Origin of the sequence: Corynebacterium sp. NML98-0116, from assembly GCF_001767255.1 — a bacterium.
Lineage (GTDB): Bacteria > Actinomycetota > Actinomycetes > Mycobacteriales > Mycobacteriaceae > Corynebacterium > Corynebacterium pseudogenitalium.
Genome location: NZ_CP017639.1, coordinates 863,782 through 1,094,467 on the forward strand (window position 1 = coordinate 863,782; position 230,686 = coordinate 1,094,467).

Below are 230,686 nucleotides of genomic sequence, written 5' to 3' on the forward strand. Positions count from 1 at the left end.
AAGAGGTTCGCGTAGGCGGTGCCGAAAAGGCACTCGAATACGGAGAGAAGTTCGACGGGATCCGCCCAACATCCGTGCGGGTGCCGTCGGAGGTGATCAAAGAGGCCGTCGACAAGCTTGATCCTGCACTGCGCTCCGCGCTTGAAGTCGCGATCGAGCGGATTCGCAAGGTACACGCTGAGCAGAAGCCGCAGCCACACACTACGACGCTTGCGAATGGCGCAACTGTCACCGAAACATTTATTCCTGTTTCGCGCGTGGGACTTTATGTTCCAGGTGGAAAGGCAGTGTACCCCTCGAGCGTGCTCATGAACGTGATTCCTGCGCAGGAGGCGGGGACGGACAGCATGGTGGTCTGCACTCCTCCTCAGGAGGAGTTCGGCGGCTGGCCGCACCCAACGACGCTCGCCGCGTGCGCGCTGCTCGGCGTCGACGAAGTGTGGGCAGTCGGTGGAGCCCAGGCGATTGCATTGCTGGCGTACGGCGATGATGCCCACGGCCTGGAACCAGTTGATATGGTGACCGGACCGGGGAACATCTACGTTGCTGCCGCGAAGCGCGTAGTCAACGGCACGGTGGGCATTGACGCGGAGGCCGGCCCAAGCGAGATCGCGGTTATCGCCGATGATAGCGCGAATGCGGAATACGTGGCGCTCGATCTGATTTCGCAGGCAGAGCACGACGAGCAAGCAGCTAGTGTGCTTATCACCGACTCAGAGGCCCTGGCGCAGGAAGTCGGCCAACTCGTTGAGCAGCGCTCGAAGGAAACGCTCAACGCTGAGCGTGCCTCTACTGCGCTGGGCGGTAAGCAGTCCGGCATCATCCTGGTCGATGATATTGAGAAGGCTGTCGCAGTCGCAGACGTTTACGCAGCAGAGCACCTGGAGGTGCACACGCGCGATGCTCGCGCGGTTGCGGAGCGAGTTCGAAACGCGGGCGCAATTTTCGTCGGGCCATACTCACCGGTCCCACTCGGTGACTATGCGGCTGGCTCGAACCACGTCTTGCCGACATCCGGGACGGCGCGCTTCAACCCCGGCCTGTCCACCCTGACGTTCCTGAAGCCTGTCAATCTCATCGAGTACGACAAGGCAGCGTTGGCGGAAATTGCTGAGGACATCATGGTGCTGGCTGCGGAAGAGCAGCTTCCTGCACACGGTGAATCCATTAAGGCACGAGGAAACGGAGCTAAGTAAGTATGTCTACTGATCCCTCGACGATCGCGAAGGGCGTCACGCTCGAATCGCTACCACTTCGCGACGAGCTGCAAGGAAAGAACCCATACGGCGCCCCACAGTTGAAAGTGCCTGTCGCGCTGAACACCAACGAGAATCCGTACCCGCCCTCTGAGGCGTTGATTCAGGACCTGGTTGCCGAGGTTGAAGCAGCGGCACGGTCGCTCAACCGCTACCCAGAGCGCGACGCCGTGTTGCTTCGGGAAGACTTGGCCGCATACGTGTCGAAGCAGACGGGCGTCCAGGTCAGCAAAGACAACATTTGGGCCGCAAACGGTTCGAACGAGATTTTGCAGCAGCTGTTGCAAGCTTTCGGTGGCCCCGGACGCAGTGCCATGGGGTTCGTGCCTAGCTACTCGATGCACCCAATCCTTGCGGCGGGCACGCAAACCGAGTTTATCCCGATTGATCGCAACGAATCTTTCGATATCGATGTGCAGCAGGCCGTGCAGGCCGTCGAAAAGCACGCGCCGGACGTCATCTTTATCACTACGCCGAACAATCCAACTGGCGGTGAGACTGTACTCGAAGACATCGAAAAGATTGTTCAGGCTGCACCTGGCATCGTGATTATTGACGAGGCGTACGCTGAGTTTTCGGATTCCCCGTCCGCAACGACGCTGCTAGCAACGTATCCAGAGAAGCTCGTTGTGTCGCGCACGATGTCGAAGGCGTTCGATTTCGCAGGCGCGCGCCTAGGGTACTTCGTTGCAGCACCGGCGTTTATCGACGCCGTCATGCTGGTTCGCTTGCCGTACCACCTCTCGGTGCTCTCCCAGGTCGCTGCACGCGTGGCGCTGAAGCACGCCGGGGACACGCTCGCGACGGTTGACAAGTTGGCGCAGGAGCGCGTGCGCGTGCAAGCAGCGCTGGAAGAGATGGGCTACAAGGTTGTGCCGAGCTCGTCGAATTTCATCTTCTTCGGCCCGTTTGGCGACGCCACTTCGACCCATGCAGCGTGGCAGCAGTTCCTCGACTGTGGCGTACTCATTCGTGACGTTGGCGTCGCAGGTCACCTGCGAGTGACGGTTGGACTTGATAGCGAAAACGATGCCTTCCTAGAGGCAGCAAGAAAGGTACTTCATGGCGAATAGGGTAGGGACCGCACACAGGAAGACGTCTGAATCCGACATCGCTGTGTCCATCAATCTCGACGGCACAGGCGTGACTGACATTGACACCGGATTGCCGTTTTTCGATCACATGCTCACCGCATTCGGGGCGCACGGTGCTTTCGATCTCACGGTGAAGGCGAAAGGCGACACGGAGATCGATGCCCACCACACGGTGGAAGACACCGCCATCACGCTCGGGTGGGCCCTGCTGGATGCGATCGGGGACAAGCGTGGCATCCGCCGCTTTGGCTCGATGCTGTTGCCGATGGACGAAACGCTCGTTGAGGCAGTTGTAGACCTGTCTGGGCGTCCGTACTTTGTGATGAACGGTGAGCCGGAGCATATGGATTGGCAGGTCATCGGCGGACACTACGCCACGGTGATAAACCGTCATTTCTTTGAGACGCTTGCGTATAACTCCCGAATGACCTTGCACGTGAATGTGCGCTATGGTCGCGATCCGCACCACATTACGGAAGCCGAATTCAAGGCTGTGGCCCGCAGTTTGCGAGCTGCAGTGGATGCAGACCCAAAGATTACGGGTGTGCCGTCGACAAAGGGTGCGTTGTAGGTGGGAGGCATTCCAGCAAGTATGGGAGTGCTTGGCCTCTTCGTGTTGGCGGGTGTGCTCGCAGGCGGAGTGTGGTCAACGTACCAGCGTGGATTGAGGGTGCCGACTGCAGTGTTAGCCTTGGCTACTGCGCTGGCGCTCGCATTCGCGATCATGGCAATGATGGAGGTTATGTAGTTTGAAGTTCTTCCCACCAACACCGCTTACTGTTGAGGAAATCAACTCGGTCTCGAGCGTTTGGAAGGCACGCGGCATGAAGCCCGTTCTGCTCGCGGTGATGGCAGCGTTCGCCGCATGGGCGGTGCTGCTGCCGGTGATTCCTACGGCGGTGCTCGATGCAGGAGGAACCGAAACGCTGGCCGGGCTTACCACCGGTGTGTTCATGCTCGCTACAGTGCTTACACAGATGGCGACACCTGCGCTGCTGCGCAAGTTCGGGTTTGGCCTGATTATGGGGCTGTCTTCTTTGCTCTTGGGTGTTCCGGCGTTCGCCTACGCGTTGGGAATGGAAGCCGGAACAGTGCTGACTGTGAGCGCGATCCGCGGTGTTGGGTTTGGCGCGCTGACGGTAGCGGAGGCAGCCGTCGTCGCTGAGTTGGTACCGCGTCGCTTGCTGGGGCGGGCGACCGGCACGCTGGGCATCATGGTGGGCTTGTCTCAGATGGTCGGCTTGCCGACGGGCCTCGCCCTGGTCAACGTCATTGGGTATAACGCGGTGTATTACATTGCAGCGGGCGTAGGCCTCATTTCGTTGGTGGCATGCATGTTCATCCCAGCTGTGCCACAAGCGGACCGCGACGAGTTGAGCGTGGCGCACGTGCACGTACCGATGTGGCGGCTTGTGTTTGTTCCGGGCATGGCCTTGATGTTCGTCACCTCAGCGTATGGCGCAATTACTAACTTCCTTCCCGCGGCGATGCGCGATCTCGATCCGGCCAAGGGAGCGGCGCTTGGCGGTGTGATGCTGGGCGTGATGAACTTCGCTTCTATGTTGTCGCGGTACGCAGCGGGTCAGGTCATGGACCGCAAGGGATACCCAGGCAGCATTCTCATTCCGTGCCAGTTCATTGCTGCAGGTGGTGTCTTTCTCATCGCGCTCATTCTGCTTCTTGATCTGCCGGTGTGGTGGATGGCGTTGGCAGCGTTGATCTACGGTGTTGGATTCGGCGCGGTACAGAACGAGGCGCTCACCTTGATGTTCTATCGCTTGCCCCGTTCGAAGAGCTCTGAGGCCTCTGCGATTTGGAATATCGCATTCGACGGAGGAACAGGTCTGGGGTCGACGATGTACGGCATGTTGCTGACAATGATGATGTTTACCCCGATGTTTGGTCTGGCGGCGGCCGTGATCCTTATTGGCGTAGTTATTACGTTGCTGGATAGGCAGCTGGGCAAGCACCGCGTCGTCGAAGTTAATAACTTGTCCGTGCGGCTGAAAAATGTTCAGCCCCCGCGCCTTTATCGGCGGAACGGGCGCTAGAATTAATCTTCATGACTGCTAACGACATGCCACAACCCCATGTTGCGCTGCTCGACTACGGGGCAGGAAATATCCGATCCGCTCAGCGTGCGCTAGAACAAGTTGGCGCGCGCGTCAGCGTTACTGCCGATCCGTCGATCGCGGTGGAGGCTGACGGCCTGTTAGTGCCGGGGGTTGGCGCGTTTGATGCATGCATGCGTGGGTTGCAGGCAATGCAAGGGGGGCGCATCATCGGACAGCGCCTTGCAGGTGGTCGTCCTGTGCTGGGTATCTGCGTTGGTATGCAAATCCTTTTTGAGCATGGAGTCGAGCATGGCATTGATACCGCTGGATTAGCAGAGTGGCCGGGGACCGTTGAAAAGCTCCAGGCTCCTGTGCTTCCACATATGGGGTGGAACACCGTCGACATAGTTGGCGGCTCGCGCATGTTCGATGGCATTAATGTAGACGAGCGCTTCTACTTCGTGCATTCGTACGGCGTTCGCGAATGGACGCTGAAAGCGGATGAGTTCATTGCGCCGCCACTTGTGCACTGGTCGGAGCACGGTGGAGATAAGTTTGTGGCTGCCGTCGAAAATGGCCCGCTCTGGGCGACGCAGTTCCACCCCGAGAAGTCTGGTGACGCAGGACTTCATCTCTTGGAAAACTGGGTGAAGACTCTGTAGCGGGCGCCGAACCTGGCTGAGTTAGATTGGATAAGATGAGCACCATGACTTTTACCTTGTTGCCTGCTGTTGATGTTGTTGAAGGTCAGGCCGTGCGGCTGGACCAGGGGGAAGCTGGGACGGAGAAGAGCTACGGGGATCCCCTGGAGGCTGCTCGTCGCTGGGAAGAGCAGGGGGCGCAGTGGCTGCACTTCGTGGATTTGGACGCCGCGTTTGGGCGTGGCTCGAACCATGAGTTGATGGCGGATATCACTGCGAAGCTGAGTATCGCTGTCGAGCTCACGGGTGGTATTCGTGACGACGCCACGTTGGAGCGGGCCCTTGCCACCGGAGCGAAGCGCGTCAATATTGGTACCGCGGCGCTACAGGATCCGGAGTGGACCTGTAAGGCAATTGAGCGCTACGGCGACAAGATCGCGATTGATATCGCGGTGCGTGAAACTGATGGTGAGTGGCGTACGAAGGGGAACGGCTGGACGTCCGACGGCGGTGATCTGTGGGAGGTTCTGGAGCGGTTCGATGCCGCTGGTTGCAGCCGTTTCGTGGTGACCGACGTGAGCAAGGACGGCACGCTAGCGGGGCCGAATGTTGCACTGTTGCGGGAGGTCGCCGCAGCGACGGACGCTCAGATTACTGCCTCGGGCGGAATCGCGACTCTCGACGACGTCGTAGAAGTGGCCCGGTATACCGATGAAGGGATCGACTCCGTCATTATCGGCAAGGCTCTCTACGAGAAGCGCTTCACGCTGAGTGAGGCGCTGGAGGCCGTCGCAAAGGTATCGAAGGGCGAGTAAACAGCGTGCGGGATCTGCAGGCATACCGAGCTATTGCGTTAGCGGCGATCGATGAAGCCGCCGAGCTGTTTCGAACACATATCGGTGCAGCTCCAGCGCTCTTTAAGGGCGAAGGTGACTTTGCCACGGAAGCGGATCTCGCCATTGAAACGTTGCTGAGGAAACGCTTGACGGAAGCGACCGGTATCCCCGTGTTCGGGGAGGAACACGGCGGGGACCTCAACGCTGAGGCGTGCTGGGTGCTCGATCCTGTCGACGGCACCTCGAACTACTCGTGTGGCAACCCGATGTGCGCGATCTTGGTAGCGCTCCTTATCGACGGCCAACCGGTCGTCGCGGTGACCGACATGCCTTTGCTGGGGCACCGCATGCATGCGATCTCGGGTGAGCCCGTTGTGCTTGACGGCGACCCATTGCCTGCGCTCCCACAGGGCGTTGATCCTTCGACGACGGCCGCTCAGGTAGGCGTTGCAACCGTTGGTTCGGATGATCGCGCTGCGTTTCCAGCGGAAGGCCGCTTGGCCTTCGTCGGTGAATTGGCTGCCACCTCACTGCGACCACGCATGACTGGCTCAGTGGGCGTGGACTTGGCGTTTGTGGCGTCGGGTGTGTTCCAGGCCAGCGTGAGTTTCTCCCCGCACGTGTGGGATAACGCGGCCGGTGTCTTGTTCGGTCGCTGCGCGGGCGCGACGGTGACTGACGTGTACGGGCAGCCATGGGAGATGTCGTCGATGGGGGCTGTCATTGGTACGAATGCTGCCCATGCGACTGCGCTCGCGACGGTCCAACGGTGCTTTGAAAGCCCTGATAGGCAGAGTGCTTCGCGGTAGTATGTAGTTTCCGGAACGTATTTGCGGGCTGGAGTAGCGTGGCACAAAACATGTATGGAGGGTAATTACCTTGTCTGTTGCAATCCGTGTGATTCCTTGCCTCGACGTGGACGACGGGCGGGTAGTAAAAGGCGTAAATTTTGAAAACCTGCGGGACGCTGGTGATCCCGTAGAGCTTGCTCAGCGGTACGGTCTGGAAGGCGCTGATGAGCTTACGTTTTTGGACGTAACCGCGTCGCGTGAGGGCCGTGGAACGATGCTTGAGGTCGTCCGTAAGACCGCAGAGCAGGTATTTATCCCGTTGACCGTTGGCGGAGGCGTTCGAAGCGTCGAAGACGTCTCTGAGTTGTTGCGTGCTGGCGCGGACAAAGCCAGTGTGAATACAGCGGCGATTCACCGGCCAGAGCTACTGCGTGAGCTCAGCGAGAAGTTTGGAGCGCAGTGCATTGTCTTGTCTGTCGACGCGCGTCGCGTGCCGAATGGTGGGCTTCCGCAGCCGTCTGGGTTTGAAGTGACCACGCACGGTGGTACGCGTTCGGCTGGTCTCGACGCGGTGGAGTGGGCTCGCACTGGACAAGACCTGGGTGTGGGGGAAATCTTGCTGAACTCGATGGACGGAGATGGGACCAAGGAAGGGTTCGATCTCGAGCTGTTGGAAAAGGTTCGAGCAGCGGTAAGCATCCCGGTGATTGCTTCCGGTGGCGCTGGCAAGGCTGCAGACTTCCCGCCAGCAGTAAAAGCGGGCGCAGACGCCGTACTTGCGGCGTCGATCTTCCACTTCGGCGAAGTGAGCATCGCAGAAGTAAAGGATGCGCTTCGGAATGAGGGCTTTGAGGTTCGCTGATGACTGAACTACGACCAGAAGATGCCGTATTGGATCCTGCAATTGCTGCTCGGCTGAAGAAGAACGACCGCGGCCTGGTTCCCGCCGTGGTGCAGGCTGCTGACACCGGTGAGGTCCTCATGATGGCCTGGATGGATGAGCGGGCGCTGGCGTACACGCTGGAAACGCGACGTGGGACGTACTTCTCTCGCTCCCGTAACGAATACTGGGTAAAAGGGCTCACCAGTGGCGCTGTGCAAGAGGTCCGCGAGGTGCGCCTCGACTGCGACGGCGACACCTTGCTGGTGAAGGTGATCCAGACGGATGGTGCCTGCCATACGGGGGACCGTACGTGCTTCGATGCAGATCTGCTGTTGGAGGATATCTAGGTGAATACGGCGAACCGCGTCGGCGCACTGCTGGTGGGCGTCGGTGGCGCGCTGGCGTGGGTGGGGTCCAGAATGGACTGGTTTACTGTCGAAGTTTTCGACGACCGCGCTGGAGCCAGTACCACTACCGTCGATGGTTCAATGTGGTCTACGGAGATCGCGGCAGTGGCGCTCATTCTGATCGTTGCAATGATTGCGATATTCGCGCTGCGGCGAGTTGGGCGTCGAATAGTAGGTGTGGTGGCCGCACTAGGCGCCGTGGGCGCCGGCGTATCGGGCTTGCGAACCTTATTAGCCGAGCCTGACTTGGAGCGTTTGCACACACTGCTGAGTGCCGGAAGCGGGGAGCAGGGAGGAGCAGCCAGTGACGGGGCGATTGCCGCGTGGGCGGAGATCACACAGGTGCAGCAGCATAGCGCTGGCATTTACCTGGTCATCTTGGGGGCGCTCCTGGGGCTTATTGGAGCGCTCACGGTTGTAATGCGGCCCGGTGTAGATTCCGCGAAGCTCAACAAGTATGAGACAGAGGCTGTGCGCCGTGAAAAGCTAGGTGAAGATCTCGAAGCTCGACCGGACTCTGGGCGCGTGATGTGGGACGCCTTGGACTCCGGAATTGACCCTACGGATGATGAGGCACGCCGATAAATATTCGGTATACCCCCGTGAAATTTCATGAACTAAATACGCGCGGGCTACGCTGGCAACTGCAACAATAGGCTTTCACCTCGGAGTCACGCGGGAGGCGAGTATGTGTGCCACGGATGTACACAGCGATCTCTTCGCTGCAGTGCAGCGGCAGGTCGCGCGCCGTGAGTCCTTGGTGTCGTTCCAAGAGGTGAAGGATCGCTCGCGGGCAGCTGCATCTGCGCGCGACGCATACGCGGCCGTTGACTCAGACGGATGCGCAATTATTGCCCAGGTACAGTACAACCAGCACGGCGTCCGGACTACGCAGCAACGGATTCACCGAGCGGCACTTGCCGCAGTGGAGCTTGAGATGCAGGGGGCGCAGCTGCTCGCGTGTTCGGGTGCGCTGTTTGGCCGTGAGGTCGCGAACATTGAGATGGACGCAGCGAGGGCAGCAGTGCATATACCGGTGGTGAGCTTGGATACGATTGTTGATCCGTACCAAGTGCACGAGGCTCGCTGCTATGGAGCCGATGCGCTTGTGCTTCGTGCAGATATTCTTGAGCAGCCGCGACTGGAGGCGTTGCTAGATAGAGCGGAGACGCTTGGCATGTCGGCCTTCGTACAAGTCGGAGACGCTGAGGAGGCGGCACGTGCGCTTCGGGCGGGCGCATCGGTGCTGGCTGTTGTGCCACCGAAACGTCCATCGGGGGAGACTGATCACTTCGCGCTGGGTGAGCTTGTTGCGGGCCTTCCGAGCAAGATCCGCGTGGTGATGATGGCGGATGTGTTGACTCCGCGTGATCTGTTTAACGTCGCCGCCGCAGGAGCAGACGCCATTTTGGCGAATGCCGAAGCGGCTATTCCTTCTCTTGCCACCGCCGGGCGACACCCCGCGTGCGCTTCCCGCCGATAATCAGGCACACTAGGGGGCGTGCAAACTACGATTCTGGCAAACATTCCCTCGCCACCACAGGGTGTGTGGCACATCGGCTGGTTCCCGGTGAGGGCGTACGCGCTGTGCATCATCACCGGCATTCTGCTTGCAATGTGGGTGGGCACCCGGCGCTATCGTACGCGTGGTGGTGATCCTGACGTGATTTGGGACGCGGCGATCGTCGCTATCCCAATGGGCATTGTTGGTGGTCGGCTCTACCATGTGCTGACGGACCACGAGAAGTATTTCGGCCCCGGGAAAGATCCACTGCAGGCGCTGAACATTACTGCGGGTGGTTTGGGCATCTGGGGCGCAGTCGCACTGGGCGCGGCGAGCGTGTGGTTGCTGCTGCGGTGGAAGAAGATTGCTGTTGGGCCTGTTGCGGATGCGCTGGCGCCAGGCATCGTGTTGGCCCAGGCTGTGGGACGCCTTGGGAACTGGTTCAATCAGGAACTCTATGGTGCTGAAACGATGGTACCGTGGGCGTTGGATATCTACTACCGCGTTGACGAGCAAGGGGCGTTCGCTCCGCTGACAGGGCGTTCTACCGGTGAGGTCATCGCGAGCGTTCACCCGACGTTCCTCTACGAGTTGGTGTGGAATCTGCTTGTGTTTGCTTTCCTGCTTTGGGCAGATAAGCACTTCAGGCTCGGACACGGCAGGGTATTTTGGCTATACGTTGCTGGCTACACGATGGGCCGATTCGCAATCGAGTTGATGCGTACTGACGCCGCAACACTAATTTTGGGGTTGCGTGTGAACACGTGGGTTTCAGGCCTGCTTTTTGTTGTTTCACTTGGGATTTTCTTCCTATTGCCACGTGGGAGAGAAGCCGAGAAAGAACTCGTTCACAACGATAATGATGATACGAATCGTGATTCGGGGTAGGGTGGTATCCGAAGTGGAAGATAGGCCACACGATACGGCAGTGGAGAATTCACACACTATCTGGCCTTGAAACCACCGGTAATTGTTGAATCGCTACTAGGTTGGATCTCGTGGATAGAAGAACAAAGATCGTATGTACGCTTGGCCCTGCTGTGGCCAGCAAAGAAGCAATCCTCGGACTTGTGCGCGACGGCATGGATGTCGCCCGCCTCAACTTCTCCCACGGCGACTATCCGGACCACGAGCAGAACTACCGCTGGGTCCGCGAAGCCACCGATGAAACGGGACACGCAGTTGGCATCCTCGCCGACCTTCAGGGTCCGAAAATCCGTCTTGGGCGCTTTGAAGAAGGCGCCACCGTCTGGGAGACGGGCGAAACGGTCCGCATCACAGTCGATGACGTGCCAGGCACGCACGACCGAGTCTCGACGACTTACAAGAACCTCGCCAAGGACGCGAAGCCGGGCGACCGCCTGCTCGTCGACGACGGCAAGGTCGGTCTGGTCTGTGTCGAAGTCGACGGCAACGACGTTGTCTGCCGCGTGACCGAAGGTGGCCCTGTTTCCAACAACAAGGGTGTTTCCCTGCCGGGGATGGACATCTCCGTCCCGGCGTTGTCCGAGAAGGACAAGGCGGACCTGCGGTTCGCACTCAAGATGGGTGTCGACGTCGTCGCGCTGTCCTTCGTGCGCTCGCCGGCAGATGTTGACCTGGTTCATGAGATCATGGACGAAGTTGGCCGTCGTGTCCCAGTCATCGCGAAGCTGGAGAAGCCAGAAGCAGTCGACGCCCTGGAGTCAATCATCCTGGCATTCGACGCCGTGATGGTTGCCCGTGGCGACCTCGGCGTTGAGATTCCGCTTGAACTTGTTCCAGGTGTGCAGAAGCGCGTCATCCAGATCGCTCGTGAAAACGCGAAGCCGGTCATCGTCGCTACGCAGATGCTGGATTCGATGATTGATAACTCGCGTCCGACGCGTGCAGAGGCTTCCGACGTTGCGAACGCCGTGCTCGACGGTGCAGACGCCGTCATGCTCTCCGGTGAGACCTCCGTTGGCGTTGACCCGCACAACGTGGTCCGCACGATGAGCCGCATTGTCCGCTCCGCTGAGGCTATGGACAAGGTGCCGCCTCTGAACCACATCCCGCGTACCCGCCGTGGTGTGATCTCCTACTCGGCGAACGATGTGGCAAACCGTCTGCACGCACGCGCAATCGTGGCGTTCACCGCGACCGGCGACACCGCTCGACGCGTCGCGCGCCTGCGCCCAGACCTGCCGCTGCTCGTGTTTACTCCGAAGCAGGAGGTTCGCTCGCAGCTCGCACTGACCTGGGGCGTGGAGACCTTCCTGTGCCCTCCGGTGCACAGCACGGATGACATGATCGCCACCGTCGACAAGTACTTGCTGGCGATGGATGAGTACCAGGAGAATGACACCATGGTGATGGTTGCAGGTACCCCTCCAGGAGTTGCAGGCTCGACCAACACGGTCCACGTCCACCAGCTGGGCGAGGAGGCTTACTGATCGAAGAAGAAGGAAGAGGAACAAGACTAAGTTCCAAATCGGAGAACACCCCGGGCAGCTGCTCCGGGGTGTTTTTCATCTCGGCTTGTAGCTCGCTAAATACATGGGGACATATAAAAGGCCTGCCGCGAAACAACAGCGGCAGGCCTTTGGTACTAGGCGCTACAGGCTAGTTAATCGGCGTCGGCTCGATCTTCCAGACCTCGTTCGCGTAATCGCGGATCGTGCGGTCAGAGGAGAAACGACCGGACTCGCAGATGTTGATCCAGCACTTGCGTGCCCATGCATCTGGGTCCTCGTAGTACTCCTTGGCCATGCGGTCGCGGGTCGCGCGGTAGTCCGCGAAGTCACCCAGCACGTAGTAGACGTCGGCTTCGTCGAAGCCGAAGCCCTCGAGCAGGGAAGCACGGATGTTGTGGAACGCGCCGGTGCCGCAGTCGTCCAGGGTGCCGTCGACCAGTGCGTTGAGCACACGGTGCAGGCCTGGGGTCTGCTCGGCGGTAGCCTTCGGGTCATAGGAGCGCTGCAGCTCAGGCAGATCCTCCTCGAGAGCGCCGAAGATGTAGGCGTTCTCTTCACCGACAGCGTCAACGATTTCCACGTTTGCGCCGTCCATCGTGCCCAAGGTCAGCGCACCGTTCATCATGAACTTCATGTTCGAGGTGCCCGACGCCTCCTTGCCGGCCGTCGAGATCTGCTCGGAAACATCCGTTGCCGGGATGATGTGCTCAGCAGGGGAGACGTTGTAGTTCTCCACGAAGACCACATGCAGGTACTTCGAGACGACTGGGTCGTTGTTCACCAGCTCGCCGATGGCGTTGATGAGCTTGATGATCCCCTTTGCCATCGTGTAACCAGGTGCAGCCTTCGCGCCGAAGATAAAGGTGCGCTTCGGTACGTCGGTCTCGCCGTCTTCCTTGATACGGAAGTACAAGTCGATGATGTACAGCGCGTTCATCAGCTGACGCTTGTACTCGTGCAGACGCTTGATCTGCGTATCGTAGACGGAGTCCGGGTCGATGACAGAACCCTGACGCTGCTCGATCCAACGAGCGAAGTCTTGCTTGTTAGCAGCCTTGATCTCCCGCAGTTCCTTGAGCACTGCAGGATCATCAGCGTACTTGCGCAGCTCCTTCAGCTTGGACAGGTCCGTGGTCCACTCATCAGAACCAGACAGGCGGTCGAGCAGGGATGCGAGACGCGGGTTGCACATACGCAGCCAGCGACGTGGGGTGACACCGTTGGTCTTGTTGTTGAAGCGCTCTGGATACATGGAGTACCAGTAGTTGAGCGTGTCGCGCTTCAGGATCTCGGTGTGCAGCGCAGCCACGCCGTTCACGGAGTACGAAGCGTAGCAGGCGATCCACGCCATGTGCACCTTGCCGTCGTGGACTGGGGAGTAGTGGTGTGCGTCCTCCGGGCCAATGCCACGGGACTCCATGTCGAGGCGGTAGCGGCGGTCAATCTCAAGGACAATTTCCCAGATACGCCAGAACAGCTGCTTGAAGATGGACTCGTCCCAGGTCTCCAGAGCCTCCTGGAGCACGGTGTGGTTCGTGTACGCGAAGGTCTGGGTGGTGACGTTCCACGCCTCTTCCCAACCAAGACCGTGCTCGTCCATGAGCAGGCGCATGAGTTCCGGAACCGCCAGCACCGGGTGGGTGTCGTTGAGCTGTACCGAGTTGTACTCGTGGAACTTGCTCAGATCCTCGCCGTGGTGCTCGATGTAGTTGTCGATCATCTCCTGCAGCGAAGCGGAAACGAAGAAGTACTGCTGGCGGACGCGCAGTACCTTGCCTGCGTACGTGGTGTCGTTCGGGTAGAGCACGCGGGTGATGTCGTGGACAGCCTCGCGCTCCAGGATGGCGTCGGAGAAACGCTGCGAGTTGAACGCATCGTAGTCGAACTCGTGGATTGGGGATGCGTCCCACAGACGAAGGGTACCAACGTTATCGGTGCCGTAGCCGGTAATCGGCATGTCGAACGGTACTGCTCGAACCGTCATGTCGTCGAACTTCACGATGCGCTGCTGGGAGGTGCGCTCAACAACGAACGGGTAGAACGATTCCTTCCAGGAATCTGGGTGCTCCTTCTGGAAGCCATCGACGAACTCCTGGCGGAACAGGCCGTAGCGGTAGAGCAGGCCATAGCCGGTGACCGGGTAGTCCTGCGTCACTGCGGAGTCCAGGAAGCACGCTGCGAGGCGGCCAAGGCCACCGTTGCCCAGCGCGGCATCGTGCTCTGCCTCGAGGACATCGGTCAGGTTGTGGCCGAGCTCTGCTGCTGCAGCCTCAGCCTCTTCCACCATGCCCAGGTTCGTGAGGTTGTTCAGCAGTGCACGGCCTTGCAGGAACTCTGCGGAGAAGTACGCCTGCTGACGAGTAGCCGAGTAGGCCTTTTGGGTTGCATCCCACTTGTCGGCAATCTGCTCCACAACGGCGGCCGAGAGGCCAGTCCAAAACTTGTTATTGGTGGATGCCTGCGGGCTGCGTCCAGAGAAACCACGAACATGGCCGGCGACAGTGTCCTGCAGTGCCGGTACCGATGTTCCTACAGTGTTCTTCATAAAAACCTCAGATCTCTTGATGTGTCGAATTGGAATGCGTCGTGCTCAGCCGGAACGGCGTTGCGCTATGGCTGAGCAAGATACGTCAGAACTGCCGTGAGTCCGGCATTGGTAGCTGCTTTCACCGTGGGTGCGTAGTCCGGCAAGAAGGTCGGCATGTGGTTGACTGGAATGTCTTCCGCGACTCTATTTGCCGCAACGGCTTCATCCCACTGTGCCTTCGGGGTGCACCCGATAAGCCAGTAGAAGTACGGCACGTCAAACGCCAGGGGGATGACTGGGAAGTCCTCAGACACTGTCTTTCGGTCGGCTTCAGCAGACTCATGCTTGAAAACCTCGTCGAAAGACTGGCGGACCTTTGCGTACACCTCGGCGTCATTGCTCATAAGTTCTCCGTGAGCGAAGTACTCGAACGTAGGCGCTTCGGTGGCACCCGATGCTTGCACCTCTGCGCGAACAACCCGCTCGATGGAGGCGTACATCTGCTCTTTTGTCTTGTTTTGATAAAAGCGACAGTTGAGTACGAGTTCCGCGGAGTCGGGGATAATGTTGTTCGTCGTTCCAGCGTGCAAACTGGCAACGGTGACGACTGCGAAGTCAGAAGGATCGACTTCCCGGCCCACGAGACCTTGCAGGCGGGCAATGATCATCGCTGCCGTAAACGTTGGGTCTATGGCGTTGTGTGGCATAGAGCCGTGCGCACTTCGCCCCGGGATCGTAATCCTGATGGAGTCACATGCCGCGAACTGGGGACCCGCTTTTGACATCACGGTTCCCGCAGGTCCGGGCATTACATGCTGGCCAAAGCAGACGTCAGGACGCGGGATGCGTTCCAGAAGTCCGTCATTGACCATCGCTTCTGCCCCTACCCCCAGCTCTTCTCCTGGCTGAAACAGCGCAATGAACGTCCCACGCCAGGCGTGGCGGGTGTTGTCCATAAAACTGCACATACTGAGAAGTGCCGTGGTGTGCATGTCATGGCCACAAGCATGCATAGTGCCGACGCTCGTGCCGTCCTCAAGACGCACCTTTTTCTTTGAAGCGTATGGAACTTCGGTAGATTCCGTAACTGGGAGCCCATCGAAGTCGGCACGGAACAGTACAGTTGGCCCGTCACCGTTGCGGAAGACCGCACAGATTCCGTAGCCCCCAATCGGTGCAATTACTTCGCAGTCGAACTGGGTAAGTTCGGCGAGGAGCCGTTGGTGCGTCTCCTCTTCTTGCATCGATAGCTCGGGCGTGGTGTGCATGAATTCGTAGAATGCACGCTGCCACGATTCGTCAACGACGTAACTGTTGAGAATATCGTTGATGTTGATCATGTACGTCCCTCTGTGCGTCACTCCGCACGTGCTTGCTTAACTACCATCACATTAAGTAATACCAGTCTTTTGGGAGGAAGGTATAAACAACTTTGGTCTAAAGGACTGGGTTGTAGAGGAGAGAGTTGCGTGACGGGGCACATTCTGTGGCAATACGCAGCGACTTTGTCACATTCCCGGCATCGCGGAGTCGGTAGAGTTTGTCCACCATTTTGTCACGAACATCAAACGGGGAAAGCGTATTGACGTAGATTTTAGTGCCGCCTTCGAACCCCGCGAGTGTAGAAATACGCCACTTAATGTTCACCCTCCATGGCATCGGAAGGTCCAGATCCACAGGCCGGTAGTGCCACTCCTCGTTGCACGCGACCTCAGGTCCCATCGCTGCGTGGATCGCGTGCACGAGGTCCGACAGACCGCGCACTTCCTGCTCCGACTGCTCCCAAGGTGCGCAGGTTGCGGACTTGGAATAGATGGAGACAGTGGGGTAGCGGTGCCCGATGCCTGCGATGGCGATTGCGAAGTCGTTCTCCGCGATCACCAGGTTGTGGTAGAACGCGTAGTTCACTCCCCATTCGTTGTACATGTTGATGTTCTGGCGCAGCTTTGCAATCTCCATCTCGGCCTGCACGCCACGCGCGTCGACGGTGACGAGCTGCTTGTGCAGGTGGTCGAAGGAGGCGCCAGCAGGCGCAAGCCAGTTTTGGAAGACCACGACGTACGGGGAGTAGGGATTCTTTACGACGAGGTCGTGGAGGGAATCAACTGTGAACTTGAAGAAAGCCCCGTGCTCGTCTTCGGTGAGTGTTCCGGAGCTTGCTAGCTGTGTGTCGTCGGCGGCGCCGTCGACGAAGTGGCGTCGAGCAATAATGACGTCGTGACCGCCGCCGAAATACGCGGGCGCGATCTCCAAGAGTGACGCCTCGTCGCGGTCGGGATTCTCTCCGGAGGCCTTGAGGCGGGTGCGAACGATGTCGAGGACGTGGGCCTTGCCAGCGGGGTCCGCGAGGTAGCGGTCCATGTGTTCCTGCTGGGACTGGGGCATGCTGTAGCCGTAGTTCTTTGCCCAGTAGTCGTAGGAGACTATCTCGAAGAGGTTCGGTACACGGCGGAACTCGGCGGTGGTGGCGTCGAGCTCTTCGGGCATCGCGTTGCGGACGATCTCCCAACCATCCCGGGTGCGAACCATGCGTGACTTCTCTGGTGGGGTGCGAAGCTGGTGGGCGTCACAGAAGTTGCAGTGCTCGTGAAAGTCGGAATCGCTGAGCGGGTGCGGGGTTCCTGAGGGGTGGGAAAGGGGCCGGTTTCCTCTGCCTGGGACCGTCCAAACCTCGGTGCCGGAAAATGGGTTGACTTGCTTGATCGTGCCGTCAGCCATGGTCGTCAGGGCGTCACGATACGAGTGCACTGGAAAAGTCATACCTGCTACGTTACTCCCCGGTGTATTAGCCTGTTCGTCATGGCGATCATTCAGTTCCATGTGCTGGCCCCCGATGCGTCGGCAGAAAAGTTGGCGGAGGCGTACCAGCGCGCAATCGATATTTTGGTGCGGCGCGAAAAACTCACTGCCGGAAATGTTGTGTACACCCCGCATGTAGCGTTGCCTAGCGAGGTCACCGAGGAACTGGAAGCAACATACGTGCAGGACAGGCAGGTCTCGGCTGAAGAAGAGGGTGCCGCCCTCCAGCGCTACGACATCGAAGTTGAAGGCGCGAGGAGTCTGAACAGCCTGGCGATGGGCCTGTCGCGGATTCTGACCCCGCGAGCGCAGCTTCCATCAGACCCCGTCGCGTTGGAGCAGCAAGACCAGTTTGAGACGCCTGCGCTTTACCCCTGGACCGTCGAGGTGTTCAGGTAGCGAATCGCCGCCTCGCGGCCTGCGCGGCGGAGTTGCTCACTGGTGTCAGCGATGTTTTCAAGGGGGACTGCGATTGCTTCACCAGCGGGTTCGGCGTCGAAGCTACCCGCCACAATTACGCAGACAGCACCCGCATCAGCGGCAAGGTCGCTTACCGTGCGGGCAACCTTGCCAGCGGCGGTTTGGGCGTCATAGCGTCCCTCGCCGGTGATGACGAGTCCGGACTGTGCGATAAGATCTGCGAGCCCGCTGGCGTTCGCGATGACGGGCGCACCGGGGGAGATGGAGACGTGGCTGGCATCGCCGTGCAGGAGCGTTGATAACCAGGTGATGCCGATCGCGATTCCGCCCGCAGCCCCGAAGGCCGCGGTAGTGGGGTCGAGACCTGCTACTTCGCACAGCCTGGCCAGCCCGCGGTCGAGCTTGGCCACGTCTTCTTCGGAAGCGCCCTTCTGAGGTCCAAATACAGCGGCGGAGCCTTCCGGTCCCGTGGCGGGCGAATCCACATCGGTGAGTAGTACCCAGTCGAGCGCGCCTGCGGGAATGTTGACCTTTGCGGTATCGAGGTCCGCGAGGCGCTCGAGGTCGCCGCCGCCAGGCTTGAGTTGATAGCCCTCAGCGTCGACGGGGTTCGCGCCAAAGGCTACGAGAATGCCGGTGCCACCATCGGTGGTTGCCGAGCCGCCCAAGCCGAGCACGATCCGTGTTGCGCCACGGGTTTGTGCGTCGGCGATGAGCACTCCGGTGCCGTAGGTATCGCCGGTCAACGGAACTGGTGAATCTGCGACGGCGGGTAGCCCAGAGGCGGCAGCGACGTCGATAAACGCTGTGGTTGAAGCGGCATCATAGGTGTAGGTAGCCTCCGTGAGGCGCCCCGCGGCGTCCGTGGTGGGCAGGGTGATGCGCTCGCCCTTGAACAGTTCGGAGGTGCCTTCGCCGCCGTCGGCCATTGGGGCGAGTTTGATGGTTGCGTCCTTTAATATCTCGCGGACGCCTTCTCCGATCCACGTTGCGGCCTGCTCAGCCGACGCCGTGCCTTTGAATGCGTCTGGGGCGATGGTGACTGTGGTTGGGGTACGCAATGCTTCATCCATGAGGGCAAAGTGTAGTGCATACCTTCCGTTGTGTTGCACACTCAGCGCAGTGGTTCTCGGGTACGATGACCGACATGTATCGCGTTTTTGAAGCACTTGATGAACTCGTCCAAATCGTCGAGCAGGCCTACGGCGTGCCAATATCAAGCTCTTGCCTCGTGCCGCGCAACGAAGTGCTTGCGCTGTTAGACGATATTCGTGACGCAATCCCGAATGAGATGGACGACGCTCAAGATGTCCTCGACCGGCAGGACGCTATCTTGCATGGTGCACAGGAACGCGCGGACGATTTGGTGGCTCAAGCCAATGCAGACGCGAAGCACATTATGGATGAGGCAAACGAGCAGTCTCAAGAAATGATTGACGACGCCCAGTCCCACGCGACCATGCTGGTGACCAACGCTGAAGAGGACTCCCGCGATATGGTCAGCCGCGCACGCGAAGACGCGGAAGCCACCGTGGCGCGAGCACAGGAAGAAGCTCAGCGCCTGGTTGAAAACGGTCAGAAAGAATACCAGCGCTCAATTGATGAGGGCTTGGCGCAGCAGGAACACCTTGTTTCCGAGGCAGAGGTCATGCGTCGCGCAGACGAGGAGGCGCACCGCCTGGTCGAGCAGGCGCACGCGGAGTCCTCGCGTCTGCGCGGGGAGTGCGACGAGTTTGTGGATTCCAAGCTTGCGGAGTTTGAGGAGTCACTTTCCGCAGTGCTTCGCACAGTATCTAAGGACCGTTCTGCGCTCCGGCGTGGCGCCGGCGTCTCAGGCGGCAGCCAACGCGCGGAGCGTTACGACTACGGCGAGCATTAGGAACGCACAAGAGAAAACCAGGTAGCACTTCCGGAAGAAAACCGATGTAGAGTTTGGGTTGCTATGGCTAAAAATCCTTTCATTATTCAAGTAGCTGACGCTCTGCACGGCGACGGCATGCCGGTAGTTGTCCACAACGTGGGCCCAGCTCCTTCCCGCATCGGGCCGGAGATGATCGCAATTCCGGAAGGCCAGGAGGTGGCCGTTGACGCTACCGTGACCCCGCTTGGTTCTGGCGTGATGGTCGACGCCACCGTGACCGCGGTACTGGAAGGGCAGTGCGTACGCTGCCTGCGCACCCTGCAGCCGACGGAAACGCTGCGTGTCTCCCAGGTGTTTTCTAACGGCGACGACTTCATCCAGGGTGATGAAGAAGTAGAGGAAGACGCAGGATCCGGGGATGAGATCATGCGCATCGTGGAAGAAACGGTTGATCTCGAGCAGGCCTTCGTCGACGAAGCTGGCCTCACACTGCCGTTTAACCCGACCTGCCAGCCTGCATGCCCCGAAGACAGCGACGTTCCGGCACCAGACGGCATCAGCGGCGAAGCAACCGACGCGGTGGATCCGCGCTGGGCTGGATTGGAGAAGTTCCTATGAGCCGGCGTTCAAAGAAGAATCGCGTCAGCGGCGAAGAAGCGTGGAACAGCGCGTTCTCCGAAGTAGACCATGCGCCTCTGCTCGAGTGGCTGGGTGTGGATCTGGACGACGAACTGTTGCGACTCGCCTTGACACATCGCTCCTTTGCCAACGAGCACGACTACCTGCCAAATAACGAGCGGCTTGAGTTTCTCGGAGACGCAGTGCTCGGTCTGACCGTAGCCACGAAGCTCTTCGAGATCTACCCTTCGAGCTCCGAGTCGGTGCTCTCCCCGATGCGGGCCTCAATTGTGTCACGCTACGGGTTGGCGGATGTCGCCCGTGGCATCGAGCTTGGTAAGTACGTGCTGCTTGGAAAAGGCGAGTTGCATACCGGTGGCAGGGACAAAGAGTCCATCCTCGCCGATACGACGGAGGCGCTCTTTGGCGCGATCTATCGGCAGCACGGATTCGAAGCAGCCCGCGACGTAATTCTTAAGCTCTTCCACGAGAAGCTCCACAACGCGACGGCACACGGCCACAGGCAAGACTGGAAGACTGTGCTGCAGGAACGCCTCGCGGAACGTGGCATCCCAATGGTCGAGTACGAAACGACGTCTGAAGGCCCCGAGCACGACCTCGAATTTACGTCGTACGCGATCATTCTTGGTGAAAACCGCGGACGTGGAGTGGCGCACAACAAAAAGCTCGCCGAGCAAGAAGCAGCCAGGGAAGCAGTGGCGTTCCTCCAGAAGCACCCGGAAGCGCTCGTTCTTGAGCAGCAGACCCAAGACAAGGCGTAGCTGATGCCCGAACTGCCGGAAGTTGAGGTCGTGCGTCGTGGCCTGAACGAGCACATTGTTGGCAGGACATTCGACAGTATCGAGGTCGCGCACCCCAGGGCGGTCAGGGAGAACACCGTCGATTTGGCAACAACTCTCCCCGGGCTCCGCGTCACGGGCACCGGACGCCGTGGCAAGTACCTCTGGCTGACGCTGTCCGACGGAGCCTGCCTCCTGGTGCACCTTAGAATGAGCGGCCAGATGCTCGTCGGCGCGCCGGGCAGCGTAGATAGCCCGCATGCGCGAATTCGCGCCAGAATGGGTGCCGTTGAGCTGGTATTCGTTGACCAGCGGACATTCGGCTCGTGGCAGTACTGCGAGCTTGTCGATGGCATCCCAGAACGTGCAAGCCACATTGCGATGGACCCGTTCGAGGAAGGCTTCGACGTTGATACAACTGCAGAGTTGATGCGGCACAAGCGATCTGCGGTCAAAACGGTGTTGTTGAATCAGGCCGTAGTCAGCGGTATTGGATCCATCTACGCTGACGAGGCAATGTGGGCGGCACGCGTCGCGCCGTGGCAGCGGGCAGATACGCTCAGCCAGGAAACTGCGGTTGAACTCCTCAACGCATCGCGTGCTGTCATGGAGCGTGCACTCGCCCAAGGCGGAACGAGCTTCGACTCCTTGTACGTGAACGTCAATGGTGCCTCGGGGTATTTTGCCCGCTCGCTGAATGCCTACGGGCGCGCGGGTGAACCTTGCGCCCGCTGCGGGGACGCCATTGTGAAGACGGTCGTGAACCAGCGGTCGAGTTATTACTGCCCAACATGCCAAGATCCTGAGCAAAATCGCGAATAATCCTGTCATTGCGACTAGGATTCTCCGCATGGAAAAAGCAACCGAGTTCATTGACGGAACTCTCAACGGCATCATCTGGGACATTGTCCCGTGGCTCCTTCTTGCTGCGGGTGTCTACTTCGGGCTACGTACCTTGTTCGTACAGGTCCGACTGCTTCCGGAAATGTTCAAGGCGGTCACTGAGACCCCGAAGGGCAAAGACCGCGACGGGCGCGATTTGGACGAAGAATACGGCGGTATTTCTGCGTTCAAGGCGTTTACCATTTCCGCTGCTTCCCGCGTGGGCACGGGCAACATCGCTGGTGTCGCTCTCGCGATCTCGGTTGGCGGGCCTGGCGCAGTGTTCTGGATGTGGATGATCGCCATTGTGGGTGGCGCCACCGCGTTCGTCGAGTCCACGCTGGCACAGCTGTGGAAGACGAAAGACGAAAGCGGCAACTACCACGGTGGTCCCGCCTACTACATGACGCGCGGACTCGGGTGGCGCCCGCTCGCCGTGATCTTCGCTGTTGCGCTCTCGTTCACCTATGGCTTTGTGTACAACGCAATTCAGACGAACTCCATCGTTGAGGCCGTCGGCGGTTCTGTTGGCTCCGACTCGATGACGCTGAAGCTGATTGTGGCAGTGATCCTTGCTGCCCTGACTTCTGCCATCATCTTCGGCGGTGTGACCCGTATCGCGAACTTCACGCAGGTCGTCGTTCCTTTCATGGCGGTCGCCTACATCCTGGTTGGCCTGCTGGTAGTCATTCTGAACATTCAGGAAGTTCCAGGGATGATCGCGCTGATCGTCGGCCACGCCCTGGGGCTGAAGCAGGTTGGTGGTGCGACGCTGGGTATGGCGTTTGTCTGGGGTATGCGCCGTGGTCTGTTCTCGAACGAGGCCGGCCAGGGGTCCGCTCCGAACGCAGCGGCTACTGCGACGGTATCGCACCCGGTGAAGCAGGGACTGGTGCAGACGCTCGGCGTGTACTTCGACACCCTCGTTGTGTGCTCGATTACGGCGTTCGTCGTGCTGCTCGGCCCTGAGATCAACTACGGCTTGGATGATGTACAGGGTGCATCGTTGACGCAGTCCGCCTTGGCGGCAACGGTGGGTGCGTGGGGCACGCACTTCATCACGTTCATTCTCTTCTTCCTCGCCTTCTCGTCAGTGATCGGTAACTACTACCTTGCGCAGGCGAATATTGAGTACCTCTCGGACTCGAAGACGGTGCTGAACGTTTTCCGCTGCGGTGTCATCGTCTTTGTGTTCTTCGGAGCGTTCGGCTCGATTCCGCTGGTGTGGTCGCTTGGCGACACAATGGCGGGAACCATGGCCATCATCAACATCATCGCGATCGTCCCGCTTGCGGGCGTCGCCATCAAGCTGCTGAAGAACTACAACGAGCAGCGCGTCCAGGGCATCGACCCGGTGTTCCACCGCGACATGATGCCTGAGGTCAAGAACGTAGAGTTCTGGGACGGCTCCGACCCGGTCACGCGCCGCAGCCTGGAGGACCGCATCACGGCTTCCGAGGCCCGCGCCGTAGGTGAAGACAACGAGCAGGGCGGTTTGAAGTAGCCGATGGCCACCATTCGTATGACCGCGTTTGTGCACGGGCACGTTCAAGGCGTCGGGTTCCGCTGGTGGACCCGCTGCCGGGCCTTGGAGCTCGGCCTACAGGGGTATGCGAAGAATCTTGTCGACGGCCGCGTTGAAGTAGTCGCGGAAGGCGACGAAGGGGACGTCGATACGCTGAAGCGACTACTGGAAGAACAGCCCTCCTCAACGCAGCGACCGGGCCGCGTGGACATAGTAGTCGCGCAGTACGGTGAGCCTCGTGGGGCGGAAGGCTTCCACGAACGGTAAACTCACCACAATGCATTTGAAATCGTTGACGCTGAAGGGCTTTAAGTCCTTCGCTTCTTCGACGACGATGAAGTTCGAGCCCGGCATCTGCGCTGTTGTCGGACCGAACGGCTCAGGTAAATCGAACGTCGTCGACGCGCTTGCCTGGGTGATGGGGGAGCAGGGTGCGAAGAATCTACGCGGTGGGAAGATGCAGGATGTCATCTTCGCGGGAGCGGGGGACCGCAAGCCACTAGGGCGCGCAGAGGTAACACTCACCTTCGACAACAGCGATAAGCACCTTCCAGTGGACTTCACGGAGGTTGCGATCACGCGACGTATGTTCCGTGATGGAGCCTCCGAGTACGAAATTAACGGCTCGAAAGCCCGGCTGATGGACATTCAGGAGCTGTTGTCGGACTCAGGTATTGGCCGCGAGATGCACATCATCGTCGGGCAGGGCAAGCTGTCTGAGATTTTGGAGTCGCGCCCTGAGGAGCGCCGAGCGTTCATTGAGGAAGCCGCGGGTGTGCTGAAGCATCGGCGTCGGAAGGAAAAGGCGCAACGCAAGCTTCAATCGATGCAAGGCAACGTCGACAGGCTGCAGGATCTGACAGATGAGCTTGGCAAGCAGCTCAAGCCGCTGGAGCGCCAGGCCGAAGCCGCGAAGCGCGCCGCGACTGTGCAAGCCACGCTTCGCGACGCCCGGCTCCGCCTCGCCGGCCACCAGATGGTCACGCTGCAGGCAGCGCATGCACAAAGTGACGAGAGTGCGAAGCTGCTCGAAGAACAGGTCGAGACCGTGACCGCGTCGCTCGAGAGCGCTGAGGAACAGTACGCGCAGCTCGAGGAAGAACAACGGGAGGTACAGCCGCGTGCCCAGGAGTCACAGGAAACTTGGTTTGCACTGTCATCTCTCGAGGAACGGGCGAACGCGACGTTGCGCATCGCACAGGAACGCGCGCACAACCTGAACACGCAGACTGAGTACCACGGGCAAGACCCAGAGGAGCTGCTCGCTCGGGCAGCAGCAGCGGACGAAGAATATGAGGTGGCCATTGAGGCTGCCGAGGAAGCCGCGGAGCGACTTGAGGTTGTTCGGGAAGACGTTGCCGAATACCAGGCTGCGTTCGATGAAGCTGAACGCGAACACGTGGCGCAGATTCAGGCGGTAGCGGATCGCCGTGAGGGCGTTGTGCGGCTGGTGGCGCAAGAGGAGGCGCACCAGCAGGCCGTGCTCGGAGGTGAGCAAGAGGCAACCCGGCTTGAAGAGCAGCTTTCACTCAGCAGCGAGCGGGCCCACAGCGCCCGCGGCGAAGCCGAGGAGGTAGCGGAGAAGATTGCTGAGCTTGAAGCCCGCCGAGGGCCACTCGTCCATGAGTACGAGCAAGCAAGCTCAGAGCTCACTGCCGCCGAGCAGCGCTTTCAGGAGCTACAGATGCAGCAACGCGAGCATGAGCGGGCGGTGTTTACGCTGCAGTCGAAGATAGAGACGCTGCAGCACCAAATGCCAACACGTACCGCGGAGGAGATGCTCGGGGGCTATCCCGCGCTTGCATCACTGGTGAAGGCTCCTGCTGACCTGGCAGGAGCGCTGGCTGCCGCGCTGGGTGGCTTCAGTGAGGCATTGGTGGGCGAGCGCGACTTGGACGTTGTGGAGCAGCTGCAATCTGCAGATCGTGCCAGCATCGTTGAGGCAGTCGGCGGCGCGCTGTGGCGTGTTGAAACCGACGGGTGCTATGACTGGCTCCTCGACCACCTCGACGTCGACGTTTCGGTCGCGGGCCCCGTGGCGCGCCTGTTAGCAGACGTTGTTGTAGTGGAGACGCCGCAGGAGGGCGTGGACGTCGTGAAGGCAGACCCACGACTGCGTGCTGTGACGCGAGAGGGGGCACTATTCGGCGAAGGCTGGATGTCGGTAGGCATCGCGAGCGCGTCTACGGTCGAGGTGAGTGCGCAGGTTGAAGCCGCACAGCGAGACCTACGCACCGCAGAGCACGCGTTGGCGGAGCTCTCGGGCACGTTTGAGGGAGCGCAGCTCGCAGCCGAGGACGCGCGGGTGAATGTTGCGGCGGCGAAGGCAGCGCTGCGCGAGCACGACACCGAGGTTGCTTCGTGGCAGCGTGAGCATCAGCGCTTGGCTGCGCAATCGGACACGGCCGAGCAAGAGCGCGTCCGTGCCGCGCAGCAGCTTGAGGAGGCAGAGCAGCGGCTCGCTCAGCGCCGTGAGCAACTGCTGGAAACCCAGGAGCGTCTTTCTCGCATCGACGACACTCCTGCTGCGGAAGGCCCTTCGCCCGAGGCCCGTGATGCTGCATCCCAGCAACTGACGCAGGCGAAGGCGATCGAACTGGAAGCGGTTCTCGCTGCTCGTGAGACGCAACAGCGCGCTCAGACAATTGCGGGGAAGGGCGATGCGTTGCGGCGCCAGGCGGAAAACGAGCGCCAGGCAAAAGCGCGTCATGACGCAGCCGTTGCACGTCGGCGGTCCCAGGCCCTGCTCGCCGGAGCCGTGAAGGAACACACGGAGGCACTGATCTCGCGAGTCCAGGATGCATTACAACGAGCCACCGCGCAGCGCGATGAGCTGCAGCGCACGCTTGCTGCGCTGCAGGGCAGGATTCAACAAGAGCGATCGCAGGTCAGCGCTGCTCGTCAGCAGCTGAATCGGTTGAGTGACCGCGCGCACGCCGCAGACATTGCAAGGTCGCAGGCGAAGGTGCGTCTTGAGGAAGCTCAGCAGAAGATCGTCGAGTCGCTCGGTATTTCGGTCGATGACTTGCTCGCGAACTTCGCGCCGGGAGAAGACTTTGACGAGTCCACTGAGACCCAGCGACTGCGCCAGGCCGAAAAAGACTTGCGCTCTTTGGGGAAGGTGAACCCGCTGGCTCTCGAAGAGTTTAAGGCGCTTGAGGAACGCTATACGTTCCTCTCTACCCAGCTTGCCGATGTGATTCAGGCTCGAAAGGACTTGCTCGACGTCATCGAGGATGTCGACGCCCACATCCTGCAGCTCTTCACGGATGCATGGCACGACGTGGAGGAGGAGTTTCCACGTGTGTTCCATACGCTGTTTCCCGGTGGGGAAGCCCGCCTGATACTCACGGAACCAGATGACATGCTGCTCACCGGCATCGAGATTGAGGCGCGTCCACCGGGCAAGCGCGTCAAGCGGCTGTCACTGCTTTCAGGTGGGGAGAAGTCGCTGACTGCTCTGGCGTTTCTGGTGGCGATTTTCCGAGCGCGCCCGAGCCCGTTCTACGTGCTGGACGAGGTGGAGGCAGCGCTCGATGACGTGAATCTGCGCCGATTGATCGCGCTGCTCGAGGAGCTGCGGCAGGACTCGCAGCTCATTGTGATCACGCACCAGAAGCCGACCATGAATGTGGCGAACGTGCTCTACGGTGTCACCATGCGCGGTGATGGTGTAACGAGGGTGCTCTCACAAAGAATGCGCCCGGCGGGGTCAGCTCCTGACTCCGATCCGGACGCATAAATAGGGGTGCGGGGCTTAGTTCTTTACAACAAGCTCCAGTGTTCCCTCAGGACCAACTGCGAAGAGTTTATCCTGGCCGAGCACCTTCAGGCTCGTGGTCTGCTTCAGCAAGTCGCTGGTGGTGTTTTCCCAGATGGTGTCCTCAGACGGGCATGCCTTCCTCGTCGTCGGCGTCTTGAACGTGGAGACCGCACCAGTTGCTTCGTCAATGGTGAAGCCGACGCCGTAGCCGTTGCATGGACCGCCTACAAGCACGTAGCCCTTATCTTCCTTGACAAATTGGACAGTAGCGCCGTCATACAACGGCAGCGGTGCCCAGGTGGTGTTCAGTGCGGTGGTGAGCGCCTCACCAGTCGCTGGTACTGCCTCCTTCGGCGCGTCGGTGCCAACGCTCGGCACGTCTACCTTTGAGCTGCCAAGCTGGCCACTTGAGGCAATGATGCCAAGTCCGACGGCCAGCGAAATCAGTGTTGTGAGGACTGGCAGGATCCATTGGGCAACGTCTTGTGGCAGATTCTTCAAAAATGGGGGAGTATTCATAAACCTTATTCAACCACGTTGTTGGCATAAATGGGGTATTCCACACAGTTTTTGGGCGCCTTTGGCACTATGGAAGTCATGACTACGTACTCGTTATGGATTGCAATCGCAGCTGTGGTGCTCGTGATTCTCATTGTGGGCATCATCATTGTTGGCAATAAACGGAAATCGGCAAAGTCTGTTTCCTTTGAAAAGACCGAGGAGCCGAAAGAACTTACCCAGCAGGAGAAGTCTGGAAACTACCAGGCAAAGGGGGGTTTTAATTTCGCTCAAGCAGGAGTGAAGGAAAAGGAACCTATCCCGCGTGTCGACGCCCCCTCCGATCCGAAGCCCGCTCAGGCTGTGCCAATGCCGGAGCCTGAGCCGCTTGTAGACGAGGGGTCGACGTCTGAGCCTGCGCCTGAGCCGGAGCCAGTTGAGGAAACCCAGTCCGAAAAGCCTGAGCCGGTGGCTGTACCGGAACCGCAGGCCGACCCTGAACCTGCAGTAGAACCGAAACCTGAGGTTGAGAAGGAGCCGGAACCGACACTGGTCGCGGAAGAGCCAAAGGCGCCCGCGCCTGCAGAACCCGCCTCCGACGAAGCAGACGTCGAACACCAAGACATCGAAGAAGCACAAGAGGCAGCGGACGCAGCCGCAGCAACGGTCGACGGGGCGGAACGTGCCCTGGAAGACGGCGCCGAACCGACCGAGGACGCAATTGTCAGCGAACCAGTCTCCTCCGAGCCTGTCGAGGCAATCGCGCCAGCCGCAGGCCGGATGGGCAAGCTGCGCGGGCGCCTGTCGCGCTCGCAGAACGCGATTGGCCAAGGGCTGCTTGGCATTCTTACCGCGGGCGACCTCGACGAGGACGCGTGGGAAGAGATCGAAGACACCCTCATCATGGCGGATATCGGTGCGGATCTGACCATGCGCATTACCGATGCACTGCGTCAGAAGATTGCCGAGCGAGGCGTGGCATCTGAGGCTGAAGGACGCGCAATGCTGCGGGAAACCCTGATCGAAGCCGCGAAGCCAGAGCTCGATCGTTCGATTCACGCAATGCCGAACGAAGGCAAGCCCGCTGTGATCCTGGTAGTCGGCGTCAACGGCACGGGTAAGACCACCACGACGGGCAAGCTTGCACGCGTACTCGTAGCGATGGGCCACTCGGTGGTACTTGGCGCTGCGGATACATTCCGCGCTGCTGCGGCAGACCAACTGGAGACGTGGGGGCGTCGGGTAGGCGCCTCTACGGTCCGCGGAGCAGAAGGCGCGGACCCTGCCTCTGTCGCGTTCGACGCCGTGGCGACCGGCGTGCAAGAGGGTGCGGATGTCGTGCTTGTAGACACAGCGGGGCGTCTGCACACCTCGACTGGCTTGATGGATCAGCTGGGTAAGGTGAAACGGGTCGTCGAAAAGAAATCCACTGTTGATGAGGTGCTCCTGGTACTGGATGCAACGGTTGGACAAAACGGCATTGCGCAGGCGCGAGTGTTCCGAGAGGTCGTTGATATCACCGGTGTGGTGCTGACGAAGCTGGACGGTACCGCGAAGGGCGGCATTGTGTTCCAGGTACAAGAGGAACTGGGTGTGCCGGTCAAACTTGTGGGTCTTGGCGAAGGCGCCGATGACCTCGCGCCGTTTGAAGTAGAGAGCTTTGTGGATGCTCTGCTGGGATAGCCTGGCGTGATGTGAACAGTTGGGCGGAAAGGCGCTAGGCTAGGTGCGTTCTGTCTCATTACCGAAGAATGAATTAGTTAAGGGAGCAACGCACTGTGTTCGAGTCACTGTCTGACCGCTTACAATCAGCGCTTGGAGGCTTGCGCGGCAAAGGCAAGCTCACCGAGGCTGACATTAACGCCACAGCACGTGAGATTCGGATCGCGCTGCTGGAGGCTGACGTCTCGCTGACTGTCGTACGCGCCTTCATTAAGCGCGTGAAAGAGCGCGCTTTGGGCTCCGACGTTTCAGAGGCGCTGAACCCGGCACAGCAAGTGGTCAAGATTGTTGACCAGGAGCTGACCGCCATTTTGGGCGGAGAGACTCGACGCCTCAACTTTGCAAAGACGCCACCGACCGTCATCATGCTGGCAGGTCTACAGGGAGCTGGTAAGACCACCCTGGCAGGTAAGTTGTCCCGCCACCTGGCAAAACAAGGACACACACCGCTGCTGGTGGCCTGTGACCTCCAGCGCCCGGGCGCGGTGCAGCAGCTCCAGATTGTGGGTGAGCGCGCCGAGGTTGCAACGTTCGCTCCGGATCCTGGCACGTCCATAGACTCGTTTGAGCACGAGATGGGCACTTCCCACGGCGACCCCGTCGCGGTGGCGCAGGCTGGTATTGAGCACGCGAAGCAAAACAAGCACGACGTGGTGATCATCGATACCGCGGGTCGTTTGGGTATTGACGAAACGCTGATGACGCAGGCCCGTAACATCCGTGATGCAGTCCAGCCTGATGAAGTCCTGTTTGTGATCGATGCGATGATCGGTCAGGACGCGGTCACGACTGCGCAGGCCTTCGCAGACGGCGTGGACTTTACCGGCGTTGTGCTGACGAAGCTCGACGGTGACGCCCGCGGTGGTGCAGCCCTGTCCATCCGTGAAGTCACCGGCAAGCCGATCCTATTCGCGTCCACAGGTGAGAAGCTCGATGACTTTGATGTCTTCCACCCGGAGCGCATGTCGAGTCGCATCCTCGGTATGGGCGACCTGCTCTCACTCATTGAGCACGCGGAGACCGTCTTCGACCAGAAGGAAGCTGAGGAGGCCGCGAGCCGACTCGGCACTGGGGAGCTCACGCTTGAAGACTTCCTGAACCAGATGCTGATGATCCGCCGCATGGGCCCGATCGGCAATCTGCTCAAGATGATGCCTGGCGGCAAGCAGATGAACCAGATGGCGGACATGGTTGATGAGAAGCAGCTGGACCGCATCCAGGCAATCATCCGCGGTATGACGCCTCAGGAACGCGCGAACCCGAAGATCCTTAATGCGTCGCGCAGGAAGCGCATCGCTGCTGGTTCCGGCGTGAAAGTCTCTGACGTCAACCAGCTCGTTGAACGCTTTTTCGAGGCGAAGAAGATGATGGGCGCGATGGCCAACCAGTTCGGCCTACCAGGAATGCCGGGCATGGGTGGCGGACGCTCCGCGACGAAGAAAAAGCCCAAGGGACGCAGGGGCAAGAACGGGAAGCGCAAGCCCGCGAAGCGCCGTGGTGGAGGCCCGAAGATGCCGGGCATGCCACAGATGCCGGGCATGCCTGGCATGGAGGATCTGCAGAAGATGCAGGAACAACTTCCTCCGGGTATGGAGGGGCTTGACCTCAACAATCTTGACTTCGGCGCAGCGATGAAGCGCATGGGCAAGAAGAAGTAGTCAGCAAAACGCTGAAGGGCCGGTACGGGCATCCGTACCGGCCCTTTGCTATCATGCTCGCACGCTACTGCGTAGCGGGTGCGTCCATCTCCAAGCTCGGTGTGGGATCCGTGGCGGGCCCCGGGAGCAGGCCTAGCTCTTCGAAGATAGGCATCAGCTCAGCCCACAGAAGCGGAGCGAGCGTTGCTGCGTAGGCGTTCGAGATGTGGTTCTGGTCGCGGTAGATGTACACGTTGCCACGCTGTGGCGGGCAAAACTTGTCGTCGCAGAACCAGTCAGCGGTATCGATGGACCACTGGTGATTCTCGGGCAAGAGGTACGAGGTTGCTGGGTCCTCGGGCCCGTAGACTGTGCTGCGCAGTGCTGAGCAGTCGCGTTCGGAGGCACCAGCAACGATGCAGAGGTTCGGGTCCATAGGATCGCCTTCTGGGGTGAACATCCATGGGTTATCGCGCAAACCAACGAACGGGATGCCGTAGTAGGCGAAGTTCTGCCACAGGTTCGCGTAGGCATCGGGGACCTTGTCCGTGGAAAACGCTGCACCGCCCGCGTGGCCCTCGGGGCGTGTGGAGTTTGAAATCACCAGGTCCGGGTTCATCTCGACGATATTCTGGAACGCAAGCTCCGACCATTGAGCACATACATCGCTGACGAACTCGTCTCTGTCGGCACCGCCGATGACAATCGGGCACTCCTGGCGCACGTACGGAACGACCCGGAAATGGTGTTCTTTTCCTAGCTTGTCGAGGGGCACGACGTACGGCTCGATGTGGGACCCACCGGTCATCACTACAGTGACGTCGGACTCGAGGTCGCCGTACTGGCAGTCGGGACGAGGCATGTCCGTTGCCGGTTGGGGGATCATGATCATGCACTCGTCTACGCCGATAGGTGGGTAGATGCCCGCAATCAGGGCCGGATCGGGCTGTGGCTTGACGTCTGGGACTTCAGCACCAGCAATGGCGAGGGCGCCCGGGTAAAGGTCCTCCGGAAGATCGCGGTCTGCGTCCTCGATGCGCTGATTCCAAAGCGGTTGGATTGCAAAAATAGTGGCAACGAGCACGGAAACCAACACGCCGCCGCCTGCGCGGCCAATGCCGGTGCGGGTGCGCAGCGTCGAGCGGGCGTCGATAACCGGTGTATCGGTCGATTGCGGGCGCTTGCGGTGTTGACGCAGCGGGTCTTCTACCAGCAGGTGCGTGACGTGTGCGAGTCCGAGCGAAACCGCGATGACGAGGGTGCCAACCCACCACGGAGGAGTCCCGAACCCTCCAGCAAGAGTGACAATGATGAGCAACGGCCAGTGCCAAAGATAGAGGGAATAGGCGATGCTGCCTAGCCACGTCATCGGCTTCGACGCCAGAATGTTTGAGACCGAGTTCTGGTTGCCACTCATGACAATCAGCGCGGCGCCAGTGAGTGGCAGCAGCGTGACAGGGCCGGGGAACGCGAGTGAAGTGGTGACGACGATGCCGGTAAGCGAAATCATCAGAACGCCAAGGCCCGCAGTCCACGCGGCTGTGCGCTGTGGCAGGCAACGGCTGGTTGGTACGAAGGCAAGCAACCCACCGAGCGCGAGCTCCCACGCACGGGAGAAGGTGGAGTAGTAGTTCTGGCCCGTACCGACGAAGCCGAAGCGCGCAGCGTATGCGAACGAAGCAACGGTGATAATGGCGAGCAGCGTGATCGCGCCTCGCTTGGCAATGACAGCCGGGACTTTGCACTTCCAGATCAAGAAGGCCAGCAGCGTCCCCAACAAAATAGCGAAAACGTAGAACTGGCCCTGCACACTCATTGACCACAGGTGTTGCAGCGGCGAGGTGTCCTGGCTTGCCGCCGCATAATCCGCATCTTGGGCGATCAGCTCCCAGTTTTGGTAGTACAGCATGGAGGCTGTGAACTGCTTGGAGAGTTCCACACCCATCAGCTCGGGGGCGAGCAGCATCACGCCAAGCATGGTTGCCAGGACAGTGAGCGCAAGTGCTGGAACGAGGCGTCGAATAGTGCGCCACAGTGGCCACCAGGGGTTGAGGCTTGGGTTTGGGCGCATTGCGTAGCGGATCTGGCCGCCGAGGAAGAAGTATCCAGACAGTAGCAAGAAGACGTCGACGCCGCCTGAGACTCGGCCGACGTAGACGTGGAACAAGACGACTAGTGCGATAGCAAAGCCTCGAAGCCCGTCAAGGTCGACGCGGTATGCGGTTGAGCGTTTCGTGCTCGGTGCAGGCATGCTGAAAAACCTCGTGTACTCTCAGATTGTTTCGCGCCCTCATTACGCTTCATGCTATTTTTCGGCGGGCAACTGAAAAGACGATACCCGCAACAGGCAGGCAAATGGTAACTATCTGCCTAGATAACAAGTCCTGTTTGGGAATTGGTTCGCTATGGGGTAACCTCTTTCAGGTTGATTATCTGTGTATGCAGGTTTTGAACAGGACCAAACTGCGTTCGCGTTGGACCCGTCACGTGCAGAGATGTGCGATGTCGCCCAACCAGTCACGCGCAGGGTAAAGAAGAAGGGTTGAACCGGCCCGCCTATCGTGTTGGCGGGTGTCTGTACTGCCCGGTGACCGTAAAGGAAGATTTTCATGGCTGTAAAGATTAAGCTGCAGCGCGTCGGTAAGATCCGTAACGCGCAGTACCGTGTTGTTATCGCTGATGCGAAGGCTCGTCGTGATGGCAAGGTTGTCGAGAACATCGGCATCTACCACCCGAAGCAGGAGCCTTCCCTCATCAAGATCGACTCCGAGCGTGCTCAGTACTGGCTCGGCGTTGGTGCGCAGCCGACCGAGCCTGTGCTCGCTCTGCTGAAGATCACCGGCGACTGGCAGAAGCACAAGGGCCTCGACGGTGCTGAGGGCACCCTCAAGGTTGCTGAGGAGAAGCCATCCAAGCTTGACCTGTTCAACAAGGCTCTCGAGGAGGCCAACAACGGCCCGACCGCTGAAGCGATCACCGAGAAGCGCAAGAAGGCGAAGGAAGAGGCTGAGGCCAAGGCTGCCGCAGAGGCTGAGGCAGCTGCAGCTGCTGAGGCTGCGGAGTCCGCTGAAGAGGAGTCCCCGGCTGAGGAGTCCGAGGACTAATCCGAACCTCGCAACGGCACGTTCCCGATCCGTGTGGTCGGAGGGCGTGCCGTTTTTTTGTTTGCGAAGTGGGCGTCGAAAAGTAGGGTAATTGAGCATGGAGCTACTGATTGGTCGGGTCGTGAAGACTCACGGTATTAAGGGCGAAGTCGCGGTGGAAGTGCACACGGACCAGCCCGAGGTTCGCTTCGCGGTGGGCAGCAAGCTGCGCGGTACGCAAACGGGGAAGGAAGTTGAACTCACCGTTGCGACTGCCCGCCCGCACAAAGGACGCCTGTTGCTCAGCTTCGAAGAGGTGCCGGACCGTACCGCCGCTGAGGGGCTGCGAGGGCTGAAGTTCTTCGCGGCGCCGCTTGAACGCGGGGAGGACGCGGACCCGGATGAGTTCTACGATCACGAATTGATTGGACTGAACGTGCGTCTTGATGGGGAGCAGATCGGGCAGGTCACAGGTGTGATGCATACGCCGGGGCGCCAGATTCTGGAGGTTGAGTACGACGGCCGTGAGGTCCTCGTGCCGTTCGTGAGCGATATTGTGCCCGAAGTTGATCTGGAGAAGGGCTTCCTGTCCATCACCCCGCCAGAGGGTTTACTCGATGTCTAGGCACACCTTGAGGCTCGATATTGTCACCATTTTTCCCGAATACCTTGAGCCGCTGCGCCACGCGTTGTTGGGCAAGGCGATTGAGCAGGGGATTGTGAGCGTCGGCGTGCATGATCTTCGACAGTGGGGGCTTGGTGTACATAAGTCTGTCGACGCCCCTCCGCTCGGCGGCGGGCCTGGTATGGTGATGCGCCCGGATGTGTGGGGTGAGGCGCTTGATGCCGTGGCAGCTGGCAACGAAGGTGAAGGGTTGCGTTCCGCCGCACCGCACCGCAATGACAAGGCCCGCCACGATGAGGTCCACGCCGTCGCGCCACGGCCGTATGAAGTTAGTGATGTCCGCGAAGGCGAGTCTGCTGAGCAACCACTGCTGATTGTGCCTACTCCGGCGGGATCGCCGTTTACGCAGCAGGATGCGCAGGCGTGGTCGCGCGAGTCCCACATCGTGTTTGCTTGTGGCCGCTACGAGGGCATTGACCAGCGCGTCTTTGTCGATGCCCAGAAACGCTACCGGGTGCGCGAGGTCTCTATCGGCGATTACGTGCTAATCGGCGGGGAGGTGGCTACGTTGGTGATCGCGGAGGCCGTCACCCGTCTGATCCCCGGGGTGCTGGGCAATACGCAGAGCCACGAGGACGATAGTTTTTCCGATGGGTTGCTTGAGGGACCGAGCTACACAAAGCCACGAACGTGGCGCGGGATCGGCGCCCCTGACGTGCTCTTTTCGGGTGATCACGCCAAGGTGGAGCGCTACCGACGTGATGTATCGCTGCTGCGCACGCAGCAAGTCCGCCCGGAGCTATTGGACGCCGCCGAGCTCGATGAGGATGACGAGTTTGCGCTGTACGGCCGCGACGTCGTGACGGCAATGCAGGTGCTCGTCGACGAGAAGCGCTGGCCGAAGGCGCGCAAGTCTTTGGCCCGTGCGTTGCGCAAGACTGGTTACCGCGAGCCCAAAATCTCACTGGAGCCGATCGGCCCGCACTGCGAGGATGAGTCGATTCTTGAGACCGATTACCTGTTGAAGGAGGGGCATCCGCCTCTTGAGTCTTTGTGCAGGCTCGAGGTGCGCGGCCGCACCGCGCTCGAGCTGGACGCTGCGACGCAAGCGGTGGTTGCAGGCCTGCCCAGAGGTACCTACTGGTACGGATCGACCCGCCTCGTGGATGGGAACGCATAAGCATTAGAATGTCCGGAATGACGTTCATTGCTGAGACCATTGCATCGGAACTCCAGGTAGCGCCACGCCACGTTGAGGCTGCGCTGCAACTGTTGGCAGAGGGGAATACGGTCCCATTCATTTCTCGCTACCGGAAGGAAGCTACCGGTGGCTTGGATGACACACAGCTGCGCCACATTGAGCAGCGCAATGCGTATTTGATCGAGCTTGAGGAGCGCAAGGCTTCGGTCATTGAGGCGATCGAGGAGCAGGGCAAACTCACTGATGAGCTCAAGGCGCTCATCATGGGTGCGGATACGAAGGCGCGCGTCGAGGATCTCTACCTGCCGTATAAGAAGCGCAGGAAGACCAAGGCGGATATCGCGCGTGAGGCCGGTCTCGAGCCGCTCGTTGACTCGCTTATTGACGCCCCTTCGGCCGACGGCGAGACAGAGGCGGCACGCTATATCTGTGAAGGGTTCGCCGACACGAAAGCGGTGCTGGACGGTGCCCGCGCGATCTTGGTTGACAGGATCGCCACCGATGCGGATCTCGTCGGCGAGGTCCGCGACAAGGTGTACGAGTCCGGAACGATGCGTTCGAGCGTCGTCGAAGGCAAGGAGAACGAGGGTGCGAAGTTCCGAGACTATTTCGACTTCAGCGAGCCATTCGCCTCGTTGCCGTCGCACCGCATTTTAGCGCTGCTGCGAGGCGAGCAGGAAGGCGTGCTTTCGCTGGATTTGGACGCCGGAGATGACGCGGCGTACGAGGGGATGATCGCGAACCGTTTCGACCTTAACTGTGAAAAGAGCCCGTGGTTGGCGAAGGCCGTGCGGTGGGCATGGAAGACAAAGCTGCAGGTCTCTTCTAATTTGGATACACGGATGCGTCTGAAAGAGCGCGCGGATGAGGCGGCTCTGGACGTCTTCAGTACGAATCTTCGCGATGTGCTGCTGGCCGCTCCTGCCGGTCAACGCGCGACCCTGGCGCTGGATCCGGGTTACAGGAACGGTGTAAAAACAGCGACCGTAGATGGCACGGGGAAGGTGCTCGCAACCGCGATCGTCTACCCACACCAACCGCAGAACCAATGGCAGCAGGCGGTGCAGGTGCTCGCGAACACTGTGGCGGAACACGGCGTGGAGCTCATCGCGATTGGTAACGGCACGGCGTCGCGGGAGACGGAGAAGCTTGCACGAGAGGTCGCGGACATGATCGCAGCAGCGGGCGGGCGCAGGCCTGTTCCGGTGGTGGTGTCGGAATCGGGTGCGTCGGTGTACTCGGCTTCTGAAATCGCGGCTCAGGAGTTTCCGGACATGGATGTGGCACTGCGATCCGCGGTCTCGATTGGGCGGCGCCTCCAGGACCCGCTTGCGGAGCTGGTCAAGGTCGACCCGAAGTCAATTGGCGTGGGGCAGTACCAACACGATGTGAATCAGGCGGCGCTCGCGCAGTCGTTGGACGCCGTGGTGGAGGACGCGGTGAACTCAGTCGGGGTGGACGTCAATACGGCGTCGGTACCGCTGCTGGAACGAGTCGCTGGCGTGACGCCGACGATCGCAAAGAACATCGTTGCCTACCGCGATGAACATGGTGTGTTTGCTTCGCGCAAGGAGCTGAAGAAGGTGCCGCGACTTGGGCCGAAGGCCTTCGAGCAGTCGGCCGGCTTCCTACGCATCCAAGGCGGAGAGAATCCGCTTGATGGCTCCGCTGTGCACCCGGAGGCCTACCCCGTTGTGGAGCGCATCGCTCAGCAATCTGGAGTGGACACTGCGGCACTCGTCGGTAACAGCAGAGTGCTGTCGGGTCTTCGTCCGCAGGACTTTGCCGACGACACCTTCGGCGTCCCAACCATCACGGATATCTTTGCCGAGTTGGAAAAGCCGGGCCGGGATCCGCGTCCGGAGTTTAAGACGGCCACTTTTAAAGAAGGCGTACACAAGGTGTCTGACCTCCAGCCGGGCATGATTCTGGAAGGGACGGTCACCAACGTCGCCGCGTTCGGCGCGTTTGTGGACGTCGGCGTGCACCAGGATGGCCTCGTGCACGTGTCTGCGATGAGCCATTCTTTTGTGAAGGACCCGCACGAGGTCGTGCGCTCGGGTGAGGTGGTGAAGGTGAAGGTCCTCGAGGTGGACGTGCAGCGCCAGCGAATTAGCCTCACGCTGCGCCTGGATGATGAGCCTGGAAGCGAGCAGAAGCGTGAGTCTTCACGCGGGAAGAAGCCGCAGCAGAAGCCGGGCCGTCAGGGTGGGAAGCGCCAGCGAGGTCGCGCTGGCGGTGCGCCGCAGGGCGGATCGATGGCGGATGCACTCAAGCGTGCCGGATTTGGGAAGTGACGTGCTCGCATGTAGAATCGTGCGGGTTATTGTAAGCGACATGAACCAGCCGAGCGTCCACCTGTGGAAAAAGCCGCTAGGGTCCTCTGTCCAGAAACGTAAAGGATTGCTTCAATGAGCAACGGCATTATTGATCTTGTAGACGCAGGCCAGCTGCGTGACGATATCCCTGACTTCCGTCCGGGCGATACCCTCGACGTACACGTCAAGGTTATCGAGGGTTCGGTCACCCGTACCCAGGTCTTCACTGGCTTCGTCGTTCGTCGTCAGGGTGACGGCATCCGTGAGACGTTCACGGTCCGCAAGGTTTCCTTCGGTATCGGTGTTGAGCGTACCTTCCCGGTACACTCCCCGAACCTGGAGAAGATTGAGGTCGTCCGCAAGGGTGACGTACGTCGCGCGAAGCTGTACTACATGCGCGACCTGCGCGGCAAGGCTGCCCGCATCAAGGAGCGCCGCTAGGCGCATACCCGCTTCTTGCACAGCACCCCGCACACTTACGCTTCGTAAGGTGCGGGGTGTTTTGTTGCGCTGCTAGAGTGTTGCGGGTGAACGAAAAGAGCGCATCTGAAGAAAAATCCATGCCGTGGTACATCGAAATCCCGATGGTCGTTGTACTCACCTTGGTGTTCATCTTCTTTATTCAGACATTCATTGGCCGCCTCTACGTGATTCCGTCTGCGTCGATGGAGCCGACGTTGCATGGGCAGGACGGCAAGGGTGATCGCATCTTCGTGGAGAAGGTGTCCTACTACTTCTCTGATCCGGAGCCGGGTGACGTCGTCGTGTTTAAGGGGACTGACTCGTGGAATACCGGCTTCGTCACTAACCGCTCCGACAACCCGGCCATTGCCGGTCTGCAGGAGGTGTCCTCCTGGGTGGGGCTGGTGCCGAAGGATGAGAACACGTTGGTCAAGCGCATCATCGCGAAGGGTGGCCAGACGGTGTCTTGCCAGGAGGGGGATCCGGCGGTGATGGTGGACGGCAAGCCAATCGACCAGTCGTACACGCTGCAGCCGAACTACTACCCGGTGGATCCTGAGACTGGGTCCGACGCTTGCGGTGGGAACTACTTCGGTCCGGTAACTGTCCCTGATGGGAACTACTTCATGATGGGTGATAACCGCACGAATTCCGCTGATTCGCGCTACCACCTTGGTGATGAGTACCAGGGCACGATCCCGGAGGAGAACCTTCGCGGAAAAGTTCTTGCGATTGTGTTCCCACTCCAGCGTTTTGGTGGCGTCGACGACCCGGCGATCCAGCAGTAGCCCTGCGCTTGGTGTGTGAGCTGTGGTGCGTCGTTTGAAGCAGCTTCGGACGTACGAGGTGGCGCTCGAAAAAGCAGGGCTCGGACCAGTCGTCGGGGTTGACGAGGCCGGCCGGGGCGCCTGCTTCGGGCCACTGACAGTCGCCGCGTGCGTGCTACCACCGCAGCCGATACGGCAACTTGAGGGGTTGACGGATTCCAAGCAGTTGACGGCGAAGCGTCGAGAAGCACTCTTTGACATCATCTGCCAGCACGCGCTCGCATACTCCATCGTGCACGTGCCCGCCAGCGAGATTGATCACCGCGGGGTGCAGCATGCCAACATTGACGGGGCCCGGCGCGCAGTTGCGCAGCTAGAGACGGAGGCGCGGTACGCGCTTGTCGACGCCTTCCATATCGCGGGTTTGCCCGTACCACAACTGCCGATTATCGGCGGTGACGCGAGTGCCCGGTGCATCGCCGCCGCCAGTGTGCTAGCCAAAGTGAGCCGCGACCATCTCCTCGATGGCTACGCGGAGCAGTACCCCGGGTATGGATTGGAGCGCCACAAGGGGTATGGCACGAAGGCACACATGGATGCGGTGCGCCGCCACGGGGCGACGCCGCAACATCGTTATAGTTATGCCAATGTGAGAACTGCCGTTGAGATTTACGAAGGGGGCACCGCATGAGTGCTGAGGATCTGGACAATTACGAGGCTGACGTCGAGCTGTCGCTGTATCGCGAGTATCGAGACGTCGCGAGCCAGTTCTCGTTTGTTGTGGAGACGGAACGTCGTTTCTACCTTGCGAATGCTGTCGAGTTGATCCCGCACAAAGACGGCAACGATGTGTACTACGAGGTCCGTATGTCGGATTGTTGGGTGTGGGACATGTACCGCGCGGTGCGTTTTGTGCGCTACGTCCGCGTAATTACGTACAAGGATGTCAATATCGAGGAGCTAGACAAGCCGGACATCACGTTCCCTAATTCGTAGTCTGCGTTTCGACGTCCCCTCCACCCCTCCCGCGTGTTGCCTGTAAGGAACCGCGGGAGGGGTTTTTGCGTCTAAACACTTACGCCTCTGGTGCGTCTGGAGGTGTGTGCAAACGAACAAGGATGTGAAGAAGGGAACGAAGTTATGCAGAAACCGTGCATGGACCAGTACCAGCTTGGCCGTCTAGGGGAAGATGCCGTACTGGAGGAGTATTTAGCGTTGGGCTACACGTGCCTTGGTAGGCGGGTGCGATTACGGCATGGCGAGATTGACCTGATTATGCAGGACTCTTACGGCACCGTGGTGTTCGTAGAGGTGAAAACTCGTCGTTTACCGGGGTTTGGTTCGGTTGAGGCGGTGCACGCGAAGAAGATGATGGCAATGCGTAACGCGGCTGCTGAGTGGTTGCGCAGCACTGAGGGGTTCTACGAAGTCCGGTTCGACGTCGTGGAGGCGATGTATCACGAGGACGGCTTCGAGTTTGAGTTCATCATGGGGGTCGAAGATGCCGCTTGCTAGTACGTTGAGTGCCACGGTTGAGGGCATTCGGGCGCGCATCGTACGCGTGGAGGCCAACGTCGGGCCGGGGTTACCAGGAATGCATATTGTTGGGCTCGCCGATGCTGCCGTGAAAGAATCCCGCGAGCGAATCCGTACCGCCTGCCGTAATAGTTCACTGCCGTGGCCGAAGACGAAGGCGATGGTGTCGCTGTCGCCGGCGCACCTGCCGAAGGCTGGTTCGCAGTTTGACTTGCCGATTGCGTTGGCGGTGATGGGGAGCCTAGATCCACGCGCTCAACGGGCACTATCGCGAACATTTTTTGTAGGAGAGTTGGCGCTGGATGGCAGCTTGCGGCCTGTACCGGAAGTGCTGCCGATGCTGCTGGCGGCCCAGGAGCTGCTTGTTCAGGAGGGTGGAATTGACCGCATTGTGGTTCCGCGCGCGAACGAGCACCAGGCACAGCTCGTGTCACGCGGAGACATCGTGCTGGCGGACTCGCTGGCGCAGGTGTGGGCGTGGCTGGTCGGGGAAGAGGTGCTTGAAGTAGCTTCTGTGGGTGCGCCAAGCATTGAGCAAGGACGACAGCCGGACTTCGCAGACATCGCAGGGCAAGGCCCCGAGCGAAGGATTATGGAAGTCGCCGCGGCCGGTGCGCATCACATGCTAATGATCGGACCACCCGGCTCAGGCAAGTCCATGCTTGCAGAGCGTCTCCCATCCATCCTCCCCGCAATGGACGTCGAAGAAATGGTCACGTCCACAGCGATTCACGCAGCTGCCGGGATCGCCGGGGGAGAGCTGATTGCGCACCGCCCGTTCATCGCGCCGGACCCGTCGCTTTCCAAGGCGCAACTCATCGGGGGAGGCAGCGGGATTCCTCGCCCCGGCGCGGTCAGTCAAGCCCATAACGGTGTGCTGTTTCTCGACGAAGCCTCTGAGATCGCGTCCGCTACCCTCGATGCGTTGCGCATTCCCCTGGAGAAAGGCGAGGTGCGCCTGCGACGCAGCAACCGCGACGTCATCTTTCCAGCCGACTTCCAGCTCATCCTCGCGATGAATCCATGCCCGTGTGGAAAACCAGCGAACCGCTGTCGGTGCTCCGGGGCGCAGCGTGCGCGGTATGCGCGAAGTATTTCGGGTCCGCTGAGGGACCGCCTGGACATTGTCTGCAGGACTTCGCTGGATAACGCCGTGCTGAACCCAAACGGGGCAGAGTCTTCCACGGCCATCGCCCAGCGTGTGGCAGAGGCACGGGACCGTGCGGCACATCGGTGGCGGACGTGCGAGGAACACACGAACGGGGCGTTGACGAATGCGCGCGTGCCGGGGCCGTGGCTGCGTCGATACTTCCCGGCGGAAGATTCCGCGATGATGTTCCTCTCCTCGATGCTTGCGCGCGGGGAGGTCAGCCAGCGCGGTATCGACCGCATCCTGAAATTGTCGTGGACCTTGGCGGATCTCACTGGCGCACAGTGCCCACACCTCGGGCACGTCGCTGAGGCCGTCGATCTTCGAGACGACCAGACCTTGCTTTCAGCACGTCAGGAGGCATCGGCATGAGCGCGCTTGAATCATGGGCCTACCTCAACCGTGTCATCGAGGGGCCGTCGACGGCGCTATGGGCACTGCGAAACGAAGGCTATACCGCTGACGAAATCGCCGAAGGCGTGCGCACACGAGCGCCCTGGCTCGGTGACCTCGCCGCCGACACCGATGCGAGGTACACCTGGGACCAGCCAGCAGAAGACCTAGCCACTGCAGCGGAGCATGGGTACACACTCATCACACCGGAATCGCCCGAGTGGCCTCGCGAACGGATCTATGACTCCTTCAATCTCGGTGCAAAGATGAGTCGGGATGGCGAAGGTGCTCCGATACGTGCAGACGGGGTTCCGCCACACGCCCTCTGGGTTCGAGGCAATACCAACCTGCCGGAGCTATTGGAAAACTCGATCGCGATCGTCGGCACACGAGCGCTGAGCGCATATGGACATTCAGCCACCCGTGACATCGTGCACGGACTGAAGCGCTGGGGATACACCATCGTCTCCGGCGGCGCGCTCGGTATTGATGCGGCAGCCCACGATGCGGCCCTCGAGGCGGGACTGCCAACTGTGGTGTTCGCCGCATGCGGGCCGGGTATCACCTACCCGAGGCGCCACAAACAGCTATTTGATCGCATCGTGGCGGCAGGGGGAGCGATCATCACCGAATACAGCCCTGGCATGGCCCCTGAGCGACACCGCTTCCTCACCCGAAACCGACTCGTCGCTGGGTTCACCCAGGCCACGCTAGTGATAGAAGCCGCCTACCGCTCCGGGGCGCTCAGCACGTTGCGCTGGGCGCAGTACTACCAACGCGGGACGCTCGCAGTACCAGGGCCGATAACCACCGCCGGATCTGTCGGCACCAACCTCGCCATCTATAAGGGGGAGGCCACGATGGTGCTCAACGCGACCTACGTCCACGAGGCGATCCGCCTCGAGAACGGACTGGATGCAGAACAAGAACTTGCGGACAACAATGTAGCTTCGCCCCTCCAGCTCCTGACCCGCACCGAGATGCGCATCTACGATGCCGCGCCAAAGCATCATCGCGACGGGCTTGTAGCGGAGGAGATTGCAGGTGCCGCCGCGCTATCCCTCCAAGTCACCATCAACACGCTCATTGAGCTGCAAGGTAAGGGACTGATCCAGCGGGAAGGCCAGCTGTGGCGACGAAGCGACACAGCCAAACCCTAAGGTACCGATACAATACGGGACATGATTAGCAGCCACGATCAGTCGTCCACCCAGTTTCTCACCGCGGTGGACGACTTCATCGATTACTGCCAACACGTCAAAAACCGCGCCGCGGCGACCTGCAAGAGCTACAAATCGGATCTCACCACACTCGCGCCGTACACACCAGATCTCAACGCATTCACCATCGACGCTCTACGCCACTGGCTCGCCGACGCAGTCCAAGCCGGCAAAGCCCGCTCCACCATCTCGCGCCGCACCGCATCCGCGCGCGCCTTCTCCACCTGGGCTTACCAACACGGCTACATCGCAAAGGACGAAGCAGCCCGCCTGCGCACCCCGAAAGAACAGCGCAAACTACCCACCGTGCTCAGCGCCCCCGCTACCGAGGAACTCATCCGCCCCCACGGCGACACACCAGAAGACATCCGCGACACCGCCATCCTCGAACTGCTCTACGCCAGCGCAATCCGCGTCGGCGAACTCGTCGCCCTCAACATCGACGACCTCGACTTCCATACCAACACCGCAAAAGTCACTGGCAAAGGCAACAAACAACGCATCGTTCCCTTCGGAAACAACGCACACGAGGCACTCACCACATGGCTTCACGACGCCCGGCCAGCCCTCGCCAATAGTGCTAACGCGGGGGCCGAACCGCTGTTCGTCGGCACCCAGGGAAAGCGCATCGACCAACGCCAAGTTCGCCGAATCGTCGAGCGCGCCGGGCTGCAAGCGGGGCAGGCGAGTATCACGCCACACTCGTTGCGACACACAGCGGCCACGCAAATGCTTGAAGGCGGCGCCGACCTACGAATGGTGCAAGAAATGCTCGGGCACTCTAGCCTGCAAACCACGCAGATATACACGCACGTCTCCTCACAGCGGCTCACGCAGATTTACAACCAAGCGCACCCCAGGGCATGAGCCTCTAACGGGTTGGCTTCAACCGAATGGTGGGCGTCGATAGGAGGGAAAGCGGATTGATGTAAGTGTCTTTCGCGATGAGTGCGCCCCAGTGCAGCCCGTCCTGGAGATGTGCCTGCGGCCCCGTCGGCCGTGCCAGCGTCCCAATCGCATCGCCGAGTTTTACTTCGTCGCCTTGCCGCACACGCGCGTGTACAGGCTGGTACGTCGTACGGATGCCATCTGGGTGATCAATACTGATAATGGGCGTGCCTGCTACCTTGCCTACGAAAGCGACTGTCCCGTTGTCTGCTGCTAGAACAGTGGCTCCGACGCGTAGCGCAAGATCAACCCCGCGGTGCCCCGGCATCCAGTTCTTCTCCGGGATCTCTGCGGGCCGTGTAATCCGGGTCGCGTAGGGCAGCCCCGTGGTGGGGTCGACGTACGCAAGAACCTGAGGCGCCAAGCACCACGTGCAAAGTAGGGGAGCAATGGCCGCGAGTAAGCGTGTGAACATGTGCATGTTGCCATTGAGCCCTGAAACCGCGGTAGTGGACAAGGCTGTGGGCATGCAGCCTGTGGAGAAAAACTGGCCTGTGGATAAAGCTCAGGGTTTGTGCAGGTCAAATTAGGTAATCGAGGGATAGTCGACTATGCTTGGCAAGGCAACTTTTCGAAGTTGACTACGCGCGCCGAATAACGCCAGCTCAGCGTTGGTCCCACAGTATGAGGGTGTTGAGCGGGTGCGGTGCTAGGGCGAGGGATAAAAACCCTTGCAGTACATGAACATTAACCGAACGAGATTACTCCAAAGGAGAAATTCCCATGGCAGTTGTAACCATGCGCGAACTCCTCGACGCAGGTGTCCACTTTGGCCACCAGACGCGTCGTTGGAACCCGAAGATGCGTCGCTTCATCTTCACCGACCGCAACGGCATTTACATCATCGACTTGCAGCAGACGCTGACCTACATTGACGAGGCTTTCGAGTTCGTCAAGGAGACCGTTGCACACGGCGGCACGATCCTGTTTGTTGGTACGAAGAAGCAGGCGCAGGAGCCTATTCAGGAAGAGGCTCAGCGCGTTGGTATGCCATACGTAACGCACCGCTGGCTCGGTGGCATGCTCACCAACTTCCAGACCGTTTCCAAGCGTATCGCCCGTATGAAGGAGCTCCAGGCTATGGACGCTGCTGAGAACGGCTACGCAGGTCGCGGCAAGAAGGAAGTTCTGATGCTGACCCGCGAGCGCCAGAAGCTCGAGCGTGTCCTCGGTGGCATCGCTGACATGACCAAGGCACCTTCTGCTCTGTGGGTTGTTGACACGAACAAGGAGCACATCGCGGTCAACGAGGCAGAGAAGCTGCGTATCCCGGTTGTTGCTGTTCTTGACACCAACTGTGATCCGGACGACGTCAACTTCCCAATCCCAGGTAACGACGACGCCATCGGCGCGGTCAAGATCCTGACCCACATCATCGGCGAGGCAGTCATCGCTGGTAAGCAGCAGCGCGAGGAGCGTCAGCTGGCTTCCGCACGTGAGGCTGCAGGCGACACCGACGCTAAGCACCAGGCAGAGGTTGCAGAGGCCGCTGCTCAGGCAGCCGCATCCGCTGAGGTTTCCGCTGCAGACGCTGCAAAGGCAGCTGCTGAGGCTGAAGCTGCTGCGCCACAGGAGGTTGCACCAGTCGAGCAGCCACACGCTGTTCGCGCTGCAGAGCAAGCTCAGCAGGCTAAGTAACTCCGCTCGCAGGACGCGCGAAACGTGTATCCTGCATAAGCGAGTGTGACACCCCGCGTCCTGTTCACGTCCTGGATTATGGGCGCGAATTGGGCGTGGGGTGTTTTGCTTGAAGCATAATTTTACGACGTATTTATCCACTACTGTACGAGGAGGATCGCCCGAATATGGCGAACTACACTGCTGCTGACGTAAAGAAGCTGCGCGAAACCACCGGCTCCGGCATGCTCGACTGCAAGAAGGCGCTGGAGGAAACCGGCGGCGACTTCGAGAAGGCTGTCGAGCTGCTCCGCATCAAGGGCGCAAAGGACGTGGGCAAGCGCGCAGAGCGCAATGCTCTCGAGGGCCTCGTCGCTGTCTCCGGCAACACCATCGTCGAAATCAACTCGGAGACGGACTTCGTTGCTAAGAATGACGAGTTCAAGACCATCGCTGGCAAGATTGCTGACGCTGCTGCAGCAGCGAAGGCAAACAGCCAGGAGGAGCTGGCAAACGCTGACGTCGACGGCGAGACCGCTCACGACGTTCTTGAGCGCCTCTCCGCAAAGATTGGCGAGAAGCTGGAGCTGCGCCGTGCTGCCACCATCGAGGGTGAGCAGCTGGCGAAGTACCTGCACCAGCGTTCCGCTGACCTGCCACCAGCTGTTGGCGTTTTGGTTGCTTACAAGGGCGACAACGCTGAGGCTGCACACCAGGTTGCGCTGCAGATCGCTGCGATGAAGGCTCGCTACCTCAAGGAAGAGGACATTCCGGCAGAGGTCGTCGAGAAGGAGCGCGCTGTTCAGGAAGAGATCACCCGCAACGAGGGTAAGCCTGAGGCAGCTATCGAGAAGATCGTCCAGGGCCGCATGGGCGGCTTCTTCAAGGACGTTGTTCTTCTGGACCAGCCGTCACTTGCTGACTCCAAGAAGACCGTGAAGCAGTTCACGGAGGAGAGCGGCATTGAGGTCACCGACTTCGTTCGCTTCGAGGTTGGCCAGGCATAAGCCTGATGCTTTTTACCGTCGGCGTTGAGGGGTTACCCTCCGCCGGCGGTTTCTTTATGCCCGGTTGCTACAAACCGGACTGAGATCGCTAAGATCGGTCGAGAACAGAATTGTCCTCTACGGCTCGAATTGGCCAACTCTCAAGGAGTGTCCTCACAGTGTCAGAACTTGCGTCTACCCGCACAGGATTCAAACGCGTCATGCTCAAGCTGGGCGGTGAAATGTTCGGCGGTGGAAAGGTTGGTATCGATCCGGACGTCGTCGAAAGCGTTGCTGCACAGATTGCCGAAGTCGCCCAGTCCGGAACCGAAGTAGCGGTAGTGATTGGCGGCGGCAACTTCTTCCGCGGTGCAGAGCTGCAAAAGCGTGGCCTTGACCGTGCACGCTCCGACTACATGGGCATGCTCGGCACGGTGATGAACTGCCTGGCGCTCCAGGACTTCCTGCAGCAGAAGGGCGTCGACTGCCGCGTTCAGACTTCCATCAATATGGCGCAGATCGCTGAGCCCTATTTGCCGCTTCGTGCAGTGCGTCACCTGGAGAAGGGGCGCGTCGTCATCTTCGGTGCTGGCATGGGAATGCCGTACTTCTCTACGGATACCACCGCCGCGCAACGCGCCCTGGAAATTGGTTGCGAGGTGCTCCTGATGGCGAAGGGGGTTGACGGAGTCTACGACGACGACCCTCGAACCAACCCAGACGCACAGCTCTACAGCGAGGTTTCTCCCCGCGAGGTGCTCGAGAAGGAACTCAAGGTTGCCGATGCCACCGCGTTTTCGCTGTGCATGGACAACAACATGCCGATCCTCGTGTTCAACCTGCTCAAGGAAGGCAACATTGCCCGCGCGGTATCCGGCGAGCAGATCGGTACCCTTGTTTCCTAAGAATTAATCGGGCAGCCCAAAATGTTCGACGGTGCGCGCTACCGAAAGTAGCGCGCGTCCGCCAACTGTGACTGACCCAAGGTGGAGCGCCCCGACTGCGACAGCGGGGCTGCCCATCACATTGAACAGCGTGCACCAGGGCGTCCACACTGTTTGTTGGTAAAAGCTCTCATCCGGGGCGAGGGAAGAGAAGTAGCCAATTGGTGGGGGATCAAACGCAATCGTGGGGGTGAGCACGATATCCACGTCCCACTCGTGCTGTACGTGTCTTAGTAGGTGCGCGAAGTGGTCATTCGCTGAAAATAGTTCTTCTGGAGTTACTGCGCAACCTTGTGCGTGCATCCATGCGAGGTAGTGATTGTCGAGTGGCTCTACGTTGCGGAAGCTGCTCGTGATGCGATGTCTGAAGTGCTCAAACGTTGATTGTGCATCCGCATAGGGGCGAAGAGACACTACATCATGGTGTTTCCCGAGCTCACGTGCAGCGGCCTCTAGGGCATCACCGCGGCTCGTTGAAACAGTGGTGTTGGCGAAGAGGCCGTCGATAAGTACTCCGATGCGCAGTTTGCGTACCGCGGTGGGGTGATGTCCGTACAACTCAAACTGGTCTGCGACGCTGCGCGTGATAAAACCATTCGCGACTGCCCCGCGTGTTCCAGGCTTGTAACCAACGGCACCGCAGGCTGCAGCCGGGACTCGCAAGGACCCTCCAGCGTCCGTGCCGTGTGCAGCACGGTACAGCCCACTGCCCACGAGCACTCCGGCGCCTGCTGAAGAACCACCGGGCGTGCACCCAGGGAACATGGGGGACTCTAAAAGTGGTGAGTGGACTTCTTCGGCGTAGCACGTCGCCCCTAGCTCGGCTGTCAGTGACTTTCCAGGGATGGCTGCCCCAGACTCAAGCAGTGCTGCGACGATTGGGCTGTGCTCTTCCGCGATGACGCTGCGTGACGGGTTGCCGTGCGAGGTGGGCATTCCAGCGACATCCGTTCCGTCTTTGATGGGGATTTGCCACGATGAAAGTCGGCCCTCAGCAGTGCGCAATGGAGTCGGGTGTGTATAGACCATCGCGGCACTGGCGGGGGAGTAAAGCATGGGGACAGTCTAGGCGTAACTTGCCTTGAATTCTGCCGTTCCCCGTCAAGCCACGACACGGCTGGGAGTGAAACGCTGGTAGATTGGTGTGCGACTTATTTGTCCCGAACGCTTTGTACAGAAGAAGTGGAGTAAAAATGATTGATGACGTGTTGCTTGATGCCGAAGAGCGTATGAGCGCTTCTGTCGATTTCACCCGCGATGACCTCGTAACGATTCGGACTGGTCGCGCTAACCCTGCCATGTTTAATGGCGTCATGGCTGATTTTTACGGTGCACCAACCCCGATCAACCAGATGGCGACGATCTCTGTTCCGGAGCCACGCATGCTGCTGATCAAGCCGTACGACATGTCAACGCTCAAGGAAATTGAGACTGCCATCCGCAACTCTGATCTCGGCGTCAACCCGACCGATGACGGGCAAGTCATTCGCGTCACGATCCCACAGCTGACGGAAGATCGTCGCCGTGACCTGGTCAAGCAGGCCAAGCAGAAAGGTGAGGACGGCAAGATCGCTATCCGTAACGTCCGCCGTCACGGTATGGAAGCACTGAAGAAGATCCAGAAGGACGGCGACGCCGGCGAGGACGAAGTGCAGACCGCAGAAAAGGCACTGGACAAGACCACCCAGGGCTACGTGGCACAGATCGATGAGCTAGTTCAGCGCAAGGAAGCCGAGCTGATGGAGGTCTAAGCAGACCTTTCGATGAATAGAAAGCACCGCTACGTGAAACACTCGACAGATCAGTCAGGACCATCGGGCTGGCCCCGCATCGCGCCGCCCAAGCCGAAAAATGATGCGGGTCGCGACCTGCCAGCCGCCATCACGACCGGGGTCATCCTCGGCGCTGTGGTGATCGCTGCTGTGTGGGTTGGCCCTATGGCCTGGTATCCGCTTGTCGCCATCGCTGTAGCAGGTGGGATGTGGGAGGTGCTTACCCGTCTGCGGGAAGCGGGCTACCAGCAGCCGCGCACACTGCTGATCATCCTCGGTCAGATCATGGTGTGGTCCTCCGCTGCCTACAAAACCGCTGGCGTAGTTGGCGCTTTCGCGTTCACAGTGCTGTTCCTGATGTTTTGGCGGCTGTTCGACCACGGCAGGCACCAAACGCCGACCAACTATCTCCGCGACACCGCCGTGGGAGTGTTCGTCCTGGCGTGGATTCCACTGTTTGGAAGCTTCGCTGCGATGGTTTCACTTATCGACGAAGGCTCCGTCAGTGGTTCAGCGTTTATTGTCGCGTTCATGTGCTGCGTGGTGGCGTCTGACGTTGGGGGGTACGCTGCAGGCGTGATGTTTGGTGCGCACCCGATGGCGCCGGCTGTAAGCCCGAAGAAGTCCTGGGAAGGATTTGCGGGCTCGATGATATTCGGGATCATTGCAGGCGTCGCGGTGGTCACGCTACTGATCAAGGGCCCGTGGTGGATGGGGATCCTTTTGGGTGCCGCACTGGTTATGTGCGCCACTATGGGTGATCTCGTCGAAAGCCAATTCAAGCGTGAACTCGGTATCAAGGATATGTCCCAGATACTGCCTGGACACGGCGGAATCATGGATCGCTTAGACGGTATGTTGCCAGCAGCGTGCGCAACGTACATTCTGCTCAGCGCTTCCGCATTGATGAATCCGTTCTAACGTGCAAAGATGGGGCAATTATGACTGAGACCCCAACACTGCCACTTCTGACCCCAAAGTTTGGTATGCCGCCGAAGCACTTCGCTGATTTGTCGAGCGAAGAGCGCATCGAGGCCCTGAAGTCCCTTGGTCTGCCGAAGTTCCGTGCGGACCAGATTGCGCGCCACTACTACGGCAAGTTTGAAGCAGATCCCCTCACGATGACGGATCTGCCTGCCGCACAGCGCGAGAAGGTAAAAGAGGCTCTTTTTCCGACGTTGCTGACTCCAGTACGTCGGGTAGAGACCGATGAGGGGGACACCACCAAGACGTTGTGGCGGCTGCATGACGGCATTCTCCTGGAGTCTGTGCTGATGCGGTACAAGGACCGTGCGACTCTGTGTATCTCCTCACAGGCGGGTTGCGGAATGGCTTGTCCGTTCTGTGCGACCGGTCAGGGCGGTCTCGATAGAAACCTGTCAACTGCGGAGATCGTCGATCAGGTGCGAGCTGCAGCAGCCATGATGCAGGAGGAAGGCTCCCGTCTTTCCAACATCGTCTTTATGGGGATGGGAGAGCCGCTGGCGAACTACAAGCGCGTGGTCAGCGCAGTACGCCAGATCACGAGTCCAGCGCCGCAGGGATTCGGGATTTCTCAACGCAACGTCACTGTGTCAACGGTTGGTCTCGCGCCGCAGATTCGAATGCTTGCCGACGAAGGCCTCTCCTGCACGCTCGCGGTTTCCTTGCACACCCCTGATGACGAGCTGCGCGACACACTGGTGCCGATGAACAACAGGTTCTCCGTGCAGGATGTGCTGGACGCAGCCCACTACTACGCGGATACAACAGGGCGCCGCGTATCGATTGAGTACGCGTTGATTCGTGACATCAACGATCACGATTTCCGCGCCGACATGCTCGGCAGGAAGCTGCATCAGGCGCTAGGGCCGCTGGTACACGTCAACCTTATTCCACTGAACCCAACTCCGGGCTCGAAGTGGGACGCGTCCCCGAAGGCACGCCAGGATGAGTTTGTTCGTCGTGTGATTGCGCAGGGTGTGACGTGCACTGTCCGTGACACGAAGGGTCAGGAGATCGCTGCGGCCTGCGGCCAGCTCGCGGCGGAAGGCGAGTGACGTTGCGCCGAGTTTAGGTGCGCGAAAACGGCGCCACCCTCAACCTGTGAGTGGGGTGGCGCCGTTTATTGCTATTCGGTGTAAAGCGCGAAACTAGTGAATGCTCTGCTGCTGTGCACCGCGCAGTGAATTGAGACGCGCCGGATCGATGTTGAGGGCGCGCAGCTCGCGCTCATCGAGCTCGGCGTATGGGCCGGTCATCGTCTGCTGCGCGTAAATCCAGTCCGGCTCCTTGTGGCCAGCAGGCTTGTTGTGCGAGGTGACCGTGCGCACCTGGCTGAGCTTCGGCTGCAGTCCGTGGAAAATTAGTGCAACTGCAATCAAAACTGCAAATGCGAGCAGCCAAATCGTTTCTACGTGGCCGTGGTGGTTACCGAAGTTGTACGCGAGCAAGAAGATCACCGAGATCCACCCTGCGAGTTGAATCGTGCGCGGCTTGAACGCGCTCCACCCGAAGCGGGCGGAAGGGACGTCAGCTTCAGAAACGCCGTTATATACCTGTGGAGCTTTGTCCTGAGGGTGAGCCACTGCCATTCTCCTTGAGCTGTAGTCGTCCGCATCGGTTCGCATTACTGTGTATGCGCCCGGGGGCGGACATGCTAAATCTGTGTGTACTGTGCATTATCTTTTCATATTGCAGGGCGCGATGGCACTGTGTAGCCCCCAATGAGTTCAAACTTTCGCATCATGTACGTGAGGGCCAGCGGGGGAGGTGCGCCTGTGGGTGCGATGTGTGGTGGTGGGAATGACAGAGTATCCCCACGGTCGTATGTGCACATCTTGTGTATGCACCACGACGAGCGGTGGTCAAAAATACTTTAAGGAGAAACTAAGTATCTATTTTTGTCGTGACGTGCCACAATGGAGGTTGTGAAAAAGGTTCTGATTCTTGGATCGACAGGCTCTATCGGCACACAGGCTCTCGATATCATTCGGAAGCACCCTGAAGACTTTGAGGTTGTCGGCATCGCGGCAGCAGGGCACAACCCTGAGCTTGTTATCCAGCAGGCACAGGAGTTCAATCTGCGCCCAGAACAAATTGCAGTGCAGCAGCTCGACCCTGCGAAAGATGTTTCTCGCGCTGTAGGTGATGTCATTATCACAGGTGAGGACGCCGCTGCGGTTCTCGTTGAGATGCAAGACGCAGACATCGTGTTGAATGCACTTGTCGGTGCGGCAGGTCTTGAGTCGACGCTTGCGACGCTTCGCAAGGATGGCGTGCTAGCTCTGGCGAACAAGGAATCACTGGTTGCTGGCGGTCAATTCGTCATGGAGAAGGTGAAGCCTGGACAGCTCGTGCCGGTCGATTCTGAGCACTCTGCGATGGCCCAGTGCCTGCGCGCAGGGAGCCGTGCTGACGTTTCACGGTTCGTCCTTACTGCTTCGGGAGGCCCGTTCCGGGGGTGGACCCGCGAGCAGATGATGGAGGCAACTCCGCAGCAGGCCGGGCAGCACCCGACGTGGTCGATGGGCACTATGAACACCTTGAACTCCGCCACGATGGTGAACAAGGGACTGGAGCTGATCGAGGCGACGCTGCTGTTTGGTATTGCGCCCGACATTATTGATGTCGTGGTGCACCCGCAGTCGATTGTGCACTCTGCTATCACGTTTGCCGATGGTGCGACGATTGCGCAGGCTTCGCCGCCGTCGATGATGTTGCCGATCTCCCACGCCCTTGCTTGGCCGGAGCGTATCCCGGGTGCACAGCCAGCGCTGGACTTTTCGCAGGCGAGTGAGTGGACGTTTGAGCCGCTCGACGACGAAGCTTTCCCCGCGGTGCGTCTCGCTCGGGAAGCTTCAGCGATGGGGGACCCATACCCAGCGGTGTACAACGCTGCGAATGAGGTGGCGGTGGAAGCATTCCTTGCAGGCAAGATTCGTTTCCCGCACATCGTTGACGTGATTGGATATGTCCTTGACGCGGCAGGGGCGTTTGCTTTTGCGCCGACATCTATCGAAGATATTCTTCACGTGGATGCTGGTGCACGCCGGGCGGCAAAGGAAGTAATCGCCCAGCTGTAAACCAGCCTGAAAGGCAAGGAGCAGCGAGTGGGCGTTGTAGGAATCATACTTTTTGCCCTGGGTATTACAGTCTCTATCGCGCTCCATGAGGCCGGACACATGTTTACCGCACGCGCGTTTGGGATGCGCGTGCGGAGATATTTTGTGGGCTTTGGGCCGAAAGTGTGGTCCGTCAAGAAGGGGGAGACGGAGTACGGCATTGCGGCACTGCCTCTCGGCGGATTTTGCGATATCGCAGGGATGACCGCGCAGGATCCTGTCACTGAGGAGGAAGCTCCCGTTGCGATGTACCGCAAGCCGTGGTGGCAGCGCATTGCCGTGCTGAGCGGTGGCATCGCGATGAACCTGCTGATCGGGGTTGTGGTGCTGTACTTCGTCGCTGTATTTGCTGCAATCCCGAACCCGTACGCTGACCGGACCCCAACCGTAGGTGAGCTGCAGTGCGCTCCCGACCAGATTGATGAGACTCATCTGGCAGAATGCACCGGTAATGGGCCTGGCTATGATGCAGGTTTGCGTGAAGGGGATAAGCTACTCGCCGTTGATGGGGAGGAGCTCACCACGTTTCCAGCGTTGAGGGATTATGTGATGCAGCGTCCGGGGGAAACAGTCACGCTTACTGTGATGCGTAACGAGCAAGAGCTTGATATTGCAGTTCCACTCGCGACCGTGTCCAGGATCGATCCAGCGACCGGTGCGTCCTTTGAAGCGGGGGCGATCGGTGTCACTAGCGCGCCAGTGGAAGACGCGATGCGCCAGTTCGGTCCGCTCGAGGCTGTGCCAGCTACGGCTGCGTTTACGGGCCAGATGCTGAATGCGACTGTCCATGGCCTTATCGCGTTCCCGTCGAAGATTCCTGGTGTTGTGGCTTCAGTTTTTGGTGCTGAGCGAGAGCTTGACGGTCCAGTTAGTGTCATCGGCGCTTCTCGCGCAGGCGGGGAGTTAGCGCAACAAAGCATGTGGTCGATGTTCTGGATGATGTTGGCGAGTCTCAACTTCTTCCTCGCGCTGTTCAATTTGATTCCCTTGCCGCCCCTGGATGGTGGGCATATAGCAGTAGTCCTGTATGAGAAGATTAGGGATGCGCTTCGCAGGTTGCGGGGGCTCGATCCTGGTGGCCCTGCGGACTACCGCAAGCTGATGCCGGTGACATACGCGATGGCCGCTGCACTGCTGACGATTGGTGTATTTGTGATGCTTGCGGATGTGGTCAACCCAATCAAGCTGTTTGGGTAGCAGTGCTAGAGTAAGCAACTATGAATCTTCCCATCGGTTTAGGTATTCCTGAAGGCCCAGCGCCAACGCTCGCACCTCGTCGAAAGACTCGTCAGCTGATGGTTGGCGGTGTGGGAGTTGGGTCGGATCACCCGATCACGGTCCAGTCCATGACCACGACGAAGACACACGACATTAATGCTACGCTGCAGCAGATCGCGCAGCTGGCTACCGCGGGCTGTGACATTGTGCGCATTGCCTGCCCGAAGACAGTTGACGCAGATGCTCTTCCAGCGATTGCGGCGAAGTCACCTATCCCGGTGATTGCGGACATCCATTTCCAGCCGAAGTACATCTTCGCAGCGATCGATGCCGGGTGTGCTGCAGTGCGGGTGAACCCGGGCAACATTAAAGAGTTTGATGGTCGTGTGAAGGAAGTCGCTAAGGCTGCAGGGGACGCTGGTATCCCGATTCGCATTGGTGTCAACGGTGGCTCGCTCGATAAGCGCCTGCTGGAGAAGTATGGCCGGGCCACCCCTGAGGCGTTGGTTGAATCCGCGATCTATGAGGCTGGCCTGTTCGAGGAGTACGGCTACGGCGATATCGCCATCTCCGTGAAGCACTCTGACCCAGTGCTCATGGTGGAGGCGTACCGCCAGCTCGCTGAGAAGACCGACTACCCGTTGCACCTCGGCGTGACTGAGGCCGGCCCGAAGTTCATGGGCACTATTAAGTCCTCCGTCGCATTTGGCGCGCTGCTTTCACAGGGCATCGGCGATACAATTCGCGTTTCGCTCTCTGCGGACCCGGTGGAGGAGATCAAGGTCGGTGACCAGATTTTGCAGTCGCTGAACCTGCGCCCGCGAAAGCTTGAGATTGTCTCCTGCCCGTCCTGTGGCCGCGCACAGGTGGATGTGTACAAGCTCGCTGAGGAAGTGACTGCAGGCCTCGAGGGCATGGAGTACCCGCTGCGCGTAGCTGTCATGGGTTGCGTCGTCAATGGTCCTGGCGAGGCCCGCGACGCCGATCTGGGCGTGGCTTCCGGCAATGGCAAGGGGCAGATCTTCGTGAAGGGCGAGGTTGTTGAGACCGTTCCTGAGTCGAAGATCGTCGAGACGCTCATTGCCCATGCGCAGCGAATTGCTGAGGAAGAGGGGCTCGAAGAGGTCGAGGGCGCACGCGCAGAAGTCAAGGTTACGCGCTAGATAGTCTGCTCGCGGGGAGTGGCGCAGGCGACGTTTGCTCAGTGACCTTGGTATTTTAGGTCCATGCAACGTCTCCTCGCTTTGCTCCTGAGCGTAGTTTTCACGGGCGCGCTGGCCACCGCCTGCACACCGCGCCCGAATGATGTTGAGCCCGTCGCTCGTGAGTTTCTTGACGCCCTCGTGAGTCTTGACGGGTCTAATTTTCAAGATCTTGTCGACGTCCCCTCCGACGCCAACGCATCATTCCTAGAAACGGTCGAAGGGCTCCAAGCTGAGGCGCTGGAGGCGACGATCAACGACGTCAATCAAAGTGACAACCTAGCTACCGTCTCGTACCACTTGAGGTGGGGCCTGCCGAAAGAACGTACGGTCGAGTATGACTCGCACATGACGCTGACCCAGATCGGCGAGAAGTGGACCGTTCGTTGGCAGCCCAGCATTTTGCACCCACGTCTTGGTGCGCAGCAACATCTGGAACTGCGCCCTGTGGCCGCATCCAAGGCGAGCGTTGTCTCCTCCGATGGGGTAGAGCTGCTGCGGCCTGGTACTGCGTTCCGCATTCTGGTTGAGAAGCATGCCGTGCGTGACATTCCGGACACCGCACGCCGTATTTCGTCCTTCCTCCAAGATGCCCGTGGCAAATCTTCTGCCGTGGCAGACATTCCGGCCGACGAGCTCGAACAGAACCTCGCCCAGGCTCAGGGAACGTATTCGGTTGCGATGGTGCCTGCGGAGTTCGGTGACGCCGCTAAGGCGGCGTTTAGCTCCGTGCCTGGAGTGCGCATCAACGAAGAAGCGGCCATGGTCAACATCGAACCTGATTTTGCGCCGGATATGCTTGCCCGCGTTGGTGAGTTGGTTCGCGAGGACCTTATCGGTGACGACGGCTGGAGCGTGAGCGTTGTCAACGAGCACGGCGCCGTGTTGGAAGATGTTGAGCGACACGCACCTGCACCCGCTCCAGCTATTGAGGTAAGCCTTGACCACAGCGTGCAATTGGCAGCTGAACGAGCGTTGGAGTCCTACGCGGGGCGGCAGGCAATGATTGTTGCTATCCGCCCGTCGGATGGTGCGGTGCTTGCCGTTGCGCAGACTCGTGACGCTGACCGTGAAGGCAATCTTGCCACGATGGGCCAGTACCCACCGGGATCGACGTTTAAGATCATCACGGCGGCGGCCGGTCTTGAGCGACAGGCCCTTACACCAGGTAGCACGGTGCCGTGCCCGGGGACCATGAACCTGTATGGCAGGACCGTCACGAACTACGCCGGATTCTCTCTGGGCAACGTCTCATTACAGTCGGCCTTTGCACACTCGTGCAACACGACATTCGCCGATATTTCGACGAAGCTCGCCCCAGGTGAGCTCCGAGATATAGGCAAGCAGTTCGGGCTTGGGCTCGATATGAAGATTCCAGGCCTGGAGACGATCACCGGCTCCATCCCGGTAGGCGAGGAGCCACTCGACCGAACAGAGGCCGGGTACGGGCAGGGCCATGACCTTGCGAGCCCGTTCGGGATGGCACTCGTGGCTGCGTCTGCGGCGAATGGCTCAATGCCGATCCCCTACCTGATTAAGGGAGCGGAGACTGAGCTGAGCGAGTCTGCGCCGCGTATGCCGGATGAGGCATGGCACCAGCTCCAGGAAATGATGGCGGCGGTGACCGCCCCGGGTGGTACCGCGGCGGGAATGACCGCCGGTGGTGATATCCGCGGCAAAACCGGTGAGGCCGAAATCAACCAGGGGTCGCATTCGTGGTTCACCGGCTACCGTGTCGACGATGACATAGCATTCGCTGCTTTGGTCGTGCTTGGCGGTGGATCGGAGGCTGCAGTCGCGTTGACGAATTCGATGCTGGTGAATCTTGACCAGTCGCGCGGGGGTTAGTTCGACCTCAGTAGGCAGGTACTACTATGGGGCGCATGAGCAAACGAGGAAAACTAAAGCAAGAAGCGTCCACTCCAATCCGGAAGGTTCCGAAGGACATTGAACGTCCCGAGTACGCCTGGAAGGACGATGTACAGGAGAACATCGGCGAGCCGTACGTGCAGGACGCCGCGACGATTGAGAAGATGCGCGAGAGCTCCAAGATCGCCGCGAATGCACTGGCGGTTGCGGGTGCAGCAGTAAAGCCTGGCGTGACGACGGATGAGATCGACCGCGTCGCCCACGAGTACATGCTTGACCACGGTGCGTACCCGTCCACCCTCGGGTACCGTGGCTTCCCGAAGTCGTGCTGCGTGTCTTTGAACGAGATCGTGTGCCATGGCATCCCGGATACTACCGTGATTGAGGACGGTGACATCGTCAACATTGACGTCACCGCGTATAAGAATGGTGTCCACGGCGATACGAATGCGACGTTCCTCGCCGGCGATGTCTCCCAGGAGCATAAGGATCTGGTCCAGCGCACGTACGAGGCGATGATGCGTGGTATCAAGGTGGCGAAGCCTGGCCGTGAGATCAACGTGATCGGCAGGGTGATCGAGTCCTATGCGAAGCGCTTCGGCTACAACGTGGTAACCGACTTCACTGGCCATGGTGTTGGCCCAACGTTCCACAATGGACTCGTGGTGCTCCACTACGACTCCGATGCCTACCGGGACATCCTGGAGCCAGGCATGACGCTGACTATCGAACCGATGATCAATCTCGGCGCGCTGCCGTACGATATTTGGGATAACGGCTGGACGGTGCAAAACCGCGACGGCAAGTTCACGGCCCAGTTCGAGCACACCTTGGTAATTACCGAGGACGGCAACGAGATCCTTACCATCCCGGACAAGGACGTTGCGGAGGGACAGTTGATGTTGGGAGCGTAAACAGCTCCTAAAGGCGCTGAATCGCTGTTGGTGTTTGTCCTAAGACGCCAGCAGCGATTGTTTTTACCGAAAAGAAAACTGCCCTGCCGCGTGTTGCGACAGGGCAGAACCCGTTTCCTGAGAAGCAGATCTTAGAGCTTGATCAGGCCGTTGTAGGAAGCGAAGTTGAAGCCAGCGATGATCAGGCCAACGAGTGCACCGATGCCGGCGATGACGGTGCCGTCAATCCAAGCGCGTGCCCACTGAGGGACAGCCGCAGCGTCAGTCTCTTTACCGAACGCATCGGTGACGTAGAAAGGCTTGTCGGTGTCATCGTAGTAGTGGGAGGAACCAGCGCCAGAGAACAGGCCCTTGGTGCCCTCGGAGATGACCTTGCCGGCTTCCTTGTCGCCTTCCTGCTTGCCCGTGAAGATTACCTGGCGGTCAGCCTTAGGCTTAGGCGTCTCGGTGGCGGTTGGGACGGTCTCTGGCTTTGCAGGAGTATCGGTCTTCTCTGCTGCGGAAGCGGTGGCAATGCCGCCAAGATCGACAGTCAGTGCGGTTGCGGAAGCAACAGCTGCGGTGCGGAAGTTACGCATTGAGTTTCCTTCTTTCGAAATTTATTGATTCAGTTGCGGAAATCCGCGATTACTTACTTGGCTGCTGGCAGACCGTGAACAACGAAGTTGTATGCAGGTCCAACGATCAGGCCGACTGCTGCAGCGACGGAGGTGAACACGGTGAGGACGTAGCCCAGCTGTGCCCACTTTGGCTGCCCTTTAAAGTTATCCTTGGAGGAGCCGAAGATCTCGCGACCGTCTGCAGGGTTTGCCTGGACCTTGCCGTCCTTTTTCTCCCAGGCTTCAAGGCTGTGGCCGATCTTGGTGGAGGAGCCGCCCAGACCCTTGGAATCTTCAATCACCTTCGGGGCGTGGGTGGTGGTCGGAGCTGGTGTGCTCTCTTCAGCAATAGCGACGGTTGCGGAGCCGAATGCTACAGCGACTGCGGTAGCGCCTGCGAGGGCTGCCTTACGGAAATTACGCATGAAACGAAATCCTTCTCTGATAGTTACTTACAAGACGTCCGGGTGGAAGTTCGGAGAAATCCAGAACCCGTGAAGGCCCTAGGACCGATAGCAAGCCCCATGTGGACTCTGCCCGGTGTCGGTGACCTACTTTAGACCAACGCGACCAAGTTTGCACAAGTTATCCCAAAAAATCCGTGAGAGAACTTTCAGTAAGCCCGCGTATGGCCTGCTGCACCAACAGGGGAATCGTCGCGCGCGTCACATGCGTTACACGTGGTCAAGTCACCTGGGAAAATGCGTGCAGCTATTAGGGGTGCCTTGCCTAGGTTCAATGCCACCCCGTTTTGGGGTGGCGGCAAGTTTTACTCGCCGATAAATGCAAGTTCAAGACCAAGAAGCGCGTTTTCGATGACTTCTGGCAGGGCGGGGTGGATCCAGTATTGCTTACGTACAACTTCTCGAAGGTCCATGTCGAACGCCATGATGGTGATCAGCTGCTGGACGAGCGTGGAGGCTTGTGGACCAATAAGATGGGCACCCAGGAGTCTCCCAGTTTTCTTGTCGGCGACAAGCTTTACGATGCCTGAGGTGTCCTCGAGTGCCCACCCGTAGGCGACGTCGCCGTAGTTCTGTTGTTTCACAGTGACGTCGTAGCCTGCGTCTTGGGCCTCCTTCTCCGTGAGGCCAACTGTGGCGATCTGTGGCTCGGTGAAGACGGCGAATGGGACATGCTCGTGTGGCATGGTGCGGTACTCGGATTCTGGGGCGCCATTCATCGCCGCCAGTAGGTTGTGGCGCACGGCACGCATCTCCGCGTTAGCTACATGCTTGAGTTGGTACGGAGAGGACACGTCACCGAGGGCCCACACGCCAGGGCAGGTGGTGCGCCCGTAACTATCGACGGCCACGCGACCGTCTTTTTCCATATCGATGCCCGATGCCTCGAGCGACATTTGGTCGCCGTTCGGGATACGGCCCATGCCAATCAGGAGGTGCTCGCTGGTGATGGTGGTGCCGTCGTCGAGCGTGAGGGTTACACCGTCGTCGTTGTGTTGAGCGTCGCGGACGTTGCCGAAGTGGACGTCGAAACGCTCTTGGGCGAGCTCATTGAAGCGCTGCGTGATGTCCTTATCTAACGTGCGCAGGAATGGTGAGCGATTGATCACCGTGACCTTGGTGCCGAGGGCGTCAAAGACGTGAGCGAACTCCATCGCGATGAAGCCACCGCCAACGATTGTCAGTGATTTGGGGAGCTCCGGCAGGCGCATGATGTCCTCGTTGGTGTGGAAGGGGACTGCCTTTGCCCACTCAGGGATGAAGGGGCGCGATCCCGCGGCGATCACAACTTGATCCGCGGAGATCGTGCACGCGTCATCGCCGATACCGGTGGAGATTGTCTTTGGGGCGACGAACCGCGCGTGTTGGTCGAAAACGGTGACGTTGGGGCACTCGTCGCCGCGGCGGTAGGCTTCGCCGCCCTCAGCGATCTTGTCGATGCGCTCGGTGAAGACACGGTCGATGATGGATGGCCAATCGACGCCTCGATATTCGAGGTCAACACCGAGCTTCTTGGAAGTGCGGGCCTGGTAGGCGGCGTCGGCGGCGAGGACGTACATCTTTGTAGGAATGCAGCCGACGTTCAGACACGTGCCGCCGAAAGTACCTTCCTCGACGATGGCTACCTTCTTATCGTCGAACTCTGGCGTAAGGATCGAGTTACCGGAACCGGTGCCAATAATAATGAGGTCAAAGTGTTCGTCTACGTGAATGCTCATTGGTTACTCCTTAGGTGTTGTGAGGGTCTGCAGCCACTGGATGGAGGCGCGATAGGCGGCTGTGCGTGAGTACGGCTCAGAGAGGAACACGTCGTGGCGGGCGCCATCGATGGCGACGGTGGTGGTGTCGTCCGCAACGTGGGGTGCCCAGTAGCTGATCTGGTCGACGTCCAAGATGGTGTCCGCGGTATCGGCCGCCGGGGTGTATTCGTTTTTCAAAAAAGAATGCGAGGAATGCAGGACCAGCGTTGGAACACCAGCGTTGACTGTTCCCGAGTGAATCTTTGCCTGCGCCTGAAGTACAGCGCGCATCCAGCCGAAATATTTCCGATGCCCGGAGATCGGTTTCCACTGCTTGTTGAAGGACCATGAACCATGATCCTCGTAGTGGAGAGATTTACCGTAGGCCGTAAGACTTCCGCCGGGGAGCGGGAGCAGTGGGACCACTCGCCCCAAAACATTAATGACTGGTTTGAATGCCGTCGTCAGCGCTTTCGGAAACTGCAGGTCAAGCCAGGGGCTGTTCAGAATGATGCCCGCTATTAGATCGTGGACTTCGGGGTTGTTACGGCGCATCTCATCGGCCCAGAGAGGCGCGATAAGACCACCCGTAGAGTGTGCGAGGAGTACCACCTGGCCGTGTTCCTGGGCTACGTACTGCACCGCTTTCGTGATTTCCGGGAAATAGTGGGACATATCCCGGGTGTAGTGCCAGCGCTCCCCTCGCTGCCGTGAGCGCCCGCAGCGACGAAGGTCGAGTGCATAAAATGGATAACCCTGTTCGTGGAAGTGTTCGGCCACATGATCCTGGAAAAAGTAATCGGACATGCCGTGAATCCACAGTAAGGCTGGTTGTCCAGGTTTTGACGGTGGCGCTGGGCTCATTCGTACGAGTGTCGCTACGACCGGCTGGTGGGTATCAGGGTCTTCCCCGAGGGGGAGCGTAAGTTGTTCGAATCCGTCCCCCAATATGTCTGGTTGCCAGTGGTTGCTCCTAATTTTGGCCATGTAGGAATGGTAACGGACTGGCTAGGAACTTGCTTGGGCTGCGCAAGTAGCCATGTTTACGATTTGGTCTAGGGGGTGGGGGCGGGTGTAGGGGGTGGGGTGGCTGCAAGTATGAAGCAAAAACAAAATGTGGGCATAAGGGGTAACGTAAGGTGGAAACTGTTCAGCCAACAAGCGTATGGTTAGAGAGGTTACGCACCTGCCTGAGGTGTGCGTTGCACTCGTACAACGATATGGATCGAAGAGGGAATATTACTAATGTCTGAGACGGGCAACATCCAGTACGTTGATGAGGTTGACGTACTGCATATCGGCGCCGGAATTATGAGTGCCACGCTGGGAGCAATGATCCGGGAGCTTGAGCCGGAGTGGACTCAAGCAGTGTATGAGCGACTTGAGGGGCCAGCGCAAGAGTCCTCGTACCCGCTCAACAACGCGGGTACCGGGCACTCTGCGCTGTGTGAGTTGAACTACACGCCTGAAAAGAATGGGCAGATTCAGATTACAAAGGCGCTCGCGATTAATGAGAAGTTCCAGATCGCGCGCCAGTTCTGGTCCCATCAGATCGACAATGGCAAGTTGGGGGACCCAAGCGAGTTCATTCACCCAGTCCCACACGTTTCGTTCGCGCAGGGGCAGGACCAGATCGACTACCTGCGTCGCCGTTACGAGGCCTTGTCTGCGAACCACATGTTCCCGGGGATGCAGTTCTCGGCGGATGAAGACAAGTTTGCTGAGAAGCTTCCGCTGATGGCGAAGGGCCGCGACTTTGGTGCTGAGCCTGTTGCAATTTCCTGGATGGACGCGGGTACTGACATTAACTACGGTGCGCTGACTCGCCAGTTTTTCGACGCCTCCGAGAAGGCTGGTACCCAGATCCACTACGGGCACGAAGTAGTGAATCTTAAGCGCGAGGGCAAGCTGTGGAATGTCACCGTCCGCAATGTCCACACAGGCGACAAGCATGTCGCGCGTGCCCGTTTCGTGTTCGTGGGTGCGGGTGGTTACGCGCTCGACTTGCTGCGTAAGGCAGGCGTGCCGGAGGTGCACGGTTACGCTGGGTTCCCGATTTCCGGCATGTGGCTGCGCACCAACAACCAGGAGCTGGTCGCACAGCACCAGGCGAAGGTGTACGGCAAGGCAAAGGTGGGCGCGCCCCCAATGTCCGTTCCTCACCTTGACCTCCGCGTTGTTGACGGCGAGCAGTCACTACTGTTTGGCCCGTACGGTGGTTGGAGCCCGAAGTTCTTGAAGAAGGGCTCGTACTTGGACCTGTTTAAGTCGATTCGTCCGGATAACATTCCGTCCTACCTTGGTGTCGCTGCGTCAAACATCGGCTTGGTGAAGTACCTGGTGGAGGAGGTCTTCCGCGATTTTGACGGCAAGATCGACGTGCTGCGTCAGTACTACCCGGAGGTAAACCCTGCCGACTGGGATGTGGCTGTCGCAGGCCAGCGTGTCCAGGTGATTAAGCCGGCACGTGCACCGAAGTTTGGTTCGCTCGAGTTCGGTACCGCACTGGTCAACGACCAGGATGGCACGATCGCAGGCATCCTGGGTGCATCGCCGGGTGCGTCGATTACCCCGGCAGCGATGATTGAGCTGCTGGAGCGTTGCTTCGGCGAGCGCATGGTCTCCTGGGGCGACAAGCTGCGCGAGATGTTCCCAACCTACGGCGTATCGCTGCGCGAGGACAAGACAGCGTACGAGAAGCAGTGGGAGTGGACGCAAAAGACGCTTGGTCTGCAGGCGTAGTAGCCGCTTGAAAGTATTGGCCACACAGCTTCCGGTTGTACCGGCGGCGTGTGGCTTTTTACGTTCCGCAGAACGTCGTGAATGCGCCGTCAGGTTCCTTCTCGAGCATCCACGGCTCCCCGGCGTCCGGGTCGTATGGGTGGGTGACTGCCTGGAGCAAAGCGGTGAACGGACTGTAGTCGCCAACGTGCTCGACCGCGTCGAGTGCGTCTTGTAGCGCGAAGTTTTTCGGCACATACAACGGACCTGGGCGTCCGTTGACGCCGTGTTTACGGTTGTAGGCGGCGAGGTCGTCGACACCTCCTAATGCATCGAGGCCTTCCGGTCCGAACCAGCGCTTGGTGGCGCCCTCCCAGCGCTCAGGGATAGTGGTAAGGATCTCGTTGGCCCGTGATTCCGGCATCAGCGGTAAGAGTGCTTCCGCAAGACGTACGAGGTTCCACACAATCACGTTTGGCTGGGCTCCGAAGCAGTAGCGCCCATGCCGATCGATGGATGAGAAGCATGAGTGCGGGTCAAACCCTTGGGTGAAAGCGCAGGGCCCGTAGTCGATGGTTTCGCCGCTGAGTGCGGTGTTGTCCGTGTTCATGACGCCGTGCACGAACCCGTATCTCATCCACTGCGCAACCAGTTCGAGCTGCTTGTCGACGACCACCTCCAGCAGCCTTTCCGCGGAATCGAATCCTGCGGCGTGCACGACGGCTTCCAAGAGCTCATGGGACTGGGTCGCGGCGTACTGCACCGAGCCAACGCGTAGGTGGGAGCGCGCGACGCGGACCACAATGCCCGCTGGAACGGGGCCACTGCTGCGCATGACTGTCTCACCAGTGCTGATAACGGCGAGGGCGCGTGTGGTCGGAACTCCGATTGCGTGCATATGTTCCGAGACCAGGTACTCGCGCAGCATTGCGGTCAGTGGGCCTTGCCCGTCGGAGCCCGGGCGGGAGAAAGGGGTGCGCCCGCTTCCCTTGAGCTGGATCTCGTACCCGTTGCGGTCGCCGAGGAGGGTTGCGCGGCCGTCGCCAAGCAGGGGCACGAACGCGCCGAATTGGTGGCCTGCGTAGGCGGTTGCAACGCCGCCCGTCGCACCTGTCATCCAGGCGATGCCCTCATCGCTTCGGAGCCACTCCGTGTCGAGGTCGAGCTCGGACGCGACTGACTCGTTGAGGTAGCTCACCTGGGCGTTGGGGAAGTGCGTGGGCGCCACCGTGCCGACCATGCCTGGGAGTGTTTCCGCAAAGTGTTGGTGGAGCTCGGGGTAATGCATGCCAACAGCCTAAACTGTCTGGGCAAGGAGCAAAAGGAGAGAACATGCAGCAGTACCTGGTGTTGACGCAGTGGGAGGTAAGTGGCCGTGCGCGCGCTTGACCGGCTGATCTGGGAGCAGGCGAGTGAACTCGAGGGGTTCGAGTCAGCCGACATGCTCATCGTGTGCAACGACCCGACCGGGGCGCTTGTGCGTGCCGGAGTGGAAAGCGGGAAGCGCGTCATCGTCGCGGACACGGACTACTCCCGCTGCCAGCAAGCAGCAGCGTTGGGCGCAGCGGTCGTCGGTGATCAGCGCCTCGATGAGTACCTGGCGGGGTTGTCCGGTTCGTGCGTTGCGTTGGGAGAGATGCCGAAGTCGCTCGCGCGCCTTGACTACCTCGCGCGCAGTATCGCGGGTGCAGGGTTTACGCAGGCGGACGTCGTGTTGGGGGCGAACAACAAGCACCTGAGCCGCACCATGAATAGTGTGCTGGCGCAGTCCTTCGTTGAGGTGCACGCCACGCGGGGGAGAGGTAAATTCCGCTGCCTCGCGGCGCGTGGCCCAAAGCCTGTGTCCTACACGCTGGTAGAAGAAAACGGGTTCGTTGCCATCGGAGGCGTCTTCGCGGGGGCGCGGGCGGACTACGGCGGGCAGCTGCTGCGGTCGTGTCTTCCGGACGCCCCCGGCGCGCTATTGGACCTCGGTTGCGGCAATGGGGCTGTTTCAAAGGGGCTTGAGGGGGAGGTGTGTGCCACGGATGCTGATGCGGACGCGGTGCTTTCCGCCCGCGCGATCGGTATTGACGCGACCTGGGATGATGCCGGAAGCAAGTTTGCCGACGCCTCCTTCGACACCGTGGCGCTCAACCCTCCATTTCACGCGGGCACGACCGTGGACACGACGCTGGTGGAGCATCTGCTGAACGCATCGCATCGCCTGTTGAAACCGGGCGGTCAGCTCTTCATAGTGTTCAACTCGCACCTGCCGTACCGTGCCCAGGTCGCGAAGCGTTTTGCACAGGTGGAGCAGGTGGCGAGGAACTCGAAGTTTACGGTGCTGACAGCTCGTCGATAAGGCGTTGCTGTTCGTCGAGGTACTCCATGGCGGGCTCGCGGAACGTGAAGTTTCGCGTGCGCTTCACGCTGTCGCGCAGTGCGTCGACGTAGTGCTGGCAGCGGCCGGCAAGCCCGCGGTCACCGGGGGAGCGCTCGAGCTCCTCGATGCCGGTGGTGAGCATCTCGAAGGTGACCTGTTGCGTGGGTTCGGTAAACCAGCACTCAGGCCCAAGACCGTAGATGCCGAGGGAATCGCGCACCGCAGGTGCGGCCTCTGCCTCGAGGCGCTGCGTGAACTTCGTGTTCGGCGCGTACTCGACGACGCGGGCAAGCCCCTCGGACACCATCACGGCGTTGACGAATTGGCCGTCGCGAAACACTCCGGCAAGTGTGCGCCCGTAGCGGTCGGTGCGCTCCTGGTCGTATTCGAGGCGTACGCCCGTGCCTTCGGGGAGGAGCTCCTCGAGACGCCGGGTTGCGTCGTCAGCTAAGCACTCGCCACGCTCCGGAGTGTCAATCCCGAGCAGGCGAACGCGCTCTTGCCCAGCGGGGCCGTCGACAACGATTGTGTCGCCATCGACGACGCTCGCTACGCGTACTTCCGGGGCATCGACTTGCTGCCAGACCCAGCTGCCGACAGCGAGCAGCACAATGGCGGCGAGGAGCCCAAACACCTTTTTCATAGCATGGCCACCAGCACCGTGAAGAGCGTGTACACCACGACAGCGGCCAGCATCCGTACCAAGTACCGTTTGCCCAGCTGCTGCCCACGGTTGATGATGAGGCGAGTCGGCCGGGACGGAACTGAAATTGCGGCCATCGGATCGCTCGGGGCGTTGTAGACGCCTAAGAAGAATTCGTCATCAGCTCGGGCAATCTCCTCCGCATCGGGCTCGACCTTCTTCGAGGACGTCAGCCGCACCATCAGCACGAGACTGCCGACGACAACCAGGATGGTGAACGCCACCCAAACAGCGGGGGCCAACCACTGTATGTGAGCAAATGCTGGCAGGCGCGTTGTCACGTCGCTGACGAGAAACGCGACAGCAACCGCTACCGCGAACCACCCCAAGAAGCGCCACGTCAGGTGCACAACCTGTTCTACCCGCTGCGCAACACTCACCGAGTACGGTACGGAGGGACTCCCAGGGACCGGCTGTGGCTGTGCAAGTCCACGTGGAGGAAGGCACGCCAACATTAGCAGGGCAGTTCCTGCTGAATACAGCGGCATCATCAGCACGTGCAGTGGCGTCTTCGGCTCCCAACTATCCGCCTGGCCCGACGCGTCAAAATGCGTCGCAACAGGGTCAGGAATACTGTCCCAGTACAGCAGCAACAGCGCCACGTGCGCTAGCAGCACAATGGCGGCAACACCCCACGGTTTCCAGTTCACCGGCGCACCCATCTACGTCCCTTCCACCACAAGCGTCAGCACCAAACCATTCACCTCGACAGCATAGCCCGCGGCCTCGGCAACCTCGGCGATTTCACTTATCGACGCCACCTCCGGCCCACACGCCAATGCCCTGGCCAACAGCCCCTTGTAATGCTTATTGAAGTGACTGACCACCTTGCGCGACCCATCCGGGGCAACGGACTCCACCCGGACCGTCACCGCACCATCGACAGGCCCCAGCTTCTCGTACGCGCCAGAGCGCATATCCACCACGAACGGCTCCAGCGAAAGCGCCTCCGAAATCGCTGACCCCCAGCGAGCCCGCATCGTCGGCAGCGACCCATCCGCAGCCGGAACCTTGGACGAGGCAGAGACCCGGTAGCGCGGAATCATGTCATCAGCACGCACAACACCGAACAGTGCCGAGCCAACCGCCAAACGGCGAATCGCAGCATCCGGCAACGTCTCAGGATCAAGCGCGTCATACAACACCCCCGTATAGCGATAAATCGCAGGCATCACCGGACCAGTGCGCAGCGACTGATTCTCCACCGCCTCCTCCCGCTTCGTTTTCGGAATTTTTAGCAGCGCCATCATCTCGTCCACGTCCATTGCGGAGAGGTCGTCGAAAAGCGAAGCGCGCACCGAATCAAGGGTAGGGAAGGAGACAGACATGGCGTCGCGCTCGCCGCCGGGTGCCTTCGTCTCGGAAGGAGGGAGCAGGATCAACATGCAACTCACCCTAGCGCTAAGATATGCCCCATGATTACACGCCTGTCAGAGCTCTTCCTGCGCACGCTGCGCGAAGACCCAGCCGATGCCGAAGTCCCAAGCCACAAACTGCTCGTCCGAGCAGGCTACGTCCGCCGCGCCGCGCCGGGCGTCTACAACTGGCTCCCACTCGGGCTTCGTACCCTGCGCAAGATTGAAGGCATCGTCCGTGAAGAAATGGATGCTATGGGCGCACAAGAGCTGTTGTTCCCGGCACTTCTGCCACGCGAACCATACGAGCTGACCAACCGCTGGACCGAATACGGCGACGACCTGTTCCGCCTCAAAGACCGCAAGGGCGCCGACATGCTGCTCGGCCCAACCCACGAAGAGATGTTCACCGCGGCAGTCAAGGACATGTACTCCTCCTACAAGGACTTCCCGGTCACCCTCTACCAAATCCAGACCAAGTACCGCGACGAAGCACGCCCCCGTGCCGGCATCTTGCGCGGCCGCGAGTTCGTGATGAAGGACTCCTACTCCTTCGACATGTCGGACGAAGGCTTGGACAACTCGTACGCCAAGCATCGCGAGACCTACCAGCGCATCTTTAACCGCGTTGGCATCCGCTACGAGATCTGCAAGGCAACCTCCGGAGCGATGGGTGGCTCCGCATCCGAGGAGTTCCTTGCGTACTCCGAGAACGGTGAGGACACCTTTGCTGTGTCGACCGCGGGAGATTACGCCGCCAATGTTGAGGCAGTGACCACGGTTGCACCTGAACCACGCCCGATTGAAGGGCTGCCGGAGGCCGTCGAGCACGACACCCCAGCTTCCGAGACCATCGCGGCACTCATGGAGTGGGCACAGGAAGCAGGAGTGCTTATCGACGGCCGCCCTGCCGAAGCCTCCGACACCCTGAAGTGCATGATGATCAAGGTCGACGACCCACGCGTGCTCGACGACAACGGTAAGCCGGTCGGCCCGCAGCTCGTCGGCGTTGTGATCCCGGGCGATCGCGAGCTCGACGAAAAGCGCCTGGAAGCTTCCCTGGAACCAGCCACGTTTGAGCTGGCCAGCGACGAGGACTTCGCAAAGAGCGACTTCCTGGTGAAGGGCTACGTCGGGCCACGCGCACTGCAAGCCAACGGTGTACGCGTCCTCGCGGACCCGCGCGTGGTGGAAGGTTCCGCGTGGATCACCGGTGCAGACGCCCCGCAGAAGCACGTCGTCGGCCTCGTTGCTGGCCGCGACTTCACCGTTGACGGGTTTATCGAAGCCGCCGAGATCAAGGAAGGCGACCCCTCACCGTCCGGCAACGGCACTGTGAAGCTCGCCCGTGGCATCGAACTGGGCCATATCTTCCAGCTTGGTCGCAAGTACACCGAAGCGATGGACGTGCAGATCCTGGACGAAAACGGCAAGCGTGCTGTCCCTACCATGGGTTCCTACGGTATCGGCATCTCCCGCATGATGGCCGTCGTTGCCGAGCAGAAGCACGACGAAAAGGGGCTTGTGTGGCCAGCTGCAGTCGCGCCGTACCAGGTGCACGTCGCCGTTGCGAACAAGGACAAGGCAGCCATGGAAGCCGGCGACGCACTCGTGCAGGAACTCAGCGACAAGGGCATTGAGGTTCTTTACGACGACCGCCCAAAGGTGTCCCCGGGCGTCAAGTTCAAGGATGCCGAGCTGCTCGGCATGCCGTTCGTTGTGATCCTCGGTCGCTCGTTCGCCGACGGCATCGTTGAGCTTCGCATCCGCGGCGGCGAGACCCTTGAGGTCCCAGCTGGTGAGGTTGTGGCGAAGCTGCAGCAGCTCATCGCCGAAAGCTAATTCGGCAGTAGCAAGGAGCCTTATGCTTGCTGCGCGTGCGCGGCAAGCATAAGGCTTTGTTGTTTCCACTCGGAAGAGCTGGCTTGGGATACGGTTCCCCTCCAGGTATTGGTGAGCTGGGCGGAGAGGGCGTCGACAAGCGCTTCGGCATCTGCTGCATCATTGAGCGCATCATCGTGGGCGAGTTGATACCCAGCTGCTGCGACTGGAATCGAGTCAGCGTCGCGCAGTGCGGTGCGCAGGAACGCGACGCGCTCATCGGAGGCGTCCTCCAACGTGGCGATACGCGCGTGCAGCGGCGCATCCGCATACGCCTTTGCCAGCCCCAGCCCATAGAGGAACTCGTACTCTGTTTTGAGCGCCGCACTGGCAAGCTCGATATCGCCCTTGTTTTGCAGTGCGGCGACGTCCTCAGCGTCGAGTTCGGGGCCGATTGCCGCGATGATGTCGACGGCCTGCGCCGCAACTAAGTCTCGCGACTGCGCTGGAACCTTCTCCAAAGAAGCTGTCACGGACTGCTCGACGAACTCTTGCAGAGCTGCATCGTCGCTGACACCCACGGCTTCACCAGGACCGGTGGAAAACTCGCAGCTGCGCGGCAACTCCGCGTCAATGTTGCCGCAGAGTCGCGCAACCTCTCCAAAAAGCTCATCCGCCTGCTTGCCACGAAGCTCAGCGAGTGCTGGATCCGAAAGACTGCGCGCATCCGCAGTCGCCTGTTGCGCAAGGCCAAGCACTGCTTTGTCGGGGCGGGGCCCAACAACACCGAGAAGGTCGCACGACGAAAGCGTCAGCGACAACGGCACCGCAAGAACAGCAACCAGCAATTTTTTCACGGGGAAAACGCTAGCACGTTTGCGTCACGCTATGGTGGGCACATGGCTTTTCCAACTCCCCAAGAACTAGAGACACTCATTGAGCCGCTGGCCCAACGCCACAACATGGACATCGAACACGTCAAGGCAGTGAAGGCTGGCAAGAAATCCCAGATTGTCATCGCGCTTGATGCCGATGCGCGTCCAACGCTGGACGAGCTCGAGGTAGTGTCCAACGAAATCGGGGAGTTCCTCGACGAGCAGGAAGAAGTCGGAGCGTTCTCATTCGGTGCTGGCTACACGCTGGAAGTTACGACCCCAGGAGTCGACTTACCGCTCACAGCACCGCGCCACTGGCGTCGTAACCGCGGGCGGCTAGTGAAGCTCAACGACACCAACGGCCAGAGTTCTATCTGGCGCATTGGCGCGATGAACTCCGAGGAAACGAAGGTCGCGCTGATCGAGGCAGGGAAGAAGACCCCGGCGGTGCAAATCTTGGAAGTTTCCGAAATGCCGAAATCGGTGGTAGAAATTGAGTTCAACACGCCGCCCGCTGCTGAGCGAGAACTCAGCGAGGCGACGTTTGAAGAAGCAGAAGTAGCAGCAACCCTGTAAGGGATCCGGAGGAAGACAAGTGAATATTGACGTCCAAGTCTTGAAGAACATCGAAGTACAGCAAGGAATTGGGTTCGACGAACTACTCGAGACCATCGCCTCGGCGCTGCTCTTCGCGTACACGGACAACCTGGAGCACCCCCAGGATGAACACCACAAGGCGCGCGTCGACATCGACTCCGAAACCGGTGACGTTGCCGTCATGGTTTCTGAGCTCGACGCTGAGGGCGAAATTATCTCGGAGTACGACGCCACCCCGGTCAACTTTTCTCGAATCGGTGCGAGGGCCGTGCGCGACGCCATCAAGGGCAAGCTATTGGCCGTCGAAGCTGGTCGCGTGTACGAGGAGTACTCCGGCGCTGAAGGTACTGTTGTCTCAGGCATCGTGCAGCGGGACGCGCAAGCGGAAGCACGCGGTATCTCCGTGGTGCAGCTTGGAACCGAAGCCGATCCACAGGATGGCCTGCTCATCCCGGCAGAAAAGATCCCTTCCGAAACGCTCAAGCACGGTGACCGCATTAAGGCGTACGTAGTTGGCGTCAATAAGTCTGACCGTCGTGTGCAGGTAAGTTTGTCGCGCACGCACCCTGAGCTCGTGCGCGGGTTGTTCGCGCTTGAGGTCCCGGAAATCGCAGATGGCACCGTTGAGATCGTGGGCATTGCCCGTGAGGCGGGGCACCGCTCCAAGATCGCTGTACGGGCGACGGTGAAGGGTGTCAACGCGAAAGGCGCATGCATCGGCCCGCGCGGCTCGCGTGTCTCAAACGTGATGAAGGAGCTCGGTGGGGAAAAGATCGACATCATCGACTGGGCAGAGGATCCGGCTACGTATGTTGGTAACTCACTGGCGCCATCGAAGGTTGTCAAGGTCGAGGTCGTCGACCCAGTGGCGCAAGTAGCGCGTGTTACCGTGCCCGACTACCAGCTGTCACTTGCGATTGGCAAGGAGGGGCAGAACGCACGTCTGGCTGCTCGCCTTACCGGTTGGAAGATCGACATCCACTCCGACGCAGCCACGGATTAACGACGCCAGATCCTGGCCTCTGTGTTGGGAATTCACACAACGCTTATAAAAACTTGGCAAAGTGGCGTAGGCTGGTCCGTGGCTAATTTTCCCATCGTGGTGTTGGCCACGCGATAGCCGTTCAGCAATGTCGAGTATGTGGAAGAAGGGTGTGGATGACTTCAGCGAGCGAACGCTCAATCCGTCGTCGCACCTGTATAGCCACAGGCCGGAAACTTCCAGATAGGGAATTGCTCCGGGTTGTTGCTGACGGTACTGTTCCAGGTGTTGTTCTTGCAGATCCCACCCGATCATTACCTGGGCGGGGAGCGTGGATAACCCCTACATGGGATGCATTAAAGCTGGCGGAAGAGCGTAGAGCTTTCTCTCGCGCCCTCCGTCTGTCCGCTCCTGCGGACGTAGGTCATGTACACAAGTACCTCGCTGAAAAGGCGAAAGACCCAACAGAAGTAAGGAAGACCGAACACTGATGAGAACGCAACAATGAAGCAGCATCAGCGATGAAAGTCATAATCAACGTCTAGAGGCCGGTCGCCGTTTCCGGTGCCGCCCTCTAGCCCAACTAAGAGGAGACACGTGCCCGGAAAGCTACGCGTACACGAGCTCGCAAAACGACTCGGCGTAACAAGCAAGGAACTACTCGCCACTCTGAAGGAAGAGGGCGAATTCGTAAAGACAGCTTCCTCCACCATTGAGCCTCCCGTCGTCAAGAAGATGACGGCACTGTACGAGCAAAAGAATGGTGGCGGAGAAGAAGCATCCGCGAAGGATAAGGATGCAGCGAAGCCCGCTGGTAAGGCGTCGAAGCCTGCCGCAGCAAAGCCAGCGGCACCGAAGCCAAGTGCTGCAAAACCTGCAGCACCAAAGCCTGGTGCTGCCACACCGGCTGCTCCAAAGCCCGGCGCTGCTAAGCCAGCTGCCCCGAAGCCTGCAGCAGCAAAGCCTGCGGCACCAAAGCCAAGTGCTGCAAAACCTGCAGCACCAAAGCCTGCCGCAGCGAAACCTGCAGCACCAAAGCCGTCGGGTATGCCGCGGCCGATGCCGAAGCCGGGTGGCCGCCCACGGGTAGCCAACAACCCATTTTCTTCCAACACTGGTGGGGCACGACCAGCTCCACGTCCAGGTGGTCGCGGTGCACAGGGTGGCCGTGGTGGTCAGCCTGGTCGCGGTGGCCAAGGTGGCCCACGCCCAGGGCAGAACCAGGGCCAGGGTCGCGGGACTGGCGCGCAGCGTCAAGGTAGCCGGCGTCCGTCCCCAGCAGATATGGCAGCGGCACCATCACCAACGCAAATGCCACGCAAGGCGGCTGGGTCGGACAACCGTGGTGGTCGTGGGCACGGCCGCGGCCGTGGTGGACACGGCCCGGGCGGCCCACAGGGCGGCGGTTTCCGCGGTCGCGGTGGACGTCGTGGCGGAACCGCTGGTGCATTCGGCCGTCCAGGTGGCGCACCAGGGCGTCGTCGTAAGTCGAAGGGTCAGAAGAGGGCCGAGTACGAAGAGATGCACGCACCAAACGTCATCGGTGGCGTACGCCTTCCCGATGGCGGTGGCAAGACTGTGCGTCTGCGTCAGGGCGCGACCTTGGCTGACTTCGCTGACAAGATCGGTACCGAAGCATCGAACCTGGTGCAGGCTCTGTTCAACCTTGGTGAAATGGTAACGGCAACGCAGTCGGTCCCCGAGGAGACGCTGCAGCTACTCGGCGCCGAAATTAACTACGAGGTTAAGATCGTCTCTCCTGAGGACGAGGACCGCGAACTTCTCGAGTCCTTCGACCTCCAGTTCGGTGAGGATGAAGGCACCGAAGAGGACCTTGAACAGCGCCCACCAGTGGTGTCTGTCATGGGTCACGTGGACCACGGTAAGACCCGCTTGCTGGATACAATTCGTCGCGCCAACGTTGGGCGCGGCGAGGCCGGCGGTATTACCCAGGGCATCGGTGCGTACCAGACCACCGTTGAGCTCGAGGGGGTTGAGCGTAAGATCACGTTCCTCGATACCCCAGGTCACGAGGCGTTCACGGCAATGCGTGCCCGCGGTGCGAAGTCGACCGACCTCGCTATCCTCGTTGTCGCTGCTGACGACGGCGTGATGCCACAGACGGTTGAGGCTATCAACCACGCCAAGGCTGCAGATCTGCCTATCGTGGTTGCAGTGAACAAGGTGGATAAGCCGGAGGCTTCGCCGGAGAAGATCCGTGGTCAGCTGACCGAATACGGACTGGTTCCGGAGGAGTACGGCGGTGACACCATGTTCATCGACATCTCCGCGAAGCAGGGCACCGGCATCGACGAACTGCTCGAGGCAGTCTTGCTGACCGCCGACGCAGCTCTCGAGCTGCAGGCGAACCCGGACATGGATGCACAGGGCGTGGCTATCGAGTCGCACCTCGACCGTGGCCGTGGCCCAGTCTCCACCGTTATCGTGCAGCGCGGTACGTTGCGCGTCGGCGACTCCATCGTTGTGGGCGGCAACTTCGGCCGTGTCCGCCGAATGGTCGACGAGTGGGGCAACGACGTTGAAGAGGCTGGCCCGTCCCGCCCGGTACAGGTACAAGGCCTCAATGGCGTTCCTGGTCCAGGCGACAACCTCCTGGTAGTCGAGGACGACCGTGTTGCCCGCCAGATCGCTGCGCAGCGCGACGCCCGTCATCGCGCTGCTATGCAGGCACGCAGCAAGAAGCGCGTCTCTCTGGAGAACCTGGATCAGGCGCTCAAGGAGACCAGCCAGCTCAACCTCATCCTCAAGGGCGACAACGCCGGTTCGGTGGAAGCTCTGGAGGAGGCGCTGCTCAAGATCGAGGTCGACGACGAAGTCGAGGTAAACATCATCGACCGTGGCGTCGGTGCTGTTACCCAGACCAACGTCGTGCTCGCGGCCGCTTCCGACGCTGTCATCGTGGCATTCAATGTCCGTGCTGAGGGCAAGGCTACGGAAGAAGCCAACAACGAGGGCGTCGAGATCCGTTACTACTCGGTGATCTACAAGGCGATCGAGGAAGTCGAGGCAGCCCTGAAGGGCATGCTGAAGCCGATCTACGAAGAGAAGGACCTGGGCAAGGCCGAGATCCGTCAGATCTTCAAGGCATCTTCTGTCGGCCTCATCGCAGGCTGCATGGTTACCGAAGGCAAGGTCAAGCGTGGAGCGAAGATTCGCCTCGTGCGCGACGGCAACGTTGTTACCTCGGACGCGACCATCGACTCGCTGCGACGCGAGAAGGACGACGCAACAGAGGTTGCAAAGGGCTACGAGTGCGGCATGGTGCTGTCCTACCCGGACATCCAGGTCGACGACATCATCGAGGCATACGAGATGGTGGAAGTCCCCCGCGACTAGACGGTAGAGAGAAAACGGCCCTGCTCCTTCGCAAACGCGAAGTGAGCAGGGCCGTTTCTTTTCTTGAAGTAGTGGGCTGCGTCGTAGCAGGGTAGACTGTTCGGAGGTTTAGTGCCAATGAAGTAAAGGAGACGAAATGTCAGAGAACCCTCGCGCGCAGCGCCTGGCGAAGCAGATCCAAATGATCGTCGCTTCGGCGATAGAGCGTGAAGTGAAAGACCGTCGCCTCGAATTGGTGACTATTACGGACGTCCGGATGACCGGCGACCTACATGATGCGACTGTCTACTACACGGTCCGCGGAAAGAATATCGACGACGAGCCGGACTACGATCAGGCTGCAGAGGCGCTGCACCGTCACCGAGGGCAGATCCGCAAGATTGTTGGCGACCAGTTGAGCGTCCGCTTTACTCCTACGATTGAGTTCAAGCTTGATACGGTGCCGGAGTCCTCGGCGCGGATGGAAGAGCTGCTGGAAAAAGCTCGTCGTCGCGATGAGGAGCTGGCGCGACTGCGAGAGAACGCCCAGCCAGCAGGTGAGGAAAACCCGTATAAGACGATTGAAGAGTAGGCACTATGGCGTTGTTATTTCCCCAAGCAGAAGCCGAATTTAGCAAAGTTGCTGGCGCCATCAAGAGCGCATCGAATGTTGCGGTGCTGGCCCATATCAAGCCCGATGCTGATGCGATTGGATCGGCGTGCGCTCTTGTTCGCGGATTGCGGCAGATCGGAATTGAAGCCAGTGCTTACATCGGCCAGCCATTCCCGCACGCAAATAACCTGCGCTCTATTCCGGGGGTTGATGAGGTCGTCTATGGGGAAGCGTTACCAGCGGATGGGCTGATCGTCACGGTTGATTGTGCCTCGGTAGACCGAACGGGATGCTACCAATCTGAGCTTATGGCGCAGCAAGAGCGGGTGATCGTGCTTGACCATCACCGTTCGAATGACGGGTTCGGAGCGCGGAACCTCATTATCGATTCTGAATCGACGACGACTATCATCCGGGAGCTGTTCACGTACCTCGGCGTCGAGTTAGATGCTGAACTGGCCTACTGCCTGTATTCCGGGCTTGTCACCGACACAGGTAACTTCCGTTGGGGTTCCCCGAGAATGCATACGCTTGCTGGAGAGTTGTTGGAATTCGGGCTCAATCCAAGGAACATATCCCTGCAGCTTTCGGACGAGATGACGGCCGATGACCTACGTTTGATGGGTAGTGCATTAGCAAGCTTGGAATCACGCCAAGTCGATGATCTCACAGTTTCGTTCATGTGTATTGATGAAGCTGCGATGCAAGCGATGAGCCAAACTGCCGTTGAAGCCGTAATTGATTACGCGCGTGTCCTCGTTGGCAGTGACGTCGGGGTTGTACTCAAGCAGTTCCACTCGGAGCGGTGGGGGATTTCCTTGCGCTCGACAAAGGTAGATGTCTCCGTCGTTGCAAGTGCGCTCGGCGGGGGTGGTCACCGCCCGGCTGCGGGGTACTCAGCGCAAGGAACGAAAGAGCAGGTACAAGATCAGCTTCTGGCTGCATTGCATGACGCATACGTTGCGGAGTAAGGCTGCTCCTGTATGACGAATACGCATGGTGTGCGGGCGCGTGACATTTTTGCCCTGGCGCTACCGGCCCTCGGCGTGCTTGCGGCGAATCCTCTGTATTTGCTGCTGGATACTGCTGTGGTTGGAAGGCTGGGCACGGTTGAGCTTGCGGCGCTCGCTGCTGGTACTGCGGTGCAATCTACGGTGACCACGCAGCTGACGTTTCTTTCCTACGGCACTACCGCGCGTAGCTCGCGTCTTTACGGCGCAGGTCGGCGTGCTGATGCGGTCGCGGAAGGCGTCCAGGCTTCGTGGGTGGCAATACTCGTGGGCCTCGGATTGGCGTCGATTATTTGGCTGTTCGCCGAACCCATCGCGTTCGCGTTGACTCAGAATGCGGAAACGTCTGCTGACGCGGCGCAGTGGATGCATGTCGCGGCGGTCGCTATTCCGCTGACGCTGCTGATTATGGCAGGTAATGGTTGGATGCGAGGAGTGCAAAACACCAGGCTACCGTTTGTGTTGACGCTGTGCGGTCTTGTGCCCGGGGCGGTTCTATTGCCTTTGCTTGTTGACCACTTTGGGCTGGTGGGCTCTGCTGTGGCCAATGTAATAGGAATGGGAATTACCGCTTCACTATTCGTTGGGGCGCTTGTAAAGGAACATCGAGGAGAGGGCGCTGTTTGGCGCCCACAGTGGAATGTCATTGCCCATCAGTTGGTGCTTGGACGTGACTTGATTTTGCGCTCCGCCTCCTTTCAGATTTCGTTGCTCGCCGCTACCGCAGTCGCTGGTCGTTTTGGTGTCTTCGCGTTGGCCGCGCACCAGGTGTTGCTGCAGTTGTGGAACTTCCTGTGTCTCGTGCTGGACTCGCTCGCAATTGCAGCTCAGACGCTTACAGGGGCTGCACTTGGGCAGGGAAACGTGGAGCGCGCAAGAAGGACAGGTGCAGCTGTTACGCGCTACGCTACGGTGTTTGCGGTTGTGCTCGCTGCGGTTTTTCTAGTGTTCGATGGGCCAATCCAGTCGATTTTTACGCATGATCCTGGCATGGCAGACGCGCTGACCGTCCCTTGGCGGTGGTTGGTGGCGATGATCGTTGTGGGGGGTGCGGTGTTTGCGCTCGACGGGGTGCTGCTTGGAGCGAGTGACGCTGTCTTCCTGCGCAACCTTTCGATTGGCGCAATGCTCGGTGGATTTTTGCCTTTGACGTTGTTGTCCATGTGGCTGGGGTGGGGTCTAGCGGGTGTGTGGGCCGGCTATTTTGTCTCAGTCGTGTTGCGTCTGGTGGGAGTGCTGTGGCGGTTCCGTTCGATGAAGTGGGCGCGCACCGGGGTAGAGGAGTGAGTACGTCATGCTAGGTCCGACACTGTGGGCGGTCAGCGACCTGCATGCTGCAGTAAAGGCGAATCAGGCCAAGATCGACCTCATTCAACCGCGGCATGAGGGGGATTGGCTGATTGTCGCGGGTGATGTTGCAGAGAAATTTGAGCTGATAGTCAACGTGATGGGTGTACTTGCTCAACGGTTTGAGAAAGTCATCTGGGCCCCTGGAAACCACGAGCTGTTCTCTAGCGAGCGATCACGCTACAGAGGCCGTGATAAGTACGTTGCGCTAGTCCAGGCAATGCGAGAACTCGGCGTTGTAACGCCTGAGGACCCGTACCCGGTATTCCACGGCATTACGGTGGCGCCACTGTTTACTCTGTACGACTACTCGTTTCGCCCTCAGCATTTAAGTGTCGACGCCGCGCTGAAGAAAGCTCGCGACAACAACATTCTGATGACGGACGAGTTTGCTATCCGCCCATTTGTAGATACTCGTGCGTGGTGCTGGGAGCGCTTGGCGTACACAACGAAGCGGCTTTCTCGCGTGCACGGTAAGACGATCTTGGTCAACCACTGGCCACTGGTAAAGGAGCCAACGCACCGCCTGTTCTACGGGGACATTGCCATGTGGTGCGGGACCCGGCACACGCGCAGTTGGCCTAAGCGGTTCCACGCACAGGCCGTAGTCTACGGACACCTTCATATCCCGGGGACCGTACATGTAGACGGCATTCCGCATATTGAAGTGTCGTTGGGGTACCCCAGGGAGTGGCAGCGCTGGCCAGAGGAACATCGTTGGCCGTACCCAGTCTGGGAGGTGAACCGCTAGTGCGCGATCTGTCATTATTCCCTCCCTCTGCGCGGTTCGTCTCTCTTCGAACCGATGACGGCCATAATCTCCGCAATTACGATAATCTCGACGAGCAGGAGAAAGGCGTTGTCCGCGGAGCAGTCGATATCCGGAAAGGGGAGTTCGGCGATGCCCGTTGGTGTGCGCACCGCGCCCTCGACGAACTAGGGGTCGAAGGTCCTCACCGCATCATGCGGGGCGAAGCTGGGATGCCGTTGTGGCCCGACGGCGTGTGCGGCTCCTTGACGCATACGGATGGTTTTCGTGCGGCGGTCGTTGCGCCACTCAACAAGGTGCGCTCTATCGGTATTGATGCTGAGCTGGCGGAGCCGCTTCCGGAAGGCGTATTGCCCCAAATCGCGTGCCCAACCGAGCTTGAGATGTTGGACGCACTTCGGGCAGAGGGCTGCTTCTGGGCTGATCGGCTGCTGTTCTGCGCGAAAGAGGCCACATATAAGTGTTGGTTCCCGTTGGCGCGAAAGATGTTGGAATTCGATCAGGCGGAAATCTATATCCGGCCGAACGGAACATTTGTTTCGTACATTCTCGAGCGGCCGACGCCCGCTCCGTTCTTTGAGGGGCGCTGGGTGCACCGGGCTGGCTACGTCATCACTTCTGCGTTTCTGTTGTAGCGACAAACGCGAAAAACGGCGTTAGCGCTGACTACAGCGTGGATGGGCGCGCGACAAACACCGTGGCAAGACGCTTCTTGGATTCTTTCACAAGGGCGACGACGCGGCCGTCGTCACGTTGTGCAGCGTGTACACCCGAAAGTCCGCGAGGTTCGAGCCATTTGCCCATAGCGAGGGCGTCGTATTCATCGTTGGTGACGGGCAGTACCGGCCAACAGGTAGCGCAGGCTTCGTCGAGGGTGAGGCTGAAGCGCGGGTGAGCCTGGATGTCTTCCAGCTCCAATGCGTGCTCGAGGTTAAAGGGCCCGACTGTGGTTCGGCGAAGCGCAGTCAGGTGCCCGCCGGTGTGTAGGGTCTCACCTAGATCGCGTGCGAGCGCGCGAATGTACGTCCCCGAGGAGCAGTGCACACGGACATCGACGTCAATCCAGGTATCGACGCGAGCGATGCCCAAAATGCTGTACTCATGAATTGTTACTGGTCGGGCTGGGATCTCGACATCGTGTCCTTCGCGGACGAGCTGATGTGCGCGCTTGCCGTCGATTTTGATTGCGGACACGCTTGAGGGACGCTGCATGATATCGCCGCGGAAGCTGTCGATGGCGTCGATAATGTCGGCGTCAGTGACTGCATCGGTGGGGGAGGTGCTGACGACCTCGCCCTCGGCGTCATCCGTCGTGGTGGCGGCACCGAGCCGAATGGTTGCCTCGTACGTCTTGGTTTCCGCGACGAGGTGGGCGAGGAGCTTTGTGCCACGTTCGATACCGACAACCAGTACTCCAGTCGCCATCGGATCCAAGGTTCCGGCATGACCGACTTTGCGGGTCCCGAAAGCACGGCGAAGGCGTGCGACCACGTCGTGGCTTGTGAGGCCTTGGGGCTTATCGATGACAACAATTCCAGATGTAGCGAGGGGATCACTCATAGCTCTTTAGTATGCCGTACGCTATTGCACGTGGATATTTTGCACGGTCTTAATGCTGTACCGGAATCGTTCGGTGCCCTTGACGGCACCGTGCTGACGATAGGGGTCTTTGACGGGGTCCACCGCGGTCACCAGATGCTGATCAAAGCAGCTGTTGATGAGGCGAAGCGTCTCCAGGTGCCATGCGTGGTGATGACATTTGAGCCGCACCCGGTAGCAGTATTTCGTCCGGAAGCCGCGCCCACGGCGCTGATGCCACTCGAGGAGCGGGCGCGGCTGATCGCTGAGCTTGGCGTGGACGCGCTGATCGTTATCGATTTCCGCAAAGAGCTTGCGGGGGAGAGTGCACAAGACTATTTCGACAAAGTAGTGATGGGCACCTTGCATGCTCGTCACATCTTTGTGGGCGAGAATTTCACGTTCGGACGAGATGCTTCCGGCACGTCGCAGACGATGGTGCAGCTCGGTGAGCAGAATGGTGTTGATGTGACAGTAGTCCGCCTGCTGAAAGAGGGCGCGACAAGAATTTGTTCAACGGCGATTCGGGACGAGCTTGCACAAGGCAACATCAGCGTGGCTAAGGACTACATGGGCAGGCCGTTCTCCGTCGTGGGTCCGATCAAGCGGGGTGCTGGGCGAGGAGGTCGCGAGCTCGGTTACCCGACCGCGAATCAGTATGTTGCTGACGTTTCTGCCCTCCCGAAAGATGGGGTGTACGCGGGGTGGCTCACAATTATCGACGATGCCCCCATCGGCGGGAACATGGTTCCGGGAAAGCGCTACCCGGCTGCGATTTCAGTCGGCACTAATCCGACGTTCGGTGACAAGCGGCGCAGTGTCGAGTCCTACGTGCTTGATAGAGATGCTGACCTCTACGATCGGATGGCCCGCGTCGAATTTGTGGCGAAGGTTCGCGACATGGTCAAGTTCGATTCCGTTGACGAGCTTCTGGAGCACATGGCTCGGGACGTTTCCCGGACCCGCGAACTCTTAAGCGAGCCTGTTGCTGATTCCGTAGAATAAAGCCGTTGCTGATCTGTGTTGCTTGAAAGGTTTTTGCTGTGACCATCAAGATGATTCTCGACGTAGACACCGGTATCGACGACGCGTTGGCGTTGGCATACGCTATGGCTTCACCTGAAGTGGAACTTGTCGGCGTGACATCGACATATGGAAACGTCACGGTGGCTGATAGCGTTCGCAACAGTCTCGCGATTCTCGAGCTATTCGGGCGCACCGATATTCCCGTGTTCGCTGGCCCGACGCATGCTCGTGCCAAGGACAGCTTTGAAGTGTTGGAAATTTCGCAGTTCATTCACGGCGTAAACGGTATAGGGGAGGCGCAACTTCCGGATGCCCATCGCGCTGTCGAGGAAGCCTCCGCGGTGGACTTCATGGTCGATGCGTTCCACCGCTACGGCGACGAATTAGTGATTGTTCCTGTCGGGCCTCTGACGACGGTCGCAGCTGCCATGGAAGCCGATAAAGACTTTGCAGACAGTGCCAGGATTGTGATGATGGGCGGTGCGCTGACCGTGCCGGGAAACGTCAATACGTGCACTGAGGCGAACATCAATCAGGACCCCGAAGCTGCTGACTTTGTGATGCGCAGGGCGCAGAACCTCACCATGATCGGGCTCGATGTTACTTTGCAGACGTTGTTGACGTCGAAGGAAACCGCGGTGTGGAAGGAGTTGGGCACGTCTCAGGGCAACTTCTTGGCAAAGGCGACTGACTTTTACATCAAGGCATATGAAACAACTTCGCCGCATCTTGGTGGGTGCGGGCTGCATGACCCGTTGGCGGTAGCAGTTGCGATAGATCCCAGCCTGGTTGACTGCGTTGGTGTAAACCTGCGCACGGACCTCGAAGAGCCAACTCGTGGACGAACGATCGGGGACCCGGAGCGTCTGAATGACCCGAAGAAGACGAGTCAGGTTGCAGTTGGTGTCGACGTTGATCGATTCCTCGATGAGTTCATGACACGTTTGACCAACCTGGCGCGCAGCAGCTAAAGTAGTCCAGGCTTTGTGCGAGTTGAGACTGTGGTTCGCAGCAGTTGCAGCACAAAGTGGTCAAAGTATATGCGGACTGAAACAAATGAGGAGTTTTTCATGGCGCTGAACGCTGAGAAAAAGGCAGAGATTCTGAAGACCTACGGTGTGCACGAGACTGACACCGGTTCCCCGGAGGCGCAGGTTGCGCTGCTCACCGAGCGCATCAACAACCTGACTGAGCACCTGAAGTTCCACCAGCACGACCACCACTCCCGTCGTGGCCTGCTGCTGCTGGTTGGTCGCCGTCGTGGTCTGCTGAAGTACCTGCGCGAGAACAACGTCGAGCGCTACCGTGACCTGATTGCTCGTCTCGGCCTGCGTCGTTAAGACGATCACGTCATAAGGCTTCAAACTCCCGCTCTGGCTTTTTAGGGCGGGGGTTTAGCTGTGTCTGAAGCGTGGTGAAATCCCTGGCAGGGTGGTAGAGTGTGCTTCGTTCTAAATGACACAAAAACGGCGACATCGATGATCGCCCGGAGATCCAAGGAGAGGGATCAATTGAGCAGTTTTAAGCCGAGAAATTCGTACGAAATCCACGTTGATGAAGAGTATGGGGTTACCGAAGCAGTAGCGTCGCTCGACAACGGTGATTTCGGTTCTCGCACCATTCGTTTTGAGACGGGCCAGTTGGCTCGCCAGGCAGATGGGTCGGTGACGACCTACCTGGACGATGACACCATGATGCTTGCGACGACTACGGCGTCGAATAACCCCCGCGAAGGCTTTGATTTCTTCCCTCTGACCGTTGATGTCGAGGAGCGAATGTATGCCGCGGGCCGTATCCCGGGCTCGTTCTTCCGCCGCGAAGGCCGCCCATCCACCGAGGCGATCCTGGCTTGCCGTCTCATCGACCGCCCACTGCGCCCAACCTTCGTGAAGGGGCTGCGCAACGAGGTTCAGGTCGTGATTACCGTCCTGTCGATCGCCCCGGAAGAGTACTACGACGTTGTCGCTATCAACGGAGCTTCCGCAGCAACGCAGCTTTCTGGCCTGCCGGTTTCCGGCCCTGTTGGTGGTGTGCGTATGGCATTGATCGCTGACGATAAACACCCAGAAGGCCAGTGGGTTGCATTCCCGAATCACGAGCAGCACCAGCGTGCCATCTTCGAGATGGTTGTTGCGGGCCGCATTGTTGAGCGCAAGCGTGGCCGTAAGACGGAAGCGGATGTTGCAATCATGATGGTTGAGGCAGGAGCTGGCGCGAACGTCGTCAAGCTGATCGCTGACGGCGCACCTGCACCTACCGAGGAAACCGTCGCAGACGGTCTGGAGGCTGCGAAACCGTACATCAAGACGCTGTGTGAGGCGCAGCGCGACCTTGCAGCTCAGTTCGACAAGGAACGCAAGGAGTTTCCGCTTTTCCCGGCATACACCGATGAGGTGTTTGAAGCAGTGGAGAAGAAGGCATCGAAGAAGCTCGCTTCCTTCCTGACCATCGCTGGCAAGCAGGAGCGCGAAGAGAAGATCAACGCGTACATCGAGGACATCGAAGAAGATGTGCTTGACCGCCTCGACGTCGACGAAGATGACGACGATGTTGCTGCTGTGGTGAAGGAGATTCGCGCGGCGTACAACGCACTGCAGAAGGAGATTGTTCGAGGCAAGATCCTGAAGGATGGCTACCGTATCGACGGTCGCAGCGTGACCGCGATCCGTGACCTCGGCGTGGAAGTCGAACTGGTCCCGCGTGCGCATGGTTCGGCACTGTTCGAGCGCGGTGAGACCCAGATCCTTGGTGTGACGACGCTTGACATGCTGAAGATGGAACAGCCAATCGATTCGCTGAGCCCTGAGACTTCGAAGCGTTACATTCACCACTACAACTTCCCACCGTATTCGACTGGTGAAACAGGTCGTGTTGGCTCCCCGAAGCGCCGCGAAATCGGTCACGGTGCGCTTGCAGAGCGCGCGCTGTTGCCAGTGATACCTTCGCGCGAGGACTTCCCGTACACGATTCGCCAGGTTTCTGAGGCGCTGAGCTCCAACGGTTCGACGTCGATGGGCTCCGTGTGTGCATCGACGTTGTCGCTGTACAACGCTGGTGTGCCACTGGCTGCTCCGGTCGCGGGTATTGCGATGGGCCTTGTGTCGGGTGACGTCGATGGTGAGACGAAGTACGTCGCTCTGACGGACATTCTGGGCGCGGAAGATGCGTTCGGCGATATGGACTTCAAGGTGGCAGGCACCCGCGAGTTCATCACCGCCCTGCAGCTTGATACCAAGCTGGACGGCATTCCTTCTGACGTGCTCGCTTCGGCTCTGAAGCAGGCGCATGATGCTCGAGAGACCATCCTGGACACGATGGCAGAGGTCATTGATTCGCCGGATGACATGAGCTCGTTGGCGCCGAAAATCACCACGGTGAAGGTTCCTGTTTCCAAGATTGGTGAGGTCATTGGCCCGAAGGGCAAGATGATCAACTCGATTACCGAGGAAACCGGCGCGGACATCTCGATTGAAGAGGACGGAACCGTGTACGTCTCGGCAACCAGTGGCGAAGCAGCAGACGCCGCGATCGACAAGATCAACGCAATTGCTAACCCACAGTTGCCGAAGGTAGGCGAGCACTACCTGGGTACCGTGGTCAAAACCGTTGCATTCGGCGCGTTCGTTTCGATCGTCCCGGGAACCGACGGCCTGATTCATATCTCGAACTTGGGTGGCAACAAGCGCATCGAGAAGGTCGAGGACGTTGTCAACGTCGGTGACAAGATCGAGGTCGAGATTCGTGATATTGATAATCGCGGCAAGATCTCCCTTGTTCCTGTTGAGCAGGACAAGTAGTCTCACCGCTTAAAGAAGTGGCCAGGGCATTTACGCCCTGGCCACTACGCGTTTGCCGAGCTAACGGTGGACGTCAATAACTAGCCGTGTTGGACTTTCCAACACCGTAGCCTCAAACGAACGCTGCCGGTCGAGTCCGATGAAGAACTGCGACTGGTTTTCAAACGTGCCGCCGTTGGTGATCCCAGCGACGTTGCCGGTTGCCAGCTGATACGGGCCAGCGGAGATAAGATCAGGGTTGCTCGGGAGTCGATCCATCGGTGTGCCTTCGATGAGCACCTCCAAGATGTCGTTACCGGAGACCGCGAGCTCGTGGCCGGAGGCCTGCTGGAGTGCCTTATCGGTGTACTGGATTCGATAGCCAGGTAGGCCATTGCCTGAGAACTCGAAGACGACGCGGTCGTATGCCTCATGGCTACCGACTCGAATATCCTGGAGCGTTAGCTCAGGGGCACCTTCGGGCGGAGCGAAGGTGTTGAGAGCGACTGGGGCTGCGGGAGATGCGGCAGCCGACACCGTTGACTCCGTAGCAGATGCGTCTTGTGTAGTGGTAGCTGCAACGCTTTCAGGGGACGCAGTTGCTGTGGACGGCTCTGTCACTTCGGAACCCGTGCCGCACGCGGTGAGCAGTGCAGCCACGGCGAGGACACCGGGGAGGATCAAGCTACTCTTCATGCTTTTCGAGTGTACCGAACCACACCTGCCGCACGGCGCGCTACAGTGACAGCAGTAGAACGAACGCAACTCGCAAAGCAGAATTGAGGAATGGATATGACAATCAAAGTCGGTGTTTTGGGAGCGCATGGGCGCGTTGGTACCGCAGTTGTAGCGGGCGTGCGCGCGGCTGATGATCTTGAACTTGTAGCCGAGATCGATAAAGACGACAGCTTAGAAAAACTGTTGGACGCTGGTGCCGAAGTTATCGTCGACTTCACCACTCCAGATTCGGTAATGAGCAATCTCGAGTTCTGTATCAAGCACAGCATCCACTGTGTAGTGGGCACAACAGGATTTGACGACGATCGCTACGACCAAGTACGCAGCTGGTGTGCTGCTTCGCAGGGCACTGGCGTTCTCATTGCGCCTAACTTCGCCATCTCAGCTGTATTGACGATGTCCTTTGCTCGCCAGGCGGCCAAGTTCTTCGAGTCAGCCGAGGTAGTTGAGTACCACCATCCGAACAAGCTGGATGCACCGTCCGGCACTGCGGTAAAGACAGCGCAAGGGATTGCAGAGGCCCGAAAGGCCGCCGGAATGCAACCTTGTCCGGATGCCACTGTGCAGGAACTCGATGGAGCGCGCGGCACGGATCTAGATGGCGTCCGAGTCCACGCTGTGCGTATGACCGGAATGGTTGCGCATGAGGAAGTAATCTTCGGTACCGTCGATCAGTCGCTGACTATCCGCCAAGATTCCTATGGGCGTGATTCGTTCGTACCGGGTGTATTGCTCGGCGTGCGAAACGTCATGGATCATCCAGGCCTCACGATCGGCCTTGACAAGTTCCTCGGGCTGTAACAGATGCAGCCGCAGCGCCAACTCAGCATCCAGCTCGTGGCAGCATCAACGTTCGAACCGCCAGCCGGACTGGGCTGGCGGCCTTCATCTGGTGCAGCGGCGGCGGATGCTGTCGTCGAATTTGCAGGCAGGGCAAGCTATGACTCCTTCGGTGACAATGAGTCTCACACTTCGAGCACGGACGCCTTCCTGCATCACGTCATTGATACCGGCAACCTCTCGCTGCTCGAGCACGCAAGCGTGACGCTGTATATTCAGGGAATCTCAATGGCCACCAGCCATGAGATATTGCGACACCGAGACTTTTCAATCAGCGAGCTTTCACAGTACTCCTTACCTGAAGAGCAAAGAGGAGTCGTGGTTCCTAGCGTTGTACAGCGCGACGAGCAACTTCAACGGTTTTTCGAGCACGCGATTGAAGACGCTGCGTTTGTGCACGACGAATTGCATAACGCGGTGGAAGCAAGTCTGACGGATGAGAAGAATGTGTTACTGCGCAAGCAACAGGTACGCGAGGCAGCTATGGCACTTGCTCCGGCTGCGAGAGAAACCCGACTTGTTGTCAGCGGCAACCTCCGGACTTGGCGGAATTTTGTTGCGACCAGGGCAGCTGAGCACAGTGGGGAGGAGCTACGAGCGGTCGCCGTGAGGTGTCTGGAACTTTTGAGTGAGTGCGCACCCGTCTTGTTCGAGGACTTCGTTGTCACAACGCTGCCGGACGGGACTAAGAAGGCAACAACCCAGTACAAAACGTAGCGGTGGAGTTACATTCAGCCAGCAAAAAGGGTACGCTCTTTTGGCATGGGCACTTCTATGAAAGCTAATATCGGTGCTGACGTTTTCGGCACAGTCTGCGTCGCAATGGTCACGCCGTTCGATAAGCATGGCGAGCTAGACGTTAAGGCAGGACGAGCATTAGCTGCCCACCTTGTCGGCAATGGCATTGATGCCCTCGTGCTTGCGGGCACGACGGGCGAATCGCCAACGACAACCAGTGAAGAGAAAGTCGCGTTACTGAAAGCGGTGCGTGAAGAAGTTGGCGATAGCGCCAAACTTATCGCCGGAGTAGGCACGAACGACACCCGAAAGTCCGTCGCATTGGCGAAGGAAGCTGCTGAGGCAGGGGCTGATGGCCTCTTGGTTGTCACGCCGTATTACTCGAAGCCGTCTCAAGACGGCGTGTTTGCGCACTTCCGGGAGATCGCTTCTGCAACTTCGTTGCCGATCTGCCTCTACGACATTCCAGGACGCTCTGCGATTCCGATTGCCTCGGACACCATTGCGAAGTTGGCGGAATTGCCAACCGTAGTTGCGATGAAAGATGCGAAAGGCGACTTCTTCCAGGCAGCACCGTTGATCCAATCAACAGGCCTGGCATGGTATTCCGGGGATGACCCGCTGAACCTGCCGTGGCTGGCCATGGGGGCAACCGGTGTGATCTCGGTTGTAGGCCACGCAGCACCGCAAGCGTTGCGCGAGCTCATCACAAGCTTCGAGGAAGGCGACCTCGTCCGTGCGCGGGAAATTAACGCCAATGTCATCGACGTTCTCGCACATCAACAAGCGATTCTCGGTGGCACAACATTTGCAAAGGCTGCTCTGCGTCTGCAGGGCATTGAAGTAGGCGAACCACGCCTGCCAGTGGTCGGAGCGACCTCTGAGCAGGTAGAGGTTCTCAGAGAAGATTTGAAGAAGGCTGGAGTCCTTTAAGTATGAACGAACCCCGTACACGCTCACGCAAAGTGACGCGTAAAGCAGGGCCACCTGAGGCCACTGAACAGAAGCCGGTGTTTCAGGCACCGAAGCAGGCCGCAGGAACCGCAAGTAATGAAGATGACAAGGGCCCTGAGAAGTCACAGCGGGATAGCAAGTCCCGGAACTCGAACGGAAATGGCGGTAACGGCAGGAATCGCCGACGCGGCCGTGGACGCGGTAACAACGGCGGTGGCCGTCGCAACCCGGTGAAGTCGATGCAGGGCGCAGACTTGACGAAGCGCCTCCCGGCTCCTCCGAAGGCACCGAAGGGAACCCTGCGTATTTACGCCTTGGGTGGTATTTCCGAAATCGGTCGTAATATGACGGTGTTTGAATACAACGGGCGCCTGCTCATCGTCGACTGTGGTGTGCTGTTCCCGAACTCCGGTGAACCAGGCGTTGATCTTGTGCTGCCTGACTTTGGTCCGATTGAAAAGAAGTTGGACAAGGTCGAGGCCCTGGTTGTCACACATGGTCATGAAGACCACATTGGCGCAATCCCGTGGCTGTTGAAGCTGCGCCCGGATATCCCGATTTACTCGTCGCGTTTCACCAATGCGCTGATTGCTGCGAAGACGAAGGAGCACCGTCAGCGTCCGAAGTTGCATGAGGTGAACAAGGATTCTTCCGTCAACTTGGGCCCATTCCACGTGCGTTTCTGGCACGTGAATCACTCCATTCCGCAGTGTCTCGGACTGTCTATTAAGACCGGCGCGGGTCATGTTGTGATGACCGGTGACGTCAAGGTGGACCAGACTCCGTACGATGGAATGCCGACGGACCTGCCGGCGCTGTCGCGTTACGGTGACGAAGGCGTCGATCTGTTTATGTGCGACTCCACGAACGCTACGGTGCCGGGTATTTCTGCATCCGAGGCCGGTATCGAGGAGACACTGACGCGTTTGGTGAGCCAGGCGAAGCAACGCGTTGTGATTGCTTCGTTTGCTTCCAACGTTGCTCGCGTCCAAATGGCAGTCAACGCGGCTGTAGCGAATGGTCGCAAGGTTGCCTTCAACGGCCGCTCCATGTTGAGAAATATGGAAATCGCCGAGAAGATGAGCCTGCTGAAGGCTCCGAAGAACACGATTATCCCTATCGAAGAAGCTGCCAAGATGGCGCCGCATAAGATTGTGCTGATCACAACGGGTACGCAGGGCGAGCCGATGGCTGCGCTTTCGCGTATGTCGCGCCGTGAACACCGCCAGATCACCATCCGCGACGGTGACATGATCATCCTGTCGTCTTCCCTGATCCCAGGTAATGAGGAGGCTGTGTTCGCGACGATCAACAACCTCGCACAAATCGGTGCGACTGTGGTGACGAACTCCGAAGCTCATGTCCACGCTTCTGGCCACGGCTACGCCGGTGAGCTTCTCTTCCTGTACAACGCAGCACGCCCGACTTGCGCTATGCCTGTGCACGGTGAGTGGCGCCACATGCGCGCGAACAAGGAGCTCGCTATTGCGACCGGTGTGAAGCCGGAGAATACCGCACTTGCTCAAAATGGTGTTGTGGTTGACATGACGAAGGGCAAGATCAAGGTTGTTGGCCAGTACCAGGTCGGACAGCTTTATGTTGATGGCGCGACGATGGGCGACGTTGACCCGGACGTGCTGGCAGACCGCAGCTCGCTTGCCTCAGGTGGCGTTGTCTCGATTACCTGCGTGATCGACGACCGCACGAGTAGCCTCATTGAGGTACCGCGCGTCTCCACCACTGGTTTCTCTGAAGACGACCGTGACTTCAATAAGAAGGTCGTCGAGCGTGTCCAGGAAGTTATGGGTGATTTGGCTGCAGAAGGGGAGAATGACCCGTACCGCATGGTGCAGCAGCTTCGTCGTCAGCTCTCGCGAACGATTGAGCAGAAGTACAAGCGTGAGCCAGTCATTCTTCCAACCGTGGTTCCAACCGCGGCGGATATTGGACCGGCAGAAGACGCTGATGTTCAAGCAACACGAGAGTCGCTTTAATACCTGACACTTTTGTGAGCAGAACTATGGGCCCTGGCACTATGCTAGGGCCCATGTCATTTGCAAAGACTGAACGAAATCAACTCGCTGAACTGTTACTCGAAGTCGGACCTGAAGCACCGACGCTGTGCGAGGGCTGGAACACTCGCGATTTGGCGACGCACCTCTATATCCGTGAACGAAGGCCATTAGCTGCCATCGGAATATTCGTAAAGCGAGCGAGGAAGTTTTTGGAGGCGGAGGAAGCCCGACTTGCATCATGGTCGTACGAGGATCTTGTGCGTCTCTGGGCCATCGGTCCGCCTTCGCTTTTCAAGCCGAGTGACGACACGTTAAATACAGCCGAGCACTTTATTCACCACGAAGACGTTCGTCGAGGTAGAGGTAAGGTCGAGCCTCGGCAGTTTAGCGCCGTCACCAACAAAGAACTTTTGAAGCTTGCGAAGCGGTTTGGTTCAGTCACGCTGAAAGGTGTTGCGGTACCTGTGATTTTGACGCCACCGGACTTGCCTCCTGCCGTCATTGGCGAAGGCATCGGCGTTTCAAAGCAGGGCGATAACGTCGTCCGCGTATACGGCGAACCCGGGGAACTATTGTTGTGGGCCGCCGGTCGCAGCGCGGTCGAAGTGGATGTAACCGGTGCGGTTGAAGCTCTTGCTGGAGTAGATATCAAGTTGTAGTACTTGATTCATTCGCCTGTAACAATATCTGTGGTTTTAGAGTGGCGGATGGTAATAATGGTGCGCAAGGTACTAATGTGTAGCACATGTCTGCCAGGAAACCAGCGCCACGAAATACGCGAGCTTCGACAGGCCCGCGGGACCGTGCACGTTCAACGACGAGCCGTTACGGTGCCCCAGCGTCGATGACGCATCCACCGACCTCGTCCATGGTCGCGGCAGAGACTGCCGATGAACGGGTCGGGTCCGCGACGAGAGTCGTCGGAAGCTCAATTGGCAGTGCAGTTCGCGGAGCTGGTTCGTTGCTTACCAAACTTCGACCACGCCGTAAGGAGAGTTTTGACAGCGTGCCCGACGCAAACGGATACGATGACGAGGACGACAACTTCGATTTTCTTGATGACGGCCCCTCTGCTGAGGCGCCGCAACGTGAAGAGCACCCACGAAGGTCCAGTCGCTCGTTGGGTATCTCGCGTGGCAACGTTGACGCGTATGGTTTAGTGCTCATTGGCCTTGCCGCGATCCTGGGGGCCTCCGTATGGATGGATATCGCTGGCCCGATAGGCAACGTCATTGCGCAGGGTGTTCACTGGGCAATTGGTGCTGGTGCGCTCCTGCTTCCTGTGATTTTGGTCTGCATCGCTATCGCTCTCATGCTGAACGTGAAGGCAGAACCGGCAGTACGTGCCAGGGTGGCGTCGGGCCTGTTGATTATTGGTGTTGCGATGCTTGGCATGATTCATGTCTTCGCTGGCAACCCTGCAGATTGGGAATCCCGCAAGATCGCCGGTGGGGTAGTGGGCACGTTCACCGGTGGTTTGCTCGCCGCTGGATTCTCCTCTTATGTGGCAGTCCCGCTGTTGGGACTTGTTATTGTTTATGGTGCGCTTCGTACAACCGGTATTACTGTGCGTGAGGCCTATGACTTTTTCACTGCGTGGCTTAGCTCGGTATTCCAGCGGCCCGAGACTGACGATGAGTCAGATCCTTACAGTGATGTAGGCCGGGACATTGACGCTATCGCAGAGGGGCGCCCGCGCACGTCGGCAAAGCGCTCGCGGGTTGAGCCTGAATCGAGGAGCCCACGTACCGGTCTTTCTCCACGTACCGCGGCGAAGAAACCAAGGGTTTCTGGGTTTTCGTCTTTCTCGGAGAAGTTGCGAAAGGCCTCCACGCCACTGGATAACTACCCGGCGAAGCCAGCGTCAGCGCCTCAAGCACAGGGTGATGAGACAGAGGTTTTCGATTTCGGTGAAGACTTCGATGCGCAGGAAGGCAGCGACGCCACTGCGGTCATTGAACGTCCTGCGACGAAGGCGGCGTCGAAACGTCAGCCTGCGCAACCCGAGGAGACGAAGATTCTGCCCCGGCCTACGCTTGAGGAGGCTCAACGGGATGCCGTCGATCAGTCGCGAGACGCAGTTCGACAGGCGGTCGTAGCGCGTTCAGGGAAGGACCCAAGCGCAACTCCACCTGAGGCGCCGAAGGATGGCCACGCGAAGAAGGTCGACAGGAATTCCACCTACGTCGTTCCAACAACCGATTTGCTGCTCGCTGGCCAAGCGCCGAAGACTCGCACCGAAGCCAACGATCGCATGATCGAAGCCATCACAGAGGTCTTCGAGGAGTTCAAGGTCAACGCTATGGTGACGGGCTTCTCCCGTGGTCCGACCGTGACCCGCTACGAAGTAGAGCTTGGGCCCGGCGTCAAGGTGTCGAAGATTACCAACTTGCAGTCCAATCTTGCCTATGCAGTCGCGACCGATAACGTTCGTTTGTTGACGCCAATTCCCGGCAAATCTGCCGTCGGCATTGAGGTGCCGAATCAGGACCGTGAAATGGTTCGTCTGCGCGATGTCCTCGAAGCGCCGAATGTTGCTGCAGACGATGACCCTATGCTCATCGGCTTAGGTAAGGACATCGAGGGCGACTTTATTGCCTCTTCGGTGCAGAAGATGCCGCACTTGCTTGTTGCGGGTTCTACGGGATCCGGTAAGTCGGCGTTCGTGAACTCGATGTTGGTTTCCTTGCTGACGCGCGCAACACCTGAAGAAGTACGTCTGATCCTCATCGACCCAAAGATGGTGGAGCTCACTCCGTACGAGGGGATTCCACATCTGATCACGCCAATTATCACGCAGCCGAAGAAGGCTTCGGCGGCACTACAGTGGCTGGTGGAGGAGATGGAGCAGCGGTACATGGACATGAAGACCGCTCGGGTCCGCCACATCAAGGACTTCAACAAGAAGGTGAAGAGCGGTGAAATCACTGCTCCTGCTGGCTCCCAGCGCGAGATGCGTCCCTACCCGTTTATCGTCTGTGTCGTCGACGAGCTTGCCGATCTCATGATGACCGCGCCGAAGGAGATCGAGGACTCGATCGTCCGCATTACGCAGAAGGCCCGCGCAGCAGGTATCCACCTTGTCTTGGCTACGCAGCGACCTTCGGTGGACGTCGTCACGGGCTTGATCAAGACGAACGTGCCGTCCAGGCTCGCGTTTGCAACATCCTCGCTTACTGACTCACGCGTCATCCTCGACCAGGGTGGCGCGGAGAAGCTCATTGGCATGGGCGACGGTCTCTTCATCCCGCAGGGCGCCGGCAAGCCGCAACGCATGCAAGGTGCGTTTGTGTCTGACGCTGAAATCCAAGCCGTCGTGGACGCTGCCAAGAGCCAGGACGAACCACAGTACGTCGAGGGCGTTACGGAAGAGAAGGAGTCCGAGAAGAAAGTTATCGACGACGACATCGGCAAGGACCTGGACGACCTGCTGGAAGCCGTTGAACTCGTTGTTACGGCGCAGCTCGGATCGACCTCCATGCTGCAGCGCAAGCTGCGTATCGGTTTTGCAAAGGCCGGCCGACTGATGGATTTGATGGAGTCCCGTGGCATCGTTGGGCCATCGGAAGGCTCCAAGGCTCGTGAAGTGCTGGTGAAGCCAGAGGAGCTCGAGACCATTCTTTGGATGCTCAAGGGTGCGGATCCCGCGGACGCACCGAAGGACGTCGACGCACAACGTGGTGATGACGCCACTGCAGATGAAGATGACGTTAAGACGGTCGAAGCAACCTACAATCCCACCGGTGGAGCCGTATAACTGGTAGCGACTCCTCTTGATGGTGTAGCCTGGCATTCGCATTGGAGGGGAGTACCCCGCAAGTGCCTCGAATCGTCAACACGGAACATACGTATCCCGGTTGAGGCAGCCGCGTAGCTACGTGGTGGGGGAGACCTCCGGTCTTTCTTTGTCCTATGCAACGACCGGAGGTAACCACGTTGAGTGTCCCCCTATGGATATGGCTGCTCACTGCAGCAATCATTCTGGGCTTTTTCGCCTTTGACTTTCTTATTCACGTTCGCCAGGCCCACGAGCCAACTATCAAAGAATCGGGCTTTTGGACGCTGTTCTACATGACGATGGCAGCGATCTGTGGCGGTGTGATCTGGTGGGAGTGGGACGGCGAGCACGGCGTCCAGTTCTTCACCGGCTACATTACTGAGCTGGCGCTGTCCGTGGACAACTTGTTCGTCTTCGCACTGATCATGGGCGCGTTCAAGATTCCAAGGAAGTATCAGCAAAAGGTGCTGCTCCTGGGCATTGTTATCGCGTTGGTATGCCGCTTGCTGTTTATTCTGCTCGGCGCAGCACTTATCGCGGCGTGGAGCGACGTCTTCTACATCTTCGCAGCGTTCTTGATCTACACGGCTGTCAAGCTCGTCTACGACGAAGCGACTGATGCACCTGAAACAGATCCGAACGATATGGCTGTCGTGAAGGCACTCCGTAAAGTCGTCCCAGTCACGAGCTCCTACCACGGTGACAAGCTGTGGTCGAAGACGAAGGAGGGCAAGTCCGCAGCGACCCCGCTGTTCGTCGCACTGCTCTCCATTGGGTTTATCGACGTAATGTTTGCGTTTGATTCGATCCCAGCAATCTACGGGATTACCTCTGAGGCGTACATCGTGTTTACCGCGAATGCGTTCGCACTCATGGGCCTTCGCCAGATGTTCTTCCTGCTTTCTGGCTTGTTGGACCGTGTGGTGTATCTGCCGTACGGATTGGGCGTAATTCTTGGCTTTATCGGCATCAAACTGTTGCTTCACGCGCTACACGAGAACAATCTGCCATTTGTCAATGGCGGTGAGAACGTGAGCGTACCGGAGGTCGGCACCGTTGCATCGCTCGGCTTCATTGTGGCAGTACTGGTGATTACCGTGCTGTGCTCCATGGTGAAGGACCGAGCGGATATCAAGGCTGGGCGGCGGGACCCGAACGGTCCGAGCTGGCACATTGACTATGACGACCACGGCAATCGCCGGAAAGTCGACAATCAGGGCCACCACATCGAGTGGATTGATGACCCTGCAACGTCGGGCAAGGGCGACCACACCGCCACTGGTTCCCGCGAGACGGATCACCTTCACGTCCAGCGCGGGAGGAAGTAGAACCTCCGCGGTCTAAGGGAACACCCGGGAAACCGGGTTCCACTCGTGGACCTCTCGGCTGCGCAGAGCGTTGTTCTGCCAGTAGGGGTCCGGGTTCATGAGTGATACTGCCTCCGCAGCATCGGCAGTATCTGGTAATTGCACGATGATTAGGGCCTTGCCGGCGTCGACTAGCGGGCCAGATCCGACAATCCTTCCGAGCTCTAGCTGCTTCGCGATGAACTCGCGGTGTGCGGGGCGCGTAGCATCTACGAGGTCCGTATTATCTGAGTACGTGTAATGGAATGCAAAATATTTCATAACACGCAGTCTAAGGGAAAGCATGGGATAGGTAGGGTAGAGGGCGTGACTGAAAAACCATCGAACTGGAACGTACCCAACGTCTTGACGTCGTTGCGAATCATTTTTATCCCCGTCTTCGCATGGTTGGCACTGGACCAGCGATGGGGTGCGGCGTTCGGTGTGTTCGTCGCGCTGATGCTCACGGACAAGCTAGACGGAACAATCGCCCGTACCTACAACCTGATTACCGACTTCGGGAAAATTGCGGACCCGATCGCGGACAAGGCCCTGATGATTACGGCACTTGTAGTACTCAACGTGGCGTCCAACCTTCCTGTGTGGATGACTATCGTCATCGTGGTCCGCGAGCTCGGCATCACCATGTGGAGAATGTGGATGCTGCGCAACGACCAAGTCGTTCCCGCGTCCAAGGGTGGCAAGGTGAAGACAGTGCTCCAGACGGTAGGTGTGGCGCTCTACCTGTGCCCGCTGCCTTCCTGGATGGACGCGCCGTCCTACGTTGTAATGGTGTTGGCCGTAGTCGTCACCGTGGTGACCGGCGTGCAATACCTTGTCGATGCTCGCAAGGTGAATAACTAATGCGAGGTACTGCATCCGATGTGATTGCGGAACTTACTAAGAGGGATGCAACAGTTGGGCTTTGTGAATCGCTCACTGCCGGTTTGGCAAGTGCCGCACTCGCAGGCGTTCCGGGTGCCTCCGCAGCGCTACGAGGCGCGATGGTGACTTACGCGACCGAGTGCAAAGTTACCTTGGCTGGCGTTCCCCAGGACGTCATCGATGAGTTTGGACCTGTTTCTCCGGTGACCGCGAAAGAGATGGCGAAGGCGGCAAGGCGGAAGCTCAACGCAGACTGGGGTCTTTCGCTCACTGGTGTGGCCGGGCCCAGTGAACAGGATGGCCACCCTGTCGGTGAGGTCTGGGTAGGGATCGCCTCAAGTGATGACTGTGAAGCAGTTCTCGCAGGCGACATACTTTCCGACGCCCCTCTCGTACGCGGAACCATTCCAGGATTCAGTCATGCCCGAAACTTGCTACAGGCGCCGCGCAACGAGATACGCGAGTGGGCTGTTGAAGCAGCACTTCGCGTCCTGTTGCATGCCGTGCGGGAACAAAAACACGTTGAGGGGAGTTATACCAAGTGATGACTACGACACTTCTAATCGATACGCCGCTTGAGCCCTCGTTCGATGCACAGGATGAGGTCGCTTTTCCATTTCGCGAGTCTGGAACCCGCCAGAAAGAACCGCTGCTGAGAGAGGCGCTAGGAATGTCACTGCGAGCTTTCCGGGCGGATAAAGGCGTGACGTTGCGATCTCTTGCTGCTCAAGCTCGAGTCTCTTCTGGTTACCTCTCTGAGCTGGAGCGTGGGCGCAAGGAAGTTTCCTCAGAGCTGCTCGCATCGATTTGCGAAGCCCTGGACACTACGGTTTCAGAAGTTGTTCTCGAGGCTGTTGCGAACCTTTCACTGCAATCGATGAACGATGAATTCGCTACGGCTGATGCGATTCACGCATAGCGGAGCAGCGCTGTAACAGATAGAATACGAAACAGTTTGGCCGTGGACACGGCCAATTTCAATGCTCAGCGAAAGGTAAAACGCAACACTATGGCAAACCCGTTTTCAAAATTCTGGAACTACCTGATGGCACTTTTCGACAACAAGATCGAAGAGAATGCTGATCCAAAGATCCAGATTGAGCAAGCAATTTCCGAGGCTCAGCGCCAGCACCAGGCGCTTTCGCAGCAGGCAGCCGCGGTTATCGGTAACCAGCGTCAGCTGGAAATGCAGCTGAATCGTCGCTTGGAGGAAGTCGAGAAGCTTCAAGCGAACGCTCGCCAGGCGCTCCAATTAGCAGATAAGTCCCGCTCCAACGGTGACGCACAGAAGGCGACCGAGTATGAGAACGCTGCTGAGGCGTTCGCGGCGCAGCTTGTTACCGCAGAGCAGGGCGTTGAAGACACGAAGGCGCTGCACGACCAGGCACTTCAGCAGGCCGCACAGGCAAAGCAAGCCGTGGAGCGCAACGCGGCACACCTGCAACAGCAGGTCGCTGAGCGTTCGAAGTTGCTGTCGCAGCTTGAGCAGGCCAAGATGCAGGAGAAGGTTTCCGAGACCATGCGCTCGATGAACTCGTTGACCGCCTCCGGCCCGAATTTGGACCAGGTTCGCGACAAGATTGAGCGCCGCTACGCGAACGCACTGGGTGCTGCAGAGCTCGCGGAGAACTCGATCCAAGGCCGCATGGCTGAGGTGGAGCAGGCTGGAATCCAGATGGCAGGCCACAGTCGGCTCGAGCAGATTCGCGCAGAGATGTCTGGCGAGTTGACCTCGGGAAAGGAACAGCAGTCGATTGAGCAGGGCAAGACCGGCGCCCCGCAAGCAAGTCAGGACGCCGTCGCACGTCGGATGCGTGAGCTCCGCGGCGAAGCCTAAGGCGTGGTAAAGAAAGCTCCAGGATTTCTATAGAAACCTGGAGCTTTTGCTTTGCCCTGCGAAGGATTGAAGGCGGTTAGTCGAGCGCGCCACGAGCGACAAGTGCATCGCCGATCTGTTCCGCCCTTCGGATACTTCGCACGATGAGCGGTACGCCAAACGCGAGGGGAGAAAATCCCAGTCCTCGGGCCTTGCGGGCGTCGAGAACTTCCTGCGATGTCTGCAAGATGAGCGGGATGAGACGGAGCGTGAGGGCGATAGCGAGGCTGATTTTCTCAGTTGGTATTCCGAAACGGCCGAGCGGTTTGAGGCCTTCCTCGAGCGATACAAGGAGCGCTTCAACTGTTGTGGTCAGAGTAAGAAGGTTTGCGGCGAGAATCGTTGCGAACAACGTAATCAGCGTGACGCCGGCAAGCCAGATGCCATTTTGCCAGACAAGGAATGCGCCGAGTATTGCGAGCAAGGGAAGAATTGGCACGAGCTGATTGGCAACGATTCGGATCGGAATTCTTGCCACGATGTACAGAACGAAGATCAAGCCTAGCAACGTGAGCGCGATTGGGAACGTACGCCCGAAGTTGGTCGCTATGAGGATGTACAGAATGAGCAGTACGAATTTCTTCTTTGGGCTCATACGGTGGAGCAGCGTTTTGCCTGGGACGTACACGCCCATTGGTAGCGAGTCAATCTTCACTGTTCGGCTCCATTAGCTGAGTGTAGAACTGAATCGAGTCTGCTGGTGTGCCGTCGTATGCAATGACGCCGTCGTTGACACAAACTACTCGGTCGAAGTCACTGAGTAACTCTAGATCATGGGTCACCACGATTGTTTGTTGATCAAGCGAGTTCAATTCAGCGATTATTCGCCGACGGTTTCGCAGGTCAAGCAATGTTGTTGGCTCGTCTGCGATGATGGTGGTCGGTTCAGTCACCAGTACCGCGGCCAGCGCGAGAAGCTGTTTTTCACCGCCAGAGAGCGTATGAGGTGATTGTTCTGCCTTGTGCAAGAGTTTGAAGCGTTCCAGTACCTCATCGACGCGTTGCTCTTTCTCTGCCTTAGAGAGCTTGAACTTCTTCAATGAAAACGCCACGTCATCGTGGACTTGGGGCATGACAATCTGGCTTTCTGCGTCGGAGAACACGAACCCGACACGTCGGCGGACTTCAGAGCTACGAGTTGCAAGCGAAATTCCGTCGTAGAATACCTCGCCTGTGCTCGGCTCTTCGAGCCCATTGATAAGCCGGACGAGCGTTGACTTACCAGAACCGTTCGAGCCAATGATGCCGATCCGATGTTCCTGCAACGTAAGTGAAAATGGTTGGAGCAGTGTGTTGTCATTACGTACGACGCTCACGTCGTTGAAGCTGATCTGCGGCATGGAAATAATCCAGTTTATGCGCGACGGAGTGAGGGGAGTGCAGCGCGAACTGCGAATGCGATGAACACAATCACTAGCACCTTGGCGGTGTCAGGGATGACAAACGGTAGCTGTGCTGCCCATGCAGCGCCAAAGGTCATGTTTGCGCGTGCCATCAATCCAAACACCCCAAAGAAGTACTGCAGGAACAGGCCAGCGAACCCGGCTCCAAGAAGGAGGGCGATATTCACGAAAGAGCTCTTGCTGGAAGCGCGGTAGGCGATGAGACCTGCAACAAATGCGCTTGCGATGTAGCCAACCAGATATCCGATTGTAGGGCTTCCCAGGGCATAGACGACGGTGCGTCCACCTGCGAGAACGGGAAGAGCAAGTCCGATGAGGAGGAACAATAGCACTGTGTAGGTTCCCCGTTTAGGGCCGAGCACGAGCGCCGCGAGAATACAAGCAGCGTTCTGCATGACGATTGGAACGCCGGCAGCGCCGACTGGAATAGAGACAAACCCGAGTACGATGATCACCGCCGCGAACACGGCGATGTATGCGAGGTCTTGGGCTTCAATCTTTGATTGCGGAATGCTTTTTGACATAGCGAGAATAGTACTTGAACAGTGTTCAGTTCGCTATGAAATCGTATTGATTTTTCTGCGCGTATATTTGAGGCCATGCGATTAACGGAGTTTCACCAACTCGTCCAGGATGAATTTGGGTCTGATCGGGCGTCATGGATTATTGAGGCGCAACTTTTGCCTCGTCATGGGTGTACCGCCGCAGAGGTTATCGAAAATGGAGGCGATTTGCGTCAAGCCTGGGACGAACTCTGTGACGCCTTTGATGTTCCAGAGGCGCGTCGCCTTGGCGTAGATCGGCCGGGTTTCTAGCTGCTCTCGCCGTTTTGCACTTTTAATTCGAACATGTATGCGTGTACACTCTGGTGATGTCTCGGCACTTGCCTATAGTCAGATCCAGATTTAGAAGTCATCGGGAACCGTAACCCTCGAAGGTGAGTCTAAACATGTGTGTGGGCGATGGCGTATGCAAAAACGCCGCCGCCGAACTCGAACAGAATGAACATTAAGGAGAACATGTAAATGGCTGCGAAAAAGAAAACCGCATCAGCCGCGAAAGATCGCCAGAATGCGCTAGATGCTGCACTCGCAATGATCGAGAAGGATTATGGCAAGGGGGCTGTGATGCGTCTCGGTGATGAGAACAGGCCTCCAATTCGGTCGATTTCATCTGGGAATACGGCTATTGACGTCGCTCTGGGGATCGGTGGGTGGCCACGCGGCCGCATCGTTGAGATTTACGGACCTGAGTCTTCCGGTAAGACAACTGTTGCGCTTCACGCCATCGCTTCCGCGCAGCGGGCCGGCGGAATCGCAGCTTTTATCGACGCCGAGCATGCTCTGGACCCGGATTATGCCCGCAAGCTGGGCGTCGATACTGATAACTTGCTCGTTTCTCAGCCAGATACAGGGGAGCAGGCACTGGAGATCGCGGACATGCTTGTCCGATCTGGCGCGATTGACATCATCGTCATTGACTCGGTTGCCGCACTGACGCCTAAGGCTGAAATTGAAGGTGAGATGGGTGACTCTCACGTTGGCCTCCAGGCTCGGTTGATGTCGCAGGCACTGCGGAAGATGACAGGTGCGCTGTACAACTCCGGCACTACAGCGATTTTTATTAACCAGCTGCGTGAGAAGATCGGCGTCATGTTCGGTTCACCCGAGACAACTACGGGCGGTAAAGCGCTGAAGTTCTACTCCTCGGTTCGTTGTGATGTCCGACGTATCCAGACGTTGAAGGACGGACAGGATTCCATCGGAAACCGAACCCGCCTCAAAGTAGTGAAGAACAAGGTTTCGCCACCATTCAAGATCGCAGAGTTTGACATTATGTACGGAGAGGGCATCTCTCGGGAATCGTCCATTATTGACATGGGCGTAGAGAACGGCTTCGTGAAGAAGTCAGGTTCCTGGTTTACCTACGAAGGCGATCAACTTGGACAGGGCAAGGAAAAGGCGCGCAATTTCCTGAAGGAGAACCCGGACCTTGCGGACGAGATCGAGCAAAAGATTTTCCGTGCATTGGGGGTTGGCGAATTTGCCGATGATGATGCGCTGACTGATGACCCAGTAGACATGGTGCCAAACATTGACTTCGACGACGAGGAAGAGCCAGCGAAGGCGAAGTAATACGTGGCAACACCAGATCCGGAAAAGATTCAACGCCTGCAGGACGCACTTGCCGAATGGGAAGCTACCGGTGGGAATGGAGAACTCTTCAACTACGAACGTGAAGAAGCCCTCGCTCCAGTACGGCGGCGTGCATTAAGGTTGCTGGATCAGCGACCGCGATCAGAGCATGAACTCAGGGAGCGTCTTGTCAAGGCTGAGTTCCCAGCGCCTCTCGTTGATGAGGTACTGGCGTCTCTTCGCGCGTCCTCGCTTCTCGACGATCGGCGCTTCGCCCATGAATGGGTTCGACAGCGGGCGAAACGTCGAGGAAAGTCGAGAAGCTTTCTGGACCGCGAGCTCAGGGAAAAAGGAGTCTCAGAAACAGATCGGCGCGCCGCGCTCGCACAAATCAGTGACGAGGACCAACACGCAATTGCTGAAGCCCTCGCGGAAAAGAAGGCGCGAGAAGTGAAAACACCACCAGCGGGGCACGCGGAGTACACCCGCGCGCTGCGCAGGGTTGTCGGAGTGCTGGCGCGTCGAGGCTTTCCACAAGGTATGTGCATGTCTATCGCAAGAACTGCACTAGATACAAGGGTTGAATCACTTCGAGAGACTTCCTAGGGAGCAATTTGCGGCGTTTGGGCGGGGTAGTTGGCAGTGGCTAGAATGTTCAGCCGTGCCTGCGTAGGCCCGCGTAATCAACCAGGAAAGGCGAACCAGATGGCTGCATCAAGGACATACGAAGTACGAACCTTCGGATGCCAAATGAACGTTCATGATTCGGAGCGGTTGTCGGGTCTGCTGGAAGATTCGGGGTACGTGGCAGTTGAAGATGGGCAGGCCCCAGACCTCATCGTTTTCAACACCTGTGCCGTGCGTGAAAACGCAGACAAGCGTTTGTACGGAACGCTTGGACATTTGAAAAAGGTTAAGGAATCGCAGCCTGATTTGCAGATTGCGGTTGGTGGATGTCTGGCGCAGAAAGACAAAGACCACGTTATCCAGAGAGCACCGTGGGTAGACGCGGTCTTCGGGACCCACAATATGGGCTCACTGCCGGTACTGCTGGAACGTGCACGAGTACAGGGCGAGGCGCAAGTTGAAATTGCAGAAGCGCTCGAAGTATTTCCTTCTGTTCTTCCAGCGAAACGTGAAAGTAGCTATGCGGGCTGGGTTTCGGTGTCTGTCGGGTGCAATAATACGTGTACATTCTGTATCGTTCCGAGTCTGCGTGGCAAAGAAGTTGATCGCCGTCCGGGCGATATCCTCGCCGAGGTACAGGCGCTCGTGGATCAAGGCGTCTTAGAAGTCACTTTGCTTGGCCAAAACGTCAATGCTTACGGTGTGCATTTCGTTGACGAGGAAATGGAGCGAGATAGGTCCGCGTTTTCAAAACTGCTACGAGCGTGTGGCGAGATCGAAGGCCTCGAGCGTGTTCGCTTCACCTCCCCGCACCCCGCAGAGTTTACATCTGACGTCATCGACGCAATGGCAGAAACCCCGAACGTTTGCCCGCAGCTACATATGCCGTTGCAGTCGGGGTCTGACAAAGTACTCAAGGACATGCGCCGTTCGTACCGATCCAAGAAGTTTTTAGGCATTTTGGATGAGGTCCGTGAGAAGCTTCCTGAGGCTTCGATCACCACCGATATCATTGTCGGATTCCCAGGCGAGACGGAAGAAGACTTCCAGGCAACGCTTGATGTAGTTGAGAAGGCACGATTCACGTCCGCCTATACATTCCAGTACTCACCGCGCCCTGGGACCCCGGCGGCTGAAATGGAAAACCAGGTTCCGAAAGCTGTGGTGCAGGAGCGGTTCGAACGACTGCTTGAACTCCAGGAACGAATCAGCCTGGAAGAGAATGAAAAGCTCATTGGATCTGTGCAAGAACTCCTTGTTCAGCAGGACGAAGGTCGAAAGCACGAGACGACTCACAGAATGTCAGGACGCGCTCGCGACGGCAGGCTCGTGCACTTTGCTGTCGATGAGGCCAATCGATCTGCCATCCGTCCGGGTGACATTGTTACCGCTCGTATCACCGAAGCAAAGTCATATTTTCTGATCGCGGATTCTGGTGTGCTTTCACACCGACGCACACTCGCGGGTGATCACGCTGAGGCAGGCGAGGTACCAACGACTGCACCTGTTGGGGTGGGACTTGGAATTCCTACGGTTGCACGTCCAGACATCGTTCCAGTGACTAACGTAAGCAACACTGGCTGCTGCACGACTCCTGAAGCGTAAACCACGCGACTACTGGAAGGGAGACTTCAATGAAAATGGAATTAGGATCCGCGCGCTGGGTACTCGGTATTGCAAGTATTGGGTGGCTTGTTGCGCTGTTTTTGCCCTTCGTTGGTGACATTCCCGGATGGCAGGTGCTCGCGGTGGGCGAAGGCGCCCGCAGTGCAGATACCAAGATCACGGAGTACGTATTTGTATGGCTAGGCTTCTTAGGCGTAGGCGTTTGCACGTCGCTAGTGACGGTTTCGCGACGTTTCGGAATGGCCACAGCCGCGTGGATGATTTCAACAGTTGCCCTGGTTAGCTCGTTGCTGGCAGTGTGGCTGCGGAAGTCGAGTACCGGTGTTGCAGGAACGTTTCAGCACGGGCCCGGGTTTTACCTAGAAGTTGTCGCGGTACTCCTGGTCGTGTTGACGTACATTCCGCTGTTCGTGCGAAAGACAGCGGTTGCCCCGGAACTGCTCCGGAATCAGCCAAGCGAAATCGACGCGGATATCGCGGATGCGCAATTGAATGCGACGCGGACTCATCAGGAGCAAGAAACGAACCCACTGCTTGTCGATGACCGACGAGCGAACGCGGCACGACGCCACAAAAGAAGCAACTAGCTATCGAGCTTTGGTACGCCCTTCTGCCAGGCCGTCGCCTGGCTTATCCCGGTTGGGGCATAGTGGTCGAGAATGTGGCTCGCACCCGGCTGCGGGTTGGGATAAGAAGCGTAGATCTGCTTCGTTTGTGGCCAAATCGAGAGCGCGGCTGATATCGCAGAAGCCAAGGCGCGCTTGCCTAAACCGAGTCCCCGGCTTGCCTCCCGTACGTACACCAGCCCGATTTCTGCAACAGAATCTGCGTCATTCTCGAATTTTGCTACCTCTGCAAGCCCGACCGGTTTCCCTGAGACATCACGGGCAATGGCGGTGATCTGGGAACCGCCGCGGTCCTTGAGACGTGCAGCAGCGTCCTGAAGACGGGACGCAGACCACTGGACAGGCTCGAGCGATAGTGAACCACGAGGGTATTTCGCTGCGGACTCCTGGAGAGTAGCTAAGAAGGAGGGCAGATCAGTAGGGTCGAATGCCATGTCTTCAATCACGTCGCACCTATCATTCTGGTCAGGCGCCACGATAGCGTCCGCGTTGATAATTGCCTGTCGCTCACAGTGCGCCGGCGTGTAGCCGTCAGCGCGAAGGAATGGGTGCTCCGGTGCCCCCAATGGCTCCGTGATCCAAATCTGACGGATGGGACGGTGCAACTCTGCAGAAAGCGCGTCAATCAGCGCGAGCGCACTTCGCCACACGTGCGCCGGCTGCTCCTCCCCGGGAAGAGGAGCGATGGAGGCGTCGATAGTGACGTTCGCTTCTAACACATCGACGTCCTCAAGTAGAGGAAGCGATATGAGCACCCAGCCTTCGACGTCGTACAGATCATCCTCAGTCAGCACTGGGTAACCGAACGCTCCAAGGGACCGTGGCGCTGGTTTGCTACACAGCGCGAAGAGAAGCGCTAACGATTCTTCGGATCCCTCCAGGCGTTTCGCGAGATGGGCTGCACTCACTCCGGAGTGCGCTTCTCCCGTAATGTCCTGGATAGCAAGCGTGACTGAGAATGCGTAGGAGGAGACTGCGGCGTGTGACGGGTCGGCACTCCCTACGATCAAGGGATATAGCACTACTGCTCGTCGACGGCCTTCGCTGCGACGTTGGCAAACTCCTGCCACTGCTCAGCCTGTTCACGGAGCTTCGCCGCCTTGGAGGAATTCCCGGCTGCCTCAGCTTCCTGAGCCTGCTGCAGGAAGTGATCAGCTTTCTCCTGGAACTGATTCACCCGCGCTTGTGCCTCAGGGTCTGCTTTGCGCCATCGTGATTCCTCTGCATCCGCTACGCGCTGTTCCAGCCGAGCAATCTTGTCTTCGTACGTACGGACCTTGTTGCGAGGCACAAATCCAATTTCGTCCCACTTCTCCTGGAGCTCACGCAGCTTGGCACGTGCCGCACCTAGACCCTTCTCTGGAGTGATGAGCGCATCGTACTCATCTATAAGTGCGTCCTTAGCTGCAGCATTTGCTTCAAATTCGCGGTCGCGCTCCGCGTTTACGGCGTTGCGGGCGGCGAAGAAGTGATCCTGAGCAGCGCGGAACTGTGCCCACAGCTCATCGTCGACGCCACGTGGGGCGCGTCCGGCTGCTTTCCACTCATCCATCAGAGAGCGGTAGGCACGGGCGGTGGCGTTCCAATCCGTTGAGTCCTGGATTGCCTGCGCGCGGGCGATGATATCCTCCTTGATACGACGAGCCGTTGCGCGATTCCTATCGAGCTCAGCGAAGTGAGCCCCACGACGGCGATTGAAGGCATCGCGTGCACGCGAGTAGCGCTTCCAGAGCGCGTCGTCGGTTGTGCGATCGATACCGCGGATCGTCTTCCATTCTTCGAGGATCGCTCGAATCCTGTCCCCGGCAGCCTTCCAGTCCGTAGACTTCTCGGCGATCTCCTCAGCCTCGGCCGCTAGACTTTCCTTTTTGGCAATTGCGTTAGCCCGTCGGGTCTGCTTGAGTTCCTTTGCTTCGTGTTCCGCAACCTCTGTTTTGCGCAGTAATTCTTCTAGGCGTGCCTCGAGCGCTGCGAAGTCGCCAATTGCGGCGACGTCTTTCAGCGAGTCTTTCAGCTCAGTCACGCTGCGATGCAGAGTGTGTGCGTCCTCTGGGTGTGCAGTGAGTCGCGCCTCCAGGACTTCAGTTTCGACGATGAGGTCGTCGAAACGCTGCCCGTAGTGGCGAAGTCCTTCCTCGGGAGACCCGGCCTGCCAAGATGCGATCTGACGCTCAACGCCGTCACGGGTGACAAAAACATTGCCGGCATCATCGACGCGCCCGAACTTCGACGGATCAGTGTTCGCTGATGACGACTGAGCATGCGCGAGTGGAACAACCCGCTGTGAAGGAACAGACTGTGCCGCACCTGGACGAGGTCCGGGCTTCGGCGTTTGCTTCGGCATGGCAGCCGGGTTCGGACGTCCAGCTGGTGGCTGTGGCTTTGGAGTCGAGGAAGTCATGAAACAGTCCTTTCACAAATAGCTGTGCCGCGCGTCACGGCGCCGAGATACATAATCGACGGCATTCTCGTCTTCATAACTCTAGCGTGTTGCAGACGAACATGCGTCATGTGTCATGGTTTCAACTCCGAGAAAACCCCACTATGGTGGGCGAGGTGAATGAAGCCCGTGCCTGCCTACTTGTCATGCCTGGTTCGCCAGCTCTCGTGCGAGAACTCGCACCTGCTGACGAACCGTCGCAGCGTTTGCTGAACTCAATTAGAGAGACAGCCGGAAAACTGACGAAAACTATTGACATTGTGTGCAGCCACGACAGGAGATGGGCAACGCACCTTGCTGGCTCGTTTGCTGCCTGGGGAGCACCACACGTCGAAGTAGGAGGTGGGCACGTATTAGGCGAACTTGTCGCCAGATACTGCCTTCACGGGGCTACGGTGCGTGAGAGTCGTGAGCACCTGTTGCCGTTAGATCCTTCAGTGCTCACAGTGTTGGTAGTCGATGGACCTGCAGGGCTGACAACTCGCGCCCCGCTAGCGTTAATCCCTGCGGCTGCTGATACGAACGACAAACTCCAGGCTTTGTTGTCAGGAAAGCAAAGCTCCCTGATCCGTGAGCAGGAAATGCGAGACGCAGGAGTACTGGAACCAGATATTTGGCTTGAGCTACAAACACTGCAGCCAACGAAGGCCACACTCGTAGACGTAGACGACACGTTGGGCGTTGGTCGGTATGTTGCTTACTGGGAGGTAGAGCAGTGAACAAGGAGATCGGACACCAACCAGTAGCAATCGTCGGCCCGACGGCTTCAGGTAAGTCCTCGCTGAGTCTCGCGCTTGCGCACGAACTCGATGGTGAGATTGTCAACGTTGACTCGATGCAGCTTTACCGCGGGATGGATATCGGCACTGCCAAATTACCTCTCGCGGAGCGACAAGGAATACCGCACCACCTGCTTGATATCTGGGAGGTTACGAAAACCGCCAGTGTCGCAGAGTATCAGCAACGAGCGGTGGAGACCGTTGAGGAGATCTCCAATCGAGGAAAGCTGCCGATTCTCGTTGGTGGGTCCATGCTGTACATGCAGTCACTTGTCGACGCTTGGCAGTTCCCGCCAACCGACCCCGAAGTCCGCGGGCGCTACGAGTCTCTATTGAAGGAAATCGGAATAGATCGCCTTCATGCGCAGCTAGCTGCAGTTGACCCTGTGGCGGCGTCGATAATTGAAGACCGTGACCCCCGGCGCACAGTGCGTGCACTCGAAGTCATTGAGCTTACTGGTAAGCCTTTTCAGGCATCTCAACCCCCCAAAAACGCCCCTACACGCTGGGGTACGCGCATGATTGGGCTGGAGACAACCCCAGAGTGGCTCAACCCGCGGATTGCGCAGCGTACTGATGCGATGTTCGAGCAGGGGCTCATCGATGAGATTCATCGGTTGGTGGGCCAGGGATTAGCGAAGGATTCGACTGCTGGCAGAGCTATCGGATACGCCCAAGGACTTGGAGTTATCGACGGCCACCTCACCATCGACGAAGCTTGCGAGGACACCAAACTGCGAACGCGGCGCTATGTGCGGCGTCAGAAATCCTGGTTTAGGCGCGACAAACGAATCACTTGGATTGACGCGGCGAACTATGACGTTGCGGAACTAGTAGCACAGCTTGGTTGATTACGACGGACCAATTTCTCGAGCAGCGTTACGGGCAGCCACCCAGGCGTCCTCAAGCTCGAGGGCGCGCTCGTCCGCAATTCGAATGAGTTTTTCAAGGTGGACGCGTTCCAAGTCCGGTGACTGCAAGTAGGTGTCAACGCGCGCGAGAAAGCGCTGTGCCGCACTGTACTTGAGATGAAATTCGCTGATTTCTGGTACAGAAAGATCGGTGTTCGCAAGCGCGGGAAAATGAAGCGTGCGGTCGGCCAACGCCTGCGTCGAGCTACCATGTTGCAAGTTATCAAATGCTTCAACGATGTCGCGGATGTCATCGCATGCAATCAGAAGCGATGAGCGAAGCGACTCTACTTCCGGGTTAGGAATAAAACGCCTGCGGGTCAAAAGCGCCGTGACACCAATCAGCCCGGCGATGATGGCGCCAGGAGTCTTGAGGAGCAGCACAAGCAGCACCATGACGGCGAAGATCAGGGCGCCCCACAGTGCTATGGAAAGATCACGACGTGCTGGATCCATGAGTAGTGCCTAGTTCCTAGCAGCCGCCACCGCAACCGCAGGAGCCACCACAACCACCACATCCGCCACCTGTAGGCACCGGGATGGTACCGACCATGACGGCGTTGCCTGCGATGACTTGGTCGCGTTGGGGGAGATCGCCATCAGGTAAGCAAACGTCGAATGGAAACGCCCCGTCGACTGAAACATGAATGAAGCGGTCACCCGTCAACTCCGACGTGCGGTATTCAGCTTCCAGCACGCGTGCGGAAAAAGTGGCTTTTGCATCGGGGGAGGAGGCTGCCCCAGTTGCAATCGCTTCGGCTCCTGCAGAAATGACTGTGCCAACCGTGCTACCAGGGTGCTCCTCAAGATAAGCAGAGGTGGATTCGTACGTGCTCACATCGAGTGCAAGGGCGGTCACGCTGAGCTCTTGCCACTGGATTGTGGGCTCATCGACGATCAATGGCTCCTGCGCCAGGTTTAGCGTCAGAGATCCGATTGGATTCCCATGTGGATCCACAACCTCAGCAAGCGCAACCACATCGGTTGCCGGGGTGATGTGCGCGTTTGTGCGTGTGATGCCCTCAAAGCCGGCAAAGGTGGCGAAAGGCTCAACTGCCAAGATATTCAGCTGCGCACCAGAGCGGTCCTGGTATTGGACCATTTGGCCGCCACGTACCTCACCGATAACACCGAGGCGACCGGATGCGATTGCAGCTTCTACCGCGTCTTGCCACTTAGGAAAGCTCAGGCCGATCGCTGCCAGATCCTTGTTTTCAGTCAGAGGTTGTTGGTTCATAAATGTGAAGCCTAGTCGAATGCGCTCTGAGGTGAAGAAATGTGGTGGAAGAAAAATGGGTGGGCTACCGTTGAGCAAGGAAGAAAGCGAAAAAAGTTACGTATACCCACTATTTTTGAAAGCTTGCATGAATTCGAAATCAACCACTCCTGATTCGCATGAGGCGTTGCTGGATGAAGCGTTTCGCCATAACGCACAGACGCGCACCGAAACCTCGGGAACAGACCTATCGACGCCAACACAGGGCGCACTCGACCTAGAGGAACGAAACTCGTTTCGTCGCGTAAACACCACGACAGAGCTGCGCAACGAAGACCGGGAAGACATCTACGAAGTCGAGTACCGTAAACTGCGGCTCGAGCGCGTCATCCTTGTTGGAGCATGGACTGAAGGTTCCACTGCCGAAATGGAAGCAAACATGCGGGAATTGGCAGCACTGACCGAAACCGCAGGCGCTGAAGTTATTGACATGCTCTATCAAAAACGAGATAAGCCGGATCCAGGGACATACATTGGTTCCGGAAAGGTGAAAGAGCTGCGCGAGATTGTCGACGCCAGTGGAGTGGACACCGTCGTATTCGACGGTGAGCTATCCCCTGGTCAAATGGTGGCGCTAGAGGAAGCCCTCAACTCTAAAGTGATCGACCGAACGATGCTCATTCTGGATATCTTTGCTCAACACGCAAAGAGCAAGGAGGGCAAAGCACAAGTTAGCCTCGCGCAGATGGAGTATCTCTACACCCGTACCCGTGGTTGGGGCGGCAACCTTTCGCGCCAGGCCGGTGGTCGTGCGGGTTCGAATGGCGGCGTTGGTTTGCGCGGTCCTGGTGAAACCAGAATTGAGGCAGACCGGCGAAGGTTGCGCTCAGAGATGGCAAAGCTGCGTCATCAATTAGCAGACATGGAGACTGTTCGTCAGATTAAGCGCGCGAAGAGGCAGAGCTCGACGACACCCAAGATTGCGATTGCCGGATACACGAACGCAGGGAAGTCCTCACTCATTAACGCAATGACGGACGCCGGCGTGCTTGTGGAAGACGCATTGTTTGCAACGCTTGACCCATCCACGAGACGCGCAACGCTGGCTGATGGGCGAAACGTCGTTTTGACGGACACAGTTGGTTTCGTTCGGCACCTGCCGACCCAGTTGGTCGAGGCGTTTAAGTCGACGCTGGAGGAAGTGAGCAATGCAGACCTTTTGCTACACGTCGTTGATGGAGCAGACGAGTTCCCACTCAAGCAGATTGCTGCCGTGAGCGAGGTGCTGGCAGAGATCACGCGAGATAAAGATTCCGAATTGCCTCCGGAGATTGTGGTCGTCAACAAGATTGACTCCGCTGACCCTGTGGTTTTGGCAGAGTTACGCCACGTGTTTGACGCGACCGGTCGGGAAGCGGTGTTTGTCTCAGCGCTCACGGGTGAGGGTATTGCTGAACTCGAGGGAAAAATCGAGATGTTCCTGAACACGCTCGATGAGCATGTAGTCATGCTGATCCCCTACACCCGAGGAGATGTTGTCTCACTCGTCCATGAACACGGGACGATTCGCTCCGAAGAATATGAAACCGACGGCACCAGGATCGATGTCCGCTTGCCACGAGTTCTGGCGCGCCAGTATGACGAGTTTGTCCAGCAGGTCTACTAGAGACTGCTGGAGTGGTGAATTAACGCCAGTAGGCGTCGATCTCCTTGTAGAACTCCACATCGCCGAGGCCGGATGCTGCGGCTTCGTCGAGTAATATGCACACATCGTTGTGCATTTGCAGCGATGAGGCAGGGCAGAAAGAGCTCAAGGGCCCTTCGATCATTGCTTGGACAGCCTCGGCCTTCGCTGCACCGGTAGCGATGAGGAGGATCTTCTTCGCTTCCAAGATGGTGCCGATGCCCTGTGTCATTGCCTGGCGAGGCACTTCATCTTCTGACTCGAAGAAGCGTGCGTTGTCAGCAATGGTCCGCGGGCGTAGATCAATCAGTCGGGTCCGGGAACTCAGCGAGCTGGTCGGCTCGTTGAAAGCGATATGGCCGTTCGCGCCGATGCCGAGCAGCTGAATGTCGACACCACCGGCGTCTTTCATCATGGACTCATACGTCGCAGCCTCTTGCTCCGGATCGGCCGCTGAGCTGCTAAGCGAGTGCACGGCCGCGTCATCGATATCGATTGATGCCGTCAGCTCGCGTCGGATTGTGGACCAGTATGACTGCTCGTGGTGTTGATCGATTCCGTAGTATTCGTCGAGCAAGAATGCGTCACAGTCGGCGAAGCTGAGGCCTTCCTCGCGGTGCTTTCGGATTAGTGCCTGATACGTTGGACTCGGTGTCGAGCCAGTAGCAAGACCAAGCGTTGCACCTTGCTTGACGAATGGTTCAATCATGTTTGCAGCGAAATCGCCAATTTCGTCTGCCGTGCGGCGAATGAAAATCTCCATGCGTATTACGCTACTTTGCCCAATTCGCTTTCGGCAATTATCTAGCGACATAATATGAGCCTGTGAGTAAAACTATTGGATGGACCTTGCATGGCGACGGGCGCCGCGTTCTGCCCGGCGCGGTGGTCGCCCCTGATGAACGCCTTTCTTGGCCTCGAACAATTGGCATCGGCATGCAGCATGTCGTAGCAATGTTCGGAGCCACACTTCTCGTTCCAACGTTGACGGGATTCCCTGTAAACACAACGCTGCTGTTTTCAGGACTGGGAACCATCATCTTTTTGCTGATTACCCGTAATAAACTGCCTAGCTACCTTGGCTCGTCATTCGCTTTCATCGCGCCGCTGTCTGCGTCGTCCCAGTACGGAATCGGCTCTCAGTTGGGCGGGGTACTCATCACGGGTCTGACGTTGATTGCAGTTGGCTTTGTTGTTCAACTTGCAGGCAAGAAAGTTATCGACGCCGTCATGCCTCCCACGGTCACTGGTGCCATCGTCGCGTTGATCGGTTTCAATCTTGCGCCGACTGCCGTTTCTAATGTGGAAACTCAGCCCGGGGTCGCGTTTGTCACGCTCGGCACGATTGCTCTGCTGACTGTCGCTGCGAGGGGAATGCTGTCTCGTCTGAGCATTCTGATCGGCGTCATCGTCGGCTGGGTGTTTGCGGCGCTCACTGGCGGGTTATCGGATGATGCACTGGACACAATTGGCGCTAGTCCTTGGATCGGCTTGCCGCAGTTCCATACGCCAGAGTTCCACCTCTCAGCGATTTTGGTGACGCTTCCTGTCATCGTCGTGCTGATCGCGGAGAATATTGGTCATGTCAAGGCAGTTTCTGAGATGACGCAACGCGACCTGGACCCATACCAAGGCAGGGCGTTGATCGGTGACGGTATCGCGACGACATTGGCTGGTGGCTTTGGCGGCTCTGGTACAACGACTTATGCGGAGAACATTGGCGTGATGGCTGCTACCAAGGTTTACTCGACGGCTGCGTATTGGGTCGCATCGTGTTTCGCGATCGTTTTGGCGTTCATCCCGAAGTTCGGCGCAGTCATCTTCACAATCCCAGCCGGTGTGCTGGGCGGAGCGTGCCTGGTTCTTTACGGCCTGATTGGAATGCTTGGTGTACGTATTTGGCAGGATAACAAGGTAGATTTCACGAACCCGGTGAACCTAACAGTTGCGGCTGTGGCACTCATTGTTGGTATCGGCAACCTGTCGTTCACTGTCGGTCAGGTGACGCTTGAGGGCATTGCCCTGGGGTCGGTCGGCATCATCGTGTTCTATCCTCTGTTGAAGTGGATTTACAACACAGTGGGTGAGGGGCAGTTCAACGCTGCATCTCGAAAATAGCTCGAACAAGCAAAAGCCCGAGCGCTCAGATGTAGCGCCCGGGCTTTTGTTGTGGGATTTACTCTTCGTCGAGGTTCTTCTCGATCAATGCGGCAATCTTTTCAACTGCCTCACTGTTGTCAGAGGTAACGGTGACCTCATCACCGAACTCGGCGCCCATTGCCATGATCATCAACGAGGAAGCAGCATCCGTCTCTTCCTCGTCCTCGTCACCGACAAGGGTCAGGATGACCTCGTCATCGTATTCACCGGCGGCGTCAGAAATAATGGTTGCTGGACGTGCGTGCAGTCCAACGGTGGATCCGACTTTAACTGTCTTTGAAGCCATGTGCTTCATCCTTTCTGCTTTGAAAGTATCTATCGAGTTTCTGTATTCAGTTTAGGGGCCTGTGTCCTTAGTTCGCCACCGCTGCAGGTTCTGCTTGGGCAGCGACCTTCTGGATCTCCTCGTTTGGCCAGAACTGCTTAGCGACGATGACCGCTACAGTTGCGACCGCCACGCCTGCAATGAGCGCGACGAACAGTCCCCACCAAGGCTCGTAGGCAAAGAGCACGAAGAGACCACCGTGTGGAGCCTGCACACCAACATTGAGTGCCATGCTGACCGCGCCAGCAGTGGCGCCACCGAGCATCATCGAAGGGATAACGCGGAACGGGTCAGCTGCAGCAAACGGGATTGCGCCCTCGCTGACAAACGACAGTCCGAGGAGCCATGCGGATTTGCCGTTCTCTTGCTCCGCCGGGGTAAACAATCCTTTGCGGAGGAACGTCGCGATTGACAGTGCGATCGGGGGAACCATGCCAGCAATCATTACAGCCGCCATAATTTGGAAGCTTGCCTCCGTTCCCGCAGACAGACCAGCGGTTCCGAAGAGGTACGCCGCCTTGTTGACTGGGCCACCTAGGTCAAAGCACATCATGAGCCCGATGATGACGCCGAGCAGGACCGCAGAGGATCCGCTCATCGACTCAAGCCAGCCCTGCAGTCCCAGCATGAGAGACTCAAGCGGACGCCCCAACAGTAAGAACATGATGAGGCCGATAGCAAGGGAAGTCAGCAGCGGGATGATGACCACTGGCATCAGGGACCCGAGCCAGCGCGGAACCTTCCATGTCTGGATCCAGTATGCGATCAAACCAGCCAGCAGACCTGTGACAAGGCCGCCGATAAAACCTGCGCCAACCATGACGGAGATAGCACCGCCGATAAATCCTGGCGCGATACCTGGACGTCCTGCAAGGCCATACCCGATGTAGCCGGAGAGCGCCGCAACAACGAAGCCCATGCCCATCTGGCCTGTCGCGAACATGACAGCACCGAGATACAGAAGCCAGCCGGAACGGCGGAACGTCATCATTTCACCGTCGACATCGATTGTATGTCCAGGCAGGTGGGTCGGGGAGAAGTTCGTGACGAGGGACTGCCAGCCATTCGCCATGTCGTATCCGCCGAAGAGGAAACCAAGCGCGAGGAGCAGGCCGCCTGCTGCAACGAAAGGCACCATGTACGACACACCGGTCATTACAGCTTGCTGGATCTTCTTTGGCCAGCTTTCACCAGAGGAAGCGGAGTCTTCTCGCTGCTCCGATCCCGCCGTGGTGACTCTTGGTGCATTCGGATCGTTTGCAGCGGCAATGGCCTCGTCGATCATCTTGTTTGGCTCGTTGATGCCACGCTTTACTGGACTATCAACGACCGGCTTGCCTGCAAAACGTGCTTTGTTACGCACAGCAACATCATGGGCGAAGATTACGGCGTCAGCACTGTCGATGTAGGCCTGATCCAGAGGATCGCCGCCGGAAGAACCTTGCGGCTCCACCTGAAACTCGACATCATCGCGAGCCTGCGCAGCTTGTGTCAGAGCGTCGGCTGCCATGTATGTGTGGGCAATGCCGGTCGCGCACGATGTAACAGCTGCAATCCTAAACTTTTTCACGCCATCGGTCTTGCCCGTCGCAGCGGGAGTAGGTGCTGCGGCAGTTTTCTTCTTAGGAGCAGCGTTGACGACGTCCAGCACCGCGTTGACGACCGTTTGCTCATCCTTTGCCTCGCGGAGCTGAGTTACGAAGTCGCCGCGTACCAAGGCACGTGCGAGCTTGGAAAGGATCTTCAAATGCGCCTTACCGCCGCCTTCAGGAGCAGCGATCAAAAATACAAGCTCTGCGTCTCCATCTGGCCCCGAGAAGTCAACGGGCCGCTGTAACCTGGCAAAAACCAACGTTGGGGTTTCGACTGCTTCGGTGCGGCAGTGGGGGATTGCAACACGGCCATTCACACCGGTGCCAGCTTTCTGCTCACGGGCGTAAGCTGCGTCGGCTAGCTTCAAGCTGTCGCTTGCTCGGCCTGCGTCCTGGGCTTGCTGCGCGAGGTGTTCGATGACCTCTCTTGGCGTCGACCCGTAGTCCACATCGAGACTAACGAGTTGTGGAGTGATGATGTTGTCACTCATGGTGGACTCCTGTTCTCTTAAATTATGAATCGATTTCTACGACTTGGGTTTGTTCCAAGTTGATGTCGTCAGGGCTTGGAATCCCGGTACCTGGTAGGCCTGCTGCAGCAGAGCCATAGGCGACCGCGGTTTGGAGGCACTGGTCCAACGGCAGGCGTTGAGTGCGAGCCATAACATATCCAGCAAGTGAGCTGTCGCCTGCTCCAACGGTAGATTTCACAACAGTCGGTGGGGGCGTTGCTGCCCAGGCAGAGTCTGCGGTGACCAGGCAAGCACCTGCGCCACCGAGGGTGACGAGAATTTCTTTAGCCCCTCGCTGAATCAAGCGTTTCGCTGCCTGAACAACCTCGGAGTAGTCTCCGGCTGAAGCGCTAGTCTCTAGTACATGCCCATCGGCTCCCACCAATTGCGCTAATTCAAAAGCGTTGGGTTTCAGGATATCGGGGGCTGCAGATTCAAGCTGATCTCCCAGCTTTACCAGGGGTTCGTCTGATGTGTCGACGGCCACCAGTACGTCTTCGGCGAGCCTCAATCGGATTTCTCGGGTCAACGTTGCGTAGAGATCCGCCGGGGCTCCACTTGGCAGCGACCCTGCCATGACGACGGCCTTACATTCGCTGCTATGCGAATCAAGCGCGTCGAGGAACCCCTGCTGGACATCAATGGTGTATTGAGGGCCAGGCTCATTGATTTTGGTAGTCGTACCGTCGGATTCAGTAATCGCAGTATTGGTACGGATATTGCCCTCAACCGGGATGAAAACAAAAGGAAAACCGAGTCGGTTAGCAGCGAACTTGAAAGGGTCGCTTTCCCCGCAGGGAACTACAGCGAGTGCCGCTCTTCCAGCCTTCGCTACGGCGTGGGCCACGTTGACGCCTTTTCCGCCAGCTTCTCGCGTAGCGGTAATGGCACGGGCGACTTCGCCGCGACGCAACGTTGCTACAGAAAGCGTTGCATCTGTACTTGGATTCGGAGTGAACGTCAGAATCATGTGGCGCATCCTTAGAGTAATTGGTGCTCTGTGGGGTAGCGCCTACCGAAAGTCTGTTGTGCAGCTGCAGTATCGAAAAGCGCTACTAAAGCCATAATGCCCGATTATGTCCGTTAATGCAATAGAACGGGCACAATCGGGCATTTGATTCCTTTTGTTTCACTCTTCGGCAAGGACGACCTTGATTCCACGCTCCCGCAATTCGCTGACAAAGCTCTCTGGTGCGTCTGTGTCGGTAACAACGACGTCAATTGCGTCTAGCGGCGCAAAGCTAACTAGATAATCATTGCCGAGCTTCGTGGAGTCGCAGAGCACAACTACCTTGCGTGCATTGGTGACCATTGAAGATTTGACCGCAGCCTCTTGGGCGTCGGCGGTAGAGAGGCCGTGGTCAATAGTCAAGGCATTCGTGCCAATAAAAGCAACATCTGCACGCATAAGCGCGAGAGTGTGTAATGCCGTATCGCCTACAACAGCTTGGGTGATTGCACGGACTGTCCCCCCGAGGAGCTGAACGTCTGTAAGCCCGCAGGATGATAGGTCTAGCGCGATCGGGAGGGAGTTCGTAACTATAGACCAATGTTGTGTTTTTCCTGCTGCGGCAATAAGATCGGCCAGTCCATTGATGGTGGTGCCGGCGTCGAGAAAGATGCCAGCGCCAGGATCCTCTGGGAGAAACTGTGTCGCAGCGCGCGCGATCGCCGATTTGGCGGTCGGTGCCGACCGGAACCGGGCATCAAGAGAAAACTCTGTGGTGAGAAATGATTGGCTAGCGACGGCTCCGCCGTGAACGCGGTGGACAATTCCTTCATTATGGAGAATTGCCAAGTCCCGCCTGATGGTCTCGGCTGTTACATCAAACCGTTCGGCCAGCTCCGTAACATTCACGCGTCCTTCGACTGCGGTAAGTGACGCGATCTGCCTTCTTCTCTCTTCGGCGTACATACAACTCCTCCGTGGGGCAACCACGAATCAGCAGGGTTCAAAAATTAGGTTGCCCCTATTGTTGCAAAACCGTGCGCCCGAATGCTTTTACATGTGTTTGATAGCCCCCGGTTGGGGGCGAAATGGCGAAAAATGGCTACAGGGTCCGGAAAACAGAGACCACTTTGCCCATAATCTCGGCGTCGTTGCCTTGTATCGGAGAAAAGGCATCGTTATGAGGAATGAGCCATACTCCGGAAGAGTCCTTATGAAACTCCTTGACAGTTGCCTCCCCGTCAATTAGCGCTGCTACGAACTCGCCCTCTTCGGCAACATGTTGTGAGCGGATGACTACCCAGTCACCATTGAGAATGCCTGCATCGCGCATTGATTCTCCAACCACCTGAAGCATGAAGAGGTCGCCGCTATCGAGTAGTTCTTCCGGCAGGGGGTAGTAGTGTTCAATGTTTTCCTCTGCCAGGATCGGAGTTCCAGCGGCGATTTGGCCGAGGATAGGGATCATCCGTGCTGGAGAAGTTCCATCAATGTCCGCATCGTCTTTCGGTGTAACCGAACCTCCCATAGATTCTGGCAGGTGGCGGAGGTCTACGGCTCGTGGCTTGTTTGGGTCACGGCGAAGGAACCCTTTCTTTTCGAGCTCCTTCAGCTGGTAGGCGACAGAAGAAGTTGATTGGAGTCCTGCGGCGTCGCCGATCTCTCGAATGCTTGGTGGATAGCCACGTAATACGACGGCGTCGCGAATGACTTGAAGGATTCGCTTTTGTCTGTCTGAAAGTACGCTCATATCGAACTTTTCACTGGTTGTGTTCTTGCGTGCCATGGGTCCTCACATTGAGTCTCGATAGTGTCTTCTGTACAGAATATATCAAAGAGGGCAAATATGTTCGATAGTTGGGGGGGTTGTGGGGATCTGATATGAGATGGTATAAATCGAACATAGAAGTTAAATCGAACAAATACGCTAAAAATGTTTCGCGTGAGATGAGAAACCTTCGAATTCGCGAAATGAAGTAAGGGGCATTTTATGAGCATCATTGACCAGGCGAAAATAATTTCTACTCGTGCTGATATGGCGGGAGCTCCACTTGCACCACGGTCTTCAATGCCAGCTGAAGTGTGGGATTTTGTACCCATGCGGGGTGATCGAGGGGGTGAGCCGTCACGCCACGAGCAGGTTATCAACCAGAACTTTCGTTGCCGCTGGGCGGCTGCAGATGCTCCCGAGCCAACCGTTTATTCTTCCGCCGAGCCTCAAGAGCAGCGAGCAAACGTTCTAATGGGAGCCCTTCTTGGGGTAACTATGTTCGTCGCTGTACTTATCTCGGGCGATTTCGGTAATAGCGAGTGGGACTCGGTGTCGCGGGACGATTCGAACGTTGCTCATAGCTATGAAGTCGCTTCTGCAGCGCAACGTTAACCCGCTAATGTAGGGGGTGATAACTGTTCTCCGAGAAAGTGGGGTGTAGATGTACTGTCCGTTTTGTCATCACGAACAATCGCGAGTTACAGATTCTCGTGTTGTAGACGGGGGCTCTGCTATCCGGCGGCGGCGAGAGTGCACATCGTGCGGGGGCCGATTCACAACGATCGAGAAGGCCGTGCTGACCGTTGTGAAGCGCAATGGAGTAACTGAACCGTTCGACAAGGAAAAGTTGATCGTTGGTGTTCGGCGTGCTTGTCAAGGCAGGAACGTTAGCGACGACGCATTGAAGCGGCTAGCGCAGCAAGTAGAGGAGACGGTTCGGGCTCAAGGAAGTTCTCAAGTCGCGGCAAATGACATTGGACTGGCGGTATTGGAACCGCTTCGCACACTGGACGAGGTTGCGTACCTGCGATTTGCCTCGGTGTACAAGTCTTTTGAAAGCGCCGAAGATTTCCAGTCGGAAATCCGGTTGATGAAACGACGCGAGCGAGAGGGGCTGGAATAAAGTCCGAGGCTCACTAGCGAAGTTTATCGACCATTTTTTCAATACGACGCACGCTCACAGGCTTTTGGGTGCCAAGGTGTTGTGCAAACAAACTCACTCGCAGCTCCTGAATTCGCCACATCACGTCCTTGTATGCGCGTGTCTTCCTGCGTTGGGCAGGGAGCTGTTCCATTCGTCGCTCCAGGTAAGCCTTAGCATTTGCTACTTCAGCCTGCCGCTCTTCGTCACGTTCCGGTTCCGCTTCTAGATGCTCAAGCCGTATCTGGATTGCCTCTATGTAACGGGGGAGGTGCTGTAGGTGTTGCATGCCATGAACCGTGATAGCGTTCGCGGGCAGCATGAATGCTAGTTGCTCCCGAATATCATCAATCGCAGGCCCATCCCAATTCTTGAGCTCTTGCATCAAATCTGAGTATGCAGCGAGACCCGGCGCGATCGATACAATTGATCGTCGGACAGCTCCCGGAATAGTCGGTTTAATTTTTGCACACAGTGCGTCGAAATCAGCAGGTGACCTCACAGGGCCGCCGGCTTGAATCATCGCGTCGCGGATTGCTGCAACGCGAGCGTCTTCGACAAGGCCGGAAGCCCCGCCATGTGGATACCTATCAACAGCGACACGTTGCTGTAGTGGCAGTCCTTTCGTCATTTGAGTCTCGGAAACCTCGATTGCCCGCAGCAGCAACGTGAGCGTTGCCGTCATCATTGATGCATCAGCACTCGCCCGGGTTGGATGCACAGCAACGCGAACGCCTTTGGGAGTCACCTCGAGCGCAGGATAGGCCTCGACTTTGTTGCCATCAATGGTTGTGGTCGTAGTTTCGGGAATATCGCCGAGTGTGTCTTCGGTCCATACAGGAACTTCGGCAGTTTCAGAGTGACGGCTTGCTTTCGCGACTGAAGATCGAATCTGTGTGGCCCGACGCTTCTTCAAAGCAAGGAGACTCTTGTCTGAGTCGACAATTTTCCCACGTTTATCAATGACTGCAAACGTTATGAGCAAGTGTGGTGGCAGCAGGTGCGTGCGGAAATCATGCCCGCTAATGCCGCTGGCGCCCAATTCAGTGAGGGCCTGAGCCAGTGCTTCGGTAACCGGCGTGTGTGGATCGAACGTCATACGCTCAAGTGCACGGTCAGCGAAGTCTGGAGCGGGGACGACGCCCTTGCGTAGTGGTTTCGGCAGTGAACGAATGAGTTCAGTTAGCAACTCTTTACGTAGCCCGGGTACAAGCCAGTCAAATCCGAATGATTCAACGCTGGCCAGTAGAGGCAAGGGAATTGAGATGGTAACACCGTCATAGGCGCTTCCAGGCTCGAATTTGTACGACACATCGAACCGCATCGACCCTTGTGACCATGACATTGGAAAGTCTTCTGCAGAGATAGTCTGGGCAGAATCGTCAACGAGTTTACTTGGATCAAAGTGAAGATATCCGGGATCGAGCTGCTGTTGCTTCTTCCACCAACTGTCAAAATTGTTCGCTGTTGTGACTGAATCCGGCAGTTTCACGTCGTAGAAATCGAATAGAGTGTCTTCGTCAACGACGATGCCCCTACGCCGTAGCTTTTCTTCAACTTCTGCGGCTTCGCTTAGCAACAAGCTGTTGTGTTCGAGAAACTTATGAGTCCTCGTCCAATCGCCGTCAATGAGTGCGTGACGAATAAACATCTCGCGCGCAGCCGTAGGATCAACGCGGTGGTAGGGGATAAGTCGGTCTCGCACGATAGGGATGCCGTACAATAACGATTTTTGATGGACCATTGCGCATGCGCGTTTCCGTGACCAGAACGGTTCTGAATAGACATGTTTCAGGAGTGATCCTGCCGCGTGCTCGATCCATGAGGATTCTACTTTTGCCACGTCTCTGGCCCAAAGCCGCGAGGTTTCTACAAGCTCGCTTGCCATCAAAAACTCTGGTGGGGTCTTGGCCAGCGATGACCCTGGGAAAATCAGGAAACGGGTACCACGAGCACCTTGGTATTCCTTGCTGTTTCCGTCGCGAGCACCGATATTCGAAAGTAAGCCAGTGAGCAATGCTCGATGAATCGAGTCAGCGTCACGTTTCGTTGTCATTGTCATTGCTTTGTCGACGTCCCAGCCCAGTCGACGTTCGACGTCGCGGAGCTGACGAACGAGGTCGTGCCATTCACGAATTCGCATATAGTGCAAATACTCACGCTTCATGCGCTTTCTGAACTGATTGCCTGAAAGCTCTTCACGGAGACCTCCGACGTAATCCCAGAGCTTGAGCGCTGAAAGAAAGTCGGATGTCTTGTCTTTGAAGCGTGCATGGGCTTGGTCTGCTTGTGCCTGAAATTCCAGGGGGCGTTCGCGCACGTCTTGAATCGACATATGGGCGACAACTGCGGTGACATCCTCCAACACCCGGTAGCGTTCGGCCTCGACGAGCATGCGAGCCATCTTGGGGTCGACTGGGATTTTCGCAAGCGTATGGCCAATTTTCGTGAGTTTTGGAAGTTCACCCTTTGGTATTGCTTTGATTGCACCGAGCTCGTACAAGAGCGTAAGGCCATCGCGAATAGCTTTGTCGTCTGGGGATTCCACGAATGGAAAGTGCCGCATGTCGCCGAGATTGAGAGAAATCATTTGCAGGATCACACTTGCCAAGTTGGTCCGCAATATTTCAGGGTCAGTAAATTCCGGGCGTGAATTAAAGTTCTCTTCCGAGTACAAGCGGATAGCGATACCGTCAGCAACACGTCCACAACGGCCCGAGCGCTGGTTTGCTGAGGCTTGGGATATTTCCTCAATCGGAAGACGCTGTACTTTAGTCCGCGTTGAATACCGTGAAATGCGAGCGAGGCCAGTGTCCACAACGTAGTGAATTCCCGGCACTGTGAGCGAAGTTTCGGCGATGTTCGTAGAGAGGACGATCCTACGCCCGCTATGTGGGGAGAAGACGCGGTGCTGTTCTGCGTTCGAAAGGCGTCCGAAAAGTGGCGCGACTTCAACATTCTTCCAATGCTGCTTTTCAATTGCTTCCATGCAGTCACGGATGTCACGTTCTGAGGCGAAAAAGCAGAGGATGTCACCGTCGCCTTCTGCCATCAACTCCTTGATGGCGTTGATAACACCGTCAATCATGTCAATATCAATTTCACGATCGCCGGCATTTTCGACGAGCGGACGGTAGCGCACCTCAACCGGGTAGGTACGACCTGAAACCTCAATAATCGGGGCGGGGTTGCCTTCTTCGTCACAGAAGTGCTGCGCGAAGCGTTCGACGTCAATGGTGGCGGACGTGATGATGACCTTCAGGTCGGGGCGTTTGGGGAGAAGCTCCTTGACGTATCCAAGCAAAAAGTCGATGTTCAGGGAACGCTCGTGCGCCTCATCGATAATGATGGTGTCGTACGCGTTGAGGAACCGATCACGCTGAATCTCCGTAAGGAGAATTCCGTCTGTCATGAGCTTCACTGAGGTAGTGGTGCTGACCTTGTCGTCGAAGCGAATGGCGTAGCCGACCGATTCTCCAATGCTCTGACCTAATTCGTCCGCTATGCGTTCAGCGACAGTTCTAGCAGCGAGACGGCGTGGCTGAGTATGCGCGATACGCCCCCGTCGACCGCGGCCGAGCTCGAGCAGCATCTTAGGAATCTGGGTGGTCTTGCCGGATCCAGTTTCACCAGCAATAACAGTCACTTGGTGGTTCGCGACAGCTTCTAAGATGTCATTCTTGCGTTGAGAAACCGGGAGTGCATCTGGGTACTCGATGTTCGGAATGAGTTCATCCCGCGCCCGAACGACGTGCAAGCTTCGGGCAATTGCCTCTTCAACTTTGTTAAGTTCCTTGCCGTTCTTGGCCTGTCGAATGCGACGGCGAAGACGTCGGACGTCGCGTAGTTCCACGTTGTCTAGTTGGCGGAAGAGTTCTTTCTTAGGTGTTTGTTCCTGGTCCTTCATAACTAGCGTCCCAGTTTAGCGGGACAGAATCGCATCACTGGTTTTCGCTACCTCTTTGTACGCCTTTCTACACAACGCTCCAAGTTCCTCAAACTCATGGATGCGGGAAGAAGAAGAGCGGTAGACCAGTCCAATTGTACGCTTCGCGTCGACACTCTTCTGGAAGGTAGAAAGCCCCAAACCAGGACGTGTGCACTCAGCTGCAATAGCTGACTTGGGAACGAGGGTTGATCCAAGGCCAGCCACAACCAGCTGCATGATGGTAGTCAGTGACGCAGCCCGTGTATCTGATTGGCTTGAATTTGAGGGTGTAGTTTGAACATTCTTGCAAAGGTCAACTATTTGGTCGCGCAGGCAGTGGCCGTCGTCGAGAAGAAGCAAATCGAGTTCTTCCAGGACATCGAGAGTAAGGTTTTGGAGCCCAGACAACTTGTGTTTCTCATTTGTTACGACAATGAAGTCTTCGTCATAGAGTTCCAATTCACTGACTCCAGGCGCGTGTGTAGGCAGGGCTAGCAGCGCCACATCGACGTTTCCGTCGCGCAATTTAGCGAGTAGGTGCTTGGTGGGCTCTTCGATGATTCGAGGAGTTAAATCGGGGAACTCGCTCTGAATCAGTTGTAAAAGGGTGGGCAGGATATACGGTGCAATGGTGGGGATGATGCCGATATTGAGAGGCCCGGAAAGGACCCCATGTGCACCGCGGGCATGTGCAACAAAAGCATCGGCTGCTTCAAGCGTTGCTTTCGCATAGGGGAGGAGCGCCTCCCCAGTTGGAGTGACGATGACCTTTCGGGTGGATCGCTCGATAAGTTGAATCCCTAAACCGGTCTCTAGCGCGACCAATGCCTGGGATAATGACGGTTGAGAAATGTTGAGCTTGCTCGCAGCAGTGCCGAAGTGCCTATTCTCGGCGATGGTCACAAACGTACGAAGTTGGGCCAAGGTTGGTTTATATTCTTTATTGTTCATTCTTATAACCATACGGCATTGCAATAGGTTTTGCTGTTGAAATTGCGCGGCGTTTCTGGCACAATGTTTGTCAGAGTGCGAGCGATTGCATTCCAAGACCGTATATATACGACATCTCACATTCGGAGGTTAAGCTATGGCAATTCTGACTGTAGGCGAGCGTTTCCCTGAGTTCGATCTGGTAGCGCTGAAGGGTGGCGACCTTCATGAGGTCGACGCAACAAGCCCAGAGGACTACTTCGAGAATGTATCCCTGGAAAAGTACGAGGGTAAGTGGAAGGTCGTTTTCTTCTACCCGAAGGACTTTACGTTCGTCTGCCCAACCGAGATCGCAGCGTTCGGCAAGCTGAACGAAGAGTTCGAAGATCGCGATACGCAGGTCCTTGGTGGCTCCACTGACAATGAGTACTCCCACTTCAACTGGCGTGCAACGCACCCAGATCTGAAGACCGTTCCGTTCCCAATGTTTGCTGATGTCCGCCACGACTTGATCCGTGCACTGGGCGTTGAAAATGAGGCAGGCGTCGCTGATCGTGCAACGTTCATCATCGACCCAGACGGCGTCATCCAGTTCGTGTCTGTCACCCCGGATGCTGTTGGCCGTAACGTCGAAGAGGTGCTTCGCGTTTTGGATGCTCTCCAGTCCGAAGAGGTCTGCGCCTGCGACTGGCAGAAGAACGACCCAACGAAGAATATCGACAAGTTGGCTGTCGTTCAGGAATCCCTGAAGTAAATGAACTCCGAGTCCCCGTCACTAGTTCAATACTCAGTGACGGGGATTTATTAATAAACAATAGAGAGGAAAGAGATATGTCGATCGATAATCTGCGCAGCGCTTTGCCTGAATATGCAAAAGACCAGAAGCTGAACCTTGGCTCCCTGACGCGCTCTACAGAGCTGAACGAGCAGCAGCTGTGGGGCACTCTCGTTGCCTCCGCTGCAGCGACAAAGAACCCCACCGTGATCTCTGAGATTACGGACGAGGCCAAGGAGCACCTGTCCGAAGAGGCTCTCGATGCCGCTTTCGGCGCAGCAACTGTTATGGCAATGAACAACGTTGCCTACCGCGCAAAGGGCTGGCTCGGCGATGACTTTGCACAGGTAAAGTTTGGCCTTCGCATGAACATCATCTCGAAGCCTGGCGTCGAGAAGGCAGACTTTGAGCTGTGGTCGCTCGCAGTATCTGCTGTCAATGGCTGCGAGCATTGCGCTGTTGCACACTCCAATGTCGTGCGCGAAGAGGGCCTGACCAAGGAGCAGGTCTGGGAGGCAGTAAAGATTGCTGCTGTTATCCAGGCCATTGCACAGACCGTAGTGGTAGAAGACGCACGCTAACTGTTACGTCTTCTGCGCGATAGTCGGCTGAGGGACTACATCTGGACAACGTCCAAGTCCCTCAGCCGAACTTCTCCCGCCTCGTCAGAGGCATCGAGATCGACGACGCCGTGGAATTGGAAGCTGCGGTCCCCATCTGGGTCTTTCACGATCTGTACGACTTCCCAGAGCCGCGAGCTTTCATCCTTAACTCGGAAATACTCTGGCCCGCGAGCATCTGCGTCTATCATGACATCGTCGTACTCGTCGAAGTAATCGTCGAGAAGCGAGGGCCAGTCGGGCCGAACATCGGGGTCGAGATATTCAAGCATCGACTCCAGGGCTTCTTCCTTTTCGAACGCAAACAGTTCAACAAGCCTAAAGAAGTAGTTGCGAACCATGATTTTGAACGCCCTGCGGTTCGCTGTGAGCGCCGTAGGATCCTCAACACCGAACGCGAGCTCGCGGTCGAGAACGTCCTGGGAGATTGGGGCGTCGTCATCAGCTAGCGTCGCCCATTCGTCAATGAGCGACGAGTCCACCTGACGGATCAGTTCGCCTAGCCATACGATGATATCTTCGAGCTCTTCAGTCATGTATGCCTCGGGCACAGAGTGGGAGAGGGTGCGCCACGCATCGGTAAGGTAGCGGAGCACCACACCCTCAGAGCGGGATAGCCCGTAGGTTGCGATGAGATCCGAAAACGTCATCGCATGCTCGATCATGTCGCGTACCACCGACTTTGGCGAAAGCTGCCACTCTTTCGCCCACGGGTTACTGGAGCAGTAGGTTTCAAATGCATCTTCCAGTTCCTCCGCGAGCGGCTGAGGGTACGTCACATCTTCGATGAGTGCCATGCGCTCCGTGTAGTCGACGCCCTCTGCCTTGAGAGCTGCGATCTCCTCGCCGCGAGCTGCTGACTGCTGAGCTTGCAGCACCTGACGGGGGTCATCCAAGATTGCCTCAAACGCTGAGATTACATCCAACGAATACGTTGAAGACTCGGGGTCAAGCACCGTGAGAAATGCCAGCGCGAACGGGGAAAGCGGTTGGTTGAGCGCAAAGTCCCTGTCCAGCTCTCGCGTGAGAGTATAGGGGCGATACGCTGGAGAATCAGGAGTGCGTTCTACAATGTCAGCCTGGATGAGCCCGCGAAACAGATCGACTGCCGTAAGAATGTCACGGTTCTGCTTAGCGCGTGTGTCATGGTTGCTCCGAATCAAGTGCTTCATGTGCTCGTAGCCGTCACCCGGGCGAGCAATAACATTGAGCAACATGGAATTCGATACTTGGAACTGGCTAGTGAGTTCCTCCGGTTCTGCCGTTGTGAGGCGCTGGAAAGTTTTTTCGGACCAGGTAACTTCGCCATCACGAGCTGACTTCTTGTTGAGCTTCTTAAGCCGCTTCGGATCGTCGCCGACGCGACGCCGAAGCTTTGCATTCTCAATCTCGTGTTCTGGCGCTTCGACGACGACCGTGCCCTCGGTGTCGTACCCAGCTCGCCCCGCGCGGCCGGCGATTTGGTGAAACTCCCTCGATTTAAGGATGCGTTGTTTCGTCCCGTCATATTTTGCCAGGCCGGTAATCAGCACAGTACGAATTGGCACATTGATACCGACGCCGAGGGTGTCCGTTCCGCAGATCACCTTTAAAAGCCCTGTTTGAGATAGTTTTTCGACGAGCCGTCGATACTTCGGCAGCATTCCGGCATGGTGAATGCCAATGCCTTTTCGAAGTAACCTCGACAACGTTTTACCGAAGGTAGTCGTGAACCTAAAATTCCCGATCTCCTCGGCGATACGTTGCTTCTCCTCTGCGGTGATGATTTTCATACTGGTCAGTGCCTGCGCGCGCTCTGCTGCCTCGCGTTGTGAGAAGTGCACAACGTAGATCGGCGCTTTGTTATCCGCCAGTAGTTCTTCGATCGTCTCATGGACGGGGGAGAACACGTAACTGAAATCGAGTGGCACGGGACGCTCCGACCCACCAACATACGTGGTTGGGCGGCCAGTGCGCTCGGTGAGATCCTTTTCTATCCAGGCAGTTTCTCCAAGCGTGGCAGACATCAAAAGGAACTGGGCCTGGGGGAGTTCCAGTAGCGGCACCTGCCATGCCCATCCGCGGTCCGGCTCCGAATAGTAGTGAAACTCATCCATGATGACCTGCTGAATCTTCGCGTGCTCACCTTCTCGCAGCGCAATATTCGCGACGATTTCAGCGGTGGCTGCGATAATAGGGGCGCCGCTGTTCACTGTGGCATCACCGGTCATCATCCCTACGTTTTCTGCTCCGAAGATCTCACACAGTGCAAAGAACTTTTCGCTCACAAGCGCCTTAATTGGGGCAGTATAAAACGAGCGCTGCCCTCGAGCCATGGCAATGAAGTGCGCAGCGTTTGCCACCATCGACTTTCCCGAACCGGTTGGCGTCGCCAGGATCACATTATCCCCAGCAAGCAACGCAAGCGAAGCTTCTTCCTGAGCTTCATAAAGCGAGATTCCACGACTCTGTGTCCACGCAGTGAAAGAGTCCCAGACGGCCTCTTCAAAAAGGTCTGCTGGAACGTCGTCAAGGTCTGCCAAATACGTCGAAAGAGTCACGCCAACTACCGTAGCCGAGTTCGTCGCGAAAAGCCGCTACTCGTCTTCCTCATCGGTTGGCTGAGCTGGGTCAATATAGTAAAAATCCTGCAAAGCCTGACTGAGATCATCGCCAAAAGGCAGTCCCCGTTGTCCGTCGACAAGCGGACGACTCTGCTGGTCCTCGATCGCCGTGAGATAGTTCTCGAAGGCTTCGCTGATCTCATCGCCGGAAGGAACCTGTGCCTCACCGGGCATCTTTGCGTTGGGATTGTTCCTGCGGTACTCCTCAACTTCACGGTCGTAATGCTGTTCGAGAGCCGAGACGACTTGCGCGATCTCCTTTGACGCAGCCGTTTGCTCTGCTAATTGACGCTGAACACTTGTTATCTCTTGCTCGAGCGCGCGGAGTGGCAACTGAAGATTTGCTGTATCCTCGAGCGCCTGCATGAGCTGGAACGCCGCCATCGGGTAAGGAGAGTTTGCAATGTAATGAGGTACATGCGCAGTAAAACCAGCGACCTTTTCGCCTCGCTTATCTAGCTCTCGCTCGATCATGATGGAGGCAGCCCCGGGCACAGTAATAATTCCGTCGAAGAGATACTTGTCTTTCACCAAGCTCTCATCATTTCCGTGTGTGGAAACCACTACTGGGCGGGTATGGGGAGCGGCAACAGGGGCAGCGTAGAGGCACAGCGTTTGCTGAACTCCAAACTGCACTGCAAGGTCAGCCACAGACTTGCTAAATGCCTCCCAACGCAGATCAGGCTCTGGCCCGCTCAGCAGCAGAAACGGCATATCCTTTGTGTCGCGGACAACACGCAGCTCAATGCCGATCTCTTCGACGTCGGCCACCGTGTGATTCGCCAGGGTTACAGCAGGCCTGCGAGAGCGGTAGTCAATGAGTTCATCGTTATTGAAGGTGGCTAAAGTGCGGGTTTCCAACGCCGCGTTGAGATGATTCGATACCCCTTCAACCGCATGGCCCGCATCTGCGTAACCCTGTAACGCAACGACGAGCGTTGGCCCCTCAGGAGATTCGCCAAGACTCGAGGGAGACGGGTACTCAAGTTCATACATGCGATTATTCGTTGGCATGACCGCTCCTAGGATAATTTGAAAGGATCTAACTTTGTACTTACCCACAACGTCTGGGGTGAAGAAATATTCCTGCTGAAAATAAGGAATTCTAGCAAAGCGGGAACCGATGCTGTGTTGGCTACGTCTAAACTGTATGAAAATAAATGCAGCTAATTCATCACTTTTTGGACCATCAGATATCATCGCAGCCCTGCCCGGGGTTCTAGGGTTTTATCCTCAAGAATCGGTCGTGGTGCTCGGCATCATTCCGGACAGCGAAGGAACACGTGGGCTTCAACTTGGACCTGTAGTTCGCGTTGACCTCACGCGCCTTGAAGCATTCATAGAAAGCCTCAAGACCGACGTGACGCAATACCTACTGGGGGATGACGTCATCGCGTACCTTGCAGTCATTGTGAGCCGTATTCCGAACTCAGAGCTCGTCAAAGACGCAGTTGATCGCTTGCAGTTCCTCGAAGAAGAAACCGGTTTCAAAGTCGACCTGTGCTGGCATGTTTCCGAAATTGCGCAGGGTACCCCATATACATTGCTTTTTGGACCGCCATTGAATGCGGCCGAAGAATGCGATCGCGCGTCCTCCCTCATTGGTGGCTGTGTATCGTCAGTGATTTCCTCTCCATCGATGCGCCCATACGTTGAGCAGGGGATACTCCCAGAACTCGATAGACAAGACACGTTTAGCTATTTTGAGCCGGTCGATTCGGAGTCCGTCCAACTGGCGCAACAAATCCAGGCACAGACACGCAAAGACGGGTTGCAGCTACTGAAAGACTTGTGGGGCGGTAGCCACGCTGGGGAGGAGGAACACCCGGCAAAACTGGCGAAAGAAGAAATTGAAAGCATTATCGAGGTTCTGCTTTGCTTGCCCGAGACTTGCCTCATCGGCCAGCGCGATGCTAATCCAATCGGCGAAATCTCGAATGAAATGAGAATCGCGCTCGAAGGCTTGACGGCTCTGCTCACCCATGCTCTACTGCGGGATACACTTATCCCCACGATTATGCAGAACCCAAAGCGACTTGCTGCTCCACTACTATTCTTGTCGCGCCATGCTGTGGGGACAGTGCGGGCAAACGCGTTAGCGTTGTGGGCTGTGATCGCTGTGCGGTGCGAGATCGGGTCTTGGGCAGGGGTCGCACTACAGTGCGCGCTGCAAGAAATGCCGGACCACTCATTAAGCGACGTGCTCCTGCAGTTACTCGCGATCGGTCAATATGAGGGTCTCCTGCACGCAGTTGAAGAAGGCGGGGAAGCAGTCTGGATGGAGCTAGAGATGCTTGCAGGTTCCTAACAGCAGATCGGCTCTACTGAAGCTCAATGCGCACGGCATGCGCGAGGTCATCAGGAATGACGAAATCTTTTTGGCCAGGAAGTGATAGCTGTAGCCCGCCATCATCCGGAAGGCTCACTATGACTTTCTGGCCGACGATATCGCCTAGGCCTGCCAGCTCCGGCAAACGCTCTGCTTCAAGCTGCAGAATCTCACTGATTTGGACCACTACAGCTTCGCGACCCTCGGAGAGATCTAAGTCCGTTGCGCGAGTGCCAAGCTCAGGCTTAGCAACATTTGAACCGCCAATTTCATCCAACGCAGGGATGGGGTTGCCAAACGGAGATACCTGAGGGTGGTTGAGTACCTCGTATACGCGCTTTTCCACGGCTTCACTCATCACGTGTTCCCAGCGACATGCTTCGTCGTGCACTTGTTCAATATCCAACTTGAGGATGCTGGTGAGAAGGCACTCTGCGAGGCGGTGCTTACGCATCACCGCAGTCGCACGGGCGCGTCCCTCGTCGGTAAGGGAGAGCGAGCGATCTGTTTCAACAACAATCAGGCCGTCGCGCTCCATGCGGGCGACGGTCTGGGAAACTGTCGGGCCAGACTGCTCGAGCCGCTCTGCGATTCGTGCGCGGAGCGGCACAATGCCTTCCTCCTCAAGTTCGTAAACTGTACGTAAATACATTTCTGTTGTGTCTACGAGATCACGCACGTGGAACTCCCTTGCCTAAAAGTCGCTCTGAAGCGTTGAGGCTGCATCAACATTCAACGCAGTCCAAGAATCGACGCCTATTAACGATTGCTATGGTAACCCAAAAAACTATTAGTTGCGGAACGCTTCGTCGCGGTTGTTACATTGCGTAATCCCTAAGGCGCTCTGCCCGGTCACCTACGCGAAGCTTCGCCATGACCTCTCGTTCGATTTGGCGAACGCGCTCACGAGACAAGCCGAATTTACGCCCAATCTGGTCCAATGTGCGGGGAACACCGTCGGTCAGCCCATAGCGCATACGGATGACGTCCTGCTCGCGCTGCTCCAAACCGTTGATGACATCTTGGATGTCATCGTGACGGAGCACGGATACCACCGCGTCTTCGGCGTCTGTAGCTTCTGCATCTTCAATGAAGTCCCCCAGGGGGGCCTCTTCATCCGCTCCGACCGGCATGTCAAGACTCACGGGGTCTCGGGATTGACGCAGGAGGAGCTCAATCTTGTCCTCTTCGATGCCAGACTCCTCTGCCAACTCCTCATTCGTTGGTTCGCGGCCAAACGACTGGTACATCTCGCGGCGAATTCGGGAGAGTTTATTGACTTGTTCTACAAGATGCACAGGGAGACGGATAGTACGAGACTGGTCTGCCATGCCGCGAGTAATGGCCTGGCGAATCCACCACGTCGCGTACGTTGAGAATTTAAAGCCCCTGGCATAGTCAAATTTCTCCATCGCGCGGATCAGTCCGAGGTTGCCCTCTTGGATCAGATCGAGCAGTGGCATCCCGCGTCCTGTGTAGCGCTTTGCCAACGACACAACCAGACGAAGATTTGCCTCGAGGAGGTGGGCGCGAGCTTTCCGTCCTTGCTTCGCCAGAATTTTATAGTCACGTTTCTGGGCTCGGGTGAGCTTGCAGTCTGGATCATCAAGAAGCTGCTGGGCATAGAGTCCAACTTCGATCTGCTGGGCTAGTTCGACCTCTTCTTCTGCATCGAGCAGGGCAGTCTTGCCAATGCCATTGAGATACACGCGAACAAGGTCAGCCGATGGATTGTCGTTCGTTTGATTGCGACGACTACCGCGGTCAACTTTTTCTTCGTTGTCCGCTGTTAAGGTCTGACTCTTCGACGTCATTGAGCACTGCCTCCTTGGACGAGTGGAACAGGTAATCTTCTACACCCTCAACGATCTTGGACACATTTTTGTTCCCAATGATCAAAAGAGTGCTAGGCCTCGACAATCACCGTGAATGGGCCGTCGTTGATGCTCTGCACCTTCATATGGGCACCAAACTTTCCTTCAGCGACCGTGATGCCCCGGTCTCGGAGGTAGACTGCGATTTTTTCAATGATGGGTGCTGCTTCATCTGCGGGGGCTGCGTCACTCCATGACGGCCTCCGTCCTTTTGCCGTGCGACCCATCAACGTGAACTGACTCACAAGCAAAACAGGGGCTTGTGCGTCCACTACAGACTTTTCGCCCTCAAGAATTCGCAGTTCCGCGATTTTGCGAGCAACCGTTTCCCAAGCGTCGTCGCTATCCTTACGTCCTGCTCCGACAAGGGCCAGAATTCCACCCGTCGCCTCGCAGTCGATTGCTCCGACGACTTCACCGTCGACGGTGACGCTCGCGTTCGTAACTCTTGTCAATACAGCCTTCATTCCTACTCCACCTCTGCAATTTCCGCCGGCAGCACGATGCCGTGGCGGATAAGATCCACAACAGCTGCAACCGTTTGGTTTTCCAATTCTTCAAGGGCCTGCTGGTCGTCGACACCTCGAGATGCTGCTAGGATGCCCACCACGTCACGCAGTGGCAAGCCGGCGGGATGCAATCCTGCAAGGACGGTTTTCAACGCCTCATCCAATGAATGAGAGAATCGTGGGCCATCCATTCGAGTAATGCGCAGCTCTTCGCGCGTGAAACCCAGCCCCTCTTCAGTATTTGGCACAGCGATGTCTTCGATCGCGACTGTGGGCCGGACCAGGAACGAACTATCTAAGAGTTCCTGGACGGATTTTTGCCGTAGCCACGCCTGCCGTAGATAGTATTCTTCGACCTCAGGCCCAAGCGGGTCCGTGAACGGGTGTGTTAATTCTTCCGCAGTAATCTCGGAGGGCTGGTCGCCGATGTGTTGCATGAAAATCCAACCGAAACCAATAGCGTGAACACCCGCGGCTTGGAAGTAATCGAGCCACTGTTGTGTGCGGGCTATGCCGCTTTCAGTCCTGAGGTCGACTGATTCATCTTTCAGCCACGTGGCGACGTAGGTCTCGGGGTCAACCACTTCTCGTTGAAGCACCCATGCGCTGACTCCTTGCGAAGGGACCCAACTCGCAACTCGCGACTGCCACGCCTCACCATCAATATGGGCCCATGAGCCCAGCATGCACAGCATCCCACCTTCTGCGAGATATTCAGGTGCGTGCTCTGCCACGAGGTGACTTGCTTCATCCAGTGGCATGCCGGAGTCGCGGTAAACATGCCCTACCTCCGGAATGCCGACTACAAACGGCGGGTTGGCAACGATCCTGTCAAACTGCTCGCCCGCGACAGGCTCAAACCAAGATCCTTCGCGGAGCTGAACGTTAGTGATGCCATTCATCTCGAGCGTGGCCTGAGCCAACTCGATCGCTCGATGATGAATGTCAGTACCGACGATCTGATCGGCAAGGCCAGATTGTGCTACCGACAGCACCCCTGAACCGGTTCCAAGGTCCAAAACCGTTCCAGTCGGTGACTGCGGGATCGCGTGCAACAGGGATTTCGACGCCGCTCCGACTCCAAGTACGTGATCTTTGCCGGGAACGATTGCAGACGTAGAGGCGTCGAGATCTGCAACTATGAGGTGATGCTGTTGAGACAACAAATGAGGCCGGATGTCGTAAGCAACCTCGTAGCGTTGCTCTTTGGTCTGGTGAAAGACACCTGCGCTGATGAGTTTCTCAGCAAGTGACGAGCCAAATAACGCCTCGAGCTCGTTTTTGGAAGTCGGGCGCCGCAACAACAAAGTGGATATGGCCGATCCGATAACGTCTTCTGAATGGCAGCGACGCAGGACGGATCCCACCTCGCCCCGGTAGAGAGCCTGGTATGCATTTGGTCCAAGATAACTTCCAATCGAAGATGTGGTGTAGGGGAGCGCGCGCAATCGTTCACCGAGCTCCCGCGCAAGTCCAGGGTGTAATCCAAATGCCGTAGATGATAAATCTGTCATGCTGCTACTCCGATTGGGATTCGTGATCGATAACGGTCGGCGTCGTATCTGTTGAAGCCTGGTTCGAGGATAGTTGTTGCCTCGACTGCTCCTCCAACGCGGCATAGGCACGACTCAGCGCAGGCTTGTAGACATTCTTTTCACGCGGATCACGCGACTCTCCTTTCGCGTTGCCCAACATCACTGCGCCCCAGGGGAGCGGTACGGAAACAATAAAGAGCAACGTCGCAATCCACCAGTTACCGAGCCACCACGCAGATGCGATCGAAAGCAAAATGAAAGGGATCCGAAGTGCCTGCAACCAAAGGTATTGAGCCTCTCGGCTCTGCAGGTTTTGCTCCGGCGTCTGTTTCGCATCCGTAATGAGTGCACGGTGTCGTTTTGAGCGGAAATGACGAAAAAGGAAATGCTTATCGTCGTGGACTTCGACTTCCGCATCAATCGAGACGTGCTCTTGTGCCTCGCCCTCTCTCTCATTCATAAATACACAGGTTAGCGCCTCGGCTTAAAAACTTTGCCAAAGTGGGGCATGATGGGAGTCGTGAATACGACGACGAAGACTCTTGAGCGCACAGACCTTCGGGAAGACACATCGTCAACAAATGATGATGGAACCCCCAAGTTTTTCCACTACGTGAAGAAGGATCAGATTTTCGATTCTGCGATTTCTGGAAAAGTCGTAGTCGCACTCTGTGGCAAGACATTTCCGGTGAAGAAGCAGGCGAAGCCTGGGTCGCCAGTATGTCCTGACTGCGAACGCATCTATAAGGGGTTGCGTCGGAAGTGACGGCTCCAGGTACGTCGGCCGGGCCTCAGCTGCGCGCATGGCAGCAAGAGGCCCTCGATTCGTTTATGCGCACCAAACCTCGAGACTTTCTCGCTGTAGCAACTCCTGGTGCGGGTAAGACGACGTTTGCACTGACACTAGCCAGCAAACTGCACGCATCGAAGGCAGTGCAGCGCATCATCGTCGTCGTACCAACAGAACACCTAAAACACCAGTGGTCCCAATCAGCAGCGAGGTTCGGCCTTTCGCTAGACCCAAACTTCACAAACTCATCTGCGGTAAACCCTGCCTATGACGGCATTGTCGTGACGTATGCGCAAATCGGTATGCACCCGTTCAAGCATCATGCGGTGGCCACTGCGAAGCGCAGTTTGGTGATTCTTGATGAGATTCACCATGCTGGTGACGCCAAAAGTTGGGGGGATGGAGTCTACGAGGCTTACAACGATGTCGAACACCGCTTAGCGTTGACAGGTACGCCGTTTCGCTCTGATGATTCCCAGATTCCGTTCGTCCGATACGTCGAAGACGGCGATGGGCACCTCGTTTCACAAGCGGACTACACCTATGGGTACTCCCACGCCTTGGCCGATGGCGTCGTCCGCCCAGTTGTATTCCTGGCATATTCCGGCGAGGCACAGTGGAAAGACTCCGCCGGGGAAGAGTATTCCGCAAGGCTTGGTGAGCCACTGAATGCCGAGCAGACCGCGCGTGCCTGGAAAACTGCCCTAGATCCGAAAGGGGACTGGATCAAGGCAGTCCTCCAGGCGGCACATACAAGGCTGAAAAAACTTCGTACGAATATGCCGGATGCCGGAGGCCTCGTCATCGCTACGAACAAGACGACAGCACGCGCCTACGCCAAGATCCTCTCCAGCATTTCGAGCACGCCCGTTACGGTCGTGCTCTCAGACGAAGCCGGGGCATCCGACCGCATCGACGAATTCTCCGCGTCCACCGACGAATGGATGGTCGCAGTCAGAATGGTCTCTGAGGGAGTCGACGTTCCTCGCCTCGCTGTCGGAGTATATGCAACATCAGCATCGACACCACTGTTTTTCGCGCAGGCAATCGGACGATTCGTGCGCTCACGCATGCCAGGCGAATCCGCCTCCGTTTTTCTCCCGTCGGTCCCGGTTCTGCTCCGCCTCGCGGAAGAAATGGAGGTGTCACGCGACCACGTTTTGGGCAAACCACACCGAGAATCAGGGTGGTCCGACGAGCTACTAGCCCAAGCAAACCAAGTTCAAAACGAACCAGACGACAACCCTTCGTACGAAGCCATCGGCGCATCAGCCGAGCTAGACTCTTTAATTTTCGACGGCTCCACCTACGGCACACCCACCGTCGCAGGATCCGCAGAGGAACAAGACTTCCTAGGCCTTCCAGGGCTGCTTGACGAAGAACAGGTCAAGACTCTGCTCCGCAAACGCCAAAGCGACCAACTAGATGCCCGAGAAGCAGAAGAAAAAGCGCGAAAGGCTGCCGAGCGCCAAGCACGCGAGCGTGCTGAAGTTCTAGGAGAGCACTTGGCTCCCACTCAGCCGTCCAAGCAAACCTCCGCGCCGGGTAGCAGTGAGGAGGCATCAGTGGCGGCTGATGAGATTCCCCAGTTGAGAAAGGAACTCAACGCTCGCGTTTCAATCGTCGCTGGAAAGACGGGTCGCCCGCATGGTGCGATCCATACGGAAGCGCGTAAAGCGTGTGGTGGTCCACCGACCGCGCTGTGCAATGCGGAACAGCTGCGGGCGCGTATTGCGTACTTACGAGATTGGTAATACACGAAACCGGTAGGAGAGTGGACCTCCTACCGGTTATTGCTTACTACGTAGAAACGCATTTAATCGAGGTAATCGCGCAGCACCTGTGAACGCGACGGGTGGCGAAGCTTCGACATCGTCTTGGACTCGATCTGCCGGATGCGTTCGCGTGTCACACCGTACACCTGGCCGATTTCATCTAGCGTGCGAGGCATGCCATCGGTCAGGCCGAAGCGGAGCCGCACTACGCCGGCCTCACGCTCGGAAAGTGTGTGGAGGACATCCTGAAGTTGGTCCTGAAGAAGCGTAAAGGAAACAGCGTCGACTGCCACAACGGCTTCGGAGTCTTCGATGAAATCACCGAGTTGGCTGTCGCCTTCATCGCCGATCGTCTGATCCAATGAGATCGGCTCACGGGCGTACTGCTGGATCTCCAACACCTTCTCTTCGGTGATGTCCATCTCTTTTGCGAGTTCAAGCGGTGTAGGTTCGCGTCCAAGATCTTGTAGAAGCTCACTCTGGATACGGCCAAGCTTGTTGATGACCTCGACCATGTGTACCGGGATGCGAATGGTTCGAGCCTGGTCTGCCATGGCACGTGTAATTGCCTGGCGGATCCACCACGTTGCATAGGTGGAAAACTTGTAGCCCTTGGAATAGTCGAACTTTTCAACTGCACGGATGAGACCGAGGTTGCCCTCCTGGATGAGGTCCAAGAAGGCCATACCGCGACCGGTGTAGCGCTTTGCCAGCGAAACCACGAGTCGAAGGTTAGCCTCGAGCAGATGGTTCTTCGCCTTGCGACCGTCTCGGGCGACGGCGCGGAAGTCGCGCTTAACCGCAGGGGTAAGGCGTGCTTCCTTGTCTCCCTCCTCAGCTGCACGGGCCATCTCGTCGAGTCGGTGTTGCGCGTAGAGACCAGCTTCAATGCGCTTCGCGAGAGAAACCTCCTGCTCAGCATCGAGCAGAGCAACCTTACCTATTTGCTTCAAATACGCACGGACAGAGTCCGCAGATGCGGTGAGCTGAGCGTCCTTGCGGGCTTGGCGAAGTGCAGCAGATTCCTCGATATCCCAGACAGAAGATCCGTCGTCTTCCTCGTCTTCTTTTTCCTCGTCGTCATCACCAAGATGCTCGTCAAATTCTTCGTCATCTTCTTCAGCCGTCAGCGGGTCGAAGTCCTGCTCCTGGTCAGAATCGTCGAGCGATTCGTCCGTTTCTTCCAGCGCGGAGTCGTCGCTGGTGACCTCATCAGTTGCGGGTGAAGCAGCCTTCTTTGCGGCGGTTTTCTTTACTGTCTTCTTCGCTTTCTTAGCTACCTTTGACGCCTTTTTCGCGGTTTTGCGTGCTGTTTTCTTCGCAGTCTTCTTGGCGGTCTTTTTGGCAGCCTTTTTGGCGGTTTTCTTGGCTGCTTTTTTGGTGGCTTTCTTGGCGGTCGTTGTGCCGTCGGTTACGCCGCCGGAAGTGCTCTCTGCCGCATCGTTGACGGAGTTTTTGCCTGAAGCTTCGCTGGCTACCACGTACGCCCTTTCGCCTTTGTGAACTGATTGATGCTTTTGCGGACACCGAGACTTCCTCCAACAATGGATGGAAAGAAAGTCACTCTGGTGAAAGCAGACCAGCAAACGCCGGTCTGCCTTCCTAGCGTACGCAAACTGTGCTGATTTTTCAGAACGCCTATCTTAACAGCATTGTCAAGCTGCTTTGTGTTAGACGCCGAGTCTCGCTAGTTACGGTGCGAGGTGCTCATTGGCCGCCATCGCTGCTCCGACAATGCCTGCTCGGTTGCGAAGAGTGGCCACGACGACAGGAGTGTCGACAGTCAATAGAGGGACCCATTTGTCAGATTTCCGCGAGATGCCACCACCGACGACGAAACACTCTGGATTAAACAGTCGCGCGTATTCGTGCAGCACCTTATCAACTCGCTTCGCCCACTTCTTGAAGCTCAGGTCTTCCCTCTGCTTTACAGCTGAGGAGGCGACGTGCTCTGCTTCCTTCCTATTGACGATTAAATGGCCAATTTCTGTGTTAGGGAAGAGGTGCCCATTAACCAGGAACGCTGAACCAATACCAGTGCCAAACGTGAGGAATATGACAGAACCGTTTCGGGCTCGTTCATTGCCAAAGGCAACTTCAGCAAGCCCCGCGGCGTCGGCGTCGTTTAATACAGTGACAGAGCGCTCAGGGAGATGCTGCTCAAAGAGCTCATGCACATCGGTGTCGATCCACGACGGGTCGATGTTAGCTGCGCTCTTTGCGATCTGATGCTGAATCACCGACGGCAGCGTTACGCCCACAGGGCCGTCCCATTCGTGGAGACGGACGATCTCTGCGACTGTTGATGCAACAGCTTCAGGTGTAGCTGGCTGAGGAGTTGCGATCTTGATCCTGTCGCCGACGAATTCTCCGGTTTTGAGGTTGACGATGGCGCCCTTGATTCCAGAACCGCCGACATCGACGCCCATACCATAGTGCTCTTGGGCACCATCAATTCCACTTGTTGTAGTCATAACATTGAGCATACAAAAGGTGTGCTCATTGCGCATGTAGGAAAATATTTAGGAGCGCGGTACCTAGAACGAGTGGGTTGACGTCGCTGTACTTTAATTAGCTATAAAGCCTTTGATGTGTAGGGAACCCGTGGGTATTGGCCTGCTGACCTTGTAATATGACATATAGCTTTGTGTGCTTTATTATTCGGCTCCAAACCAATAAAAAGGCTGAGGCTCATCTATAGGAAGCGTATCTCCTCAACGGGCCTAGGCATTGCTGAACTTGACTACTCCTGGAGGCACCACCACCATGGCGACCGATTACGATGCACCGCGTAAGCGCGCAGAAGACGAGCTTGAGACTGACTCCCTCGAGGGCTTGAAGGCTGCGGAGGTTGCGGGCAGCAGCATGGATGATGACGGTGAAATCGTTGAACCGTTTGAACCGCCACTTCAAGATCTGTCTGGTGAGGAACTGAACGTTGAGGTAAAGCCTCGCCAAGATAACGAATTCACTTGTGCGTCTTGCTATTTGGTTCAGAAAAAGAATCGGCTGGCTTACGAAACCGAAGACGGCCAGAAGATTTGCCTCGACTGCGAGTAGTAGCGAGCAACGCAGTCGCGCGATCCCTAGGCGGTCCGCTGCTCAGGCAAAAACATTCCGAGGATTTTCTCCGGTTCTTTCGCAGCAATTAGCCAGTAGGGGGTTGGGTCCTGAGGATCGTCCAAGACAAGCAGAATATGTTCTTTCACCCAACCATGCGATACCAAGAAAGCAGCTGGGTCTAATTGTCGTCCGAGAGCATTTCGCTTCGCTGATGCAGGGACAACCATAGATCTGCTGACAACGGTGTTGGGTAAGTTGGCGTCGTCAACGACGAGCCAACGAGTGCCGTCGCTGTCTTGCTCGACCGCAATTGTAGTTTTCGAAAGCCATGTCAAGAACCAAAAAACTAAACTTCCGATAACGAGCACGGGGATAATAAACCACCAAATATTGCGGTTGAGCGTAAGTTGTGCCCCGATGAGCAGCGTTAATGCTGCACCGATGATCCACCAGTACCAAGGCACCCATTGACGCTCCGTATATAAGACTTTGGAACCACTGGATGCCGGTGCGTTTTGGTTGCTATTCATACCCTCATCAACTCGTCAATTCGATGTACTCCCGAATACGTTACCCAATAACACTAGGCGAAATTATCTTAAGAATGCACACGCAATGGAATCCCGTAAGGTGTATGAAGTGACCTCTCTTGAACCAATTTCAGTAAAACGTCTTGATCCAGACATGCCGCTTCCTAAACGAGCGCATGAAGGTGACGCCGGGGCGGACCTTTACTCCTCGGAAACACGGACATTGGCTCCCGGCGAACGGGCGCTCATCGGCACCGGAATTGCTGTCGCGTTGCCCATGGGAACTGTCGGGCTCATTCATCCTCGTTCGGGACTCGCTGCCAAACACGGGATTTCTATTGTGAACACGCCAGGCACCATTGATGCCCAGTATCGAGGGGAGTTGAAGATTTGCCTTCTTAATACCGACCGTGAATGTTCGTTTACAGTTGAACGAGGAATGCGGATTGCTCAACTAGTGGTGCAAAAAGTCGAGTTGGTTGACTTCGTCGAAGTTTCCGAGCTTGACGATACCCAGCGTGGTGCCCAAGGATACGGATCAACGGGGCTCGCCTGAGGCCACATTGGGCCCGTACTAGAGTAATTCTCACCCGAAGAAACTTTTTTGAAATACACAACTTCACTCGAAAGGTGATCACCCATGGCATGGTGGCCATTTGGTAAAAAGAAGAAAGACCAGCAGAAGGAAGACGCTGCCCCAGCTCAGACGGAGGCAGAGACCAACGACGATCTAGAGGTCACAGCACCAAAGTCTCAGGACACGGGGATTGCAGCGGATACTGATCCATCCCAGACTCCATCAGCCACTGGTACTCTTGCCGATTATGATCCAATCAGCGGATCTACCGGTCCGTTCGACGGCGACAACGTCGACATTGAGGAGTTCGATTTTTCTGACTTCTCCCAGGTGAACCTCAACCTCGGATCAATGCAGATTCCGCTGCCAAAGGATTCGCAGGTGCAGATTGAAATGGGCGAGAACGGCCCGAAGATGGTGCACATCGTTACCAGGTACGGTCGCATCACTCCGGTTGCTTTCGCTGCACCGCGTAACGGCGGCCTGTGGGCCGAATCGGCAGAAGAAATTGCCGAGGGCATGAAGAACGAGGACATGCCTGTCGAGTTTGAAGAGGGCCCCTGGGGAACCGAAATCGTTGGTACTGGCGCTAACGGCGTGATCCGCATCATCGGTGTTGAGGCGCCTCGATGGCTGTACCGTGTCACGTTGGCCGCTCCGGCGGGAATGGAAGAACAGCTTGCTGAGCTCGGGCGGGAAGTCGTAGCACGCAGCTTTGTTTACCGCGGTCCGGACCCAATTTTGGCGGGTAACTCTTTGCCAGTCGTCCTGCCTGCGCAGTTGGCTCGGCAGGTGCAGCAGGCTGTACAGGAGCGGGCTGCGCAGGAGTCGCAGCAGCAGAGCCCACAGGCTGGAAACCCGAACGCCCTGAGTGACGCGCTGAAACAGATCATCGCACAAAACAACGAAGCGAATAAGAATAATTAATGAGTGCCCAACCATCGCTGACACCAGGCGACAGCATTCAAGTCACATTCCACGCCTTTGCTCACGGCGGTGAGGCTATTGCCCTTGCCAATGACGGACGAGTTGTCTTCGTGCAAGGCGCTCTACCTGGAGAAACAGCGACCGTCAAACTGCTGAAAGTGAAAAAGCGGTGGGCTCGCGGTGAACTGCTCGAGATACAACAAACTTCACCAGATCGAGTGAAGGTAGGATGTCCTGCTGCTGCGGCAGGTGCGGGCTGCTGCGACTTTGCGCATATTAGTGAATCTCTGCAGCGGGCCGCCAAAACAGAGGTACTTGTTGGACAGCTTGAAAAAATGGCACGTCCATCTGGTGTGCTTGATGGCATTGATCTCACCGCCATTTCGGTTCAGGCTTTAGCGCCTACGACCGGATGGCGGACGCGTATCCGACTCGGCACTGATGCGCAGGGGCGTGCCGGTTTCAGGAAAGCACGTTCCAATGACGTCGTCGCCGAGCGTTGTACTCAGGCGATGCCGGAACTCTTTGACGGGATTGTTGGCGATGGGGCACGACGATTTACTCCTGGGTCTGAGATAGTCGTCGTCATCGATTCTCTCGGGAACCGGCATGTCGTTGAAACGAGCAAAGTCCAACGCGGACGGCGCGTGGAACGAATAGACCGTACGGTTGAAGGCTCCGGCAACATCGTAGAAATGGTCGGAAACGATAGGTTTGAGTTTCCGGCGACTGCGTTTTGGCAGGCGCACCGTAGTGCACCGTCGGCATATGCAGATCTGGTGCGTGAGTGGTCCCTTGCGGGGAGGCCTTATCAGAACAATTCCGGTTGGGACCTCTATGGCGGAGTAGGGCTCTTTGTTCCATCCATGTCCGCGGCACTCGGTGGTGGTCCGGTTGCAACCGTCGACTATTCGAAGTCCGCGATGGCGCATTCTCAGCCTGCACTTGCAAGCCTCGACGTCAACAAAGTCAACTCCCGGGTAGAAACAGGAATTCGATCCTTGCCCCCCGCGGGCCTGGTTGTGCTCGACCCTCCTCGAACTGGTGCTGGAGACAAAGTGATTCATGATATCGCAGCGGCGAGTCCGCAGCGAGTGATTCACATTGGGTGCGATCCGGCAACATTTGCTAGAGATTTAGCAAGTTGGGGAGCATGCGGATATCACGTAACTGAGATAAAAGTCATCGATGCATTTCCAGGAACGCATCACTTTGAAACGCTTGCATGCCTGGAGCCTCTGCGTCCTCATTAGGAATGGGGCGTGCGCCCCGCAAGGTGTAAACTAGCGTCAACTATTGCTTGTTCTAAAGGAGAAGTAGAGGACCGTGGGACTGATAGGTAAACTCAATTCGCCAGCGGATTTGAAGTCGTTGGCGCCTGGGGAATTATCAGATCTCGCTGATGAAGTACGCCAGTTTTTAATTGAGAAGGTGTCAGCAACGGGAGGTCACCTGGGGCCGAACCTCGGCGTTGTCGAGTTGACAATTGCACTGCATTACGTATTCGACTCGCCAACGGAACCGGTCGTTTTTGATACCTCTCACCAGTCGTACGTGCATAAAATTCTGACCGGGCGTGCTGGTCAGTTTGATTCCTTGCGTCAGAAAGACGGTCTTTCTGGCTATACCTCGCGCTCGGAGTCGGAACATGATTGGACTGAGTCATCGCACGCGAGTGCTTCGCTTTCAATTGCAGATGGCTTAGCGAAAGCCAAGTACATTCAGGGCAAGGGCGACGAAAATGTTGTCGCCGTCGTCGGTGACGGTGCACTGACAGGTGGGATGTGCTGGGAAGCGCTGAACAACATTGCAGCCGCAGAACGCAACGTAGTCATAGTCGTAAATGACAATGGTCGCTCGTATTCGCCAACTATTGGTGGTTTTGCGAACAACCTGACTCGCCTTCGTGATCAGCTCGCAGCTTTGCGCATGAAACCCGGCTACGACGACGTAATGGAATCCGGTAAGAAGACCCTCAAGTCGATGGGTTGGGTCGGAGAACGGACGTTTGAAGCGCTTCATGCGCTGAAAGAAGGAGTGAAGGCCCAGGTTATCCCAACAGAGATGTTCCCGGAGCTGGGGATGAAGTACGTTGGGCCAGTAGAAGGTCACGACCTCACGGCGTTGCTAAGCGCTTTCGAGTACGCGAAGACCTACGAGGGGCCCTTGATTGTGCACGTTGTGACTGAGAAAGGCCACGGCTTCGCCCCCGCAGTTAACAACATCGCCGACCAAATGCACTCCACTGGTGCGATTGACCCTGTTACAGGAGAAACTCTGAAGAAGTCCAAGCCAGGGTGGACATCAATTTTCACCGAGGAACTTCTCGACGCCGCTAGGACTCGACGTGACATTGTCGCAATCACGGCCGCTATGGCTGGGCCGACAGGCCTTGCACCGTTCGCAGAGGAATTTCCTGACAGATTTTTTGATGTCGGTATTGCGGAGCAGCATGCGATTGCCTCTGCCAGCGGGCTTGCTCTCGGGGGACTGCACCCCGTTGTCGCGGTCTACTCCACATTTTTGAACCGAGCTTTCGATCAGCTCCTGATGGACGCAGCACTTATCAAGCAGCCGTTGACTGTAGTGCTCGATAGAGCGGGCGTCACTGGTACGGACGGCGCAAGCCACAACGGCGTGTGGGATATGGCGCTGACGTCAATCGTCCCAAATATTCGTGTCGCGGCGCCTCGCGATCCGCAGCAGCTAAGGGAACTGTTTAGGGAAGCTTTGACTGTTAAGGACGGGCCAACTGTTGTCCGGTTCCCTAAGGGGAGCGTCGGGGAGGACCTAGCAGCTATTAAGCGGCTGCCAGGTGGCGTCGATATTCTTCGAGAACCATCATCGACTGCGCAAGATGATGAAAGCGACCAGACAGTTGATGTGTTGATTGTTGCAGTGGGAGTTTTTGCGGATTCGGCACTACGGGTCGCTGAACGATTGGAATCGGACAATGTTCGAGTTACCCTGGTAGATCCCCGTTGGGTTGTGCCTGTTTCCCCTGATATTCTCGATCTTGCGGTTGAGTCCGATCTTGTCGTGGTGTATGAAGACGGGATCGTACATGGAGGCGTTGGTTCAGCAATTGCAGAAGCGTTGTCCTACGCTGAAATCGACACACCGCTGCGGCATATTGCATTTCCTCAGGTGTTCCCAGAGCACGCTTCCCGGGAACAGATCTTTGAAGAATTCGGTATGGACGAGTCAGCTGCGACGAAAAAGATTCGCGAGTGGGTACGCGGCCTTGAGGACCACGATCAATAAGGCACTCGCTGCCTAGCGGCGAGGTTCCGGCTGTTCCGCCACGAAAATAGGTGCTAGGAAGTCTATCTGCCATTCGCGCAGTCCCATCTGCTTGAGCAGGGGACGGGTATATTCCATTGGCCAATCTAGACGTTCGTGGAAGGCGGTCCATATGGTCCGTTCGAGGACCTTGTTCGTCAAAATCAGCTCTTTGCGGATCTTAAGAGTCTCGGCGATTTCGGCGACCCGATTGTTTATGTTTTGTCGCGTACGTAGCGCCACTTTGTTGTGCCTTGTCCACTCCCAAATGCTTTTCCTAGTAGGTAAGCGAATTTGTTCCCTTAGTGCTTTTTCAAATGGGGATAACAGCGCATCATGGATTGTCTCGAGCCAGAAGTATGGATAGTTGGTGAGCGCATGGGTTGCACCGTCAAACGCCAGCAATTCGTCAACGGTCGTTGGGCGGGACTGAGCCAGTGGTACCAGCATCTTGTTCGGAAGTACTAATCCCGGAGCTATGTCTTGGTCGTAGGCAAAACAATCGCGAGCATCCCAAAGCCACTTCGTCAAAGTGAGCTCGAGATCCGATAATTTGTCCGAAACCTGGGGTATATCGAGCCAAGAATGTTTCTTTACCCCCGGGTTTGAACGCGTAGCTACCAAATGAGCAAATTCTTGATTCGCGTATTCAAGTTTGCCTTGCATATCGAGGAGGTGTACTAAGGCCTGTTCAAGGTGGGGCAGGTAAATAACGTCCTGCGCTGCGTACTCGAGCATTGAGTCAGTCAGTGGTGTCTGTGACCAATCGGCATCGCCGTGCTGCTTGGGAAGTGAGACTTGGCAAAACTCCTTTACCAACACGCCAAGTTTGGTTGCTGGGTATCCTGCAAATCGTGCTGCAAGTTCGGTATCGAAAATAGTGGACGGGCGTAATCCTAATTGCGCGAGACACGGTAGATCCTCTCTCGCCGCGTGTATTACCCACTCCTGATCATTGCAGACTGGTGCAAAGTACTGTTCGAACTCGTCTCGATAGTGCTCAGGGGCAATGAGGAACGTTCCCGCGTCTTTGCGGTAGATCTGTACGAGGAATGCTCGGTCATCGTAGCGGTACGCGCCGGCTCGTTCGGTATCGATACAAAAAGGACCAAGTCCTTCGGCTAATCGATCAGCTACCTCGGCAAACTGCGATGGATGATCGACAAAGGTGTAGGACAAATTCACTTCCATGCGTACACATACTAATGCTACGAAATGGTTCGCACACCTTCGGGTGGCAGACCCGCCACTAAACTGAGGACATTTGCAAACGCTTCCACATGTGATGACAGATCAATTCCTTCAGCTGTCCAAGATGCGCGCATCTCCAATTGGTACGCCCGCGGAGGGCCGCCAATCTCCCCGTAGCGGACGGAAGCTGTGGAGGTTACCGTACCTCCAAGGTTGGTAAACCCGGCCCCATTGCCATCGAGCGACTCGTTAAGCCACTGCCATGCCACATCGGGGAGAAGTGGATCCGCCGCGACAGCATCGTCCATATCTGCCTGGATATAGGCGACTAGTCGCATTGAACCCTCCCAGGCCTCTTCGGCGTCGGGGGAATGAAGCAGGATGAGGCGACCGAACGCGTCACCTTGGTCTGGCTTGGTCTGGATAACCTCAAGCCCAACGGCGTGGCTAAACGGTGCAGGCCGCTGAGGAGGCCGAATGGTACCGATGGAGATTTCTGGGCGCACTTGAGCCTTATGCATCGATTCGACCGCTGCGGTGAACTCCGCAGGAGTCGACGCGCTCTCGCTTGGGGAGGTGGTATCCGAGTTCATCACGCCAACCAAGCTAATGAGGATGCGGCTTTGAGGGGGCGAGGCGCGCCGTATATTGGTTGGCAAGATTCAGCGTTTGCAGCGAAGTGTACACTGAACTAGTACTTTCGTTTGATGTATGTTTTTATAGCGACGGTTGGTCGCCTTGGCATCCAACGTGTTTCCGTGAATCTCAGAAGGAGAGTTTAAATGGCGAAGCTTGACTACGAAAAGCTGAACGCAACCCAGCGCTACCTGCAGTACGCGGTATTTCGTGCGATCCCAGGTGCACTTGGTACCGAGCGCGACGAAGTTATCGCAGAAGCGGAAAAGTTCTTTGAGCAGCTCAAAGAGGAAGGGAAAGTTGTCGTACGTGGTATCTATGACAACACTGGTATTCGGGCTGACGCGGACTTCATGATCTGGTGGCATGCGGAGGAATTCGAGTACATCCAGGATGCACTCGCGCGATTCCGCCGTGACACCGCGTTCGGTCAGCTGTTGGAGGTTTCGTGGCTCGGTAATGGAATTCACCGCCCTGCGGAGTTCAACAAGTCGCATCTTCCGAGCTTCATCATGGGGGAGGATCCGAAGGACTGGATTACGGTGTACCCATTCGTTCGTTCATACGACTGGTACGTAATGGAGCCTGAGAAGCGTCGCAAGATCCTAATGGAGCATGGCATGGCAGCACGCGACTATGCAGACGTTCGTGCCAACACCGTCGAGGCCTTTGTCCTTGGCGACTATGAGTGGATGCTTTCGTTCGAGGCGGACACGCTGGAGCGTATTGAGTCACTTATGAAGACGATGCGCTACACAGAAGCGCGCCTTCACGTCCGAGAAGAAATCCCGTTCCAGACCGGTCGCCGCGTCGCAAGCATTGCTGACGTCATAAAGGTTCTGCCGTAGCTGGCATTGCGAAATCAAAAACTCCCTCAGCGCATCTCGGCGCTGGGGGAGTTCTTTAATCGTCTTTTCTTGGGGCATCAAACTTCAGAGAAATTGAATTGATGCAGTATCTCTGATCGGTTGGTGTGTTGAAACCCTCACCCTCGAATACATGCCCCAGGTGGGAATGGCATTGAGCGCAAAGCACCTCAGTTCTTACCATCCCGAGAGAGTAATCGGCTCGCTTGATGACGGCGGCTTCGCTATCAGGAGCGTAGAACGCTGGCCACCCGCAGTGGGCGTCGAACTTCGTTGTAGAGCGGAACAACTCTGCGCCGCATGCACGGCACACGTAGATGCCTTCTTCGAAATGGTCGGTGTACTCACCAACTCCAGGTGCTTCGGTGCCGGCTTGCCGAAGTACACGGAATTCCTCAGGGACGAGGTGAGCTTTCCACTCTGCTTCCGTCATCTGCTGAAAACGATTCTCTGTCATGAGGGTCTCTTTCGCCTTTCTTTGTTGTGAACACTGTTGTGAGTACCCAGGTGGCCGTCGATACGATGAACACAGCCCAACCCAATGTGGGGAGGAATGTAGTAATCCAGTTCCCGATGAGAGGGTTTCGAAGTGTCGTCCATTGTAACGGTGCAAGGCAGAAAAATAGTCCGATCCAGGGGCCGCTGGTGTGCATTGGGCTTCGTGCTGAAAGTACAGTGAAAGCCGCCGGGAAGAGCATCATCGAGTAGTAAGCCTGGCCGAGGGACGAGAGCAAACATACACCCGCGAGTAACACCGTGGAGCTAAACGTGAGCCATAGGAGCTCGTCTGACCAGCGCCAGCGGGCAAGCCCTAGGACCGCTATAGCGACAGTGATGCCGAAAAAGACGAATAGTGCGTCGTAGAACTGCGCTGGAAGTCCAAAGTAAGTCGTGAAGCCGGCAAGCGATGAATTGGCATAGTCGCGGGTGATCTTTAGGTAGGGGATGACGACATCGATGTAATCGCGGGCGCCCGGTGTCATTGGCCATGCGACAACGTTGAAGAGCACGGGAACTAGGACACTCGGTACGACGCAACGCCAGCGGAGTTGCATGAGTGGCAACACCACCAAGGGGGCAAACATCGGCTTGACCAGTATGGCGAGGCCTAGGCAGACGCCGGCTAACACAAAGCGCCTGTGAGTATAGCTATAGAGGAATACGGTAAAGAGGAGCAGCAATACACCATTGATGTTCGAAAAGACGAGTGTGTTCACAACTGACTCGGTGCAGAAACTGAGCACGATGCTGATAGGTAGCAGCGGGTGGCTCAGCGGTTTTCTACTGAGCTTCGTGAGGATTCCAAGTGCCGCAAGAATGGCGGCGGTGTTTACTAAAACAAAGAGTGGACGGATCAGCGAGGCGTCGTCAAACAGGCCCAAAGGTGAGAGCAGTAGCGTAGCTCCAGGATTGTAAAGATAGTGCGGATCGACGTGGTGATACACCTCGTTGTAGACGGGGACGCGCTCGACGAAGCGACGGGTGGCAGCCCACACGGTGGTGAAGTCGTCGGTCTGGGAGCCGTGCCTTGCAAGAACGGCAACGCGGTGGATGATGAGCAGAAGTGCCAGTGGCCAGGCAGCTGCGTTAGCGGCGGTTTGTAGCGTGCGCGTTGCCGCTGTGGTGTGCGAGCCATTCTGTGGGGCAGGAGCGGTCCAGATGTTGTTCAGGCGCTGCGCCCAGGCGGGGGGAGTGTCTTGTGCGTTCGTCACTTGCATAACAGTACCGAATGCAGTTACCCCTCGTGGGAAGCAGCAGTGCCCCACAGACGGTAGCGCACGAACATCGTCGAGTCCTCGCTCACCCGCACGTCTTCGAGCTCGAGCGGGGTGGCATAGTCTCCACCTCCGCCGAAGAGGGGCTTTTCTACCTTGCCTTGCAACGTAGGGTCGATGGTCAGGTGCAAAATGTCACCGAGCCCAGCAGTCAGGAGCATGTCGTAGAGTCCAGGTCCGCCCTCGCAAACGATGCGGTTAAAGCCCTGGGCGTGCAGGGCATCGATAATTGAGCGTGCAGTGCCATCGCCAGTGGACAGAATGCGGCCGCCCGCGTGCAGGAGTGCTTCTCGACGCTCGGCGAGCTCCGGATCGTTGACGTGGTGCTCCGGAGCGAGGAAAAGCGGAGGCACCTCCGTGTCGTAAAACAACTGTGTGTCCACGTCAAACTCGAAGCTTTCGGTGATGATCGCAAGCGGTGGGACCTCCGCCTGCCCGCGGGACCGACGCTCGGCCTTGTCCTCGTCGGTGCACTTGACTCCGAAGTAGTTTTCCGCCCGCGCGGTGCCTCCACCGACTAAGACAGCGTCGGACCACACACGCAGCAGGTTGAGCAGCGCGGCATCGATGGCGTTGCCAAGGGAGCGGGAGGTGCCATCGAGAGAGGCAGCGCCGGAAAGTGTCATGACCGCAAGCAGACGCAGTTCCGGGACTGAAGCGGGCAGCACAGTGCCCAGCAATTCAGCTGGTTCGAAAGTGCGGCTCGCGTCTATCATGGCGTCAAGCGTACACATCTGACTGCCAGGATTTTAAAAGGAGACAGCACGTGCTCGATCGTTTTCCGCTCGTGGAAGAGGCGCAGCGGGTATGGATAGGTGGCGAGAACCCTGACCGGCTCTTCGCAGCGCTCTTTGACCCAGACGTGGCAGATGCCGATTGGAAACAGCAGGTCTGCGTACTTGCAGACGCGGTGTTCGGTGAGACCGTCTACCGTGAAATCGATGCGTTTGAAGCGATGTTCAACGCCGTGACCGACGCAACATGGAAGGCACGTGAGCGCTGCCTCGGTGAGCACAACGAGGAATGGCTTCGGCTGTTGCCGGAATGGGCAAGGCAGTCTCGCACTGCAGAGTTCGCGCTCATCCTTATCGAGCTGCAACTCCATCGCTTCAACTTCGACCACGATGGCATCCGGCGCGTACTCGATATGGCGAACGATGCGCCCCTGCGCTTCCACAACCTGTCGGTGACCGTTAACCTCAACCAGGTTTTTCTCACCTTCGCCAGGCTGCTCTCGGGTCGTAGGATTGACCCGCAGCACGTCTTCGACGCCGTGGGAGCCCCACCCAGCGACGGGAACGAGCATGCCGTTTCTCAGCTGGAACAAGTGCCACTGAAGCTCAAACATCTCATGCTCCACGGGTTGTGGCTCTATCCAGACACCGAGTATGGGGAGCAAATACTCGCCTTCTCTGAGGCAATCTTGCGCTATCACTCGCCAAACGACTACATCGCGCACTACCGGCGTGCCGAGGGATACCGCCGCATGGCAGCCATCGAAGCAGCACCACGCTCCGACGTGTTCTCGGGACGCACGGTTCGTTCCCGGGACGACTTTTACGCCGAGGCACTTCACTCTGTGCAGATGGCCATTAAGAACCTACCCGCGGATGCCACAGCGCTGCATGGGGAGTTCGTCTCCTACCGGATGATGATTGCCACCGAACGGCAGGTACAAAACTCCATTCAAGGACGTGTAGATGCAGAGCTTGCGCACGTCGGCGCCGAAGTAGAGCGGATGTCGGAGAGGATTGAAGCAGAGTCACGCAACAGTCTCTTACGGAGCATAGAGATTCTGTCTGTCTTCCTCGCTGTCATTGGGGTGCTGTCTTTCAACATTTCGCTCGCAGGGCTAGAACAGATTGGCACCTTTGAACGCTTCGGCCTGATCCTTACCGCCGGGGTCATCCTGGGCGCATTCTCCTGGATGGTGCACGTGGCGGTCTACCGCCATACGCACGCCGAACCGGTGGTGATGAAAACGCGACGGAAACAAATACGAGAGCTGCAGCAGCGAATTGCAGCGCTTGAGGAAAGGACGAAAATTGGCTGTGACGGATAAAGGCTGCGAATACGTCGCCGACGAGCGCAGCATCGAGCCAGGTACATACGAGATCACCGAATATGCGCCAGCTAAACACGCTGTCGTCGACTACCTGCGTGCACGCCTCACAGCGGTGCTCGGGCGCTGGCCGGGGCGCCCCACTCTCATGCTCTCCGGCGGCGTCGACTCGATCCTCATCGCCGCGGTGCTCGCCCAACTGCGTACCGACGTCCTCGCGGTGACGTTCAGTCAAGACTCCTCGCAACAGGCAGCGGAGGAGACCAAGGTGGCGAGTGAGGTGGCCCGCGCACTCGGCTTCGAGCATCACGTCGTCGCCCCACGCGGGGAAGCGCTGGAGACGCTGCTCAAGGAAACCATCGAGCGCCTCGACACCGTGGAACCTTGGGAAGTGCTCTCTGGGGCCATTTTGGTAGCCATCGACACGTGCAGGCAGGAGTATCATGCCGACGGCGCACTCATCACAGGGGCAGGTGCGGACGCACTGTTTCTCGGCGGAAAAACCATCGATACAGCAGCCGACAATTACCTCCAACTGTGGGATGACCAGGTACGCCGAGGGATCAAGGCAAACTTCACCAGGCAACGTTTCATCCCGGACTTCTACGAGCGCCTCATCGCAGACCCCGAGCGCCACATTCAGGTTTGGCAGACACACGAGGCAGTCGACCTCGCACTGCGCATCCACCCACGAGTCATCCGTGGGGCCGACATCGCACAAGACAAGGCACTCTTCCGCCGCATCGCTGCAGACATGGGAATCAGTCCGGAACTCGTGCAGACCACGAAAAACCCGATGCAAGTCTCATCAGGAGGCGTAGACGCCATCGTCACGCTCGTACGGGAACAGCTGACGCGCCGGGCGGGGGAGAAGACGTACTCCGACCCGATGAGGGAACCCTTGGAGTTTACGGTGGCTCGCATGTTCCTCGAACAGCTGAAAACCCAGGCGCGCGGTGAGTAGGAGGGCCCACGTCCCTAGATATATGTGGGCCAGGGCACGCTGAAACCGCGGCGTCCAACCGATATGAGAAAACTCACGCCCTCGGGAATCCCGAGGGCGTGAGCCTATGTGGAGCGGATGACGAGACTCGAACTCGCGACCCTCACCTTGGCAAGGTGATGCGCTACCAACTGCGCTACATCCGCATGCACATTTTGAAAAGAGCTGTGCGGCTCTGTGCGCGATACTGGGATCGAACCAGTGACCCCTACCGTGTCGAGGTAGTGCTCTACCGCTGAGCTAATCGCGCGAGGTTGGAGGTGGATACGGGAATCGAACCCGTGTACACGGTTTTGCAGACCGTTGCCTAACCACTCGACCAATCCACCGTGAGTACCTCCGAAGTACTGAAAGTACTTGGAGCGGATGACGAGACTCGAACTCGCGACCCTCACCTTGGCAAGGTGATGCGCTACCAACTGCGCTACATCCGCATGCTCTCCGGAAGTGGTACCTCCGTTGTGCGTGAACAAACATTATCTGTTAGCTCTTAGTTTTCCAAATCGCCAGCACAGGGCCAGTCTTGGCAGGTGCGTACGATGGTGAGGCGCTGGGTTGGCAGGGAAATTGCTGTTACTCGGTGAAAGTGTTGCTGTACTGCGGATTCGTTGAAGGAGTGGAGGGGGTGTAAAGTAGTTCGCGTTCGGTCCTATGGCTCAGTGGAAGAGCGTTCCGTTCACACCGGAAAGGTCGCTGGTTCGATCCCAGCTAGGACCACTGAATGCCCGCCTTGCGGGCATTTTCGCTTTCTATGGTCCGGCACTGGGCATGCTGGGGAACTAATCCGCCATTCGTTACGACTAATGTTGTACTGGTTTAAAGTCAGTTCATTTTGTAGGAGGGATCCGAATGTCCAAAGCAGGACAAAGGGTACAGCGAACGGCATGGGCTATATTGAGTGCCGTATGTGTAGCTTCTGCGTTGGCCGGATCAGCGGAGGCACATGATGCCGTTATTGGGGGAGATCCATCAAACGGGTCCGTGGTAGCCGAGTTTCCGAAAGAGCTGTCGTTGGAGTTCTCGGGTCAACCCCAGGAAGGCTTCAACACGTTCGCGCTGTCGCGGGTATCGGACAACGAGATCCTCTTTACTGGAGAGCCAGTGCTCGACGGACGATTTGTGTCCCTTGAACTTCCAGAGAAAGTTCGCGAATCTGGTGACAAAGTGCCAGGAGAGTACCGGATCGGATTTCAGATTGTCTCTTCAGACGGGCACGCCACTAAAGGGATGACAACGTTTACATATGCGCCGGAAGGTTCACAAGTTGTCGATGAAACTATGGAAGATTCCGTGCCAACCGGAGAAGTGAGCGGTTCTTCATCCAGTTCCTTTAGCTGGCTTTTTGTCGGCGGACTAATCCTGCTTCTTTTCGGTGCTGTAACGGCACTTTTACTGCGTCGCGGCTCCTTGAGCAAAGATTGAGCCAGTACATACACAAGTTTTTAGCAACGACTAAGGAGAAATATGAAAAACATTTGCACTGCAGCTATTTCGGCACTTGGTGTCGCCGCTCTTGCCCTGACGGCTTGCTCGCCATCGCAGGAAAACCCGTCGACATCTGCGCCAACCGCTGCAGAGACAACAACCGTGGAGTCCACTACGACTGCTGCTCCAGACAATGACAAGCTTCAGGGCGAAGGTGATATCCGCGTTGAGTCCGCGGCTATTCGTGCGAAAGCAGAAGCCGGTGCGGAAGGCGGAAAGTCCATGACCGGGTTCTTCGGTACGCTGCACAACACCTCTGACAAGGACATTCACATCGTTGGCTTCACTACGTCACTCGGCGACGCCACCTACGAGATCCACGAGGTGGTAGATGGAGTCATGCGCGAGAAAGAAGGCGGCATCGAGATCCCCGCCGGTGGGACATATGAGCTCAAGCCTGGCGGTGACCACTTCATGATCATGGGCTTCGACCCTGCAATTCCGGCAGGCGACGTGGTCGATGTAACGCTTGAGTTCGCCGACGGAACCGAGGAGCAGATTCCAGACGTAGCCGTTCGCTCTATGCTTCCGGGTGACGAAGACTATGGTGAGCACGGGGAGCTCCAGGGGCACCAACATGGGTCCATGGGTGAAGGCCACAACCACTAATTGAAGGAAAGTCGAATGTCTGTCAACCGTCGTCATTTTCTCGCCGGGACTCTGAGTGTTGCTGCCGCCGGGGCAGCCACAGCTTGCGCGGAAAGCCGCGATGCTGTGGTGAATGCTCAGCAAGAGCCTGCGATAGACCTTGCCACAGCAACGGTTCCGTTTGACGGCATACACCAGGCAGGCATTTCGACGCCTCAACAGTCCTCACTAAATCTGATTGGTTTCAATTTTAAAGATGGCGTCGATAAGCCTGCGATTGTTCGATTGATGCGACTGTGGACTGAGGATGCCCGTGCGTTGACAGCCGGCGAAAACCCGTTGGCAAGCCTGGAACCAGAGATGACGGAACACCCCGCAAACCTCACCATTACCGTGGGGTTGGGAGAGAAGTTTTTTGATATCGCCGCGCCTGAGAGCAAACCGTCGTGGCTCCACGACATTCCGGCGCTCTCGCGAGACGAGCTTTCACGGAACTGGGGCCAGACTGACGTGGTGTTGCAGATTTGCTCAGATGACCCACTGATGTGCGCATGGGCGATGCGTCATATGGTGCGAGCTGGCGTCGATTATGTAGCTACCGCGTGGGTGCAGCAAGGGTTCATGAATAACCCTGCTGTACACCGCGAAGGAACCATGCCACGGAATCTCTTTGGACAGATTGATGGCACGGTAAACCCTCACACTGATGAGGAATACGACGCCCAGGTGTGGGCAAAAGGCGCTGCAGAGTTTGAAGGTGGAACGTCGATGGTGGTTCGTCGAATAGCGATGAACCTTGACACCTGGGAAATGCTCGACCGGACATCCCGTGAAGAGGCCGTCGGGCGCAGGCTAGACAACGGAGCACCCCTTTCGGGCGGCGAAGAGTTCACTCCGGTAGATCTGGAAGCGCGGGACGAATATGGCCTGCCAAAGGTCGATAGAAACTCGCACGTTGCCAGGTCAATGGCGCCTGAAGGGCACCCAGAGCAGAAATTTAAACGGCGCCCTTATAACTACAATTTGCCGCCTGAGCCTGGGCAGGAACAGCTGTCCAACGCTGGCTTAGTGTTCATTGCATTTCAGGAAAACCCAGATACGCAATTCACTCCGGTCCTCAAAAGGCTCGATGAGGCTGACCGACTGAATGAATGGATCACGCACATTGGTTCGGCGGTGTACTGGATACCACCGGGCACGCAGGCGCAAGATGGTGCTCCGAGTTTCTGGGCCGAGTCACTACTCGCGTAGTGAACGCGGTATGATTTTTGCCATGTTTGCCGACCTCAATATTTAAAGGTTCCGGCGAGCTTGTACGAATCCAGCTGGGTGCGTCCAGGTATGACGTACCTCATTGAAGCGCAAAGGAGCGCACGAACATGACGAATAACGACCAAACCCACCTTGCAGCCCAGGCTTTCACGGTCCCGGCGAACACTCCTGCCGGGGTTGCGATGCGCGAATTGTCGCTGCCGAATAAGGGCCCGGAGGCGGTTGTCTGCGTGCAGTCTGAAGACGGGTCGTTGAAGGACCTGTCATTTACGCCGGATGTAGACACCACAGTAACTCCAGTCACCGCGAACACTGAGCTGGGTCGGTCCGTGATTCGCCACTCGTGTGCTCACGTGTTGGCGCAAGCAGTGCAGATTGAGTTTCCGGGGACGAAGTTAGGAATTGGGCCAGCCATTGAGGGTGGCTTCTACTACGACTTCGACGCGGCTGAACCGTTCACACCAGAAGACTTGAAGCTGCTCGAGCGCCGCATGAAGAAGATCATCAAGCAGGGCCAGAAGTTTGTTCGTGGAGTCTATCCGTCGGCTGAAGCGGCAGCAGAGGACCTAGCTGATGAGCCGTACAAGCTTGAACTCGTGCAGGACAAGGGAAACGTGGACCCTGACTCGGACGAAGCTACTGAAGTCGGTCACGGAGAGCTCACCCACTACGACAATGTGAATCCACGGACGAATGAAGTCGAGTGGCGCGATCTGTGCCGCGGGCCTCACGTGCCAACTACTAAGTACATTCCGGCGTTCGCACTGACACGTTCGTCAGCTGCGTACTGGCGTGGCAACCAGAATAACGCCGGGTTGCAGCGTATTTACGGCACCGCCTGGGAGTCGAAAGAAAAGCTCGATGAGCACATGTTGATGCTTGCAGAAGCAGAGAAGCGTGACCACCGTCGTCTTGGCAATGAGCTCGATCTTTTCTCCTTCCCGGAGGAAGTTGGGTCTGGTTTGCCAGTATTCCACCCGGATGGAGGAATTATCCGGATGGTGATGGAGGAACACTCCCGCCAGCGTCACCTCGAGGCAGGCTATTCATTCGTCAACACCCCACACTTGACGAAGGGTGAGCTTTTCGAAAAATCTGGCCACCTGGACTGGTACGCCGACGGCATGTACCCACCGATGCAGCTCGACGGCGAGACCGACGACGAAGGCAATGTGACCAAACAGGCAGTCGATTACTACGTCAAGCCTATGAACTGCCCTATGCACAACCTCATCTTCGATTCACGTGGACGCTCGTACCGTGAATTGCCGCTGCGACTATTCGAGTTTGGTACCGTGTACCGCTACGAGAAGTCCGGCGTGGTGCATGGCCTGACTCGTGCACGCGGTTTTACTCAGGACGATGCCCATATCTACTGCACCGAGGAACAGCTTGAAGACGAGCTGACGAGTGTGTTGGAGTTCATTATTTCTCTGCTCAGAGACTATGGGCTTGATGATTTCTACCTGGAGTTGTCCACCAAGGATCCCGAGAAGTACATCGGTGATGATGATATCTGGGAGCGTTCAACGAGCATCCTAGAATCAGTTGCTACCAAGTCTGGGCTCGAGCTTGTTCCGGACCCAGCAGGTGCAGCGTTCTACGGTCCAAAGATTTCCGTACAGGCTCGCGACGCCATCGGTCGTACCTGGCAGATGTCCACGGTTCAGCTCGACTTCAACCTGCCTGAGCGTTTCGATCTTGAGTACACATCCTCAGACGGAAGCAAGAAGCGACCAGTCATGATTCACCGTGCACTCTTTGGATCAATTGAGCGATTCTTCGGCGTGCTGCTTGAGCACTACGCCGGTGCATTCCCGGCTTGGCTGGCACCGCACCAGGTTGTAGGTATCCCCGTTGCTGACGATTTCGCTGGACACCTTGACGGCATCATCCAGCAGCTGCGGGCGCGCGGCATCCGAGCTGAGGTCGACCATTCCGATGACAGGATGCAGAAGAAGATTCGGACGCACACCACTCACAAGGTTCCGTTCATGCTGCTCGCTGGCGCGCGTGATGTAGAGGCAAACGCTGTAAGCTTCCGCTTCCTCGACGGCACCCAAATTAATGGAGTCGGCGTCGACGAGGCTGTCGAACTTATCACCAACTGGGTGGACGAAAAGTTCAACGAACAACCAACGAAAGAGCTGGTTGAACAGCGCCAGGCTGACCAGTAGAAGTAGAGAGGCGCTCAGAAATGTATGAGGACATTGGAGTTGGTACTCCAGACAGACTTCAGCGTCTTTGGGCGCCGTACCGTTCGAAGTACATCGCGTCAACGCCACGCGATGAGAAGGGGTCAAGTGATCCTTTCGTGCAGATTCCTTCGATGAGCGATGAAGAGGGGCTCATCGTGGCTCGAGGGGAGACCGTCTACGCGGTGCTGAACCTTTATCCGTATAACGCTGGGCATATTTTGGTCGTGCCGTACCGTAAGGTGGCGGAGATTGAAGCCCTGACTGCGGGGGAATCAGCCGAGCTTATGAGGTTCGTAACGCTCGCAGTGAAAACTCTCAAGGCGGTATCAGACCCCGAAGCGATAAACGTTGGCATGAATTTAGGCAGGGCCTCCGGAGGCTCTATCGGAGATCACCTACACGTGCATGTGGTCCCGAGGTGGGCAGGGGACTCAAATTTTATGACAGTCATCACTGGCACCAAGGTGCTTCCGCAGCTGCTGCGTGAAACGCGCCAACTATTAGCAGAGAGCTGGAAAGAAGTGGCGGCTCAACAGACTGGAGGGGAGTAGGCAGATGCTCAGTGTTCATGGACGAAAGCCTGCTGCTGTTGTCGTAGAACCGGTCGCCACTGCATTGCTTAAAGCTGGTCTAACACCGAATTGGACAACGCTTGGTGGAACAGCGCTCACTGTGTTGGTAGCCGTCGTGCTCATTCCAACTGACCATCTTGTTTTGGCAGCTATTCTGAGTGGCCTTTTCGCGGCTTTTGACATGGTGGATGGCACGATGGCCCGTCTCCGCGGGGGAGGGACTGCTTTCGGAGCTACGCTTGACGCAAGTTGTGACAGGATTACTGACGGAGCGCTCTTCGGTGCCATCGTGTTCTGGCTGGTGTACGTAGATCAAGCTTCTCCGGCGCATGTCGCAGTTTGCCTTGCGGTACTAGTACTCTCCCAGGTGATTAGTTACGTAAAGGCGCGCGCGGAGGCCGGGGGGATCAAGATTGTTGGAGGGCTGGTTGAGCGACCTGAGCGTCTTCTCATCGCGCTTGTCGCGCTGGGGTTGGAAGGCTTCGGCGTGCCGTACGCCATTGAATGCGGGCTTTGGCTGCTGTTTTTCGGCTCGATATATACGGTTGCGCAGCGACTCGTTATTGCAGCGAAGGATCCTGCATCCAAGCGGCAGATTGCCGCGCCAGCAGGAGCTAAAACGTTTGGGTCGCGCTAGGACCGAAGCACGCATGCACACGTTCAAAGATGAGTGCGTATATCGCAGCTACTGGATGGGGTGGAAGCTGCTATCAATGCTGCCCTACAGTATCGCCTACCGTCTGATGATGTTCGTCGCCGACATTTACTCTCGCAATGGGAGGTTACCGGAGCAACTTCGTAAGAATCTCTCGCGTGTGGTTGGACCTGAGAACGTCACGCGTTCGCTTGTGAAGAACTCGATGCGGTCATACATGCGGTATTGGCTCGAGGTCTTTTGCCTGCAGAAAGTAATCTCGAACGAACGGTTTCACAAGCAATTCTCTGCATCGATACAAGGAATTGAGCATCTGGAGTATGCGATTCAACAAGGCAAGGGTGTAGTACTCGCATTACCACACTCGGGGAACTGGGATCTTGCGGGCGCATGGCTTGCTCACCGATACGGGAGCTTTTCGACGGTCGCGGAGCGGGTAGAGCCCGAAGAGCTCTACGATGCGTTTTTGGAATTTCGACGTGGGTTAGGAATCCAGGTGATTCCTTCGCGTGGTGCGTCGAGACCTCCAATGCAGCTCCTCGAGGAAGCTCTGTACAAACAGGGGATTGTCTGCTTGTTGGCAGATCGTGATCTCGGTGGGCACGGGGTGCCGGTAGCATTTTTTGGAGAGCAGACGACAATGCCCGCCGGTCCGGCAGTATTAGCGGAGAAGACTGGTGCGACACTGCTCGCAGTACACAATGCCTTTGAGAGTTCAGGCAGCATGGATGGGTGGGTGACTAGCGTATCGCCGCCGATTGTTGCAGATTCCGTAGAAGGTAAAGTGGAAAAGCTTGCGGGCTGGTTTGAGCGCGGAATCAAAAAGCACCCACAAGACTGGCATGTGCTTCAGCCGTTTTGGACCGCAGACCGGAAGAAAAGGTAGCGAAGGGATGAAAATTGGTATCGTGTGCCCGTATTCTTTCGACGAACCAGGCGGGGTTCAAGCGCACATCCTTGACTTAGCTGCATCACTTTTGCACCAAGGGCATGAAGTGAAAGTGCTCGGGCCTGCGCGCGATGACACGCCTCTTCCCGAGTTTGTAAAGAAAGGCGGGCGTTCGTTACCTATTCCGTATAACGGCTCTGTCGCGCGCCTGGCGTTCGGTCCTAAAGTTTTTACGACTACTCGCGAATTCCTGTGTGATGGCGACTTTGATGTATTGCACATCCATGAGCCCAATTCTCCTAGCTATTCGCTCGCAGCGCTTATGTTGGCTTCGGGACCGATCGTCGCTACATACCACACGTCCACAACTGGGTCTCGCATTTTGCAGCTTGCACTGCCGTTCTTGCGGAAATATTTAGAAAAGATCCGCGGGGGTATCGCAGTAAGCGAGCTTGCTCGGAGGTGGCAGGTTGAACAGATCGGAGCCGATCCGATCGTTATCCCTAATGGAGTGGACACTCGGAAGTTCGTAGCCGCCCGGAAGCTAGCGCCGTTGAGCTCCGTCAGGCCTGTTCGAATCGCATTCTTGGGGCGTATCGACGAGCCAAGAAAGGGGCTAACGCTGCTTCTCGAAGCGTTCGATCACCTTGAAGGACGAGTCGAACTCACGGTGATCGGAAGCGGGGAGCCTCGGCAGATTCCAGGAGTGAACTTCGTCGGTCGCGTAAGCGAGGAGGAAAAGGCGAGATTGCTGGGGGCGTCGGATATATTTGTCGCTCCGAACACTGGGGGCGAATCGTTTGGCATCATTCTCGTGGAAGCGATGGCTGCGGGCTGCGCTGTTGTGGCCAGTGATCTGGAGGCCTTTTCGCTGGTATGTGATGCAGAATCACCCGACCCTGCCGGGATTCTTTTTCCTGTAGGTGATGTTGCCGAGTTGACAAAGGCGTTACAGGCTTTGACTGACGACGCTGCTTTGCGCCTGGAGATGGGCAGAAGAGGGCAACTGCGAGCCGCGCAGTATGACTGGTCGACAGTGACTGCTCAGATTATGGCTGTATACGAAGCAGTAAGTGTTGGTGAGAAGGTGACACTCGCATGACAACTATCGCCCTAGTGGTGTTCGCAGCGGTAATCACGCTGCTGTTTGCCTGGGCATATTTCACTGCGCAACGGCTACACCGCCTCCATATCCGTCTCGACCGTTCACGCGACGCACTTCAAGCTGCGCTCGACCAACGCTGTGCTGTCATTGCCGCACTGTATCCGGAAATGCGCGAGGAGTGCCGTTTCATCGAATCATTGCGTTTGACTCCAGTTGACGTAGAGGAACGACTTCAGTCCGAACAAGAAATGCGGAAACACATCGAGAGACAAGGGACGATGCTTCCCGCTGATATTGACGCTGCAGATACTCGTGTGGCAATTGCACTGCGGTTTTATAACGACGCTGTCAGCGATGTTCGTTCGCTACGGCTACGGCCCGCCGTAAGGCTTCTTCGATTGGGTGGGACCGCAGCCCTGCCAGCCTTCGCTTCGCTTTCCCTTTAGCGGCTGAACCTTGCTCGCGGTTCTGCAGCTCAACCTGTTCGGGCGTATAGTAGGTTGACGTTCAATTACCAATAGTCAACCGTTTTAAGCGAAGGGATACCGGATGTCTGGCCACTCAAAGTGGGCTACTACTAAACATAAGAAGGCCGCGAACGACGCAAAGCGTTCCAAGCTCTGGGCGAAACTGATCAAAGATATCGAGGTTGCAGCTCGCACTGGTGGCGGCGATCCAGCAGGAAACCCGACGCTTGATGACATGATCAAGAAGGCGAAGAAGGCGTCGGTCCCGAACGACAACATCGAACGTGCGCGTAAGCGTGGATCGGGCGAGGAAGCCGGCGGCTCTGACTGGGAGTCGGTGATGTACGAGGGGTACGGCCCGAACGGTGTCGCTCTGTTGATCGAGTGCCTGACGGATAACCGTAATCGAGCAGCGACTGAGGTTCGTACGGCAATGACCAGGAACGGTGGCAATCTTGGTGAAACCGGCTCTGTGGGCTACATGTTCAATCGCGTCGGTGTCGTCACGGTGGCGAAAGGGGAGCTCACCGAGGACGATGTGTTGATGGCGGTACTTGACGCTGGTGCAGAAGAGGTTAACGATCTTGGCGAAGAGTTTGAAGTTACCTGTCAGCCGACCGACCTTGCCGCAGTCCGCGAGGCGTTAGTGGAGGCCGGTATCGAGGTTGAGGGCTCTGAGCAGGACTTCCGTGCTGACGTGGAAGTTGAACTGGATGCATCTGCTGCTGAAAAGAATCTGAAGCTGATTGATGCCCTCGAAGACTCTGATGATGTACAGAATGTGTACTCGAACATGTCTATTCCTGACGAGATCGCAGCCGAGCTCGACTTGTAAGGCGTAGTCTGTTTTTCAACCACCATTCGTTGCGGCGAGTGGTGGTTCTTTTTCAGACTATGGTAGAACATGTGTGCCAGTACAATATTCGGCGGAAGGAAGCGCGGTGAACCTCCAAGGTCTGAGGGTAATGGGCATAGATCCTGGTTTGACCCGATGCGGCCTTTCGGTAGTTCAAGCGGGGAGAGGACGTCAGGTCATACCGATTGCCGTCGGTGTAGCGCGCACTCCTTCCGATGTGGAACTATCGGAGCGTTTATTGCGGATCTCGAAGTCGGTAAGCGACTGGATGGATGAGTATAAGCCCGACGTGGTTGCGATGGAGCGAATTTTCGAACGCAGTAACGTATCTACCGTGATGCATACTGCCCACGCCGTCGGGGTAATGGTCCTCGCCGCTGCAGAGCGCGATATACCAGTGCACATGTATACGCCCTCAGAGGTAAAAAAGTCGGTTTCTGGTAATGGGCGCGCTGATAAGAAACAGATGACTACGATGATTACACGTATTCTTGGTCTGAGCGAGCCACCAAAGCCAGCAGATGCTGCAGACGCGTTGGCCATCGCTGTTTGCCATTGCTGGCGAGCCCCGTTGCTTGCCCGAGCTTCCGCTATTGAAAAACTGAGAAAGAACTAGTTCATGATTGATTCCCTCCACGGTGACGTCCTTTCGATTGGCCTCGATCATGCTGTTATCGGCTGCGGGGGCGTTGGCTATCGCTTCTTGGCGACGCCACCAACGCTCAGTCGCCTAACTCGTGGTGAGCATGCGGATGTAGTCACCAGTCTGGTGGTCCGCGATGACGGTATGACCTTGTATGGGTTCGCGGATGAGGACTCGCGGACTATGTTTCACAAGCTTCAAACCGTGAGTGGGCTAGGGCCAAAGCTGGCGATGGCAGCACTGGCAGTCTTTGGGCCTGGGGAACTGGCCGAATTGATTTCCAGTGGTGACGCGAAGAAGATTCAAACGATTCCTGGCGTCGGTAAGAAGATGGCAGAACGAATCGTGTTGGAGCTGAAAGATAAGGTTGTCGGCTTGTTTGAAACGGGCAGCGAAGCGAGCCACGGTGCAACGGCTCCGGCTGCTTCAGGCTCAGGTATCAGTGAGCAGATTGTAGAAGCACTGGTTGGGCTTGGATTCACCGAGCGTAGTGCGCGGACTGTCGTCGAACCTCTCGTTGCGGAACAACCGGATACTGATCCATCGAATCTGTTGCGCGAAGCGCTGAAGACGCTATCGAAAAAGTAGGTGGGGTTCATGTCAGACGTTGAAAAAACCGTATTCCAGTTGCCGGATGATCTTTCACGTCCCGATGGGGCTCCCGTCAGTGTCAATGCGCATAGTGATGAACACGATATTGAGAGGTCTCTTCGTCCGAAGTCGCTTGATGAGTTCATCGGACAGCCGAAAGTGCGTGAGCAGCTCAGTCTTGTACTTGCGGGTGCTAGTCAACGCAGCGTCACACCGGACCACATCTTGCTTTCCGGTCCGCCAGGGCTAGGAAAGACAACGATGGCGATGATCATCGCGCAGGAACTCGGAACTTCCTTGCGGATGACCTCTGGGCCTGCGCTTGAACGTGCTGGTGACCTCGCTGCGATGCTTTCGAATCTTATGGAAGGCGATGTCCTCTTTATCGATGAGATTCACCGTATTGCGCGGCCTGCGGAGGAAATGCTGTATATGGCAATGGAGGACTTCCGTATTGACGTCATTGTTGGAAAGGGGCCCGGGGCGACGTCAATTCCACTTGAGATTCCACCGTTCACCCTGGTCGGTGCAACGACTCGCGCTGGTATGCTCACTGGTCCGTTGCGGGATCGTTTCGGTTTTACGGCACAGATGGAGTTTTACGAGGTTACTGACTTGAGGCACGTGGTCGAACGTGCTGCGGAGATCTTGCAAGTTGAGATCGACAAGGACGCAGCAGTCGAAATCGCTTCACGTTCACGGGGAACTCCGCGTATTGCGAATAGATTGCTGCGACGTGTTCGTGATTGGGCAGATGTGCATGGCAGCGGACGAATCGATATTCAGGCGGCGCGTGCTGCGCTGGAGGTGTTTGACGTTGACGACCTCGGGCTTGATCGGCTCGACAGAGCGGTCCTGAATTCGCTCATTCGTGGCCACGGTGGGGGACCTGTTGGCGTCAATACACTGGCAATTGCTGTAGGGGAGGAACCGTCTACAGTCGAAGAAGTATGCGAGCCTTACCTGGTGCGAGCAGGATTGATGGCACGAACTGGTCGTGGCCGCGTTGCTACGGCGGCTGCCTGGCAGCACCTTGGAATTGATCCGCCACCGGATGCTCCAGGACAGGCGCTCGTTTCAACATAATTGGGAGTATGTCAATATAGAGCTATGGAAATCATCCTTATTTTGCTCGTCCTATTGGTGTTCATGCTTCCGTCAATCTTGATGATGCGAAGCCAGAAGAAGCGTCAGCAACAGGTACAGGAGATGCAGTCCTCTATTCAGCCCGGTGACCATGTTGTGACGGTTTCTGGCCTTCATGGAGACGTTGTTGACGCAGATAACGCTACGCTTCGAATTGAAATTGCCCCTGGTGTTGTCGTCAAGATGGAGACCGCCGGAATTATGAAGCGAGAGGCAGTCGAGTCCGCGGTTCAGGAACCTACAGTAGACGATTCGGAACAACGTCCGGAATAGTCCATCTCAGCGTTACGGCAAATGCTGTCTAGCTGTCTTTACCGATATGACAGTTGATGACGTACGATAAATCGATGTGCACCACACCCCGCTTTACCCAAAGTTTCGGGCAAAGCGGGGTGTGGCAGTGAAATAACGTAGAAATAGAGGAGTTAGCTCGGTGTCCAAGAACACTCAGCGTTCCGGCGAGTTGAGATCAAAGCGGAAGTGGCCTGCGCGCGCGCTGGCGCTTTTTGCGCTCATCGTCATTGGCGTGTACTCATTAGTATTTTTCACGGGCGATAAGTCCGCAACCCCGAAGCTTGGTATCGACCTGCAGGGCGGTACTCGCGTGACCCTCGTTCCGCAGGGAGACGAGCCAACTCGCGAACAGCTCGACGAAGCGCGAAACATTCTTGAGAAGCGTGTGAACGGCATGGGTGTTTCCGGCGCGACTGTCGTCGTTGACGGCAATACCCTAGTGATCACTGCCGCGGGCGACGACACATCGGAAGTACGTAATATTGGGCAGACTTCGCAGCTGCTGTTCCGTCCGGTAATGCAACCGCCTGCACCTTCCGCAGATTCGATTGGTGAGGTCTTCGCAAAAACCGCGAACGATTGGATCCGGTATGGGGTTTTGACCGCGGATCAAGCCAAGGCGATTGGCGATCAGGTGAAGAAGCAGGTTGCCGAACAGGGACAAACCGTTGAGATTCCTGCTATTGATGCGAAACCGTTGCCTGAGCCGAATGGTCCTGTGGAGTCCTCGGAGCGCAGGGCTGACCAAGCTGAGATGCTCAAGGCTACTCGTCAGTCTGAAGACCCTACCCAGCAATTCGTTGCTATGTCGATGCTGAGCGCGTTGTGTGCCGTGCAACCTACTGATCCATTGGCCGGGACCGATGACGAAGCAGCACCACTTGTAGCCTGTGACCCTTCATCTGGCCAGGTACTGCTCCTCGGCGAGGTGCCATTGCTCGCAGGTGTTACTGATACGGACGGCCCGCGTCTCACCGGTGAACAGATCGACACTGGTCGCTCGATCACTGGTGGATTCAACCCGCAGTCGAGCCAGATGGAGATCAACTTCGCTTTCAGCCAGGCAGGCGAGTTTAATGGCTCGTCTACCTGGGCGCAGCTGACGAGTGAGATGATCGGGCAGCAGATCGCGATCACACTGGACTCACAAATTATCTCCGCACCTGTCATTCAGGGCGCAACCCCAGTCGGTTCCGCAACCTCTATTACAGGCAACTTCACTCAGGAGGAAGCTGAGAGTCTCGCAAACAACCTGCGTTACGGTGCGCTGCCGCTTTCTTTCGCGGGTGAGAATGGCGAACCTGGTGGAACTGCGATGACAGTGCCGCCGTCACTTGGTCTGGCATCCTTGCAGGCTGGCTTCTATGCAGGCATTGTCGGTCTGATTTTGGTCGCAATTTTCGTGTTCTTCTACTACCGGCTCTATGGTCTTATTTCCCTGGCTACGCTTTTCTTTGCGGGTCTTCTCGTTTACGGCTCGCTAGTTCTGCTGGGGCGCTGGATCGGCTACTCGCTGGACCTCTCCGGCGTCGCCGGTTTGATCATTGGTATTGGTACTACTGCGGACTCCTTCGTCGTCATCTACGAACGCATCAAGGACGAAGTTCGTAAGGGCAAGACTTTCCGCTCTGCATCTGCCTCCGGCTGGGATCGAGCGAAAGATACAATTATTACCGGTAACATGGTGACCCTGATCGGCGCGGTCATTATTTACTTCCTTGCGGTTGGCGATGTGAAGGGCTTCGCATTCACGATGGGCCTTACGACCGTATTTGACCTGCTAGTGACGTTCTTGGTCACTGCTCCGCTCATGGTGTTCGCTTCCCGGTCCCGATTCTGGTCGAAGCCAGCTGTCAACGGTATGACCAAAGTGTTTGCTGCGGCGCAGCATGACAAGGACGTGAGCGAGGAAGCTCATCAAGGCGTGGCTGCAGAAGCCGCGTCGGAAAGTATTGAGGTGAAGTAGCAATGTCGTCATCGCAAATTGAAACCGTTGCTTCCGTCGTACCAACTGTCGAGGAGCCCGGCCGTTGGGAGCGTCTGTACACCGGCGATGCGGCGATCGATTTCGTCGGTCGCCGTAAGCTCTGGTACGGGATCACCATGGCACTGGTAGTTATCTCGCTGCTTGCGATGCTGGTCCGTGGATTCAACCTTGGTATCGACTTCGAAGGCGGTACCAAACTCTCGATGCCGTCCGACGATCTCGTTGCCGAAGAAGTCGAGGAGACATTTATCGACGCGACTGGCGTCACTCCTGAACTGACTCAGATTATTGGTGCCGGTGATGCCCGGACACTTGAGATTAATGCTGAGCATCTGAGCCAGGAACAAATCGACCAAGCGCGGCAGGCGATCTTTGAGAAGCATCACACCAAGAATGCTGAAGGGGAAGTGTCTGCCGACGCAATTGGTGATTCGACTGTTTCCGAATCGTGGGGTGACACCATCACGAAGCGGATGTTGATGGCGATGCTGGTCTTCCTCGTCGCTGCAGCCGTGTACGTGGCTGTCCGCCTGCAACGAGAGATGGCCATCGCGGCGATGGGTGCATTGATCATTGACGGCATACTGATCGTAGGGTTCTATGCCCTCTTCGGGCTGGAAATTACCCCAGCCATGATTATCGGTCTGCTTACCGTTTTGACCTTCTCCATTTATGACACCGTGATCGTCTTCGACAAGGTGAAGGAGAACACTAGTGGTGTATTGGACTCGCGTCGTTCTACCTATGCTGAAGAAGCGAACCTGGCAGTGAATCAAACGGTCATGCGCTCGATTTCTACTTCCGTCATTTCTGCACTCCCAATCGTCGCGCTGATGATTGTGGCAGTTTGGATGCTCGGTGTGGGTACACTCCGGGATCTCGCCTTGATCCAGCTGATCGGCGTCATCGAAGGTATCTTCTCCTCGCTATTCCTCGCGACTCCGCTGCTGGTAACGCTTATGGAGCGCAAGCGCGCTTACAAGGAACACAACGTTGAAGTAGAGAAATACCGCGCCGGTGAGATCGTCGACCACGACGATGAAGCCACTGTAAAGCCAAAGCGCACCGTTGATACACCGGTTCGTAGTGCTGTGGAAGGCAGCGATGGAGACGAATCGCCGGCAATGAGCACTTGGCGGCCGTCGACACGCTAGGTAAACCAAGTATGAGTAGCGTATTTTCACGCGCCGTTGCTGCTTTTTCTGTAGTGTTGCTCGCAACGGCGTGTTCCGACGGTGGCGCAGCGTCGAACTCTAATAGCGAAGAGTTTGGCTATCAGGTACAAGCACCACTGGTCACAGTGAACGCGGGTAGCGCTGAGGGGCACTCGACGCTGGCGCAAGAACTATCTGGTCGTTTGTACCCCGGAGTTTACGTTCCGGGCCCCAACGGACAAATGATCCCCAATACCGACTTGGTAGAGACGCAAGTGCTGCCCGGCGACAGGCGTCAAGTGATTTACACCATCTCCGATGCGGCAGTGTTCTCCGACAATACCCCAGTAACGTGTAATGACTACCTGTTGACGTTCACAGCTGGGAAGCTACCAGAGCTCTTCGATTCTTGGATGCCTCTTTTCGACGACGCTGATACATTGGCATGTCAACCCGGATCAAAAACTTTCACTCTCACAATGAAGGAGAACCGTGGCGCCCGTTGGCGCGATCTTTTTGAACCCGGAACAGTTTTGCCGTCACACGCAGTTGCAGCGCGTGTCGGAATGTCGGCGGAAGAGCTCGTCGATGCGCTTACTGCACGTGACCCAATGAGCCTTCGAAGCATCGCAGATATTTGGCGTTACGGTTTTGATCTGAAGCAGTACGATCCTGAACTTCAAGTATCGTTCGGACCGTACAAGATTGAGAGTGTTGGCAAAGAAGGCGAAGTAGTCCTCGTCGCTAATGATTCCTATTACGGTGATGCTCCAGCGCTGCAGAAGATCGTGGTCTGGCCAGGGAATGCAGATTCCGGTGAACTAGTTGCCTCCGGCGGATTGAAAATCGGCAACCTCGAAGAACCCGCACCAGACTGGTACGACGTAAACGCAGAGAGAGAACCAGTTGATGTGACGAGCGTTGTGGGGGAACTCACTGACGCGTTGGTCATGGCCAAGTCAGGCCCCTGGGCAGAACCAGAACGGCGCAGAGCGCTTGCTCACTGTGTGAATCCGTCTGAAGTCGCACAAACTTCCTCGAAGATGTCGGGCCTAGAGGTTGCAGCTGCTCCAGTACAAGTAGTTGCGCACAGTGACCCGCTGGCGTCGAAAATTGAAAGTGTCGGTGAGACGGCAACTGAGTATGACGTCGAAAAGGCACGTGCTGCAAGTGGCAGTGTTTTGCGGATCTCGACGCCGATGCGGTCGGCACGGATCTCCGCAATGATTCAGACGATCCGAGCACAGTGCGAACCGGCGGGTATTGAAGTTCTCGACCAGTCGGAGAATCTGGCGACGTTGGCCGAGTTGCCGGGCTATGCCATGGACGAACAAGGCCAGATCGTAGAGAAAGAGGGCACCGTCGATGCGCTTTTGATGCCAATCGATTCTCAAGTTGAGTACCCAGCTGCGAACAATCGGGTGCAGGAACTCGACGCATTGCGGAGTCAAGAGAATTGGCTTTGGCGGGAGATTCCGATTCTGCCACTTTCAGCACAGCCTCGCTCGTTCGCGATTGATCAGCGAGTTGAAAACGTTGTTATGTACACAGGCTTGTCGGGAATTGGCTGGAATATGGATCGATGGTCCGTTGATGAGTAAAGAAATGAAGCTATCCAAGGAGAAACCCATGGGCGATTCGAAGGACACGTTTGAAAGCGCAAAGGAAGCGCTTCGAGAAAGGATCCGTAAAGTACCAGATTTTCCCGAAAAGGGCGTGTTGTTTGAAGACCTCACACCGGTGCTTGCAGATGCACATGCCTTGCGGGTTGTTATCAAAGAAATGGCGCGTGTATCTGAGAATCTTGGAGCAGACCTTGTTGGCGGCCTGGATGCCCGTGGTTTTCTCCTGGGCTCAGCTGTTGCATACGAGATGGGCGTAGGCATCCTCGCCATCCGTAAGAAGGGGAAGCTCCCTCCGCCGGTGATTACACAGGAATACAAAACCGAGTACAGCACTGCAGCTTTGGAAATCCCGGCGTCGGGAATTGACCTCGACGGTAAGAAGGTTGTTCTCGTTGACGATGTACTTGCTACAGGCGGAACTCTTTCCGCAGCAACCGATTTAATCCAACGCGCAGGTGGTAGCGTTGTTGGATACGTAGTAATGCTCGAGGTACAAGGACTGGACGGTAGAAGCCGCTTAGGAGATGTTCCCGTGGTAGTGCTCGACCAATAGGAGAGTTTGGAGGCGGACTGTGACTCAAGAGAAAGCACCGAAGAGGAATACACCCTCGATGCGAAGTGTGTCCGCAATACTTGCTCGTTCGCTCACTGGCGGTGTGCGGGTCCGTAGCAATCCGGTCCTGGACCCGCTGTTATCGATTCATCGACGGCACCATCCGAAGTGCGACGTCGCATTATTGAATCGTGCCTATGAGACGGCTGAGCAGCTTCACGATGGCGTGTTCCGGAAATCAGGCGACCCATATATTACGCACCCGCTTGCCGTAGCCACGATCTGTGGTGAAATTGGTATGGACACCACAACGTTGGTGGCAGCACTGTTGCATGACACCGTTGAGGACACTGACTACACCCTGGATGAACTTACTGCCGACTTCGGGCCTGAGGTGGCACGAATCGTCGATGGCGTAACGAAGTTAGACAAGGTTGCGCTTGGGGCGTCGGCAGAGGCAGAAACGATCCGGAAAATGATCGTTGCCATGGCGGAGGATCCCCGGGTACTTGTGATTAAGGTTGCGGATAGGCTCCACAACATGCGCACGATGCGCTTTCTTCCTCCTGAGAAGCAAGCGAAGAAGGCGCGCGAAACCCTTGATGTGATTGCACCGCTTGCACACCGCCTCGGGATGGCGACAGTGAAATGGGAGCTTGAAGATCTCGCGTTCGCGATCCTCTACCCGAAGAAATACGAAGAGATCGTGAGGTTAGTTGCTGACCGAGCGCCCTCGCGGGACAGAGCTCTTGCAGAGATTATTCGTGAGTTGCAAACCGAACTGAAGAAAAACGGTATCGACGCAGAGGTGATGGGGAGGCCGAAGCACTATTGGTCCATCTACCAAAAAATGGTTGTTCGAGGCCACGAGTTCGACGAAATCTTCGACCTCGTTGGCGTTCGCGTGCTCGTCGATAATCTCCACGACTGTTACGCAGCGGTCGGCGTCGTCCATGCTATGTATTCTGCAATGCCGGGCCGATTTAAGGACTATATTTCGAATCCGCGATTCGGTGTGTATCAGTCGCTGCACACGACGGTGATGACGAACAGCGGGCGAGCTCTCGAAGTACAGGTACGTACGCACGAGATGCACTACAACGCCGAGTTCGGTGTTGCAGCTCACTGGCGGTACAAAGAGACGAAAGGATCGCATAAGGGAGATCAGGCTGAAGTAGATCAGATGGCGTGGATGCGCCAACTGCTTGACTGGCAAAAGGAAGCTTCAGACCCAAATGAGTTTCTTGATTCACTGCGCTACGACCTGACAAGCAAGCAGATTTTCGTCTTCACGCCACACGGCGATGTTATCAATCTTCCTGCCGGTTCGACTCCTGTGGACTTTGCCTACGCGGTGCACACTGAGGTAGGCCACCGATGCGTGGGGGCAAAAGTTAACGGCAAACTGGTTGCTCTGGAGTCACAGCTGCAAAATGGTGACCGCGTCGAGATTTTTACCTCGAAGGACCCAAATGCCGGGCCTTCTCGTGACTGGCAAGACTTTATTGTTTCACCGCGTGCGAAAACAAAGGTGCGTCAGTGGTTCGCGAAAGAACGGCGCGAGGAACACCTCGAAGTCGGACGCGATGCGCTGGCAGCGGAAGTACAGCGGAGCGGACTTCCACTTCACCGGCTATTTACGCCTGAGTCAATGCGTGATATTGCACGCAGACTGCGTTACTCCGATGTAGATGCCCTGTACACGGCTATCGGCGCTGGGAATGTTTCGTCCCGGCATGTTGCAAAAATGCTGGTCGACCAGTTTGGTGACGTCGAAGACGCCGCAGATCTTCTGGCGGATCGGACGCCCCATTCAAAGATCATCCGACCAGAACCCTCGGGCGATGGCCCTGTAGTCTTGGTGCAGGGCAGCCCGGATGTAATGGCCAAATTTGCCAACTGCTGCCAGCCGGTTCCTGGCGACGATATCTTCGGGTTCGTAACCCGCGGTGGAGGGGTTTCGGTGCACCGCACAGATTGCACCAACGCGAACAAGCTCAGGCAAGAGCCAGAGCGGTTGATCGAGGTTTCGTGGTCCGGCGCTGGCGGCTCTGCGGGTACCTCTATCGTGACCGTTCAGGTGGAAGCTCTTGACCGGCACGGCCTCCTCGCGGAACTCACGGGGGTAATGTCTGAACAAAAATTGGCGATTCTATCGCTTTCCTCACAAGCGAAGGAAGACCGTATTGCCACGATTCGATTCAGCTTCCAGGTTTCGGATACGAAGCAGCTCGCTTCTGTGATGAATCTGATCCGGAATGTTGAAGGGGTATTCGACGTCTACCGCGTCGGTGTATAGAAAAGTGGGGTAACCCGATCACGGGTTACCCCACTTGGGTGCGCTAGTGGGAGATGCCAGTGTGGCACCTAGCCAGCGGTCTACTTGCGCAGGTACTTGTCCAGGAATGCGAACAGGGTACCGAGCGCACCGATGACGGCGGTGAACACTGCGATCCAGTTACGGATTTCAGATGGGGACATGTCCTTGACGGAGGAGCCCTCGTCGCTCGACTGATCCTTAGGAGCCTGCTTCGTGGTGGACTTCTTGGAGGTGGTGTTCTTCACCGTCGGGGCCTTCTCAGTCTTGGTGTTCGAAGCTGGCTTGGCCGTGGTGGTTGGGGTGGTGCTTTCTGCAGCCTCAGCAGCAGCAACGCCAGAAGTTGCGACAGCTACAGCAGTGGCTGCTGCAAGAATACTTTTACGGAAGGTCATGAATTTTCCAATCTGACGGGATTGACAAATGTACGAGTGCAAACTCTAGTTGGCTATCAGACGTTTTGCAAGACTTTGAATAGACTGAAAACTGCTCCTGTGCAGCTGAGAGGCAACTGTGTAGTTACTTTACGGTTGCCGATTTGATGCGTACCTCTTCGGCTGGTGCGCCGTCTTGGCCGCCGCCTTCGACGCCCTTTTCAGCAATCTTGTCAAGTGTGTTCAAACCTTCTTCAGAGATTTGACCGAAGTAGGTGTACAGCGGAGGCAGCACTGAATCACCGTAGTTCAGGAAGAACTGGGACCCATTGGTATCCAAACCGGCGTTCGCCATAGCGATGGTGCCGCGCGCGTACTTCTGAGGGTTCTGCTGGAGCTCCATCTGCTTCATTTGCTCTGCTTCCTCGGGGGACACTCCGTCAGGAGCAGGCGCGTCCTTGAGCGCCTTGAGCGCTTCGTCAGTCGGGAACTCATTTGCGAACTGGAAGCCAGGACCACCGCTGCCTACGCCGGTCGGGTCACCGCACTGCAGTACTTTAAGGCTGTCGCCATCGGTGAGACGGTGACAGACGGTATCGTTGAAGTAGCCAGCAGAGGCGAGGTGTTCGATCGCATTCACAGTGCACGGCGAGACAGAGCGGTCGAGCTCCATACCAATCGGCCCTGCACTGGTGTCGAGCTCGACGTTGACGGTCCCTGTCGTAGAGACGTTGTCGGTCTTCGGCAGGTCTGCTTTCTTGTCACCCTGTGCTGTATCGGGGGTGTATTCACACGAGACTGAGGCGGGGAGTGCTTCGGCACGCTTCGTCGCGATTGCCTCGTAGTTGTTGGCGTCGAACTCGCTTGGGGCGGTGGTTTCTTCAGCCGAGCTTTGTGCTTCGCTGGTGCTGTCGCCGTCCTGGTTCGCCAGGAAGTAGATGCCGCCGCCTAGCGCCACGATTACAACTGCGGAAAGCGCCGCGATCGACCAGGGCTTTGAGTTCTGCTTTCGATCGCGTGAATTCAATTCACGCTCCAGATGTTTAAGGGCTTCTTGACCGCGCTCTTTATTGCTCACCGTAGTACCTCTATTCTAACTAGTTGATTGGGAAATATTAGCAGGTGTAACTGTACCCGTCGTATTTTGCTGTGTTTTGTGCGACTGCTTGCTACCGATAGTTCATGTAGGGTCGTGGGCATGGCAAAGGTATTTTTTCAAGGTAATGAATCGCAAACATCTGGATCTCTTCCGAAGGTAGGCGACGCCCTTCCTGACGCCGTGCTAGTCGCAGGCGATCTTTCGGAAAAGAAGTTGACCGATTACGAGGGGAAGCGCCTGGTACTGAACGTTTTCCCATCGCTAGACACTGACGTGTGCGCAAAGTCTGTGCGAGCGTTTAATGAGCTCGCGGGATCTGCAGAAAACACTGCAGTGCTTTGTATCTCGAAGGACTTGCCGTTTGCTCAGCAGCGTTTCTGCGCGGCAGAGGGCATCGAGAATGTAGAGGCCCTCTCTGCATTCCGCTCTGATTTCGGCACGGTGTTCGGCCTCACGCTTGACGGAACGCCACTCAAGGGATTGCTTGCACGCGCGGTCATCGTGACTGACGCCGATCATCGCGTGGTGCACGTCGAGCTGGTCGAGGAGATCACCAACGAGCCCAACTACTCGGCTGCCGAGGCTGCCCTTTCCTAGTCGGAGAGATTTAGGTAGACAGCGAGGTAGGCATTGCGAATCTTAGGTTTTACGTCGGGACCGTTTCAGACGAACTGCTACGTCATTATCGATGATTCTGCGAAGCTAGCCTGCCTCGTCGATGCCGGCATGGGAACACACCAGGTCGTTTCTGCGTTTCTCAAGGAAGAGGGGCTGCAACTTGTAGCCATCTTTCTTACCCACGGCCATATTGACCATACGAGAGATGTTGCGCGGTACCAGGTTCCCGTATTTATTCACGCAGCTGACGCGTTCATGCTTGATCATGGACGCGGTCTTCCTGCCTCAACACTCGAGCTTTTCGACGCCGCTTCGATGGAGGCCGTATCGGACCTCCGCACGTTTGACGCAGATGGGCCACTTGAAATCGGCAGTTTTAGGGTTGATGTAACTCATACTCCAGGCCATTCTCCCGGCAGTGTCCTCTATCAGATGGGCGACGTCATGTTTTCAGGTGACGTGCTGTTCGCGGGGTCCGTCGGCCGGACTGACCTGCCACACTCCGATCCAGAGGCAATGAAAACCTCTTTGTGTGGACCGGTTTGGGCGATTCCTGACGAGACAACGTTGTTGCCTGGACACGGACCCGGTACAACCATGGCGCACGAACGGACCACGAACCCGTTTCTCCTTGAGGCTCGTAATCAGTAGCCATGGCTGCGGTAGCGACTGAGAACAGCTAGACTCAGTCCCCGTGAGTGATACGAAGAAACCCCAAAAAGAAAAGTTCAAGGCACTGAGCGCTCCAAAGGGAGTGCAGGAGTACGTGCCCCCGGCGTCGTCGAAGTTCCTTTATGTCCGCGATGAGTTCGTGCGACAGGCGCATGTTGCGGGTTTCCAACACATCGAGCTTCCGGTTTTCGAAGACACAACTCTTTTCGCCCGTGGTGTCGGTGAATCTACCGATGTTGTGTCGAAGGAAATGTACACGTTTGCCGACCGTGGCGGGCGTTCTGTGACCTTGCGTCCAGAGGGGACTGCAGGCGTAATGCGTGCAGTGATCCAACACAACCTTGACAGGGGTTATCTGCCGGTGAAACTGAACTACGCCGGTCCGTTTTTCAGATACGAGCGTCCGCAAGCTGGCAGGTACCGCCAGTTGCAGCAAGTTGGTGTCGAGGCAATTGGCGTCGACGACCCCTTGCTTGATGCGGAGATTATCGCACTTGCAGATCGTTGCTACCGGAGCGTTGGGTTGAAAGGCTTTCGCCTCGAGCTGACAAGCCTTGGCGATCACACCTGCAGGCCCGCATACCGGGAAAAGCTCCAAGCTTTCCTCAAGAAGCTCCCGTTAGACGAGGAGACGCAGCACCGCGTGGAAATCAATCCGCTTCGTGTTCTGGACGACAAGCGTCCGGAGGTACAGGAGCTTCTAGCCGATGCGCCGTTGATGCTGGACCACCTCTCAGATGCGTCTCGCGAGCACTTCGAGACTGTTACCGGGACGCTGAAGGATATGGGGGTTCCGTTTGTGATTAACCCGCGGATGGTGCGAGGCCTTGACTACTACACAAAGACTACTTTCGAGTTTGTGCACGATGGTCTTGGGGCTCAGTCGGGAATTGGCGGAGGTGGACGTTACGATGGCTTGATGGCGCAGATCGGTGGCCAAGATCTGTCAGGCATCGGATTCGGGCTTGGCGTTGATAGGACAGTGCTCGCGTTGGAGGCTGAGGAGGTGGCGCTCCCGAATCTGGATCGTCGCGTTGAGGTGTTCGGCGTAGCAATCGGTGAGGAGGCTCGCCGCAAGATGAGCTCGCTTATCGACGAGCTCCGTGCCGCAGGAATTTCAGCTGACATGGCGTACGGTGGTCGCGGTTTGAAAGGCGCAATGAAAGGCGCTGACCGGGCGGGTGCGCGCTTTGCTCTCGTGCTCGGGGACCAGGAGCTGGCGAACGGGGAAGTGGCGGTCAAGAATCTGGAGAGCCACGAACAAGTTGCCGTTCCGCTTCAGGCTACGGCCATTATTCAGGCAGTGAGCTAGCCTGATTTAGCACTCAGTGATGTTGACCGGGAGGCCAAGCTGTACAGCGAGGCCTCCCATTGACGTCTCTTTGTACTTGCTCATCATGTCGTGGCCTGTCGCTGCCATCGTTTCTACTACATCATCGAGCGTGACTTTATTGGTTCCATCACCAAGCTTGGCTAGGCGGGCCGCGTTGATTGATTTCACCGCTCCGATGGCATTTCGTTCTATGCAAGGAATCTGCACAAGGCCAGCCACTGGATCACATGTGAGTCCGAGGTTGTGCTCGAGGCCAATCTCGGCAGCGTTCTCTATCTGCTGCGGAGTGCCGCCCAGAATTGCGCACATACCGGCTGCGGCCATGGACGATGCGGACCCTACCTCGCCCTGACACCCAACTTCGGCACCGGAAATGGAGGCGTTCGTCTTAATGATGGCGCCGATCGCTCCAGCGGTCAGCAGGAACTGATGCGCAGCATCCCGGTCGAAGTCGTCGGTAAAATCCCGGCAGTAGTGCATGACGGCCGGGATAATCCCCGCCGCACCATTCGTCGGGGCGGTCACGATGCGCCCGTGCGCGGCGTTTTCCTCATTGACAGCGAGAGCGTACAAGTTGACCCATTCCATCGCGTCAAGGCCGCGAGATGCGGAGGCCTCGTATTCGGCCGTCAATAAGCGATGTAGCCGAGGAGCGCGGCGACGAACTGATAGTCCACCTGGAAGCTCACCTTCCGTTTTTAGGCCGTGGGCGACGCACTCTTGCATGGTGTCCCAGACCGCGTCGAGGTGAGCATCCAGGACGTCCTTGCCGTGTATCGCTTCTTCGTTCGCACGCATGAGTTCTGCGATAGATAGCTGATGAGTTTCGCACTGGCGCATTAGGGACGCACCATCGGAAAATGGGTAGGGGACGTTAACCGCATCGCGTACGGTGGCGACGCCCGCCTGGTCGCGGTTTGCTTCCATCTGCGTGCGGTCGAGGATAAAACCACCGCCAACGGAGTAGTACTCTTTACGGGAAGCGATGCGCACGCCCTCGGCGTTCCACGCATCGAAAATCAGGCAGTTTGGGTGCTTAGCGACGGGCACCGGGTTCATCGCGACTTCATAGTCGAGTTCACGCTCTGGACCTTGGATGTGCCCTCGTTCTGGAATGAGCTCACCAGGAAGCGGCCGGGTGTCCGCAGAAGTAGTAAGTGGGGTATAACCGACAAGTCCCAGTAGCACAGCTCGGTCGGTTCCGTGGCCCACACCCGTTGCCGCCAAGGAGCCTCGCAGCTCAACCTTGACTGCGGCGGGCGCTTCACTCAAATCCTCGATAAATGCAAGCGCGGCACGCATAGGGCCCACCGTATGAGAGGACGATGGGCCGATTCCGATGCTGAACAAATCAACGACGCTGACTGCATTGTGTGACATGCGCGCGATGTTACATCACCAGAAAGATTTAGCTGTTGTAGACGCCACGGTTGAGAGTGTCGCAGGCGGACATTTTGCCGGTCCTGTACCCGGACATAAACGCAGTCTTTCGCTGCTCAGAAGAACCATGTGTCCAGGTATCAGGGTTGACGTCGCCGCCCGAGCGGCGTTGGATGTTGTCGTCCCCGATAGCTTGTGCGGTCTCAATTGCAGCGAGGACGTCGTCTTCAGTTAGCGGCTCAAGCAATGCGTTGTCACCCTTGTCCGCGTAATGCGCCCAGATACCCGCGTAGCAGTCGGCCTGCATTTCGATAGCTACGGCAGCAGAATGCTCACCAGGATCGTTATAGTTGCTGAGACCGAGGGTGCCCTCAATCTGCTGCACGTGGTGTCCAAACTCGTGAGCCGTCACATACATTTGCGTGAACGGGGCGTCGTTCCCGCCGAGTGCATTGAGCTGCTCAAAAAACGTGGTGTCAAAGTACGCTGTTTGGTCGGCGGGGCAATAGAAAGGACCGGTAGCTGAGGAAGCGTACCCGCAGCCAGTCTGCGTCGCGTCCCGGAACAAGGTGAGGCCTGGTTCGGTGTAGTCAAGGCCAGCTTGCTCTGGCAAAAGCGTTTTCCAAACACCGTTGACGGATACGCCGGCTGCCTCGACCCGGCAGTCGTCGTATTTGTTTGCAGCGTTGTCCTCGTTGCAATGCTCCAAGGAGTAGCTCGAATCCGGCTCTGTGCCGGATGGAGATTGCTCGATGAGATCAGCCGGATTTCCGCCCAGTGCAATAAAGAGGACTATGAGTACAAGTCCACCAATACCACCGCCTGCGGCGATTGGGACGCCACGCCGCCCACCTGAACCAGTCTTCGCGTAGCCACTTCCGCGCTGATAGTTGCTGTTAAACGTCATGGGACAAGCATGCCATAGACACAGGCGTTTATGGGGAATTGGTACGGTCTTCGGACCCGTCCCTTCGCATGCGAGACAAAGGGAGTACACTTTCAACAGTTAATGTTGTATCTCACGTGGAAGGACGTGGAACAGACTGTGCTGCGCACTCATCTCGCGGGCGAGCTCCGCAAAGACCTTGAAGGACAAACCGTCACGCTTGCAGGTTGGGTAGGCCGTAGGCGCGACCACGGTGGCGTTATTTTTATCGACTTGCGTGACCGCTCTGGCTACGCGCAGGTGGTTTTTAGGGATTCGGAAGTCGCTGAAGCTGCGCACGATTTGCGTAGCGAGTACTGCATTCAGGTAACTGGTGTTGTTGAACCACGCCCAGAGGGCTCGGCTAACCCGAACCTGGCGTCGGGTGAGATCGAGGTCAACGTTTCTGAGCTGAAGGTGCTCAACAAGGCTGCTGCGCTGCCGTTCCAGATTGAGGACGCCTCTTCGAACGAGGTAGGCGAAGAGACTCGCTTGAAGTACCGCTACCTTGACCTTCGTCGCGAGCGACAGGCCGCAGCACTTCGCCTCCGCGCAGCGGCGAATCGCGCAGCACGTAAGGTGTTGGATGCGAATGATTTCACGGAAATTGAAACGCCAACGTTGACCCGTTCTACCCCTGAAGGTGCGCGTGATTTCCTGGTGCCGGCCCGTTTGCGCCCTGGTACCTGGTACGCATTGCCGCAGTCGCCACAGCTGTTCAAACAGCTTTTGATGGTCAGCGGCATGGAACGCTACTACCAGATTGCGCGCTGCTACCGCGACGAAGACTTCCGTGCGGACCGTCAGCCGGAGTTCACACAGCTCGATATCGAGGCCAGCTTTATCGACCAGGACGACATCATCGCTCTCGCGGAGCAGATCGTTGTTGAGTTGTGGAAGCTGATCGGCTACGAGGTCTCTACTCCGATCCCGCGCATGACATACAAAGACGCGATGGAGAAGTACGGCTCGGACAAGCCTGACCTTCGTTTCGATATTCAGCTGGTGGACTGCACTGAGTTTTTCAAGGACACGACCTTCCGCGTCTTCCAGAATGACTACGTCGGTGCCGTTGTCATGGATGGTGGCGCTTCGCAGCCCCGCCGTCAGCTTGATGCCTGGCAGGATTGGGCAAAGCAGCGTGGCGCGAAGGGCCTGGCGTACATCTTGGTGCAGGAGGACGGCGAGCTCGGTGGTCCTGTTGCGAAGAACATCACCGAGGAAGAGAAGGCCGGCATTGCAGCACACGTTGGTGCGAAGCCTGGTGACTGCATCTTCTTCGCAGCAGGTGACGCGAAGAGTGCACGTGCACTGCTCGGCGCAGCGCGAGGGGAAATCGCTCGCAAGCTTGGCCTGATTAAGGAAGGCGATTGGGCGTTTACTTGGGTGGTTGATGCTCCTATGTTCGAGCCGTCCGCTGACGCGACAGCCTCCGGAGACGTTGCGCTTGGCCACTCGAAGTGGACCGCTGTGCACCACGCGTTTACCTCGCCGAAGCCAGAATTTAAGGCAGCCTTCGAGAAGAACCCAGGCGAAGCTCTGGCATACGCATACGACATTGTCTGTAACGGCAACGAAATCGGTGGCGGATCCATCCGTATTCACGAGCGAGACGTCCAGCAGCGTGTCTTCGAAGTCATGGGCATCACCGAGGAAGAAGCCAAGGAGAAGTTTGGCTTCCTGCTTGAGGCATTTGCCTACGGTGCGCCACCGCACGGCGGCATCGCATTCGGCTGGGACCGCATTGTGTCCTTGCTCGGCGGGTTTGACTCCATTCGTGACGTCATTGCCTTCCCGAAGTCCGGCGGCGGCGTAGACCCACTGACGGATGCGCCTGCGCCTATTCCAGACGAGCAGCGTAAAGAGACTGGCGTTGATTTTAAGCCGAAGAAGTAGCGTCGACATTGCGCACGGATGAGCCGGCGCAATGAAACAAACGCGTGCCGGAGCGTCGGCAACCGTGTAGGTTGTTGGGGCTCCGGCTTTTCTCACAGGTGGTCGGCCTGCCGGGACTGAGCGGTAGTTTTTGAGGAGAGTAAACATGTCGCAGGGTGATCTATTCGGTAGCTCCTTACCGACTAGTGGCCAGCAGACTGCCATTGATGGTGGCGCACAACGTGGCTCAGACTTTTTTGCAGCAGGTCACGGTGCGCCCCTCGCTGCCCGAATGCGCCCTCAGAGTTTGGATGAAGTTGCTGGGCAGCAACACCTTCTTTCCGAGGGCAAACCTCTACGCCGACTTGTAGAGGGATCGGGTGCAGCCTCAGTGATTCTTTACGGTCCACCCGGTACTGGTAAAACAACCATCGCTTCGTTGATCGCTAAAACAATGGGGCAAAACTTCGTTGGTCTTTCTGCACTGTCTTCAGGGGTGAAGGAGATCCGCGCGGTCATCGATGCAGCGCGTAGAGATTTGATCTCGGGTGAGAGCACGGTCCTGTTTATTGACGAGGTTCATCGGTTTTCTAAGACTCAACAGGATGCGCTGTTAGCTGCCGTCGAGAATCGCACGGTGTTGCTTGTAGCGGCTACGACGGAGAATCCCTCATTTAGCGTGGTAGCCCCGCTGCTTTCACGCTCGTTGCTTCTGAAACTTGAATCCTTATCGGCTGAAGACCTCGGCGTGGTGATTGATCGAGCGATACAAGACGAACGTGGGCTCGCGGGTTCCGTGAAGCTTGCCGACGACGCGCGAGCGCAACTCATAGCCTTGGCGGGTGGAGATGCACGCCGCAGTTTGACGTACTTGGAGGCAGCTGCAGCATCAGTCGAACCGGGGGAGACAATCACTCTTGATGTCGTGAGGGAAAGCGTGAACCGTGCGGTGGTGCGTTACGACCGGGACGGCGACCAGCACTACGACGTAGTTTCCGCATTCATCAAGTCGATTCGAGGCTCAGATGTCGACGCAGCGTTGCACTATTTGGCACGGATGATTGAAGCTGGTGAGGATCCTCGCTTTATAGCCCGCAGGCTGGTCATTCATGCTTCGGAGGACATTGGTATGGCCGATCCATCAGCGTTGCAAACTGCAGTTGCCGCAGCGCAGGCGGTACAGCTGATCGGGATGCCTGAGGGTCGACTGACACTTGCACAAGCGACGATTCATTTGGCTACCGCGCCAAAATCGCCAGCAGTGATTCAGGCGATTACCCGCGCCCAGGAGGACGTGCGCGCGGGAAAGATTGGCCCGGTTCCAGCGCATTTACGGGACGGGCATTATGAGGGCGCGAAAGCGATGGGCAATGCAGTCGGTTATGTCTACCCGCATGATGACCCGAAGGGGGTAGTACAACAACAGTACATTCCCGACGGCTTAGAGGATGCGGTCTACTACACACCAACGGACCACGGTGACGAGCGAAGAATTTCCGGGTTCTTGGGTAGGCTGCGTAGGTTAGTACGTGGTTGAGGGGTAGAGTAGTTCGAGATTGATTCGAACTTGAAAGGAAACTACTCCGTGCAAACCCATGAGATTCGTGAGCGCTTTACGCAGCACTTCGTTCGTGCAGGACATACACCAGTTCCGAGCGCATCGCTTATCTTGGACGATCCGACACTGCTGTTCGTGAATGCGGGCATGGTTCCGTTCAAGCCGTATTTTCTTGGCCAACAGAACCCTCCCTTTGAACATGGGAAAGCGACTTCGATTCAAAAGTGCGTGAGAACGCTTGATATTGAAGAAGTAGGTATCACGACTCGCCACAATACGTTTTTCCAGATGGCCGGCAACTTCTCCTTCGGCCAGTATTTCAAGGAAGGCGCGATTACTCACGCATGGGAGCTGCTGACGGGCAGCGTAGAGGATGGCGGTTACGGCCTCGACCCAGAGCGGCTGTGGGTGACGGTGTATCTGGATGACGACGAGGCTGCTTCGATTTGGGAAAACAAGATCGGGGTAGATCCGTCGCATATCCAGCGAATGGGCATGGAGGACAACTTCTGGTCCATGGGTATTCCTGGGCCATGTGGTCCGTGCTCGGAGATCTACTATGACCGTGGCCCTGAATACGGTAAAGAGGGCGGGCCAATCGCTGACGATAACCGCTACATGGAGATCTGGAACTTGGTCTTCATGGAGTCGATTCGCGGTGAGGGCGACAAGAAGGGCAACTTTGAGCTCGTCGGAGAGTTGCCAAAGAAGAACATCGATACCGGGCTAGGCATCGAACGCGTTGCCTGCCTGCTGCAGGGCGTCGACAATGTGTATGAAACAGATCTGCTCCGCCCGGTTATTGACGCGGCAGTTGAGCTTACCGGCACTAAGTACGACGCAGGAGTGCACGAAGATGATGTAAGGTTCCGCGTGATTGCGGACCACTCGCGTACAGGCATGATGATCATTCTCGATGGTGTTACGCCGTCGAACGAGGGGCGCGGTTACATTCTGCGCCGCTTGCTGCGCCGAATTGTTCGCTCTGCACGTCTCCTAGGCGCAACTGGGAACGTGCTTGAGGTCTTTATGAACACCATTATGGATACAATGACGCCGTCGTTCCCGGAGATCGCGAAGAACCGGGAACGTATCCTGCGGGTTGCTTTGGCTGAAGAGCGTGCCTTCTTGAAGACCCTCGAATCCGGTACACACCGATTCGACGAAACAGTCGAGCAACTGCGTGCATCCGGAGCGAAGACTCTGCCTGGCCAGCAGGCATTCGAACTCCACGACACGTACGGTTTCCCAATTGACTTGACGTTGGAGATGGCGCATGAGGCCGGACTTGACGTCGATATGGACGCATTTAACTCCGCCATGCAGGAGCAGCGAGCTCGGGCGAAGGCTGACAATAAAGCGAAGAAGCACCGTAACGTTGATGAATCGCTCTATCGGGAGTGGGTGGACAATCACCCGACCGAGTTTGTGGGGTATTCAGAACTTGAGCATGATGCCCGAGTTCTCGGACTCGTCCGCGACGGTGACAAGGTGAACGAGGCTGCGGAAGGCGATGAGGTCGAGGTTATTCTCGACGTCACTCCGATGTACGCCGAAGCCGGCGGCCAGATGGCCGACCGCGGTCTGATTCGCGTCGGCGATACGATGTTGCAAGTTCATGACGTGCAGAAGATCGGCAAGAAACTGTGGGTGCACAAGGCAACCGTGGAACATGGCGGCATTGGCCTCGGCGATCAGGTACAAGCTGAAGTTGATGAGAAGTGGCGTCATGGGGCGCGACAGGCGCATACCGCTACCCACCTCATTCACGCTGCGCTACGTCAGGTGCTCGGCCCAACCGCTGTCCAGGCTGGTTCGATGAACAAGCCTGGCTACCTGCGTTTCGACTTCAACTACACCGAACAGCTGACGGATGCTCAGCTCCAGGAGATTGCAACCATTACGAACCAGGCGGTGGACGCAGACTTCGCGGTTAACACCATCGAAACGTCGCTATCAAAGGCGAAGGAAATGGGCGCGATGGCGCTATTCGGCGAGAACTACGGTGACCAGGTGCGGGTGGTAGAGATCGGCGGGCCGTTCTCTATTGAGCTGTGCGGTGGTACACACGTTGAGCACTCGTCACAGATTGGACCTGTTGCTGTGCTCGGCGAGTCTTCTGTTGGCTCTGGCGCACGCCGTATCGAGGCGTACTCCGGCATGGACTCCTTCCAGTACTTTTCGAAAGAAGCTGCACTGGCCTCGGGGCTCGCTGCTGAGCTCAAGACTCCAACAGGCCAGCTGCCGGAGCGCATTGCGCAGCTCACAGAGCGGCTCCGAGCTGCTGAAAAAGAGATTGAGAATTTGCACCGTCAGCAGTTGCTGTCGAAGACTGGCGAGTTCTTGGACCGCGCAGAGACCATTGGTGCGTACACGGTGATTGCTGCGAAGCTGCCCGACGGTATCGAAGCTGGCGATGTTCGCACCTTGGCGAACGACCTTCGCGGAAAGCTGGAAGGTGAGGCCGCGGTCATTGCGCTGGCCTCTGATAACGGCGGCAAGGTGCCGTTCGTGTTTGCGGCTACCAGTGCGGCGGTAGAGAGCGGGATCAAGGCTGGCGAACTTGTGAAGTCCTTCGGTGAATACGTCAACGGGCGCGGTGGCGGCAAGCCGAACCTTGCTCAGGGCTCCGGCTCTTCCGCTGATGGTATCGATGCCGGCTTCAAGGCAATCCGCGACGTACTTGGTGCCTAAGCCCCGTAAGCACGGATCAATAGTGCGACACGCCGCATTTGGATATCCGTTGTCCCAAAAAACCAGTAGGTTTTAAGGGAAGGCACAGAGTAAACGGTTGGAGTGATGGTATGACGGTGCAGCCCGATCGCCCCGGGGTTCAAGATCCCGGGCCGGGACGTCGCCTCGGAATTGACGTCGGTACAGTTCGTATCGGTGTCGCATCGTCAGACCGTGATGCAAAGCTAGCGACTCCACTTGAGACTGTTGCCCGTGTTACAGGATTTAAAGATCGCGACGGAGCAGATATCGATAGAATCATCGACATCATCGACGAGTACAAGATCGTTGAAGTTGTTGTTGGTCTGCCACGCGATTTAAAAGGTCACGGCTCACGTAGCGTCAAACACGCGAAAGAGATCGCGTTCCGGATTAGGCGACGATCTGGGCTTCCCGTAAGAATGGCTGATGAACGTCTAACAACTGTTGCTGCAGCTCACGCCTTGCGTGCGAGCGGCGTGAACGAGCGCGCTGGTCGTAGTGTGATTGATCAAGCTGCGGCGGTTGAGATTTTGCAATCCTGGCTGGACGGCCGAACGAATTACTTCAAGGAGAATCAATCGTGACGACCCCAACAACCTCGAAACGACGTACACGGGGCACGGCGGTGCTCGTAACGTCGATCTTGCTGATCATTGGATTGATTGCCTGGATCGCGGTGATGCGTAACGGCACAAACGCCGATTTTAACGGTACGGGCAATGGTGAGGAACAAGTCGTCGAGATCCCCGAGGGCTCGAACATTTCGTCGCTGGGTCCTGAGCTTGAAGAACGTGGCATTGTTGCTTCGAACGGAGCGTTCCAGACTGCAGCTGCGAATAATGCGGACTCGGACAACATTCAGCCTGGATTTTACCGCTTGGAAGGTGAGATGAGTGCGGACAGTGCCGTGGCTGCGCTGCTCGACCCATCCAAGCGCGTGACGCCACTACAGGTTTATGGGGGTGCAACGCTCATGGATGTCAACGTCGTTGGTGGGCAACGGCGTCTTGGTATCTTGTCCATGATTCAGCAAGTTTCTTGTGGTGAGGAAGTTAAACCTGGTTGCGTTACTGTTGAAGAGCTGCACCACGTTGCGGCCGATGCGGATCCGGCGAGCCTCGGCGTTCCAGAGTGGGCACTCGAGGTAGTGAACGCTCGAGCGGGAGACGCGAAACGTCTTGAAGGACTTATTGCTCCGGGTGAGTACATCGTGGATCCAGGGGCGTCTGCCGAGGCCGTGCTCACTGATTTGATTACGCGATCTGCAAAGCAGTATGAAGCGACAGACATAGTCACGAGGGCAAAGTCAGTTGGATTGACTCCGTACGAACTCGTCGTAGCTGCATCTCTGGTTGAGCGTGAGGCTCCTGCCGGAGAGTTCGATAAGGTGGCTCGAGTTATCCTGAACCGTCTCAAAGAGCCTATGCGTCTCGAGTTTGACTCGACCGTCAACTATGGGTTGCCCTCTGTTGAGGTTGCGACGTCACGTGAGGACCGTGAGCGGGTCACTCCTTGGAACACGTACGCGATGGATGGACTACCGCAAACGCCGATTGCATCACCATCGATGGAAGCAATTGAGGCGATGGAGCGGCCTGCAGAAGGTGATTGGCTGTTCTTTGTGACCATCGATAAGGATGGCACGACAGTCTTTAACCGCACTTTTGATAAGCATTTGGAGGATACGCAGCGCGCGTATGACTCTGGCATTCTCGATTCTCAGCGCGAAGGAAGCCGGGAGCAGTAATGTACCAAGCAGCCGTCCTCGGTTCCCCGATTAAGCATTCACTCTCACCGGTCTTGCACCACGCTGGGTATAAGGCTCTGGGGCTCGATGATTGGCGTTACACAAGGATTGAGTGCGTCGAAGCAGACCTTCCCAGGGTCGTGCTTGAGGCGGACGAGAGTTTCCAAGGGTTTTCAGTTACGATGCCCGGCAAGTTTGCTGCGTTAAAGGTCGCGGATCGGGCAACCGATCGGGCAATTGCGATCGGGTCCGCGAACACCCTGGTCCGCACACACCAGGGGTGGCGGGCGGATAACACTGACTGCGAAGGAGTGCTGTACGCGCTTCGCCGTTTGCTTGGCGGAGCAGATATCCAACGAGCGGTCGTGATCGGCGCCGGCGGTACTTCTCGGGCTGTGATTTGGGCCCTTCGGGAACGAGGGGTTGAGGAAATTACTGTTATCAATCGTTCAGATAGGAGCGGCGAGCTTCGAGGATTGACGGAAGGCATTAGGTGCAACTTCGTATCTTTTGACAGTGATCTTTTCAAAGTTACGGCTGCTGCTGACGTGGTTGTTTCGACTGTCCCCGCAGATACGCTGCGGCCCTATGTTCAGCAGCTGGCTCACGCCCCGTTGCTCGACGTCATATATGATCCGTGGCCGACTCCGCTGGTATCCCAATCTGCCGCGAACGGTTACAAAGCAGTCGGGGGGCTGACGATGCTAGCGGGGCAGGCGTTCTCACAGTTCGAACAGTTCACGGGACGCAATGCGCCGCGTGAAGAAATGGAGACGGCGCTCGTGGAGCATTGGACCGCGTTAGAGCAGCAAAGTCACTAGAAGATGGCGGGGGGAGCTGTTTGGGGCGCGGTCGCTCTGGGGTTGGCCTGGTCGATACTGACATGCTGGTACGACCTGAAATACACGCGGTTGCCTAATTGGCTCACGTTGCCACTGTGCGTTGTAGCTGTCATTGCCGTCGCGTTCGAGCCCTTCTTATCTGTGGGTATGCTTTGGCCTGCTACCTATTTGCTGTTTGGACAGGGCATTGGTGGCGGTGACATCAAACTCGCGCTTCCACTGGGCGTTGCTTCAGCAGCGGCTGGGGGATTCATCGGTGTTATTGCGGCGTTGTTTATAAGCAGCTTCTGCACGGTATGTTTCGCGTTACTCGTGAGGTCTCGCCGTGTTCCACATGGCCCGTCGATGGTGTTGGCGAGTTGGGCAGTAATTGGAATCTATGCCGGAAACTGCATCTTCTCATGAGAAGTGTGACAGAATAGCCATCATGTTTCGCTGGACCACTGCCGGAGAATCCCACGGCCAAGCCCTGATAGCACTTGTTGAGGATATGCCTGCTGGCGTGCCAATTACTGAGCAGGAGATCGCACATCAGCTCGCTCGTCGCCGTCTCGGGTATGGACGCGGCGCGCGGATGAAGTTTGAGCAAGACAAGCTGGAGCTGCTCGCTGGAGTTGTGCACGGCACCACGATTGGTAGTCCGATCGCGATTCAGATCGGCAATACCGAGTGGCCAAAGTGGACGACGATTATGTCTCCGCATCCGTTGGATACTTCGAATGAAGATGTGCAGAAGGCCATGTCGTCTGGGCGTGGTGCAAAGTTGACTCGTCCGCGACCAGGGCATGCGGATCTTCCAGGCATGATCAAATACGGATTCGATTCGGCACGACCTGTGCTTGAGCGTTCGTCAGCACGTGAAACGGCTGCGCGAGTCGCCGCAGGAGCGGTTGCACGTGCACTTTTGCGTGAGGCCCTGGGCGTTGAGGTGTTTTCGCACGTGGTTTCAATTGGGGACTCAGTGCCTGATCGTGACGTGTTGCCTTCGTTTGCTGACATTGATGCTATCGACGCCTCTCCGGTACGTGCCGCGAGCAAGGAAGCAGAAGCCTCGATGGTTGCGTGTATCGAATCCGCAAAGAAAGCAGGGGACACCTTGGGTGGAGTCGTCGAGGTAATTGTCGACGGCCTCCCTATCGGCCTGGGCTCCCACATCTCTGGGGAAGCACGCCTCGACGCTCAGCTTGCGGGCGCCTTGATGAGCATTCAATCCGTGAAGGGCGTCGAAATCGGAGATGGTTTTGAGACTGCTACGCGCAGAGGGTCGCAAGCGCACGACGAGATTACGTTGAAACATGGCCGGGTTCAGCGGCTGTCTAACCGAGCCGGTGGCCTTGAGGGTGGTATGACCAACGGTGAGCAGCTTCGTGTGCGAGCTGCCTTCAAGCCGATTTCTACGGTGCCTCGCGCGCTGCAATCTATCGATATGGCTACCGGCGCGGAGGCCACGGGTATTCATCAGCGATCCGATATCTGTGCTGTCCCAGCGGGAGGCGTGGTCGCAGAGGCGATGGTGGCACTTGTGCTTGCGGAAGCGACATTGAAAAAGTTCGGTGGGGACAGTCTCGACGAGTTGAGGCGTAACATTGCGTCGTATCAGCAATACGTTGCGCAGCGCTTCCGTTTTGATGGGGAGTAGTCCGCAAAGAAAGGATGACTGTGAACGCAGATACAGGTTCCCGACCAGCCGTAGATGAGGTTCTAGGGTCGTGCGAGTCCGGTATTCCAAAAGTCGTGCTTGTTGGCCCTCCAGGCGCTGGGAAGACGACGATTGGGCGTCGATTAGGGAGGGCATTGAACCTTCAGTTCGTGGATTCTGATTCGATAATCGAACAAGCTGAGTGTAAACCGTGCGGTGAAGTCTATGCATCGTTGGGGGAGGATGCGTTTCGTGATCTTGAGCATGAGGTTGTGAAGCAGGTATTAGGGTGCAAGGGCGTTGTGAGCCTAGGCGGTGGCGCTGTGGTTCGGCCTGAGACGAGAGCCCTGTTAGAAAACCACCTTGTCGTGTGGGTTGACGTCGGGGTGAAAGAGGGCACTCGACGGACTGCAGGAGACGGGACTCGTCCAGTGCTGGCAGCAGAAGACCCTGAAGCGCGTTACCAGGCGTTGCTTACTGAACGTGAGCCTTTCTACCGCGAGGTTGCTGACTACCGCGTCCGCACTGACGATCGTCCGCCACAGCGCATCGTTGCTGAAGTGTTAGGCGTCATCGATAGCGAATAGAACGATTCCTAGAGACAAGAGAGGCAAGTCATGGCAGTAGTGGATGTTTGTGGGCCCCAGCCGTATCAGGTCTTCATCGACCACGACACAACTATGATGGTCGGTAATCACGTGCAGGCGCTCGGGGCGAGAAAGGCTCTGATCGTGCATCAGCCTCCGCTAGCTGCCGTTGCACGAAGTATCGCGCAAGACTTAGAAAACAATAACATTGACCCCCACCTGGCGGCCGTCCCTGATGCGGAGGACGGCAAGAGCATTGCGGTTGCAAGTGAACTTTGGGATGTTCTTGGGCGTGCCGGTTTCTCGAGGCAGGACGCCGTGGTCACTGTGGGCGGCGGTGCAGCAACTGATATGGGTGGATTTATCGCTGCTACTTGGATGCGTGGCATTGACGTCGTGCATGTCCCAACTACATTGCTAGCAATGGTGGACGCCGCAGTAGGCGGGAAGACTGGGATGAACACAGCGGAAGGTAAGAACCTGGTCGGTGCATTTCATGAGCCGAAGGGCGTCTTCATCGACTTGGAACGCGTGTACACCCTTCCAGAAGAAGAGATCGTGTCTGGCTCCGCGGAGTTGATCAAGACGGGTTTTATCGCTGACCCAAAGATTTTGGATCTATTTCAGGAGGGTGCCTCTCGTCACTGGCCTGAGCTCATCGAGCGCTCTGTCGCTGTCAAAGCAGGCGTTGTCTCCAAGGACCTCAAAGAGTCGGGGCTCCGTGAAATCTTGAACTATGGGCACACGCTTGGTCATGCAATCGAGCGACGCGAGCAGTATCGTTGGCGGCACGGAAATGCTGTTGCTGTGGGAATGATGTTCGTTGCGTACCTTGCGCTGCAGCGAGGACTTATCGACGAATCGGTTGTTTCGCTACACCGTACGATCCTTGAAGCGGCTGGGTTGCCAACGCGCTACGAACATGGCGTGTTCGATGAGCTCTATGAGGGAATGACCCGCGATAAGAAGAATAAGAACGGGCACATTCGGTTCGTGGTACTCGATGGTATCGGTTCTTGTACACGAATCGAAGATGCCACCAAAGAAGAGATGCGTGCTGCTTACGAAGCCATGATGGGGGACTAGCGCGATGATGATCCTTGTTCTCAACGGACCAAACTTGGATAGACTCGGCAAGCGGCAGCCCGAAATCTATGGCGCCGAAACCTTGGAGACACTCACACAGCGGCTGCAGAGCAAGGCTACAGCGGCAGGCGTGGATGTTGAGGTTCGTCAGTCCAACCACGAGGGCGACTTGATCGATTGGGTGCACGAGGCGGCTGACAATAAATGGCCTGTCATCATTAATCCGGGCGGTTTTACGCATACATCAGTGGCGCTGCGCGATGCTGTTGTTGAGTTGGGAGACGGTCCGGGGTTTGTGGAGGTGCACATTTCGAATATTTTCTCGCGTGAGGCCTTCCGACATCATTCGTATTTGTCGCCGTTAGCGCGTGGCGTAATTGCCGGTCTTGGTCTGGAAGGTTACGAGCTTGCAATGCAAGTATTTATCAACGACTTGAAGGAGTCCCAATGGGTTTAGCAGATACTCGATTTGAAAACCGGCGCCGTAAGCTGGCGTCTCTTTTAGCTGGTCACCGGATCGACGACATGTTAGTAACCCATTTGACGCATGTCCGTTACTTGTCTGGGTTCTCTGGTTCCAATGGTGCGCTATTGATCTCCAAAGACTGCTCAGCTCGTATCACAACAGACGGGCGATACGCGACGCAGGTCGCAGAAGAAGTTCCTGATATCGAGGCAACTATCACTCGAAAAGTCGCCACCGAACTGCTGAGCGTAGTTGTGGAGGGCCACCGCGTTGGGTACGAAGCAGACTATGTCAGTGCATCGCAGCTTGAGGCTCTGAAGCAGGCTTGTCCTGAAGGAGTGACGTTGGTGCCTGTCGCGCAACAAATCGAGGGAATTCGGTTAGTGAAAGATGAACTGGAGCTTCAACGCTTGGCTGAGGCCGCGGAGCTGGCATCGACAGCGCTTCGCGAACTAGTTGACGCCGGTGAGCTCGCAGCAGGACAGTCAGAGCGCCAAGTCGCTGCCAACTTGGAATACCGGATGCGATTGCTTGGCGCTGATCGCCCGAGCTTTGACACGATTGTCGCGTCGGGTTTGAATTCGGCTAAGCCGCACCATGGTGCCTCTGACCGCGTGATCGAAGACGGTGACTTTGTCACGATTGATTTCGGAATGTACCGTGCAGGGTTCAACTCCGACATGACAAGAACATTTGCGGTGGGGGAACCTTCTGCGTTTCTCCGCGAAATCTACGAGGTTACTCGTGAATCCCAGCAAGCAGGTGTCGAGGCGGCTGTTGCAGGTGCGAAGTTAGTCGACGTAGACAAAGCATGTAGAAGCATCATTGAAGACGCGGGCTACGGCGAATACTTCGTGCACTCGACGGGTCACGGTATCGGGTTGGATGTGCACGAGGGACCATACGCGGCGCTGACTGGCACTGGAGAGCTAGAACCATCGATGACCTTGACCATCGAACCGGGTATTTACGTTCCTGGGAAGGGAGGTGTCCGAATTGAGGACACCCTGATTATCACCAGCGGTGCACCACGTATTATCACCCAGTTCCCCAAGGAACTCATCGTGCTGTAGCATAATTGTGATTGCGAGAGCACATCTATTGTTAGAAAGAAGGAAGGCTTCAAGTGGCAACTACTGCTGATTTTAAAAACGGTTTGGTTCTGTTGGTAGATGGGAAACTCCAGCAGATTGTTGAGTTCCAGCATGTGAAGCCCGGTAAAGGCCCAGCTTTCGTTCGTACTAAGTTGAAGGATGTTGTCTCCGGCAAAACCGTGGACAAGACCTGGAACGCTGGCGTTAAGGTTGACACGGCAACGGTTGACCGCCGTGACATGACCTACCTGTACAACGACGGAACCAACTACGTGGTCATGGACGACAAGACCTTTGAGCAGTTCGAGCTTCCAGAAGAGAAGTTCGGTGATGCCGCAAAGTTCCTGCTGGAAAACATGCATGTCCAGGTCTCGTTCTACGAGGGCGACGCACTGTTTGCAGAACTACCGATCTCGGTCGATCTCAAGGTCGAGCACACCGAGCCGGGTCTGCAGGGCGATCGCTCCACCGGTGGCACCAAGCCTGCAACCCTGGAGACCGGCGCCGAAATTCAGGTCCCACTGTTTCTTGAGACCGGTAATGTAGTGAAGGTTGATACGCGTACTGGTGAATACCTTTCGCGTGTGAACAACTAATGGAGAATTTCAAACGCCATGGCGCACGATACCGTGCGCGTCGTAGAGCCGTCGATATCCTCTTTGAAGCCGAAGCTAGAGACATCGACCCGGTTGCTATTGTCGAAGACCGAGAGACGCTGTCTCAGAACCCGCTGAATCAAATTGCCCCGGTGGCTCCGTATACCCGGACCATCGTGGAGGGCGTGGCCCTTCAGCTCGATGATATTGACGACGCAATCGAGAAGTTTCTCAGCAGCGATTGGGAGTTGGATCGAATCCCCGCAGTGGATCGGCAGATCTTGCGCGTAGGTATCTGGGAGATCCTGTTCAACGCAGAGGTTGATGCCCCAATCACGATCTCGAATGCGGCTGAATTAGCTACGCAGTACTCAGGCGCGAAAGCGGCGCCGTATATCCACGCGGTGCTCGACGGAGTAATTCAATCGCAATCTGAAAATGCTCCAATGTCTCAGACTCACGCAGAAGAACCTGCTGACGGTCAGGAGGGCGAGGAAGCTTAACGAGTTTTCCGTTGTAAAAAGTGGGAGGCAACGAATCAACGCGTTGCCTCCCACTTTTTAGTTTCCGCGTTGAGCGGCTTCAGCGATCGTTTCTGATAGCACTTTCATCATATTTTGTGCATAGAGCACCTGGTCGACACTACGGCGGAGAGCACTCGAAAGTTGTTCATCGGTCATGCCCGCGGCAACGTGTATCTCGCTTTCAGAACGGACAACTAGTGTCTCCCCTCTGTTTGCCACAACCGCGCGGCAACCGAGCAGCGAAGAGTTCGTCTGGTTCGCGGCGAGATAGAGTGAGGGATCTGTGGAGTCGGAAGGAACGTCTGTTTCGGCATCGGCGCGGACGATCAACACGGTGTCCAGGAGTACAAACAAGACATGGAAATCATTCAGGTTTGCATGCGCGACGCGCCCTGTCGGATCATCGGACAGTTCGATGCCGTGACCCCGCATTTGTTCAATGATGCGTTCGATCGTTACCTGGGGTGTAGAAGTACTAGTGCTCAACGTGGGGGTCCTTCCAGTTCACTAACGTGGGAAATGACGTTTCCAGAAAATCAAAAGCCTGCAGTGTTGATTCGATCGATGTGACGATAAATGCGCCCAATTGATCTGGTGTTAACCCGTTTGTGACGTCTGTCGTACGGATTGCGCTCACCGCCAGCGATGGTGCATCGCTTCCTGTTTCGTTTTCGAAGAAACGCAAGGTTGGCGCAAAATGGGTTTGGTTATGTTCGTTCATTGCCAAGAGCAAGTGTGAAGCCATTTCTTGTGGCACAGCACCGCGCCAAATGGATTCGAAAATCAGATAACTATCATCCAAAGCGCACACAGTCGCGCAGTTGACGAATCCGCTTCGCAAAATATTTTCTTCAATGCGGTACTCAAGGTCCTCATTTTCAAAAATGGCTGCAACATCTGCAAGCGAAACCGGACTGGGCTGGTCAGGGATTTGTTGCGTCGTCATTGTTCCAACCCTACCAATCATTCGTCGGCCAACTACCTATGCGGAATCCTCAGAAAACTTGGCGGGTACACCTGTATAGGGGAAGCGAGCAATCTAGTGAAGAGAATTATTGACTGATATAGCGAGACGCCTTTGTGAAGGTGCTAAAATTCTGACCAGTCTCAGCATAGACAAATACCAATTTCGACATCCTTTAAATTCCGCACAGCGAGGCGGGGAAGGAGGTTCGATGAGTGACAAGCAACGCGTGACGTCTGCGCTATTAAATGAGCGTGACGTTGAGCGAACAATTGCACGCATCGCGCACCAGATCATTGAAAAGAATGCGCTTGATTCGGAGTCTTCAGACACTCCAGTCCTATTGGGTATTCCTTCGGGGGGAGTGCCACTAGCAGAGCGGATCGCGGATGCGATTCAGTCTTTTACCGGGATCACCGTCCCCGTAGGCAGCCTGGATATTACGCTGTACCGAGACGATCTCCGAGACAAGCCTCATAGGGCGCTAATGCCGACGAACATTCCGGTTGAGATCAATAACGCAACGATAATCCTCGTAGATGATGTTTTGTTTTCCGGTCGGACCATCCGCGCGGCACTCGATTCGTTGCGAGATCTTGGTCGACCACGCACTATTCAGCTTGCAGTCCTAGTTGATCGTGGACACCGCCAACTACCAATTCGCGCCGACTACGTTGGCAAGAACATTCCAACCGCCATTGCTGAAGATGTCACGGTGTCTCTGACCCCAATTGATGACATCGATGCGGTGACGCTGACCAAGGAGGTCACCACCGAATGAAGCACCTGATTTCGATCGACGATCTCAGCGTTAACGACATTCACCTCATCATGGATGAGGCAGATCGGTTCCGAGAAACCCTCGAGGGTCGCGAGATTAAAAAGCTACCAACGCTGCGTGGACGTACGATCTTCACGCTGTTTTACGAGAATTCAACGCGCACGCGCTCCTCATTCGAGACTGCAGGTAAGTGGATGAGCGCTGACGTCATCAATATTTCTGCGTCCTCTTCTTCCGTGAAGAAGGGCGAGTCGCTGAAGGATACGGCCTCGACGATCGCTGCAGTCGGCGCTGACGCCATTGTCGTTCGCCACCCATCGTCTGGAGCAGCGAAACTCATTGCTGACTGGGTTCCTAATGTATCTGTCGTCAATGCGGGCGATGGCCAGAACCAGCACCCGACGCAGGCGCTCCTTGATGCGGTAACGATGCGTCAGAAGATTGGTGAAATCGCCGGCAAGAAAATCATCATTGTCGGCGATATTTTGCATTCAAGGGTCGCACGCTCCAACGTGCAACTGCTGTCGAAGCTTGGCGCGGATGTCGTACTCGTTGCACCACCAACCCTGTTGCCAGTTGGGGCGGAGTACTGGCCATGCCGTATCAGCTACGACTTTGATGCCGAGATTCCAGACGCGGACGTTGTAATGATGCTGCGCGTTCAGGCAGAGCGTATGCATGGCGGGTTTTTCCCATCGCACCGCGAGTACGCCACGCTGTTCGGACTCAGCAAACAGCGAGCACAGCAAATGAAACCTGGCGCCATCATCATGCACCCGGGCCCAATGCTGCGCGGTATGGAAATCAACTTTGATGTTGCAGACCGCGAAAATACTGCTGTACTGCAGCAGGTCTCAAATGGTGTTTATACGCGAATGGCTGTGCTGTTCGCTTTGTTGGCTGGAGAGGATAGCTAGAAATGTCAGTAATTGCATTGACAAACGTTCGGCCATACGGCGAATCCACCGTAAACGTCCTGATCAAAGATGGGCAGATTGCTTCGGTAGGGGAAGACGTCGATACCTCGAAGGCTGACGAAGTACTAGATGGTCAGGGTTGGGTGCTGCTGCCTGGCCTGGTGGACATGCACGTCCACCTCCGTGAGCCGGGCAGGGAAGATACGGAAACCATCGCCACAGGTTCCGACGCAGCTGCGAAGGGCGGTTTTACAGCCGTGTTTACGATGGCTAATACGCGGCCGGTGATTGACCAACCATTCCTTGCTGAAGCGGTGTGGAACAAGGGGCAAAGCTACGGTAAGTGTGACGTGTACCCGGTTGGATCTATCACGCAAGGGCTTGAGGGCAAGCAGCTCACCGAGATGGGATTGATGTCGAAGTCCCATGTTCGTATGTTCTCGGACGACGGAAAATGCGTGAACGATCCACAAATCATGCGGCGCGCAATTGAATATGCGAAAGCATATGATGTGCTGCTCGCACAACACGCCGAGGATCACCGTCTGACTGAAGACGCCAGCGCTCACGAAGGGCCAATGGCTGCGAAGCTGGGCCTTCGTGGATGGCCGCGCGTAGCTGAAGAATCGATTGTCGCCAGGGATATGATCATGTCGCGCGATTACGGCGGACGTCTCCACGTCTGCCACGCTTCGACGGAAGGAACTGTTCAGCTCTTGCGCCTGGCGAAGCAGCATTCCTCAAAGATTACGGCGGAGGTTACACCGCACCATCTGCTGTTGACAGATGAGAAGCTGGAAACGTTTAACGGAAACTTCCGGGTAAACCCGCCGCTGCGTGAGCACAGAGACACAATTGCGCTTCGTGACGCTTTGCTGAACGGGATTATTGACGTAGTTGCGACGGACCATGCCCCGCACGGTTCGGAAGAAAAGTGTGTGGAGTTTGAACACGCGAAGCCAGGCATGCTGGGGCTCGAGACATCGCTGGCAATCATCGCGCGTGTCTTCGTTGAAGCGGGGTTGGCGGACTGGCGGTTCGTCGCAAAGGTAATGAGTGAGAGACCAGCTGAGATTTTGAGGCTGGAGGACCAGGGGAGACCGATTACTGCTGGCGAACCAGCAAACCTCACCTTGGTCGACCCTAATTCGCCGTGGACGGTAGAGCCGGAAGAGTTGGCGTCGAAAGCCTCGAACACACCATACGAGGGAATGCAGTTCAATGCGCAGGTCAAAATGACGATGCTGCGTGGAGCTATTACGTACCAAGCTGATAACGAGTAAAGGACCTAAACAATATGGTTAATGAACGTATCCCAGCGCTTCTCGTGCTTGGCGACGGAAAGGTTTTTCGAGGCTTCTCATTTGGGGCGAAGAAGCAGGTCTTCGGAGAGGCAGTGTTTAGCACCGCGATGACGGGGTACCAGGAAACGATGACTGACCCGTCCTACCACAAGCAGATCGTGACCCTTACAGCCCCACAGATCGGCAACACCGGTTGGAACGACGAAGACAATGAGTCCCACGACAACAAGATCTGGGCTGCTGGCCTTGTGATCCGCGATCTTTCCACCGTGCACTCGAGCTGGCGCGCAAAGCGCAGCCTTGCAGAACAGATGGAAAACGAAGGTATCCCGGGCATCTACGGGGTGGACACCCGTACTCTGGTGCGTCATCTCCGCAATCACGGCTCTATTGCGGCAGGAGTTTTCGTCAGTGAAGACACCGAGCGTCCAGTCGATGAGCTAGTGAAGCTGGTGAACGAGCAGCCTGCGATGGCTGGGGCAGACCTCAGCGAAGAGGTCTCGACGAAGCAGCCGTACACTATCCCCGCTGAAGGCGAGAAGCGTTACACCGTCGTCGCCTACGATATGGGTATTAAGACTGCTACGCCTATGCAGTTTGCACAACGGGGCATTGAGACCGTCGTGGTGCCGGCAAATACTCAGCTAAAGGATATTGAACAGTACCGACCGGATGGTGTGTTCGTCTCGAACGGTCCAGGAGACCCATCCACCGCAGACGAAATGGTGGCGATTGTTCGCGATATTATCGCTGCTGAGATTCCGTTCTTCGGGATCTGCTTCGGTAACCAAATCTTAGGTCGTGCGCTTGGCCTCGAGACATACAAGCTGCGCTATGGCCACCGGGGAGTCAACGTTCCGGTGAAGAACCTGCGCACGGGAAAGATTGATATCACGAGCCAAAATCACGGTTTTGCCCTCCGCGGCAAGGAAGGCGACACATTCGAGACAGATTTCGGCCCGGCGTCCATCACACATGTCTGCCTGAACGATGGCACCGTCGAAGGCGTGGCATTGGACAACAACATGGCGTACTCCGTGCAGTATCACCCCGAATCAGCCGCCGGACCGCACGATGCGAACCCGCTGTTTGACCAGTTCATCTCGTTGATGGACTCGAAGAGCCCGAACAACCAGTAACCAGCATTAGAGGAGATTCACACAATGAAGCGCGAAGATATCAACCATGTGATGGTTATTGGCTCCGGGCCAATCGTTATTGGCCAGGCGTGCGAGTTTGATTACTCGGGGACGCAGGCGTGCCGCGTCCTGAAGGAAGAAGGTCTACGAGTCACACTCATTAACTCGAACCCGGCAACGATCATGACGGACCCGGAGTTTGCGGATCACACCTATGTTGAGCCGATTGACCCAAGCTACATCGACATGATCTTGGCCCGTGAAGCAGAGCAGGGGCATCCAGTCGATGCGATTCTGCCAACGCTCGGCGGTCAAACTGCCTTGAACGCAGCGATCCAACTTGAGCGCCAGGGTATCCTGGCAAAGCATAACGTGGAGCTTATTGGCGCAAACATCGATGCAATTGAGCGCGGTGAGGATCGGCAGAAGTTCAAGGACATCGTCGAGAAGATCGGCGGTGAATCTGCCCGCTCACGCGTGTGCTACTCGATGGGTGAAGTCCACGAGACTGTCCAGGAGCTTGGGCTTCCGGTCGTTGTCCGTCCTTCCTTCACCATGGGCGGTCTTGGCTCTGGTCTCGCGTTCACCATGGAGGACCTTGACCGCATCGCAGGTGGAGGACTTGACGCCTCCCCGGAGGCAAATGTGCTGATCGAGGAGTCTATTCTCGGCTGGAAAGAGTTCGAGCTTGAGCTTGTCCGCGACCGCAATGACAACGTCATAGTGGTCGCCTCAATCGAGAACGTTGATGCGCTTGGTGTCCACACAGGTGACTCTGTCACCGTCGCGCCGGCTATGACGCTGACGGATAGGGAGTTTCAGACCATGCGTGATCAGGGTATCGCCATTATCCGCGAAGTGGGCGTCGATACGGGTGGCTGCAATATTCAGTTCGCGGTGAACCCAACTGACGGGCGCATCATCACAATTGAGATGAACCCACGTGTCTCTCGCTCTTCGGCTCTTGCGTCGAAGGCGACGGGCTTCCCGATTGCAAAGATCGCCTCCAAGCTGGCTATTGGCTACACGCTGGATGAGATTCAAAACGACATCACCGGGGTGACCCCAGCCGCGTTTGAGCCGACGCTCGACTACGTCATCGTCAAGATGCCTCGCTTTACGTTCGAGAAGTTCCCTGGATCAGACGAGACGTTGGGCACCTCGATGAAGGCTGTTGGCGAAGCAATGGGCATTGGGCGCAACTACATCCAAGGCTTGAATAAGGTCATGCGGTCAATGGAAGAGAAGCCGAACGGTTTCTGGACGAAGCCGGATAGCTACTTTGCTGAAGGCCGTGAGAATGATGTGGATGCTGTCCTCCAGGATCTGCGCGTCCCGACCGATAAGCGCATGTACGATGTTGAACTCGCGCTGCGCTTGGGCGCGAGCATCGAGCAGGTCTACGAAGCCAGTGGGATTGACCCGTGGTTCCTCGCTGAGTTGGCAGCGCTCGTTGAGTTCCGCCAGGCGCTTATCGACGCCCCCGTTCTCGACGCTGAGCTGCTCCGCGAAGCGAAAGTTTTCGGGCTCTCTGATGCACAGATTGCCGCGCTTCGCCCTGAGCTAGCCGGCGAAGATGGCGTACGATCACTCCGGTGGTCTCTTGGTGTCCACCCTGTATACAAGACCGTTGATACTTGCGCGGGTGAGTTCGAAGCGCAGACGCCGTATCATTACTCCGCGTACGAATGGGATCCGGAGGCAGAGTCTGAGGTCGCCTCCTCCGATAAGGAGAAGGTGCTGATCCTGGGCTCAGGCCCGAATCGCATCGGTCAAGGCATCGAGTTTGACTACTCGTGCGTCCACGCCGCGCTGGAGCTCTCGCGGGTTGGCTACGAGACAGTGATGATCAACTGCAACCCGGAGACCGTTTCCACTGACTACGACACGGCTGACAGGCTCTACTTCGAGCCTCTGACCTTCGAAGATGTCATGGAGATCTATCGCGCTGAGTCTCTGTCTGGCACGGTTGCAGGGGTTATCGTGCAGTTGGGTGGTCAGACGCCACTCGGGCTCGCGCAGCGACTCGCTGACGCCGGGGTACCGGTAGTCGGAACTACCCCCGAGGCCATCGATTCCGCGGAAGACCGCGGCGAGTTTGGCAAGGTGCTCGACGCTGCCAAACTGCCTGCGCCAGCGTACGGTACCGCCGTTTCTTTCGAAGAGGCACGTCGAGTAGCAAATGAGATTGGATACCCCGTCCTTGTTCGTCCTTCCTACGTGCTGGGCGGCCGAGGCATGGAGATTGTCTACGACGAGCAAAGCCTTGAAGACTACATCAATCGCGCAACCGAACTCTCGCCGGATCACCCTGTGCTTGTTGACCGCTTCCTGGATTCCGCAATTGAGATCGACGTCGACGTGCTGTCGGATGGTAAGGACGTCTACCTCGGTGGCGTCATGGAACACATCGAGGAAGCCGGCATCCACTCCGGCGATTCGGCTTGTGCACTGCCTCCGATGACCATTGGGCCAGAGGACATTGAAAAGGTGCGTCGTTCTGCAGAGGCGTTGGCGCACGGTATCGGTGTTACTGGTCTGATGAACGTACAGTTCGCGTTGAAAGACGACATCCTCTACGTCATTGAAGCCAACCCGCGTGCGTCGCGAACCGTTCCTTTCGTGTCGAAGGCGACCGGCGTACACCTAGCCAAGGCGGCTGCTCGTGTGATGATGGGTGCGACCATCGCAGAGCTGAAGGCCGAAGAGATGATCCCGAGTGACTACGACGGTGGCTCGCTGCCACTTGATCACCCAATCGCAGTGAAAGAGGCCGTGTTGCCGTTCAACCGCTTCCGTCGGCCGGACGGAGCGATGCTCGACACCATCCTTGGTCCAGAGATGAAGTCGACTGGCGAAGTGATGGGCTTAGCGCCGTCGTTCGGAGTTGCCTACGCGAAGGCTGAGGCAGCAGCCTTTGGCGCACTTCCGACGGAAGGCACAGTATTCGTTTCTGTCGCTAACCGTGACAAGAGAACCCTGATTTTCCCAATTCAGCGCCTTTCCACAATGGGATTCAAGATTCTGGCTACAGGCGGCACAGCCCAAATGCTGCGAAGGAATGGGATCCCTTGCGAGATCGTATTGAAGGCCTCAGACGTCCGAAACGGGGCGGAAGGCAAATCGATCGTCGACTGCATTAACGATGGTGAGATTGACCTGATTCTGAACACGCCCGCAGGATCTTCAGGTGCACGCCACGACGGATACGATATCCGCGCCGCAGCCGTTGCACACGGCGTACCACTCATGACGACAGTTCAGGGCGTTACCGCCGCGGTCCAAGGTATCGAAGCGCTTCGTGACAATGAAATCGCTGTCATGAGCCTTCAGGAACTTGAGTCCGAAACTCGGACTGAGAACGGAGATAAGTAGCCGTGTCCTTTGCGCTCGACTTGCACAGTGCTGCCCGTGAACACGGGCAGCTGTGTGTGGGCATCGACCCGCATGCACAGATCCTTGAGCAGTGGGGTCTCCCAGATACCGTAGATGGCCTTGCCGCGTTTTCCGATGCCTGCGTTGAGGCGTTTGCTGGCCATGCAGCTGTGGTCAAGCCACAGGTCGCGTTTTATGAACGATTTGGATCCGCAGGCTTCGGCGTCCTAGAGCGACTCATTCAACGCTTCCGGGAGTCACGAACGCTTGTGATAGCAGATGCGAAGCGAGGGGATATCGGTTCGACAATGCAAGGGTATGCCGACGCTTGGCTTCGACCGGGATCGCCCCTAGAAGTGGATGCCCTCACGCTGACTCCGTTTCTTGGCGTTGGTTCCCTTGCCCCTGCAATCAACACTGCCTTCGAGTATGGGAAAGGAGTATTTGTTATGGCTGCTAACTCGAACCCGGAGGCGCAGGAGTTCCAATCTCAACAGATAGACGGTGTAACAATTGCGCAGCAGATGGTTGATGCCTGTGAGGCGCTGAATAGCACGCACCGTTCAGATGTGGGGATTGTGGTGGGGGCGACGCTCTCATACGCGCTTGATCTTTCGAGGTTTACTGGGCCAGTCCTTATGCCAGGCGTTGGCGCACAAGGGGCTAGCTTTAACGACGTTCGTGAGATCGCGGGGAAGAGAGTTGGGCAGTTTTATCCCAATATGTCACGTGGGATTCTTACTGCTGGTCCGGACCCAGATGAACTGCGAAAACGTGCTGTTGACCAGGCGAATTGGCAATAGGGACAGCTCGTATTTACCAGATTGCATAATTGCTGGTAGTTTAGTTGCGTCGATGCGTTGACGTGGCTAAACGCCATGCAATACATCATGAAGAAAACTTCCTAGTGCTACACTGGCTCGGAGCCGCTTGCTTAGTCCGGTACTATCGGGGCTGGTAAATCGCGGTCCGGTGCCAAAGCACTGGAGCAATAGAACTACTATCTACATGGAGGAAACCGTGGCACTTCCACAGTTGACCGATGAGCAGCGCAAGGCAGCACTTGAGAAGGCAGCAGAAGCGCGTAAGCAGCGTGCAGAGCTGAAGGCTTCGCTGAAGCGCGGCGACACGAACCTCGCTGAGGTTTTGGAGAAGGCAGCTACCGATGAAATCATCGGTAAGACCAAGGTCTCTGCGCTCCTGGAGGCTCTGCCAAAGGTTGGCAAGGTGAAGGCTCGCGAGATCATGGAAGAGCTTGAGATTGCACAGACGCGTCGTCTGCGCGGTCTGGGTGACCGTCAGCGCCGTGCCCTGCTTGAGCGCTTTGGTTTCTCCGAGGACTAATCCAGTGTCGACTCCCACTTCACGCGGTAATCTCGTAGTTCTGGCCGGCCCGTCAGCGGTAGGGAAGTCAACCGTTGTGCAGCGCTTGCGCACAGAAGTTCCTGAACTGTACTTCTCTGTCTCAATGACAACGCGCGCACCTCGGCCGGGCGAACAGGACGGCAAGGATTACTTCTTTGTTACGCCCGATGAGTTCCAACAGAAGATTGATTCGGGCGAGATGCTTGAGTGGGCAGATATCCATGGAGGGCTCCAGCGCTCCGGTACTCCAGCTTCTCCAGTGCGCGAGGCGTTGGAGGCTGGTCGGCCAGTCCTCGTCGAAGTCGACTTGGTTGGAGCTCGAAACATCAAAGGCTTGATGCCAGAGGCGGCCACCGTGTTCTTGGCCCCGCCGTCGTGGGAGATTCTTGTAGAGCGACTCACTGGCAGGGGCACGGAGACGCAAGAGGTGATCGAGCGTCGTCTGGAAACTGCCCGCAACGAGATTGCGGCACAGGACGAATTCGACAACGTCGTGGTCAATGACAACATCGATGACGCTGTCGCTGCTATAGTGGACCTTCTTGTGGGGTCTGACGGCCGAGACACTGACAATTAATTGAAGTACAACGAGAAGTAGGTTGAATTGAGCACGATCAACAGCGATCTGTTGCAAGATGGCTCTGCGGGCGACGCGGAAGAAAAAGCATACGACACCCCTGATGGTATTACCGCACCCCCGATTGATGAGCTACTGACGAAGGTTTCGTCGAAGTACGCCTTGGTAATCTTTGCGGCCAAGCGCGCCCGCCAAATCAACAGCTACTACCAGAACTCAGACGAGGGCGTTTTTGAGTTCATCGGGCCATTGGTGACGCCAGAGCCGGGTGAGAAGCCGCTTTCGATCGCGCTTCGTGAGATCAACTCGAGTTTGCTCGAGCACGAAGAGGGCATGTAACTCCCCGCACCCTCATATCACACACTTGCCCCGCAGTGGCTCCCTAATGGAAGCGGCTGCGGGGTTTTGCGTACACTCTTTTGCTATGAACGAAGTGAGCAAGGTAGTCGTTGGCGTTTCGGGCGGTATCGCAGCGTACAAAGCCTGTCAGATTGTTCGCGGATTTCGCGAGCAAGGGGTTGACGTACGGGTTATTCCGACAGAAAACGCCTTGAAGTTTGTAGGTGCGGCCACTTTTGAGGCGCTGTCTGGCGCTCCGGTAGACACTGATGTTTTTTCGCGCGTTGATGAGGTGCAGCACGTACGAATCGGGCAGGATGCGGACGTCATTGTGGTGGCTCCAGCTACTGCAGACTTTCTGGCGCGCGTGGCTGGTGGGCGCGCTGATGATCTCTTAACTTCCACACTGCTCATGGCAACGTGTCCCGTCGTGCTTGCTCCGGCAATGCATACTGAGATGTGGAACAATCGCGCTACGCAACACAACGTGTCGGTCCTTCGCTCTCGGGGGTACACTGTACTGGAGCCAGCGCATGGGCGGCTGACGGGCAAGGACAGTGGGGCAGGTCGGCTTCTCGACCCCTCGCAGATTGTCAAGCTGACAGAGACCGTGGCTGCTACCGGGCCAATTGAGCAAACGCTCAAGGGCAAAAGAGTGTTGATCAGTGCCGGAGGCACTCGGGAGCCACTTGATCCTGTCCGATTCTTGGGGAATCATTCCTCCGGCAAGCAAGGTTTTGCTCTGGCAGAGATTGCAGCACAAAGAGGTGCCCATGTTGATATCGTCGCGGGTGCCATTGACCACTTGAGCATCCCCGCTGGTGCTGAGATACATCGTGTCACTACTGCTCTCCAGATGAATGAGGCGATGCGCAGCCTTGCTCCACAAGCCGACATCATCGTTATGGCTGCTGCTGTAGCTGATATGAGGCCACGGCATGCGGCGCAGAAGAAACTGAAGAAAGATGGCAACAGTCAAGAGCTTTCTCAGGTGGACCTGGTTGCAAACCCCGATATTTTGCAGGGACTTGGTGAGATGAGGAAAGAGGGGCTTACCTCTGCGACGATTGTTGGGTTCGCTGCGGAGACCGATAACGAACTTGAGAACGCCCGGCGCAAGCTGCAGCGCAAGGGAGTGGACGGTCTGATGGTGAATTCGGTGGCGCAAGGAGCTGTCTTCGGGCAGGCACACAATCAGGGGTGGTTCCTTGATAGTTCGGGTCGGGAACAGGCGATTCCGCATGGTACAAAGCTGGAAGTTGCAGTGCACCTGCTGGATAAGGTTGAGTCACTCCACATGTAGAAACGACGTTTGAGTTATTAGACCGAGTGGTCTACTCTAAAGTGCATTGCATCAACGGTTGGCGATGGTACGTCTTCGCTGGCCATTCTCTGTAGGAACGAAAGAGCAAAAGGAAGACCGCTTTGTCTACACGTGATACTGGTACGTACTACCGTTTATTCACCAGTGAATCGGTGACTGAAGGTCACCCCGACAAGATCTGCGACGCAATTTCGGACGCGATTTTGGACGACATGCTCAAGCAGGATCCGTCCTCGCGTGTCGCTGTAGAAACCTTAGTGACGACCGGTCAGGTGCACGTGGTGGGTGAGGTACAAACCGAGGCTTACTCAAACATCGCCAAGATTGTCCGCGACAAGTTGGTCGGAATCGGGTTTTCCTCGTCGGAGGTGGGCTTTGATGGCCGTACATGTGGAGTGAACATCGCCATCGGCGATCAGTCTGCTGAAATTTCGGACGGCGTTAGTTTTTCTCAGGAGTCGCGCGAGAACGACACCATCGAAGCGCTCAACCAGACAGGTGCTGGTGATCAGGGGCTGATGTTTGGTTACGCTACGAATGAAACCGAAGAGTACATGCCGCTACCAATTGCGCTTGCGCACCGACTTGCGCGACGCTTGACCGAGGTGAGAAAGATGGGCACCGTCGTGGGCTTGCGCCCGGACGGTAAGACTCAGGTGACGTTCGCTTACGACGGCGACACCCCAGTGGCACTGGATACCGTGGTTATTTCCACGCAACACGACCCGGACTTCGTCGGAGAGGAACTCGAGAACGCGCTCCGTACCCATGTGCTCGAGTGGGTAATCGCTGACGCTGGGTTAGAGGAGTTCTACACGGATGACACCAAGCTGCTGATTAATCCCTCGGGTTCGTTTGTGCTTGGGGGCCCGATGGGAGACGCCGGGTTGACTGGGCGAAAGATCATCGTAGACACATATGGTGGCATGGCACGGCACGGCGGTGGTGCGTTTTCCGGCAAGGATCCATCAAAGGTTGACCGCTCTGCTGCGTACGCAACTCGTTGGGTTGCCAAGAATATTTGTGCAGCTGGTTTAGCAGACCGCGTCGAGGTGCAGGTAGCGTACGCGATTGGGCGAGCAACCCCGGTTGGCCTCTACGTTGAGACGTTTGGTACCGCAGCTGAAGGACAGACGAACGAGTCAATTCAGCAGGCTGTGGAGAAGGTCTTTGACCTTCGTCCGGCCGCAATCATCAAAGAACTTGACTTGCTTCGCCCAATTTATGCCCAAACGGCTGCGTACGGTCACTTTGGACGCACGGATGTCGACTTGCCGTGGGAGCGTTTGGACAAGGTAGATGACCTGCGCGCTGCAGCAGGGGTATAAGGCACGGCTGAATGTCGAAGCAGCCCGCAACCTTCCTTCCTGTCGCCAAGGTGCTACCCCAGCTTGGGTTGGCACATCTAGACCGCACCTTTGACTACTACGTAGCTGAGGAGCAGTCAGAAGATGCGCAGCCGGGAACGCGGGTGCGGGTGCGGTTCGCTGGTCGACTTGTTGATGGGTTGATTCTTGGCCGGACGGAGGCCCCTGAGCATGTACGTAACTTGCGGTTCCTCGAGCGCGTGATTTCATCGGAGGTCGTCGCTCCAATCCAGTTACGCCAGCTTGTCGACGCACTCGCTGAGCGCTATGCCGGCGTCAGGTCTGATATCTATCGCTCAGCGATCCCTCCTCGACATAAGAAAGCTGAAGAGACAGACACTTCTACACCTTGGGCGGAGCTTGGTGCGGCCACCGAGCCAGATCTTTCGGGATGGAGTACATATCAATACGGTGAATCATTCGTCGATGCTGTGCTTGCCAGAAAGCTAGTGCGAGCAGCGTGGCAGGTTGCACCAGGTGCTCCGTGGGCAGGTCCTGTTGCTGCTTTGGCTGCAAAAGTCGCGCTTGACGGTGGCGGAGCACTCATCGTCGTACCGGACCAGCGAGATGTAGATAGCCTCGAAGCACAGTTGAAGAAGGTGGTCGGGCCTCGGCAGATAAGCACGCTCACTTCTGCACAGGGTCCGCAGGCAAGGTATTCACGATATCTTTCGGCATTGCATGGGCAGGCCCGAATCGTGGTGGGGACTCGCTCTGCCGCGTTTGCGCCGGTACAGGATCTTCGACTGCTTGTGCTCATGGATGACGGCAACGACAATCTTGTTGATCCGCGTGAGCCGTATGTGCATGCTCGCGAGGTCTTGACGACGCGCTCCGCGCTTGAGCACGTCCCTTTAATCATCGGTGGTGTCGCAAGAACTGCAGAAACCCAAATGCTGGTCGAATCGGGTTGGATGCATGGGTTGGAGGCGTCGAAAGGCACGATTCGAGAGCGGATGCCGCGGATCTATGCAGCGGGGGATTCCGACATCGCACTAGAACGTGACCCACGTGCAAGGCAAGCAAGGCTTCCTTCTGCGGCGTTCCAAGCAGCAAAGCGGGCTCTTGAGCGTAATCGCCCGGTGCTGTTTCAGGTGCCTCGTGCTGGATACATTCGTGCGCTGGCTTGCGGTGATTGCCGCACTCCGTCGCGGTGTCGTGCGTGCAATGGACCGCTCGAGTTGCCACAAAGTGGGGATGCCTCCGCACCAACCTGCCGGTGGTGTGGCCGCATAGATCCGTCTTATCGTTGTGTTGCATGTGGTTCGCGAAAGCTGCGCGCAGTGGTATTGGGCACAGACCGGACGGCAGAGGAGCTTGGCCGAGCATTTCCTCATGTTCGTGTGCGGAACTCCTCGGGCGAGAAGGTACTCGCTGAGGTTGAGCCTCAGGCACAGCTTGTTGTAGCCACGCCCGGCGCGGAACCCGTAGTAGAAGGCGGGTACGGAGCAGCGGTGCTGATGGATGCGTGGGCGCTGCTGCAACGTCCAGACTTGCGAGCAGCTGAAGAGACATATTCGAGATGGATAGCGGCTGCAGCGCTGGTTGAGTCCCATGAACGCGGCGGGGAGGTCGTCGTGACCGCTGATCCGGGAATTGCGGTTGTGCAGTTCTTCCTGCGCTGGGATCCGTCCGGCTATGCGGCGCTTGAGCTTGGACATCGAAGAGAGGTTTCGTTTCCGCCAGCTGCTCACGTAGCAGTGGTGGACGCACCACGTGTCGCTTTGGAAGATTTTTTCGCACATACGACGCTTCCTTTAGCTGCTGAGTTATTGGGGCCTGTCGACTTACCGAGCGGGGTCTCATTACCTGGCACTTGGGACGAGCAGCAGTTCGGCCCTGCGCAGCGCATGCTGGTGAGGTGCGCAGTGCAAGAACGGAATGAGCTAGGTCGTGCTTTACGGGCTGGAGTGATCAGTAGAGCGACGCGCAAGCAGGATTTACCGCTGCGGGTGCAGGTTGACCCTCTGCATATTGGATAGTGTTGCGCCCGTGGAGCCGAGAGGTGGGTAGACTATCGATCCATGACAGTTCGCAGGCTTCGATTGCTCGGGGATCCTGTGCTCAATGAAGTAGCTCAAGAGGTTACTGAGTTTGGCGCTGGGATTCGCACGCTGGTCAATGACATGTTCGACACAATGGATAACGCAGGTGGTGTTGGCTTGGCTGCAAATCAGATTGGCCACAGCCTGAGGGTGTTCGTCTTCGATTGTCAGGGGCTTCGGGGACACATTGTGAACCCGTCGTGGTCGCCGCTTTCTGGGGATAGTCAGCTGGGTACTGAAGGGTGTCTGTCCATTCCCGGTGTTAGGGCCGATGTGGAGCGATATCGCTCCGTAGTCTGCAACGGTGTCGACGCAGAGGGACATCCGTTGTCGATCCTGGGAACAGGACTCCTCGCGCGGTGCATTCAGCACGAGACTGACCACCTTGACGGCGTTGTGTTCTTGGAGCGTCTGTCTGCGGAAGAAAAGAAACAAGCTATGTCACAAGTTCGAACATCAACGTGGTGGAAGGAACGGTAATGCGTATTGTGTTTGCTGGGACGCCAGAACCTGCAGTCGTGGCGCTGGAGGCGTTGCTTCATTCAGAGCATGAAGTAGTTGCGGTGCTCACGCGCCCTGACGCGCCGAAGGGGAGGGGGCGGACGCTTCACCCGTCGCCCGTTAAGAAAGTTGCGCTTGAGCATGGCATTGAAGTACTTGAGCCGAAGACATTGCGTGGTAATGCAGAAATCGTCGAACGTCTACGTGCGATTGCTCCAGATGCGATTCCCGTCGTAGCGTACGGCAACCTTGTTCCGCCTGAGCTGCTCGACTTGCCTCAGCACGGGTGGGTGAACCTCCACTTCTCGCTTTTGCCTGAGCTCCGGGGAGCGGCTCCAGTCCAGGCTGCAATCTTGTCGGGATTGACGACGACCGGTGCCACGACATTCCGCATCGATGAGGGACTCGATACAGGTCCAGTTCTGGCTACGTTTGAGGAAGCGATTTTGCCTACCGATACCGCGGACGATCTCTTGACCAGGCTTGCGTACAAGGGTGCTGACTTGCTTGTTGCCACGATGGATGGTCTCGCCAGTGGCAGCATAGTACCGGAACCCCAGCCCGTGGATGGCACATATGCCCCGAAAATTCAGAGCAAGGATGCTCGGATTCAGTGGGATTGTGACGCCGAAGTAGTTGATCGTACGATCCGCGCATACACGCCAGGACCTGGTGCGTGGACAATGCTCGGTGAGCAGCGTGTCAAAATCGGGCCGGTGTCGATTGGTGACTCGGATACGCTTGGCGCGGGCGAAGTGGCCGTCGAAAAGAATCGGGTGCGAGTTGGGACTGGGACAGTCGATGTGATCTTGCAAGAGATACAACCGCCTGGGAAGAAGCGTATGGCTGCAGATGCGTGGGGGCGCGGGCTCGCAACCGAGACTATTGAGGCAGGGGTGAAGTTTGTATGAGCGGAGGGTTCCGATCCCGGTCTGCGGGGCGTCGTAAGCCTGCCGCGGTAAGCAAGAAGACGGCGAAGGTTGCGCAAAAGCGAACCAACCAGCAAGCGCCAAAGGTTGATATTGGTGACCCTGCTCGTGAGGCAGCGTGGTCGACGCTGATGCGCGTCGACATAGACGGGGCGTTCGCGAACTTGGTCTTGCCAGGAATACTCCGTGAACACAAGGTGCGCGGCAAGGATGCTGCATTTGCCACGGAGCTGACGTATGGAGCACTGCGATCGCTCGGAGTGATTGATGCAGTTCTTCAGGAGTGCTCGAGCCGCGCTATTGCTGATCTCGATGCTGAGGTACGCGCAGCTCTGCGATTAGGCGCTTACCAGTTGCTGTACACCAGAGTCGGGCAGCATGCCGCGGTTGATACTTCTGTGCGCTTGGTTATCGGCGCTGGGAAACAGGGCGCGAAAGGTTTTGTTAATGCGGTGCTGCGAACGATGAGTCGGCAACCCTCGAAGCACTGGATAGACACCTGCAAGCCCAATGAGCCACTGGAGCGCATCGCGTTCGAGCACGCGCATCCTGTTTGGATTGCTCGTTCTTTTGCAACGGCGTTAGGGGTTGAAGCAGATGATCCGGAGCTGGCCGAGGCCCTCGAAGCTGACTCGGAGCGTCCCATCGTGCATCTTGTCGCACGGCCCGGCGAGATCTCCGCGGAGGAGTTGGCACTCATCACTGGTGGCGACATTGGCAAGTACTCCCCGTATGCCGTGTATTTGCCTGAGGGGAACCCAGGTGAGCTGCAGCCGGTACGTGATGGTTTCGCAGCGGTACAAGACGAAGGCTCTCAGTTGATAGCACGGGCACTTGTCCAAGCGACCGTCGCTGACGACCAGGGACGCTGGTTGGACCTCTGCGCAGGCCCGGGTGGCAAGGCTGCATTCATCGGTTCCTTGGCGGCAATTGATGGTGCACGCGTTGATGCAGTCGAGGTTGCGCCTCACCGTGCGGAGCTTGTGCAGAAGGCGACGAAAGGTTTGCCGGTCAGTGTTCGCACAGGGGACGCGACAACCATTGAGCTCGAGTCTGGATACGACCGAGTGCTTGTCGACGCCCCCTGTTCCGGCCTCGGATCGTTGAGGCGTCGGCCTGAAGCACGCTGGACGAAGCACGAGTCAGATATCGCTTCGCTCACCCAGCTACAGCTCAAGCTGCTCAACACAGCCATTACTGCGACAAAACCTGGTGGCGTAATCGTGTACTCGACATGTTCGCCAGATATTCGGGAGACCAGAGGCATCGTTGACGCTGTGCTGGCCACAGGCGAAGTCGAGGAGTGCGACGCACAGCAACTTGTTGCGCCAATGGAAAACGTCGGTCCACATCGTAGTGTGCAGATGTGGCCACACCGCCACGGAACTGACGCAATGTTCTTCGCAGTTCTTCGCAAGAAAACACTAGGGTAGAGGCATGATTTATATTGCGCCGTCCATCCTCGCCGCGAACTATGCAGCTCTCGGCGAAGATGTTGAGAAAGTTCCGAACGCCGACATGCTCCACGTAGACATCATGGACGGTCATTTTGTGCCGAACCTTTCTTTTGGTCCGGATGTGACCAAAGCAGTCAACGGGGTGACCGACCAGTTTCTCGACATGCACCTCATGATCGAGGAACCTGAGCAGTGGTTCGAGACCTATGCCAACGCTGGTGGTGATCGAATGATTTTCCACGTCGAGGCAACGAATGACCACGTCGCTGCTGCGAAGCAGTGCCGTGAATTAGGCGTGCAGGCGGGATTTGCTATTAAACCGGGCACACCAATCGAGCCATACCTCGACGATCTTGAGCATTTCGAGGAAGTGCTCGTGATGAGTGTGGAGCCCGGTTTTGGCGGACAGAAGTTCATGCCGGAAGTGCTCTCGAAGGTGTTTACCCTGCGTGACCACATTCGCGCTGCTGGCTTGTCCACGGTAATTGGGATCGATGGTGGCATCGCCAACTCCACAATTGCTCAGGCGGCCGAGGCCGGTGTGGACGCCTTCGTGGCTGGATCCGCAGTATTCGGCGCAGATAATCCCGCTGAAGCAGTAGATACGCTGCGTCGGATGGCAAAGGAAGCGGCTGGCGTCGCGTGATCGAAGCAGCTATCGCAGCAGGGGATGCAGTCCGCGGGACTACGAGTCCCAATCCACCAGTTGGATGTGCGTTGTATAGCCCAGACGGAGTTCTAGTCGCTACCGGTGCGACGGCCCCCGTCGGCGGGCCACATGCGGAGGTTCAAGCACTTCGTAAGGCAGGAGCTCGTGCAGAAGGCGCTACAGCCGTTGTCACGTTGGAGCCGTGTAACCACACTGGACGAACTGGCCCGTGCACAGAGGCACTGATTTCTGCGGGTGTTGCCAAGGTTGTGTATCTCACGGCTGACCCGAATCCTCTCGCTACAGGCGGTGCTCAGCGGCTTGAAGCCGCGGGTATCGACGTCCGCTTCGAGCCTTACCGCGTTGAAGCCCTTCAGCCTTGGATTTCCTCCATACGCCACAATCGGGTCAGCGTGACCGCGAAGTTTGCGATGACGTTGGATGGGTTCACCGCAGCGATTGACGGCTCCAGCAAGTGGATTACCGGACCTGAGGCGCGCCAGTTCGTGCACCGTGACCGCGCTCAACGCGACGCCATCATCGTTGGGACCGGAACCGCGATCACTGACAATCCTTCGCTCACCGCGCGTAGACCGGATGGAAGCCTGTATCCGCACCAGCCTCGCCGCGTTGTAATCGGCACGAGAGAAGTGCCCGAAGGAAACTTACGCGAGCTAGGCTTTTTGCAGTATCCGACCCCTGAGGCAGCATGCGCAGAACTTTGGGAACTTGGCTGCCGTGACGTACTTGTTGAGGGTGGAGCGAATCTCCTCAGCAGCTTCTTTACCCGCGGTGTTGTCGACCGGGTGCAAGCATATATTGCGCCAAAACTGCTAGGCCAAGGTCGCTCGGTGCTGGACGCTGCACTGGCGCGTACGATAGGCGACGCATTCGAATTTAAGATCTGCGACGTGCACCAACTTGGCGAGGACGTATTGATAGAAATGGAGACTGCATAGTGTTTACAGGACTGGTTGAGGAAGTTGGTTCGGTGGCGTCAATCGAGCCACTCGACGACGCAGTTCGGATCCGTATCGGCGCAGAGACCGTACTTGCAGGAGTGGAACTTGGAGACTCGATTGCTGTCGACGGGGTGTGTCTCACAGTAGTTGAGGCCACAGAAAATTCTTTTACTGCAGACGTCATGCTTGAAACTTTGCGTCGTTCCCGTATCGGTGAATACAAGGAAGCAACCCTGGTCAATCTTGAGCGCGCACTAGCAGTGGGAGACCGACTTGGTGGTCACATTGTGCAGGGGCACGTCGATGCAGTGGCGACACTTCAACATCGCTCGCCTGGTGAGCACTGGGACGTACTGCGGTTTTCGCTCCCTGAAAAAGTACGAAAGTACGTGGTGGAAAAGGGCTCTATCACGATCAGCGGGATCTCGTTGACCGTCTCTGCAGTAGGAGATGGTTGGTTTGAAGTCTCGCTCATCCCTGCGACCCTACAGGCGACGACCGCAGGTTCATGGAAATCAGGCGATTCGGTCAACATCGAAGTCGATATCATTGCCAAATACGTTGAGAACATGGTGAGGCACTAACATTGGGTTCCATGAATGCTCCTCAGGACTCCGTTGGACGTAATTCGCAGCTAGACACCGTCGAAGATGCAGTAGCAGCTATTGCTCGCGGTGAAGCAGTCGTTGTTGTTGACAACGAGGATAGGGAGAACGAGGGGGACCTCATCTTCGCCGCCGAGTTCGCAACCCCAGAGCTCGTAGCGTTTATGGTGCGATACACCTCCGGATACATTTGCGTCCCGCTCGAGGACGAGCGCGCAGATGAACTGCAGTTGCCACCGATGGTGGCGCACAACGAAGATGCACGAGGTACCGCCTATACGGTCACTGTCGATGCAGCGACAGGATCGACAGGTATTTCCGCAACATCGAGAGCTGAGACTATTCGACGCCTCGTCGATACGAAGTACGGGCCGCACGACTTCACTCGTCCGGGCCATATCGTGCCTCTGCGCGCACGCAAGGGAGGGGTGCTCACGCGGGATGGACATACCGAGGCCTCAATCGATCTCGCGCGCTTGGCAGGACTTACTCCGTGCGGTGTGCTCTGCGAAATTGTGTCCGAGGAGGATCCGACGGATATGGCGCGGTTTGATGAACTGCGCAAGTTCAGCGACCGGCACGGTCTCAAGATGATCTCCATCGAGCAGCTTATTGCGTATCGACGTCGCCACGAGATGTCAGTCGAACGCACGGTAGAAACCACACTTCCAACAGAGTTCGGGACGTTTTCCGCGTACGGCTATCGGAATCGCATTGATGGTTCCGAGCACATAGCGTTGGTGGTTGGGGACGTCGCGAACTGTGACGATGTACTTGTGCGGGTTCACTCCGAGTGCTTAACGGGGGATGCCTTTGCGTCAAAGCGGTGTGACTGTGGTCCGCAGCTCCATGAGTCCATGCGCCGGATTCAGGAAAAGGGTTGTGGTGTGCTCGTGTATGTTCGCGGGCACGAGGGGCGCGGTATCGGACTCCTCGCCAAGCTCGAGGCCTATCGCCTGCAAGACCAGGGCCTTGACACCGTTGATGCCAACCTTGAGCAGGGGCTGCCCGTCGATGCCCGAGAGTATTCGGTTGCCGGACAGATTTTGAAAGACCTTGGTATCATTTCGTTTACACTGTTATCCAATAATCCGGAAAAGGTGGAAGCGCTCAGCGGCTTCGGTCCGATCGTGAAAGAGCGGGCTCGAATCGAAATTGTGCCTACTCACGAGAACATCCGGTATTTACAAACCAAGCAGTTGCGCATGGGGCATGATCTCCCGTTGGCTGCTTCGTGGACTGAGCAGGAGGACGATTAGATGGCAAGTGTCGGTGCACCTGATGCGCAGACGATAAGTGGCGAGGGCTATACAGTCGCCATTGTTTCGACACTGTGGAACCAGAAAATCGTGGAGCGTCTCCGGGACCGGGCGATCTCGACTGCCCGAGAAATGGGTGCTAAGTATGCGGAATTTACCGTCGCTGGCGCGTTAGAATTGCCGGTTGTGGTGCAGGCCTGTGCTCAGCGTTACGACGCTGTCGTAGCGCTAGGGTGCGTAATTCGAGGTGAGACGGCGCACTTTGAGTACGTTTGTGACTCGGTGACCGCAGGGTTGACCCGCATCGCACTCGACGAATCAACGCCCGTCGGAAACGGAGTACTCACCGTCGAAGAAGAAGACCAGGCCTACGAGCGTGCTGGTGGAGAGGACGCGAAGGAAGACAAGGGCGCGGAAGCCGTGCAGGCAGCAATCGGTGCCCTCATCGAGCTTGAAAAAGTCCGAGCGACCCCGAAGAAGCATTCATAACTGAAAGAACGTAGCGTGTGCTACGGCAGCGAGGAGTAAAGAGTAGTGAGCGAAGAACAGTCGGTTGCACGCAAGATTGATGAAGCGGAGCTTGCATACCTCAACGCACTAGACCCACACGCTTCGATCTCGACTAAGCCGTGGGAGCTGACGATTCGGTCCCCATTTCTGAAGAAAGTCGCAGCTGTATGCATTCTTGTGCTGATGGCCGTGCACATCTTCATGGCCGCCGTCGTTGACGTGGAATTTTCGGGCCTCACAATTACGTGGCTCGACAAGTTTGCTTTCGTTGGAGTCGGTATCATCCTCTCGATTCTGACCTGGCTCGTGTTGACGCGGCCGTGCGTCCAGGTCAATGAGGATGGTGTCGAGGTAGCCAACATTATCGGGACGCGATTTTACCCCTGGCTAGTTATCTATGGGCTTTCGTTCCCAAAGGGCGCCCGAATGGCCAGGCTAGAGCTTCCAGACTTTGAATACGTTCCACTGTGGGCGATTCAGGCTGCAGATAAAGAGCTAGCGTTGCATGCAGTTGCGGAGTTCCGCGAGCTCGAAGCTAAGTACATGCCGTCAGAATAGGGAGCGCGGAGCGTTTTGGCTGATCCCACTTCCTACCGTCCGGCTCCAGGGACGATCCCCACCGACCCAGGTGTTTATAAGTTTCGCGACCCTCATGGTCGCGTCGTCTACGTCGGTAAGGCGAAGAACCTGCGAGCTCGACTCAGCAACTATTTCCAGCCACCGGCGCAGCTCCATCCGCGAACGCGCCAGATGGTATTTACCGCCAGCTCCGTGGAGTGGACGGTTGTAGCGAGCGAAGTTGAGGCGCTGCAGCTTGAGTACACGTGGATCAAGAAATTCGATCCCTGGTTCAACGTCATGTACCGGGATGACAAGACGTATCCCATGCTCGCTGTGAGCGTGAAAGAGCGCTACCCCCGGGCATTCTTCTACCGGGGGCCGAAACGAAAAGGTGTCCGCTACTTTGGGCCGTTCTCGCACGCGTGGGCCGTACGCGAAACGCTTGATCTATTGACGAGAGTGTTTCCGATTCGTACCTGTTCGAACGGTGTGTTTAATCGACATGAGTCGCTCGGGAGACCATGCCTGTTGGGCTACATCGATAAGTGTTCGGCACCGTGCGTACAACGTGTTGATCAACAGGAATATGACGAGATTGTTGCCGGGTTCCTCTCGTTTATGGGCGGACGAACAGAGCACGTTGTCAGATCCCTCAAGCAGCAAATGGCTACTGCGGCAGAAGAACTCGAGTTTGAAAAGGCAGCGCGTCTTCGCGATGACCTTGGCGCACTGGACAAAGTGATGGAGCGCCAAGCCGTAGTGCTCAGCAGCGATACGGATGCTGACATCATTGCTATCGACAGCGATGAGCTGGAAGCAGCTGTGCAAATCTTTAACGTTCGTGGTGGTCGCATTCGTGCCCAGCGAGGCTGGGTCGTTGAGAAGACCGGCGACGAACCCGGCAGTTTGGACCGGTTAGAAGAGGGGGAAAAGGACCCTGCAGTTCCCACACTGATGCAGGACTTTCTGGTTCAGTACTACTCAGATGCCGTTGAGCGTGACGCCCAGGAGCGAAAAGAAGACCTACAGATTACAGAGCAATTCCGACGAAGGGGCGTCGATAAGCAATCGCATCGCGAAGCGGTGCCGAGTATTCCGGTGCCGCGTGAAATCCTTGTTGCGGAACTTCCAGAAGAGTTGGCCGACGTCTCTACGCTATTGACACAGCTTCGAGGTGCGCAGGTTGACATCCGCGTGCCGCAACGTGGCGACAAAGCAGCGTTGCTGGAGACAGTCCACCGCAATGCCGCTGAAGCACTCCATCAGCACAAGCTGAAACGCGTAGGCGATCTCACTGCCCGTTCACAGGCATTGCAGGATATTCAGTCGGCGCTTGGCATGGATGAAGCTCCGTTACGAATTGAGTGCACCGACATTTCTCATATTCAGGGCACAGACGTTGTGGCGTCGCTGGTTGTGTTTGAAGATGGTCTGCCGAAGAAGAACGATTACCGGCGATACCAAATTAAAGAAGCAGCCGGCGATGGGCGCTCCGATGATGTTGGATCGATAGCTGAGGTCACTCGACGGAGGTTTAAGCGCTACCACGAGGACAAACTCGCCAATCCCGACGAAGAAGTAAGCAAGATGATGTTTGCGGAGGAGGCGAGTGAGGTCGCTTCCACCGGCAATCAACGATTTGCCTATCCACCACAATTGTTTATCGTCGACGGCGGAAAACCACAGGTAAACGCAGCGCAGGCGGTATTTGATGAGCTTGGTATCGTGGATGTGCAGCTCATCGGGCTGGCAAAGCGACTGGAAGAAATCTGGGTTGCCGATGACGATGAACCAATCATTTTGCCCAGAAACTGCGAGGGTATGTACCTGCTGCAACAGATACGAGACGAGGCTCATCGCTTCGCGATCACCTATCACAGACAGCAGCGTTCGAAACGGATGAGAGCATCAGTACTGGACAACGTACCGGGGCTGGGGCCTGCTCGGAGAAAAGAACTGGTGAAGCATTTCGGCAGTGTCAAACAGATTCGCAAGGCTTCGCTTGAGCAATTGCAGCAGGTAGCGGGGGTCGGGCCGAAGTTGGCAGAGACGATTTTCGAGCACCTACACAAGGACGTCGAAGCCTAGCTAGTATGGGCCTATGACTTCGCCTTTATTACCTGCATCCGAATCTCGTCGCCCTGTGATAATCACCGGGCTTTCTGGTGGTGGTTTGTCGACTGCCGCGAAAGTTTTTGAAGATAAGGGGTACTTCGTTTCCCAGAATCCGCCTCCGCAGCTCATTCTCGATCTTGTCGAGATGTCAACTGCGGACGATTCCCCCGTTGACCATCTCGCTGTAGTCACTGATGTACGTGCCAGGATGTTCAATGGCTCGTTAATGGAGACGATTGAGGCGATTGAGGCAAAAGGCCTATCTCCGTTCATCTTATTTCTCGACGCCCGCGATGAAGTCCTTATCCGCCGATTCGACAGTGTGCGACGTACGCACCCGTTGCAGGGCAATGACACGCTGAAAGAGGGGATCGAACGGGAGCGAAAGGAGATCGCCCCGGTTCGGGAGCGTGCAGATCTCATTATTGATACGACACACCTCTCAGTTCACGACCTGCGTCGGTCGATTGAGGCCTCTGTTGGCGACCTCTCTGCACCGAAACAGCACGTCACCGTGGAGTCGTTTGGGTTTAAACACGGGACCCCTCGTGATGCGGATTTAGTGTTGGACGTACGGTTTTTGCCAAATCCGTTTTGGATCCCCGAGCTTCGGGAGTTTCGAGGTATCGATGCACCAGTCGCAGACTATGTTCTGTCGCAGCCTGGAGCGAAGGCATTCGTCGATAACTTCTTGACAATGCTGAAGGATATGCTCAAGGGCTACCGTCATGAAGGTAAGGACTTTATCACTGTTGGGATCGGCTGCACTGGCGGGCACCACCGGTCAGTCGCAATTTCGGAGGAGATTGTACGCAGGCTTCGAGAGTCCGATGACGTGGACGTCAACGTCTTGCACCGTGACTTGGAACGCAACTAGCTGCTCTTTATCGTTGGAAAGAAGCACTGATTAAATTATGGGACCTGCATTTACTTGCCTTGGGGGAGGGCACGGTTTATACCAAACACTATTGGCGGCGCGGGCGGCTGAGGCTCGAGCCATCCACGCCGTGGTAACAGTTGCTGACGACGGAGGCTCATCCGGTCGGCTACGCCGTGAGATGGATATCATTCCGCCTGGTGACCTGCGGATGGCGCTCTCAGCCCTGACCGCGGATGACGAAGATGGCGCTCTGTGGAGAGATACATTACAACACCGATTTGGCGGAAATGGAGCGATGGCAGGGCACGCAGTTGGCAATCTGCTCCTTGCCGGACTAAGCGAGGAACTCGGCGATATTCAGCAAGCGTTGGACGTCATCGGCTCATGGACAGGCGCACAGGGCAGGGTTGTTCCTATGAGTCCTATGCCTCTCGACATTGAGGCCGATGTCGCGGGGTTAGACGACGACCCCCGTGTTTTGCGTTCTGTTCGCGGTCAAGTTGCCGTTGCCACCACACCCGGAACTGTGCGACGCGTCCGCCTTTTGCCCCACAATCCTCCCGCAACCGACGAAGCAGTGCAGGCGATCATGGACGCAGAAGTGGTGACAATCGGGCCTGGATCGTGGTTTTCGTCGGTGATTCCGCATCTACTCGTTCCGGACATTGTCCGCGCGTTGAATGAGACGTCCGCGTTGGTAGTTGTAGTGCTGAATCTTTCTCCGGAGGCAGGAGAGACACCGGGATTTAGCACGGAACGCCATATTCATGTCTTCGAGCAGCACGCTCCGAACCTGCATGTTGATGTGTTCCTGGCTGATAACTCAATTAGCCCGACGGAGGGCGAACGCGTTCATCTTGGGCGCGCCGCGGATCGAGTTGGTGCAACTGTACTGTTCCGAGATATTCATGAAGTTGATGATCAGCACCGCAACACAAACCGGCATGATCCACGCAAGCTTGCACATGAGCTGCTATCTCTCGTTCGTGATTTTCACGCATAACGTGCGCTACACTAATCCACCGATGTTTTTGTAGAAAGGATCACTCGGTGTCGCTGACCGCCAAAACCAAAGAAGAGCTGCTTCGAACTCCAATAGGAGCGAAGTCTGCCGCGGCCGCCGAGGCATCCGCGTTAGTTCGGTTTGCAGGAAAACTTGACGCCTCAATCCACGGGGTAACTATGATTGCGGATTTCGCGGAAGAGGCGGTGGCACGTCGCTTAATCCTGATTCTTGAAACTCTTTTCATGAGCTCACCAAAGTTCGCCGTGGTTTCACCTGGCTCGGCGACAAAGGAAACGAAATACGAAGTACGTCTAGATACTGGTGTTGAAGCGCTGTATCGGCGTCTAAATCTTCGGACGCAGTCTGGTCATCTCGTGGTAGGTATGCCCCCGCAAATCGTTTCGGGAGAAATTGCTGAAGTTGAAGCCGCGTGGCGGGGTGCGTTCCTCGCTAGGGGAGCGCTCACAGAGCCGGGCCGAACTGCCGCTTTAGAGGTCGAGTGCCCATGCGAGGAAGCTGGGCTTGCCCTAGTGGGGTTAGCGCGTCGTCTTGGGTGCCACATCAGAATGCGGGAGACTCGCGGTGTTGAGCGTGTACATGTCCGTGATGCGGAGACGATAGGGGTGCTTCTCAGTCGAATGGGTGCGCCTCTTGCTCGCCTGGAGTGGGACGCAAAACTTCGGGAGAAGCAAGCGCAGATGCGTGGCGGTCAACGGTTGGCAACTTTTGACGACGCCAACACCCGCAGAAGCGTACATGCTGCGACGGTAGCCGCTCAGCGTGTGGAACGTGCGATGGAGATCCTCGGCGACGATGTGCCTGAGCATCTCGCCGAAGCCGGATACCTGCGTGTTGAGCACCGGCAAGCCTCGCTTGAAGAACTTGGCCGGTTGGCTGACCCACAGATGACGAAGGATGCGGTCGCTGGGCGAATTCGTCGGCTGTTGTCCCTTGCTGACAAGCGGGCTGCTGAGCTCGGTATAGCGAACACTCGCGGTAAAGACACGAAGGCAACATAGAGCGTTCTGGGGCGCTCCCAGACCGTCCTGTGTGCAACATCACAATTCCGGGGGATAGCGCACAAGCAGCTTCGCCAGATACGCCCCGCGGGGGTAAAAGAGATTACCTTTGTCGTTGTTTGAGTCGCATTAGGTGTGGCTTTGGCGGTAAACAGACATTCATGCTTGGTGAAATTATGAGACGATACCCCCGGTTTCGCCGTCTCTTTGGTGATGCACCTTTAGGGCGTCTCTTGCGGCATCGTGGCCATGCACATGTTGAAATCTCTCGCTAAACTGATGAGCAACGGGCTGAACCAAGGAGCTCACCGAGAACGGAAAGAGATTGGTACCGGCCCATCAGCAAGTCTCAACAATTTCCGACATAGAGGAGTAAAGACTGTGACTATTCGTATTGGCATTAATGGCTTTGGTCGTATCGGCCGCTCGGCATTCCGCATCATCCTGGATCAGTACTCGAGCGACCTTGAGGTCGTGAAGATTAATGACCTGACCGACAACAAGACTTTGGCCCACCTTGTCAAGTACGACACAGCGTATGGCCAGCTCGGCCGCGACGTTGAGTACGACGAGTCCTCCATCACCGTTGATGGTCACCGCATCGAGGTTACCGAAGAGAAGGACCCATCCAAGCTCGCATGGGGCGACGCAAACGTCGACATCGTCCTTGATTGCACCGGCCGCTTCACCGATGGCAATGACGCAAAGGCTCACATCGAGGCTGGCGCTAAGAAGGTCATCATCTCCGCACCGGGTAAGAACGTCGATGGCACCTACGTCTGGGGCGTCAACCACACCGACTACAGCAATGATCAGCAGATTATCTCCGCTGCATCTTGCACCACGAACTCCCTTGCACCAGTCGCGAAGATTCTGGAAGAGCAGTTCGGCATCAAGTCCGGTCTGATGACCACCATTCACGCTTACACTGGCGACCAGCGCATTCAGGACGCACCTCACAAGGACCTGCGTCGTGCCCGTGCAGCAGCTCAGAACATCGTCCCAACGACGACGGGTGCTGCTAAGGCAGTTGCCCTGGTTCTGCCTGCACTTGAGGGCAAGCTGGATGGCTTCGCAATGCGCGTGCCAACGATCACCGGTTCCGCAACCGACCTGACCGTCGAGCTGAGCAAGGACGTCACCGTTGATGAGGTGAACGCAGCAATCAAGAAGGCTGCTCAGGACCCAGAGTTTGGCAAGGCGCTTGAGTACACCGAGGATCCAATCGTTTCCTCCGACATCATCGGCAACACCCATGGTTCCATCTTCGATGCTGGGATGACCCGCGTCATCGACGGCAACCTGGTCAAGCTGATTGCTTGGTACGACAACGAGTGGTCCTACACCTCTCAGTTTGTCCGCATGACGAAGCACGTCGCGGATAACTTGGCATAAGACCTAGAACGGCCCGGGTGTGCAGTACGCACACTTCGGGCCATTTCTTTCGCTACTGTTTGAAAAGAAAACTACTGCAAACAACAGTCAACTGAGGAGAGTCCCATGACAATGAAAACGCTGCAACAGCTTCTGGATGAAGGCGTCGAAGATCGCCACATCCTGGTCCGTTCTGACTTCAACGTTCCGCTTGATGAGGACGGCAATATTACCGATGCTGGTCGTATCGACGCATCACTGCCAACTTTGAAGGCGCTCTTGGAAGGTGGCGCGAAAGTCATTGTCATGGCTCACCTCGGCCGCCCAAAGGGGGAAGTGAACCCTAAGTTCTCCTTGAAGCCAGTGGCTGAAGCCCTAAGTGAGCGCCTAGGTCAGTTCGTAGCGCTCGCCGGTGATGTTTCTGGTGAGGATGCACATGAGCGGGCAAATGGGCTTACCGGTGGCGAGATTCTGCTTCTCGAGAATGTACGCTTTGACCCACGCGAGACCTCGAAGGACGAGGCTGAGCGCACTGAGTTCGCAGCTGAGCTTGTAGCACTAGCTGCGGACAACGGCGCGTTTGTTTCTGACGGTTTCGGTGTAGTACACCGCGCTCAAACCTCCGTCTACGACGTTGCTAAGAAGCTTCCTGCCTACGCTGGTTACCTCGTCGAGAAGGAAGTCAAGACTCTGAGCAAGGTGAAGGATGCTCCAGATCATCCATACGTTGTTGTGCTTGGCGGTTCGAAGGTTTCCGACAAGTTGGGAGTCATCGAGGCACTTGCGGCGAAGGCCGACAAGGTAATTATCGGTGGCGGCATGTGCTACACCTTCCTGGCTGCACAGGGCTACAACGTTCAAAACTCTTTGTTGCAGGAAGACATGATTGAGACCTGCAAGGACCTCATCGGCCGTTTCGGCGACAAGCTGCTATTGCCTGAGGACCTGATCGCAGCGTCTGAGTTTGCAAAGGATGCAGAGAAGCAGACCGTCGCGGCCGACGCTATTCCGGAAGGCTGGATGTCTCTCGACATTGGCCCGAAGACTGCCGCGCGTTATGGTGAGGCGCTGAAGAGCTCGAAGACCGTGTTCTGGAACGGGCCAATGGGCGTTTTCGAGTTTCCAGCGTTCGCCTCTGGCACAAAAGCCGTTGCTGAAGCAATGATCGCTGCTACGAAGGACAACGGGTCCTTCACGGTGGTCGGTGGCGGCGATTCCGCAGCATCTGTTCGCATTCTGGGCCTCGATGAGGCTGGGTTCTCCCACATCTCTACGGGCGGTGGCGCATCGCTCGAGCTGATCGAGGGCAAAGAGCTGCCCGGCGTTGCTGTACTTGGACAGTAGTCGTTGTTGAAAAGGAGTATGAATATGTCTCGCAAACCACTGATTGCTGGTAACTGGAAGATGAACCACGACCATCTCGAAGCAATCGCTTCGGCCCAGAAACTCGCGTTCGCTTTCCCGAAGGACGGCTATGAGTTCGTGGACGTTGCATTGACCGTGCCGTTTACCGACCTTCGTTCTATCCAGACTCTCGTTGAAGGCGACAAGCTGCAGATCACATATGGTGCACAGGACGTGTCAGCACACGATGCTGGTGCCTACACTGGTGAAGTTTCGGCCACAATGCTGGAGAAGCTTGGCTGCACGTGGGTAGTTGTCGGCCACTCAGAACGCCGTGAGTACCACGGTGAGGACGATGAGCTAGTTTCCCGCAAGGCAAAGAAGGCACTTGAGCACGGCATGAACCCAATCGTGTGTGTCGGTGAGCCGCTAGACATTCGCGAACAAGGCACCCATGTCGACTACGTCGTAGAGCAGACGAAGAAATCCCTGGACGGTTTGAGCAACGAGGAGTTGGAGAAGACCGTCATTGCATATGAGCCGGTATGGGCTATCGGCACTGGCAAGGTTGCCTCTGCCTCCGATGCGCAGGAAGTGTGCCAGGCTATTCGCGGCCTGATCTGTGACTTGGCCGGTGATGCGGTTGCTGATGGCATCCGTATTTTGTACGGCGGATCCGTAAAGACGGAAACTGTCGGTGAGATCATCGCTCAGCCTGATGTTGACGGTGGTCTTGTCGGAGGTGCGTCTCTTGACGGCCAGGATTTCGCGAAATTGGCTGCTGCGGCTGCCCAGGCAGTACAGTAGATTTGCAAGACATGTCGCTCGGACCAGAGCGCGTCGAATAACACCATTCGGTGACTTCGTGTAGTCTGGTCCGAGTTACATCAATGTAGGTTTTATAGTGAGGATTTACCACCATGACGTTGGCTCTTGAGATCGTGCTCGTAATCGCTGCGGTCTTGATGACAGTGTTCGTGCTGCTTCACAAAGGCAAGGGAGGCGGGCTTTCGAGCCTGTTCGGTGGTGGCGTGCAGGCTAACCTGTCCGGCTCCACTATCGTGGAGAAGAACCTCGACCGTTACACGGTTATCATTACGCTCATCTGGCTTGTATGCATCGTGGGCCTGAATCTTATTCAGACTTTTGCTGCTTAGCCGCTAGCAAAAGGCCCGCCTGGAGCAATAAGCTTCCGGCGGGCCTTTTCGTTGGTCAGAAATCCGAATCTGCGGGAATCTAACGTGGTGCCGCGTCGTCGGTGACCCACAAGATCGTTTCTTCCTTGCCGACAGCACCGGCCGCTGGCCAGTCAAGATACTCTGCCCGGTTTGCAACTGCGGACGCAGCTTCTGCCTTCTCTGCACCAGAAACAAGAAGCCAGACCTTTTGTGCTTTCCGAACAGCAGGTAGTGTCAACGAAACACGTTCCGCAGGTGGTTTTGGTGAATCCGTCACAGCAACAACCAGAGCGGCGTCCTCTCTCACAGCAGGCGTATGTGGGAATAGCGAATTAATGTGGCCTTCACCGCCCATTCCCAGTAGATGGAGGTCGAACCCCTCAGGCGCCTCAACTTTCAGGTGCGCTTCATAACGAGTGACAGCGGGCTCCATCGTCCCTCCGTCCAACCCATACCCGAAAATGTTTCCTTCTGGGATATCTATATGATCGAGCAACGCTGCCCGGGCCTGGCCTTCATTCGAATCAGGATGGCTGACGGCTACGTTGCGCTCGTCGCCAAAGAATAGCTTCACCCTGGACCAGTCGATATCTGATGAAACTAGGGCTGCAAGGAACCGGATTCCGGCTGTTCCGCCAGTAAGCACAACACGTGCGGTTCCGTCGCCGTTTACACCACCGGTAGGGGAGCTGTGGATCTCTGAAATCAACGTTTGGAATGCGGAGGTGGAGACGTCGATAAGCTGTTCCAGGTTTGTAAAGGTGTTGGTCTTGACTGTATTGGACATCCGTCGACCCTCTTTCGGTGCGAAGTTAAGGGAGGTTATGTAACAATGCCCGAGCATACATGGCGTCAGGATCGAGGTGGCGTAGCTCCTCAGCGAGGCATTCTGCGTCCGAGCGAGCACTCAGTGCAACAAACGCATCAGGGTATCCCGGTACGGAAACTCGCACGGTGTGCTCATCAACAATTTGTACCTGCACAGAGCCTTGTTCGCAGTCCAGCGATAGGTGTTGGATTGGGGAGCCAGGAATGGCGTCGGCGCCTGCTACGTTTTGCACGGTTACCTCAACGCCAAAGCAGGCATCGAGCCAAGAGGCTGCGATTTGTACGCTTGGATGCTCGGTAATACCGCTGAGCAAGATCCGGCGTGGTTGCTGTTTATAGCGGTCGAAAGCTGAGGCGACAACGCCGCGCCATGGCGTGATTTTAGACCACATCATGTCCGAATCACCTGGGACGTACGCCTTAGCCAGCTGCTCTATGCATTCTGCCCCCATAGTGCGCCACGCATTCGTGATTCTGCGGTGCGCGATATTACCCAGCTCTGCTTCTGCAGGAACATCTGGCACAGTTGTGGGCCACCAAGCAACGATAGGGGTATCGGGCAGCAACAGCGGGGTGACCACCGCGTCAAGATGCTGGGTAAGTTCACCGTGGAGAGTCATGACAACCATCTCAGAGGCGCCAGCGTCCGCCGCGACGATTACCTCTGCATCCATCCAGGTTTGCTCGCTCTGGCAGTCGAGCAACAAGACGAGAACTCGAGCCGGGTGCTCCATGGTCGCGTTCCGGACCGTCTCCAGAATAGAATCGACATCATCCTCCGCATGTGCAGCAACCAAGAGCGTGAGCACGCGCCCGGTCGCCAACGAGTAATTTTCACGAGCCTCTAGGAGCGCTGTGGACACATCGCGGGTGGTCGTGTC

222 protein-coding genes and 5 tRNA genes (2 of these 227 running past the window's edge) are annotated in these 230,686 nt (G+C 57.1%); 164 read left to right on the forward strand and 63 right to left on the reverse strand.

The window, feature by feature from the left end:
* The 14 genes from hisD to pyk all read left to right on the forward strand — a co-directional run.
* A protein-coding gene (hisD, locus tag BJP05_RS03755; RefSeq protein WP_070362248.1) for a histidinol dehydrogenase crosses the window boundary here: on the forward strand, positions 1-1,196 show its 3' portion. Its footprint begins 118 nt before the window's first position; 1,196 of the gene's 1,314 nt are visible here — the last part of the coding sequence; its start codon lies beyond the left edge, outside the window; its stop codon occupies positions 1,194-1,196.
* Positions 1,197-1,198: 2 nt separating this feature from the next.
* Positions 1,199-2,329 carry a histidinol-phosphate transaminase gene (locus BJP05_RS03760; protein ID WP_070362249.1) on the forward strand — a complete coding sequence of 377 codons (1,131 nt, stop codon included), beginning with the start codon at positions 1,199-1,201 and terminating at the stop codon, positions 2,327-2,329.
* On the forward strand, positions 2,319-2,921 hold the full coding sequence (hisB, locus tag BJP05_RS03765) for an imidazoleglycerol-phosphate dehydratase HisB (RefSeq protein ID WP_070362250.1): 603 nt from the start codon (positions 2,319-2,321) through the stop codon (positions 2,919-2,921). The genes BJP05_RS03760 and hisB overlap by 11 nt, the downstream gene beginning before the upstream one ends.
* Entirely contained in the window at positions 2,922-3,098 is a 177-nt protein-coding gene (locus tag BJP05_RS11290) for a hypothetical protein (RefSeq protein WP_168156151.1), read from the forward strand. It abuts the gene before it with no gap.
* A 76-nt stretch (positions 3,099-3,174) separates the two neighbouring features.
* Positions 3,175-4,401, forward strand: a complete 1,227-nt coding sequence (locus BJP05_RS03770; protein WP_083290931.1) for an MFS transporter — start codon at positions 3,175-3,177, stop codon at positions 4,399-4,401.
* Positions 4,402-4,412: 11 nt separating this feature from the next.
* Positions 4,413-5,066 carry an imidazole glycerol phosphate synthase subunit HisH gene (hisH, locus tag BJP05_RS03775; RefSeq protein WP_143000865.1) on the forward strand — a complete coding sequence of 218 codons (654 nt, stop codon included), beginning with the start codon at positions 4,413-4,415 and terminating at the stop codon, positions 5,064-5,066.
* Positions 5,067-5,110: 44 nt separating this feature from the next.
* Positions 5,111-5,860 (forward strand): bifunctional 1-(5-phosphoribosyl)-5-((5-phosphoribosylamino)methylideneamino)imidazole-4-carboxamide isomerase/phosphoribosylanthranilate isomerase PriA, encoded by a 750-nt coding sequence (gene priA / locus BJP05_RS03780; RefSeq protein ID WP_070363477.1) that lies wholly within the window; start codon positions 5,111-5,113, stop codon positions 5,858-5,860.
* A 5-nt stretch (positions 5,861-5,865) separates the two neighbouring features.
* Positions 5,866-6,690, forward strand: a complete 825-nt coding sequence (locus BJP05_RS03785; RefSeq protein ID WP_070362252.1) for an inositol monophosphatase — start codon at positions 5,866-5,868, stop codon at positions 6,688-6,690.
* A gap of 70 nt (positions 6,691-6,760) precedes the next feature.
* A complete protein-coding gene (gene hisF / locus BJP05_RS03790) occupies positions 6,761-7,534 on the forward strand; it encodes an imidazole glycerol phosphate synthase subunit HisF (RefSeq protein WP_070362253.1) in 774 nt (257 codons plus the stop codon).
* A complete protein-coding gene (hisI, locus tag BJP05_RS03795) occupies positions 7,534-7,902 on the forward strand; it encodes a phosphoribosyl-AMP cyclohydrolase (RefSeq protein ID WP_070362254.1) in 369 nt (122 codons plus the stop codon). Before hisF ends, hisI begins: the two co-directional genes overlap by 1 nt.
* Positions 7,903-8,547 carry a TIGR02234 family membrane protein gene (locus BJP05_RS03800; RefSeq protein WP_070362255.1) on the forward strand — a complete coding sequence of 215 codons (645 nt, stop codon included), beginning with the start codon at positions 7,903-7,905 and terminating at the stop codon, positions 8,545-8,547.
* A 103-nt stretch (positions 8,548-8,650) separates the two neighbouring features.
* Positions 8,651-9,445, forward strand: a complete 795-nt coding sequence (locus tag BJP05_RS03805) for a hypothetical protein (RefSeq protein WP_070362256.1) — start codon at positions 8,651-8,653, stop codon at positions 9,443-9,445.
* A gap of 18 nt (positions 9,446-9,463) precedes the next feature.
* Entirely contained in the window at positions 9,464-10,354 is an 891-nt protein-coding gene (gene lgt / locus BJP05_RS03810; protein WP_070362257.1) for a prolipoprotein diacylglyceryl transferase, read from the forward strand.
* A 110-nt stretch (positions 10,355-10,464) separates the two neighbouring features.
* Positions 10,465-11,880 (forward strand): pyruvate kinase, encoded by a 1,416-nt coding sequence (gene pyk, locus BJP05_RS03815; RefSeq protein WP_070363478.1) that lies wholly within the window; start codon positions 10,465-10,467, stop codon positions 11,878-11,880.
* 169 nt (positions 11,881-12,049) lie between these two features.
* Here pyk and BJP05_RS03820 read toward each other — a convergent pair whose 3' ends face one another.
* The 3 genes from BJP05_RS03820 to BJP05_RS03830 all read right to left on the reverse strand — a co-directional run bounded on the left by BJP05_RS03820 (position 12,050) and on the right by BJP05_RS03830 (position 17,188).
* Positions 12,050-14,446 (reverse strand): glycogen/starch/alpha-glucan phosphorylase, encoded by a 2,397-nt coding sequence (locus BJP05_RS03820; protein ID WP_070362258.1) that lies wholly within the window; start codon positions 14,444-14,446, stop codon positions 12,050-12,052.
* Between the two features lie 65 nt (positions 14,447-14,511).
* The gene (locus tag BJP05_RS03825; RefSeq protein ID WP_070362259.1) at positions 14,512-15,768 is read right to left on the reverse strand and encodes an amidohydrolase; all 1,257 of its coding nucleotides are present in this window, start codon (positions 15,766-15,768) and stop codon (positions 14,512-14,514) included.
* A gap of 97 nt (positions 15,769-15,865) precedes the next feature.
* Positions 15,866-17,188, reverse strand: a complete 1,323-nt coding sequence (locus BJP05_RS03830) for a DUF4921 family protein (RefSeq protein ID WP_205634847.1) — start codon at positions 17,186-17,188, stop codon at positions 15,866-15,868.
* Positions 17,189-17,227: 39 nt separating this feature from the next.
* On the opposite strand from BJP05_RS03830, the gene BJP05_RS03835 reads away from it, so the two are divergent.
* Positions 17,228-17,626, forward strand: a complete 399-nt coding sequence (locus tag BJP05_RS03835) for a hypothetical protein (protein ID WP_070362260.1) — start codon at positions 17,228-17,230, stop codon at positions 17,624-17,626.
* On the opposite strand, the gene BJP05_RS03840 is transcribed toward BJP05_RS03835, so the two are convergent.
* Positions 17,596-18,720: a glycerate kinase gene (locus BJP05_RS03840; RefSeq protein WP_205634848.1), complete on the reverse strand. Its 1,125-nt coding sequence runs from the start codon at positions 18,718-18,720 to the stop codon at positions 17,596-17,598. The two genes, BJP05_RS03835 and BJP05_RS03840, sit on opposite strands and share 31 nt — an antisense overlap.
* 74 nt (positions 18,721-18,794) lie before the next feature.
* Here BJP05_RS03840 and BJP05_RS03845 point away from each other — a divergent pair, with 74 nt between their 5' ends.
* From BJP05_RS03845 to smc, 7 genes are all read left to right on the forward strand, one after another.
* Positions 18,795-19,526, forward strand: coding sequence for a DivIVA domain-containing protein (locus tag BJP05_RS03845; RefSeq protein ID WP_070363481.1), 732 nt, complete (start codon positions 18,795-18,797; stop codon positions 19,524-19,526).
* Positions 19,527-19,589: 63 nt separating this feature from the next.
* On the forward strand, positions 19,590-20,126 hold the full coding sequence (locus BJP05_RS03850; RefSeq protein WP_070362261.1) for a DUF177 domain-containing protein: 537 nt from the start codon (positions 19,590-19,592) through the stop codon (positions 20,124-20,126).
* Positions 20,123-20,908, forward strand: a complete 786-nt coding sequence (gene rnc, locus BJP05_RS03855; protein WP_070362262.1) for a ribonuclease III — start codon at positions 20,123-20,125, stop codon at positions 20,906-20,908. Before BJP05_RS03850 ends, rnc begins: the two co-directional genes overlap by 4 nt.
* 3 nt (positions 20,909-20,911) lie before the next feature.
* On the forward strand, positions 20,912-21,748 hold the full coding sequence (mutM, locus tag BJP05_RS03860; RefSeq protein WP_070362263.1) for a bifunctional DNA-formamidopyrimidine glycosylase/DNA-(apurinic or apyrimidinic site) lyase: 837 nt from the start codon (positions 20,912-20,914) through the stop codon (positions 21,746-21,748).
* Positions 21,749-21,776: 28 nt separating this feature from the next.
* Positions 21,777-23,312, forward strand: a complete 1,536-nt coding sequence (locus BJP05_RS03865) for a sodium:alanine symporter family protein (RefSeq protein WP_070362264.1) — start codon at positions 21,777-21,779, stop codon at positions 23,310-23,312.
* Between the two features lie 3 nt (positions 23,313-23,315).
* A complete protein-coding gene (locus tag BJP05_RS03870) occupies positions 23,316-23,600 on the forward strand; it encodes an acylphosphatase (RefSeq protein WP_070362265.1) in 285 nt (94 codons plus the stop codon).
* Positions 23,601-23,610: 10 nt separating this feature from the next.
* Positions 23,611-27,075, forward strand: a complete 3,465-nt coding sequence (gene smc, locus BJP05_RS03875; protein WP_070362266.1) for a chromosome segregation protein SMC — start codon at positions 23,611-23,613, stop codon at positions 27,073-27,075.
* 15 nt (positions 27,076-27,090) lie between these two features.
* Here the strand turns inward: smc and BJP05_RS03880 are convergent, their stop codons facing one another.
* Positions 27,091-27,615, reverse strand: a complete 525-nt coding sequence (locus BJP05_RS03880; RefSeq protein ID WP_070362267.1) for an META domain-containing protein — start codon at positions 27,613-27,615, stop codon at positions 27,091-27,093.
* A gap of 78 nt (positions 27,616-27,693) precedes the next feature.
* Here BJP05_RS03880 and ftsY point away from each other — a divergent pair, with 78 nt between their 5' ends.
* Positions 27,694-29,277: a signal recognition particle-docking protein FtsY gene (ftsY, locus tag BJP05_RS03885; RefSeq protein ID WP_070363482.1), complete on the forward strand. Its 1,584-nt coding sequence runs from the start codon at positions 27,694-27,696 to the stop codon at positions 29,275-29,277.
* Positions 29,278-29,372: 95 nt separating this feature from the next.
* Positions 29,373-30,974, forward strand: coding sequence for a signal recognition particle protein (gene ffh / locus BJP05_RS03890; RefSeq protein ID WP_070362268.1), 1,602 nt, complete (start codon positions 29,373-29,375; stop codon positions 30,972-30,974).
* Between the two features lie 64 nt (positions 30,975-31,038).
* On the opposite strand, the gene BJP05_RS03895 is transcribed toward ffh, so the two are convergent.
* Positions 31,039-33,204 (reverse strand): acyltransferase family protein, encoded by a 2,166-nt coding sequence (locus BJP05_RS03895; protein WP_070362269.1) that lies wholly within the window; start codon positions 33,202-33,204, stop codon positions 31,039-31,041.
* 358 nt (positions 33,205-33,562) lie between these two features.
* On the opposite strand from BJP05_RS03895, the gene rpsP reads away from it, so the two are divergent.
* From rpsP to BJP05_RS03955, 12 genes are all read left to right on the forward strand, one after another.
* Positions 33,563-34,057, forward strand: coding sequence for a 30S ribosomal protein S16 (rpsP, locus tag BJP05_RS03900; RefSeq protein ID WP_070362270.1), 495 nt, complete (start codon positions 33,563-33,565; stop codon positions 34,055-34,057).
* A gap of 91 nt (positions 34,058-34,148) precedes the next feature.
* Positions 34,149-34,661, forward strand: coding sequence for a ribosome maturation factor RimM (gene rimM / locus BJP05_RS03905; RefSeq protein ID WP_371440793.1), 513 nt, complete (start codon positions 34,149-34,151; stop codon positions 34,659-34,661).
* Positions 34,654-35,841: a tRNA (guanosine(37)-N1)-methyltransferase TrmD gene (gene trmD / locus BJP05_RS03910; RefSeq protein ID WP_070362272.1), complete on the forward strand. Its 1,188-nt coding sequence runs from the start codon at positions 34,654-34,656 to the stop codon at positions 35,839-35,841. The genes rimM and trmD overlap by 8 nt, the downstream gene beginning before the upstream one ends.
* Before the next feature lie 17 nt (positions 35,842-35,858).
* Positions 35,859-38,159 carry a Tex family protein gene (locus BJP05_RS03915; RefSeq protein WP_070362273.1) on the forward strand — a complete coding sequence of 767 codons (2,301 nt, stop codon included), beginning with the start codon at positions 35,859-35,861 and terminating at the stop codon, positions 38,157-38,159.
* Between the two features lie 114 nt (positions 38,160-38,273).
* Positions 38,274-38,621: a 50S ribosomal protein L19 gene (rplS, locus tag BJP05_RS03920; protein ID WP_070362274.1), complete on the forward strand. Its 348-nt coding sequence runs from the start codon at positions 38,274-38,276 to the stop codon at positions 38,619-38,621.
* A gap of 119 nt (positions 38,622-38,740) precedes the next feature.
* Positions 38,741-39,430: a signal peptidase I gene (lepB, locus tag BJP05_RS03925; protein ID WP_084028567.1), complete on the forward strand. Its 690-nt coding sequence runs from the start codon at positions 38,741-38,743 to the stop codon at positions 39,428-39,430.
* Positions 39,431-39,455: 25 nt separating this feature from the next.
* Positions 39,456-40,100 carry a ribonuclease HII gene (locus BJP05_RS03930; protein WP_070363483.1) on the forward strand — a complete coding sequence of 215 codons (645 nt, stop codon included), beginning with the start codon at positions 39,456-39,458 and terminating at the stop codon, positions 40,098-40,100.
* Complete coding sequence (locus tag BJP05_RS03935; protein WP_070362276.1) at positions 40,097-40,405, forward strand: DUF2469 domain-containing protein; 309 nt, start codon at positions 40,097-40,099, stop codon at positions 40,403-40,405. The genes BJP05_RS03930 and BJP05_RS03935 overlap by 4 nt, the downstream gene beginning before the upstream one ends.
* 144 nt (positions 40,406-40,549) lie before the next feature.
* Positions 40,550-40,924 carry a YraN family protein gene (locus BJP05_RS03940; protein ID WP_083329535.1) on the forward strand — a complete coding sequence of 125 codons (375 nt, stop codon included), beginning with the start codon at positions 40,550-40,552 and terminating at the stop codon, positions 40,922-40,924.
* Positions 40,911-42,467, forward strand: a complete 1,557-nt coding sequence (locus tag BJP05_RS03945) for a YifB family Mg chelatase-like AAA ATPase (protein ID WP_070362277.1) — start codon at positions 40,911-40,913, stop codon at positions 42,465-42,467. Before BJP05_RS03940 ends, BJP05_RS03945 begins: the two co-directional genes overlap by 14 nt.
* Positions 42,464-43,648 carry a DNA-processing protein DprA gene (locus BJP05_RS03950; protein WP_070362278.1) on the forward strand — a complete coding sequence of 395 codons (1,185 nt, stop codon included), beginning with the start codon at positions 42,464-42,466 and terminating at the stop codon, positions 43,646-43,648. Before BJP05_RS03945 ends, BJP05_RS03950 begins: the two co-directional genes overlap by 4 nt.
* 21 nt (positions 43,649-43,669) lie before the next feature.
* The gene (locus BJP05_RS03955) at positions 43,670-44,575 is read left to right on the forward strand and encodes a tyrosine recombinase XerC (protein ID WP_070362279.1); all 906 of its coding nucleotides are present in this window, start codon (positions 43,670-43,672) and stop codon (positions 44,573-44,575) included.
* A 4-nt stretch (positions 44,576-44,579) separates the two neighbouring features.
* Here BJP05_RS03955 and BJP05_RS03960 read toward each other — a convergent pair whose 3' ends face one another.
* Positions 44,580-45,071, reverse strand: a complete 492-nt coding sequence (locus BJP05_RS03960) for a M23 family metallopeptidase (protein ID WP_141742244.1) — start codon at positions 45,069-45,071, stop codon at positions 44,580-44,582.
* Positions 45,072-45,379: 308 nt separating this feature from the next.
* On the opposite strand from BJP05_RS03960, the gene rpsB reads away from it, so the two are divergent.
* The 3 genes from rpsB to pyrH all read left to right on the forward strand — a co-directional run bounded on the left by rpsB (position 45,380) and on the right by pyrH (position 48,164).
* On the forward strand, positions 45,380-46,294 hold the full coding sequence (rpsB, locus tag BJP05_RS03965; RefSeq protein WP_070362281.1) for a 30S ribosomal protein S2: 915 nt from the start codon (positions 45,380-45,382) through the stop codon (positions 46,292-46,294).
* A 167-nt stretch (positions 46,295-46,461) separates the two neighbouring features.
* Complete coding sequence (gene tsf, locus BJP05_RS03970; RefSeq protein WP_070362282.1) at positions 46,462-47,280, forward strand: translation elongation factor Ts; 819 nt, start codon at positions 46,462-46,464, stop codon at positions 47,278-47,280.
* Between the two features lie 200 nt (positions 47,281-47,480).
* Entirely contained in the window at positions 47,481-48,164 is a 684-nt protein-coding gene (gene pyrH / locus BJP05_RS03975) for a UMP kinase (protein WP_070362283.1), read from the forward strand.
* A 3-nt stretch (positions 48,165-48,167) separates the two neighbouring features.
* On the opposite strand, the gene BJP05_RS03980 is transcribed toward pyrH, so the two are convergent.
* Positions 48,168-49,259, reverse strand: coding sequence for an amidase family protein (locus BJP05_RS03980; RefSeq protein WP_240492800.1), 1,092 nt, complete (start codon positions 49,257-49,259; stop codon positions 48,168-48,170).
* Positions 49,260-49,396: 137 nt separating this feature from the next.
* Between BJP05_RS03980 and frr the strand changes: the two genes are divergently transcribed.
* The 3 genes from frr to rlmN are packed head-to-tail and all read left to right on the forward strand — an operon-like array spanning position 49,397 to position 52,014.
* Positions 49,397-49,954, forward strand: coding sequence for a ribosome recycling factor (gene frr / locus BJP05_RS03985; protein WP_070362284.1), 558 nt, complete (start codon positions 49,397-49,399; stop codon positions 49,952-49,954).
* Positions 49,955-49,966: 12 nt separating this feature from the next.
* Positions 49,967-50,896 carry a phosphatidate cytidylyltransferase gene (locus tag BJP05_RS03990; protein WP_083433144.1) on the forward strand — a complete coding sequence of 310 codons (930 nt, stop codon included), beginning with the start codon at positions 49,967-49,969 and terminating at the stop codon, positions 50,894-50,896.
* A 20-nt stretch (positions 50,897-50,916) separates the two neighbouring features.
* Positions 50,917-52,014, forward strand: a complete 1,098-nt coding sequence (gene rlmN / locus BJP05_RS03995) for a 23S rRNA (adenine(2503)-C(2))-methyltransferase RlmN (RefSeq protein WP_070362285.1) — start codon at positions 50,917-50,919, stop codon at positions 52,012-52,014.
* 93 nt (positions 52,015-52,107) lie between these two features.
* Here the strand turns inward: rlmN and BJP05_RS04000 are convergent, their stop codons facing one another.
* On the reverse strand, positions 52,108-52,548 hold the full coding sequence (locus BJP05_RS04000) for a DUF2631 domain-containing protein (RefSeq protein ID WP_070362286.1): 441 nt from the start codon (positions 52,546-52,548) through the stop codon (positions 52,108-52,110).
* Between the two features lie 327 nt (positions 52,549-52,875).
* On the opposite strand from BJP05_RS04000, the gene dxr reads away from it, so the two are divergent.
* From dxr to map, 5 genes are all read left to right on the forward strand, one after another.
* Positions 52,876-54,039, forward strand: coding sequence for a 1-deoxy-D-xylulose-5-phosphate reductoisomerase (gene dxr, locus BJP05_RS04005; RefSeq protein ID WP_070362287.1), 1,164 nt, complete (start codon positions 52,876-52,878; stop codon positions 54,037-54,039).
* A gap of 27 nt (positions 54,040-54,066) precedes the next feature.
* Positions 54,067-55,275, forward strand: coding sequence for an RIP metalloprotease (locus tag BJP05_RS04010; protein WP_070362288.1), 1,209 nt, complete (start codon positions 54,067-54,069; stop codon positions 55,273-55,275).
* A 20-nt stretch (positions 55,276-55,295) separates the two neighbouring features.
* On the forward strand, positions 55,296-56,459 hold the full coding sequence (gene ispG, locus BJP05_RS04015; RefSeq protein ID WP_070362289.1) for a flavodoxin-dependent (E)-4-hydroxy-3-methylbut-2-enyl-diphosphate synthase: 1,164 nt from the start codon (positions 55,296-55,298) through the stop codon (positions 56,457-56,459).
* A gap of 63 nt (positions 56,460-56,522) precedes the next feature.
* Positions 56,523-58,346 (forward strand): penicillin-binding transpeptidase domain-containing protein, encoded by a 1,824-nt coding sequence (locus BJP05_RS04020; RefSeq protein WP_070362290.1) that lies wholly within the window; start codon positions 56,523-56,525, stop codon positions 58,344-58,346.
* Positions 58,347-58,381: 35 nt separating this feature from the next.
* Entirely contained in the window at positions 58,382-59,281 is a 900-nt protein-coding gene (map, locus tag BJP05_RS04025) for a type I methionyl aminopeptidase (RefSeq protein WP_070363487.1), read from the forward strand.
* 131 nt (positions 59,282-59,412) lie between these two features.
* Here the strand turns inward: map and BJP05_RS04030 are convergent, their stop codons facing one another.
* The 4 genes from BJP05_RS04030 to BJP05_RS04045 all read right to left on the reverse strand — a co-directional run bounded on the left by BJP05_RS04030 (position 59,413) and on the right by BJP05_RS04045 (position 63,070).
* Positions 59,413-59,859 (reverse strand): hypothetical protein, encoded by a 447-nt coding sequence (locus BJP05_RS04030; protein WP_070362291.1) that lies wholly within the window; start codon positions 59,857-59,859, stop codon positions 59,413-59,415.
* A 53-nt stretch (positions 59,860-59,912) separates the two neighbouring features.
* Entirely contained in the window at positions 59,913-60,305 is a 393-nt protein-coding gene (locus BJP05_RS04035; protein ID WP_070362292.1) for a hypothetical protein, read from the reverse strand.
* Between the two features lie 344 nt (positions 60,306-60,649).
* Complete coding sequence (mtr, locus tag BJP05_RS04040) at positions 60,650-62,062, reverse strand: mycothione reductase (RefSeq protein WP_070362293.1); 1,413 nt, start codon at positions 62,060-62,062, stop codon at positions 60,650-60,652.
* 3 nt (positions 62,063-62,065) lie between these two features.
* On the reverse strand, positions 62,066-63,070 hold the full coding sequence (locus tag BJP05_RS04045) for an alpha/beta hydrolase (RefSeq protein ID WP_070362294.1): 1,005 nt from the start codon (positions 63,068-63,070) through the stop codon (positions 62,066-62,068).
* A gap of 258 nt (positions 63,071-63,328) precedes the next feature.
* On the opposite strand from BJP05_RS04045, the gene mqo reads away from it, so the two are divergent.
* On the forward strand, positions 63,329-64,825 hold the full coding sequence (gene mqo / locus BJP05_RS04050; protein ID WP_070362295.1) for a malate dehydrogenase (quinone): 1,497 nt from the start codon (positions 63,329-63,331) through the stop codon (positions 64,823-64,825).
* A gap of 58 nt (positions 64,826-64,883) precedes the next feature.
* Here the strand turns inward: mqo and BJP05_RS04055 are convergent, their stop codons facing one another.
* Entirely contained in the window at positions 64,884-66,092 is a 1,209-nt protein-coding gene (locus tag BJP05_RS04055; RefSeq protein ID WP_070362296.1) for a protein adenylyltransferase SelO family protein, read from the reverse strand.
* An 87-nt stretch (positions 66,093-66,179) separates the two neighbouring features.
* On the opposite strand from BJP05_RS04055, the gene BJP05_RS04060 reads away from it, so the two are divergent.
* Complete coding sequence (locus tag BJP05_RS04060) at positions 66,180-67,148, forward strand: class I SAM-dependent methyltransferase (RefSeq protein WP_070363488.1); 969 nt, start codon at positions 66,180-66,182, stop codon at positions 67,146-67,148.
* Here BJP05_RS04060 and BJP05_RS04065 read toward each other — a convergent pair.
* Genes BJP05_RS04065 through yaaA form a run of 3 tightly spaced genes read right to left on the reverse strand, consistent with a single transcriptional unit; the run spans position 67,123 to position 69,257 of the window.
* Positions 67,123-67,812 (reverse strand): thermonuclease family protein, encoded by a 690-nt coding sequence (locus BJP05_RS04065; protein WP_070362297.1) that lies wholly within the window; start codon positions 67,810-67,812, stop codon positions 67,123-67,125. The two genes, BJP05_RS04060 and BJP05_RS04065, sit on opposite strands and share 26 nt — an antisense overlap.
* Positions 67,809-68,534, reverse strand: coding sequence for a DUF1648 domain-containing protein (locus BJP05_RS04070; protein WP_070362298.1), 726 nt, complete (start codon positions 68,532-68,534; stop codon positions 67,809-67,811). Before BJP05_RS04070 ends, BJP05_RS04065 begins: the two co-directional genes overlap by 4 nt.
* Positions 68,535-69,257, reverse strand: coding sequence for a peroxide stress protein YaaA (yaaA, locus tag BJP05_RS04075; RefSeq protein WP_070362299.1), 723 nt, complete (start codon positions 69,255-69,257; stop codon positions 68,535-68,537).
* Positions 69,258-69,287: 30 nt separating this feature from the next.
* On the opposite strand from yaaA, the gene BJP05_RS04080 reads away from it, so the two are divergent.
* Positions 69,288-71,069 (forward strand): proline--tRNA ligase, encoded by a 1,782-nt coding sequence (locus tag BJP05_RS04080; RefSeq protein ID WP_070362300.1) that lies wholly within the window; start codon positions 69,288-69,290, stop codon positions 71,067-71,069.
* A 20-nt stretch (positions 71,070-71,089) separates the two neighbouring features.
* Here the strand turns inward: BJP05_RS04080 and BJP05_RS04085 are convergent, their stop codons facing one another.
* Complete coding sequence (locus tag BJP05_RS04085) at positions 71,090-71,905, reverse strand: DUF4439 domain-containing protein (RefSeq protein ID WP_084028568.1); 816 nt, start codon at positions 71,903-71,905, stop codon at positions 71,090-71,092.
* 42 nt (positions 71,906-71,947) lie between these two features.
* Between BJP05_RS04085 and rimP the strand changes: the two genes are divergently transcribed.
* From rimP to BJP05_RS04125, 9 genes are all read left to right on the forward strand, one after another.
* On the forward strand, positions 71,948-72,499 hold the full coding sequence (gene rimP, locus BJP05_RS04090; protein WP_070362302.1) for a ribosome maturation factor RimP: 552 nt from the start codon (positions 71,948-71,950) through the stop codon (positions 72,497-72,499).
* A 19-nt stretch (positions 72,500-72,518) separates the two neighbouring features.
* A complete protein-coding gene (gene nusA / locus BJP05_RS04095) occupies positions 72,519-73,523 on the forward strand; it encodes a transcription termination factor NusA (protein WP_070362303.1) in 1,005 nt (334 codons plus the stop codon).
* Positions 73,524-73,678: 155 nt separating this feature from the next.
* A complete protein-coding gene (locus BJP05_RS10945; protein WP_071572529.1) occupies positions 73,679-73,993 on the forward strand; it encodes a YlxR family protein in 315 nt (104 codons plus the stop codon).
* A 106-nt stretch (positions 73,994-74,099) separates the two neighbouring features.
* Positions 74,100-76,859 carry a translation initiation factor IF-2 gene (gene infB / locus BJP05_RS04100; protein ID WP_070362304.1) on the forward strand — a complete coding sequence of 920 codons (2,760 nt, stop codon included), beginning with the start codon at positions 74,100-74,102 and terminating at the stop codon, positions 76,857-76,859.
* A 136-nt stretch (positions 76,860-76,995) separates the two neighbouring features.
* A complete protein-coding gene (gene rbfA, locus BJP05_RS04105) occupies positions 76,996-77,430 on the forward strand; it encodes a 30S ribosome-binding factor RbfA (RefSeq protein ID WP_070362305.1) in 435 nt (144 codons plus the stop codon).
* 5 nt (positions 77,431-77,435) lie between these two features.
* Positions 77,436-78,422 (forward strand): bifunctional oligoribonuclease/PAP phosphatase NrnA, encoded by a 987-nt coding sequence (locus BJP05_RS04110; protein ID WP_070362306.1) that lies wholly within the window; start codon positions 77,436-77,438, stop codon positions 78,420-78,422.
* A 12-nt stretch (positions 78,423-78,434) separates the two neighbouring features.
* Positions 78,435-79,748, forward strand: coding sequence for an MATE family efflux transporter (locus tag BJP05_RS04115; RefSeq protein WP_070362307.1), 1,314 nt, complete (start codon positions 78,435-78,437; stop codon positions 79,746-79,748).
* Positions 79,749-79,755: 7 nt separating this feature from the next.
* Complete coding sequence (locus BJP05_RS04120) at positions 79,756-80,559, forward strand: metallophosphoesterase (RefSeq protein WP_070362308.1); 804 nt, start codon at positions 79,756-79,758, stop codon at positions 80,557-80,559.
* Positions 80,559-81,212 carry a 4'-phosphopantetheinyl transferase gene (locus BJP05_RS04125; RefSeq protein WP_070362309.1) on the forward strand — a complete coding sequence of 218 codons (654 nt, stop codon included), beginning with the start codon at positions 80,559-80,561 and terminating at the stop codon, positions 81,210-81,212. Before BJP05_RS04120 ends, BJP05_RS04125 begins: the two co-directional genes overlap by 1 nt.
* A gap of 31 nt (positions 81,213-81,243) precedes the next feature.
* Here BJP05_RS04125 and truB read toward each other — a convergent pair whose 3' ends face one another.
* A complete protein-coding gene (truB, locus tag BJP05_RS04130; RefSeq protein WP_070362310.1) occupies positions 81,244-82,137 on the reverse strand; it encodes a tRNA pseudouridine(55) synthase TruB in 894 nt (297 codons plus the stop codon).
* A 30-nt stretch (positions 82,138-82,167) separates the two neighbouring features.
* Between truB and BJP05_RS04135 the strand changes: the two genes are divergently transcribed.
* The 4 genes from BJP05_RS04135 to BJP05_RS04150 all read left to right on the forward strand — a co-directional run bounded on the left by BJP05_RS04135 (position 82,168) and on the right by BJP05_RS04150 (position 86,978).
* Positions 82,168-83,160: a bifunctional riboflavin kinase/FAD synthetase gene (locus BJP05_RS04135; RefSeq protein ID WP_070362311.1), complete on the forward strand. Its 993-nt coding sequence runs from the start codon at positions 82,168-82,170 to the stop codon at positions 83,158-83,160.
* 38 nt (positions 83,161-83,198) lie between these two features.
* Positions 83,199-84,152, forward strand: coding sequence for a nucleoside hydrolase (locus BJP05_RS04140; RefSeq protein ID WP_205634849.1), 954 nt, complete (start codon positions 83,199-83,201; stop codon positions 84,150-84,152).
* A 99-nt stretch (positions 84,153-84,251) separates the two neighbouring features.
* Complete coding sequence (gene rpsO / locus BJP05_RS04145; protein WP_070362312.1) at positions 84,252-84,521, forward strand: 30S ribosomal protein S15; 270 nt, start codon at positions 84,252-84,254, stop codon at positions 84,519-84,521.
* A gap of 138 nt (positions 84,522-84,659) precedes the next feature.
* On the forward strand, positions 84,660-86,978 hold the full coding sequence (locus BJP05_RS04150; RefSeq protein WP_070362313.1) for a polyribonucleotide nucleotidyltransferase: 2,319 nt from the start codon (positions 84,660-84,662) through the stop codon (positions 86,976-86,978).
* 60 nt (positions 86,979-87,038) lie between these two features.
* Here BJP05_RS04150 and BJP05_RS04155 read toward each other — a convergent pair whose 3' ends face one another.
* Positions 87,039-87,653: a hypothetical protein gene (locus BJP05_RS04155; RefSeq protein WP_070362314.1), complete on the reverse strand. Its 615-nt coding sequence runs from the start codon at positions 87,651-87,653 to the stop codon at positions 87,039-87,041.
* Between the two features lie 96 nt (positions 87,654-87,749).
* Here BJP05_RS04155 and dapB point away from each other — a divergent pair, with 96 nt between their 5' ends.
* From dapB to BJP05_RS04190, 7 genes are all read left to right on the forward strand, one after another.
* Positions 87,750-88,496 carry a 4-hydroxy-tetrahydrodipicolinate reductase gene (gene dapB / locus BJP05_RS04160; RefSeq protein WP_070363490.1) on the forward strand — a complete coding sequence of 249 codons (747 nt, stop codon included), beginning with the start codon at positions 87,750-87,752 and terminating at the stop codon, positions 88,494-88,496.
* 36 nt (positions 88,497-88,532) lie between these two features.
* Positions 88,533-89,252, forward strand: a complete 720-nt coding sequence (gene thyX, locus BJP05_RS04165; protein ID WP_240492802.1) for an FAD-dependent thymidylate synthase — start codon at positions 88,533-88,535, stop codon at positions 89,250-89,252.
* 45 nt (positions 89,253-89,297) lie between these two features.
* Positions 89,298-90,206: a 4-hydroxy-tetrahydrodipicolinate synthase gene (dapA, locus tag BJP05_RS04170; protein ID WP_070362316.1), complete on the forward strand. Its 909-nt coding sequence runs from the start codon at positions 89,298-89,300 to the stop codon at positions 90,204-90,206.
* Positions 90,207-90,208: 2 nt separating this feature from the next.
* Positions 90,209-92,221: a ribonuclease J gene (locus tag BJP05_RS04175; protein WP_070362317.1), complete on the forward strand. Its 2,013-nt coding sequence runs from the start codon at positions 90,209-90,211 to the stop codon at positions 92,219-92,221.
* 53 nt (positions 92,222-92,274) lie between these two features.
* The gene (locus BJP05_RS04180; RefSeq protein WP_084028653.1) at positions 92,275-92,901 is read left to right on the forward strand and encodes a TIGR03085 family metal-binding protein; all 627 of its coding nucleotides are present in this window, start codon (positions 92,275-92,277) and stop codon (positions 92,899-92,901) included.
* 86 nt (positions 92,902-92,987) lie between these two features.
* The gene (locus tag BJP05_RS04185) at positions 92,988-95,999 is read left to right on the forward strand and encodes a DNA translocase FtsK (RefSeq protein WP_070362318.1); all 3,012 of its coding nucleotides are present in this window, start codon (positions 92,988-92,990) and stop codon (positions 95,997-95,999) included.
* Between the two features lie 179 nt (positions 96,000-96,178).
* On the forward strand, positions 96,179-97,348 hold the full coding sequence (locus tag BJP05_RS04190; protein ID WP_070362319.1) for a TerC family protein: 1,170 nt from the start codon (positions 96,179-96,181) through the stop codon (positions 97,346-97,348).
* A gap of 12 nt (positions 97,349-97,360) precedes the next feature.
* Here the strand turns inward: BJP05_RS04190 and BJP05_RS04195 are convergent, their stop codons facing one another.
* Positions 97,361-97,648: a YciI family protein gene (locus tag BJP05_RS04195; RefSeq protein WP_070362320.1), complete on the reverse strand. Its 288-nt coding sequence runs from the start codon at positions 97,646-97,648 to the stop codon at positions 97,361-97,363.
* Between the two features lie 45 nt (positions 97,649-97,693).
* On the opposite strand from BJP05_RS04195, the gene pgsA (BJP05_RS04200) reads away from it, so the two are divergent.
* The 4 genes from pgsA (BJP05_RS04200) (at position 97,694) to BJP05_RS04215 (ending at position 100,088) form a co-directional block, all read left to right on the forward strand.
* A complete protein-coding gene (gene pgsA, locus BJP05_RS04200) occupies positions 97,694-98,230 on the forward strand; it encodes a CDP-diacylglycerol--glycerol-3-phosphate 3-phosphatidyltransferase (protein ID WP_240492803.1) in 537 nt (178 codons plus the stop codon).
* Positions 98,230-98,796 (forward strand): CinA family protein, encoded by a 567-nt coding sequence (locus tag BJP05_RS04205; RefSeq protein WP_070362321.1) that lies wholly within the window; start codon positions 98,230-98,232, stop codon positions 98,794-98,796. The genes pgsA (BJP05_RS04200) and BJP05_RS04205 overlap by 1 nt, the downstream gene beginning before the upstream one ends.
* The gene (locus BJP05_RS04210; RefSeq protein ID WP_083290921.1) at positions 98,796-99,170 is read left to right on the forward strand and encodes a helix-turn-helix domain-containing protein; all 375 of its coding nucleotides are present in this window, start codon (positions 98,796-98,798) and stop codon (positions 99,168-99,170) included. Before BJP05_RS04205 ends, BJP05_RS04210 begins: the two co-directional genes overlap by 1 nt.
* Positions 99,171-99,260: 90 nt before the next feature.
* A complete protein-coding gene (locus BJP05_RS04215; protein WP_070362323.1) occupies positions 99,261-100,088 on the forward strand; it encodes a PspA/IM30 family protein in 828 nt (275 codons plus the stop codon).
* Between the two features lie 76 nt (positions 100,089-100,164).
* Here BJP05_RS04215 and BJP05_RS04220 read toward each other — a convergent pair whose 3' ends face one another.
* From BJP05_RS04220 to BJP05_RS04230, 3 genes are read right to left on the reverse strand one after another with little or no spacing between them, the layout of a single operon-like run.
* Positions 100,165-100,782 carry an energy-coupling factor transporter transmembrane protein EcfT gene (locus tag BJP05_RS04220; protein ID WP_371327493.1) on the reverse strand — a complete coding sequence of 206 codons (618 nt, stop codon included), beginning with the start codon at positions 100,780-100,782 and terminating at the stop codon, positions 100,165-100,167.
* Positions 100,772-101,467: an energy-coupling factor ABC transporter ATP-binding protein gene (locus BJP05_RS04225; protein ID WP_070362324.1), complete on the reverse strand. Its 696-nt coding sequence runs from the start codon at positions 101,465-101,467 to the stop codon at positions 100,772-100,774. The genes BJP05_RS04220 and BJP05_RS04225 overlap by 11 nt, the downstream gene beginning before the upstream one ends.
* Before the next feature lie 14 nt (positions 101,468-101,481).
* On the reverse strand, positions 101,482-102,054 hold the full coding sequence (locus BJP05_RS04230; protein ID WP_070362325.1) for a biotin transporter BioY: 573 nt from the start codon (positions 102,052-102,054) through the stop codon (positions 101,482-101,484).
* Positions 102,055-102,129: 75 nt separating this feature from the next.
* Here BJP05_RS04230 and BJP05_RS10950 point away from each other — a divergent pair, with 75 nt between their 5' ends.
* From BJP05_RS10950 to BJP05_RS04245, 5 genes are all read left to right on the forward strand, one after another.
* Positions 102,130-102,345, forward strand: coding sequence for a DUF3046 domain-containing protein (locus tag BJP05_RS10950; RefSeq protein WP_083290922.1), 216 nt, complete (start codon positions 102,130-102,132; stop codon positions 102,343-102,345).
* Between the two features lie 210 nt (positions 102,346-102,555).
* Entirely contained in the window at positions 102,556-103,665 is a 1,110-nt protein-coding gene (gene recA, locus BJP05_RS04235; protein WP_070362326.1) for a recombinase RecA, read from the forward strand.
* Positions 103,666-103,668: 3 nt separating this feature from the next.
* A complete protein-coding gene (gene recX / locus BJP05_RS10955; protein WP_071572548.1) occupies positions 103,669-104,271 on the forward strand; it encodes a recombination regulator RecX in 603 nt (200 codons plus the stop codon).
* Between the two features lie 99 nt (positions 104,272-104,370).
* Positions 104,371-105,897, forward strand: a complete 1,527-nt coding sequence (gene miaB / locus BJP05_RS04240; RefSeq protein ID WP_070362327.1) for a tRNA (N6-isopentenyl adenosine(37)-C2)-methylthiotransferase MiaB — start codon at positions 104,371-104,373, stop codon at positions 105,895-105,897.
* Between the two features lie 29 nt (positions 105,898-105,926).
* Complete coding sequence (locus BJP05_RS04245; protein WP_070362328.1) at positions 105,927-106,505, forward strand: hypothetical protein; 579 nt, start codon at positions 105,927-105,929, stop codon at positions 106,503-106,505.
* On the opposite strand, the gene BJP05_RS04250 is transcribed toward BJP05_RS04245, so the two are convergent.
* Positions 106,502-107,554 carry a GNAT family N-acetyltransferase gene (locus tag BJP05_RS04250; RefSeq protein WP_240492804.1) on the reverse strand — a complete coding sequence of 351 codons (1,053 nt, stop codon included), beginning with the start codon at positions 107,552-107,554 and terminating at the stop codon, positions 106,502-106,504. The genes BJP05_RS04245 and BJP05_RS04250 overlap by 4 nt on opposite strands.
* An 11-nt stretch (positions 107,555-107,565) precedes the next feature.
* Positions 107,566-108,945, reverse strand: a complete 1,380-nt coding sequence (locus tag BJP05_RS04255) for a DUF349 domain-containing protein (protein WP_369822077.1) — start codon at positions 108,943-108,945, stop codon at positions 107,566-107,568.
* A 434-nt stretch (positions 108,946-109,379) separates the two neighbouring features.
* On the opposite strand from BJP05_RS04255, the gene BJP05_RS11580 reads away from it, so the two are divergent.
* Together BJP05_RS11580 and miaA are read left to right on the forward strand one after the other, a co-directional pair.
* Positions 109,380-109,703, forward strand: a complete 324-nt coding sequence (locus BJP05_RS11580; protein ID WP_320072698.1) for a hypothetical protein — start codon at positions 109,380-109,382, stop codon at positions 109,701-109,703.
* The gene (gene miaA / locus BJP05_RS04265; RefSeq protein ID WP_240492805.1) at positions 109,700-110,614 is read left to right on the forward strand and encodes a tRNA (adenosine(37)-N6)-dimethylallyltransferase MiaA; all 915 of its coding nucleotides are present in this window, start codon (positions 109,700-109,702) and stop codon (positions 110,612-110,614) included. The genes BJP05_RS11580 and miaA overlap by 4 nt, the downstream gene beginning before the upstream one ends.
* Here the strand turns inward: miaA and BJP05_RS04270 are convergent, their stop codons facing one another.
* Positions 110,615-111,130, reverse strand: a complete 516-nt coding sequence (locus tag BJP05_RS04270; protein WP_070362331.1) for a hypothetical protein — start codon at positions 111,128-111,130, stop codon at positions 110,615-110,617.
* A 16-nt stretch (positions 111,131-111,146) separates the two neighbouring features.
* On the reverse strand, positions 111,147-111,911 hold the full coding sequence (locus tag BJP05_RS04275; protein WP_070362332.1) for a hypothetical protein: 765 nt from the start codon (positions 111,909-111,911) through the stop codon (positions 111,147-111,149).
* A gap of 127 nt (positions 111,912-112,038) precedes the next feature.
* Between BJP05_RS04275 and hflX the strand changes: the two genes are divergently transcribed.
* Complete coding sequence (gene hflX, locus BJP05_RS04280; protein ID WP_070362333.1) at positions 112,039-113,556, forward strand: GTPase HflX; 1,518 nt, start codon at positions 112,039-112,041, stop codon at positions 113,554-113,556.
* Between the two features lie 19 nt (positions 113,557-113,575).
* On the opposite strand, the gene nagB is transcribed toward hflX, so the two are convergent.
* The gene (nagB, locus tag BJP05_RS04285) at positions 113,576-114,337 is read right to left on the reverse strand and encodes a glucosamine-6-phosphate deaminase (RefSeq protein WP_070362334.1); all 762 of its coding nucleotides are present in this window, start codon (positions 114,335-114,337) and stop codon (positions 113,576-113,578) included.
* Between the two features lie 62 nt (positions 114,338-114,399).
* On the opposite strand from nagB, the gene BJP05_RS04290 reads away from it, so the two are divergent.
* On the forward strand, positions 114,400-115,692 hold the full coding sequence (locus BJP05_RS04290) for a uracil-xanthine permease family protein (protein ID WP_070362335.1): 1,293 nt from the start codon (positions 114,400-114,402) through the stop codon (positions 115,690-115,692).
* A gap of 58 nt (positions 115,693-115,750) precedes the next feature.
* Here BJP05_RS04290 and BJP05_RS04295 read toward each other — a convergent pair whose 3' ends face one another.
* The 5 genes from BJP05_RS04295 to lexA all read right to left on the reverse strand — a co-directional run bounded on the left by BJP05_RS04295 (position 115,751) and on the right by lexA (position 120,898).
* The gene (locus tag BJP05_RS04295) at positions 115,751-116,020 is read right to left on the reverse strand and encodes an HPr family phosphocarrier protein (protein WP_070363496.1); all 270 of its coding nucleotides are present in this window, start codon (positions 116,018-116,020) and stop codon (positions 115,751-115,753) included.
* A 67-nt stretch (positions 116,021-116,087) separates the two neighbouring features.
* The gene (locus BJP05_RS04300; protein WP_070362336.1) at positions 116,088-118,142 is read right to left on the reverse strand and encodes a fructose-specific PTS transporter subunit EIIC; all 2,055 of its coding nucleotides are present in this window, start codon (positions 118,140-118,142) and stop codon (positions 116,088-116,090) included.
* A 22-nt stretch (positions 118,143-118,164) separates the two neighbouring features.
* Positions 118,165-119,133: a 1-phosphofructokinase family hexose kinase gene (locus tag BJP05_RS04305; protein WP_070362337.1), complete on the reverse strand. Its 969-nt coding sequence runs from the start codon at positions 119,131-119,133 to the stop codon at positions 118,165-118,167.
* A 159-nt stretch (positions 119,134-119,292) separates the two neighbouring features.
* Positions 119,293-120,078: a DeoR/GlpR family DNA-binding transcription regulator gene (locus BJP05_RS04310; protein WP_070362338.1), complete on the reverse strand. Its 786-nt coding sequence runs from the start codon at positions 120,076-120,078 to the stop codon at positions 119,293-119,295.
* A 136-nt stretch (positions 120,079-120,214) separates the two neighbouring features.
* Positions 120,215-120,898, reverse strand: a complete 684-nt coding sequence (gene lexA, locus BJP05_RS04315) for a transcriptional repressor LexA (protein ID WP_070362339.1) — start codon at positions 120,896-120,898, stop codon at positions 120,215-120,217.
* 204 nt (positions 120,899-121,102) lie between these two features.
* On the opposite strand from lexA, the gene BJP05_RS11130 reads away from it, so the two are divergent.
* Both BJP05_RS11130 and nrdR read left to right on the forward strand, forming a co-directional pair.
* Positions 121,103-121,495, forward strand: coding sequence for a hypothetical protein (locus tag BJP05_RS11130; RefSeq protein ID WP_143000867.1), 393 nt, complete (start codon positions 121,103-121,105; stop codon positions 121,493-121,495).
* Positions 121,496-121,544: 49 nt separating this feature from the next.
* Complete coding sequence (gene nrdR, locus BJP05_RS04325) at positions 121,545-122,006, forward strand: transcriptional regulator NrdR (protein WP_070362341.1); 462 nt, start codon at positions 121,545-121,547, stop codon at positions 122,004-122,006.
* Between the two features lie 13 nt (positions 122,007-122,019).
* Here the strand turns inward: nrdR and hrpA are convergent, their stop codons facing one another.
* Together hrpA and BJP05_RS04335 are read right to left on the reverse strand one after the other, a co-directional pair.
* Entirely contained in the window at positions 122,020-125,931 is a 3,912-nt protein-coding gene (gene hrpA, locus BJP05_RS04330; RefSeq protein ID WP_070362342.1) for an ATP-dependent RNA helicase HrpA, read from the reverse strand.
* Between the two features lie 15 nt (positions 125,932-125,946).
* Positions 125,947-126,903: a hydrogen peroxide-inducible genes activator gene (locus tag BJP05_RS04335; protein WP_070363497.1), complete on the reverse strand. Its 957-nt coding sequence runs from the start codon at positions 126,901-126,903 to the stop codon at positions 125,947-125,949.
* 136 nt (positions 126,904-127,039) lie between these two features.
* Between BJP05_RS04335 and BJP05_RS04340 the strand changes: the two genes are divergently transcribed.
* Entirely contained in the window at positions 127,040-127,636 is a 597-nt protein-coding gene (locus BJP05_RS04340; RefSeq protein ID WP_070362343.1) for a peroxiredoxin, read from the forward strand.
* A 77-nt stretch (positions 127,637-127,713) separates the two neighbouring features.
* Positions 127,714-128,238 (forward strand): carboxymuconolactone decarboxylase family protein, encoded by a 525-nt coding sequence (locus BJP05_RS04345; RefSeq protein WP_070362344.1) that lies wholly within the window; start codon positions 127,714-127,716, stop codon positions 128,236-128,238.
* A 35-nt stretch (positions 128,239-128,273) separates the two neighbouring features.
* Here the strand turns inward: BJP05_RS04345 and BJP05_RS04350 are convergent, their stop codons facing one another.
* Positions 128,274-130,817 (reverse strand): RNA helicase, encoded by a 2,544-nt coding sequence (locus BJP05_RS04350; RefSeq protein WP_070362345.1) that lies wholly within the window; start codon positions 130,815-130,817, stop codon positions 128,274-128,276.
* A 36-nt stretch (positions 130,818-130,853) separates the two neighbouring features.
* On the reverse strand, positions 130,854-131,894 hold the full coding sequence (locus BJP05_RS04355) for a PAC2 family protein (protein WP_083290923.1): 1,041 nt from the start codon (positions 131,892-131,894) through the stop codon (positions 130,854-130,856).
* 136 nt (positions 131,895-132,030) lie between these two features.
* Between BJP05_RS04355 and BJP05_RS04360 the strand changes: the two genes are divergently transcribed.
* Positions 132,031-133,188, forward strand: a complete 1,158-nt coding sequence (locus tag BJP05_RS04360; protein WP_168156179.1) for a DUF4192 domain-containing protein — start codon at positions 132,031-132,033, stop codon at positions 133,186-133,188.
* 13 nt (positions 133,189-133,201) lie between these two features.
* Here the strand turns inward: BJP05_RS04360 and BJP05_RS04365 are convergent, their stop codons facing one another.
* The 5 genes from BJP05_RS04365 to BJP05_RS04385 form a co-directional block, all read right to left on the reverse strand.
* On the reverse strand, positions 133,202-133,888 hold the full coding sequence (locus BJP05_RS04365) for a metal-dependent transcriptional regulator (protein WP_070362348.1): 687 nt from the start codon (positions 133,886-133,888) through the stop codon (positions 133,202-133,204).
* A gap of 139 nt (positions 133,889-134,027) precedes the next feature.
* Complete coding sequence (locus BJP05_RS04370) at positions 134,028-135,023, reverse strand: sigma-70 family RNA polymerase sigma factor (RefSeq protein WP_070362349.1); 996 nt, start codon at positions 135,021-135,023, stop codon at positions 134,028-134,030.
* 92 nt (positions 135,024-135,115) lie between these two features.
* Positions 135,116-135,550, reverse strand: a complete 435-nt coding sequence (gene dtd / locus BJP05_RS04375) for a D-aminoacyl-tRNA deacylase (RefSeq protein WP_070362350.1) — start codon at positions 135,548-135,550, stop codon at positions 135,116-135,118.
* Between the two features lie 2 nt (positions 135,551-135,552).
* Entirely contained in the window at positions 135,553-137,106 is a 1,554-nt protein-coding gene (locus BJP05_RS04380) for a methyltransferase (protein WP_070362351.1), read from the reverse strand.
* 4 nt (positions 137,107-137,110) lie between these two features.
* Positions 137,111-137,587 carry a DUF3099 domain-containing protein gene (locus BJP05_RS04385; RefSeq protein WP_070362352.1) on the reverse strand — a complete coding sequence of 159 codons (477 nt, stop codon included), beginning with the start codon at positions 137,585-137,587 and terminating at the stop codon, positions 137,111-137,113.
* 51 nt (positions 137,588-137,638) lie between these two features.
* Between BJP05_RS04385 and BJP05_RS04390 the strand changes: the two genes are divergently transcribed.
* Together BJP05_RS04390 and BJP05_RS04395 are read left to right on the forward strand one after the other, a co-directional pair.
* On the forward strand, positions 137,639-137,893 hold the full coding sequence (locus tag BJP05_RS04390; RefSeq protein WP_070363499.1) for a DUF3039 domain-containing protein: 255 nt from the start codon (positions 137,639-137,641) through the stop codon (positions 137,891-137,893).
* A 65-nt stretch (positions 137,894-137,958) separates the two neighbouring features.
* Complete coding sequence (locus BJP05_RS04395) at positions 137,959-139,671, forward strand: DEAD/DEAH box helicase (RefSeq protein ID WP_070363498.1); 1,713 nt, start codon at positions 137,959-137,961, stop codon at positions 139,669-139,671.
* Positions 139,672-139,733: 62 nt separating this feature from the next.
* On the opposite strand, the gene BJP05_RS04400 is transcribed toward BJP05_RS04395, so the two are convergent.
* Entirely contained in the window at positions 139,734-141,173 is a 1,440-nt protein-coding gene (locus BJP05_RS04400) for an RNA polymerase sigma factor (RefSeq protein ID WP_070362353.1), read from the reverse strand.
* A 210-nt stretch (positions 141,174-141,383) separates the two neighbouring features.
* The gene (gene ppgK / locus BJP05_RS04405; RefSeq protein ID WP_070363500.1) at positions 141,384-142,166 is read right to left on the reverse strand and encodes a polyphosphate--glucose phosphotransferase; all 783 of its coding nucleotides are present in this window, start codon (positions 142,164-142,166) and stop codon (positions 141,384-141,386) included.
* A gap of 292 nt (positions 142,167-142,458) precedes the next feature.
* Between ppgK and BJP05_RS04410 the strand changes: the two genes are divergently transcribed.
* Positions 142,459-142,752, forward strand: coding sequence for a DUF4193 domain-containing protein (locus tag BJP05_RS04410; RefSeq protein ID WP_070363501.1), 294 nt, complete (start codon positions 142,459-142,461; stop codon positions 142,750-142,752).
* A gap of 26 nt (positions 142,753-142,778) precedes the next feature.
* Here the strand turns inward: BJP05_RS04410 and BJP05_RS04415 are convergent, their stop codons facing one another.
* Positions 142,779-143,285, reverse strand: coding sequence for a DUF3093 domain-containing protein (locus BJP05_RS04415; protein ID WP_070362354.1), 507 nt, complete (start codon positions 143,283-143,285; stop codon positions 142,779-142,781).
* 85 nt (positions 143,286-143,370) lie between these two features.
* On the opposite strand from BJP05_RS04415, the gene dut reads away from it, so the two are divergent.
* The 4 genes from dut (at position 143,371) to dxs (ending at position 148,053) form a co-directional block, all read left to right on the forward strand.
* Positions 143,371-143,841: a dUTP diphosphatase gene (dut, locus tag BJP05_RS04420; RefSeq protein ID WP_070362355.1), complete on the forward strand. Its 471-nt coding sequence runs from the start codon at positions 143,371-143,373 to the stop codon at positions 143,839-143,841.
* 84 nt (positions 143,842-143,925) lie between these two features.
* Entirely contained in the window at positions 143,926-144,789 is an 864-nt protein-coding gene (locus BJP05_RS04425; protein WP_070362356.1) for a DUF3710 domain-containing protein, read from the forward strand.
* Positions 144,789-146,042 (forward strand): class I SAM-dependent RNA methyltransferase, encoded by a 1,254-nt coding sequence (locus BJP05_RS10960; RefSeq protein WP_084028572.1) that lies wholly within the window; start codon positions 144,789-144,791, stop codon positions 146,040-146,042. Before BJP05_RS04425 ends, BJP05_RS10960 begins: the two co-directional genes overlap by 1 nt.
* Positions 146,043-146,115: 73 nt before the next feature.
* The gene (gene dxs / locus BJP05_RS04430; protein WP_070362357.1) at positions 146,116-148,053 is read left to right on the forward strand and encodes a 1-deoxy-D-xylulose-5-phosphate synthase; all 1,938 of its coding nucleotides are present in this window, start codon (positions 146,116-146,118) and stop codon (positions 148,051-148,053) included.
* 12 nt (positions 148,054-148,065) lie between these two features.
* On the opposite strand, the gene BJP05_RS04435 is transcribed toward dxs, so the two are convergent.
* Positions 148,066-149,262 (reverse strand): HRDC domain-containing protein, encoded by a 1,197-nt coding sequence (locus BJP05_RS04435; protein ID WP_070362358.1) that lies wholly within the window; start codon positions 149,260-149,262, stop codon positions 148,066-148,068.
* A gap of 17 nt (positions 149,263-149,279) precedes the next feature.
* On the reverse strand, positions 149,280-149,855 hold the full coding sequence (locus tag BJP05_RS04440) for a DUF3000 domain-containing protein (RefSeq protein ID WP_070362359.1): 576 nt from the start codon (positions 149,853-149,855) through the stop codon (positions 149,280-149,282).
* A gap of 189 nt (positions 149,856-150,044) precedes the next feature.
* On the opposite strand from BJP05_RS04440, the gene hemQ reads away from it, so the two are divergent.
* Positions 150,045-150,746 (forward strand): hydrogen peroxide-dependent heme synthase, encoded by a 702-nt coding sequence (gene hemQ / locus BJP05_RS04445; protein ID WP_070362360.1) that lies wholly within the window; start codon positions 150,045-150,047, stop codon positions 150,744-150,746.
* A 55-nt stretch (positions 150,747-150,801) separates the two neighbouring features.
* On the opposite strand, the gene msrB is transcribed toward hemQ, so the two are convergent.
* From msrB to BJP05_RS04460, 3 genes are read right to left on the reverse strand one after another with little or no spacing between them, the layout of a single operon-like run.
* Entirely contained in the window at positions 150,802-151,221 is a 420-nt protein-coding gene (gene msrB, locus BJP05_RS04450) for a peptide-methionine (R)-S-oxide reductase MsrB (protein ID WP_070362361.1), read from the reverse strand.
* Positions 151,160-152,476, reverse strand: coding sequence for a glycosyltransferase family 87 protein (locus BJP05_RS04455; RefSeq protein WP_240492806.1), 1,317 nt, complete (start codon positions 152,474-152,476; stop codon positions 151,160-151,162). Before BJP05_RS04455 ends, msrB begins: the two co-directional genes overlap by 62 nt.
* A 23-nt stretch (positions 152,477-152,499) precedes the next feature.
* Positions 152,500-153,255, reverse strand: coding sequence for a pyrimidine reductase family protein (locus tag BJP05_RS04460; RefSeq protein ID WP_070363503.1), 756 nt, complete (start codon positions 153,253-153,255; stop codon positions 152,500-152,502).
* A 50-nt stretch (positions 153,256-153,305) separates the two neighbouring features.
* On the opposite strand from BJP05_RS04460, the gene BJP05_RS04465 reads away from it, so the two are divergent.
* Both BJP05_RS04465 and BJP05_RS04470 read left to right on the forward strand, forming a co-directional pair.
* Positions 153,306-154,601, forward strand: coding sequence for a hypothetical protein (locus BJP05_RS04465; RefSeq protein WP_070362362.1), 1,296 nt, complete (start codon positions 153,306-153,308; stop codon positions 154,599-154,601).
* Positions 154,591-155,565, forward strand: a complete 975-nt coding sequence (locus tag BJP05_RS04470; protein WP_070362363.1) for an asparagine synthase-related protein — start codon at positions 154,591-154,593, stop codon at positions 155,563-155,565. The genes BJP05_RS04465 and BJP05_RS04470 overlap by 11 nt, the downstream gene beginning before the upstream one ends.
* Before the next feature lie 109 nt (positions 155,566-155,674).
* Here BJP05_RS04470 and BJP05_RS04475 read toward each other — a convergent pair.
* The 4 genes from BJP05_RS04475 to BJP05_RS04490 all read right to left on the reverse strand — a co-directional run bounded on the left by BJP05_RS04475 (position 155,675) and on the right by BJP05_RS04490 (position 156,038).
* Positions 155,675-155,750: transfer RNA gene (locus BJP05_RS04475), tRNA-Gly, on the reverse strand.
* A gap of 32 nt (positions 155,751-155,782) precedes the next feature.
* Positions 155,783-155,854: transfer RNA gene (locus tag BJP05_RS04480), tRNA-Val, on the reverse strand.
* Between the two features lie 5 nt (positions 155,855-155,859).
* Positions 155,860-155,933, reverse strand: a tRNA-Cys gene (locus BJP05_RS04485).
* A gap of 29 nt (positions 155,934-155,962) precedes the next feature.
* Positions 155,963-156,038: transfer RNA gene (locus BJP05_RS04490), tRNA-Gly, on the reverse strand.
* A gap of 211 nt (positions 156,039-156,249) precedes the next feature.
* Here BJP05_RS04490 and BJP05_RS04495 point away from each other — a divergent pair.
* The 20 genes from BJP05_RS04495 to BJP05_RS04590 all read left to right on the forward strand — a co-directional run bounded on the left by BJP05_RS04495 (position 156,250) and on the right by BJP05_RS04590 (position 175,983).
* Positions 156,250-156,321, forward strand: a tRNA-Val gene (locus BJP05_RS04495).
* A gap of 132 nt (positions 156,322-156,453) precedes the next feature.
* The gene (locus tag BJP05_RS04500; protein WP_070362364.1) at positions 156,454-157,026 is read left to right on the forward strand and encodes a copper resistance CopC family protein; all 573 of its coding nucleotides are present in this window, start codon (positions 156,454-156,456) and stop codon (positions 157,024-157,026) included.
* Positions 157,027-157,068: 42 nt separating this feature from the next.
* Positions 157,069-157,698: a copper chaperone PCu(A)C gene (locus BJP05_RS04505; protein WP_070362365.1), complete on the forward strand. Its 630-nt coding sequence runs from the start codon at positions 157,069-157,071 to the stop codon at positions 157,696-157,698.
* A gap of 15 nt (positions 157,699-157,713) precedes the next feature.
* A complete protein-coding gene (locus BJP05_RS04510; protein WP_070362366.1) occupies positions 157,714-158,928 on the forward strand; it encodes a Dyp-type peroxidase in 1,215 nt (404 codons plus the stop codon).
* 128 nt (positions 158,929-159,056) lie between these two features.
* Positions 159,057-161,126 (forward strand): threonine--tRNA ligase, encoded by a 2,070-nt coding sequence (thrS, locus tag BJP05_RS04515; RefSeq protein ID WP_070362367.1) that lies wholly within the window; start codon positions 159,057-159,059, stop codon positions 161,124-161,126.
* 20 nt (positions 161,127-161,146) lie between these two features.
* On the forward strand, positions 161,147-161,698 hold the full coding sequence (locus BJP05_RS04520) for an HIT domain-containing protein (protein WP_070362368.1): 552 nt from the start codon (positions 161,147-161,149) through the stop codon (positions 161,696-161,698).
* A 4-nt stretch (positions 161,699-161,702) separates the two neighbouring features.
* On the forward strand, positions 161,703-162,356 hold the full coding sequence (pgsA, locus tag BJP05_RS04525) for a phosphatidylinositol phosphate synthase (protein ID WP_070362369.1): 654 nt from the start codon (positions 161,703-161,705) through the stop codon (positions 162,354-162,356).
* A 13-nt stretch (positions 162,357-162,369) separates the two neighbouring features.
* Positions 162,370-163,260, forward strand: a complete 891-nt coding sequence (locus BJP05_RS04530; protein ID WP_070362370.1) for a phosphatidylinositol mannoside acyltransferase — start codon at positions 162,370-162,372, stop codon at positions 163,258-163,260.
* A 7-nt stretch (positions 163,261-163,267) separates the two neighbouring features.
* Positions 163,268-164,365, forward strand: a complete 1,098-nt coding sequence (locus BJP05_RS04535) for a glycosyltransferase family 4 protein (protein WP_070362371.1) — start codon at positions 163,268-163,270, stop codon at positions 164,363-164,365.
* Complete coding sequence (locus BJP05_RS04540) at positions 164,362-164,814, forward strand: hypothetical protein (RefSeq protein ID WP_070362372.1); 453 nt, start codon at positions 164,362-164,364, stop codon at positions 164,812-164,814. Before BJP05_RS04535 ends, BJP05_RS04540 begins: the two co-directional genes overlap by 4 nt.
* Positions 164,815-164,917: 103 nt before the next feature.
* Positions 164,918-165,670 (forward strand): YebC/PmpR family DNA-binding transcriptional regulator, encoded by a 753-nt coding sequence (locus BJP05_RS04545; protein ID WP_070362373.1) that lies wholly within the window; start codon positions 164,918-164,920, stop codon positions 165,668-165,670.
* A gap of 106 nt (positions 165,671-165,776) precedes the next feature.
* Complete coding sequence (ruvC, locus tag BJP05_RS04550; RefSeq protein ID WP_070362374.1) at positions 165,777-166,307, forward strand: crossover junction endodeoxyribonuclease RuvC; 531 nt, start codon at positions 165,777-165,779, stop codon at positions 166,305-166,307.
* Positions 166,308-166,310: 3 nt separating this feature from the next.
* The gene (gene ruvA / locus BJP05_RS04555; RefSeq protein WP_070362375.1) at positions 166,311-166,922 is read left to right on the forward strand and encodes a Holliday junction branch migration protein RuvA; all 612 of its coding nucleotides are present in this window, start codon (positions 166,311-166,313) and stop codon (positions 166,920-166,922) included.
* Positions 166,923-166,931: 9 nt separating this feature from the next.
* Complete coding sequence (gene ruvB / locus BJP05_RS04560; protein ID WP_070363504.1) at positions 166,932-168,011, forward strand: Holliday junction branch migration DNA helicase RuvB; 1,080 nt, start codon at positions 166,932-166,934, stop codon at positions 168,009-168,011.
* 24 nt (positions 168,012-168,035) lie between these two features.
* Positions 168,036-168,344 (forward strand): preprotein translocase subunit YajC, encoded by a 309-nt coding sequence (gene yajC / locus BJP05_RS04565; protein ID WP_070362376.1) that lies wholly within the window; start codon positions 168,036-168,038, stop codon positions 168,342-168,344.
* Positions 168,345-168,504: 160 nt separating this feature from the next.
* A complete protein-coding gene (secD, locus tag BJP05_RS04570; protein ID WP_083290770.1) occupies positions 168,505-170,331 on the forward strand; it encodes a protein translocase subunit SecD in 1,827 nt (608 codons plus the stop codon).
* Between the two features lie 2 nt (positions 170,332-170,333).
* On the forward strand, positions 170,334-171,506 hold the full coding sequence (gene secF, locus BJP05_RS04575) for a protein translocase subunit SecF (RefSeq protein WP_070362377.1): 1,173 nt from the start codon (positions 170,334-170,336) through the stop codon (positions 171,504-171,506).
* Positions 171,485-173,107 carry an ABC transporter substrate-binding protein gene (locus BJP05_RS04580; protein WP_240492807.1) on the forward strand — a complete coding sequence of 541 codons (1,623 nt, stop codon included), beginning with the start codon at positions 171,485-171,487 and terminating at the stop codon, positions 173,105-173,107. Before secF ends, BJP05_RS04580 begins: the two co-directional genes overlap by 22 nt.
* Positions 173,108-173,135: 28 nt before the next feature.
* Positions 173,136-173,684, forward strand: a complete 549-nt coding sequence (locus BJP05_RS04585) for an adenine phosphoribosyltransferase (RefSeq protein ID WP_070363506.1) — start codon at positions 173,136-173,138, stop codon at positions 173,682-173,684.
* 19 nt (positions 173,685-173,703) lie between these two features.
* Positions 173,704-175,983 carry a bifunctional (p)ppGpp synthetase/guanosine-3',5'-bis(diphosphate) 3'-pyrophosphohydrolase gene (locus BJP05_RS04590; RefSeq protein ID WP_083290771.1) on the forward strand — a complete coding sequence of 760 codons (2,280 nt, stop codon included), beginning with the start codon at positions 173,704-173,706 and terminating at the stop codon, positions 175,981-175,983.
* Between the two features lie 80 nt (positions 175,984-176,063).
* Here BJP05_RS04590 and BJP05_RS04595 read toward each other — a convergent pair whose 3' ends face one another.
* A complete protein-coding gene (locus BJP05_RS04595) occupies positions 176,064-176,396 on the reverse strand; it encodes a hypothetical protein (RefSeq protein WP_070362379.1) in 333 nt (110 codons plus the stop codon).
* Positions 176,397-176,520: 124 nt separating this feature from the next.
* A complete protein-coding gene (locus tag BJP05_RS04600; RefSeq protein WP_070362380.1) occupies positions 176,521-177,453 on the reverse strand; it encodes a peptidylprolyl isomerase in 933 nt (310 codons plus the stop codon).
* A gap of 120 nt (positions 177,454-177,573) precedes the next feature.
* Here BJP05_RS04600 and tpx point away from each other — a divergent pair, with 120 nt between their 5' ends.
* The 3 genes from tpx to hisS are packed head-to-tail and all read left to right on the forward strand — an operon-like array spanning position 177,574 to position 180,076.
* Entirely contained in the window at positions 177,574-178,071 is a 498-nt protein-coding gene (gene tpx / locus BJP05_RS04605) for a thiol peroxidase (protein WP_070362381.1), read from the forward strand.
* 33 nt (positions 178,072-178,104) lie between these two features.
* Entirely contained in the window at positions 178,105-178,743 is a 639-nt protein-coding gene (locus tag BJP05_RS04610) for an MBL fold metallo-hydrolase (RefSeq protein ID WP_070362382.1), read from the forward strand.
* Positions 178,744-178,786: 43 nt separating this feature from the next.
* Positions 178,787-180,076, forward strand: a complete 1,290-nt coding sequence (gene hisS / locus BJP05_RS04615) for a histidine--tRNA ligase (RefSeq protein ID WP_070362383.1) — start codon at positions 178,787-178,789, stop codon at positions 180,074-180,076.
* A 6-nt stretch (positions 180,077-180,082) separates the two neighbouring features.
* Here hisS and BJP05_RS04620 read toward each other — a convergent pair whose 3' ends face one another.
* Together BJP05_RS04620 and BJP05_RS04625 are read right to left on the reverse strand one after the other, a co-directional pair.
* Complete coding sequence (locus BJP05_RS04620; RefSeq protein WP_070362384.1) at positions 180,083-181,477, reverse strand: L-serine ammonia-lyase; 1,395 nt, start codon at positions 181,475-181,477, stop codon at positions 180,083-180,085.
* Positions 181,478-181,505: 28 nt separating this feature from the next.
* On the reverse strand, positions 181,506-182,408 hold the full coding sequence (locus BJP05_RS04625) for a neutral zinc metallopeptidase (RefSeq protein ID WP_255366198.1): 903 nt from the start codon (positions 182,406-182,408) through the stop codon (positions 181,506-181,508).
* Between the two features lie 114 nt (positions 182,409-182,522).
* Here BJP05_RS04625 and aspS point away from each other — a divergent pair, with 114 nt between their 5' ends.
* The 14 genes from aspS (at position 182,523) to nusB (ending at position 197,110) form a co-directional block, all read left to right on the forward strand.
* Complete coding sequence (aspS, locus tag BJP05_RS04630; RefSeq protein WP_070363508.1) at positions 182,523-184,298, forward strand: aspartate--tRNA ligase; 1,776 nt, start codon at positions 182,523-182,525, stop codon at positions 184,296-184,298.
* Positions 184,299-184,443: 145 nt separating this feature from the next.
* Positions 184,444-185,814, forward strand: a complete 1,371-nt coding sequence (locus BJP05_RS04635) for a replication-associated recombination protein A (protein ID WP_070362386.1) — start codon at positions 184,444-184,446, stop codon at positions 185,812-185,814.
* A 48-nt stretch (positions 185,815-185,862) separates the two neighbouring features.
* Entirely contained in the window at positions 185,863-188,529 is a 2,667-nt protein-coding gene (alaS, locus tag BJP05_RS04640) for an alanine--tRNA ligase (protein ID WP_070362387.1), read from the forward strand.
* A 110-nt stretch (positions 188,530-188,639) separates the two neighbouring features.
* Positions 188,640-189,134, forward strand: coding sequence for a Holliday junction resolvase RuvX (gene ruvX, locus BJP05_RS04645; RefSeq protein ID WP_070362388.1), 495 nt, complete (start codon positions 188,640-188,642; stop codon positions 189,132-189,134).
* Positions 189,131-190,297: an endolytic transglycosylase MltG gene (mltG, locus tag BJP05_RS04650; RefSeq protein ID WP_070362389.1), complete on the forward strand. Its 1,167-nt coding sequence runs from the start codon at positions 189,131-189,133 to the stop codon at positions 190,295-190,297. The genes ruvX and mltG overlap by 4 nt, the downstream gene beginning before the upstream one ends.
* The gene (locus tag BJP05_RS04655) at positions 190,297-191,118 is read left to right on the forward strand and encodes a shikimate dehydrogenase (RefSeq protein WP_070362390.1); all 822 of its coding nucleotides are present in this window, start codon (positions 190,297-190,299) and stop codon (positions 191,116-191,118) included. The genes mltG and BJP05_RS04655 overlap by 1 nt, the downstream gene beginning before the upstream one ends.
* Positions 191,119-191,121: 3 nt before the next feature.
* On the forward strand, positions 191,122-191,544 hold the full coding sequence (locus BJP05_RS04660) for an A24 family peptidase (protein WP_084028576.1): 423 nt from the start codon (positions 191,122-191,124) through the stop codon (positions 191,542-191,544).
* Positions 191,545-191,566: 22 nt separating this feature from the next.
* Positions 191,567-192,778: a chorismate synthase gene (aroC, locus tag BJP05_RS04665; protein ID WP_070362391.1), complete on the forward strand. Its 1,212-nt coding sequence runs from the start codon at positions 191,567-191,569 to the stop codon at positions 192,776-192,778.
* An 83-nt stretch (positions 192,779-192,861) separates the two neighbouring features.
* Entirely contained in the window at positions 192,862-193,365 is a 504-nt protein-coding gene (locus BJP05_RS04670; protein WP_070363510.1) for a shikimate kinase, read from the forward strand.
* A gap of 30 nt (positions 193,366-193,395) precedes the next feature.
* The gene (aroB, locus tag BJP05_RS04675) at positions 193,396-194,451 is read left to right on the forward strand and encodes a 3-dehydroquinate synthase (protein ID WP_070362392.1); all 1,056 of its coding nucleotides are present in this window, start codon (positions 193,396-193,398) and stop codon (positions 194,449-194,451) included.
* Between the two features lie 4 nt (positions 194,452-194,455).
* Positions 194,456-194,908, forward strand: a complete 453-nt coding sequence (gene aroQ / locus BJP05_RS04680; RefSeq protein ID WP_070362393.1) for a type II 3-dehydroquinate dehydratase — start codon at positions 194,456-194,458, stop codon at positions 194,906-194,908.
* Entirely contained in the window at positions 194,899-195,990 is a 1,092-nt protein-coding gene (locus tag BJP05_RS04685; RefSeq protein WP_070362394.1) for an aminopeptidase P family protein, read from the forward strand. The genes aroQ and BJP05_RS04685 overlap by 10 nt, the downstream gene beginning before the upstream one ends.
* Before the next feature lie 53 nt (positions 195,991-196,043).
* Entirely contained in the window at positions 196,044-196,607 is a 564-nt protein-coding gene (efp, locus tag BJP05_RS04690; RefSeq protein ID WP_070362395.1) for an elongation factor P, read from the forward strand.
* The gene (gene nusB / locus BJP05_RS04695) at positions 196,607-197,110 is read left to right on the forward strand and encodes a transcription antitermination factor NusB (RefSeq protein ID WP_070362396.1); all 504 of its coding nucleotides are present in this window, start codon (positions 196,607-196,609) and stop codon (positions 197,108-197,110) included. Before efp ends, nusB begins: the two co-directional genes overlap by 1 nt.
* Positions 197,111-197,167: 57 nt before the next feature.
* Here nusB and BJP05_RS04700 read toward each other — a convergent pair whose 3' ends face one another.
* Complete coding sequence (locus tag BJP05_RS04700; protein WP_070362397.1) at positions 197,168-197,617, reverse strand: YbjN domain-containing protein; 450 nt, start codon at positions 197,615-197,617, stop codon at positions 197,168-197,170.
* Entirely contained in the window at positions 197,607-198,077 is a 471-nt protein-coding gene (locus tag BJP05_RS04705) for a hypothetical protein (protein ID WP_070362398.1), read from the reverse strand. Before BJP05_RS04705 ends, BJP05_RS04700 begins: the two co-directional genes overlap by 11 nt.
* Before the next feature lie 229 nt (positions 198,078-198,306).
* Between BJP05_RS04705 and pyrR the strand changes: the two genes are divergently transcribed.
* The 29 genes from pyrR (at position 198,307) to secG (ending at position 228,956) form a co-directional block, all read left to right on the forward strand.
* Entirely contained in the window at positions 198,307-198,876 is a 570-nt protein-coding gene (gene pyrR, locus BJP05_RS04710) for a bifunctional pyr operon transcriptional regulator/uracil phosphoribosyltransferase PyrR (protein WP_070362399.1), read from the forward strand.
* Positions 198,873-199,793: an aspartate carbamoyltransferase catalytic subunit gene (locus tag BJP05_RS04715; RefSeq protein WP_070362400.1), complete on the forward strand. Its 921-nt coding sequence runs from the start codon at positions 198,873-198,875 to the stop codon at positions 199,791-199,793. Before pyrR ends, BJP05_RS04715 begins: the two co-directional genes overlap by 4 nt.
* A 2-nt stretch (positions 199,794-199,795) precedes the next feature.
* Positions 199,796-201,076 (forward strand): dihydroorotase, encoded by a 1,281-nt coding sequence (locus tag BJP05_RS04720; RefSeq protein ID WP_070362401.1) that lies wholly within the window; start codon positions 199,796-199,798, stop codon positions 201,074-201,076.
* 14 nt (positions 201,077-201,090) lie between these two features.
* Positions 201,091-202,236: a glutamine-hydrolyzing carbamoyl-phosphate synthase small subunit gene (gene carA / locus BJP05_RS04725; protein WP_070362402.1), complete on the forward strand. Its 1,146-nt coding sequence runs from the start codon at positions 201,091-201,093 to the stop codon at positions 202,234-202,236.
* Positions 202,237-202,260: 24 nt separating this feature from the next.
* Positions 202,261-205,611, forward strand: coding sequence for a carbamoyl-phosphate synthase large subunit (gene carB, locus BJP05_RS04730; protein WP_070362403.1), 3,351 nt, complete (start codon positions 202,261-202,263; stop codon positions 205,609-205,611).
* Positions 205,612-205,613: 2 nt separating this feature from the next.
* On the forward strand, positions 205,614-206,414 hold the full coding sequence (gene pyrF / locus BJP05_RS04735; RefSeq protein ID WP_070362404.1) for an orotidine-5'-phosphate decarboxylase: 801 nt from the start codon (positions 205,614-205,616) through the stop codon (positions 206,412-206,414).
* Positions 206,415-206,631: 217 nt separating this feature from the next.
* Positions 206,632-206,955, forward strand: a complete 324-nt coding sequence (mihF, locus tag BJP05_RS04740; protein ID WP_070363511.1) for an integration host factor, actinobacterial type — start codon at positions 206,632-206,634, stop codon at positions 206,953-206,955.
* A 4-nt stretch (positions 206,956-206,959) separates the two neighbouring features.
* Positions 206,960-207,553 carry a guanylate kinase gene (gmk, locus tag BJP05_RS04745; RefSeq protein ID WP_070362405.1) on the forward strand — a complete coding sequence of 198 codons (594 nt, stop codon included), beginning with the start codon at positions 206,960-206,962 and terminating at the stop codon, positions 207,551-207,553.
* 36 nt (positions 207,554-207,589) lie between these two features.
* The gene (gene rpoZ / locus BJP05_RS04750) at positions 207,590-207,892 is read left to right on the forward strand and encodes a DNA-directed RNA polymerase subunit omega (RefSeq protein ID WP_240492815.1); all 303 of its coding nucleotides are present in this window, start codon (positions 207,590-207,592) and stop codon (positions 207,890-207,892) included.
* 85 nt (positions 207,893-207,977) lie between these two features.
* Complete coding sequence (gene coaBC, locus BJP05_RS04755) at positions 207,978-209,195, forward strand: bifunctional phosphopantothenoylcysteine decarboxylase/phosphopantothenate--cysteine ligase CoaBC (RefSeq protein WP_084028577.1); 1,218 nt, start codon at positions 207,978-207,980, stop codon at positions 209,193-209,195.
* A gap of 122 nt (positions 209,196-209,317) precedes the next feature.
* The gene (gene metK / locus BJP05_RS04760) at positions 209,318-210,544 is read left to right on the forward strand and encodes a methionine adenosyltransferase (protein ID WP_070362408.1); all 1,227 of its coding nucleotides are present in this window, start codon (positions 209,318-209,320) and stop codon (positions 210,542-210,544) included.
* An 11-nt stretch (positions 210,545-210,555) separates the two neighbouring features.
* A complete protein-coding gene (locus tag BJP05_RS04765) occupies positions 210,556-212,565 on the forward strand; it encodes a primosomal protein N' (protein WP_070362409.1) in 2,010 nt (669 codons plus the stop codon).
* 42 nt (positions 212,566-212,607) lie between these two features.
* On the forward strand, positions 212,608-213,108 hold the full coding sequence (def, locus tag BJP05_RS04770) for a peptide deformylase (RefSeq protein ID WP_070362410.1): 501 nt from the start codon (positions 212,608-212,610) through the stop codon (positions 213,106-213,108).
* Positions 213,108-214,040 carry a methionyl-tRNA formyltransferase gene (gene fmt / locus BJP05_RS04775; protein ID WP_070362411.1) on the forward strand — a complete coding sequence of 311 codons (933 nt, stop codon included), beginning with the start codon at positions 213,108-213,110 and terminating at the stop codon, positions 214,038-214,040. The genes def and fmt overlap by 1 nt, the downstream gene beginning before the upstream one ends.
* Entirely contained in the window at positions 214,037-215,491 is a 1,455-nt protein-coding gene (locus BJP05_RS04780; RefSeq protein ID WP_070362412.1) for an RsmB/NOP family class I SAM-dependent RNA methyltransferase, read from the forward strand. The genes fmt and BJP05_RS04780 overlap by 4 nt, the downstream gene beginning before the upstream one ends.
* Positions 215,492-215,495: 4 nt before the next feature.
* Complete coding sequence (gene rpe, locus BJP05_RS04785) at positions 215,496-216,161, forward strand: ribulose-phosphate 3-epimerase (protein WP_070362413.1); 666 nt, start codon at positions 215,496-215,498, stop codon at positions 216,159-216,161.
* Positions 216,161-217,123: a bifunctional diaminohydroxyphosphoribosylaminopyrimidine deaminase/5-amino-6-(5-phosphoribosylamino)uracil reductase RibD gene (gene ribD, locus BJP05_RS04790; RefSeq protein ID WP_143000882.1), complete on the forward strand. Its 963-nt coding sequence runs from the start codon at positions 216,161-216,163 to the stop codon at positions 217,121-217,123. The genes rpe and ribD overlap by 1 nt, the downstream gene beginning before the upstream one ends.
* Positions 217,123-217,710, forward strand: coding sequence for a riboflavin synthase (locus BJP05_RS04795; protein WP_070362415.1), 588 nt, complete (start codon positions 217,123-217,125; stop codon positions 217,708-217,710). Before ribD ends, BJP05_RS04795 begins: the two co-directional genes overlap by 1 nt.
* 11 nt (positions 217,711-217,721) lie before the next feature.
* Positions 217,722-218,990, forward strand: a complete 1,269-nt coding sequence (locus BJP05_RS04800; protein ID WP_070363512.1) for a bifunctional 3,4-dihydroxy-2-butanone-4-phosphate synthase/GTP cyclohydrolase II — start codon at positions 217,722-217,724, stop codon at positions 218,988-218,990.
* A complete protein-coding gene (gene ribH / locus BJP05_RS04805; protein ID WP_070362416.1) occupies positions 218,991-219,479 on the forward strand; it encodes a 6,7-dimethyl-8-ribityllumazine synthase in 489 nt (162 codons plus the stop codon).
* Between the two features lie 45 nt (positions 219,480-219,524).
* A complete protein-coding gene (locus tag BJP05_RS04810) occupies positions 219,525-220,058 on the forward strand; it encodes a PH domain-containing protein (RefSeq protein WP_070362417.1) in 534 nt (177 codons plus the stop codon).
* 15 nt (positions 220,059-220,073) lie between these two features.
* A complete protein-coding gene (gene uvrC / locus BJP05_RS04815; RefSeq protein ID WP_070362418.1) occupies positions 220,074-222,149 on the forward strand; it encodes an excinuclease ABC subunit UvrC in 2,076 nt (691 codons plus the stop codon).
* 13 nt (positions 222,150-222,162) lie between these two features.
* Positions 222,163-223,053, forward strand: coding sequence for an RNase adapter RapZ (gene rapZ, locus BJP05_RS04820; protein ID WP_070362419.1), 891 nt, complete (start codon positions 222,163-222,165; stop codon positions 223,051-223,053).
* Positions 223,054-223,090: 37 nt separating this feature from the next.
* Positions 223,091-224,059, forward strand: a complete 969-nt coding sequence (yvcK, locus tag BJP05_RS10965) for a uridine diphosphate-N-acetylglucosamine-binding protein YvcK (RefSeq protein ID WP_070477072.1) — start codon at positions 223,091-223,093, stop codon at positions 224,057-224,059.
* Between the two features lie 47 nt (positions 224,060-224,106).
* Positions 224,107-225,081 (forward strand): DNA-binding protein WhiA, encoded by a 975-nt coding sequence (gene whiA / locus BJP05_RS04830; protein WP_070362421.1) that lies wholly within the window; start codon positions 224,107-224,109, stop codon positions 225,079-225,081.
* Positions 225,082-225,462: 381 nt separating this feature from the next.
* Positions 225,463-226,476 carry a type I glyceraldehyde-3-phosphate dehydrogenase gene (gene gap / locus BJP05_RS04835; RefSeq protein ID WP_070362422.1) on the forward strand — a complete coding sequence of 338 codons (1,014 nt, stop codon included), beginning with the start codon at positions 225,463-225,465 and terminating at the stop codon, positions 226,474-226,476.
* A gap of 105 nt (positions 226,477-226,581) precedes the next feature.
* Entirely contained in the window at positions 226,582-227,799 is a 1,218-nt protein-coding gene (pgk, locus tag BJP05_RS04840) for a phosphoglycerate kinase (protein WP_070362423.1), read from the forward strand.
* A gap of 24 nt (positions 227,800-227,823) precedes the next feature.
* Positions 227,824-228,606: a triose-phosphate isomerase gene (gene tpiA, locus BJP05_RS04845; RefSeq protein WP_070362424.1), complete on the forward strand. Its 783-nt coding sequence runs from the start codon at positions 227,824-227,826 to the stop codon at positions 228,604-228,606.
* Positions 228,607-228,719: 113 nt separating this feature from the next.
* Complete coding sequence (gene secG / locus BJP05_RS04850) at positions 228,720-228,956, forward strand: preprotein translocase subunit SecG (protein WP_070362425.1); 237 nt, start codon at positions 228,720-228,722, stop codon at positions 228,954-228,956.
* A gap of 79 nt (positions 228,957-229,035) precedes the next feature.
* On the opposite strand, the gene pgl is transcribed toward secG, so the two are convergent.
* Together pgl and BJP05_RS04860 are read right to left on the reverse strand one after the other, a co-directional pair.
* Entirely contained in the window at positions 229,036-229,764 is a 729-nt protein-coding gene (gene pgl / locus BJP05_RS04855; protein WP_070362426.1) for a 6-phosphogluconolactonase, read from the reverse strand.
* 25 nt (positions 229,765-229,789) lie between these two features.
* Positions 229,790-230,686, reverse strand: the 3' portion of a protein-coding gene (locus tag BJP05_RS04860) for a glucose-6-phosphate dehydrogenase assembly protein OpcA (protein ID WP_070362427.1). Its footprint extends 18 nt past the window's final position; only the last 897 of its 915 coding nucleotides appear in the window; the start codon falls outside the window, past its right edge; its stop codon occupies positions 229,790-229,792.

What these genes read in the sequence shown, in the direction of transcription:
- BJP05_RS04460 (WP_070363503.1), bottom strand. Translation starts at nt 153,255, where the DNA reads ATGATAGACGCGAGCCGCACTTTCGAACCAGCTGAATTGCTGGGCACT.
- BJP05_RS04175 (WP_070362317.1), top strand. Translation starts at nt 90,209, where the DNA reads ATGAACGAACCCCGTACACGCTCACGCAAAGTGACGCGTAAAGCAGGG.
- secF (WP_070362377.1), top strand. Translation starts at nt 170,334, where the DNA reads ATGTCGTCATCGCAAATTGAAACCGTTGCTTCCGTCGTACCAACTGTC.
- BJP05_RS04715 (WP_070362400.1), top strand. Translation starts at nt 198,873, where the DNA reads ATGAAGCACCTGATTTCGATCGACGATCTCAGCGTTAACGACATTCAC.
- ispG (WP_070362289.1), top strand. Translation starts at nt 55,296, where the DNA reads ATGAATCTTCCCATCGGTTTAGGTATTCCTGAAGGCCCAGCGCCAACG.
- BJP05_RS04520 (WP_070362368.1), top strand. Translation starts at nt 161,147, where the DNA reads ATGTATGAGGACATTGGAGTTGGTACTCCAGACAGACTTCAGCGTCTT.
- BJP05_RS03820 (WP_070362258.1), bottom strand. Translation starts at nt 14,446, where the DNA reads ATGAAGAACACTGTAGGAACATCGGTACCGGCACTGCAGGACACTGTC.
- BJP05_RS03940 (WP_083329535.1), top strand. Translation starts at nt 40,550, where the DNA reads ATGCAGAAACCGTGCATGGACCAGTACCAGCTTGGCCGTCTAGGGGAA.
- BJP05_RS04440 (WP_070362359.1), bottom strand. Translation starts at nt 149,855, where the DNA reads ATGAACTCGGATACCACCTCCCCAAGCGAGAGCGCGTCGACTCCTGCG.
- secG (WP_070362425.1), top strand. Translation starts at nt 228,720, where the DNA reads ATGACGTTGGCTCTTGAGATCGTGCTCGTAATCGCTGCGGTCTTGATG.
- trmD (WP_070362272.1), top strand. Translation starts at nt 34,654, where the DNA reads ATGTCTAGGCACACCTTGAGGCTCGATATTGTCACCATTTTTCCCGAA.
- pyrR (WP_070362399.1), top strand. Translation starts at nt 198,307, where the DNA reads ATGAGTGACAAGCAACGCGTGACGTCTGCGCTATTAAATGAGCGTGAC.
- BJP05_RS03880 (WP_070362267.1), bottom strand. Translation starts at nt 27,615, where the DNA reads ATGAATACTCCCCCATTTTTGAAGAATCTGCCACAAGACGTTGCCCAA.
- BJP05_RS04620 (WP_070362384.1), bottom strand. Translation starts at nt 181,477, where the DNA reads ATGTCACACAATGCAGTCAGCGTCGTTGATTTGTTCAGCATCGGAATC.
- BJP05_RS03835 (WP_070362260.1), top strand. Translation starts at nt 17,228, where the DNA reads ATGGCGATCATTCAGTTCCATGTGCTGGCCCCCGATGCGTCGGCAGAA.
- BJP05_RS03955 (WP_070362279.1), top strand. Translation starts at nt 43,670, where the DNA reads ATGATTAGCAGCCACGATCAGTCGTCCACCCAGTTTCTCACCGCGGTG.
- hrpA (WP_070362342.1), bottom strand. Translation starts at nt 125,931, where the DNA reads ATGAAGGACCAGGAACAAACACCTAAGAAAGAACTCTTCCGCCAACTA.
- tpx (WP_070362381.1), top strand. Translation starts at nt 177,574, where the DNA reads ATGGCAAAGGTATTTTTTCAAGGTAATGAATCGCAAACATCTGGATCT.
- BJP05_RS03895 (WP_070362269.1), bottom strand. Translation starts at nt 33,204, where the DNA reads ATGCCTGCACCGAGCACGAAACGCTCAACCGCATACCGCGTCGACCTT.
- BJP05_RS04435 (WP_070362358.1), bottom strand. Translation starts at nt 149,262, where the DNA reads ATGGAAGTGAATTTGTCCTACACCTTTGTCGATCATCCATCGCAGTTT.
- rpsO (WP_070362312.1), top strand. Translation starts at nt 84,252, where the DNA reads ATGGCGCTGAACGCTGAGAAAAAGGCAGAGATTCTGAAGACCTACGGT.
- BJP05_RS04335 (WP_070363497.1), bottom strand. Translation starts at nt 126,903, where the DNA reads ATGAACAATAAAGAATATAAACCAACCTTGGCCCAACTTCGTACGTTT.
- BJP05_RS04195 (WP_070362320.1), bottom strand. Translation starts at nt 97,648, where the DNA reads ATGAAATATTTTGCATTCCATTACACGTACTCAGATAATACGGACCTC.
- map (WP_070363487.1), top strand. Translation starts at nt 58,382, where the DNA reads ATGAGCAAACGAGGAAAACTAAAGCAAGAAGCGTCCACTCCAATCCGG.
- BJP05_RS03845 (WP_070363481.1), top strand. Translation starts at nt 18,795, where the DNA reads ATGTATCGCGTTTTTGAAGCACTTGATGAACTCGTCCAAATCGTCGAG.
- hisH (WP_143000865.1), top strand. Translation starts at nt 4,413, where the DNA reads ATGACTGCTAACGACATGCCACAACCCCATGTTGCGCTGCTCGACTAC.
- ruvB (WP_070363504.1), top strand. Translation starts at nt 166,932, where the DNA reads ATGTCAGACGTTGAAAAAACCGTATTCCAGTTGCCGGATGATCTTTCA.
- nusB (WP_070362396.1), top strand. Translation starts at nt 196,607, where the DNA reads ATGGAGAATTTCAAACGCCATGGCGCACGATACCGTGCGCGTCGTAGA.
- BJP05_RS04385 (WP_070362352.1), bottom strand. Translation starts at nt 137,587, where the DNA reads ATGAATGAGAGAGAGGGCGAGGCACAAGAGCACGTCTCGATTGATGCG.
- BJP05_RS04000 (WP_070362286.1), bottom strand. Translation starts at nt 52,548, where the DNA reads ATGGCAGTGGCTCACCCTCAGGACAAAGCTCCACAGGTATATAACGGC.
- BJP05_RS10950 (WP_083290922.1), top strand. Translation starts at nt 102,130, where the DNA reads ATGCGATTAACGGAGTTTCACCAACTCGTCCAGGATGAATTTGGGTCT.
- BJP05_RS04270 (WP_070362331.1), bottom strand. Translation starts at nt 111,130, where the DNA reads ATGGATCCAGCACGTCGTGATCTTTCCATAGCACTGTGGGGCGCCCTG.
- BJP05_RS04705 (WP_070362398.1), bottom strand. Translation starts at nt 198,077, where the DNA reads ATGACGACGCAACAAATCCCTGACCAGCCCAGTCCGGTTTCGCTTGCA.
- ruvA (WP_070362375.1), top strand. Translation starts at nt 166,311, where the DNA reads ATGATTGATTCCCTCCACGGTGACGTCCTTTCGATTGGCCTCGATCAT.
- BJP05_RS04245 (WP_070362328.1), top strand. Translation starts at nt 105,927, where the DNA reads ATGAAAATGGAATTAGGATCCGCGCGCTGGGTACTCGGTATTGCAAGT.
- rlmN (WP_070362285.1), top strand. Translation starts at nt 50,917, where the DNA reads ATGACTGAGACCCCAACACTGCCACTTCTGACCCCAAAGTTTGGTATG.
- nagB (WP_070362334.1), bottom strand. Translation starts at nt 114,337, where the DNA reads ATGGAGATTTTCATTCGCCGCACGGCAGACGAAATTGGCGATTTCGCT.
- BJP05_RS04055 (WP_070362296.1), bottom strand. Translation starts at nt 66,092, where the DNA reads ATGCATTACCCCGAGCTCCACCAACACTTTGCGGAAACACTCCCAGGC.
- BJP05_RS03980 (WP_240492800.1), bottom strand. Translation starts at nt 49,259, where the DNA reads ATGCTTTACTCCCCCGCCAGTGCCGCGATGGTCTATACACACCCGACT.
- BJP05_RS04215 (WP_070362323.1), top strand. Translation starts at nt 99,261, where the DNA reads ATGGCAAACCCGTTTTCAAAATTCTGGAACTACCTGATGGCACTTTTC.
- BJP05_RS04530 (WP_070362370.1), top strand. Translation starts at nt 162,370, where the DNA reads ATGCACACGTTCAAAGATGAGTGCGTATATCGCAGCTACTGGATGGGG.
- BJP05_RS04080 (WP_070362300.1), top strand. Translation starts at nt 69,288, where the DNA reads ATGATTACACGCCTGTCAGAGCTCTTCCTGCGCACGCTGCGCGAAGAC.
- dapB (WP_070363490.1), top strand. Translation starts at nt 87,750, where the DNA reads ATGACAATCAAAGTCGGTGTTTTGGGAGCGCATGGGCGCGTTGGTACC.
- BJP05_RS04045 (WP_070362294.1), bottom strand. Translation starts at nt 63,070, where the DNA reads ATGGCCAAAATTAGGAGCAACCACTGGCAACCAGACATATTGGGGGAC.
- ruvX (WP_070362388.1), top strand. Translation starts at nt 188,640, where the DNA reads ATGACGGTGCAGCCCGATCGCCCCGGGGTTCAAGATCCCGGGCCGGGA.
- BJP05_RS04505 (WP_070362365.1), top strand. Translation starts at nt 157,069, where the DNA reads ATGAAAAACATTTGCACTGCAGCTATTTCGGCACTTGGTGTCGCCGCT.
- pyrH (WP_070362283.1), top strand. Translation starts at nt 47,481, where the DNA reads ATGCTCAAGCTGGGCGGTGAAATGTTCGGCGGTGGAAAGGTTGGTATC.
- BJP05_RS04370 (WP_070362349.1), bottom strand. Translation starts at nt 135,023, where the DNA reads ATGACGTCGAAGAGTCAGACCTTAACAGCGGACAACGAAGAAAAAGTT.
- BJP05_RS03805 (WP_070362256.1), top strand. Translation starts at nt 8,651, where the DNA reads ATGTGTGCCACGGATGTACACAGCGATCTCTTCGCTGCAGTGCAGCGG.
- BJP05_RS04655 (WP_070362390.1), top strand. Translation starts at nt 190,297, where the DNA reads ATGTACCAAGCAGCCGTCCTCGGTTCCCCGATTAAGCATTCACTCTCA.
- BJP05_RS04300 (WP_070362336.1), bottom strand. Translation starts at nt 118,142, where the DNA reads ATGAGTGACAACATCATCACTCCACAACTCGTTAGTCTCGATGTGGAC.
- BJP05_RS04255 (WP_369822077.1), bottom strand. Translation starts at nt 108,945, where the DNA reads ATGACTTCCTCGACTCCAAAGCCACAGCCACCAGCTGGACGTCCGAAC.
- hisI (WP_070362254.1), top strand. Translation starts at nt 7,534, where the DNA reads ATGACTGAACTACGACCAGAAGATGCCGTATTGGATCCTGCAATTGCT.
- BJP05_RS04115 (WP_070362307.1), top strand. Translation starts at nt 78,435, where the DNA reads ATGACGAATACGCATGGTGTGCGGGCGCGTGACATTTTTGCCCTGGCG.
- BJP05_RS04410 (WP_070363501.1), top strand. Translation starts at nt 142,459, where the DNA reads ATGGCGACCGATTACGATGCACCGCGTAAGCGCGCAGAAGACGAGCTT.
- BJP05_RS04295 (WP_070363496.1), bottom strand. Translation starts at nt 116,020, where the DNA reads ATGGCTTCAAAGACAGTTAAAGTCGGATCCACCGTTGGACTGCACGCA.
- pgl (WP_070362426.1), bottom strand. Translation starts at nt 229,764, where the DNA reads ATGTCCAATACAGTCAAGACCAACACCTTTACAAACCTGGAACAGCTT.
- BJP05_RS04225 (WP_070362324.1), bottom strand. Translation starts at nt 101,467, where the DNA reads ATGCCGCAGATCAGCTTCAACGACGTGAGCGTCGTACGTAATGACAAC.
- BJP05_RS04155 (WP_070362314.1), bottom strand. Translation starts at nt 87,653, where the DNA reads ATGAAGAGTAGCTTGATCCTCCCCGGTGTCCTCGCCGTGGCTGCACTG.
- recA (WP_070362326.1), top strand. Translation starts at nt 102,556, where the DNA reads ATGGCTGCGAAAAAGAAAACCGCATCAGCCGCGAAAGATCGCCAGAAT.
- BJP05_RS03770 (WP_083290931.1), top strand. Translation starts at nt 3,175, where the DNA reads ATGAAGCCCGTTCTGCTCGCGGTGATGGCAGCGTTCGCCGCATGGGCG.
- hemQ (WP_070362360.1), top strand. Translation starts at nt 150,045, where the DNA reads ATGGCGAAGCTTGACTACGAAAAGCTGAACGCAACCCAGCGCTACCTG.
- BJP05_RS04185 (WP_070362318.1), top strand. Translation starts at nt 92,988, where the DNA reads ATGTCTGCCAGGAAACCAGCGCCACGAAATACGCGAGCTTCGACAGGC.
- hisB (WP_070362250.1), top strand. Translation starts at nt 2,319, where the DNA reads ATGGCGAATAGGGTAGGGACCGCACACAGGAAGACGTCTGAATCCGAC.
- BJP05_RS04310 (WP_070362338.1), bottom strand. Translation starts at nt 120,078, where the DNA reads ATGTACGCCGAAGAGAGAAGAAGGCAGATCGCGTCACTTACCGCAGTC.
- dtd (WP_070362350.1), bottom strand. Translation starts at nt 135,550, where the DNA reads ATGAAGGCTGTATTGACAAGAGTTACGAACGCGAGCGTCACCGTCGAC.
- def (WP_070362410.1), top strand. Translation starts at nt 212,608, where the DNA reads ATGACAGTTCGCAGGCTTCGATTGCTCGGGGATCCTGTGCTCAATGAA.
- BJP05_RS04210 (WP_083290921.1), top strand. Translation starts at nt 98,796, where the DNA reads ATGACTACGACACTTCTAATCGATACGCCGCTTGAGCCCTCGTTCGAT.
- BJP05_RS04415 (WP_070362354.1), bottom strand. Translation starts at nt 143,285, where the DNA reads ATGAATAGCAACCAAAACGCACCGGCATCCAGTGGTTCCAAAGTCTTA.
- BJP05_RS04660 (WP_084028576.1), top strand. Translation starts at nt 191,122, where the DNA reads ATGGCGGGGGGAGCTGTTTGGGGCGCGGTCGCTCTGGGGTTGGCCTGG.
- BJP05_RS10945 (WP_071572529.1), top strand. Translation starts at nt 73,679, where the DNA reads ATGACTTCAGCGAGCGAACGCTCAATCCGTCGTCGCACCTGTATAGCC.
- tpiA (WP_070362424.1), top strand. Translation starts at nt 227,824, where the DNA reads ATGTCTCGCAAACCACTGATTGCTGGTAACTGGAAGATGAACCACGAC.
- coaBC (WP_084028577.1), top strand. Translation starts at nt 207,978, where the DNA reads ATGAACGAAGTGAGCAAGGTAGTCGTTGGCGTTTCGGGCGGTATCGCA.
- BJP05_RS04340 (WP_070362343.1), top strand. Translation starts at nt 127,040, where the DNA reads ATGGCAATTCTGACTGTAGGCGAGCGTTTCCCTGAGTTCGATCTGGTA.
- BJP05_RS03990 (WP_083433144.1), top strand. Translation starts at nt 49,967, where the DNA reads ATGAATAGAAAGCACCGCTACGTGAAACACTCGACAGATCAGTCAGGA.
- BJP05_RS03760 (WP_070362249.1), top strand. Translation starts at nt 1,199, where the DNA reads ATGTCTACTGATCCCTCGACGATCGCGAAGGGCGTCACGCTCGAATCG.
- BJP05_RS03865 (WP_070362264.1), top strand. Translation starts at nt 21,777, where the DNA reads ATGGAAAAAGCAACCGAGTTCATTGACGGAACTCTCAACGGCATCATC.
- smc (WP_070362266.1), top strand. Translation starts at nt 23,611, where the DNA reads ATGCATTTGAAATCGTTGACGCTGAAGGGCTTTAAGTCCTTCGCTTCT.
- BJP05_RS04685 (WP_070362394.1), top strand. Translation starts at nt 194,899, where the DNA reads ATGGGTTTAGCAGATACTCGATTTGAAAACCGGCGCCGTAAGCTGGCG.
- pgk (WP_070362423.1), top strand. Translation starts at nt 226,582, where the DNA reads ATGACAATGAAAACGCTGCAACAGCTTCTGGATGAAGGCGTCGAAGAT.
- BJP05_RS03840 (WP_205634848.1), bottom strand. Translation starts at nt 18,720, where the DNA reads ATGGATGAAGCATTGCGTACCCCAACCACAGTCACCATCGCCCCAGAC.
- BJP05_RS04180 (WP_084028653.1), top strand. Translation starts at nt 92,275, where the DNA reads ATGTCATTTGCAAAGACTGAACGAAATCAACTCGCTGAACTGTTACTC.
- BJP05_RS04425 (WP_070362356.1), top strand. Translation starts at nt 143,926, where the DNA reads ATGGCATGGTGGCCATTTGGTAAAAAGAAGAAAGACCAGCAGAAGGAA.
- nrdR (WP_070362341.1), top strand. Translation starts at nt 121,545, where the DNA reads ATGTACTGTCCGTTTTGTCATCACGAACAATCGCGAGTTACAGATTCT.
- BJP05_RS04355 (WP_083290923.1), bottom strand. Translation starts at nt 131,894, where the DNA reads ATGCCAACGAATAATCGCATGTATGAACTTGAGTACCCGTCTCCCTCG.
- lexA (WP_070362339.1), bottom strand. Translation starts at nt 120,898, where the DNA reads ATGGCACGCAAGAACACAACCAGTGAAAAGTTCGATATGAGCGTACTT.
- rpsP (WP_070362270.1), top strand. Translation starts at nt 33,563, where the DNA reads ATGGCTGTAAAGATTAAGCTGCAGCGCGTCGGTAAGATCCGTAACGCG.
- frr (WP_070362284.1), top strand. Translation starts at nt 49,397, where the DNA reads ATGATTGATGACGTGTTGCTTGATGCCGAAGAGCGTATGAGCGCTTCT.
- dxr (WP_070362287.1), top strand. Translation starts at nt 52,876, where the DNA reads ATGGAGGTTGTGAAAAAGGTTCTGATTCTTGGATCGACAGGCTCTATC.
- BJP05_RS04535 (WP_070362371.1), top strand. Translation starts at nt 163,268, where the DNA reads ATGAAAATTGGTATCGTGTGCCCGTATTCTTTCGACGAACCAGGCGGG.
- rimP (WP_070362302.1), top strand. Translation starts at nt 71,948, where the DNA reads ATGGCTTTTCCAACTCCCCAAGAACTAGAGACACTCATTGAGCCGCTG.
- BJP05_RS04275 (WP_070362332.1), bottom strand. Translation starts at nt 111,911, where the DNA reads ATGAACCAACAACCTCTGACTGAAAACAAGGATCTGGCAGCGATCGGC.
- BJP05_RS04360 (WP_168156179.1), top strand. Translation starts at nt 132,031, where the DNA reads ATGAAAATAAATGCAGCTAATTCATCACTTTTTGGACCATCAGATATC.
- BJP05_RS04070 (WP_070362298.1), bottom strand. Translation starts at nt 68,534, where the DNA reads ATGGGTGCGCCGGTGAACTGGAAACCGTGGGGTGTTGCCGCCATTGTG.
- hflX (WP_070362333.1), top strand. Translation starts at nt 112,039, where the DNA reads ATGAATTCGAAATCAACCACTCCTGATTCGCATGAGGCGTTGCTGGAT.
- BJP05_RS04205 (WP_070362321.1), top strand. Translation starts at nt 98,230, where the DNA reads ATGCGAGGTACTGCATCCGATGTGATTGCGGAACTTACTAAGAGGGAT.
- BJP05_RS04380 (WP_070362351.1), bottom strand. Translation starts at nt 137,106, where the DNA reads ATGACAGATTTATCATCTACGGCATTTGGATTACACCCTGGACTTGCG.
- carB (WP_070362403.1), top strand. Translation starts at nt 202,261, where the DNA reads ATGAAGCGCGAAGATATCAACCATGTGATGGTTATTGGCTCCGGGCCA.
- BJP05_RS04390 (WP_070363499.1), top strand. Translation starts at nt 137,639, where the DNA reads ATGGGAGTCGTGAATACGACGACGAAGACTCTTGAGCGCACAGACCTT.
- rplS (WP_070362274.1), top strand. Translation starts at nt 38,274, where the DNA reads ATGAGCAACGGCATTATTGATCTTGTAGACGCAGGCCAGCTGCGTGAC.
- BJP05_RS03915 (WP_070362273.1), top strand. Translation starts at nt 35,859, where the DNA reads ATGACGTTCATTGCTGAGACCATTGCATCGGAACTCCAGGTAGCGCCA.
- BJP05_RS04585 (WP_070363506.1), top strand. Translation starts at nt 173,136, where the DNA reads ATGGGCGATTCGAAGGACACGTTTGAAAGCGCAAAGGAAGCGCTTCGA.
- ribH (WP_070362416.1), top strand. Translation starts at nt 218,991, where the DNA reads ATGGCAAGTGTCGGTGCACCTGATGCGCAGACGATAAGTGGCGAGGGC.
- BJP05_RS03945 (WP_070362277.1), top strand. Translation starts at nt 40,911, where the DNA reads ATGCCGCTTGCTAGTACGTTGAGTGCCACGGTTGAGGGCATTCGGGCG.
- msrB (WP_070362361.1), bottom strand. Translation starts at nt 151,221, where the DNA reads ATGACAGAGAATCGTTTTCAGCAGATGACGGAAGCAGAGTGGAAAGCT.
- mtr (WP_070362293.1), bottom strand. Translation starts at nt 62,062, where the DNA reads ATGAGCATTCACGTAGACGAACACTTTGACCTCATTATTATTGGCACC.
- mutM (WP_070362263.1), top strand. Translation starts at nt 20,912, where the DNA reads ATGCCCGAACTGCCGGAAGTTGAGGTCGTGCGTCGTGGCCTGAACGAG.
- yajC (WP_070362376.1), top strand. Translation starts at nt 168,036, where the DNA reads ATGGAAATCATCCTTATTTTGCTCGTCCTATTGGTGTTCATGCTTCCG.
- rbfA (WP_070362305.1), top strand. Translation starts at nt 76,996, where the DNA reads ATGTCAGAGAACCCTCGCGCGCAGCGCCTGGCGAAGCAGATCCAAATG.
- BJP05_RS03935 (WP_070362276.1), top strand. Translation starts at nt 40,097, where the DNA reads ATGAGTGCTGAGGATCTGGACAATTACGAGGCTGACGTCGAGCTGTCG.
- BJP05_RS04595 (WP_070362379.1), bottom strand. Translation starts at nt 176,396, where the DNA reads ATGACCTTCCGTAAAAGTATTCTTGCAGCAGCCACTGCTGTAGCTGTC.
- rapZ (WP_070362419.1), top strand. Translation starts at nt 222,163, where the DNA reads ATGACTTCGCCTTTATTACCTGCATCCGAATCTCGTCGCCCTGTGATA.
- ppgK (WP_070363500.1), bottom strand. Translation starts at nt 142,166, where the DNA reads ATGACTACAACAAGTGGAATTGATGGTGCCCAAGAGCACTATGGTATG.
- rpsB (WP_070362281.1), top strand. Translation starts at nt 45,380, where the DNA reads ATGGCAGTTGTAACCATGCGCGAACTCCTCGACGCAGGTGTCCACTTT.
- BJP05_RS04500 (WP_070362364.1), top strand. Translation starts at nt 156,454, where the DNA reads ATGTCCAAAGCAGGACAAAGGGTACAGCGAACGGCATGGGCTATATTG.
- BJP05_RS04150 (WP_070362313.1), top strand. Translation starts at nt 84,660, where the DNA reads ATGATCGCCCGGAGATCCAAGGAGAGGGATCAATTGAGCAGTTTTAAG.
- BJP05_RS04305 (WP_070362337.1), bottom strand. Translation starts at nt 119,133, where the DNA reads ATGATTCTGACGTTCACTCCGAATCCAAGTACAGATGCAACGCTTTCT.
- BJP05_RS04395 (WP_070363498.1), top strand. Translation starts at nt 137,959, where the DNA reads ATGCGCACCAAACCTCGAGACTTTCTCGCTGTAGCAACTCCTGGTGCG.
- lepB (WP_084028567.1), top strand. Translation starts at nt 38,741, where the DNA reads ATGCCGTGGTACATCGAAATCCCGATGGTCGTTGTACTCACCTTGGTG.
- BJP05_RS04635 (WP_070362386.1), top strand. Translation starts at nt 184,444, where the DNA reads ATGTCGCAGGGTGATCTATTCGGTAGCTCCTTACCGACTAGTGGCCAG.
- yvcK (WP_070477072.1), top strand. Translation starts at nt 223,091, where the DNA reads ATGGGACCTGCATTTACTTGCCTTGGGGGAGGGCACGGTTTATACCAA.
- BJP05_RS04545 (WP_070362373.1), top strand. Translation starts at nt 164,918, where the DNA reads ATGTCTGGCCACTCAAAGTGGGCTACTACTAAACATAAGAAGGCCGCG.
- carA (WP_070362402.1), top strand. Translation starts at nt 201,091, where the DNA reads ATGGTTAATGAACGTATCCCAGCGCTTCTCGTGCTTGGCGACGGAAAG.
- BJP05_RS04065 (WP_070362297.1), bottom strand. Translation starts at nt 67,812, where the DNA reads ATGAAAAAGGTGTTTGGGCTCCTCGCCGCCATTGTGCTGCTCGCTGTC.
- BJP05_RS04110 (WP_070362306.1), top strand. Translation starts at nt 77,436, where the DNA reads ATGGCGTTGTTATTTCCCCAAGCAGAAGCCGAATTTAGCAAAGTTGCT.
- BJP05_RS10960 (WP_084028572.1), top strand. Translation starts at nt 144,789, where the DNA reads ATGAGTGCCCAACCATCGCTGACACCAGGCGACAGCATTCAAGTCACA.
- BJP05_RS03950 (WP_070362278.1), top strand. Translation starts at nt 42,464, where the DNA reads ATGAGCGCGCTTGAATCATGGGCCTACCTCAACCGTGTCATCGAGGGG.
- fmt (WP_070362411.1), top strand. Translation starts at nt 213,108, where the DNA reads ATGCGTATTGTGTTTGCTGGGACGCCAGAACCTGCAGTCGTGGCGCTG.
- pgsA (WP_070362369.1), top strand. Translation starts at nt 161,703, where the DNA reads ATGCTCAGTGTTCATGGACGAAAGCCTGCTGCTGTTGTCGTAGAACCG.
- BJP05_RS04020 (WP_070362290.1), top strand. Translation starts at nt 56,523, where the DNA reads ATGCAACGTCTCCTCGCTTTGCTCCTGAGCGTAGTTTTCACGGGCGCG.
- BJP05_RS04030 (WP_070362291.1), bottom strand. Translation starts at nt 59,859, where the DNA reads ATGCGTAACTTCCGCACCGCAGCTGTTGCTTCCGCAACCGCACTGACT.
- rpe (WP_070362413.1), top strand. Translation starts at nt 215,496, where the DNA reads ATGATTTATATTGCGCCGTCCATCCTCGCCGCGAACTATGCAGCTCTC.
- mqo (WP_070362295.1), top strand. Translation starts at nt 63,329, where the DNA reads ATGTCTGAGACGGGCAACATCCAGTACGTTGATGAGGTTGACGTACTG.
- BJP05_RS04720 (WP_070362401.1), top strand. Translation starts at nt 199,796, where the DNA reads ATGTCAGTAATTGCATTGACAAACGTTCGGCCATACGGCGAATCCACC.
- truB (WP_070362310.1), bottom strand. Translation starts at nt 82,137, where the DNA reads ATGAGTGATCCCCTCGCTACATCTGGAATTGTTGTCATCGATAAGCCC.
- BJP05_RS04035 (WP_070362292.1), bottom strand. Translation starts at nt 60,305, where the DNA reads ATGCGTAATTTCCGTAAGGCAGCCCTCGCAGGCGCTACCGCAGTCGCT.
- BJP05_RS04780 (WP_070362412.1), top strand. Translation starts at nt 214,037, where the DNA reads ATGAGCGGAGGGTTCCGATCCCGGTCTGCGGGGCGTCGTAAGCCTGCC.
- ftsY (WP_070363482.1), top strand. Translation starts at nt 27,694, where the DNA reads ATGACTACGTACTCGTTATGGATTGCAATCGCAGCTGTGGTGCTCGTG.
- BJP05_RS03830 (WP_205634847.1), bottom strand. Translation starts at nt 17,188, where the DNA reads ATGACTTTTCCAGTGCACTCGTATCGTGACGCCCTGACGACCATGGCT.
- BJP05_RS04800 (WP_070363512.1), top strand. Translation starts at nt 217,722, where the DNA reads ATGAATGCTCCTCAGGACTCCGTTGGACGTAATTCGCAGCTAGACACC.
- BJP05_RS04230 (WP_070362325.1), bottom strand. Translation starts at nt 102,054, where the DNA reads ATGTCAAAAAGCATTCCGCAATCAAAGATTGAAGCCCAAGACCTCGCA.
- thrS (WP_070362367.1), top strand. Translation starts at nt 159,057, where the DNA reads ATGACGAATAACGACCAAACCCACCTTGCAGCCCAGGCTTTCACGGTC.
- BJP05_RS03960 (WP_141742244.1), bottom strand. Translation starts at nt 45,071, where the DNA reads ATGTTCACACGCTTACTCGCGGCCATTGCTCCCCTACTTTGCACGTGG.
- rnc (WP_070362262.1), top strand. Translation starts at nt 20,123, where the DNA reads ATGAGCCGGCGTTCAAAGAAGAATCGCGTCAGCGGCGAAGAAGCGTGG.
- BJP05_RS03825 (WP_070362259.1), bottom strand. Translation starts at nt 15,768, where the DNA reads ATGATCAACATCAACGATATTCTCAACAGTTACGTCGTTGACGAATCG.
- priA (WP_070363477.1), top strand. Translation starts at nt 5,111, where the DNA reads ATGACTTTTACCTTGTTGCCTGCTGTTGATGTTGTTGAAGGTCAGGCC.
- BJP05_RS04120 (WP_070362308.1), top strand. Translation starts at nt 79,756, where the DNA reads ATGCTAGGTCCGACACTGTGGGCGGTCAGCGACCTGCATGCTGCAGTA.
- dapA (WP_070362316.1), top strand. Translation starts at nt 89,298, where the DNA reads ATGGGCACTTCTATGAAAGCTAATATCGGTGCTGACGTTTTCGGCACA.
- BJP05_RS11130 (WP_143000867.1), top strand. Translation starts at nt 121,103, where the DNA reads ATGAGCATCATTGACCAGGCGAAAATAATTTCTACTCGTGCTGATATG.
- yaaA (WP_070362299.1), bottom strand. Translation starts at nt 69,257, where the DNA reads ATGTTGATCCTGCTCCCTCCTTCCGAGACGAAGGCACCCGGCGGCGAG.
- BJP05_RS03870 (WP_070362265.1), top strand. Translation starts at nt 23,316, where the DNA reads ATGGCCACCATTCGTATGACCGCGTTTGTGCACGGGCACGTTCAAGGC.
- BJP05_RS04540 (WP_070362372.1), top strand. Translation starts at nt 164,362, where the DNA reads ATGACAACTATCGCCCTAGTGGTGTTCGCAGCGGTAATCACGCTGCTG.
- aroQ (WP_070362393.1), top strand. Translation starts at nt 194,456, where the DNA reads ATGATGATCCTTGTTCTCAACGGACCAAACTTGGATAGACTCGGCAAG.
- BJP05_RS04510 (WP_070362366.1), top strand. Translation starts at nt 157,714, where the DNA reads ATGTCTGTCAACCGTCGTCATTTTCTCGCCGGGACTCTGAGTGTTGCT.
- dut (WP_070362355.1), top strand. Translation starts at nt 143,371, where the DNA reads ATGGAATCCCGTAAGGTGTATGAAGTGACCTCTCTTGAACCAATTTCA.
- BJP05_RS04765 (WP_070362409.1), top strand. Translation starts at nt 210,556, where the DNA reads ATGTCGAAGCAGCCCGCAACCTTCCTTCCTGTCGCCAAGGTGCTACCC.
- aroB (WP_070362392.1), top strand. Translation starts at nt 193,396, where the DNA reads ATGGCAGTAGTGGATGTTTGTGGGCCCCAGCCGTATCAGGTCTTCATC.
- tsf (WP_070362282.1), top strand. Translation starts at nt 46,462, where the DNA reads ATGGCGAACTACACTGCTGCTGACGTAAAGAAGCTGCGCGAAACCACC.
- miaB (WP_070362327.1), top strand. Translation starts at nt 104,371, where the DNA reads ATGGCTGCATCAAGGACATACGAAGTACGAACCTTCGGATGCCAAATG.
- aroC (WP_070362391.1), top strand. Translation starts at nt 191,567, where the DNA reads ATGTTTCGCTGGACCACTGCCGGAGAATCCCACGGCCAAGCCCTGATA.
- BJP05_RS04345 (WP_070362344.1), top strand. Translation starts at nt 127,714, where the DNA reads ATGTCGATCGATAATCTGCGCAGCGCTTTGCCTGAATATGCAAAAGAC.
- BJP05_RS03850 (WP_070362261.1), top strand. Translation starts at nt 19,590, where the DNA reads ATGGCTAAAAATCCTTTCATTATTCAAGTAGCTGACGCTCTGCACGGC.